Genomic DNA, 230686 nt, shown 5'->3' on the forward strand with positions numbered 1-230686 from the left:
TGGGTTGATCCCGCGGCTATTTTTTTAGATAGAATAGACGCAACTAATTGCCCAGTTGAGTCCATAGATAATGGACGCTCAACCGAAATTAAAATATCGTCCACAGGGGCCAATCTTGCCGTTCCTCCCCATGTCAACATGCCACGATGCTGCTGTACCACCTTTTTCATTTGTTCAATGGAGAGCTCAACGTTAGCCAATACCTCCATGGTATCGGCAGTGCCGGCCGGTGAGGTAATAGCACGGCTGGAAGTTTTAGGCATAAGCATACCGTGGGCAGCAATGATTGGCATAACTATCATGGTGGTTCGATTGCCCGGGATACCGCCAATACAATGTTTATCTACAACAATAGCCTCGCCCCAGTTTAAGCATTTACCCGTGTCTACCATAGCTTTTGTTAAAAAAAAAACTTCTTCACGCTCTAAACCGTTATGGCTACAAGCGACTAAAAACGCAGCAATTTCCATTTTTGAATAACGGTTTTCTAAAATATCCTGACATATAAGATGATATTCATTTTTATTGAGCGTTTCACCGGCAATTTTTCGGTGTACTGATTCAAGCGATATGGGTGGGGTGGCCGGTGCAATGCTTACGTTAACTCCCTGCCTTTTCGCCAGTTGTCCGAAGGCTTGGGTGCTTAAACCGAGTTCATTTGTATCGACAATAGCGCAGTCATCAACAATATTTAATACCGCAAGTACAGGGCGAACATTACCTTTTACAGATATTTCTATTTTCATTAATGCCTGAAAGCCTTCGGTACGGTATAAAGGACAATCCCGATGTAAATAAGCTACGTTCTCTTTAAAGGTGTCAATGGCAACGGATTTGAGTTTTAACATCAGCTAATAAATCCTTTTTTACTCAATTATAATAGTTGGAAAGAGTACTCGCCTTTAGCGACGTTAGTCAGTATGCGGTAATTACAAATTTAGCTCCGCTTATGGTCTTAATGAAAATAACGATTCATAGATATAATGTAGCTAACCACCGCATACCTGCGGGCTATATAGATAATGGTAAAGCAGCAGTATGAGCACGGTATTTTAGACCAAGTAAATTGATTTATAGGGAAGATATATACATAGCTCATACCTATCAGTTAATTTTAGGCTGTGACGGGGGTGGTGTTAAAACCTAAAGCTAGCTTTTTTATTCTCTACACCGCACTGCTAGCACATCACATTTTGCACCGTGTAAAATAGCATTAGCGGTAGAGCCGAGTAATAATTGCAACCCATGCACACCGTGGCTACCCGTTATAATTAAATCGACTTTTTTACTTTCTGCAAAAGCTAAGATTTCCTCGCTAATGCGTCCTATAGGTATATGCAAGCTTTGCTCTTTAATTCCTAGGCTTTTAGCCAGAGGTTTTAGTTGCTCTTTCGCACGCTCTTCCAATATTCTTAAGGTACTAACACTATCTGTTGCGTCTAGGTTAGGAACAACACCGTATATACCACCATAATAAACCTCAGGTATCGGCTCTATTACATGAATAACACTCAGTTTGGCCTTGGTAAGCTGTTGCAATTCTTTAACTTTATTTTCAATGTGACTTTTAGTGTTATTAAGTTCTGTGGCTAATAAAATGTGCTGATACATAGACTTCTCCATTTTTAGATAACAATATTTTGTTTGTAACTGGCTTGTACAACACTGACTTTGTGTAGGTGTTTTAGTTTTTGTGAGAGCACTTCCATTGCTTCTTCTTCACCATGAACAAGAACCACAGGGGGACTATTTTCAAAACCTTGATACCACTCTAATAAACCTTGCTGGTCAGCATGGGCAGAAAAGCCACCAATAGTATGAATATGGGCATTAACTTGTATCTTCTCACCCCATAAGTTTATATTTTTAGTACCATCGACAAGCGCTCGGCCTATGGTGCCTCTCGCTTGAAATCCAACAATTATTACATGGGCATTTTTACGCCAAATGTTATGTTTAAAATGATGCTTAATTCTACCTCCTGTACACATGCCGCTACCTGCGATGATGATAGCACCTGAATTAATTTGGTTGATTTTCATTGAGTATTCAGTTTTTTCTGACATGTGCAGGTTAGGAAGATCGAATAGACCATCATGATTCTTGTTAATATCTAGCGCTTTTTGGTCGTAAACTTCGCTGTGTTTAGCGTAAACACGGGTTGCTTTTATCCCCATAGGACTATCAAGAAAAATTTGCCAATCACCCAGCTGCCACTGGTCAAAATGTTGTTTAAATTCATAAAGTAGCTCTTGGGTTCTACCAACAGTAAAAGCAGGAATCAATATATTGCCTTTATTACTTTTAGCTTGAGCAATAATCTCACCCATTTCTTGCCAAGTATCGTCCCAACTGCGATGCAGCCGGTCGCCATAGGTACTTTCCATAATGACGAGATCAGCATATTTAATTTTGCATGGGTCACGCAAAATAGGGGCGTTCTTATGACCTAAATCACCACTAAATACCACTTTTTTGTTCACACCATTGTCATTAAGCGTTAATTCAACGATGGCTGAGCCAATAATATGCCCTGCATCTTTGAGAGTTAGTTTAACACCTGGGCAAATTTCCACTTCCTGATCATAGTTAAGCCCTTTAAAATACTGTAATGTTCTTTCGGCTTCTTCAGTGGTATAAAGTGGCTCTATTAAGGGTAAGCCTTTACGTTCAAGTTTTTTGTTTTCCCAACGCGCTTCTTTTTCGTGAATATAGCCCGAATCAACCAGCATGATTTCACATAAATCTACGGTAGCGTTATGAGTAAATATATTGCCATGAAAACCTTCTTTAATCAGCATGGGTAATCGCCCCGTGTGATCAAGATGCGCATGACTGACAATCACTGCATCAAGTTCAGATACATCAAAAGGAAAGTCGTCATGATTATGTCGTTCATGCTCATGAGAGCCTTGTAACATACCACACTCCAGTAATATGTTTTTATCATTAACTTGTATCATATAGCACGAACCTGTGACTTCTCTCGTCGCACCAAAAAATTTAATATTCATCTAAAGCTCCAATAATTATTATTGAGGATAATATTGATACTTGGTATGTCGGTAAGGGACTAAGGTATAATTTGGTTGTAAAAAGGTCACCAAATCAATCAGTTCAGTTACCGTCATTTCGTCATTAAAAACTTTCATTTTAGATTGTCCGTCAGCCGTTTTTGCCTGAGTTAAGGCAGGATTAGAAAATTTATGAGAAGGGTTAATAACTGAAGTAACTAATTCAGCATAAGTGACAATTTCAGTTTTATTGCCGCCAAGGAAAATTGAAATACTTTCATTTTTCTCAATACTGGCATCCTCAACATTCTTAACTCTGTGGCAAGCTAGACATTGAAACTTTAAAAATACTTTTTCACCTGCAGCTACAGAGCCTTTAGGAAGGCTAAATCCTTTAGGAGAATCAACACCTTTAGTACAGCTGAACAGGGTTAATAACACAGTGATAAGTAAAGTGAACAGAGTGTATTTCATTATCTTTCCTTAACTGATTTATTGCTTAGATAATCGCCTATTTCTTCTTAAACTAGCAGCCTTGCGGGAAATAGCAGCGTTATATTTAAACCATGCTATCTTCAAGTTTTTTACATAGCTGAGAGTAAAGCTTGTCTTTCAGTATAGTTAAACTTATCCGATAGCACTTATTTGTCTGACCAAATGTTGATTAAGATCAAATTGCTGATTTTGTAATAACATTAAATTTGTCAGCTGATTTAGCCAAAGTGTTTGATGAGAACTACAGATAACGATAATAAAAATTTTTTGATTACTCTATTGATACAGATCAACTGCTTTTTTTTATAACCTGCTTTAATTAAGTTAGTTAAATTAGCATGTGGTTTAAGATGACATCAAAGCAGCGATAACCCCTTTTATCCATTACCTTGCATTGGTTAATGCTATTGCTATTAATTGCTGTCTATTCGTGCAAAGAATTACGAGAGTTATGCCCAAAAAAGGGAAGTGTTCCGGTATAGATAGAGCGAGAAACTGCATGTAATATTAAATTCATTCAAATCTTCGACACTATAGCGATAGCGGGCTTACGCTAGGCATCATGAGTTTATCAAGCAATTTATACTAACCGCGTGATGCTAGCTTTATCATCATACGATAAATGCAAATGCCAGTAATTTGGGTATTATTCATTATACAAACAGGGGCAATACATTATTTTTCAGGTTTTTACAGATATAGCCTCTTGGCTTGTGGTTGATATACTCGGTTTATCTAGAGCAACAAAACTAGGTGATGCGCTGCACTTCTTTATAGAAGATACCACAAAGATCTTTTTTCTACTGTTGGTGATGATTTACGTAATAGCCTTATTAAGAGCGTCGATGAATCTCGAACGTGTTCGTGATTATTTAGCGGGTAAACACAAAGGGGTCGGCTATTTATTAGCAGCTAGTTTTGGAGCCATAACTCCGTTTTGCTCTTGCTCAAGCATTCCGGTATTTTTGGGTTTTACCTCCGCCGGTATCCCTGTTGGGATAACGATGTCATTTCTAATTACCTCACCTTTAATAAATGAAGTGGCAGTACTATTGTTACTGAGTTTATTGGGTTGGAAATTCACTGTGCTTTACGTCGTTGTGGGAATGTCGATTGGTATTTTAGCGGGGGTTTTTCTTGATGCCATCAAAGCTGAGAGATGGTTGCAATCGTTTGCAGCGAAAGCATTAGTGCGAGGTAAAAAAGCTTCTTCAGGTGTTAAAGTCGCACACATAAGTGCCTTATCTTTAAAAGAACGCCATAATTTTGCAAAAGATGAGATGTTAGAAATATTTGCTCGAGTATGGAAGTGGGTCATTGTCGGTGTGGGTTTAGGCGCTGCTTTACACGGCTTTGTTCCAGACGGTTGGATCCAAGAACATTTAGGGGCTGGTCAATGGTGGTCGGTTCCTTCCGCCGTATTACTGGGTATACCGTTATACTCTAATGCCACGGGTGTTATTCCTGTCATGGAAAGCTTAATTAAACAAGGGCTTCCAATCGGCACGACACTAGCTTTTTGTATGAGTACCGTTGCGGCAAGTTTCCCTGAATTTATTTTATTGAAGCAAGTGATGCAATGGCGATTATTAGCAGTGCTTTTCTTGCTGTTACTGAGTGCATTTACATTAATTGGTTGGATTTTTAATTTCCTAACGCCGTTTATTTAAGGCCTTATTTAAAAAGGTTATATCATGAAAGAAATCAAAGTATTAGGTACGGGTTGTGCAAAATGTACAAAATCAGTTGAGGTGATTACAAAAATCGCAAATGAGCTCAATATTGCAGTCCATATAACCAAAGTCATCGATCCAGAAGTGATTATGGCTTATAGCATAATGACCACACCAGCGATAATTGTTGATGAAATAAACGTGCACAGCGGTTCTATACCGCATAGAGAAGCTATAATAATGTGGTTGAAAGATTAATTATCTGATATTTATACTGTTTTTATAAGTTATCTGATGTGCTAGTAAATTAACATTAGTACCTAAAATTACAATAATATTGTGAATAATCATTATAAAAGCAGGGCGGTTAATAGCGTATTTAGTATCGTCCAAGTTAATACCCCTTTATACAGAGGTTTATTATTGAAGCTAGCCCGAAAAATTAGTCAACCTTTCGACGTTAACACTTTCAGCACGCTTTTTATTTTTGCACATAAACGGTATCAGTGGTTGCCATACTTGCATAACCAAGAACTTCAAAAATGTATTTAAGGCCCACGTTCAATTTCTATGCTTGTGAATGTATGCCCTTTTAACCAGTGTGAAGATGCTTTTTTTAGCTGTTACTTCTCGGGCCGCGCCAGAAAAGATAATATTCATTTACACTCCTGTGCTAACTCATGTTAACCGTGTATATGCTAATGGTAAAATTTAAGGTGGTGCTTGCCAGACTATTTTTTCTCTGATTTAACTAGACCGCTGATCAGCTCCATTGGTAGCGGGAAGATGATAGTAGAATTTTTTTCACCAGCAATTTCAGTTAAGGTTTGCAAATAGCGCAACATAATCGCGTCAGGCTCTTGTGAAAGTTTATTTGCAGCTTGGGTCAGTTGACTCGATGCCTCCATTTCACCAGTAGCATGAATAACTTTAGCTCTTCGAGTTCGCTCTGCTTCGGCTTGTTTGGCAATGGCACGGATCATACTTTCATTTAAATCGACGTGTTTAATTTCAACATTAGATACTTTTATGCCCCAACTGTCGGTTCTGACATCTAAGATAGCTTGAATATCGGCATTTAACATGTCGCGATTAGCCAACATTTCATCTAACTCATGTTGGCCCAGTACTGAACGTAAAGTAGTTTGCGCAAGCTGAGAAGTTGCCTGTAAATAGTTTTCTACGTTAATGATGGCTTTTTGTGGGTCAATGACTCGAAAATAGATCACCGCATTGACTTTTACAGAAACATTATCGCGACTGATAACGTCTTGGCTGGGTACGTCCATAACTACTATACGTAAGTCGACTTTCACCATTTGTTGGATAAAGGGTATCACGATAATAAATCCAGGTCCTTTGACTTGATAAAACCGTCCGAGTAAAAAGATCACCCCTCGCTCATATTCTCGTAAAATGCGAAAAGCACTGAAAAAAAGTGCAATCACTAAAAAGATCATTGAGCCAGTGAATAATTCTGTACTACTAAATAGTTGTGTCATTATTTTGCTCCTCAGTGGTTCTGAAAACTGCAGTGGAAGGCGCTAAAACTAGCGTTAAGCCATTCACTTCGAGTACTTGCACCTGCTGATTTTTTTTCAATGCCTTTTTGCTGCTAGCAGCCCAGCGCTCCCCATTAAAAAGCACATAACCCAGCCCGTTAAAATCATCTTCTACCATCACCCAAGCATTAATTATTTCTTCCTGGCCACTGACAATTTTATTTTTGCGCGCGCGGTAGATAAACCCTAAAGCAAAAACAATAAATAACACTGAAAATAAAGTGAAACTCGCAATAATTGGCAGTGATACTCTAAATTGTTCAAGTTTTGTGTCGAATAAAAAAATTGAGCCTAGGGCGAATGCGCCAACGCCACCAATGCCAAAAACACCAAAGCTTGGTACTAATGACTCCATAGCTAATAGCACCACTCCTAATAGCAGCAGAGCAGCACCAGCAAAGTTGAGTGGCAATAGTTGAAAAGCATATAAAGCGATCAGCAAGGATATACCACCGATAATACCGGCGATACCAACACCAGGGCTGTAAAACTCAAAGAGTAAGCCATAAATACCCAGTAACATCAGAATATAAGCAATATTAGGATCTGTAATTGTGGCAATAAATTGGCTGCGCCAGTCGGGTTTTTTACTGAGAATAACGGCATTGCTTAACGCTAATTCAATGTTTTTATCCTTTACTGCTACTTGCTTGCCATTGAGTTTATCTAATAGTACTTTTGGTGTTTCTGCTATTAAGGTAATGACGTTATCTTCTAAAGCTTCTTTAGCCGTTAATGTAGCGGCCTCTGCTACAGCTTTTTCAGCCCATTGCTCATTGCGCGAACGTAATTGAGCCAGTGAGCGGATATAGGCAATGGCATCATTTAATACTTTATTTTCCATAGCCGATGGCGCGCTTTTTTGTACTTTTTCGTCATCAGCAGGCGTCATTGGCGAGGCAATATTCACTGGCGTGGCCGCACCCAGAGTAGTGGCCGGAGCCATGGCGGCAATATGGCAAGCATAAAGTATATAAGTACCAGCACTCGCTGCCCGTGCACCGGGAGGGTAAACTAAACAGGCAATTGGGATATCTGAATTTAAAATACTCTGATTAATATCACGTAAGCTAGCACTTAAACCACCCGGCGTATCAAGTGTAATTATAATCAACGGGACATTATTTCGACTATTAGCACTGTTTATTTCTCGCACTAAATAGTCACCGATTGCGGGCCCGATAGCTCCTTTTATAGTCAATAATGGTATTTGGGAAGCGAGGGAGGGCAGAACGTTTTCTTGCTGCGATGGTGTCATTAATTGCTTGGGTAAAGTTACTTCAGCAGACATGACTATGTCTGCTGTGATCACAGTGCAACATAAAAGCCACAACACTCGTAACAGTTTACACATAACCATTCCCATGAAGAAGTTAGTGTAAGTTTAGTTGAGGCTAGGCGATAACTCTAATTAGCATGCTTAAAGTTTGATTGAGATCAATAGACAATATTAATTGTTCTGCAAAAAAAGATAAATCAAAGGCGAATAAACGTTGAGATGTTACTAAACAAAACTATCAAACTGATATTTTTGTTAAACTCGACTAAGGTATTAACACAGGAATAACGATGACATGCTCAGATTATTTGAATCATTTATTAATAAAACAAATGTCATTCATCATTCATAAAAGCTTATGCTTGAACTGTTAATACCGAATATTAACAATGTTAAAAATTTCGAAGCACAAACTATATCTATAACAGCTAACTATAAATTCAAATGAACATTACTGTTGTCTTATCTATGTAAAATTATGAGCAAAAATAAAACTTAGGAGAATTAAGCGATGATAGGTATAAATCAAGTTATCCTATTTTTTGGATGATGTACGGTCATAAACATGAGCGTTTATCTTTTTTTCTGCTTTGGTTATAACCGTCTTTAAACTCTCTACTATCAGCCTACACAGTAAACTAGTCATTATCAATGCAGCAGTGTTGCCTACACTGCATTTCACCTATATGGGTAATTACAAAATAGCATTGCTAACTGTTAACTTAGCCCCATATATGGCATTAAAGTTAATGACTTAATGCTAATGTCGGCAGAATAATGCTTTTTGGTGGATATTCAAGAACACTATGTTAGAGCTAACAAAACAGCCGTGTCATGGCACTAAAATAATAGGGATACCAACATGGTGGGCTAGTTGATTGGCAACACTTCCAAGCAAAATATCAACAATGCGAGACCGTCCATGCCTACCAACAAACAGTAGATTTGCATGGCTTGTTTTAACCTGTTCTAAAATGACTTCAACGGGAACACCCCAAACCAACTCAGTCGTAATATCCACAGTTGAATTATGATACTTATCAACCAGAGGCGTTAATACGCGCTTGGTGACATTAACCTCCTGTTTGGCTCGATCTAATAAGGGTGGGGCAACACCGTCAATTACTTGGGTCTGTAAATATGACCAATCCATGACAGTGATTAATTTTACTTTAGCGCCAATCTGTTCTGCTAAATTAATCGCACGTTCAGCTGCTCGTTCACCGAATTCACTACCATCAACGGCCACAAGGTATAAAGGTTTACTCATATGTATGTTTCCTTCATTAAGTACGCTATTTTTTATAATGTTCTACTAATAAACGGTTCTTCTATAGGGAACTAATTGATAATTTGATTGTAAAAAAGTCGTTAAATTAACGAGTTCAGATACGGTCATAACATCATTATAATTTTTCATTTTTGATACACCATCGTATTGAACAACGCTGAGTGCATAACCCTTAGCAAATTTATGTGAAGGGTTAATAACGGATGTCAGTAAATCTGCATAAGTTTTAACTTGGGTAGATTTACCACCCAGTTTGATATTATATTTTGGATTATCGATAGTACCTTCTGGTGCTTGTATACCAGCCACTTGATGACAAGCCAAACATTGGTATTTTAAGAAAACAAGTTTGCCACTATCAACGTTTCCCTCAGGTAAACTAAAACCTCTGGGTGATTCAGGACCTAAATCACAACTGATTAAACTGACCACCATTAACGTGAATAAAATAAATAATAATAATAAGTTTTTCATAATTACTCCAATTTGCCTAAGTACATTTGATAATGTATTTAGGCTGACCATAAAAATAATTATAATGAAGTCTAGTTCAGTAAATAACGTCTATCCAGCACTTATATAGTAAAAGTTTAATGTAGATCAAACTTTTACTATATAACTTATCTCGGTTTTATTCATATTCAACTTTAATTTTCTTCAAAATACTAATCCACTTTTCTTTTTTTACCGCTTTCAGCACGCTTTTTGTTTTCACTTTGCACGTATACGGTGTCTGTTGTAGCCATACTCGCATGACCAAGATCTTCTGAAATATCTTTGAGAGGGCGTCCACGTTCGATTTCCATGCTTGCCCCTGTATGTCTTAACCAATGTGCCGTTGCTTCTTTCAACTTTAGTGCTTTATTTGCACCTTCAGATATTCGCATATTTTCATGAGCTTGATCGAAAACATTTTGTACTAACCGGCGTAAATGTCGTGATGTCATACCGCCTTGGCCACGTACTTTTTCAACCAAAATTGCGTTTTCATTGCTGGATGGTAAGCCTAGTAGTCCACGTGAATTGCGATAGCGCTCTAAAAAGGGTAAAAAATCTACAGGAACCGTAATATCTCTTAACTTGCGGCTTTTACCAAACACTTTAAGCCACCAGTTTTCATCATCATCTTGCCAAAAATGCCCCATAGTTGGCGACCAATTTGGCCGTTCAGATAATTCAGAAATCCTTAAAAAGAGGGTTTTTAAAGAGGCAATCACGAATAAATTTCGTTCAAATATAGGGTTTTCATCAGCCATTTCAACAGCGGTATCCAACACGTATTGCCATTGACTAGCCGTTAAACGTTTGATTTCTTTCACTTGTGAGTCAATGATAAAATGTCGGCAGTCTTTTTTCGCAATTTGAGCGGGATTACCAATACAAAAATCTTCAGCCATTAAATAGTTATAAAAGACGATGATGGCGGTAAACATTGATGAAAGCGTTTGTTGTGATGGACGGTATTTTTTCTTATCAACAACATATTGGGATTTTTGACTTTTTGGCGCTTGAATCTTATAGGGAAACCAATGTTCATTAGCTGATGAATAACCATTAGATAATTTGAAACGTTCTTGATTGGATGTGCCAATCCAAGTAACTGGTGGTTGCCAACAAAAGTCAGCGTATTCAAGTAAATCAGATTTACGTAGTTGGTCTATTGGTTTTTGCTTTTCAATAAAGGACCAAAGCAGAAAACGTTCAACGTCATTTCTAAATCTGTCATAAGTATGTGCAGATTTGTTTCTACCAATATAAGTAAGAAAAAGCTTTCCCCAGTTAAATTGTTCAAGCCACCAAGTTTCATTTGTAGAGAATATTTTATCTAGCTCTGGATAATCTTCTAAATCAAAATCACATAAATCAAGATATGGTGGATATAAAGGTACAGGCTTATTTAACATCATTTTATTTAAAACCAGGTAAGATAGTCGATTGAAGTCAGTTTAATGCATCCTACCCACTATGTCCAATACTGAAGAGTATCGGACATAGTGGAGTGTGTGAATGCTTTGTCTATCTGTCTTGTGATTACTGCTAGAATGTAAATTTTAAAATTTGTTTAAAATCATCTTAACTAGGATAAAACCATGATTGCGGATTGTATCTGTAAATTTAATTAATTTTATCAGATGCCCGATCATCAATTAATGTTACTTTGAAATTTACTATGTTAGCCAAGCTTGTATTCAAACTCAACATTGCTGTTTCGACCTTAACGGGATGACATCATGTTCATCCAATATTAAAATTCAGCATCGTTTTCACAAATAATTTAATCACTATCGACATCCATTTTCGTTATTTGACATTGTGGGATGAAAAACTCAGCTTCTGCACCAGAAATTATTTGGCTGCAGTGCTGTCTACCATAGCAGGTAAATTGTGTTGGGCTTTTCGATATCTTTTTTTTAGATAATATTGTTTGGCTGTGTTTGTGTTTGCTGAACAGCTTTTACTTATCAACGAAATATTCAACCGTTGATAAGTAAAACTAGCAATAACCCGTATGGTAATTACCATAACTATCTTACTTGTTGCAGATACTACTTACTATACTAAGTTATAATGCAATATATTATTTATTAACAGTGCTTTAGCCTGAATCATTTTAGTTTTTCAATTATACATGAAGCTTTTATAAAAGAAAAAAAACCTATATCCATTGTCGTTTCTTGAAGAATATCAACATACCGGTAATTGAAATTGCCATCAGTCCTAGTACAGTTATATAGCCATATTTCCAGCCTAATTCTGGCATGTTGAATGGACTTATACTGGAGTCAAAGTTCATACCGTAGATACCGACAATAAAAGTTGGTGGTATAAACACGGTGGTAAATATGGTCAAAAACTTAATAACGTCATTTAACTTTAAACTCACACTTGTTAAATAGAACTCCATGAGTCCTTGAGTCATTTCATGGTAAGACTCAAGTGTATCTTTAATTGACTCAACATGGTCGTAACAATCCTTCATGTGTAATATTGTGTTCTTAGATATTACTGAATTTTCTTCTTCTCGTAATATATCGGCAATGAGATCTCTATGTGGCCATATGCGTCGGCGAACTAAAAGAACTTCTTTTCTTAGCGCATGGATGCGAGTTAAGATCGCCCTGTCCCTTGTATTTAGCAACTCATCTTCAATTTCTTGAATGGTTTCAGCATATGCTTCTAACAGAGGAAAACCATAATCTATTGTCGTGTCTATTAGGCTATACATCAGATAGTCTGCCGGCAATTTTCGGATCTTACCTACATTCGCCATTAATCTCTCTATAACATTTTCAAATGGCATAAACGAACCAGAACAAAATGAGATAAGTGTGTTTTTAGTGATAAAAAGACTCACTTGCTCTATTTTTGTCACTCCTTCATCACTTAACGGTAAATTTAGGATAAGGAATATCTGATCCTCATTAATCTCAACTTTAGGCCGTTGACCATTGTTCAGTATGTCCTCAATATGCAACTCATGAATATTGAGCCCTTTGGCCAATGTGATCATAGCTTCTGCAGATGGGTTACCCTGAACATGTATCCAAGTAATGTTAGTATTTTCAATAAAATCACGACAAGTCGCTAGCTCTAAAACCGTATGATCTACGATATTTGTTTTATTATAATCGATTAAGCTAACTGTATAATTGACTTCATCAGATTGAGAAATTGTTCCGGGCTTAGTTCCAGGTTGGCTATATTGTTTATTAAATAATTTCATTTATTTAGTCCCTCAGAACTTGATTCAGCTAGACCTTAGCACTTTATAACTTGTTGTCAAAGGCCAAACAATGATGCGTTCATTTATTATAATTTGAGCTTTAATATGAAATAAATGACAGTTTTTGACTGTTATCATTATTGTTAACAGTTGATTCCAATAATGGTTAAAGCTGCACAAACAACTATTTGTTTATCAGATTGAGTAAATTGATAATTAAATTACAAGCGCCCTTTCACTATATGACTAAAGCTTAGCGTAATAAACTTTTTAAGACCTAAAAGTCACCTAAAATAACAGTGATATTAATAAGTTAGCAACAAATAACCAGATAATATCGGTTCAAGTATACTCTATACCTAAGGAATAAAGGTATTAGAAAAACCTGATAAGTAGGATCCCAGAAGCTAACATAACAACACCAAGTATTTTACGAGCATTAATAGGTTTTTTCTCAAAACCTATTAATCCAAAATGGTCTAAAGTCATTGCCATAGTAAGCTGCCCCATAAGTATTAAACCAACTAACATTCCTGCGCCTACTACGGGCGCTAGAGAGGTTGTAGCAAAAACTAAATATGCACCTAAAATACCTCCCGTCCAGTGCCACCATTTTGAATCAGTGCCTTTTATTTTTCTCGGAATAGTAATTTTAAGTAACACAATGACAAAGAAAAGAGCAACAGCACCAATGGTAAAAGATATTGCAGCAGATAGCATAGGGCTTTGAGTCCATGTAGCCGTAAGCTGAGAGTTCACACCGCCTTGAATCGCAAGACACATACCTCCAGCAACACCCATCAATATATAAAAAATATTCATATTTATTTCCTACCGTTATGATTTACGAATAATAAGTACACCAACACCTAGTAAGGCAATACCAATCAGACGTACCTCGGTAATTGAACGAACTGGATAACCCGCAAGACCAAAGTGATCTAAAACTACGGCTGCTAATATTTGCCCCGATAAAATTAATGCTACCACCATACTCGCGCCTAAAATCGGTGAGAGATAAACTAGTGAGTAAACAAAATATGCCCCCAATATTCCGCCTGTCCAGTGCCACCAGGCTAATTTATCGCTAAGTTCAGGTATTGAAACTTGCAGTATAAAGCTCAAAGCCCATAGTATTAATGCCCCAACAAGAAATGAAATAGCTGATGCTAACACCGAATTTTTTGCCCAATGCTTGGTCAGTTGCGAATTTATGCCCCCCTGAATTCCGATGCATGCACCCGCAAGTACACCCATTAATATAGCTATCATATTCATTAAATCGTTTCCTAAATTGAGTGACATTATTCTTAAACTATTATGTGAGTCACTTTACTGATATTACTTGTGAGTAATTATTTGTAGATAGCAGCTAGTCAATCATTGATCTCGCTATTATACGGTGCAATTTTCGGTTGTTCTAGACGTTAACTTACTCAAACTTAACTTTATCAACTGAATAACAGCGCAGAAGTAAATATACATCCAAATCAATGATTAAATTAGAATAAATATGTACAACATAAGGTATTTATTTCAGGTTCAATCAAAAATAAAGGGCTCTTTTTTGGCTTTAATTCTGATCCAATTAAGTGAAGACCTAACTGATTTACGGGCAAGAAGATTATTTTCAAGCTTGTGCTTTCCTGGAAACGGGATCAAACTTAAACCAATTAATATGGTGATTAAGCCTTGCCCAGGTAAAACCAGCATAGCAAGCCCACAAATAAGCAAAAATAAACCAAGAACAATTTTTGCTATGTGAGCAACAATGTTTAAGCCACTTTTTATGAGGGTTAATCTAGAGGTTTCATTTATGTTAGCTTCAGCACTTTTGTTTAGGCTAATACTTTTAACTACCTTGTTTTTACGTATAAAATATCGGGTATCCAATTGTGTGATAATGTAACTTATCACTATAAAATATACGACTGAAGCGATTGTAGTTATCAAAATAGTTAAGAATATAAAATTAGCACCAAAACTTTGGGTTAGGTATGTGACAATGTTGTTGTAATATTCTTTAAGCACTCTTTTTCCATAATTGATTTAACCGCTGACTTACAGCGCATTATTTAAGTTGGGTTTATGCAAATATTTGAAGCATTACTTGAATGGATCACCATTCATTGGGTAACCATCATCGTTGTTTTCCATATTAGCCTATCTCTAATGACATCGGTACATGTACTTCTCTTCAAAGAAAATGAACGCACGTCTTTAGCCTGGATTGGCCTTGTGGTGTTATCTCCTGTTATCGGCAGTATGTTCTATTGGCTGTTTGGTATAAATCGTATTAAACGTTCAGCACAAAAAAAACACCCACAAACACTCAAGCAAAAGCTGAAGGAAGATTTACGGTATCAAGTAAGGCCTATTGAGTTTCATTGGCTACCAAGAAATTGGCACTCAGCAATTATCGCTGGACATAATATTCATCCCGTTAATTATCTTACAGACAACAATATTGAACCGCTAATTAATGGTGATATGGCTTACCCAGCCATGATCCAATCAATTAATAGTGCCAAGCATTATATTGTTTTATCGAGTTATATATTTGATTACGATTCAATTGGTCACCAATTTGTTGAAGCTTTAGCCCAAGCTCATCAACGTGGTGTTATTGTTAACGTGTTACTAGACGGTATTGGCGTGGGTTATAGTTGGCACAAATCAGACCGTGCATTAAAGAAACTAGGTGTAAAAACGGCCCGTTTTTTACCTGCAATTTCGCTCACTAGCATTCGATTTATTAATCTTCGAAATCACAGGAAAATACTCTGTGTAGATGGAAAAATGGCTTATATAGGTGGTATGAACGTAAGCCAAAATAATGTCATTAAATCGTCAAAGCACCCTATTGATGATGTTCACTTTAAAGTTACTGGCCCCGTAATTGATCAAATCAGCCAAGTATTTATAGAAGATTGGTTTTTTGCTACCCGTGAGTTAATTAAGTTTCCAAAATATAAGGTAAATAAATATCAAGATAAAGCAAAGAAAACTTGCGATAAGTCAATTGTTGCTCGCGTTATCCAAGACGGTCCAGACGAACATCATAATAGAATAAGATGGACATTAATTAATGCCTTAGTGAGCGCAAAAAACAACGTAAAAATCATGACACCTTACTTTATTCCGGATCAAACATTAATAACCTCGCTGCATGCGGCAGCATTGCGTGGTGTGTCAGTCGAAATTATTGTGCCTAAATACAGCAATATTCTTTTTGTCGATTGGGTGATGGCGGCAAATTTCTCTAGAATTATAGAGCACGGTATAAAGATATATAAAAATAATAGACCTTTTGACCACAGCAAAATTATGCTGATCGACGACATCTGGTCATTTATAGGCTCTTCCAATTGGGATGCCCGAAGTTTGGAATTTAATTTCGAAATTAATATGGAATGTTTTGATACCGAACTAAATACTAAACTAACAGCGTTATTTGACTCAAAGAAACAGAATGCTACACCTGTTCTTGCATCTGATCTTAAGGGGCTAGCAACTTACAAAAAAATTCGAAATAACTTTTTTCGATTATTTTCGCCCTATCTGTAATGTTATTATTAGTTTAATTTAGCTATCATCCATTTTCAAAGGCCAACACTTTCATGATTAAAAACCGATATAGCGCCGTTGAATCACTTAAAATCATGGGTAGCGCCTCGAAAGAGCAACTAGGCCCAAACATAGATCTATTATTGTGGAATGTTTACAAATGTAAGAAAAAGGGATGGCACGAAGATTTTGTAACACTGATGGCTGACAAAGATTTAGTACTTCTACAAGAAGCTATTGTCAACTCCCCATTCGATAGCCATTTCAAAAAATCGATAAAGCATCAATGGATAATGGCGCGCAGCTTTAAAAGTACCAAAACCAACATAATTACCGGCGTTAAAACTGGCTGCACTGTTGCCGCCAATAAATATTATTATTCAGCGTCTAAACACAGCGAACCGCTTTCAAAGACAAAAAAAATGTTGCTGGCAACCTTTTACCCTTTAAATACACAAGCACAGTCATTGCTAGTTGTTAACTCCCATCTTATCAATTTTGTAGCATTCGAAAAATTCAAAGTGCACTTAGACCAAGTATTTCGAACGCTGAAAAATCATGATGGGCCAATAATATTGGCCGGTGATTTTAATACTTGGAATAAAAAAAGATTAAAATACTTTAATAGCCTAGCTATGTTGTTTTCGTTGGAAGAAGTAAAAATGACACGTCAGCCAAGGTTAAAGCATTTATTTAAACATCTTGACCATATTTATTGCCGCGGGTTAAGCGTTGTCAATGCGCATGTGCATACAGACATTCACTCTTCTGATCACTTCCCCATTAGCTTATCGTTGCGTATTATTGATTAAGTCATTAAAAATATTTATTAAACAATATGCAGACAAGCATAAAGGGTTACAAGTTTTGTAGCTTAACCGTATGTAGCTTTAATAAAGACGAAATATATAGCGTTTGTACAGAATAATTAAATATATAAATCTGAATAATATTGATGTTTGCGATGTAATTATTATGAATTTTAGTATGTAGTGAAACACTTTTTATCAGAAATAATGGCTTAAAGTGCAACCCGTAAAAACTGACATAATATTGGGTGCAAAGTAAAAGTGTTTTGTAGGTCAGCATTTATGCCGTCAGAATCATCAGACAGCACAAACATAAAAACACTGAAATTTACATCTCAGGCTAAACCAGAAATACCAACTATTATGACCTTAAAGTTAACGTCACTAACACAATACCATGGTCTGTACTTTCACCATCACGCTCAAAAATAGGGTTAATTAAGTGCCTATCATAAGTTTCATAGCCGCTAACTTGAAATAAGCTGTCATGATAGCTGGCATCAAATTCACACGATAATAATATGTAATCGAGTACCGAACTACCCGCTCCAAAGTAATGTGTAGGGTTACGCGTTACCTTTTCGTTAGGTATAAAGCCTTTATTCTCAGTTGCTTGCGAAGTTTCATTGATTAAAGCGATTTGATACAAATCCCAAGCGTCATTTAAGCAATATTGTTCAAGATAGGCATCACGATCTATAGCTGAAACAAAACGTAAGGTATTTGTGAGTAAATGACTTAAAATACCATCGCTAAGCGTATTATTAAAATCCCCCATTAATACCATAGGGTTATTAGTTGCTTCACGCCGCTCGATCATATCTACCATGAGTAAGGTTGCTTCACTACCACGTTGGATAGTTGAGCCCCAACTACCAGCCACTTGTGCTTTTAGGCTATCAATAATCGTTTTTTCTGCCGAGCGTTTTATATTTTTTTCATCAAGTTCAATCATCGAACGTTTAGATTTAAAATGCACAACATAACAGTCACAGTTGCCTATATGGGGCACTTCAATCGTAGCTCTAACGACCTTTCTACTAAAAGAAAAATCATCTGCTAAACCTAAGGCTTTTGCAAGTTCTGTGTTTGGTTGAACAGCAACGTTATCAACTATGGGAAAACGTGATGCAATGGCAACAACCGGGCTTTTATAGATAAAATCATCAATAATATGGGGTTGGTCAACTACTGCAAAGTATTCATATCCCTGGGTTAGAACTAAAGCTTTTAATGACTCTGTACTAAATACCTCCTGAAAACCAATAATATCAGGCTGATGCTCACGTAGGTATTCAGTAATCCAAGTTTGTTTTTTGTGCCATTGCTCGGCACTATAAATTCGCTCGAAGTCGTAGTATGCATTAGGCGGTGCAAGGTAATTAAATAAATTGAAAGTAGCAATTTTAAGTTGTGAATCGGCTACTGGGCTTATAACAACCTTAGGAGATAGTGTTTGAATGGTTTCTTTTTTGTCTTGCTGGTCGATGATATTAACTCTAATAAACGTTGAATAATAATTATACCTGAACGATCACCAAAATTAATCAATTTAAACCAGCTTAATGGCTAATACATTTATCGCTATTTAAATGCATCGATAGGTAAAGTTAAATAATGTAGGCCATTATCCGCGGCTTGTGGAAAATGACCAGCGCTAATATTGACTTGAACAGATGGTAATATTAGTTTTGGCATAGCTAAACCCTGGTCTCTTTTATTTCTAAATGCGACATATTCTTCAACAGAAACTTCGCTATTAATATGAATGTTTTGGGATTTTTGCTCAGCGACACTACTTTGCCAAACATAATCATCCCTTCCTTCTGCTTTATAATCATGCCCCATATAAATACAGGTGTTTTCAGGTAGCGCAAATATTTTGTGTATTGAATGATATAAAGTTTCAGCGTCACCACCGGGGAAGTCACATCGTGCCGTACCATAATCAGGCATAAACAAAGTGTCGCCAACAAAAGCATTACTATCAATTATATAAGTCAAACATGCAGGTGTATGTCCGGGTGTATGTAACACCTCAATAGTAAAACTGCCTAATTTCAGCGAATCACCTTCTATTAATAATTGGTCAAACTGCCGACCATCTGTAGCGAATTCAGCTGAAAAATTAAATATAGGCTTGAATATTTTTTGCACATCAACAATGTGTTTTCCAATCGCTATTTTACCGCCTAATGCTTTTTGTAAATAAGGCGAAGCGGTTAAATGATCCGCATGTGCATGAGTTTCTAATATCCAAAGACACTGCCATTGCTTAGTGTTGATATATTCGATTATGTCATCGGCTAACGCTGTTGATGTTTCACCTGATGACATATTAAAACCTAATACAGAATCAATAATGACACATTCATTTTCGTAGCTATCAGCCACTACATAAGTTGCTGTATTCGTTACTTCATCAAAAAAACTCTTTATTTTTAAATTAGTCACTATTAATCCCTATTTTGTAGGTTTTATATATAAAGCTTTATTCGCAGTTACCAGCCAATTGCTAGGCTTAATTTATCAAGTATCGTTATGAAACTGGTCTAAATAGAGTATTACTACAATAAAGCCTTGTGAATAACCACACTAACATATTAAATATTAGCGTGTAATACATTAGAAAACCCTAATATTGCGTAATTCATTATATTAATTAGAAAATTTAGACATAAAGGATGAGGTAATAGCTATTTCAATCGGTATAATAACCCAAGACTCTTCCTCAGCTAACTATCAAGTCATTGTTTAAAGGTGTATTTATTGTGGAAACAAATTATATAAAAATCATCGCAAGTACACTTTTCGCCCTTTTTGCTTTCGCTGCTAATTCAGTACTGTGTAGGTTAGCGCTTGGCGAAAATACTATTGATGCCGCAAGTTTTACCACAGTAAGACTACTTTCGGGCATTACGATATTATTTGTAATTATCACTATTACTAGCAAAGTGAATAGGCCTAATGAAAAGGTTAAAACGAAAGGTAGTTGGTTTGCCGCTGCTATGTTATTTATTTACGCTTTAGCTTTTTCATTTGGTTATATCTCATTAGATACTGGCACTGGCGCCCTGATTTTATTTGGCGCAGTGCAAATAACCATGATTATATCCAGTGTAATATCGGGCAATAAACTGCACTTTTTTGAATGGTTAGGCTTAACGGTAGCTTTTACTGGCTTTGTTTATTTAATTATACCGAGTTTGACTACACCATCTCTAACGGGCTTCATATTAATGAGCATTTCTGGTATTGCTTGGGCATTTTATACTTTGCTAGGAAGGGGTTCAAATAACCCTCTAAATGATACCGCATACAACTTCTTAAGAACGTCCCCTTTTGTATTCGCCCTAATCGCCATTGTATTTAGTGTTAGTCATATTCACATAACGCCAACGGGCATTATGCTTGCAGTTTTGTCTGGCGCTATCGCTTCGGGGATCGGATACTTTGTTTGGTATATGGCTCTAGCAGGACTTTCGGTCACGCAAGCTGCTGTTGTTCAATTGTTTGTCCCCATAATAGCAGCTCTAGGCGGTGTAATTTTTACCAGTGAAATGATCACCCTACGTTTAATTGAGTCTTCAGCCTTGGTACTTGGTGGTATTTTAATGGTGATATTAGGTCGCTATTATTTTGTTGAGTTGGCCACAAGAAAAGTATCTAACAAAAATTAAACTTATAAAATATAAGATGTGCTATTTTAACTATTTAATTAAATTAAGAATTTGCTTAAACTCTGATGACCTACAATCTTTCACAAGCTCGTACAAACACATTTCTAAACCTGTAATGTCAACGCCATTGCCCCTTAACCGGCTTATGCCAAGGTCTTTATTTGCTAAGGTTCGAGAAGAAACACAATCCCCAACGAATTGTACTTTATAGCCTAGTTTTAAAAGTCCTATTGCTGTTTGATATGCACAAATATGTGCCTCAATACCACAAACTAGCCAAGTATCTACGTTTTCAGCTCGCACTGCCTCTATAAACTTAGGTTCATCGCATGCATTAAAAGTAAATTTAGATATTGGAGTAGTTTCTGTTAGAAGTAAGCTGAGTTCGTCAACGGTAGAGCCTAACTTGTCAGGATTTTGCTCCAGACAAATTATTGGTAAACCTAAAGCCTGTGATCCTTTAATAAGCTTTTCACAATTACGTATTAAATTATCATTACCATCAACTAAACGAGCGAGTTTCCCCTGAATATCTACAACAATAAGACCCGTACTTTCCTTTTTTAACATGCTTCCACTCCTAAAGTTTGTTTAAGCTTTTAACGAGCCTACATAATAACTGACTTACCATCTAATAAAATACTCTAACTGGCTTGATTTTTTTTAACATCAAAATATTTTCAATTTGATTGGTTAATCTATAATAAGACTATTTTTAATAGTGGGTGATATATTTATCGATTCAATTTACAAATATAATATGGGTAATGGCGATAGCTAGGTAACTGTCGCACTAGGATGAATAACGGCTTTGGTGATTTTTCCATACTGTTGCTTCACTTTTATATCGGCTAAAGGCATGTGATTGCAACTATATAAACCTGACGTAATTCCTTGGCGAGATGAGGCCGTTCTCACCAAAACATCAACAATTAATCCAGTTGATTTCATTGGTTTTATCTTGTTTTTATTACCCGTTTTCGGGTTGTTGTTATAAGTGGTATCAGCATTTGCAAAGCTTTTTTCACGGCTTGCTGCAACGATGCAAATAGCGTTTTCAGCTGCGCGAGATAATAAGCTAAATTCAACCTCACTAGACTCTTGAATGTCAAACGGTACCAACAACACGTTAACGTTATTTAAAGCTGCAACTTTTACAATTTCAGGTATGTTAGCGTCATCAGCGATCAGTATAGCAATGTTAATATTCCCCTGCTCTAAGGGTAATTCTATGATGTTTAATTCATTTCCCAATGCGCTCCACTGGTATCTATTGCAAAAATGTAGTTGCTGTTGCGTGGCAAATAAACCATGTTCGCTTATTAATACACCCTGATGCACGCCGCTAATAACTAGACTTGTGCAGACGTATTGAAAAGGTCGTAATGTTGCACTGATTTGTATGATGAGTTCAGTACACAATATTTCTATTGTCGCGAGTTGTTCAGCGTTATGGCTGATCGTTTTATCTGCAATAAAAAATAACTCTGGTAATTGTATGATATCACTGAGGTTATTTTCAATGTAGTGACAGACATCTTCTATGGCTTGCTCGTTAGATTTGTATGTTGCAAATATCGCTACATTGGCCGTCTCTGGTAAGATATTACTGATGGCTTGTTCAATATTAGCCGTATGCTGTTGTAATGTTACTGGTTGTTGATAGAGTTCAACACGGCGTTGCTTTAAAAACTCAGAGCCATCAGGTCTACATTTTTTATTTAACCCTGCCACAGCCATGTCGATATCAGCGAAAGTAAAACCCTCCTTGTTATTTGCTAAAGACGACAAAACCTTACCGTTCACAGAAATTATTTGGCTATGACAAACACCCACTAAATCCGCTGTTAAGTTCACTTTTGGCGTAGACTGTCCAATTTTATTTGCTGTAGCTACAAAGACGTTATTTTCAATCGCTCGAGAGAAATTCTGTAAAGCGCCTTGTTCTACTACATATGAGCTTTGTGAATTGCATAATAATTGCGCCCCATCTAAAGCCAAGTCTCTAGCCGCTTCGAATGTAATAATATCGCTACCGGCTAATAAACCAAGTTTACCAAAAGCTGACGTTACTGCATCAGTCGCTTTATTGAAGCAGACAAAAAATTCATTTTCTTGTGCCAGCAATAACTGTTTATCTGATTGCTGAATAAGCTTTCCAGCTGGTGAGAACATACATGAGGTGACACTAATATTAGATTTAATCGTTGGGTTTTGATGTTCACGTGTAAGGTCTCTGCGCAAAGTTACGTTGATTAAAATATAACTGTTGTATTGTTTAGCTTGGCTCGCAATTTTTTGAAAAAATAGGCCGTTAATATCTAAGGCTTCATGCCAGGCTTGATTATGATCTTCGTAACAAGCTTCAGTATTACTATATTCTGGCAGAACGATTAAATCTGGTTTGCATGCTGCCACCTCATTTATCATTCGAATACAGGTTGCTTGATTTTCTTGAGAATTTAAGGATGTGGCAAATTGAGTAACGGCTACTCGCATGATTTTTAGTTTCCAGGTAATTAAGGCTGATTTAAACTGAGTCAACTAATGGCACTTTTAGCCATTGGCAAGATTATACAATTTTTAACTTAGTTTGTGACCTTGTCGAGCAAAGGAAAATAAATAAACTAAAAATCTCACTATTTTGCACATCAGCAATATCCTAACACTAAGTAAAGTACTGATAATATTAAAGATGAATATACATAAATCAAAGAATAGCTAGACGATGTGGTGGCTGACTGTTAGTCTGTACAGTGGAAAATTAAAATTATCGCACCAATTAATTATGTAATAGTTAAAATTGTATGCTTTATTTGGTGAACTGAACTTAACACGCTTAATTCATAAGGAAAACCAATGAAAAATTTGATCATGATATTTGCAGCGCTATTTACGAGCTCGCTTCCAATAACGTCAATGGCTGGCAATGTTAGTTCTGCTGTCGTTATAGAACAACAGCGTAGCGCAATTACTAAACAACAGATTTTATCTATGGTTGATAGTAACGAAGTACAACAACAATTAGTTGCACTTGGCGTATCTTCTGCAGATGCAGTAAACCGCATTAATAATCTTACCCATGCAGAGCTTGCTCAGTTGAATATGCAAATTAACGATGCTCCTGCGGGCAGCGGTATAGTTGGCACAATAGTGACTGTATTGGTTGTAGTTGCCGTACTTGATTTATTAGGTATTACCGATGCTTATTCTTTCATCGAACCTATCTAAAATCATTAATAAAGCAATAAAGGTTGGCATAATTGCCAGCCTTTTTTTACTTATTGGCTGCTCAACACCTCCGCAAACGTTGAAGCTTACTCAGCAACCCCCTACAAATATTCCGTTAACTGCAAATATTAAAGGTGTACCGTTTTATTCGCAGCAAGCCTATTACTGTGGGCCCACAACTCTTGCCGAAATTTTTGAATACAATGGCGTAAAGCTATCACCTGAAAGTATTGCCCCGCAGATATTCATTCCAAATAGAAAAGGAAGTTTGCAATTAGAAATGGTCGCAGCCATTAGACACCAAGAGTTTCTTGCCTATGCAAGTCATGGCTCCTTAGAGCAACTTTTACAACTAGTACACCAAAAAATTCCCGTTGTAGTGTTACAAAATTTAGGCCTGTCGTGGTATCCACTTTGGCATTACGCCGTGGTGAAAGGCTATGACTTAGAAACTCAAGAGTTTATCTTACATTCTGCTGATATTGAAAACCGCAGAGTAGGCATGAAAGTATTTGAACGTACTTGGCAACGCGCTAAATATTGGTATGTAACTGCACTAAAGCCTACGCAAAGCATTAGTGCATTAAACGACTTTACATATATAAGTGCTAGCCAAGATTTAATTTCGATTGGTAAAGGCCCCGCTGCTATTCCATACTTGCAGCAAGCGATTAAAGCCTGGCCTGAAAATTGGCTAAGTTATTTTTTATTAGCTAATTATTATTTCGAAAAAAACAACATAACTAAAGCATTAGACTGGTTTGAACAAGGTCTGACTTACGGTGATAATCAAAGTGATTATTTAAATAACTACGCTTATGCTTTACTTAAAAATGGTGACATAAACCAAGCTAAACATTGGATAGAACAAGCATTAAAAATCTCACCCAATGATGTTAATGTTATAGCTACGCAAGCAGAAATATTAGCCTCACAGCTTTAATTTTAAAATGATTTAACCGTTATAATTTTTCCAAAAAAAAGCTCACTTACCTTAAGTGGGCTTAAAAAATCAGATAACCAATCAAAACCTACGCAATAATTTAACGCTTTTATATATTACTTACTTTTATATTACTTGGTCTTACCTAAGTATTTCTTCAACAATACCGGTAAAGTAGTTATATCAGTCACCAAAGCCACAATCATCGCAACACTGGTGAGTAACCCAAACAACATGCTGGGCACAAAATTAGAAAATACCAAAGTACCAAAACCGATAACGATCACTGTTGTGGTATATATGAGTGCATAGCCAACCGATAAATTAGTGCGTTTAACCCAAGTATCACTACTGGCTTCATCAAGTTTGATTTCTTCTAAATATCGATGAATATAATGAATAGTATCGTCCATTGAAATACCCATAGCAACAGCTGCAATGGTGATGGTCATTAAATCTAATGGAATAGCAAAAATGCCTAATATGCCCATAATGACCGAGGTGGTAATTAAGTTTGGCACTAAGGCAATCCACGCTACTTTAAACGATGAGAAAATTATCATCAGTGTTATCGCCATAGCGCCATAAACAATCAGTATTGTCAGTATTTGGGAGTCAACTAAGCGCGACAATACATCTTGATAAAGGATAAATAAGCCCGTAAGTGTGTACTGCTGTTTTTCAATACCCAATAACGATAGTTCTTGATGAATTTCTGCCAATAAATCAGCTCTATTTAAGTCTTTAGTGCTATCTTGTACTCGCATTGAAATACGTATTTGCTTATCTTTTTCAGAAAAGTAAGCACCAAATAATTCTTGCTGCAAGTTAGGCTCTAAACTTTTGTATAGCGCCGTAAGTTCGTATTCTGTTAAAGGTTTACCATTTACCACCTGGGCAATTTTAGTAAAGTCGGCAATAGACGTAATGGCTCCAATGGCTTGTTGCTTAGCCAACATATTTTGAATAGCCGTAATCGTTTGTACCGTACTTGCAGAAATAACTAAATCTGACTTTATCTGCTCATCGGGAATATCAAATAACACGTCAAACGGTGTAGAGCCGCCAAATTCTTGGTCGATATAAGTGAGTTCTTGTCGAACATCGGTCGACTCGCTAAAGTAATTTAAAAAACTATTTTCTGCGGTAAGTTTTAAACAACCCAGTACGCCAACAATGGTAATTATCGCTGATATTATCACTATTTTTTTAGGTTGGTTTTTAACCAAACTCGCAGTTGCGTTCATGCCACGTTCAATCTGCTTGTGCTGTTTAACAAACTCTTGCTTATTAAAGAGTGCCAATAGTAATGCTGGGAAAAAAGCTAAGCTAACGGTAAAGCTTACCAGCATAGCAACCACCATCATCCAACCAAAACTAATAACCGGTTGAACACCACTAAAAATAAGTGAGCCAAAACCAATAGTGGTAGTTAAGCCGGCATAAAAACAAGGTTTTATTTTTTGCTTAATCGTTGCTAACACTAATTGTTTATGTGACCAATCAGTGTGTTTCAAGACCAGTTCTTGATAATGCACAATCAGATGAATGATCATGGCCAATGACAATATAATTTGCAGCGCAAATACGTTAGCAGAAATAACCGTGACTTTAAAATCAAGCGCAGCTAGTAAGCCTATGGTCATTACAACACTGGTTGCACAGCAAGCAATGGGTAATATTACCCAGCTGAATTGTCTGAACAAAAACCAAAGTAAAACAATCACAACCAAAATAATTAACGACCCAAAAAGCACTAAATCACTTTCAATAATTTGAATTAACTCGTAAGACAGTAAATTATTACCACCTAAATAAAAGTCGCCGTCTTTTTTATAGGGCTTTAAAATCGCGCGAATACTTTCAATTTCATCAATACGTGTTTGTTCTAAGTTTTTATTAAGTTTTTGTTGTTCATCCTTCAGTTGTTCAAGGCTATTTAGCTCTTTATCGGTTAACTCTCGGGTTAATAAATGACGTTTTATATCAATAATAGCGTGATTAACTTGCTCTACTTTGTGGTCTGATTTAAACACCACTTGCAACGACATAGCTGTTTGATCATCGTTAATGAGTAAGCCTTCATATAAAGGATGCTGTTTTAAACTTAATGATAATGTTTGTTCGTCAAACTTTTGCTTTTCCCATGTTAGATTTTTAACATCCGCTGAAACCGCATCCCCTGCAGTAAAAATAGGCATGTTAACAATGCTTTTTACTTGTTTAACACGAGATATTTCTGCTATTTCACGGCCAATACTAGAAACGGTAGTTAAGTTATTCGTTGCAAACAACTGGCTATTTTTGGGTTTAAAAGCGATTAATATGAATTCTTCTGAGCCATAACGTTGATCAGCAAGCTGCGTTAAAATGTAGTGTTTATTGTTATCAACTAATAAAGTGTCAGCCGACGCGTCTATCTCAAAGTGCTGTGCTTGCCAAGCTAAGGCTGCTGTTAACGCGGTAAAGGCAAGACAAATAACATAAGCCCACATAGTTGAGTTTTTATTTAACATAATTATTCCACTACCGGGTTGATGGTTTTATTTGGCTTAGATATAGGTTTTTTTTGCTTTTCGGTTTTAAAAATTTCGTTTCTGCGAGCTTGTCCATCTCGTAATATGTTTTGCATATATAAATTGCGCACAAACTCATAAGGATTTTCAATATCGGCTATAACATCAGGATATTTAGCTAAAATAGGTATTTGTGCTTGTATACCATCTGCTAGTAATAGCTGCGTGGCAGCATCTTCGTCGTTGATAAAATTAAGTGGATGCACAAAGTAGTTAAAGGTTAATGATGCTGTGTCCCGTAAATCAGACGGGCCGAGTAATGGTAAAACAAGATAAGCACCATGCCCAACACCATAGGTAGCGAGTGTCTCACCAAAAGTTGTTTTATTACGCTCAAGATCCATTAAACCATTCGCGGCATCAAACAAACCCAACAGGCCAACAGTGCTGTTTATCAACACACGAGAAACGCTTTTTCCTGACGCTGAAAATTCCCCCTGTAGTAAATGATTGATCGCATAAAGTGGCTCACGTAAATTATAAAAAAAGTTACGTATGCTGTTATCGATTGGCTCCGGAACAACTTTTTCATAACCATTGGCTAATGGACTTAACACATAACGATAAACCGTATCGTTAAACTTGAAAATAGGTTCGTTAATAAAGCGCAATGAATCTTCTGGTGCTTGATAACTAACGACACTAGGCTGGCTTTGTTCAGCTGCTATTTCATATGGACCTTTTAAAGGCTGTTCATTACTTACTGGTTTTTCAATTAGGTTTTCATTAGCCGACGAACACCCGACGCCCAGCGTAAGCAAAACACTGATTAATGTACATTGTAGAAAATTTTTATGAGGTAGCGTAAAATTGAACTTCACGTTGTATTTTATTTTTAACATTATTAACTCCCTTTAACTATTTAACCTGATACTAATATTGCAAATCAAGCTATGTAGGTAGCAGACAAATTTATGTGTAAGACATTTAAATAAACACTTTACATTGTGTTCCATCTACTCACTATAACAAATGGATTAATGCCATAAATAATAACACCTTTATTGCAATCACGAACGATTGAAATGAATAAACTTTACCCTTTATTTGAATAATTCACTAACGTAATTGACAAAAGCTCGATAGACTTGCTCATCGAGTTTTTGCTTTAGTATTCACCTCATTATTTACTTAGGAGCACTTAGTGCCAACATCTTCACTTATTTCAGATCCGTCAGATACATCAAACAAAAACATTGCCGCGCCAATCGCTAAAAAAATTCCTCATAAAATGACAATACATAATCATCAACGTATTGATAATTATTATTGGATGCGTGATGACCAGCGTTGCGATGAAAAAATACTGGCACACCTAAATGCTGAAAATAAGTATGCTGATGCTATGTTGGCAGAACAACAACCGCTACAAGATGCCCTTTTTCAAGAGCTTAAAGCACGTATTGTAAAAGACGATACTACCGTGCCAACAAAGGACGGTAAATATTGGTATCACAGCGAAATAAATGGTGAGCAAGAATTCTCAAACTTTTACCGCGCAACAAGCTTTACCGGTGAGAATAAAACGCTGATATTAGATGTTAATGCCCGTGCGGAAAATCATGAGTTTTATGACTTAGGTGATGTGTCAATTAGTCCCAATGATCAACTTATGTCCATATCAGAAGACATTGACAGCCGCCGTATATATACCATTAATTTTAAAGACTTAAATCAAGTCTCAAACTCTCCCGAAGCTTATTTATCAGATGTTCTCGTTGAAACCGAAGGACAAATTGTTTGGGCTAACGATAATCAAACGGTATTTTACGTAAAAAAAGATTTAGACACTTTATTAGGCACGCAAGTATATCGACATAAACTTGGTACCAAGCAAGCCGATGACGTCTTAGTGTATGAAGAGCACGATCACAGTTTTTACATAAGTTTAGATAAAAGCCGAGATGAGTCACAAATATATATTTGTTTACACGCTACTGAATCAACGCATTGCCTAGCAATGAGTGCCGATGAGCCAAATGGCGAATTTATTGACTTAGTCCCTTATCAAGAAGAACACGAATATTACGCAGATAAAATGGGCGACTATTTTTATATTGTCAGTAATCATCAAGCTAAAAACTTTAAATTAATGAAAGTTGCGGTTGACGAAATTGCTGACATGAATACCTGGCAAGAAGTTATTCCACATAGAAACGATGTACTACTTGAAGGCATAGAGATATTTCATAATTTTATTGTGATCACCGAGAGAGAAAACGGCCAAATTCGCTTTATTGTGCATACCACTAAAGGCATAAATGCTGGACAGCAATATCCATTATCGTTCGACGATCCTTGCTATTTCGCCTGCCTTGGCGACAACCCCGAGCCAGAAAGCACCGTTGCACGGTTATATTATTCAAGCTTAACGACACCGGGCTCTTTATTTGAATTCGATTTAGCTACGGGTGAACGAAAGTTACTTAAACAACAAAAAGTATTAGGTGAATTTAACAAAGAGAATTATCAATCAGAGCGACTATTCATCACCGCGCGTGATGGCGTAGAAGTTCCTGTATCGCTTGTTTATCGTAGTGACCGCTTCAAAAAAGACGGTACTAATCCCTTATTACAATACGGTTATGGTGCTTATGGTATTACCATAGATCCTAACTTTTCTAGTCAAACTTTAAGTTTACTCGATCGGGGCTTTGTATACGTGATCGCCCATGTGCGTGGCTCAGAAATGTTAGGCAGAGCGTGGTACGACAATGGAAAGATGGCGCATAAACAAAATACCTTTAACGACTTTATTGATGTCACCAAAGCCTTAGTCGCACAAGGCTATGGCGCAAAAGACAAAATATTCGCTTCTGGCGGAAGTGCTGGTGGCTTATTAATGGGCGCGATAGTAAACCAAGCACCTGAATTGTATTTGGGTATTGGCGCACATGTACCATTTTTAGACGTGTTAACCACTATGCTTGATGAAACTATACCACTAACCACGAATGAATATGACGAATGGGGCAACCCTAACGAAGCGCAAGCCTATCAAGATATTCTAACGTATTCGCCAATTGATAATATTAGTTCGCAACGCTACCCTAATATTTTGGTAACCACCGGATTACACGACTCACAAGTACAGTACTTTGAACCGATGAAATGGGTAGCAAAATTACGAGAATTTAAAACAGACGATAACCTACTGTTATTTAAAACTGATATGGACGCTGGACATGGCGGCGCATCTGGGCGCTTTAAAAGCTTAAAAGAAAAAGCCTTGGAAATGAGCTTTTTTATCTCTTTGTTACCTGAATCTGCTACTAAGTAAATTACCAATGTAGTGCAAATGTAGCGCCAATGTAAAGTAACAGAGTTAATCGTTGGCGTTGCTATTCTCAAGTTTATTTTATATCTCTTGTGAATAACAACGCCCTTTAAAAAACGAATCACAACTACTTCGCCCAACCAATTATTCAGATCAATGATGATAATTTATGAGTAGAAGTCATAACGATACTATATATTCGTTAGTCATTTATTTTAGTGTTTTTAATTGCTGCTATTTCAAACAGCGGGTAAATTTTCAGCTAGCCATTGTTTAAATTGAGCTTTGGGTAAAGCGCCTGACATACGCGCAATTTCTTTACCGTGATGAAAGATCATTAACGTAGGAATTGAGCGAATATTATAGCCACCAGCAGTTTGTTGGTTATGCTCAGTGTCTAACTTCACAAAGCAAGCTTGCGTAAACATTTCACCTGCAACCTGTTCATAGGTAGGTGCAAATTGTTTGCATGGCCCACACCATTCAGCCCAAAAGTCGACCACAACGGGCAAACCATTACCTGTGACAAAACGGCTGAAATTGTTATCGCTACCTACAATCGGTTTTGTTGAAAGCACAGTTTTACCGCACTTACCACATACGGGCTTATCGTTAAGTTTTCCGCTGGCTAAACGATTTTTAGTACAGCAGTTAGCACAAACGATTAGCATAGATGAATCAGACATATTAAATCTCAATAAAAAGTTGTTGGGAATTCGTTTATAAAATACAAAGTAGAGTAATTATATGGGTTTTTGCAAGATTTAATTCAAGTGTAATCTGTTTATTAACTTGTTTTATAGTGGAACTTTTAGTGAGAATTAAAACAATGCCTGCTGAACATCGCTTTTCAAAAATGATTTAACATCGCATGTCTTAGCTAATTTTAAGAAATCATTTAGTTAAACATTAATGACTGCCCTGTCTGCGCTTGCTTTATATAAAGCACATGGTTATTCTGAGTTTTTTTAGTATCACAAGTTACATATTAGTATGAAATTACCCGCTACATTGCCAATAATTCTTGATGGTGGCATGGGTCGAGAGCTCGAACGCATTGGTGCGCCCTTTCAACAACCAGAATGGTCAGCACACGCGTTAATTGAATCTCCCCATTATGTCTCACAAGTACATCGTAACTTTATTAATGCCGGAGCTGAAATTATTACCACAAATACCTACGCTTTAGTGCCGTTTCATATTGGTGAGAAACGCTTTAAAGAACAAGGGGCTGATCTCATCAAGCTGGCCGCTAAATTAGCTCGCGACTGCGTTAATGATAACGATGTTGGTGACCTTGATGTGAGTGGTAACGTTAACGTAAATTCCAAGGTGTTAGTTGCCGGATGTATTCCACCCGTTTTAGGCTCATACCGACCCGATTTATTTTCAGTGACACAAGCCAAGCCTTTGCTTGAAGCTTTAATAGTAAATCAAGAAGCTGATATCGACTTTTGGTTAGCTGAAACAATATCGTCAATCGAAGAAGCGGCCATGATCAAAGCCCGCACGGCACAAACAATCAAACCTACTTGGATTGCATTCACCGTTAAAGACGAAATAAACACTGAATCACGGCTACGTTCTGGAGAAACTGTTTTTGCGGCGGTTAGCCAAATAGCTGGGCAGCATGTTTCGGCGATATTATTTAACTGTAGTGCGGTTGAAGTTATGGAATCAGTGCTGATCAATGCGAAACAAGCGTTATTAGCACTTGGCCTTGAAGGCAAAGTTCAGCTAGGTGTGTATGCGAACAATTTCCCACCCATTGGTGAACTTCGAGAAGCAAATAATGATGAAGGTTTATCGATTATAAGAAATGATATATCGCCAATAAGATACCGCGAATTCGTATCGGCTTGGATTAATGCTGGCGCATCTATCGTCGGTGGCTGCTGTGGCGTTTCTCCAGATCATATAAAAAAGTTATCTGAGCTTAAAAAGCTGTAGACTTTAATTTTATTTAAAAGAAAAAACGCAGCAAGTGTGACTAGCTCATGTGTTGTTGTTGGCGCTTTAAGGCTTTATTTTTACTTGGGGCTACTATGTTGGTAACCTGATAAAGATTCAGGCTACTAAACAGACTTTTCAGCTTAGCAGCCTCATAATCTTGCTCAATTTTTTCGATCACCAAAGCATGTTTTTCTGGATACAAAGCTTCAACGGCTTGCGAAATTAGCTCAAATAACTTTTTCAAATTAATTTTATGTATCTGCCCCGTTTTGTTAAAAATCCATTCAGTAATCGCCATAAAATCATCAAATGGCTCATCGGACAATATATGGGGTAATGCGTATTTAAAGCGCCCTGAATTACCAATCATGTCCCAATAACGGGCAAAGCGATTAATACGTTGCATGGTGGCGAAGCTGACCCTGTCGGTGCTTAATATATTAAATGGTGGCAAAGGATTAAACCGTAAGTCGAACGCTTCGGTATGCCTGATGATTGGGCTGCCCTTCAATCGTTTCAAAATACCCATTTGAATTTCATGCGGCCTGCAATGATAAAGCTGGTTAAAGCTATCTTTAAAACTATCGAAGGTTTCACCCGGTAAACCAAAAATAAGATCGGCATGAATATGTGCGTGAGTATTATCTTTCAACCAAATTAAATTATCTTTCGACTTAGCATTATTTTGCTTACGGCTAATATTTTTTTGTACTTCGGTATTAAAGGTTTGTATGCCAATTTCAAACTGTAAACTGCCTTCAGGAAACTGTGCTAACAACTCTTTTAACTTTCTCGGCAGGTGATCGGGCACCACTTCAAAATGTAGGTATAGATCGTCAGTCATTCGGTCTAAGAAAAACTGCATAATTTGCATTGTAGTATTAATGTTTAAGTTAAAGGTTCTATCAATAAACTTAAAATTACGCGCGCCACGGTTATACAAAATTTCCATTTGCTCAAGAAATAGCACTATCTCAAATGGTACTGAGGTTTTATCCAAAGACGATAAACAAAATTCACACTTAAACGGACAACCACGCGACGCTTCAACATAAAGCAAACGGTGAGTTAAATCTTCATCAGTATAATACTGATAAGGCGATGCAAGATCTTTTAGCTCAACAGGTTTGGAATTGAGAATTTTTTTGTCTAGTGGCGCATCGTTAATAATGTCTTTACACAGTTGATAAAAACTTAAATCTGCTGGACCAGTTAACACATAATCGGCACTGGCAACAATCGCTTGTTGCTCAGTTTCATAACTTACTTCTGGGCCACCTAAAACAATTTTAATTTCAGGCGCAATAACTTTTAACAGGCTTACCACATCAGTAGTTTCAACAATGTTCCAAATATAAACCCCAAAACCGACAATATCAGGTTTCGTTGCTAATATTTGTTCAACAATATCAATGGCACGCGTTTGAATAATAAACTCTTTAATTTCACAAAATCCCTGTAACTCTTGCAAATTAGCGTACAGGTAACGTAAACCAAAACTGGTGTGAAAGTAACGAGCGTTAAGGGTCGCAAGCACAATTTTAGGCGCAGCTTTGTCTATTTTAGAGGCGTTTTTTTGAGTATTATCTTCAGTAAGATGAATTTGTGTAACGGGTAATTCAGTGTGATGTTTTTGCGCTGCCATACAGGATCTTAAATGCCTTTGATAATATGGCGGCAATTATACGGTGATTGCTGAAGATATTCAGCAATCTTATTTTCGCATAACAAACTATCTGTCGAAAAAATTTTACAAGCTGAAGCCATATAAAATAAATATCAACAAATTTTATACTTCAGGTTTCTCCAGATTAATTATTATATAAATTATATGTATCTATTTTATATACAGTTAAGCCACGTTGCTTCTCAAGTCATGAAATGGGGCAACTTTCCTTATTTTGTCCAAACGGAAAGTTGTTGCTTTATCTGTACACAAAGGACTGTTATTAATAATTAAAATGGATAAAGCATATTTTCTGTAACAGAAGCTGTTTCCTACTATTAAAGAGTTATGTTTCAAAGCGGAAGTGGAAAGTAATTACGCAAAATGAACTTGGTTCCTCGTTGTAAATTAATTTAATTGCGCCTCCATCGGCTAATGAATATTATGAGCTGCTTGGCTTATCAAATAATGAACGTTGCTAGGTTCTTGTACGTGACTCGAGCGGAACAACTATATGGCAATTAAATAGGATACTGAAGTTCCCCCCGTTTTGTGGTCACTGGCAAGTATATCGGTGACAAAATAGCATTTATTCATTTATTTGGTCTTGGTATAATGGCAGCTTCTATGTATTGGTGGGGCTTAGTTTGAAGCCAGCCAAATACCAAAAACATATGTCGGGCCGTCCAATCAGCGCACCCACTATGTAAATCGTTATGTGCATTAATGGCCGTTAATTCAGCTAAATAAAAGGAGCAGTTATGTCTCATTACATAGACGGATTCGTTCATGCGATTCCCCGAGATCGACTAGAAAATTACAAACGCCTTGTAGCAAAAGTCGCAGAAATTTGGAAGGAACATGGTGCACTTGACTACTGGGAATGTGTTGGGGATGATTTACATTTAGCGGGAACTCGCTCGTTCATTGATCTCGTTGACGCTAAGGAAGATGAAACCATCTTGTTTGGTTGGGTCGTTTTTGATTCTCGTGAGGAACGTGACTTGGCTAACGCGAAAGTTGCAGCCGATCCGAGAATGGAGCAATTGATGGCCGAATCAAATATAGAATTTGATGCTCAACGGATGGCGTATGGTGGATTCCAACCCTTCATTTCATCGACCAACGTGAATGCCTAATATAAAGAAGAATTGGCTAGCCGGACTTAGTACATACAAGAACTTTTAGGTCGAACAAAATAGTTGACTTTAAATTAGTAGGTAATTGTTTTTATAAAATAATACCATCCGGTTAGCGTGTGTTTATTAACATTGATTTATTTCACTATCTTAATCTTCTTTACGCTTTTAGAGATCAGAACAAAGTTTAAAAACGTATAGGCTATACTTTATTTAACCCACTGATAAGGGTTTAATATGTGTTGTGTTCCTTGTACCTGCCCAGTTGTTACATCACAACATATTTTACAGCGGAATAATAACCGTCGTATTATATTTAGCATGATCGAGGAGTTTTAATAAATGGCCGAAGATTTTCAATTAGTAGCAAAAAGTCGAGAATCTGAGTGTGCTGAACGAGCCGAGTTTTTTGAAGATAGACTACGATTTTTTTCTAAAACCAACTGGATTACCTTGATTGTACCTTCTTTATTAGGAGTCCTTGCTGGCGCAGCACTTTCTTCCAATGTGAACCCTATTTGGCTTGGTTTAGGTGCATTAATTGCTGCACTTTTGACCGCAATACACAAAGGCTTAGATTGTGATGCGCATCAGGAGGAATGTCGAAGGATAGTGCAGGCCAATCGAAGCTTTGAAGTACGTTACAGGACACTTCATCAAATAGGCAGTGAAAATATAATAGAAGAATTGCGTGCTTTAGATAATGAACTAGCCGCTTTACGTGCAAGCCAATTGGCAACAGTTGAACCCTTGTGGTTTAAAAAGGGTATCAAGAAGTAAATTCACCAGAAATAAACAAGGTAGAATGTTAGCTTCTCTAAAACCCATGGTATTTACGATTTCAGACAATATGATATATTTATTTAACTTACTACTATCAGATGGCTATCATTAGCTCAGCCCAAGAAAATTCTATTATAGGGTTATACCAACTTGCTATTACACTAAACAATATTTACGGAGAATGAATCGATAATGGATATTAATGAAATTACTACTTTTTTTGGTTGGTGTACGGTCATTAATTTGGCTGTTTATCTGTTTTCAGCATTGGCTATAATCGTGTTTAAACGTTTTACGACTAACCTGCACAGTAAAGTAATGGGAATAGATGCTAAAGCGTTACCGCAACTGTACTTTAACTATTTGGGAAACTATAAGTTAGGTATTCTGATATTTAATCTTGCTCCCTATTTGGCATTGAAGTTAATGGTTTAGGGGTAACAAGCTAATATAAATTTTCAGTTATTCATTGCCATCTTAACCAATTTTGTCATTAACTTTCTCAATTACGCTCTCATATACGTTATTAAGTTTTTAACCATTAAATTGGTCAAACTTTATTACCAGCTCTGCTGCTTTTTTATTTTGCCCTTTCAGTTTTAAAACTTCAATTATACATTCGATGGTGCAAAGGCCACCCGTAGGTTGATTGGCTCTAAGTTTATATAAAGAACTGCTTTCTGTTTTCAGGGTAAAATGTGGCGCACTCCTTAAATATGGGCTCTGATTAAATATTTTTTTTGCTTCTTGCCATGTAGCATCAATAATGATGATATTTTCATACTCTTCAATTGTCAGTGGTGTTAACGCAGGTATTGCAGATGTTACTTCTGATGACATTGTCAATGCGGATTCTGGTAAAGGATCTGTTTTCGAATATAACAGTGCCGCCTCATTATTTTCTATCAATCGAATAAGGTCTTTATTCGGTTTTATTCTTTCCCAAAGAATACGTTCAACTAGGTTATTAGCATTTTCTATCGCTAGACAGCCAGTGTTGGTTGCCCTACGTAATTCACGCTCATGTGTTAGTAAAAATATTTTCATTGTTCTGCTTTAAGTATTTGAAGGTCAGCGCGCTTGAATCTATATATTTGAAGATTTATCTAAAATATTAAGTGAATGACATACAGCGGCGATACGCATTGTAATGTCGATGTTTTTATCAGGCTCATTAGCATGTTGCAGTGAGTTTACATGGGAACGCAAACACACATAGCCACCATTGATTAGCGATATAGCGACACATGCATGGTGATACTGTGTTTCATTTTCAATATTCAGCATGGCAAAAGATCTAAAGTGTAATGCTTCAAGAATGCCCCCTTCTGCTATATCGATATACTGGCGCGCTACAAAATAAGGATTAGTGCCCCCCATTCGAGCAACAGCAAATTCAATATCTCGTTTTTGTGATGGTGTTGGTTCGTTGATCACTTCTAACATTAGATTTTTAAGGTATTCACTGCCGCAAGTATAAACAGCTGCCCAGGCTGAATAGGCAACACTTAACTTATTTTTATCGTTGGTATTACTTTAAATTAAGTTAACTGCTTTAATTTTATATCACCTATAAGCTAAAAATAGTTAAGTGCTTTTAGTGATATAGCTTTAGGCCCGGTCACTAAAAGCACGCATGCCAAAACGATATAAATGGGATATAAATGCGATTGGCAATGCTAGTGCTGGGTTTACTGTAAACAGCACTTCTTATATTTTTTGCCACTGCCACAGGGGCAAGGTTCGTTACGGCCAACTGTAGGTAATGAGCTAACAGGTACGCTGTTCTCTAAAATAGTATTTTCGTCGTATAATATATTCGACAATAAACCACCTTCGCCCATTAACGAGTCAAATAGTTCGTTGTCTTCGTTTGACAGATTATCGAGCACGCTATCATCTTCATCATCAACCCATGACAATAAAGTCTCAGTAAGATTAAAGTCGGTTTGAATAATGCCAGATTCAATCAACATCATTGCGTCAGCACTATTCCACGCTTTTACTTCCTGTTGTTTAAAGCGGTCTTCGTCAAATAAGTTTTTATCCTCGACACCATGGTCACATAAGCCAATAAACTGATCTTTAAAGTCATCTAATTGATAGTCGATACAATAGTCGGCTAATGCGCTCATTAAAAAACTATTAACTGAGCTTGGTACCACCAAAAATGAGGCTAACCAGCGAGTTACATGCTCGCTTAATTCAGTTTTATCAATTGAGCCCACTTCAAACTGTGCAAATACCGCTTCCATAGCTGACGCTTTACAATACATGGCTTGATGAGCACCTGTAATATAGTCAGATAAGGCTTGTGTATCACCATTAGCAACATTATAAAATAAAGTTGAAGTTAATTCAGTTAAGGCATCGCCAAATACGCCTTCAAGCGGGGTTGAAAACGAGTCACTGCGTGAAAATAGCTGCAAGCATTTTGGCAACGCGGGAGAATGCTTTAATTCAGCACATAATAAAGTACCAAAAAATAAAATGGCGTTTTGTTCGTCGGTTAGCGTAGTGTCATCTGCGACAAATTGATCAATTAATCGCTCTAAATCAGGATAAAATACCGACCAATTCATTTTAACTACTTCGATCGCTTCAACAGGTAATTCGTTGCCATGGGCATTGGCAATGACCCATAAAGCTTGTTCTAAATTCATATAAATTCCGCGTTATATAATCAATAAGGTGTAGCAAGTGCTATATGGTAAACATTTACAATGCCCGTTACCATTTATAGCATCATTTATAACTGCGTTTTCTGCTAAATTTTACTATAACAGTGCAATAATTATATTTACACGTAAATAAAGCGGTGATGTTTAGCTTTTGTGCTGCTACTTTTATCTGCTATTGAGGCTATTCCAGTATTATTTTCGGCTTTTCTTAGTTAAAAAAAAGCTCCTAAAGATATGTATATTACTTCATATTTCATTAACAATATCCCAGTGCTATAGTTTTTTCGTAATACAGAATCAATATATGCATTTTATTTCATATACTTGTATTAATAAAACCCAAGTAATTAAGTTGATTGTCATCGGTCATATCAAAACAGTTAAAACACTGGTGAGTTTTAACTATTCGGCTGTTACAAAAACAAACATTTAATTATTCTCTTTTTTTAGATCAGGCTTTAGTTAAAAGGAATTCAATAGTGTCAAATAAAATTGCGGGCTTTTTTTCTTTCTTAATGAAAGATAAAATAATTGCTAAATCGGGGTTTAATCGCTGGCTAGTCCCACCAGCATCAATTGCAATTCATTTATGTATTGGTTCTGTTTACGCATGGAGTATATTTAACCCTGCACTTATTAAAGAATTAGGGGTAGTTACTAGTTCATCTGGAGATTGGTCTTTAAGTAACGTTGTTTGGATATTTTCTGTCGCTATTGTTTTTCTTGGATTATCAGCGGCAGTCGCGGGTAAATGGCTTGAAGAAGTTGGTCCCCGTTGTGTTGGTGTTGCTGCCGCATTTCTTTGGGGTGGTGGTTTTATTATCGGTAGTATTGGTATATCTACCCATCAATTATGGCTTGTTTACCTTGGTTATGGCGCACTCGGGGGTTGTGGTCTAGGTTTAGGCTATGTTTCACCGGTTTCTACTTTACTTCGTTGGTTCCCTGATAAGCGAGGTATGGCTACAGGCATGGCCATTATGGGCTTTGGTGGCGGCGCTATGATCGGTGCACCATTAATTGCTTCTTTGTTAAAATTCCATGCGGTCGCACCAACTTATTTAGGGACAGAAGGTGCTGTAACACTAATAACTGAAGCGGTTTCATATTTCTAATAGCAATCTAGGTAATAAGCGTTTAAAAAATTAAACTTGCCAAGGTAACATATCTTCTAGATCAACAATATCGCCACAAGCAATAGACTCATAGCCCGCTAACTTTGCAACCTCTTCATGAAATTTTTCACTTTTTATCTCAGAAATTAAGCGCTGTACCGATAATTGTTCAAGGGTCTTTTGATGACAAACTAAAACGTAGTGCTCTGTAGTTAAAGGGATGAAATCTAGCGCAAATTGACGAGCTGCTGTTTCAATACCAATGCCAACATCTGCCATACCTGAAGCTACATATGCCGCGACAGCAGAATGGGTAAATTCAAATTTATCAAAACCAATAACATCTTTAGCGTCCACTGATGATCTTTTTAGGAGTTCATCTATCAACAAGCGCGTACCTGAATGTTTTTGTCGATTAATAAAGGTAACATCATCCAGCATTAAGTCAGAAATTTTAGTAATATTTTTAGGGTTATCTTTTTTGACAATTAACCCTTGTTTACGTGTAACAAAACGGATGACTTTATAGGTATTAGCTTTGAAATATTTATTATAAATATCAATTAACCTTTGACTAACAATATCGGTTGGTAAGTGAAATGCAGCAATATCACATAGCCCTTTACTCAGCGCATCAAATGACTCTTCATAGCTTTTATATTGTAAGTCTAGTTTAAATTTATGGGTGAAATTAGGTAGCAAAGCAACAGCATAACCATAGCTGGCCGCAATTTTGAGCAACGGCTCTTTCACCATTAAATGTTTTTGTATTTCTAAATTCAATTCTGACGCAATGCTGATTAACTGAGGTTCAAATCGTGCCTGAGCTCTTTGTTCAGCCCAAAGTAGCTTTTCACCTAACGGTGTCAAAAATGCCCCTTTGCCTTTTTTTAGTTCGACTAAATCAGAGCCAAAAAAGTCTGTCCATTTTTTCAGTACATTCCAGACATGACGATAAGACACACCTAGTTTTGTTGCGGCTATCGTCAACTTTTTATCATTATGTACGGCATTAAGCAGGACAAAAAGTCGAGGGTCTACATACTCACCTTGCTCATCATAAAATGACCATGCGGGTTTAATTTGAATTCTCTTTGACAATAGTGCTTTATCGGTCATTTTTCACCTGTATATTATTTTAGCTTTGCTTGGAAAACCATTGATATTGATTAAAGACATTGGCTTCTCATTTTTATAAGCTAAATCAAGCTGCTAAAGCTATTTAAAAGACGCCAACCTATGAACTCTAGTTCATATTCTTATGCCAAAACAATGGTGCTATAGTCAAGCTATAAAAAAGAACTACAAGATAATAGCAAATATGCAATTTATTTCACATGTGTATTTTGTAACAGACCTTCAGGAGTTAGTATGAAAATAGAATTTTCTTCCCCTTTGTCCAATGTGGAAAACATCATTGATTCTTTGAAAAATAAAGAAGGCTCTCTGTTACCTATATTACATGCCATTCAAAAAGAAGTGGGCTATATCGCTCCTCAAGCAATTGAACGCATAGCGATAAAGCTAAAACAAACTCCAGCGGAAATTCACGGTGTCATTAGTTTTTATCATCAATTTCGTACATCTCCCCCAGCTAAATATAAAATTCAAATTTGCCGTGCAGAAGCATGTCAATCACGAGGAAGTCGACAACTTGAAGTACACGCTAAAAGTTTTTTAAATATTGATTATCATCAAATGACGAGTGATAAAAAGTTCAGCTTGGATAGTGTTTATTGTCTAGGGAACTGTGCAACTGGGCCTAATATTAGAATTAACGATGACCTTTATGGTCGTATTTCTAATGAGAAATTTGAACAGGTTCTTTCTAATGTAGACCGCGAATTAAAGTGAGATAGACAATGACAATGAAAATTTTTATTCCACGAGAAAGCACAGCTGTATCTTTAGGAGCCCATGATGTTGCTCAAGCGTTTACGCACTATGCATCACACCATGATATTGACTTAAAAATCATCAGAAATGGCTCACGGGGTCTATTTTGGTTAGAGCCTATGATTGAAATAGAAACAGCACAGGGTCGTATGGCCTATGGTCCTGTAGCATCATCTGATGTTGAAAGTATCATGGCGGATATTACCGATAATATCTGTCATGAAAAGCCACCATGCCATACGCTTGCGCTAGGCCTGACGGAAGAGATTGGCTATTTAAAAAAACAAACTCGACTGACATTTGCCCGTGCAGGTATTATCGACCCCGTTTCTCTTGATGATTATCTGGCCTTAGATGGCTTTAAAGGCTTGCAAAAATCACTGGCGTTATCAACTCAGGAAATTGTCACTGCTGTTGTAGAATCAGGTCTTCGTGGCCGAGGTGGTGCTGCTTTTCCTACGGGGATAAAGTGGCAAACGGTTAGGGATGCAGTCGCTGAGCAAAAATATATTGTCTGTAATGCCGACGAAGGCGATTCAGGTACCTTTGCCGATAAATTAGTGATGGAATGTGACCCGTTTATGCTTATTGAAGGCATAATTATTGCCGGATTAGCGGTGGGTGCAAACCAAGGCTATATTTATTTACGCTCAGAATACCCTATTGCCGATGAAATTTTACAACAAGCGATTAAGATTGCTAATGAAGCCGGTTATTTAGGGGATAACATTTGTGGTAGCGGAAAAAGCTTTAATTTAGAAGTGAGATTAGGCGCAGAAGCGTATATTTGTGGTGAAGAAACCGCCCTATTAGAATCGCTAGAAGGCAAAAGGGGGATGGTTCGCTTCAAACCGCCACTACCTGCGTTAGAAGGTCTGTTTGGTAAACCCACCATAGTTAACAATGTCCTCTCGCTCGCGGCTATTCCTTTTATCATGAGTCAAGGTAGTCAGGCATACCAACAATATGGCACAAATCGTTCACGAGGTACCTTACCTTTTCAACTTGCGGGTAATGTTAAGCAAGGTGGATTAATTGAACTGCCCTTTGGCTCGAGCTTACAAGATCTGATTGATGATTTCTCAGGGGGTACCGCGAGTGATCGTCCAATCAAAGCGATTCAGGTGGGGGGCCCATTAGGTGCTTATTTACCGTTAAATAAACTCGATATCCCACTTGATTATGAAGCATTTTCTCAGGCATCTGCTGTCCTCGGTCATGGCGGAATTGTGGTCTTTGATGACAGTGTTGACATGCTTGAACAAGCACGCTTTTCGATGGAGTTCTGTGTGGTCGAATCTTGCGGGAAATGTACCCCATGTAGAATTGGTTCAACGCGCGGTGTAGAAGTCATTGATCGTATAAAAAACAATGAGCGACGCGCTGAGAATATGACTTTACTTAACGATCTTTGTGACACCATGATTGACGGCTCTTTATGTGCAATGGGCAGCATGACGCCTATCCCCGTGCGAAGTGCTTACAATGATTTTCCTCAAGACTTTTATTTACCAACGCAGGAGAGCAATCATGATTAAATATTATGATCCGGCAACGAACACATCCTTCAATAAAGCAATCGATTTTGATAAAGATTACGGTACGCCTGCCAGCACCTCCACAGAAATAGTCGCTATTGAAATTGATGGCGTAAAAATTACCGTTCCTGCTGGTACTTCAGTAATGCGCGCTGCCGCAATAGCTGATATTAATATCCCTAAACTGTGTGCTACCGATAACATCGAAGCGTTCGGTTCTTGTCGTTTATGTGCCGTACAAATTGAAGGTATGAGAGGCTATCCAACCTCTTGTACAACACCGGTTAAAGAAGGCATGGTGGTATCGACTGAAAATAATGACATCGCAAAATTACGACGTAATATCATGGAGCTCTACATATCTGATCACCCACTTGACTGCTTAACTTGTTCAAGTAATGGCGATTGTGAATTACAAGATATGGCTGGCGCTGTCGGTTTACGTGAAGTACGTTATGGTTTTGATGGCGAGAATCATCTTGACGCCAAGATTGATGACTCTAACCCTTATTTTACTTTTGAACCCAGTAAATGTATCACCTGCTCTCGTTGTGTTAGAGCCTGTGAAGAAGTCCAAGGCACGTTTGCTTTAACCATTGAAGGAAGAGGTTTTGCCTCAAAGGTCAGTGCTGGCACCAGCGAAAACGATTTCTCATCCTCTGATTGTGTCTCTTGTGGGGCTTGCGTACAGGCATGTCCAACAGCAACCCTGATGGAAAAATCAGTCATTGACAAAGGACAACCAGAACACAGTATTATCACGACTTGTGCTTATTGTGGCGTCGGTTGTTCGTTTAAAGCTGAAATGAAAGGCGAAGAAGTTATACGCATGGTGCCCTATAAAGGTGGTAAAGCTAATCAGGGCCACTCTTGTGTAAAAGGTCGCTTCGCCTTTGGTTACGCGACTCATAAAGACCGCGTAACTGAGCCGATGATCCGTGACAGCATTGATCAGCCATGGAAAGTGGTTAGTTGGGACGAAGCCTTAGAATTTTCAGCCAATAAGATTAAAAAAATTCAGGCCGAATATGGCCGTGAAAGCGTTGGCGGCATTACATCATCTCGCTGTACCAATGAAGAAACCTATTTAGTACAAAAATTGATCCGCGCGGCTTTTGGTAATAATAATACCGACACCTGTGCCCGTGTTTGTCATTCACCTACAGGTTATGGTCTAAAAGCGACCATAGGCGAATCAGCAGGTACACAAACCTTCGATTCAGTAATGAAAGCTGATGTCGTCATGGTCATTGGCGCAAACCCGACCGACGCTCACCCGGTATTTGCTTCACAGTTGCGTAAACGTTTGCGTCAGGGAGCAGAGTTAATCGTGGTCGATCCCAGAACCATTGATTTACTTAATACTGCGCACATAAACGCAAGTCATCATCTACCGCTAAAACCGGGCACCAACGTTGCTATGATCAATGCCATAGCGCACGTCATTATCAGTGAAGGCTTGGAAGACAAAAATTTTATTGACCAGCGCACAGATGAATATAACGCATGGCGTGAATTTATTTTGGAAGAGGTCAACTCTCCCGAAGCGATGGAAAGTATTACCACGGTTAATGCCGAGTTAATCCGCCTCGCCGCTCGTACTTTTGCCAAGGCAAAAAATGGTGCCATCTATTATGGCTTAGGTGTTACTGAGCACAGCCAAGGTTCAACCATGGTTATGGGGATAGCCAACTTAGCCTTGGCCACAGGTAACATAGGTCGTGAAGGAGTGGGGATTAATCCATTGCGTGGACAGAACAATGTTCAAGGCTCTTGCGATATGGGTTCATTTCCACAGGAACTGCCGGGTTATCAGCATGTGAGTGACGATGTGCTACGTGAAAAATTTGAAAAAAATTGGGGCGTAACCTTAGATAACGTACCAGGATTTCGAATTCCAAACATGTTTGACGCGGCTATAGAAGGCACGTTCAAAGCCATGTATGTGCAAGGAGAAGACATCTTACAGTCCGATCCTAATACCCAACATGTACAGGCCGCATTATCATCATTAGAATGTTTAATTGTCCAGGATATTTTTCTAAATGAAACGGCATTATACGCACACGTATTTTTACCTGGTTCTTCATTTCTAGAAAAAGATGGTACTTTTACTAATGCGGAAAGACGGATAAATCGCGTGCGTAAAGTCATGAAGCCATTAGCTAAATTCGCAGACTGGGAGGTTACCCAAAAGCTGTCTAATGCTTTAGGTTACCCAATGAATTATCAACACCCGGCTGAAATAATGGATGAAATTGCCTCATTAGTGCCTACGTTCAGTAAGGTCAGTTACCAAAAGCTTGACGAACTAGGCAGTATTCAGTGGCCTTGTAACGAAGAATTCCCTGATGGTTCACCCATCATGCATGTGGAAAGCTTTCCAATTGGCAAGGGGCGTTTTGCAATTACGCCATACTTAGCCAGTGAAGATCGCGCTAATAAACGCTTCCCACTACTATTAACCACTGGACGAATACTCAGTCAATATAATGTTGGTGCGCAAACAAGACGTACTGCCAATCAAACATTGCACACAGAAGACTTGCTTGAGATACATCCCAATGATGCGGAAGAAAGAGGCATTAATGATGGCGACTGGCTAGGCATTAGCAGTCGCGCGGGTGATACGGTATTAAAAGCAAAAGTGAGTGATCGCATGCAAAGTGGCGTGGTCTTCACGACCTTTCATCACCCGATAAGTGGTGCCAACGTTATTACTACCGACAGTTCTGATTGGGCGACTAATTGTCCTGAATATAAAGTGACGGCGGTACAGGTTGAAAAAGTCACTTCGCCATCAGCATGGCAAACGCGTTATAAAAAGTTCACTGCCGAACAGCAAGCGCATTTTAAACGAAGCCCTAAAAAGCAGAAAACCACCATAGGAAATTAACTTTGACACTGGAAGACGAACTAAAGCTGCCAACAAGCCATGTAACACTGCCGGTGCACTATTGGCAGCAAGGTAGTGAGCTAGTAGAAGGCAAGCTGGACTGTATCGCTGAGGAAGTGCCTATTGCCATGGTCTACAATGGCATTTCTCACGCGGTGATGATGGCCTCACCGGCGAACTTACATGAGTTTTCCTTAGGGTTTAGTTTGTCTGAAGGTATTATTAGTAGCGCCGCCGAAATGTATCATGTTGAGCTTGTTGCCAGTGAAAAAGGTATAGAAGTACATATTGAGATCAGCTCTGAACGTATGATGGCTTTAAAGTCACACCGGCGTAATCTGACTGGCCGCACAGGTTGCGGTTTATGTGGTAGTGAATCACTGGCGACCGCCATTCGGCCAATAAAGAGTGTGACGCCACAAGCGTTGCCCCCTTCGCAAGTCATTCAGCATGCCCTGTCGCAACTAAGTGAGCACCAAAAATTACAATCGTTAACTGGCGCCGTGCATGGCGCGGCATGGTGCGACAGTTCTGGCAAGATCGTCCTCTTGTGCGAGGATGTCGGGCGACACAATGCGTTAGACAAGTTAATTGGTACCTTAGCGCTACGTAAAGTGGACACTAAGAACGGTTTTGTGCTGATTTCAAGCAGAGCAAGTTATGAAATGGTGCAAAAAGTAACGAGTGTCAATATAGCCACATTAGTTGCGGTGTCGGCGCCAACGGCGTTAGCAATAACCCTGGCAAATCAAGCTGACCTTAATTTAATTGGCTTTGCTCGCCCCGGTCGCCATACGTATTACACAAATTTAAAAAATCAAATAGGAACAATATAACCATGAGTAGTTCGCAAATTAAAACCTTGGTTAGCATGCTCAACCAAATTGCCGCTAACAATAACTACAAAAAAACCGATGAAGAAACGGCTAAAGTTGTTGCTGATCACGTAAATAAGTTTTGGGCACGTTCAATGAAAGAAAATATTATAAATTATGCCAATAGTGATGGTTCAGCGTTATCCCCTACCATAAAACTAGCGTTAGCTCAGTTATAAAATTAGACCACCATGCATAGCATGGCTCAACCATAATGCAGTTACAGGTGTAGTGGTATTATAGGTGTAGTGGAATTATTAGAATACCAAAGAGTTACCTTCGCTTTACTTTAAGCATTCGGGGAATTACCTCAGGTATTCTCAATTTTAATCTTATACCCTATATTGCATTAAGTTTGATGGATTAATGACAAGTTCAGCATAATTAGTTAGCCATGTATCATCTGCGTAAAATTGAACTATGAGTCGCTCAAATAAGGATGAAATACTGGCCCATCTGTTTTAAACTGCTTAGATCGCTTCGACAGATAGTTCGTTGCCACGCGCATTAGCGCTTACCAAGAAATTTTGTATTCAATTCATCTAAATTCCGCATAAATTCTACATAAATAACCAATGATCAGTGGTAATTACCCGTTGTTATATAATAAACACGTCCTATTACCGTCAATATGGAAAGCAACCTATTCAAGCAAATTCAAGCAAGTTCGAGTAAATTGTCATGATTTATTTAAAGAAGATTGTTTAGCAAATTGAAAATCCCATTAAAAAACCTTTCGTACAAGGTTAATATAATAATCTTAAAAGAAGTGTATAGTTAAAAACTTAATCAATATTATGTAGCTATTTACTGAAAAAAAAGGTCAATGTATGTTCAAAACCATCGTGCTCTTTATTGTTACAACGATTACTGCCACCCTGCTTGTTTGTATTGTTTCTACACAAATAGTATTAGCAGACGTGCAGTCATTTGGACTTAACATAACCGCAGAAGTTCGTTTAGATGCCACGATTAAAGACTTAATCGGGCTAGGCCCTGTTTTATATTTATTAACAGCGCCGGGATTTTTAATTGGTTTTATTATGGCTAAATACGCGCATAAATTTATGGGTGGCAACAGAATGGCTTGGTATATTGCTGCTGGGTGTACTACTTTCCCTCTGACTATGATTCTTATTCAGTACAATATGGGCTTAACAATAATAGCTGCAGTGCGAACGCCGATGGGATTACTTTTAGCCACTTTGTGTTGTATGTTTTCTGCATGGCTTTTCGCCTTTTTAACATCGCGCACGAACATTCAAAGTAATAACTCAGGTAATAATTCAGGTACTGACAATGAAAAGTAATCATCATTTATTTAGAAAACTTAGTATTAGTTTATGTTTACTCATTGCTAGCACCATCACTTATGCTGAATCAAAAACCCAAGAATATAAAGTATCAACTGTCGTTGAAAATTTGACATTTCCTTGGTCGATCGCTTTTTTACCTAATAGTGATATGTTGGTTACTGAGCGCGGAGGCAGTTTAAGAGTTATCAGAAATGGTCAGCTACTCAAGCAAGAGGTTTCTGGGTTACCTGAAATTTATGTTGCAGGCCCCGCGGGACTATTCGATGTTGTTTTAGATCCTAACTTTGCAGTAAACAAAAAGCTTTATATATCTTACAGTGGTGGCACAGCAAGCAATAACTTTGTTGAAGTGATCAGCGCGACATTACAAGGTATGTCATTACAGCAGACTAAAGTGATATTTACCGGCTCGAGTAGAAATACTCCGCATCATCATGGCGCAAGAATGACGTTTCTACCTGATGGCACCCTTCTGATAACCGCGGGTGATGGTTTTAATTTTCGCGACCAAGCACAATCACTTAATAGCATGTTAGGCAAAGTACTGAGAATTAACACTGACGGCACTATTCCAAAAGATAATCCGTTTGTTGGTCAAAAAAATGCAAGACCTGAAATATACACCTACGGCCATCGTAACCCACAAGCCATATTGGTGAGTAAAACTAAAAAGGTTTGGCTGCATGAACATGGACCTAAAGGTGGCGATGAATTAAATTTAGTTAAACCAGGTGTTAATTATGGTTGGCCTGCCATTACGCATGGCATAGATTATTCAGGTGCTATAATCTCACCTTTTAAAGCAGCAGAAGGCATGGAGCAACCTGTTACCTTTTGGGTACCATCTATCGCACCCGCAGGGATGACAGAGTATCAAGGCGACATGTTTCCCCAATGGCAAGGTGATTTATTTATCGCCGCCCTCGCAGGAAAAAGTGTAAGACGATTAAGTTTAGAAGACGATAAAGTAGTGGAACAAGAAACAATGTTAGCTGATCGCAAACAAAGGATCCGTGATATTAGAACCGGCCCAGATGGCTATATTTATATTTTAACTGACAGCGCGCAAGGCGAATTATTGAAGTTATCGCCTAATGAGTATCAGTAGACCTAATTAAAGTATTTATGTCTTATTTCGATTAGGTCTACAAATTCTATTTCGCTAATACCAAATTGATTAATTAGATTTAATCAGCAATAACTTAGAAGATAAACACTTTGCATTGCATTGCTTTACTTAGGCAATATATTTGCCATTCATCAGCCATAAATAAAAAGAAGTTTTCAATCTGAAATGTACTCAGGTATTTGTGTAATTGATAAAAAAAACTATCCTATTGGGATTTTAATTTTCCCACTATAAAGTTTATAGCGTCTTGACTTTGAAAGGAGTTATGAGAGGAAGGTGCAATAATAACCTCTTTTGCATATCGATAATTCGCCGAGTCGTAGCTGACCACACCGTCAGATATCGCTGAGCACAATATTGCATCCGCACAAACTAGCTCACCATTCGAACCGACGATAGCATAGGCATCTCCGGCAATGGGCAAATCATAAAGTGTAGTCATAAGCGGATGACCCGGCCGTAAAACTTGCACACTGTTAGGTCCATAATCTAATAAGAAAGGTTGCATTTTTTCAGTAATCACCTCTGGCCCTACCCGCTTAATCAGAGCTTGAAATAACTGAGTAAACTCCCTTGGAAGAGTGACTAAAAGTGCGCCAATATAACCAATGGTCGAATTGGCAACCTCAGAGCCTTTAAAAGGCGTATCTAAGAAAAAAACCGTATTATCTTTAAACAAGGGCTCAAAGATAAAAATATCTTTAACGCTATTATTTTCGTCGGTTAAAAACTCTTCAGGTCGCTTATTAAATGCGGTATCCCATAAGCTATAGTTAGTTTTGGTTGCTAACAACTTAGCCAAAACACCGCCCATACTATGGCCTATAAACACCGCGTTATCTGCCAAACTAGGGCTATCCAGTTCCTTGAGTAAGCGAGTTAAATGCTCCCGGGTTCGAGAGGCACTATAAAAAGGTGGTGGCCCCGAGGGGTAATAAACATGCCAAATTTGGTAGCGAGACATTAACTTTGGCTCATTGAGCACGGCCATGGTTAAGTGTCGCCAAATCAAGGGGTCAGAATTTAGCCCATGGATCATGATAATAGGTATTTTATGCGCTGAAACACCGCCAATAGCAAATACGCCACGACGCTTTTCTGCTTGTGAGGGAGAAATAAATCCTAACCAACTAAACTGGTCAATATTGGCTTGTTCAATCAGCGCTAAAAATGCCGAGCCTGGCGAGTGTTTTAATGAATATGTATTGTCGCCAATTTTAATGTCAGAGCCTTCATGATGAAATTGCAACTCAAGCACTAATTCAAAAATGTCAGCTCTTACTTTGATGCCAACAAGAATAATAGTTGCCCCCTTCATCACCCCTTCAAGGGGAGCGAATTTATCTAAGCCTATTTGCTTGTTTTCCCTACTCGACACTACAGGTATGCCTAGCTGACCAAAAATTTTGGGCTGCAAGCGACTGTCTATGGCGAACATTTCTTCGCTAAAGGTAAAATGACTAGGGTTAGCGTAATGTAACGTCACGCTATTTTTTATCAACCCGTCTTCTTTATCAAGCTTTACCAAGCTGTATAGCGCTTGGTTGTAACTCGCGATCGCATAATTTCGCAACGGTTGACTTAAATTCTCACGACCTAATAGCTCATTGGCGCAATGTAAGAGTGATATCAAACCTACGTCGGTATTTTTGGTTGTCGATAAACAATAACCATGCAGGTCTTTCGCCGTAAGTTCAGCTAAATCAGGCAAGGAAGCATCAATGACGGCATTATTGATAGCTACATTAGCCGTGTGGTAATCAAAAAATCGTGACGATGAGCAACTTGTTAATAAAGCGGTTACAGACAGTAAAGCTAATAAGTAAATTAATTTAGTCATCATAGTCAAATTCGTATAAAGCATGGAGTAACAATAGTTTATCTGCGCTGTAATGTGAACTGTAATCCTCTAAATAAACTAGCCTAGCGCGCGAACACCAGTGTATATATTGCAAAGCCTTTGAGCTCATTCTTTTTTACAGAATGAAATATCCTAATTTTACTAATTTTACTAATTTTCAATAGCTAAAAAGAAATCTACTATATTATTGTCACCACGAAATGACATTATTTTACAATTCATCAATAGGAATTAGTTATGTTAAATGTTAAGAAATCTTTAAAAACACTAATAGTAGGTTTAGGTTTAATCGCAGCAACAAGCAGTTCAGCTATTGCCGGTGAGCCATCAAAGCACTTACTAACACCGAATAACCACTCGTTAATTTTGATTGACCATCAACCACAAATGGCTTTTGCAACTCGCTCTCATTCGGTTGAAAGTGTACGTAATAATGTCACTGGCTTAGCTAAGGCGGCAAAAGCTTTTAAAGTTCCTACTATTTTAACCACGGTTGCCGCTAAATCTTTCAGTGGCCCGATTTTTCCAGAATTACAAGCTGTATTTCCAAATCAAACGCCAATTGATCGCACCACCATGAATACTTGGGAAGATAAGCGAGTTACTGACAAAGTAAAATCTTTTAAGAAAAACAAAGTTGTATTTGCTGCGCTATGGACTGAAGTCTGCGGTGTAGGCCCAGTGTTATCGGCCATTGAAGAAGGTTATGACGTATATTTTGTTACAGATGCATCAGGTGGTGTTAGCAAAGAAGCTCATGATATGGCGGTACTGCGCATGATTCAGGCCGGTGCTCAACCTATTACTTGGTTACAATATATGCTTGAACTACAACGTGATTGGGCTCGCACAGGTTCATATGCTGACGTAACAGGTATTGCTAAAGATCATGCCGGTGGCTACGGTTTAGGTCTTATCTATGCAAATGACATGTTTAACGCTCAAGAAGGTCACTAGTTTATCAAAACCTAAAGCCCACAATAGTGAGCAATAACTCAAGGCCACGAAAGTGGCCTTTTCATTGGAGCAGCAGATGAAAATCACCTTATTGTTAGCATTATTAGTACCTACAATACTTTATGCCAGTGATGAAGCCAGTACAATGGCCGAAGCTGAAAGTTTGAAACGAGCGGCGCAATTATCCCAACAATGCCTTGGTTGTCACGGCGAATTTGGCATTGCCCCGATAACGACTAACCCCAATTTAGCCGGCCAAAATGCAGAGTACCTTGAATATGCCTTAAAGGCCTATCGAAGTGGTGAGCGTAAAGGCGGTATGGCTTTTATTATGCGCGCTAATGCGAATGGCTTGTCGGATCAAGATATAAAAGACTTAGCCTTGTACTTTTCAGCGCAAGCTGGGCGTAACTCCAGCACAGAACATTAATATTAGCTAATGACGCCAATATGAAATTTATTAAAAAAAATCTTACTGTTGCCATCTGTTTTAAAGCTCTATTCTGCCGGCGCACCGAATAAAAAACCATGGAAGAGTTAGGAATTACTAAAAATTCCATAGCGCCAAAAGGCAGTTTTTATGAAAAAAATACAGGTGGCGAATAAACAGGTGGATTAGTTGATCCTTATCCAATGATTTTCTATAAAACCATTGCTGGCTTGCCACAAATGCCAGCAGATGCACAACTTAACTACAGTAAATTTCTCTACAACAAGCGGTCAAGGTTAGGTTTCACTATCATCATGGATGAAGAAGTTGCGGGAGAATTACCAAAAAAATACTTTAAACGTGTAAAAAAATGAGCATCAAAAGATAGGTAATAAGTCTGGCCTATTCCTATAAAAAAGTAACGAACCCGAATTTTATTTATAACGAACAATTAGGTAAGAAAATGAATGTTAAAAACACAGTAAACGACTATGGTAGCATTGCAAAATGGTTACACTGGGGCTCAGCTATGGTTTTTTTTGGTGCCTATATCAGTGTTTATTATCGACACTGGTTCACCGAAGATAAAACGCCTGAAAATTGGACAGCACTTCAGCTACATTTATCATTTGGCGTTACATTAGGCGTACTTGTGATACTACGCATTATTTGGCGAATGAATAATCGCACGCCTGATCCTGAGCCCGGTACAAAACTAGCGAACTTAGCCGCCCATGTTGGCCATTATGCACTATACGCTGTCTTGATCATTATGCCGGTCACGGGTTATCTAGGAGCTAAAGTCGATACTGAATTTTTCTTTATCTTTGATATTGCTCGATTTGAAAGTACGCAGTTGTTCCAATCTTTTATTCGTCAAGAGCTGGGTATCAGTTACGAAAAATTTGAAGCGCCGCTAGACTTCATCCACAAACAAGTACTTGGCCAATGGTTGGCATGGATGCTGATAGTCGGACACGTATTAGCAGCCTTGTATCATCACTTTATAAAACAAGACCGTACACTAAAAAAAATGACCACCAATAAATAGAAGATAAGTCCTAATGAGCAGATAACTTTAAAAGTTTATAATTTCCACTTCGCTTAGAAAGTCTTTGGGCATTATTGCCTCCTCAATGTGTTGAGGAGGCATGCACTAAAACGGAGGAAGATCAATATTCCGTTTCAAGTGCTTGTTAGAGTTAATATTTAACTTCCTTTCTTAAAGTTACTAAAACTTCACCTTCAACAGTAATTGTAGTTTTTCCATAAATATACGGGATATAAAACCAAGAACTATGTATGGTTGCATTTTTTAATGCAACGCCACCTTTTCTTTGTTCTATTGCACGATCTAATGCTTCTTCGGCACTGGGATTACCTGTAGGGATAAATATAATAATATGACTTGAATCTTCACCTTTTACCCTTTCATTATCAGATGTAGCTGTAGCTAACTCTTCTTGTGAAATGTTTTTTGTGGAAACATAAGTCAAGTCAGCTATTCTATGCGAACAACCTGATAAAAACATGCCGACAAGAACCGATGAGGCTAATACTATTTTTTTCATTTTATTTCCTTGCACTCGAAATTGAATAATACGTTAGAGCTTGAGTGCTTGAAACCCTAACAGTTAATACCGCGGTGGTTGAGCATCTTTCTGGACTTGTTATTCGTAATCCACCTTATCAATGAGTTTTATAGAGACCTCAACATACAAACCCTATTCAGTGAGTTAAATACTCTAAAAGAAGCCCGCTAATCTTTCGATTAGCGGGCTTTTCTTAATGTGGCGGTGAGATAGAACGTCCCACAGGGGTTTTTATCGTATTATACAGTCCACAGATACAACCTAAACTATTGATATATAAGAAATATACTTCCATAGCGAACTTTATTGCATTATACTAACAACTGAAAATGACGGTCTTTTTGACGGTCTTTTTGACGGTCTTTTCAACAAGCCACACTCACATTATTATGATACAGGTAAATATTATGCCACTAACAGACACCGCAGTTAAAAATACTAAACCAGAAGATAAAGCACGTAAATTAACAGATGGTGGTGGCTTGTATTTACTTATTAAACCTACAGGTAATAAGAGTTTCAAGTACGATTTCAGGCTTGATGGAATACGTGGTACTTATACGATTGGTAAATACCCTGATATTAGCTTAAAAAAAACACTTGAAGAGCACAGAGAAGCACGTGAACTAGTTGCTATGGGAATAAATCCTAAGCAGATTAAAGTTCAGCGTAAAGTTAAAGATGAACTCAAGAACAAGCGCTTCAGCTTTTACATGAACCAATGGCTTGAAAAACAAGTTCTAGCTAAAGCAACCTACTCTGATTTAAAGCAGCGTATTGATAAGAACCTTATACCCTATTTAGACGGTAAGTATATCAACGAATACACTACTGCTGACTTGCTTGGTGTAATGCAACGTATGAGTAAACGAGGAGCTAAGGAAACGGCTATTCGTTTAGCTAACATATTAAGGCGAGTATTCAACGAGATATTAATTTTAGGTATTATCGACAGTAACCCTGCACAAGGCTTAGCTGAATTGCTACCAAAGCCCGACAGACGTATTGATAATAACTTTGGTCATATTACATCAACAGTAGATTTAAGGGTGCTATTAAAGCAAATTGACCGCCCTACTGTTAAACAAGACTTTGCTGTTACTCAAGCTTTAAAGTTAATGCCCTTAATATTTCTTCGCCCTCACAATATTAGATTTTTGAAGTGGGAATATATCAATTTTGAAGATTGCATAATCAATATTCCAGCAGCAGAGCTTAAAAACAAGAAGCCACTAGATGTTCCATTAGCAACTCAAGCCATCGAAATATTAAGAGAAATGCAAGCAGTTACAGGGGATAAAGATTACGTGTTTGTTACTAGCCGAGGTAAAGACACACCACTAAGCGAGAACACAACAACAAGAGCTATTCAGCGATTAATTAACCCTGTAACAGGTAAACTGTTTGGTTCTGGCTTTATGACCTCTCACGGCTTTAGACACACAGCTAGTACAATGCTTAATGAATTAGGCTACCATTCAGATATCATTGAATTACAACTAGCGCATACGAATAAAGATAGAATTAGAGCTACTTACAACAAAGCTCAATGGATGGAAAAACGTATTAATATGATGCAATCTTGGGCTGATTATCTTGATGGGTTAAAAAGCCAAGGAAATGTTACACCTATTAATAAGAAAGTAATTTGATAAGGACAATATAAATGGATTATGCACAGACAAAATGATACAAGAATTGGCTGATTACTTAGCGGAGTTAAGAACCCAATGAACATTAAATCTATATCCTTCACAGACCTGATTCCCTTCTCAGTTATCTTAGATAAATATGCTAAATCCCCGTCAAAACTTGTAGAATATTTTGTTGCTGGAATTAGAAAGAAGATTATTTTCTATGCAGTTAATCAATCTGAGAAATATGTTCACATGATTCGTTGGGGCGAGAATGATATTGATGCTGGTCAACCTCCATTTCATGAAAAAGAAAAAAAGATCTTTGTCGTCAAGGGGGAAATGCTCCCACTGGCTAAAATTCATCAATTCGACAAGCTTTTCAAAGGTGCCTTAAATGAAATTGATCTTTTTGAAGATATCGGAGATTACCATGAACTTGTGGAATACCAGAGAGACTTAAAGTTATTCCCTGATTATGGAGCAGATACTGGGCTAACCTCCCCAGTAGAGTTCAGGGGTATCGAATATAAGCACATTTTTATTGAGGCTAAAGATATTGAAGCTATAGAAGAACTATTAAAAACACAAAGTTCTCCAAAAGCCAACATACAGACTCGAAGGGAAAACGTTTTCTTTGAATGGCTTAAAGATAAAGACGAGCTAGTTATAAGTAACACGAAGAAAGACGATGTTTGGGAAGAGTTAAGAAAATTAGACCCTCACCTTTTCAGTTCATTACCTAAAAATTTCTTCCGAGTTCAACAAATAGTGGAATTTAAATCTGGTCGAAAAAGAAATAAGTAAGTAAGTAAGTAAGTAAGTAAAATTAACCATATTAGCTACAGTCTACAGAATACGTACTATTTAACTTGGTCATAATTATGTAAAAACTTTGACCAAGTTGACCAATTTTCATAGTCAAAATTTCTCTTAAAATACCCCTCATAGCTCATGCAATAACGCATCAGAACATTAGGGCTATTAAAGGATAAATAATGACAAGTACAAGACTACTTCGGATTAAACAAGTTCAACAACTCACTTCGCTTTCAAAAAGCTACATATACCAACTATGTAATCAAAACCAATTCCCTAAGAGCATTCCTCTTGTAAAAGGCGGTACTGCTGTAGCTTGGGTAGAGTCAGAAATATTTGCTTTCATAGAGTCACGAATCAAAGCGCGTGATGAGGGGGAAGTTTAATCATGACGACTTCACAAGATGATTATAAGCAAAAGCTAATCAGCAATCATAGTAGTAAAAAGGGATTGAGTGGGGAAGTTAATGCGAACTGCATTAATTACACCTATGACCCTAATGACGTTGGTTCATGGCGAAGACACGTAAACAATTTAACTGGGTACTCATGTTCTTTGTATTCACTACGCCCAACAACAACATTAATTAATACTAAATAAAAAGTCCGCACTGAATAAACAGAAGCGGACTTAATAGATTCTTCGCAAGATCAGTATAACAAACTTCTGTTTTTTAGTGATGACTTTCTTTTGTACATAAGGAAGCTCACATGAAATTTTTTGACATTCAAAATAACGTTTTAACCGTTGTTGAAATAATTACAGTTCAACTTCAAAGTAATGAAGCTATTACAGCCTCATTGCTTTCTAGTAATCCAACTCGTGAAATAACCTCTTTAGACCTTCGAGCCAAAGGAGTAAGAAGCCCTAACCAATCCATTGGGAGAATCAAACAAAAAGGCGCAATCATTAAATCAACCCGAAGAACAATTAAAGATAAATTTGGCAAAGTACATAAAGGCATAGCCTGTTATACATTACAGGGGTGGAAATAATGTCTTATACATTAACCCCCTATTAGCCAGCTAACATCAAAGCAACCGAAAAACACTTGGCTAATCAAAGATGTTATTGAACAAGCTACTACGGGGATGCTCTTTGGTTCCCCTGCAAGTGGTAAATCATTTATCGCTATGGATATGGCCTTTTGCATAGCAATTGGTCATGACTTTGCCAATAATCCTGTACAACAAGGACAAGTCGTTTATTTAGCTGGTGAAGGCTTTAACGGCCTTAGTAAACGGTTTAAGGCGCTAGAAGAGAAGTACCAGATACAAACTAGTGATATCTATATCTCTAACATGCCAGCATCTTTGATGTGTAAAGAAAATACAGATGAAGTGATTGAGGAAATAGATAAGATTTGCCCCAATCCATCATTAATCATTGTTGACACCCTTCACCGTAATTTTGGAGGTGGCGATGAAAACAGTGCTAAAGATGTTGGTAAGCTAATGGAAGTGATAACAGCAATCATCAATCATACTGGTGCCACTGTTCTTTTAGTGCATCATTCTGGTCATAACTCAGGTGATAGAGCTAGAGGGTCAAGTGCACTAAAAGCCGCTTTAGATGTTGAATATAAAATATCTAAAAAAGGTAGCGTTGTCACAATGATAAATACCAAGGTTAAGGATTTTGATAAACCAGAGTCTATTTCTTTTAACCTTGTATCTCAGCCTATTGTAGGGTGGTCAGATGATGAAGGAATGCCAATTCAATCAGCTGTCTTAGAGTTAAATAATGCTGCTAACCCCAAACGTAAGGCTACTCTTTCCAAGAGAGAAAGTGGTGCTTTAAATGCCTTAGAAGTCTTGATTAATGATAAAGGAATAACAATACCGCAATCAGTGATAAAGGCTAACCCTATACTTTCAGGGAAAAGCTATATTCACATTGATGATTGGCGTGCTGAAGTATATCAATCGCTTGATAATGAAAAATTAGACCTACAGGCAAAACAGAAAGCTTTCAAACGCGCTAGAGATAAACTCGAACAAAAGAGCTTGGTAATAGTTACTGACGATTTCTATTGTTTAAGTTGATTTTTTCCTGTGGTTTATTAGCCGGACAATCAAGTACACCCTTTAGGGTTGTGTACTTGTATGTCTGGCATAATCTGTAAACGTTAAATTCTCAGGACTAAACAGTTAGACTTCTTTTTAACCATCAGTTTAACCATCAGTTTAACCATCAGTTTAACTATCAGTTTGGATAACAGCTAGTTTTAGCAAAGCATCAATGTATTTATTGTATAAAAATCAAACTATTACTACGGTGTTTGTGTCGGATTACTTTACACTACTGTCTTATTTTCCTTAAATAATACTTACACACACCTGATATTGTTTAAGTTTTTGGTTTTGGTGCACTTTTTGCTTTAAAAGTGAAGTATTGTAATGTCTCCATTTTACAATCGCCTATCAAAATTAATGGAAAGAATTAAAAGGGAATCTAAATGAAATTTGAGTTTTTAAAAGCTGTTACAGCAGGATTTATCTTGTCTGTGAGTTGTCTGGTTAATTTGGCCAATGCAGGTCTTATGAAATCCACAAGTGAAGGGTTTGATATTGTTATTGATTCACAACAAAAAATTCAATGGTTAAATACTTCACACACAGCTAATTACACTCAAAGTGAAATACTAAATATGACGAAAGAAGGTGGCTCTCTTGAAGAATGGCGATACGCCACTTTTGATGAGATGGTGTCAATGATTAGCACAATATATCCTTTCTTTAGTGGCACTATCCCTAGCGCATATCGTAACGGTCTTGAAACAGTAAATTTCACAGATAATATTTTATTTCACGAATTGATAACTGATGAAATTAAAGTTTTTGATAATTATTTTGGTGCGGTTATTGATTGGGGCCATTCATTTTCAGTAAGTGGGATTTATGGAAAGGTCGCTTACAATGTAGATTCAGGTGGTCTTTTAGTTGATGAATACCAGGTTTTTTCATTGTTTGATGGATTAATTTCTGAACCATCATGGGAGGACCATATTACTTTTCATGTTGGAACATCATTTAACGATTTAAGCTCTCCAAATAACCATTTTCTTGTTAGAAATACACAAACAGTTTCTGAACCACCTACACTTGCCATATTTGCTCTAGGAATTATGGGCTTAGTGTCGCGTCGTTTAAAGAGTAAATCGTAAGATTGTTTCACTATCATAAGTAATGGAAAATAATTAAAAGGGAAATTTCATGACGTTTAAGTTTGTAAGCACAGCTTTAGCAGGTTTAATATTGTCAATTTCAACGATAGCAAATGCTGGTCTCATCGTTGACACGGATAATGATAGCTTTATAGATCAATCTACTGGCTTAGAGTGGATGGATTTCGGTGTTAATAATATATACTCTTTCGATCAAACATTAGAACTAATTAAACCTGGAGAAATTTATTCTGATTGGCGTTTAGCTTCAAGGCAGGAAGCATTCTCGCTTTGGAAAAATGCTTTTATAGGAATTGGCGCAGATGGGGAAGTTCAGACCCCCGATAACTTCGATTTCATATTAGCTTGGGATAATTCAGAATCTAACCCTAATCATGATTCAATTTGGGAGGATGTGTTTGATATCATGGGCTACAATCATAGATATGCGATAGATATGATTATTGAAGAAAACCAAGCTCAAGCTTTATTTTTTAACGATGACGGTTCTGTCGGATATGCTTACTTTAATGATAATAAAAACAGCCCTCAATTTGATTATAACGCCGATGACTTTATAGTGCTCAGTTCTCTTGCTGACGATGCAAGTCACCAACGAAATCAAGTACACACTGTATTCAGTACACTTCTTGTAAAACCAGTTCAAAGTGTCCCAGAGCCAACTACTCTTGCTATTTTTACATTAGGAATGATTGGCTTGGCATCACGCAGGTTTAAATAGTAATATTCCAGAGAGTTAAATGCCAGAAAGCACCACTCGTTAAGTTTGGTGCTTTTTGTTTCTGCTACTTAGTAGTTATGTGTTGAGTGGTGTGCTTATAAAAACTAGTGGATATGTTTGTTATGAGTACGTAAAGCTCTTTTACTATCAGCCTAATTGATAAGGGGGGGGCTTGATAGCTATATGGCGTAAAGGAAGTACATGTTTGATAAAAAATTTATACTATTTTCAGCATAGCGTTCTGTGTATATGTGTGTACTTATTTGGAAATGTGCCTAATTAGCCGTTATTTTTCAATAAAAAACTTGAAGATTCGGCTAGTATCAGCCAACCCGTAAACCCTTAACACGACCTGTCGCACCAGAAGCAGAAATTGAGCAAACGGAGCTACGAATTAATGAGCTTGCGAAGCAAGTGAATGAAATGAGTAGTTAGTGAAGCGAAATGTTCTGTGAAATGAGTGAGTAAGGTTCAGTGTTTGAAAGCCTAATGCTAATGACAAAAAAATAAATTTATACTTACTACTTTGAATATCAGCTGTTAACGGTCAACACAACTACGGGTATTGGTAGGGTTATTGATTAACAGTCGCTTAACTAAGGTGTAGGTGAAGTCATGCTTGTACTAGAAATACAACCTCATGTGCAATACAGATGTGAGGGTATTTGAACCAATAGCACACTGGATTAACGACAGGTTTAAAGCATAAGAAAGCAATAACTTGTATGTGCACCTTAGTAACCGTAGTTATTAGAGCCGTTAACTATTAACACTAGCTATTGACGGCTCTCATATCTACGGGTATATGCGTGGTATGCCTTACAGTTTAGTGGCCAGCTTCTAGACCGTAGTTAAGCTAAGCATTATTTACTAATACTAACTGTAGACGAATACTAGTAGTTATTAGAGCCACTAGAAGCTGATATTAGCTGCTAGCGGAACTTATAACTACTTACAATATGCGCCCTCTTGTACCGACCATAAACACCTAAAGCCACTAAGAGGCTAAAAATTGTTTGCTAAAATGTTGAGGAGCAAAAGCCAGCTGTAATTTGTCCGACTTGAAAACCCTTGTTAAGTGGATTTCTCTCTAATAGCTACTGAATACGCTATATCACTTAAGTTACCTATTGTTATCAACATTCGCTCATCTTCTACTTTGTTTTTTACAACCAACCTTAACTCATTTTGATGCTCATACTTTTTATCTTTTTGAAAAGGGTTTAGCTGATTTAAATTTAATTCGAGATTAAGATACTCAACAGACTGTCTTTTGTAAGAAATTGACTTTGTTTCTAAATAGTGATCTAAACGCTCAAAAAACTTCTCTAAGTTGTATATTACAGTTGCAGAACCACCAAACTTCCTCAGTAGCTTTTCATCAATTACGTCTAGCTCATTGGTGTAGTCATTAACAGGAATGATTAAGTAGTATATGCAGTAAACAGATAAAGAAGCATATTCATGGCTGAATTCTCTGTGGACTCCATTAGTTATATTACCAACAACCTCGGTTTCTCCGTTATCAAGAACTCGGCTTAAAATAGCATTTGAAAAAAAATCAACTTTATGAGCTCCTTCATTCAAATCGCCAACTTCATCATTATGCTCTTCTTTGCGATAAAAACTCAAAGGCTGCAAACACATTTGTCCATGATTTAAAAAGTTCTCAGTGTATTCAGGTTTTGAATACTTAATTAAAAAGTGCCGATGCATAGAATCTAACGCCTTAAATAAGCGGAAAATAATCGTTTGCTACAATGTGCAAGGCACGAGTGCAGCCAACTGTATTTTTCCGTTTGATTGCCTGATATTTACTATTTAAAGCTATTAGGGTTGTTTATTAAAGAAAATAGATGCTATTACCGCGCATATCCAAGCTGGAGCAACCATCCCTACAGCTAGTACAGAAAATAATATTAGATCTCCACCGTCACAAGAACTAGTTTCCGCACAAGAAATAGCACTGGAAAGTACTTTTATTAATACAAACCAAGCAATAATCCCTGTTATGACCCCACCTTTGTTCAGATCTTTAAAATCAGACTTCATTTTTCACATCCATGTTAAGTACCAACGCCCTTTTAGGGGGTAAGTAATAATTTGCTGAAATAGCGAGGAACTAGCAAAAACCAACTGTTTTTTTGTCCTTTCGAGCAACTTTTTATGCTTTTTCTTGATACTTTCTTGCCCAATATCTAACAGAACTTGTCACAGTTTTTGATATGCTAAGATGTTGAAGAAAAAGATTAATCTTCTCTAGATCATTACCCGTTTTAGTATCTGCTCGATCTAAGACCTGTTGGGGATCAAAAAACTTTGGCATTTCGCTTATGTTAGTTTCCATCTCATTTCCTGAATAGGTCCACAGCAAGTAGGAAACGTACGCAGGTATTCTAATGTTGTATTTGTCTGGTTTTTCAAGTTTATTGAATTCATGCAATATTTGAGATGAAGCCATCCGTATACCGTTTTCACCCTTTATCTTACCCTCGAACAACTCTTCCTCAGTAAGATTAGGTACTTTTGAGACTTTCTTTAATTGAACGCTGTTCGACTTGATTTTCGACTTCAAGTTCCAGATTTCTTTCGCCTTAGCGATTTCTTGGTTTGAAACTTCATCACAGGAAAGCCAGAGCTCCCAAAACCAAGAACTTATCGCAGGGTATTCATCACTGTTTGGGAGGATGTATACCGCGGACTCTACCCAACTTTTCCCATCATCCAAGCTCAATCCGTTAGCTGAGTAGTTTGCGGACCCAACGATAGCACCGTTTTCGGTTATAGTAACTTTTGAGTGCAGTAGACTTGAATGCCGAATTTCTATGTTTGGTTTGCTACGAAGTTTTTGTATTACTTCAGGGTTTGTACCGCCCGATAACAGGTTACATACAATTTTAACCCTGGAACATGTACTTAGAAAGTCGACTGCGCCTTCGCCCCAGAACGCTACAGCAATACACACTGGTCGTTCAGAGCTCTGTTGTTCAAACAATTCTGTTGTTTTTTCTGCAATCATACTACCACTTGATAAGAACATAGCCACCTCATATATCCGAGCAAAACGCCCCACTAACAGGCAAATAATTGTTGGCTAAAATGTTAAGCGAAACGAAACCGAGCCAACTGTTTTAGTTCCGTTTAAATGCCAATCAGTTTAAACCCGTCACTTTTAAACTCGTGACCAGATAAACAACCTATATGTTTACCTGATATTAACCATACTTCTTTAAAGTTATCAGTTAAATCTAAAAGGTTTTCTTTTAATACTTCATGTTCAACCTGCATAGCCATCATATTTAGATAAAGTAGGACTATAAGACCTTTAGAGTCAGCATAATGTTTTTCAACTTTTTTACCTAACACATCACGTATTCTAGTTAGACCATAAGAACTTGTGTAACCATCGCCTTCTAGCAATTTTGCAGAAATTTGTTCAGGGCCTTCTTGCTTATATTCCAAGCCTCTTTTTCTGCCTGAGTCCATTACCTCTACAAGTTGAATTAGTTCAATGCGAGAATTAACATGTAGTTTGAAGTCATATTCTCTTTGTTCATCAATTTCTTCAATTTCAATTAAACACTTTTCAACATGGTTACAATACCCAACTCCAAACTTGGCAGCGCACCAGGCTTCAAGCTTTCTGCTGTGGAGTCTTTTATTAAAGAGTTCTACCTTGGGAATTGCTTCGTGCTCTAATTCTGTTTGTATTAAAAGTTTTGATGGTTCGAAAATACTCATAACTATCCGTGTTGGCTAACGAGACTGTAGAATTTCTCTTTTTGAACAAAACAGCCTCAATATTTATTAAAAATTAAGCCTCAAATTGCATTGCTACGTGAAATCTGAGGCAATATCCCACTAAAAAGTGACTTTTATAGGCGGTATGAACATAAAAATTATCCGTCATTTTATATTTTGGAGAAATTCTACAGCCTCAACGCCCATTTAAGGGGCTGATTAATAGTTTGCTAAAATGTGCAGCGAAGCGGAACCTTGTAAACTGTTTTAGTTCCGTTTAAACGCTTTGTTATAGGGCTAATGGGTATTCCCACTGGTTACACTTTGTGAGTTCAACAAACTGGTCACTTGGGTATTTAATTACCTCAAGTATATTCGTTGGCTCGATATTTAAAGTACTAAAACCTTCATGATCAATGCTATTTTCAAGTTGATGCCCCTTATTTTTCAGGAACACTCTTATCATGCATGAATCTGGGTAGTAGCTATTATTTAATGACGATATATCCACTTTAGCTTTAACAATGCAAGGAATGCCAATACTCAATAAAACATCGCTTAAATCGCCTCCAATATCATGAGAGTTATATAAAGCTTCGCCTCCCCAATATCGTAAGAATCCCTCGATTCCTGTTCGACCAGCTAAAAATGGCTTAAAAAAACAAAACCATATCATATTTTTCCTGTAGCGATCATCAGCTTTATTATTACTTATCAAAGATTCCGAAACAGTTTTGCTAATTAAACATTTGTCATTCAAGTGTTCAATTCTTTTGACTAATGAAGCTCCATTTTGTAATTCCATACCGTTAGCTAGAATAGAATCAATTTCTTCTTCAGTTAATTTGGTACAGTGGTAACCCACTAAAAAGTACTTTCCTAACATTTCACGCATTTCATAAATTTTAGAGTCATATAAATGCGTTAATGCATCTTGTTTGGAGCATTTGCATTGCCAACCTAAGAATACTGCAAAATTAGATTCCAAAAATTTTATAATTTCATCAGGCCAAGTACTCTGATCATTAATGATTATTGAGATAATTTAGTCCTCTAGAAGTGAATGTGTGGAATAATGAAATGCCCTATTACGCCTCATTAAGCGGCAAAAAATTGTTGGCTAAAATAAGCAACAAAGGAGCAAATAGCCAACTGTTATTTGTCCTGCTTGAGTGGCTTAGCTCTCGTTGAACCCCATGTAGTAGCGAAAATAATGCACAAACCAAAGTGTTTTCTTGGCTATATGATGAAGTTCATAATTATCTAGTTCTGGAAAATTAGAATCTTCAGTAATATGCACAATATTATTTCTGTTGTCTCTAATTAGTTGCCAAGTCCCTATATGAGGAAAACTTATTTCTTTTAATTTTGCTTCAACTTTTTTGGCTCTAGTTATACCAAATACTTCATTGAAGAATGCATCTATTGCCGAAGAGCCAACACATATAGAAGCAATCCAACAACCACTCCGGAAACACCTTTCCATTTCTTCAGTTAATGCAAAGTAAAAAGCATAACCTTTGTCATACTCAAGATAATAATGCGCACCAGTATTTGTATCTCGTTGAGCGTTAAGAACCGCGGAATCTTTTTGACGACCAAGTTGCTCATTTCTCATTGCCCATTGGTCTTCAGTTGGTGGTACAGGCATACCATTATGGTCATTTTCTAAAAAAGGATCGAACATATTACCCCTGAGAGCTAACGAGGCTGTAGAATAACTCGTTTATTATGAATTCCCCCATAAAATGGGTGTACAAAATGCATTACCTATATCGAGTTAATCCTCTACAGTGCGATATAGAAGCACAAAAAATCAGCTGTTTTGGCTGGATTAGTTATTCTACAGCCTCAAAGCCCTGTTAAGTGTATTATACGTCTAAGTCTGGTTGCATATTTCTTGGTATATGTTTATTAACAAAAATCACTTCGTATTTAGAGTTTGTATATATACCAGTATCTTCATCTCTAGACTGATAAATTTTTAATACTGCCTCTAGTGAGTCACCGGGGGCAACAGTGATTTTATGTGAGAAGAAATCATTATAAAAATTCTCACATAATACAGGTGCAGATATTTTAATACCGCGCCAAATAAATTCCCATTTACGTTTTGTACGCTCAAGAATTGCCCTTTTTATTTGAAGCTCGGCAACCTCTTGAATTTCTCTTTGAGGTTCGTCAAGTTCTGTTGGTTGTGACAATAAGGGAAAATACTTTCTTGGTATTAAAATATCGGGTGTTTCATCATCGATATTTTTTGTGAAACCAAAACTAGTGATGTTCTTATCTTTTTCAACAGCCTCAAAAGTTTTTGAAACGCTTTTCCTGAATTTTTCAGATTTTTCTACTTCTTTTTGAGCTTCATAAACAGTTTTAGGAACGATGATTTGTTTATCACCCTGCTGAATTATAACTTGAGTGTCATCAACTATAACTTTAACGTCAGTATCAGGTGCTAAAGTATGCTGATAAATAAAGGAAGTTATTATTCCAATCGCAATTGCTTCTAAACGATTAGAGTTAAATAAATTTTGAAGACCTTTGTATGCAGTTTTAACCTTCGCCCGAAAACTTCCTTCACCAAAAGCTTCGACTAAAACTTCTACTTCATAGCCTGGGTTAATAATTGAATTGGCTTCTTTAATGGCGTCAGCAAGTGCAACTAAAGAAGACGCTAAAGTATAAGCATTTATTTTTTTTCGTTCACCACCAAAGTGCAAAACGAATTCTTCTTCGTATTCCCTGATATCTACAACTTGCACGTTACTTCCTTATATACTTAGCCTCGTTAAGAGGTAAAAAATAGTTGGTTGAAATTTGCGACGAAGGAGCAAATAGCCAACTGTTATTTGTCCTTATTTAACAGCTTGTATGGGCTAGAAATATTTATGATTTAACCTATCAAATTCCTTTTTATAACCTGACATTTCAGGAGACTCAAATGTAAAAGAAAAATCTAATTTAACAGATTTATTACCTAAACTAACTTCATTTATGGCTTCATACAAATACTTATAAGTACGTGAACAATAATCTTCAATTTCGGAAAGTGGACCATCCGCGAAGCACGAGGCCATTTTAAGAATTTGATCAAATTCTTCTTCAACTTTTAAAGTTAAAAAAGCTAACTTCCAGTCAATCAGTCTACTATAAACTTCGATGAAACGCTGACAAACATGCTGTATTTTATCATGCTCTCCAGCTACACCTGGCTCACCAAAAGCATTTGCTGCTGCCTCATTAATAAGGATTGTAGAAATACCAATTAAGTTTATTAACTCATCCGTTTGATTTCCTATCCAGTCCATCACTTCAGACACGTCATCAATCACAACATTATTATTAAATGAAATCCCATACTTTAAATCGAACCTTTTATCAGCAAGATCTTGCATATATGAATTTAAAAGCTCTACAAAAAGCTTATATTCCCAGAAGTCTGGTTTATCCAAAATTATATTGGCGGCTTCAACGGAATATTTATTTTGAGGTAAAATGAGGTTATTTTTAGTTAACTTTGTTCTTGCAACTAAAGCGTCCATGAAAAGGTAAGGAATCTGTTGAGTTAAAGCTGACTTTATTTCTTTGGCACTATCGAACTTATAGACCCAATTCGAGCTAAAATGAGTAAGTTGCTCCACAAACTCTAATACTTTTTTATTTTCAACGTGTGAAGAGAAATCAGCCTCAGGGCTGTTTTTCCAAATCGGGAGTATATTCATCACATCACTGTTTATAAAGACATAAACCGGAATACCTTTTTTCTTTGCTTCTAGATATTCTAGGTTCGTTATTGATTGTCCATTTTCTGTTTGATACCCATAACGGCTGCCTACTATTAAAATAAATATATCCGCTTTGTCTCGAACATTTTGCAAACAATTCGCAATAGTGTCGTTACTTGAAGATACTGGAAATGAATCATACTCCGAAAGGACAGGATCTAAACCAAAAGTTTCAATTAGCTCCCTTATATCAGCTCTTACTTGCCCTAAATCAAAACATGTTGAACTTACAAAAACTGATGGTTTATAGCCTACAGGCATAAAAAATCTCCAAGTGTAGAATCTGACGAGAGCCCTAACAATTTATTATGAAGATTACATCCGCCTTTCCACAAAGACATCCTTATCCTCTTAATCACTTATTAACATCGAGATTACTCGATTGATATCTATAAATCAATGAGTTAAAAATACACTTCTAACTGGTTGATGTATTAAAGACGGAAATAATCCCACTTTGTTATAGAAAGAAAGATTAACCCTCACTTGTATATAAAAACAGTATGAATGCAATTATTTAATACATCTACACCAGAATACTTGTGATTAAATCATGATAGAAAAAGAATAATTCAAATTAATTTTAATTAAAGGTATTTAACATAAACATTAAATAAAATTATGGGGGTTCTGATCGAAGATCAGGTTCGATTAATTTTATATGAGGTATCTTTTACGGTAACGTTAACTTTTGACGGTCTTCTTGACGGCTCAGAAAGTAGCAGACATAAAAAAGCCCCTGTAAAACAGAGGTTTATCTATAAAATGTGGCGGTGAGATAGATATTTGTACTCTACAAAAGGTTTAGCGCTACAAACCAAATTTTCGGGTTTAGTAAACTCCAGACGAAAAAAAACCGCTAATAAATTAGCGGTTTTTTAGAATGTGGCGGTGAGATAGAGATTTGAACTCTACTAGAAGGTTTAGCGCTACAAACCTTATTCTCGGGTTTAGTAAACTCCAGACAAAAAAAACCGCTAATAAATTAGCGGTTTCTTAGAATGTGGCGGTGAGATAGATATTTGTACTCTACAAAAGGTTTAGCGCTACAAACCAAATTTTCGGGTTTAGTAAACTCCAGACGAAAAAAAACCGCTAATAAATTAGCGGTTTTTTAGAATGTGGCGGTGAGATAGAGATTTGAACTCTAATATAGGTTTAGCGCTACAAACCCTATTTCGATAATTAAATACTCTAAAAGCAAAAAAACCGCTAATCTGTCGATTAGCGGGTTTTTCTTAATGTGGCGGTGAGATAGAGATTTGAACTCTAGAAGGGCTACAAACCCTTGCCGGTTTTCAAGACCTACACTTAGAATAAGTAATTCAACTACTTAACTTTATTTTTCCGAATAAACAACTCAAATAGAGACCAAGAAAAACAAATTAAGTAACAATAATATTCGGAAAATTTTTTACCTATGAAATGATCTTTAATAGATTTTAGATTTGCTCTTTGCTTATATTGTAACTTACCCTTTAACGTTCATATTGCTTCGTTTATATAATGGCAAATTAATTGTCTGTGAAAGAGTTAACTTGTTAAAACGATATATTAATTTTAAGCTATTTTAATTGCTGTCAAAGGTATGGAGAACCGAGCTACAAAAGTATTGTCACCATTTGTTAGTGTAATTGAGCCTTTATAGTTTATCGCTATGGTTTCTACAATAGACAAACCAAGGCCGGCCCCCCCTGCTGAACCGCTACGCCAAAAACGCGTGGTCATTTTGGCAATGTCTGTGGCGGTAACATTGGCCGTGTTGCTGACATTAATATTTAAAAGGCTTTCTGTAGCGTTAATAGCCATTAAAATAGGTGTTTCTGGAGGACTGTATTTTAAAGCATTATCGATTAGGTTACGGCAAACAATAGCGATCATAGCCGATGGAATAAAAGATATGAGCTCTTTTCCTTGCAGTGAATAAGCTATACGTTCACTGCCTTGAGATGTTTCATTTATCATGTTTTTAATGAGTAATTCAACAGACCAACTTTCGTCAGTATGAACTTGAGTGCTTGCTTCAATATTTGCCAGTAAAAGTAAATTGTCTAATATAGAATTTAAACGCTTTGTGCTTTTACTTACCTGCAATAAAGCTCGTTGTTGCTTGTCTCCGGTTGTAAGTTCAGCAAGTTGGGCTTGAGCCAATATGCCGGCTAACGGTGTTCTCAGCTCATGTGCAGCATTGCTGGTAAATTGTTTCTCTCTTGATATAACTTTAGCTAATCGTGCCATTAGTGCATTTTGGCTGTTGATCAGTGGTTGCAGCTCTTTTAATGGTTGCTGTATTTGAATGGGAGCAAGGTCTTCACTACCGCGTTTTTCGAGTGCAGAAGTTAGTAGCATTATCGGTTTTATACCCTTACCAATAGCAAACCATAATAAACCTAGCGTAATCAAAATCGCTAATGCAGGCGGAATAAGAATACTTTTAAGCAGATCATAATATAAAGAATCACGCTCAGAAACCTTATCTGCAATGGTTATTTTATGTTGGCTGGTGATTAAAGTGAACGTACGCCACGATGTACTTTCAGCTTGAATATAATTGAACCCAGATTCAACTGCTGTGCTATTGGGAAAAGTGCTGCTATTGCTTGTTGCTATAATACTGCCGTGCAAAGAACTTATTTGACAGGTTAATCCCTTCGCAGTACCGACTTCATTGGCTTCCATTATTGCTGGTAAAGACGCTGACATAGCACTTTGTGGTACATGCGCTAATATATTGCTTAGCATTATAGCGGTAGATTCTAGGCGTTTATCAAAGCTGGCGTCTAATTTATGGCTAAGACCCGTCACCATCCAAATACTGGCTAATAGCCAAAAACCAATAAATACGGCTGCCACTAATATTGTTAGGCGAAGGCGCAAGCTCATTGTTCAGTTACTTCAATTGAGCCCAGTCGAAATCCAAAACCCCGAATAGTTTCAATACCTTTAGTTCCTATTTTTTTACGTAAATTAAATATATGTACATTCAGGGCGTTACTGGCTACGTCGTCACATGTACCGTATAAAACATCTTTTAATTGGCTTTCAGATAAAATACGTTGTGGATTGTTAAGAAACATTTTTAAAAGTAAATCTTCGTTACGAGATAAGGGAATATGTTTGTCATTAATTAATAGTTTGTGTTGTTCTAAATGATAAGTCAGCAAGCCATGTGAAATGGTGTTTGTTAGCCTGTCAGTTGTGCGTCGCTTTATACTGTACAAACGCGCTAACAACTCTCTTAAGTCAAATGGCTTAACCAAATAATCATCAGCGCCATTCTTTAATCCTGTTAGTTTGTCGTCAATTGAATTACTCGCTGTGAGTATTAGTACCGGCAACGAGTGTTGATTTTTTCGCAGCCATGTCAGCCACGTTATACCATTTCCATCCGGTAAATTTAGATCAAGAATACAGAGATCGAAGTTGCTTTTATTCAAGATGTTTTTTGCATGACTTATTGAAGCAACATGCTCCACAGCCATACCTTCACCCGATAAAAAAATGCTAATAGCATCAGCAATAACAGCATCATCTTCAACTAATAAAATATACATTTTTGCTCAATTACAATTCTTATGCCGCTAAGACTAACGTGAAAAAGTGCAGGAGAACAAGCGAAAAATAAAGTTTTTAGCAGGGTTTAGTGAATGAAGCTTTTCTTAATGTTGGCTTAATATTAGCGATTTATCATTGGTAAGTTAATGGAAAAAAGATGTGGTAAATAAATGCTAAGTATTGCTGTAGGGCCGATAGTTCTCTCAATTTCACAATTAATCACTCTGGTAGGGTTATTTATGTTTTGGGGAATAACTTATCTTCAAACACGTAACAATGCACAACAGAAACAGTTTTTAGACAATATATTTACAGCCATTATTATCGGTTTTTTAACCGCACGATTGACCTTTATAATCGCTATGTGGCAAAGCTACCAAGAGAATTGGTGGCAATTAGTAAATATAAGTGATGGTGGTTTTATACCTAGCACAGGTTGGGGAGCTGGTGCCTTGGTACTGATGTTTTATGCTAGACGCAATAAATTGTTCATTAAAGCTTATTTTACATCGGCATTAATTACTTTTTTCTGTTTAATTATCCCTACTTTTTTTGCTGTTATTTATCAAGCAGCAGTCGAACTGCCCAGCTCACCTTTACGCAATATTGAAGGCCATGAAGTCGATTTAAGACGTTATAAGGGCACGCCTGTTGTTATCAATTTCTGGGCGTCTTGGTGCCCACCTTGTCGTAGAGAAATGCCGGTATTAGAAGCCGCTCAAAAACATAACCCTGAGCTTGTTTTTGTCTTTGTGAATCAAGGTGAAAGTCTGCTTAGTGTTAAAAGTTTTATTGATTCAACAGCGTTGGATTTAAAAAATGTTTTCATCGACCCCACTAGCAACGTTAGCCGAGAAACTGGCGCTGCAGGTCTACCAACCACATTATTTTATAATGAAAAAGGACAATTAGTGACTAGCCATATGGGCGAATTATCTCAAGCTAGCTTGCGCTATTACCTTAATCAAATTAATTCCGTCGTACCTTTAAAAAAAGGATAAACCTATGAAGATTTCAATTTATTTTACATTTCTGCTGCCGTTAAATATTATTGCTGCAGAAACAGTTAACTACCCTGCCCCCTTAACGTTATTCACTCAGCAAGGTGGTGAAGTGGTCAGTTCTTTTAAAGCGCCGGCAAATATGACTGGCTATATCGCTAACTTTCAAAATGAGACTATTACTTTATATGTCACTGGAGACGAAAAGTACTTATTTACCGGCCCATTAATGGATGCTGAAGGTAATTCTGTAGGTGAAGAAAAGCTAAATGCCTATGTTAATGGTCCAAAGGCAGTTAAGAATTGGCAAGCCCTTGAAAACAGTCATTGGGTAAGAGATGGCTCTGCGTCAGCCAAGCGTATTGTTTACACTTTTACGGATCCTAATTGTCCTTATTGTAAACAGTTATGGCATAAAGCACGGCCTTGGGTTGACTCAGGAAAAGTGCAAATTCGTCATATTTTAGTCGGTATTTTAAAAGCAGATAGCCTAGGCAAAGCCGCCGCCATATTAAGCGCTGATAATCCTGAAGAACAATTGAAGAAATTAGCTGGCTCAGGATTATTTCAGTCTATAAAACCAATAGAAAATCCAGAAAAAAAGATCCGTGACAAGCTAATTAACAACTATAAAACCATGCTGTCTTTAGGTGCCCGCGCGACTCCAGCTACTTTTTATCTAAATGCAAACGGAGAATTTAATAAACAAATTGGCTTGCCTCCTGAGTCAATATTAGCCGATATTTTTACCCCAAATGACGGTAAGTAGAGTTTAGTCAGATGAATTATATTTTATTAACAGAGGCTAAATAAATGTGGTTAGTTAAGCTCGCGCTTCGTCAACGTTATACGGTTGGCGTATTGGTTATATTATTGTTGCTTTTTGGCATTAGGTCTTTACAAAAAACATCTACTGACATTTTACCTTCAATTGATATTCCCTATGTCAACGTATTGTGGCAATACCCAGGTCTTAGTGCCTCTGAAATGGCGTCAAAAATTTCATCATTTAGTGAAATTGCCATCATGAATAATGTTGACGATGTAAGGCGTGTTCAATCTGAAAATGGTAATGGCTACTCGCTCATCCAAGTCAGTTTTCACCCCAGAGCAAAGTTAGCTGTGGCACTATCGCAAATTACCAGTGTCTCGCAAACCATACTAAAGCGGCTACCAAACGGAATGACTCCACCGTTAATAGTAAATTATACGACGTCAAGCGTACCTATACTTCAACTCGCCGTTTCTTCTCAAACAATGACTCAGTCACAGCTGTATGATTACGCTCGACTAACACTAAGACGACAATTGCAGTCAATACCGGGCTTACGATTGAGCCTACCTTTTGGTGGTGCCCCTAGACAACTAATGATAGATATCGATCCCGATAGATTACAGGTGCATGGACTAACAGCAAAAGAAGTAGCTATGGCTATTTCGCAACAAAACATTACGTTACCTGCTGGTATTTTACGTGAAGGAAAAGTGGCATTTACCGTTTCAACTAATGGCAGTCCGGAAGGTGTAGCTGAGTTTAAAGCTATCCCCATTAAAAATAGCGAACATGGTCTAATTCAACTTCAAGATGTTGCAACGGTTCGTGATGGTGGCGCGGTTGCAACGAGTTTAGCTCGTGTAGATGGGCAAGCAGGCGTTATTGTTTCTATTTTAAAACTAGGAAACTCTTCTACCGTTGATATTATTAATGAAATCAACCGTCGTTTACCAAACATAAAAAACGGTGCACCTAAAGGCTTAACCTTAACGCCTATATTTAACCAATCTAAATTTGTTGTGGCTTCTAGAAATGCAGTGTTAATTGAAGCGGTAATAGTCGCTCTATTAGTTGCTCTCGTCGTTTTAATTTTTATTGGCAGTGTTCGCAGCACAGCCATTGTGCTTACTTCTATTCCTTTAGCCCTTTTGGCTTCTCTTACAGGGTTAACGCTTTTTGGCCACACATTAAACCTCATGACACTAGGAGGGCTAGGGTTAGCAATCGGTATATTAGTTGATAATGCCTTGGTTGAAATTGAGAATATTAACCGTAACTTAGACTGCGGCAAATCGATTCGACAAGCCGTAATAGATAGTGCCAAGCAGGTGGTATTTCCTGAGCTTGTTTCAACGATGAGCATATGTATCGTTTTAATGCCTATATTCTTGTTAAGTGGTACAAGCGCATACATTTTTGAGCCTTTAGCCTTAGCGGTTCTGCTCGCTATGATTGCATCATTTATACTCTCAAGAACATTGGTGCCCATACTCGCATTTTTATTACTGAAGAATGAACGTGAAAATGTTAATCGAAATTCGTTAGTGCATAAAGTCCACATTAACGTTGAAAACAAATTAGACCGTATTATTGCGGTGCATCTATTAAACTTAAAGCGACTATTGAGATGCCGCATCTTAGTACTCACTGGAGTGAGTATCGTGGCAAGTATCATATTTGCCTCTACGTTTATGATGCTAGGAAAAGACTACTTTCCTAAATCTGACGCGGGCGGAATTCGATTACACCTTAGAGTTGAAAATGGTGTGCGACTAGATGAAGCTGCAAAACAGTTCGCGAATGTTCATCAATTAATTAGAACGATAATCCCTGCAAACGAAATTCAGGCCATTGTTGAGAATATTGGGCCACCAGATGCTATAAACCGAACTTGGATTAGCTCTATGATTAGCACGTCTTCTGAAGGCGAGATATTAGTACAGTTAACCCCTGATCATGCACCAACTGACCTTTATATTCGAAAAATCAGATCTCAGTTAGCGTTACAATTCCCTGACTACCAAGTGCTCTTTCGTCCTGCTGATATTATTTCCCAAACTCTTAATGGCACGGCTAGTTCTGCCATTGAAGTAAAGATTACGGGCCGAGACATAAAAGGAAATTTACAGGCCGCAACAAAACTAATGAGCCAGTTAAAAAATGTTGAAGGTGTTGCTGATATTATCATTGATCAAGTTACGGCCTGGCCTGATATCAATCTCAATATTGATAGAATACTTGCAAAAAAACTAGGTGTGAATATGACTGACATCAGTCAAACCTTATTAGTGAGTTTAAGCTCTAGTGCAAATTTATTCCCCAACACATGGGCAAATAATGGCATCAGTTATATTGTTGCGGCTCAAGTTCCGCCCTATCGTTTAGACTCGTTAAACACCTTGTTAAATACACCAGTTAAGGCCACTAATTCAGCTCAGGGAACCGTATTATTAAAAAGTCTAGTGAGTGTAGAAAAACGCGCTCGACCAGCGTTAATTAAACGTCAAATGTTAGCCCCCACCATCAGTATATTGATCAACATTGATCAACGTGATTTGGGTTCGGTTTATACCGACATCGCAAACAACGTTGCGTCGACAAAGGCTACTCTTAAAGCTGGAAATAAAATCACCATTGAAGGACAAGCACAAGACATGCTACTAGCCTACAGTGACTTAGCTAAGGGTATGGCGATGGCTGCAATTTTAGTATTTCTCCTGATGGTAATAAATTTCCAATCTTGGGCCTTGCCACTTGTGGCTTTAAGCGCAATGCCTATGGCCATTACTGGCTCTCTGCTTGCTCTATTCCTGTCAAATACGCCGTTAAGTGTCTCCGCATTTATGGGCATGATTATGGTAATGGGAGTAACCACGGCAAATAGTGTTTTAGTTGTCAGCTTTGCCAGAGCTGAAATGCTTGCGGGAAAACTAGCAAAAAACTCAGCATTATCTGCGATAAAGACCAGGTTTAGACCCGTAATTATGACAGCTATAGCTATGTTGGTTGGCATGATCCCCATGGCATTAGCATTGGGAGAAGGAGCAGAGCAAAACGCTCCTCTTGCAAGAGCTGTTATTGGAGGCTTAATTTTTGGCACACCAGCAACTTTGACATTAGTACCACTAATACTGAGCTTTCGAACTAAGCCAATGTTTCAAGATCTCGAGGAAAACTAAAATGACAGAATGTAAAATAAAAAGTAGTACTCAAGCTAAAATCCAATGTACTGCATTGCATAAAGTTCAGCATAACATTGTACTTATTGGCTTACTTTTATTAACGCCAACATTGACTGTGCAAGCAGAAACGAATTCCCAATCAAGTTATCAAACCGCTAAGCTAACAAAAGTTTTAGATCAAAAAACGGTGAGTTTGCCAACTGTTTCTCAGGCTAAACAAACGACAAAGTTATATTCTAGAGCCAGTGGTTATATCAAAGAACAATATGTAGAAATTGGTAGTGCTGTCAGTAAAGGCGATGTACTTGCAGTAATTGACGCTCCTGAGATTAAACTGCAAGAGCAACAAATACTGGCTGACATTGAGTTTGGCAAAGCCGAGCATGAATTAAATCGATTAACGTTGAAACGAGCCAAGCAGTTAATAAAAGATAACTTAATTAGCAAAGCTGAATTAGATAGGCTGACCATTCAAACAGAAAAATCAAAGGCTAAAATATCGAGTTTGTTCGCACAAAAAGAACAAAACCAATTTCAACAATCATTACTCATTATAACGGCACCAATTGCTGGATACATTACCGATAAAAATATTGAGATAGGCGACATGATCAATGGAGGTAGCAACCCATTAAATAACTATCTTTATAAACTACAAAATATCAACGATTTGAAGTTGATTACATACGTACCACAAAACGAAGTTAGTAAAATATCAATTGGGGATACTATCAATGCCACGTTTACAGGGTATGAGGAGATATTTGTATCTGCGACCATTACTCGCATGGCGCACGCTATAAATGTGGCAACTGGAACAATGAAAGTTGAAGCGGAGTTTGATAATAGTAAACATAATCTACCAACCGGTCTTAACGGGAGTATCAACTTTACAATCAAAAACACTAAACTTGAGCGGCCAAGATGGAATGCGCCTTTAGCAGCACTTACCTATTATCAAGGAGGACCTGCGATTGCGACCGTTAGCGAGAATAATATTCTATTTCAAAAAATCGAGATAGTTTCACAATCAACCGACAGCTTTATATTTGTCAGTCCAAATCCAATTTACAAAACAGTTATACTGAACCCTAATGCTTTATTGAATCATATAAGTCATTAGGGTTCAGTTTTTGACGGAAAGTCTACTTGTTTTTTTGAAACTCAGATACAAATGAACAAAATGCCAAGTATAACTTTCTTCCTATGTTATTTAACTAATAGCGCATTAAGATGAGATACACATTTATTACTTTGTCAGCTTTTATTTCATTTATACAGCAACCTAACTGTTTCATGCGAGCCTGGTTCTCGTCACTTTTCTACATTGGTGTGTCCTTACAGAAAAGTATTTAATGGCTACTTTGAAAGTTAGGAGAGTTCTGATCATGAAATTCAACTTTAATTAATAAATTTTCGGGTAACTTTTTTGGCAAATTAACGGAGAAATAATCACCACCTCTACGCATACTTCGATGGCCTACAGGCACTATAGTGTGCAGCAGTAATTTCCCTTCATTGGAAAATGCACTAACGTCAATGTGGCCATTACGAGCAGCAAAACGTTTGGATTTCTTAAAATAGCCACTTACTTTAATTGCTCCACCTGATTTGAAGGCAGTAACACTTTCAATCTTCCATGTTTGAGAGTTTTGATTGAGAATTTCGGTATTTATTGGAATACCTGCACAGCCGTATAACATAGCTACAATAGTCATTAATATTGGTAAGTTACACTTCATGGTTGTACTTTCCCATTTGGTTAAATTTATAATACGTTCAAATGTTTATTAATTATAAGTGTTTTGGTTCATTAGCTTTATTGAAAGGAGGGAATGTTGCCCCCTTCCATTTTCTATATTAGAATTTAGCTTCAGAGTTAACCTTTAATACATCACCAGACATGGTCATCAGGAAATAAATTGTTTTATTTTCTGACACATTGTTCGCACTAACAACATAGCGGTTAGCTTCTGTTGCATGAAGTTTGAAATTTTCTGTAGTCAAATTCTTCCAATTATCACCTAATTTTCCAACTTTAAAGCCCAAGTCTTTGAAAGTAAGTTGTTTAGTGGTTTTTGTTGCAATTTCTATCGCTGCATTGGGGCTTATTTTTCCATGGTCAGAATGTGCAAATGCTGAGCTTGTGCTAAGCATTAATGTAATAAATAGGGCTGTAATTAGTTTTTTCATTTTGTAACTCCAATTGTTTAATTCAAATTTAAAGTGTATTGATAGTGATTATTTAAGGCCATGCTGCGCATATTCGCCTTTTACAATAAGCTGTACAGTAATCGGTGAATCAGTAGTATTTTTCCAGTACCACCCCTGAGAGCCAGAAAATGGCGCTGTAAAGCTACCTTTCATCTCACTCAAAGTTGCTATGGCATAGCTTTCAAAATAGCCTGTTTTGTCGCCTTCAGGTTCTCCGTGTAGGTCAAAATACAATGCAGAACCATCGGTTATCCATTCGTACTCAAGCTTTTGATATTGCGCCATGATAAATTTGTACTCAACACCACGACCGGCAGGAACAAGCACTTCTATTGTTTCTGAATCTCCTTTTGATTTTTTTGATGCTTCTGGTGTTAAGAGTTGATCGGCACTTGCATCCTTCCCTTGATGAAAAATAGTTAAGCCTAGTTCATGCCCAATTCCGGTAGGGTCTATATCATATTCAGCAGGCAATATAATGATTAACAGTGTAAATGCTGCGAATACTATGCTGAAAATCGTATATTTGAGCAGCGCAGATTTTGTTAATACCATCGTTTGTGGCGTTGCTTGTTGCATTTTTTCTTGCCCTTTATCTTGCATAGTCTTATCTCTTAAAATAGGTAAAATTTGAATCGTAAAATTTAATCAATTAGTTAATGAAATAGCCCGTAAGTTGTAAACCGACCAACATAAACCCAGCGCTCATTAACAAGCAGTTCGTATTTTTCGCAAAGCGAGTAAAGCTGCTATGCGTACGCCAAAAATTAATAATTAATAATATAAAAGCCAAGGCGGTAAATTGCCCTAATTCAACCCCAACATTAAAGGCGATTAAGTTGGTAATTAAACCGTCATCGGGAATTTGAAACTCTTGCAGCTTAGTTGCCAATCCGAAACCATGAAAAAGGCCGAAAATTAATACCGCTAATTTAGCATTAGGTGATTTGCCAAAAAGCCGATTAAATCCTCCTAAGTTATCAAAGCCTTTATAGACAACAGACAGACCGATAATGGCATCAATTAAGTAAGCGTTAACTTGAATATCGCTGATCACACCGAACAACAAGGTTATGCTATGGCCTAGCGTAAACATGCTGACATACAGCAAAACATCTCTGCTTCTATATAAAAAGAACAACACACCGACAAGGAATAATAAATGGTCGTACCCTGTCACCATGTGCTTAGCACCGATGTATAAAAATGGAATTATCTGCACACCCGTATTTTGTTGTAAAAATGCACGTGTACTATCGTCTACACCATGAGCAAATGCTTCTATTGGTAGCCATAGCGCCATAAGAGCGATAAGGCTTAATAAGCCATATCGCTGATAATTATTAAACATTCACTGTTTCCTTTGTGTCAGCGGTTGAAGAAGTTGTCCCTTTAGGAAAGGTTTCTTTGTGGCTGTGTAATAAACGGTATAAAGCAGGTAGTACAAATAGGGTTAATAAAGTAGATGAAATTACTCCACCAATGACAACTGTTGCTAACGGACGTTGCACTTCAGAGCCAATGCCAGTATTAAGTGCCATAGGTACAAAACCTAGTGAGGCAACAAGTGCAGTAGTTAGCACAGGTCTAAATCTTGTCAAAGCCCCTTCAATAATGGCGATATCTAGTGCAGCACCTTCACGTCGCAGTTCTCTGATAAATGACACCATAACTAATCCATTTAATATGGCGATGCCAGATAGGGCAATAAAGCCAACAGCTGCTGATATTGAAAACGGAATATCGCGCAGTAACAAGGCAAAAATACCACCGGTTAATGCCAAGGGAACACCTGTAAATATAATCATCGAATCTTTAAAAGAGCCGAGTGCTAAGAATAATAAACCGATGATCATCACGAGAGTAATGGGCACTACAACGGATAGTCTTTTTGATGCAGATTGCAGTTTCTGATAGGTGCCACCATATTCAATCCAGTAACCCGCAGGTACTTCAACAGAGCTTTCAATAGCGGCCTGAATATCTTGAACAAAAGAGCCTAAGTCTCTTCCTCTGACGTTAGCAGTAACAACCACTCTACGTTTGCCATTTTCTCTATTGACTTGATTTGCTCCCTCAACCAATTCAAGTTCAGCTACTTCTTGCAAGGGCACATACTTACCTTCACTTAGTGCTATTGGTAAATAAGCTAGAGCGTCAACATCTGTTCTTAGATCTTCAGGAAGACGAACAACAATATCGGATCTCCTATCACCTTGATAAAACTTACCTGCAATGGTGCCACCTAAGGCAGTTGCCAGCTGATCTTGTAAGTCTTTTATACTAATGCCATATTTTGCCAGTTGTTCATGGTTCGGGTTAATGGTCATCATAGGAAGGCCTGTTGTTCGTTCAACTTGAACATCAGCTATTCCCTCTACGTTAGCAATAGCGGCATTGATACTGTTGCCTAATGTCGTTAATGTTTCAAACTCATCACCAAAAACCTTGATGGCAAGCTCAGCCCTAACACCGGCAAGTAACTCATTAAAGCGCATTTGAATAGGTTGAAGAAACTCATAGCGATTACCTGGGATAGGCTCTACTACTGCTGCTAGCTCTTCGACAAATTGCGATTTAGGCTTGTTAGGATCAGGCCATTCGCTACGTGGTTTCAAAATAATAAAATTATCAGCAACGCTCGGTGGAACGGCATCGGTTGCAACATCTGCGGTACCAATTTTGGCAAACACACGCTCAACTTCTGGCATCTGATTGATTTTTTCTTCCAAGACTTTTTGAAGTTCAACTGCTTGTGATAATGAAGTACCAGGTATGCGTAATGCGTGCATAGCTATATCACCTTCATCCAAGTTTGGCACGAATTCACTGCCCAATTTGTTGACTGAAAAGCCAGCGACTCCAACAAGACCAATTGCAGCTATAACAACAAACCAACGAACCTTAAGCGCAAAAGTCAACGAAGGTCGATAAAGTGCAAGTGAGGATTTAATAATGATGTTTTCTTTTTCTTTTACTGGACCTTTGAATAAAATAGCAATAGCCGCAGGTACAAAAGTTACTGATAAAAACATAGCGCAACATAAAGCGATAACAACGGTTATTGCCATAGGATGGAACATTTTCCCTTCAACCCCTGTTAGTGCAAAGATCGGCAAATAAACCGCTGTAATGATAAATACACCAAATAATGCCGGTCGAATAACTTCCTTAGTGGCATCAAATACGAGTGATAAACGTTCATTTAATTCCATAGAACGTCCATTTGAAGAGGCTGCACTAAGCCTTCTCATACAGTTCTCAACAATAATAATGGCACCGTCTACTAATAGGCCAAAGTCTAAGGCTCCTAAGCTCATTAAGTTGGCGCTAACTTTAGTTTGTACCATACCTGTAATCGTCATTAGCATGGCAAAAGGGATCACGGCAGCTGTGAGTAAAGCGGCTCTCATATTCCCTAATAATAAAAATAGCACGACAATAACTAATAATGCGCCTTCTAAAAGGTTCATTTTTACCGTATCTAAGGTTTTCTCGACCAATTTAGTACGATCATAAACGGCGGTAACGGTTATCCCTGTCGGTAAACTTTCTTTCACTTCTTCCAATCTTAAGCCGACAGCTTTAGCAACTCTTTGGCTATTTTCCCCAATGAGCATAAAGACAGTACTCATCACCACTTCTCTACCATTTTGAGTGGCAGCACCTGTTCTTAATTCTTTCCCTTCCCCAACATTAGCAACATCCGAAATACGGACCACGCTACCATTGGTAGATTTAACAGGTATGTTAGCTAAGTCTTTTAAGCTTTTGGCTTGTCCTGGAATACGTAATAGCCATTGAGCACCATTTTTTTCAATAAACCCTGCACCCTTATTGTCATTATTGTTTTCTATTGCTTGAATAACATCTTGCTGACTAACACCAAAAGTCAGCAACTTTTTAGGGTCGAATGCAACGAGGATTTCACGTTTAAAACCGCCAATAGGGTTAACTTCAACTACCCCTTGAACCTGCATTAACTGAGGACGAATAATCCAGTCATGTACAGTCCTTAAGTCCGTCGCAGTAATAAGTTCACCTTCATCATTACGTGCGCCTGGCTCGGCATCAACAGTGAACATAAATATTTCACCTAATCCGGTCGCTATTGGACCAAGTTCAGGCTCTAAACCAAAAGGTAAATCAGATTTCGCTGAAAGCAGTCGTTCATTAACAAGTTGCCTTGCAAAATAAACATCGGTTTCATCACTAAATATGGCGGTAACTTGCGATAAACCGTAGCGAGAAACAGAACGTGTGCTTACTAAATTAGGTATGCCAGCTAACGCAGTCTCTAAAGGGTAAGTTACCCGTTGTTCTACTTCAAGCGGAGTATAACCAGGTGATTCTGTGTTGATCATTACCTGTACGTTAGTTATATCAGGAACGGCATCAATTGGTAATTTAGTGAAATTCCAAATACCTAGTGCTGCAAGCGCTAGTACGACTAACATAATGATAGAACTTTTACGGATAGAAAATCTAAGTAAATATTCGAGCATAATTAAACCTTAATAATCCTTAATGATCGTGTGAGGCGCCAGATTTTTCAATATCGGCTTTGAGGATATAACTATTCTCTGTGACATATTCAGTGCCAATGGAGATACCACTTAGCACTTCTATTTCATCGCCAACTACTCGGCCTAGTTCGAGCATTCTTACTTCATATTCGTTACCCACTTTGGCATATACGACTGTAAAGTCTCGAAAGCTTTGCAACGCTTTACGTTCAACTGCCATAGCAACATCGTATGAGTCAATTTCAATGTCGGCACTAACAAATAAACCTTCTGATAACACAGAGTCTGGATTGTTAACTAACACACGAAATAGTTTCGCCTGATCATCTCTTACTTTTAGAATTCGACTATCAATGGTGCTGACTTTTTTTGCTTCAACACCATTTATCGTCAACGTGGTTCTGGCACCAAGGCGTATAGTTGATAAGTTTTTTGGAAAAACAGCTAGCTCAGCAATTAATGTTTTATCGTTGGTGATTTGTAGTAATGAACGACCTTTTGATTGCTCTCCAGAAGTCACATTAACCTTCGTTACTATGCCATTTTGGGCAGAAAGTACCTTGTAAGATTGCAGACTTTCATTACTTTCTACAGTAAAGAGTAGTTGCCCCTTTGTGACAGAATCTCCCAGTTTTACATGTACTTTTTCAACAAGCCCATCAAAGCGAGCATACACGTTGCTAGTTGCATCAGCGGGCAAGATTAACCTGCCATAGACTTCAACAGTTTCGTGAAATGTGGATGGTGCTACAAAGTCAGTGACAATTTCCATTGCCAGGGCAATATCGTCCGCAATTTTGGTACGACCTTCAAAATTGTCATATTGCCAATCATAGGTTTGCCCCTGATATTTAGCGTAAAGTGAAACCAGAAATGAGTGAGGTTCATAAATAACCATGTCGCCACGAAGGTATTCTCCTTCCTGATAAAAGTTTATGTCATCTATGCCATCGCCCAACCGACTTAATTTTACATTGAGCTCTACTTTTGATGGATCTATAGCTTTACCATCCATTGTTGCCCACACGCGAAATTCTGGTGGAACACCTGTTTCAAAAATAGCTAACTCTATAGCAAAATCACCTTTTCTCAGCATTCGACCACGATTAGGGCCTTTCTCTGGTTCAGATTCTTCTACTTTTTTCTCTGAAACGGCAAAGCTAGAGAAACTCGCACTTAAGCCAACAAAGCATAGCGTGCCTATTAGCGTTAATATTTTAAATGTTGATCTCATGGGTTATTTCTCGTTACTTGTTTTGTTAAAAGGGGCATTAGAGGCTTTATTGATGGCAACTAGGGAAGTACCCGTTAACCGCTCTATTTCAATATTGTTTAAATGCGCATTTTGATAAGCGCCTATCAAATCTGCTTGAGCATTTATTAATGCTTGTTGCGTATTCATCCACTCGGTATAGCTATACATACCCGCGTTGTATGCTTGCTCGGCTTCATTAAATGCTTGTTCTAACAATGGAATGACTTTCTCAGTTACTGCGTGAATAACATGCTGGCTGTGTTTCATTTGCTCGATCAGCACATATAACTGTGTATTGAGCTTATGAACGAGGGCTAGTGACTCTGCTTCTAGTTCATTTTGAGTGGCATGTAATGCCCTTATTTTCCCTTCATTTTGATTCGTATCACCAAAGGGGATCGAAACCCCAGCTACTAAGCCGAAATCATCAGTTGTTTGATAACGACGTAAACCAGTTGAAAATTGCCATAAGGGTTTAGTCTCAATACGTGAAAGCTCAATTTCAGACTGAGCAATTCGTTTTTTGGTGGCGAAAAGGCTAACAGAAGGCGTCTGTTTAAGTTTATTAACTAAAGAATTAAAATCAGAACCAGTCGCTAACGATAAGTTTGGTAAAGATAATAATGACCCGATCACCTTACTCTTTTTATGCTGTTCACTAAGATTTACTGTTTGAACTTGTCCACCCCATTGAGCAAACAGTTGATATTTACTTGCGTCAACTTCGTGAGTTAAATCTTCAACGTCCAATTCACGCTTAGCAACTTCAGCTTGAGCTTTTAATTTATCTATTCGGGATGATTTTCCCACTTTCACGCGTTGTTCTATGGATTTTAATGAATTATTCGCTTGTTTTAGGCTGAATTTTGCTAACATCAATCGTTCTTTATCAACGAGAACTTGTATAAAGTATCGTGCCGTTTGTGCCGCTAAATCCAAGGCTTTTACTTCACGCTCTAAGGCAACAGTTGAGCCATACTGTTTAGCCGTTGCCATTTTACGTTTCACTAACTCCCCATCTAATAACCAAGATATCGACAAGGTTGACTGAGCATTTTTAAAGCCACTATGTTCACCAGTACCTAAGGCATCTTCAATTGTAAAGCCGATTTGTGGTCTAGACTGAACTCCCGCTTGTTGAGCATAACCTGAGTAAACCTCTGCTTTAAGTGCAAATGATTTAAGTTCAGGATGCATACTGATGGTTCGTGAAATAGCAGATTCTAAATCAATGGTTTGCAAAGGACTTTGTTGAGCAAAAATAGCAGTTGGCACTAGTGATATGAATATCAGCATGATGCTCTTATGTTTGAGGTTAACACTTGCAAAAAACCGATTGCCAATCGGCTTTTTGCAAGTGCGTATTTTAAAGTAGCGTTTCATTGTTAATACCTTAGCGTAAGACTTTAGATGAGTGTTTTAATGCGTAAATAGGGTTTCAATAACGTGATGTAAGCTATCTACAGATGTTGTTGAAATCAAAACTAAAAAGAGTATGGCTATCAAAACACCTCCCTTGGGAAATGTTTTGAACTGTTTGTCATTGAGTAAATGTAGTACTCGTTGTTCAATAGCGTGTCGGCAAAAATGAACAAATAACTCACTGTTATATTGTGGGTGAATTGAATAGTTAGCTGCCAATTTCGTAAATTTTATCAGGGTACTAGCGACATTGTTTGACTGTTGTTGGTTTTTGACAAACAAAGAATCAGCGTCTTGTTCCATAGATAGAGACATCATGGATAGTAATAAATGCTTAATATTAGATGCAAAATAAGCTGAGAAAAATGAAAAAAGCCATTTTTTCATTGGATCATAATGGTGTACATGAGCTAGCTCATGCTGAAGGATGATTTCTATATCATCAGCGCCTAGTTGCTCAATAAGACCCGTTGAAATAAAGCACGAAGGATTGAGCATCCCTCCTGTGAATGCTGTTGGTAGAGGTGACTCAATGATAAATACTTGTTTACGCTTCTCTGTCCCAAATCTACGCAAAAGACTGATCTGCTGATGGTTGTGATAAAGCACAATTATTTTTTTTGTAAAAATATATAGACTGAAACCAACGAAAATGAGCAAACTAATACTATGCCAACTCAGGAAATAGAAAATATCTGAATGATGCCAATGCGCTATGTCAGTCAGCCAATTAGATGTCGAATCATCTTGAAATAATGGACTAAAAACAAGTGTGACACATACAGCAATAAACCAAGGAGTGAGCACAGATAACCATAATAATGATTTACGTGTAGTGACAGCATAATCAGCTAATCTTCCCTTTAGAGACCAAAATACTGCTGAAACAAATATGTTAGCTACTATAAAGGCTAATACCCCTACAGCAAGTAAATTAAATGCTAATGCCCATTGGTCATAAATCATTATTAGGCATTCTTCTGTAGTTTTTGACGTTGCTGTTCAATCATTGCCTCTAACTTATCAAGCTGTTGTTCATCTAAATCTTCTGAAATAGAAGAGAAGGCAGCAATGACACTATTCTCATCTTTAGAAACAAAATCATGAGTAACATTTTTGATAAGTTGGCCTATTAATTCATGACGTTCAACTTTGGGGTAGTATTGATAAGCATGGCCGCTTTTCTCTCTGCCAAGTAAATCCTTTTTAAACAATCGCTCTAAAGTACTTTGTATAGTATTTAGTGATCCACCTCTATTTTTTTCAAAATAACTAAATACCTGTTTAGCATCAGCAGGTTGTATTTTCCATAAATATTCTAAAACTTGTTTTTCTAATTCACCGAGTTGCATAGATTTTTTCATCGCTATAAATTCTGGTGTGATATTGACACACTAAAAACCGACAGGCAATCGGTATTTAGTGTTTTTACGGTTATATATTCATATTAACTTTTGGAAATGGTGTCTGTGCTTTGTTTTTTTATTCGGGTAGTTGTTGTGAAATTATTAGTACATAAGTGTTCGTAAATTACCTGCTTTACTTAGCTACAATCCCCCATGGTGAACATTCATTTTACCTAAAAATTGGTATCTCAAAGTATATTGATGCAAATACACGAAATAATTCATTACCTTCAGGATCTAATATACTTAAACAGGAAGTAGCAGAATTGCACCGTTGCTTTCAGGCTGAGCAAATTATATTAAAAGAGGAAAAACAAGAAGGTTTTGTTATACCACCTCTATTGAGATTTCAAGGTTACTCTGAAGTACTTATGCAGTTGCCATTAAAATCAAAAGTTAAACAAGATTATTCTGCACGGCTAAAATCAGCCATTGAAGAAACCAAATATTATGATGAATTCATAAAACTTTAGTGTTTAATGTAAATATATTCGGAAAATATTCGGAAGTGTCAAAAAGGAAAAAGGGCTGCACTTTGTGCAGCCCTTAGAATGTGCCGGTGAGATAGAGATTTGAAGTCTCCTCAAGGTTTAGCGCTACAAACCCAATTATACTGTTTAGTAAATTTAAGACGAAAAAAAACCGCTAATAAATTAGCGGTTTTTTAGAATGTGGCGGTGAGATAGAGATTTGAACTCTAGAAGGGCTACAAACCCTTGCCGGTTTTCAAGACCGGTGCTTTCGACCACTCAGCCATCTCACCTGAAGTTCAAAAGCATTGCTGCTTCAGAACGGGGCGAATAATAAATACTGTGCACAACTTTGTAAAGTGCTAATTAACAATAATGGCCATTTAAATTGATTTTTGTTATCAAGTGCTGAATAAATCATCAAATTATGATTTTTAACGCCCTTTCTTGTTATTTATACTGTCGATAGTTTTTATTTTTCTCAGTACGATTTGTAACAAACGTATGCAACAGTAATTACTTATTCTGCTGCTATAATATGCTATTGCAAATTTTTCCGGAGGTATTGTGCCAACATCTAGTAAATCAGTTGCTGATAGAAGTCTATTAAGCTTAACTTGGCCCATTTTTATTGACCTATTTTTCATTTTTATGATAAATGTTGCCGATGCTTGGTTTTTAAGTCGTATTTCTGATACCGCAGCAGCTTCTATTGGCGCTATTATGCCTATTTTAGGTATTGCGTTTGCGCTTTACAGCACTTTGCATCAAGGTGGCAGTAGTGTTGCCTCGCAACGTATTGGTGCCGGAGATTTACAGAAACTAGCAACAACCTATGGTGTACTATTTGCTATTCTTTTATTTAGTGGCCTTGTTTTAACCATTATCATGCTGACATTTTCGCCTACATTCGCCCAATGGATGGGCTTGTCAGACGATATGGCTGCCATGGCAAGTATTTATTTAAGTACTATTGGTATGGGCACTTGGATATTAGCCATTCGCTTTGCTGCCGCAGGTGTTTTAACGTCTCAAGGCAAAACCCACTGGAATATGTGGTCAACCTTCGTGATGACCATAGTCAATATACTATTTAATTACCTATTAATTGACGGTAAACATGGTTTTCCTGATCTTGGCGTACAAGGTGTTGCCTTAGCCTCAGTCATTGCTTGGCTTGTCAGCTTATGTTTTACTTTATTAATTATTACCAAGCATTTAAAAATTAAAATTGCTTTACCTAAAACTTGGCTGCTATTTAAAAAAGACAGTGCCCCTATTTTAAAAATATCTATGCCGTCAGTGTTAGAGCCAATGTCATGGCAACTCACTCAAATAGTAATGACGGTGATGATAGTCACTATGGGCGAACTTGCTTTAGCCACTCGTATTTATACTTTTAATTTACTTTTTACTGCCATTCTTTATGGTTTCGCTATTAGTGCTGGTGTGCAAATAAAAGTAGCGAATTTTATTGGTGCTAAACGCTTTGATGACGCTCACAAACAACTAATTTTGGGTCTAAAACTGGGTATTGCCGGCGCAATGTTTTTTGTATTTACCTTACTGGCATTTTCTGATCAATTATTTGCGGTTTTTACCAGTAATACTGACATCTGGGCGTTAGGGAAATTAATCTTATTTGTCGCCATTATAGGTGAGTTTGGTCGAAGCTTTAATTTGATTGTGGGTTCGTCATTACGTGCCTCTGGAGATGCACGGTTTATATCAACGTTTGGCTTTGTCATTATGTGGTTTTTCGCCCTACCGCTAGCTTGGCTTTTAGGGCTTCATTTTGCCTATGGCTTGGTTGGTATTTGGTTAGCGACTAGCTTAGATGAATGTATTCGCGGAGTTATTGCTTTTAAACGATGGAATACCGGTATATGGCGCACTAAAGGTGTTTATGTTGAAGAATATCCTGTGCATGAACCTAGCTTAAATGAGCGGATAGACTGCCAAGAAGCTAATGATTGCTTTGAAGTGTTTAATCCTGAGCCAGCGCAACCATTAACTGAGCCAAAAATTTGATAATTGAAGCGTAGACTTACATAAGTGAAGTCTTATAAAAGTAAATGCCAATGCCGTTAATAACATAAAATTAACGGCATTTTTGTTAGCGAAACAGCATACGAACCTCAACTCGGATACCTAACACAAGCCAGTTAGAGTTAAGCTAGAGTAAGCTAGAATTAACTAAAGTGAACTAGTATTTTCCTCTTGTTTGTCTTGTTCTTCTTGTTCTTTAGCTTCTTGTACTTCTTTAGCTGCTAGTTGTTTGGCTTGGTTAATTCTCAACGCTAAATATAAATCAGAATGCACATATATCCCCTCACTGCCTGATTTAATTTCCGCATTGACAAACCACGCCAGTAATTGACGTTTTCTGCCGGCAATTTCAAGGCGTACGCCGCGTTTTTGAAATATAACATTTAAGTCAGCCAACATTGCCATAACACTTAAGTCTAGGTGAGTAAAACACGGTACGGCATCAATAATCACACACTCAATATCATCTTTTTGTCTTGCGTATTGCTCTAACAATCTACGTTTAAAGAAACTCGAGTTAAAGTAGGTTAATGGCGAGTTGAAGCGGTAAATGAAAATTCCGTCTATCGGTTTTGCTTTATCGCTGGTGTCTAAACTTCTAACAACGCCATTTATATCCATACCGAGTATGTGATCGGTTGGACGCATAACTGTGCGAATAAATTGAAATAAACCTAACAATACCGCCAGTGTGATACCAGGAATAACACCAATAAAAAGTACCGCAAATAAAGTTGTTAAGGTTAAGTAAAAGGCTTGCCTGTCTTTTAATCTTAGCTTCCAAACCGATTTTAAGTCTAAAAGATGTACAGAAGCAATGATCAGCACCACGCCCAATGCCGCACTGGGAATAAACTCAAGCGGTGCCGTTAAGAAAATAGCAATAATGGCAATAATAACGGCGGCTATGATAGAGACTAATTGCGTTTTACCCCCATTAGCATCATTTACCGCTGTGCGAGAGTCTGCACCACTCACGGCAAAGCCTTGTGATAAAGCCGAAGCAAAGTTGGCTATGCCCAAAGCCATAAATTCTTTATCAGCATCAATGTCGTAACCATTTTTGGCTGCAAAACTACGCGCGGTTAGCATCATGCTGACAAAGCTCACTATCGCTAGGTTAAGTGCAGGCATGACCAATTCGCGAATAATACCAACGTTAAAGTCAGGTGCTTTAAATAAAGGTAAGCCGCCATCGACAATCCCAATGGTTTTTATGTCAAATTGTTCTAAATTAAAGCCCCAAACTAACATCGCACCAAAAGCAATTGCGAACATAGAAGCTGGCCAAGTGGGTTTTATACGTTTCATCGCAAAATAAATACTCACCGTAAGTAAAGCCATGAGCAGTGTCGGCACATGGGCTTGTGAGAGATATTCAGGCACGCCACCTAAGCGTTCAAGTAGGTATTTTTCATCAAAGGTAAAGCCAAACACTTTTGAGAATTGGCCAACAATAATAGTAATAGCAACACCATTAAGTAGCCCCATTAAAATTGGTTTAGATAAAAAATCGGCTAACACACCAAGTTTAAAGCGGCTGGCAATGATGCACCAAAATCCGGTCATGGCGGTCATGGTGATAACTAATTGCCAATGCTTAACAATATCACCGGCGGCTAAAGGCGTTACTACGGCAGCGATAACCGCACAGGTTGCAGCGTCAGGCCCAACAATTAATTGTTTAGACGTGCCAAATAGCGCATATATGATCATGGGCAACACGCAGGAATAAAGCCCTACAGCAGCATTTACGCCAGTAAGCTGTGCGTAAGCAATTGCAACGGGTAAAGCAACTGCCGCAACTGACAATGCCGCTTTAGCATCATCAGCGAACCATTGGCGCTCATAATTGAATAAAACATTCAGGCCAGGCATGAAAGTATATAAACGGGATAGCAACACTGTTTCCTTACTGAAAATATAATGTCTCAATAATAGGACTAATCATTAAGGAAATATAGCGAATATATACACTAAACAGATGAATTAACTTAATTTAAACAACGGTGAGCTACAACAAACTTTTTTCACTATATTTTAACGAAATTTTAACCATTGTAAGGGGGTATCGTGGCAGTTACGGAGAACACAGGGTGGTAATATTGAAACTTTTTCTTTTAGCTCAACCACTGTTAACAGTAGTTGAGCTGTGACTGAATCAATAAAAACTAAAATTAAAACGCTTCAACTAACTTTTATTCACATTGAAATTTAAAAACAACCATTAATAAGCAATATACTAACGGCTGTTTTTGACCAAAGCATTTAAATACTAGCCTTTAATCGTGTAATAACCTTTCATTGATAACGTGACAGTTACTGGCTGCTGGCTTTTATTTTTCCAATACCAGCCATGTGAGCCTTTAAATGGCGTAGTAAGCGAGCCCTGCATATTATTTGCCGTGGTAATTGAGAAACTTTCAAAATACCCTGTTTTATCGCCTGCAGGTTCACCATGAAAATCAAAATACAGCGCTTCACCATCGGTTTTCCATTGATATTCAACATGCGCATGCTTTTCCATGTTTAATTTATACTCTAGCCCTTTGCCCGCGGGGATAATAATTTCTACAGTATCGGTACGTTGTATATCATTTTGAATACCACGTTCCACGCTAATTTCGGGTGGCTTTTCTGATGCTTCTGCAATCGATGTTAGCCCTAGAGCTTTACCAACTCCTGTTGGGTCTATGTTATATTCTGCCGGTAAAATACAGGTAATAAGCAGCGTTAATGCAACTAAAAGTGCAACCACGCCTGCTTTAATTAACGTGCGGGTAGAATGTACGGGGATATTAAATTCGTTCATGTTAAATCCTAAATGCTTTTTTTATTTGTTGATTTCGTTTATTTTTCTGAACTCTAGTTAGCAATAAATATTAACGTTAACTGATTATATAACCGGTTAATTGCAAACCTAATAGCATAAAGCCAGCACTCATTAAGGCCGTATTCGTTATTGTTGCAAACTTGAGGTAACTGCTATGTCGGCGCCAAAAATTTAAAATGATTAACACCATGGCAAGTGCTAAAAACTGGCCTATTTCAACGCCAACATTGAATGAAATAATGTTACTGACTAGTCCATCACTGGGTAATTGAAACTCTTGAATTTTAGTTGCTAAACCAAAACCGTGAAATAACCCAAACACAGTCACAGCTATTTTAGTATTAGGTTGGCAGTTAAATATGCGTTGAAATCCGCCTAAATTATCAAAACCTTTATAGACCACTGAAAGTCCAATAATAGCGTCAATAATATAAGGATTAATTTCAATGTGACTAAATACGCCATATAGCAAAGTTAAGCTATGGCCAAGCGTAAATAAACTGACATATAGCAGCACGTCTTTACTTCTAAATAAGAAAAACACCACACCAACAAGAAATAATAAATGGTCGTAGCCCGTCAGCATATGTTTAGCGCCAATATAAATAAATGGCAATATGGCAGTACCTTGATTAGCCTCTAAAAACTGCTTTGTTGCGTCGTCAACGCCATGCGCCAATAGGGAAAATGATGCAAAAACTCCGGTAATGATGAGCAGGAAATTTATTGATTTTATTACGGCTGTACTCACTGATTGTTCCTTGGTATTGATAGTTTCATCAACTTATTAATTTATCTTTTATAAACGAGCATTTTTACTAAAAAAAAGCCTGTTAGTAATCTTAAGTTGCTTGTTAAAATTAATCTAAGCTTTATACACTATGCTTACAAGTAAAGGTAATTAAAAGCTGCAGAAAGCACCGCTATTATGTCAACTATATGTGACTATGTTCAAACTAACGCCTCGTGTTGAAGATAAAATCATACTGTTATCGACTTGTGCTGTATATCCTGTCACAAAAATGATAAATAATAACCACACTCTATATTAAGTCTATCAATGCTCATGAACGATACACTGAAAATAATCAGTTTAGTTGATCTCTCTGTTGCTTTTATCCCGGTTATAATCGCGCTTGGTTTTATATATTTATGGTCATTAAATGTAAAACAAGCGAGCTATGCCCTCGCTCGTATGCTTGTTCAGTTATTACTGATTGGTTATGTATTAAGCTACATTTTTTATTCTGATAATGCTTGGCTAATAACGTCCATTTTATTGGCGATGATCAGTGTTTCATGCTGGATAGCACTACGAACACTTCCCTCACAACATAGGCTAAAATTATTCAAACATGGTTTTATCGCCATATTAGTTGGCGGAGGCTTTACTTTATTAATCATAAGCCAAGGGGCGTTATCGTTAACGCCATGGTATAAAGCACAAATTATTATTCCTCTTGGCGGTATGATATTTGCCACCGCAATGAATAGCATCAGTTTATGTGCAGAACGAATTTTTTCTGAATTAAACAATAATAAATCTTATAAAATAGCTCGCCAACAAGCACTTAATGCCGCGACCATTCCCGTTATTAACTCTCTATTTGCTGTGGGTTTAGTCTCAATACCAGGAATGATGACAGGTCAAATATTGTCAGGGGTTTCACCTTTAATTGCCGCTAGATATCAAATAATTGTTATGTGTATGATCTTTGCCTCTGCGATACTTTCGGCAGTCATTTTTTTACTTTTATCTGAAACTACCATGAAAGAAATTATCAAGTATAAAACCAATAGCCAGCCATAACTTATGAGTAGTCAATGATACCCATCACTTTACGTATCAAATGGTACTAATATTTGATTATTGTCTCAATTGGAACTACACTAAAGAGGTTGATGGTTTATAGGACTTATAGATGAATATTTCACATTATCAAAATGAAACTCCGAAAATTAATAGTTCGGTGGCTTTTAAACTGGGTAGCAATATATTAGAGAAATGGCGTTGCAGCGCCAGTGATAAACAAGCGATTCTTGGACTAACAAAGAGTAGTTATTATCGCTTGCAAAATAATGAAAGTGCGACGCTTTCAAATGATCAGTTAGAGCGCATCAGTTATATAGCTAATATTCATCAAGCATTGAAAATGGTTTTCACTAACCCTGATAATATTTATGGTTTTATGGCGATGAAAAATGATAATCCTTACTTTAATGGTAACTCGCCGCTATCACTTATCTCGACGGGGAAATTTGGCACTTTATACGAAGTTTTCAAACGTATAGATGCTATGCGCAATGGTCAGTGGTAACTCGATGAAAGCTACAAAAATATTAAAACTTGTCGATAAGGTCACCTACCGCTTAGTTAATTCTAAATTCCCTCCCATCACACTATTTGATGATGTGATCAATAAAGACGACTTTGAAGCGGTTTACGCTATTCAGGCATTAACCAATCCAAGAATATTAAATGAGCTTGGCAACTTAGCCTTACTTTCAACCAACGAAATTCCCTTTGGCATTGACGGCGTAAATTATGTAACCGCGCCCTTTACCCACATTAATCCTGTTGGCTCACGCTTCAGTGGCGGTGAATTTGGTGTGCTATACCTTGCTGACACCATTAATACCGCTATTAAAGAAACGCTTTACCATCAAGAGAAATATTTTCAAAATGTACAAGGTTTGCATTATGACACGGTAGATATGCGATGCTTAAAAGTAACGTTTAGTGCCGACGTTGTCGACTGCTCAAAGCTTGAAGGCATTAATGATAGTGCTGATTACACGCGACCTAGAAGCCTTGGTGCTGAGCTGAAAAAAAATGGTGAGCAAGGTATTCAATATCTATCGGTCCGAAATGAAGGTTCAACCTGTTGGGGGCTTTTTTCTCCTATTCATGTCTCTACCGCGATCCAAACCAAGCACTTTGAGTTTATATTTGACGGAAAATCAATATCCAAGGTCAGAGAGTTAGTTTGCTCATAATTTTAAAACTAAAAACTCAAAAATCACAAAACTAGATGATAAAAAAATGGCTATGATATACCTCGCAGTAATTCATAACCATTTTCGAGTAAAAGAAAACCTAAGCTACTTTTTCATGTGTGTTAGTTTAATACCAAGTTGATTCATTCACTTGGTATAACTTTAAAATATGAAAACGTGACAGCCAATTAAAAGCTGAAGTCTTCACTGGCTAACGCCATCATTGAATCAACACCACCTTCAATACAAGCCGCATGTCCTTTAGCGCGAGGTAATATTCGTTTAAAGTAAAATTCACAGGTATGTAACTTTGCTTGATAGAAAGCTCTATCTTCAGCGCCACTTTGAAGCTTGTTATGCGCAACTGAAGCCATTTGTGCCCAAAAGTACGCTAAAGTGACGTAACCTGCGAACATTAAATAATCAACCGATGCACCACCAATTTCATCGGCATTACTTTGGGCTTTTTTACCGACCGTTGCCGTAATACTTTGCCACTGCTCAAAGTATGCACTTAAGGTTTGTATTTGTTCAGCCATCGCATTATTACTGGCGTTAGCTTGGCAAAAATCACCAACATCCGCCATGAAAGGTTGTAATATTGCGCCTTTGCTGCCTAAAATTTTACGGGCAAGTAAATCTAATGCTTGAATACCTGTCGTGCCTTCATATAAACAGCTTATTTTGGTATCTCGCATGAGTTGTTCCATGCCCCACTCTTTTATAAAGCCGTGGCCGCCAAATATTTGTACCCCGTGACTAGTACATTCAAATCCTAGCTCACTCAACAACGCTTTTGCTATCGGTGTTAATAAAGCGAGCTTTGTTTCCGCATTAACGACTTTAATTTTGTCTTTTTCAGCATGTGTTATATCAACTAACTGTGATAAATAACCGATAAGTGCCCGACCACCTTCAGTAATTGACTTCTGGGTCAGTAACATTCTGCGAACGTCGGGGTGAACAATAATAGGATCTGCAGGACCATTTGGGTTTTTAATCCCGCTAATTGACCGCATTTGTAAACGATCTTTGGCATAAGCCAATGCACCTTGAAAAGAGGCCTCTGCTGCTGCGGTACCTTCTAACGCCACACCTAATCGCGCTGAATTCATAAAGGTGAACATACAGTTTAAGCCGCGGTTAACTTCACCAATTAAATAGCCTTTTGCATTGTCAAAATTAATCACACATGTCGCATTCGCGTTAATACCCATTTTGTGTTCAATTGAGCCACAGCTAACACCATTTCTATCGGCTATTGTGCCGTCATCATTGACATTAAACTTAGGGACAATAAAAAGTGAAATCCCTTTACTGCCTTCAGGTGAGCCTGGAATACGAGCAATAACAATATGAACAATGTTGTCAGATAAGTCATGTTCACCAGCAGAGATAAATATTTTTGAGCCTGTTAATGAATAACTACCATCAGCACTTAACTCGGCTTTTGTGCGCAACATGCCGAGGTCAGTACCGCAATGTGCTTCGGTTAAACACATGGTGCCAGTCCAAGTACCTTCAACTAGGTTTGGCATAAATTGTTGTTTTTGTATTTCAGTACCATGGGCTTCAATGGTTGCTAAGGCGCCATGACTTAAACCTGGATACATAGAAAAACTATGGTTAGCTGCTGACATCATTTCACTGATCGCACTATTGAGTGAATGTGGTAACCCTTGGCCGCCAAATTCTACACTTTGTGCCAATGTAGGCCAGCCACCCTCTACATACTGTTGATAAGCATCTTTAAAACCGTCTGGTGTTGTAACCACCCCATCGGTCCAAGTACAACCCTGCTGGTCGCCAATCTGATTAATTGGTGCAATAACCTGTTCGGTAAATTTGGCGGCTTCTGTGAGAATAGCGTTTACCATGTCTTCACTGGCATCATTGTAGCCAAGGTGTTGGTAATGTTTATCGCAGTCTAACAACTCTTGCATAACAAATTTTATATCTCTTATGGGGGCTTTATACTCAGGCATTAATTTATTCTCCAAACTCTTATTAGACTATTATTAGACTATTCATGGCGGTTACTTGAATTGTATGTTTTCTATGCTAAATACAAAGAAGATATAAAACAAATGAATATTTTTAATCATTACCTATTCAAATTTCGTATACATGACGGTAAATACCGCTTTGTTAAACTGACTTAACATAAAACCTCTGCTATTTGCCGCAAGCTCTATTCGTGATCTGCATTCCTAGGCTATTTTGTACCCAGTATTTGCGTTCTCAAAGCACTACTATGTTTTATGGGAATACAGCTTCATTATAATTATTCATTGGTTTTATAAAACTATTGGCTTTAACATAATTTATGCGTGCTTATATTAGTAAGCAAATGTAGATTTTTAATTAATTTATCTATTTGAAACGACCTTAAAGGATACCTTATGTCAGTAATTGCCTTGTTAGAAGAACGATATTCTACGCGTGCTTTTTTAAGTAAACCTGTTAGACATGAATTACTTGAAGCTATTTTTAAACAAGCACAACAATCACCATCAAACTGTAATGTGCAACCTTGGCAAACATATGTAGTTTCAGGTGATAAAAAAGAGCAATTAAAAAATGACTTAACCGCTACAGTAATGAAAGGTAAAGCACCTAACCCTGACTTTAACTGGTTACCTAAATACGAAGGTATTCACCGTGATCGTCAATTTGGTTCCGCTAATGCACTTTATAGCGCTATCGGTGTAACACGAGACGATAAAAAAGGCCGACAAATGGCAATGATTCGAAATTGGCAGTTTTTTGATGCGCCACACGTTGCCTTTTTCACCATGGATAAATATTTAGATATTATGGGCGCAGTAGATTTAGGTATTTATGCACAAACCTTGTCGTTAATTTTAGCAGAGCATGGACTGTCATGTTGTATGCAAGGTGCCTTAGGACAATTCCCTGACCCGATAAAAAAAGCGCTAAATTTACCAGAGCAGCGTGGTATTTTATTTGGTATGTCTTTTGGTTATGCCGATGAAAGTGCAGCAGTAAATAGCACAAGAACTGACCGAGAAAATATCAATAATGCGGTTAGTTTTTTAAGTTAAATTTTTTAAAATAGCCTTATCATTTTAACGCTAAATTTAAGGTGGTATTACTGGCATAACCTATACAATGTCGACGTGAAGGTTATGCCGTAAAGCTTTCTTCTTCAATCGACAATGCATAGGCCTTGTATTTCATATCAGACTCAACAATATGTTTAGTAAACCAAGCATAAATAACCAATGCCATTTTATGCTGCACTTCAATGTTATAGTCATCAAGCTTATTCAGAAACACTACAAGCTTTTCTTTTAGCTCAATATGCTCAGTTATATGCTCTTGGGTACCTGGGTAATTTATTTGTCTTAATAAATTTTCTTCTGAATCAAATTGCAAATCAATGTATGAAGATAAATGTTGCAATAGCATAACAGCAGACTGCTTATTGTCTTTATGATATAAATCATTGAGCATGGTAAATATCATCTTATGTTGCTCATCAATTTGTTTATTACCTACTTGGTAAATAGGTAGCCATTCGATAATATTTTTAACTTGTTTTTCTTGGTATTTAAGTATTTCAGTTGGCGATTTTATCGCTTTAGTAATACTTTTTAATATGGCACTTTTCTTTGAAGGTTTGATTAAATAACCATTAAGCCTAAATGGAATCCAGCGTTTAATCGCTTCTCTGTTTCGATATTGTATATACGCCACTACAGGGACTTGATTACCTGCTTGGCGAACAATTTTAGTGACTTCGATACCGTTTAACGTTGGTAAGTCATAAGCTAAAAGCACCACATCGGGTTTAAAGTCTTTAATCTTTTCTAACGCTAATTTACCGTCATTTACTAAAGCATATTTAAATACCGTACCAGAGAATATTTTATCTATAACATGAGTAAACATGTCTGATGGTTCCGCTATAAGTACTTTGTAGCAAGCAGTTTGTGTTTGCTCAGTGTTACTGTCAACATCTGCTATGAGTAGCTCGGTATTCACCCCCATAACACTTTTAATATCATGTTGATTACTCTCTATGATATTTTCTTTAAGCTCCTGATTATTAGCTTTTAATTCTTGTAATTGATCAACGATATTTTGTATATTGCTAGAAACGTTTTCGTTCATTTGCTCTAAAGATAAGCCGATAATATTCTGTAATACCGCTTTTGTTTGGTCATTATCTAAAGCGCTATTGGTCGCGGAAATAATATTTTTTTCACATTCATTCACTTGAGATATAAAAGACTTTTTAAGTGCTACTCCGTGCTGTATACATGATGCAAGTTCATCTTCGCCTTCAATAACAAGTTGCTCTAAACTTTCATTATTTCGACTTTCAATTAATTTTAATTCTTTTAACAAAACCAGCTTTAACCGATATGGCTCATTTAAGGGATTAATAATGGCGTAATCGTCAAACAAACCATTTTCACAAGCTAAATAGGCACGAAAAGTTTCTCGGTTGTTGATCAACAATATTGCACTATGTGGCGCGATGTTTTGTTCATATTCTTCAAGGTAATTTATATAGAATTCAATAGTGCTTTTGACATTATTTGATGACAACAATAAAACTTTTGGTTTCATCGCCGTTAAGCTATTTAATTTTTTTGGATTAAATTTATAAGCTTTAAAATCGAGGTCTAATTCAGAAATTTGCTGTATTGCCGGCTCAACACTATCCCGCTCTTGGTATATCATGACAATGTCGGGATGGCTGGATGTTTTCACTGATTTCATGCGTAAATACTCTCTTTTGTGCTATTTATACATTCAAGTTAATTAGCTGCAGCTACTTATATTCGATGGACTTACGTAAAGTAACCTTTTATTTCTACGCTGATGTACAGCCTTAAACTCTCAATCTTTCTTTAGGTAAATACGCTGTGATATATAAAGCTTATACTTAGATAATAGAATAGTTTCTTTAAAAATAACAACACATTCAGTTAATTACCAATAGTAGCGTGTAGACACAAGTGGTAAAACCAGTGCAAGATAGAAATACAAGCTTTACAGTACAGATGAATTTTCAAATAACTCTCTATTTTTTAACAAATGTACATATTTTACTGGTGATCATTTCAGTGTCACTGATATTATGATGTAGATTATATTAAAATTTCGTAAACAGTTTAGGCTCATGGTAATCGTTAAATAACCAACGCCTTTATTACAAAATTGAAAACATTCTGGAAATGGCTCGCCTATCTTAAAGCACTAGTTTTGCTTAAATGGCGATTTTATTTACATAAAAAAACAATAGGAATAATCGTGGAATTAGTCGATTTAGAAATTAATGAAAAAATTGCAACTATCACTTTAAAAAATGGCAAAGTAAATGCTATTTCTCACCAAGTGATCAACGAATTAAATGACGCTTTAGATCAAGCAGAGTCTGCGGGCGCCGTAGTTATATTAACGGGTCAAACAGGCATGTTTTCTGCAGGCTTTGACCTAAAAACGATGACAGCAAGTTCAGAATCCGCGGTAGCATTAGTTACAGCAGGTTCTATTTTATCTCGTCGTATGTTGTCATTTCCATTTCCAATTATTGGCGCTTGTACCGGCCATGCTATTGCTAAAGGCGCATTTTTGTTACTCAGCTGCGATCATCGAATTGGCAGTTTAGGTAAATTTAAAATCGGCTTAAATGAAGTCACTATTGGCATGACTATGCACCAAGCAGGTATTGAAATAGCACGTAACCGCTTACCGAGTAACTATTTAACGCGTTCAGTAATTAACGCCGAATTATTCTCGCCAGAAACAGCGGTTGCTGCAGGGTTTTTAGACACATTAGTTGAACCAGAAGAATTATTAGCAACAGCTAAAGCCCTTGCTACTCATATGCAAACATTGAATATGAAAGCGCATCACGGTACTAAATTGAAAGAAAGAAAAGAGATTTTAGCGGCGCTAGATGCGGCAATCGAACTTGATGCAGCGATGGTTATTTCTTTATAGATTTTTAATCAGCGTTTATATTTCTTACATGTATATGTATATGTATATGTGGCACGTGTTAACCCGTGCCACATATTATTTATTTCAAAGATTCTTTTCTAAGTATATATCTTCCAGCCCTTAACTAATTTCTTTAATGGCTCGACCAATACCATCAACCGTTAATGGAAACATTCTATCGCCGATTAAGCTTTTAATAATTGATATTGAATGATAATAATCCCATTGGTTTTCTGGTTGAGGGTTTAACCATGCAACTTTATTGAAATGGCCCAAAATTCGATGCATATAATCTACCCCGGGTTTTTCATTCCAGTGCTCAACACTGCCGCCAGGTGCTACTATTTCATAAGGCCCCATCGTGGCGTCACCGACAAAAATGACTTTATAATCGCTACCGAAAGTTCTTATTATTTCCTCTAAATCAACCGTGTCATGGCGTCGACGACTGTTGTCTTTCCATAAACGTTCGTAAACACAATTGTGAAAATAGAAAAATTCAAGATGTTTAAATTCGGTGTGAGCTGCAGAAAACAGCTCTTCACAGGTATGAATGTATTCATCCATAGAGCCACCAATATCAAAAAACATTAAGACTTTTACAGAATTATGGCGCTCAGGCTCCATGTGTACATCAAGTAAGCCACCATTTTTTGCAGTAGAGCGAATGGTCGTGTTGATATCAAGCTTCTCACTTGCCCCCGTTCGGGCAAACTTTCTCAGTTTTTTAAGTGCTAGTTTTATATTGCGTGTACCTAGCTCTCTATCTTGATCGAAGTTTTTAAACTCTCGCTTATCCCACACTTTTACCGCGCGATTATTTCGATTGCCGTCTTGGCCAACACGAATGCCTTCTGGATTATAACCATAAGCGCCAAACGGTGATTTGCCGCCAGTACCAACCCATTTACTGCCACCTTCGTGTCGTTTCTCTTGTTCTGCAAGACGCTCTTTTAACGTTTTCATTAATTCGTCAAGACCGCCTAGCGCTTTTAACTTGTCTTTTTCTTCCTGACTAAGCTCGTTTTCAAACTTCTTTCTGAGCCATTCTTCAGGAATAACGTTATCGAAAATGTCAATTTTTTGCACACCATCAAAGTATTCAGCGAAAGCTCCATCAAATTTGTCGTAATGAATTTCGTCTTTAACCATGACTATTTTTGCTAAATGATAGAAGGCTTCAACATCGGCAAACACAACCCCTTTTTTTAATAACGCAATCAGATCCAGTAACTCACGTAAACTTACCGGAACTTTGTGTTTTCTCAGGGTTAAAAATAAATCTATAAACACGTTTATTACCTGTTTCTGCGACTAATAAAGGCAAGTTTTTCAAGTAAGGTCACATCTTGCTCATTTTTAAGTAAAGCACCAAATAAAGGAATTATGTCTGACTTTTTATTAATTAATACGTCTTGAGCGACGTCGTCGGCAACCAGCAGTTTTAGCCAATCAATCAACTCTGACGTTGAAGGCTTTTTCTTAATCCCTTGCAAGTCTCTAAGATTAAAAAACACTTCTAATGTATGCGCGAGTAAGTCTTGCTTCACATCAGGATGGTGAACAGCAATAATTTGCTCCATCTCGGCTTTTGTCGGAAATTTAATGTAATGAAAGAAACAGCGACGTAAAAAGGCATCAGGCAGCTCTTTTTCATTATTTGAGGTAATAATGATAATTGGACGTTGTTTGGCCTTGATCACTTGTTGAGTTTCATAAACAAAAAACTCCATTTTATCAAGCTCTTGCAATAAATCGTTGGGAAATTCAATATCAGCTTTGTCTATTTCATCAATTAACAGTATCGGGCGTTGTTCTTCCTCAAAGGCCTGCCAAAGCTTACCTTTAATAATGTAATTGGAAATATCATTAACTTTTTCATCGCCTAATTGACTATCTCTTAACCGTGACACCGCGTCATATTCGTAAAGACCCTGCTGTGCTTTTGTAGTCGATTTAATATGCCATTGGTATAGTTTACAATTAAGTGATTTTGCTAATTCTTCAGCAAGTTGGGTTTTACCTGTACCCGGTTCGCCTTTGATCAATAGTGGTTTTTCTAAAGTAATTGCCGCGTTAACTGCTAAGCGAAGTTCGTCTGATGCAATATAATTTTCTGTACTTTTAAACATGTATTTACCTATAAAAAATGATGCCCGGTATTTATCAACTGGGTATTATTAGTCATCAATATAAATTGATTGATGATTTATTAATTTATTCAACTAGAAATTTTCCAGTCGATTATTATGCTACGTAGCAATTTTATCACTACGGGGGTGCTGTTAAGTACCGTATTTCTTGTTATAAAACCTTCCCGATTAACATCCGCTAAAGCAATAATACCGACACCCGATTAATTTACTGCTTCCGAGATATGAATGTCTTTTTGATCATGGCCCGACTGTTGCGGCATGTTGAGAGATTTCATTTGAAGTACTGTATCGCATTACAACTAGTTTAGTTTCCTTGACGTTACGTTACAACGTCTGTTCAAACCATTCTTTTAGTTTACGCTATAACCTAGATTTAACATTGACTGGCTATAGCGTATATTTTCTCATAGATAATTAAAGGAAATCTAAAGTTTAACGATTAACTTACCTTTATTTTTCCCGGTAAAAAACAAGTTCAGTCCGGTAATTGCAGATTCCAGTCCTTCTAAAACATGGGCACGATGTTTAATTTTTCCTTGCATCACATAAGGTGTAAGTTTTTCTAATAACGCTGGAATTTCACCAAAATGATCTGGCATGGTAAAACCTTGTATAGTTAAGCGCTTTTTGATGATGTTAATCCAACTTGGTGCTAAATCGGGTACTTCTTTCGAATAATCAGCGATCATGCCACAAACGGCAATACGACCATGGGCATTCATTCTTTCATATACATGGTGCTGTATAGCTCCGCCAGTATTTTCAAAGTAAACGTCAATACCATTTGGCGTTAATGCCGCTAATTTTTCGGCTAAATTATCTGTTTTATAATTAACCGCGCCATCAAAGCCTAATTCATTAATAATCCAATCGGCTTTCTCATCACTTCCCACAATACCAATAACGGTTAAGCCATCGGCTTTAGCTAACTGACCCACAATTGAGCCGACTGAGCCCGCAGCACCCGAAACAACCAGTGTTTCACCGCTTTTTGGCTTACCAATACTGTATAAACCCTGTGTGGCCGTTAAACCTGGTAGAGCGAATACCGATAGTATGGCTTCATCCGGTAATGGTGCAGCTACTTTATTTAAGCCGGCACCGTCAGATAAATAATATTGTGTCCAGCCCATTAAACCCATCACCCGATCGCCCACTTGAAAGCCTTCATGGTTACTCTCTACAACTTCACCAATGCCTGAGCTACGCATAACATCACCTAATGCAACGGGCGGAATATAACTTTCTGTATCAGGGCTCATCCAACCAAACATCGCAGGATCAAGTGACATATGGTTTTGTTTAACTAAAAATTGCCCTTTGCCAATACTTGGCAGCTCTTTTTCAACTATTTCAAAAAGTTCTGGACCAATTGGGCCGCCAGTTGGACGAGCGATTAAATTAATTGCAGTATAAGTAGTCATTATTTATCTCTTTGTTGTTTTCTTTATCCAATAAAAAAGGTTAATGAACATTGCTTAATGAACATTGCTTAATGAACATTACTTAATAAATAAAACCTAATAATCAAGCCGAGTAAAACAGCACTTGATCACCAAGCTTTAAAATTAGATAAAGAAATTGTTAATCTTAAAAGCCAATATTGGCAAATAGTTGCAGTTAAACTGCTTATTTTCGTAATTCTTTTCTCAATACTTTACCCACATTGGTTTTTGGTAAATCATCCATAAACTCAACAAATTTTGGACATTTATAATTAGTCAGCAATTTATGACAGTGATCGAAAATATCTTTTTCGGTTAAGTTTGGATCTTTTTTAACAATGAACACTTTTACCGCTTCACCGGTAGCATCATGTTTGACACCAATGGCCGCGGCTTCAAGTACACCAGCATGCATCACAAGCACTTCTTCTATTTCATTCGGAAAAACGTTAAAGCCCGAGACGATGATCATATCTTTTTTACGATCTACAATGTTGAAAAAGCCATTTTCATCCATGGTGGCAATATCGCCGGTTGCTAACCAACCGTCTTTTAATACTTCATCGGTGGCGTCTTGGCGATTGTAATAACCTTTCATTACTTGTGGGCCTTTAACCCACATTTCACCGGGTTGGCCTAATGTGACTTCTTCACCATCATCACCAATTAAACGAATATCTGTTGAGGGAGCAGGAAGCCCTATTGAACCATTGTAACTTTCCTGGTTGTAAGGACTCATGGTCACTAATGGTGCACATTCCGTTAAACCATAACCTTCCAATAAACGTGTACCTGTCACTTTTTCCCATAATTCAGCCACAGGACGCTGCACTGACATACCGCCAGCAAAACCAAGTTTTAATGGACTAAAGTCAAGTTTATCAAAGCCTGGGGTATGTAATAAGCCATTAAATAAGGTGTTAACGCCGGTTATGGCAGTGAAAGGATATTTAGCGAGCTCTTTAACAAAACCGGGCATATCTCTAGGATTAGTAATTAACAGGTTAGTACCACCAAAAGGCAGAAAACACAGGCAGTTAGAGGTTAGCGCAAAGATATGATAAAGCGGTAAAGCGGTTACCATAATTTCTTTGCCGACTTCATAGACATTTTTAGTAGCTGCGTTAGATTGTTCTACATTCGCGATCATATTGCGGTGCGTTAACATCGCCCCTTTTGAAGGACCCGTTGTACCACCGGTATACTGTAAAAAAGCGAGATCAGAGCCCACAATTTTAACGGGGTTAAAGTTAAGTGTTGCGCCACTAGCCATAGCATTATTAAATGTTACTGCATTTGATAAGTTATACGCTGGTACTTGTTTTTTTACGTACTTGAGTACTAAGTTGACCATCAAGCCTTTAACTTTGCTTAGTCGGTCACCAACACCGGTAACAATAACGTGTTCTACGTCAGTTTTATCAATAACCGCTTCCAGTACGTGCGCAAAATTGGTCAGAATAAGAATGGATTTTGTGCCAGAATTCTTTAATTGATGTTCTAACTCACGCGCTGTGTAGAGCGGATTTACATTTACCACGGTTAAACCGGCAATAAGGGCACCAAATAATGCCACTGGGTATTGCAAAAGATTCGGGATCATAATGGCAAATTTATCGCCTTTTACTAAGCCTAAACCTTGTTGTAAATAAGCCGCGAAGTCAGTCGCTTGTTGCTCTAATTCTTGATAGGAAATACTGGCACCCATATTAATAAATGCCGTATTGTGCTCGTAAAGCTTAGTGTATTTTAAAAATAAATCCGCCAAAGAAATATATTTGTCTGGGTCTATTTCCCATTCAACACCTGGTGGATAACTCTTCTCAAGCCAAATTTTTTCCATCGTATATCTCCCCAATTATTCATTTTTAAGTAACTTTTTTATTAATATCACTCTCATCCAATATCTGTGCAATCTTTCTGGTTGAAATAATCCATAATAGTGTTATTTATTAAATCAGAATAGCTACATAATTTCGCTTATTAGACAATGCATTAGCATATTGTCCTGAACAACACTTTAGTATAATAAATGCCTTATATTTGGCCATGTAGAGACACTTAAAACCAGTCTACCTTCATGTCATAAGTTGTACTGTCAGTATGGTGTAAAATACTTGACCATAATGTAATGTCGGGCAGTTCAAAACGATAAAAATACTGTAATGCTTGAAGTTTTCCGTTATAAAAATCCTCATCTGCTTGATGCGGTTGCTTGCTCAGTGCCTGGCTTGCAACAATACCCTGCTTTAGCCATAACCACGCCACAATAACGTGACCAAACAGCTCTAGGTATTTGACCGAATTTGCTAACGCCAAATCTATATTTCGGGTCGACATTGCACCTAACACACTTTCTGTTGTTTGCTTTAAGGTATTAACGGCCTCGATAAGTTGTGTGGAAAATTCATCTAAATTATTACATTGTTTTGCTACATCGATAGTTTTATAAATTTCGTCCAACGTTGCTAAATATCCGATCATGTTATGCATCGGAACTTTACGGGTTAATAAGTCTAACGACTGAATACCTGTAGTGCCTTCATGTATAGCGTTTAAGCGATTATCGCGATAAAACAATTCAACAGGATGTTCGTTAATATAACCATGACCACCGAGCACTTGAATCGCTAAGTCATTCGCTTTGGTGCCATATTCAGACGGCCAAGTTTTAATAATAGGCGTTAAAAAGTCTAATAACACCTGTGCGTGTTCTCTCGCTTCAATTGTTGGCGCGGTTTTTTCGTCATCGCTAAGTTGTGAGCCATACAGCACTAGAGAAAGTGCGCCTTCAGCATAAGCTTTTTGTGCTAGTAACATCCGGCGAACATCAGCGTGTTCTATAATATTAACCATAGGAGAAAGCGGATCTTTACAAGATGGCAAGCGCCCTTGTGGACGATTTTTCGCGTAATCTAGCGCGTATTGATACCCTGCAACTGCCAGTGTTGCACCACTGGTACCCACCATAATACGTGCCTCATTCATCATATGAAACATGTACTTAAGTCCTTGATTTTCTTCTCCAACTAAATAACCCACTGAGCCATGTTTCTCACCGAAACTTAATGCAGTTGATGTTTGCGCACGACCACCCATTTTGTGAAATAAGCCCGCAAGAGCAACTTCGTTATCCTCACCGACAATGCCGTCATCACTGACTAAAAACTTAGGCACCACAAACAGCGAAATACCTTTAACGCCTCTAGGCGCGCCTTGAACTCGAGCAAGCACAAGATGAACAATGTTTTCACTTAAGTCATGATCGCCACCAGAAATATAGATTTTATTACCGCTAATACGATAGGTACCGTCTTCAGACCTCACAGCTTTGGTAATTAAATCGCCAAGCCCTGAACCACTGCCAGGTTCTGTCATTGCCATAGTGCCCATAAATCGGCCTGAACGCATAGGTTTAACCCATTTATCTATAAGCGCCTGGCTACCATGGGCTTCAAGTAAATTTGCATTGGCGTTGGTCAACATGTTGTAACCTAAACCCACACCACCTGCAGCGGTTAAATACGTGCTAGCAGCACTGGCAATAATCGGCGGTAATTGCATACCGTTTGATTCGTAATCTGCCGTAGCTGACGAAATACCCGAGGCGATTACCGCTTCAATAGCCGGTTTTAATTCAGGGATAAGGCTGACGTTTTTACCGTCGAATGTCGGTTGATGAGTATCTAGCTTTTGTCGAATAGGTAAAAAGTGTTTCTCAGCTATCGCTTTAGCGGTATTAATAACTTCATTGAAGGTTTGACGGTCATGATCTTGATAGCGCTGTCTTTTTATCAGTGACTCACTATCAAAAAGTTCATAGAGCATGAATTCAAGATCACGTTCATTCATTAATGTTGCAGACATAAATTAGCTTCTCATCTTTTACTTTTCTAAATAACACCGAGTTTATTGCTTATTGGCTAACCGGTGCGTTTTACTCATAGCAATTACAGATTACTGAGCAGAAACACCGCCATCTATGGCGATACATTGACCCGTCATATAAGTATTGGCTGGCGATAGCATCATCAGCATCATGGCAACAATTTCTTTCGGCTCACCTAAACGGTTCATAGGGGCACCTTTGCTCATTCTTTTTTGTTGTTCTTGGTCAGCAAAATTAGTCACCATCGGCGTAAGGGTGAAAAACGGGCAAATAGCGTTGATACGAATATTGTTGCGACCATACTCAACAGCACCTGTTTTGGTTAACCCAATAACCGCATGTTTAGCCATAGCATAAGCACTGCCTCTGGCTGCACCGCTGATACCCGCCATCGAACTAACATTAAGAATAGCGCCTTCACCTTGTTGCAACATTTGTTGTATTTGATGGCGCATACCAAATTGCACACCTTTAACGTTAATGGCAAATTGGCTGTCCATTATTGACTCGTCTATTTCGTGCAGTGGCATAAATTCATGGGCAACACCGGCATTATTAACCCCAATATCGACACGACCAAAGTTTTCAATTGCGGTAGCTACCATTGCTTTACAATCATCATTTTTTGAAACGTCACATGCCATGGCAATCACTGAAGCGCCAGTTGCTGCAATATCATCAGCCACTTTTAGCACGCCAGTTTTGTTAATATCACTGATCACTAATTTTGCGCCACGTTTAGCTAACTCTTGGGCTAACAGTTGGCCAAAGCCTTGCGCTGCGCCAGTGATAACCGCTACTTTACCGGTAAAGTCTAAGAGTGGATCCATGTTACTTCCTTCCATTACACATATTGTTTGATATCAACTATTTTATTGCTTAGCTGAATTGTTAATCATACTTAAAGCCATTTGCGCTAGTGGTTCAACAAACGCCCCTACCTTGCTGGCATGTTCATTTGAAGCATTACCCTGAGATGCACGTTTTGCGACACCTTGCACTATCGCTGCTAATCTAAAGAAGCTAAACGCGAGGTAGAAGCTCCAATTTTCGATACGTTCAATACCCATGCGTTGACAATAATCTGCAACATATTCTGCTTCGGTTGGTATGCCTAAACTTGCTCTATCAACGCCTTGTAAGCCATCGATAGTGCCCATACCTTGAGGCATACGTAATTGCATACATTGATAAGCTAAATCAGAAAAAGGATGTCCTAAAGTGGACAACTCCCAATCGAGCACTGCCATAATTTCAGGTTTATCTTTGGCGAACATCATATTGTCTAAGCGAAAATCACCATGAACTAAACAAACTCGACCATCGTCTTCAGGCAAGTGATTTTCAAGCCAAATTATTAACTGATCCATGGCAGGAATTTTATGTAGTTCTGTTGTACGGTATTGCGAAGTCCAACGAGCAAATTGTCGTTCAAAATAATTACCCGCTTTACCGTAATCTTGCAAACCCACAGCATTTATATCGACACTGTGCAGCGCGACTAATGATTTATTCATCGCATCATACATTTGGCTACGATAAGCATTACTTGTAATTTCAGGTAAAGATGCGCTCCAATAAACAGCGCCATCACAAAACTCCATCAGGTAAAACATCGCCCCCATAACGCTGGTATCACGACAAAGGTGATAGACCTGAGCAACGGCAACGTCTGTATCTTGTAGTGCGTCAAGCACTTGATATTCTCGGTCAACCGCATGGGCAGATTTTAATAATTTGCCCGGCGGCTGGCTGCGCAGTACATACAAACCTGATTTGGCTGCTACTTTATAGGTAGGATTTGATTGCCCGCCGGTAAACTTTGTTAAGGTGATCGGGCCCATAAAACCAGCGACATGAGACTCAAGGTATTGCGTTAATTTTTCTACATCAAATGTAACCGTTGCTGTCATAGGTTTTTTCTCTTCAATTGGTTTATCTCTTCTCATTGCTTCAAAGTAGCGGCTATTACGTCAACTTTTTCACTAAATCTCGGCCTAGTTGCATCATGTGGACTTGATCTGGGCCATCAGCTAAACGTAACGTTCTTTGTCCTGCATACGCATGAGCTAAGAAGGTATCTTGACTAACCCCTACAGCCCCATGGCATTGAATAGCGCGGTCAAGTACATCAAGCGCCATACTCGGTGCAACAATTTTTATCATCGCGATAATATCTTTAGCGGCTTTATTACCTTCAGCATCCATCTTTTGTGCTGCTTTTAAGGTCATCAAACGGGCTTGTTCAATTTGACACGCTGAAATGGCAATGTCTTCACGCACAGATTGTTGCTTGATCATCGGCTGGCCAAAAACAATGCGTTCGTTAACCCGCTTACACATTAAATCTAAGGCGCGTTGTGCGATACCAACTGAGCGCATGCAATGGTGAATACGACCTGGGCCTAAACGGCCTTGTGCAATTTCAAAGCCTTTGCCTTCACCTACAATAATGTTTGTAAGGGGTACGCGGACATTTTCAAAAGTGATTTCTGCATGCCCTTCTGGTGCGTCGTTATATCCAAAAACTTGCATTGGGCGCACCATAGTTACACCCGGTGTATTCATCGGTACTAGCACTTGAGACTGCTGAATATATCGGTTGCTATTACCTGGGTCTGTTTTACCCATCACGATCATAATTTCACATTGTTTGCGACACGCGCCGCTAATATAAAATTTTCGACCGTTGATAACATATTCGTCGTCATCACGTTCAATGCGTAGTTCAATGTTAGTTGCATCACTTGAGGCTACTTCTGGCTCTGTCATCGCAAAAGCTGAACGAATTTTGCCTTCAAGTAGTGGCTCTAACCATTGTTTTTTCTGCGCTTCATTTCCATATTTAGCCAATACTTCCATATTACCCGTATCAGGTGCAGCACAATTAAACACTTCAGATGCCCACATCACTTTACCCATAATTTCTGCAAGCGGTGCGTATTCTAAGTTAGTTAAACCAGCACTATATTTACCGTAACTTACCGGTAAAAATAAATTCCATAAGCCTTGTGCTTTTGCCTTGGCTTTAAGTGCTTCCATTAACGGCGGTGTTGACCATGGGTTTTCAGCAACTTGCTGATGCATTTGCGCTTCAACAGGATAAATATGCTCGTTCATAAACACGGTTACACGCGCAATTAACTCTTTAACCTTGTCACTGTATTCAAAATCCATGGGTAATCCTTATATTTTATATGCCGCTGTATATGCCGCTGTAAATGCCGGTATCGGCGCTTATTAACTCAATATCTAGCTCAGTGTCTAACTCAATGTCATCAGTGCGTCTTTATTAAATTGTGCTATTTCGTCATCTTTATTGTGCTGAATTTTGTTTACCCATTCAGGGTCAACTAACAACGCGCGGCCAATGGCCACCAGATCAAATTCATCGTTATTTAAACGGGTTAATAAACCTTCAATTCCTGTTGGGTTCGATGTACCACCAAGGTCAGCGCTTTCTTCACTCGTAAAGTCGCTATCTAAACCTACGCTACCGACGGTTATAACGGGCTTATTGGTAAGTTTTTTGGTCCAGCCGGCAAGGTTAAGCTCTGAACCTTCAAATTCAGGTAACCAAAAACGGCGAGTACTAGCATGAAATACGTCGACGCCTGCATTACTGAGTAATGATAGGAATGTGGCTAATTCTTCAGGCGTTTGGCAAAGCTTGGCGTTGTAATCTTGCTGCTTCCATTGAGAAAATCTAAAGATGATCGGAAAGTCTTCACCGACAGCAAGGCGAATAGCCTGTACTATTTCAACCGCAAATCGCGCTCTATTTTCTAATGAGCCACCATATTTATCGCTACGTTGGTTTGTACCTTCCCAAAAAAATTGATCAACCAAATAGCCATGCGCGCCATGCACTTCAATCGCATCAAAGCCAATAGCTTTGGAATCAGCGGCAGCTTGTGCAAACGAGGCAACAACTTCATCGATATCTGCTTGGCTCATCGCCACACCGTTTGCTGCGCCCGGCTTATATAAACCTGAAGGACTATAAGCAGGAATTGTTTTATCTGGACCAATACCTTCTTTACGTACTGAGCCAACATGCCATAACTGTGGTGCTATTTTTCCACCTGCAGCATGCACTTCATCTACTACATGTTTCCAGCCTGCTAGTGCTTCTTCACCATAAATAGCGGGCACACGTTCATAACCATTGGCCGCTTTATGCGAAATAAAAGTACCTTCAGTAATAATTAAACCGACATTACCTTCAGCTCTGCGGCGATAATATTTAGCTACATCACTATTGGGGACATAATTGGGAGAAAAAGTACGGGTCATTGGTGCCATAACCGTACGATTTTTTAGCGTTAAACCGCCTGCGGTGAATGACTGGAAAAGTTTTTCAGTTGCCGTGTTGTTGATACTCATGTTATTTCCTAGACTCTCTTTTAAATTGCTAATGTTCTGCTTTAAATTGCTAATGTTCTGCAACTAGCTTGGCTGCAGAACATTTAAAACAAGGTTTACTATCTGCAAACAATGTTATAAATATTTTAATAAATAGTACTATCCAATTAAATAGCCGCCATCGACATTAATCGCTGTTCCAGTGGTGTAGCTAGAGGCATTTGAAACTAAGTACAAAACTGTGCCCGCCATTTCTTCAGGCTGCGCGACACGCTTCATTGGCACGTGATTCAGCAATTGGTCTAATATTTTTGGATTATTAACTAAAGTGGAGGCAAATTTAGTGTCTGTGCCACCCGGTAATAAAGCATTAACGCGAATATTAAATTGTGCACATTCTTTCGCAAATGTTTTGGTCATAGAAATAACCGCAGCTTTGGTGATGGAATATATCCCTTGGTAATCTCCAGGAATAACACCGTTGATAGAGGCTACGTTAACGATTGCCCCTCCGTTGTTCGCTTTCATTAATTTAGCGCCAATCGTTGACATGAAAAAGTAACCACGAATATTAACGTCAACGGTTTTTTGAAATGCCCCTAAATCGGTATCTAATACATGGCCAAAGTAAGGGTTTGTAGCGGCATTGTTGACTAATATATCTAATTTTCCGTGCTCAGCTGAAATTTGAGCAAAAATGTTTTCTATTTGTTCTAATTCACCAATATGACAAGCAATGGCTTGTGCACTGCCACCTGCTGAAATAATTTGATCGACAACCTTTTGGCAACCTTCAACTTTACGACTAGAAACAATGACATGTGCGCCGTTTTGTGCGAGTAATAATGCTATTTGCTCGCCAATACCACGACTCGCTCCAGTAACTAAAGCAATTTTTCCTGTTAAATCGAATAAATTAGTACTCATATCTAGATTCCTATTTATAAATTTTGTATTTGTTATCTGTTATTTGAACGTTACCCAGTCAGCACCCGCTTGGGTTAAATGAGCATAATTATTCAAATAATCGACCGTTAATTTGTTTTTCGAAAAAAATAATTTGGTTACACCGGTATTACGTAATTGTTGAAGTACTGCTAAGGTATTTTCGTCAGTTAAACCTAATATATGCTGAATAATTACGGAAATAGCACCGCCTGATGTAAAAATACATATATTTTGTGTTGGCTTAATATTATTTACGGATTTTTTAAGGATTAATTCTTGATTAACAACATTTTGCAGCGCAGTAATGCAACGTTTTTTAAATTGTGACCAGCTTTCAATATAGTCATTATCGTACTTACCACTAACCCAACGTTTAAGCGCTAGGCTAAACTCTTTTTGAAAAAGTCGATTGGCGTCAGGCTGTTGACTGGTTTTTGATGCCATAAGCGCAAAGTTTTTCCACTGGGCATCGTAACTCGATAACATGTCGACATGATTAAACTCATTAAAACCTGAATGTAAAACGGTGGAAGGTTTAGCGCCTTGATAACCTTCTATGAAGTTTTCTAATGTTTGTTCATGGCGCAGTAAATCACCTAAAAATATTTTATCGGGTGCAGGAAGTGCTTGCCAAAACTTACCGAGTAACTGAGATTGAGAATTGCCTTTCTCTGACAATTGATCATAATCAGCTTTACCGAATGAGGCTTGCCCGTGGCGGATCAGATAAATAGCCGACATGAAACTAAACCAATACCCTGGCGATTGAAATGGTCAGTAAATAAAAACATAGGTTTATTAGCATTTGTTACATTCCGCCTTTTTATTTAACAGGTGTTAACTGAGTATTTAAAAGAACATACAACAGACCTTATCAACCCATGCTAAAGGCCTGAAACAAATAAAACAAATGAATAGTTGTTATAACCTATCATTCACAATACGAATAAAGTTAATGGCCGTTAGTCAGTAATAAATTAAAATGTCTGACTTTATCCAATACCATAAAATCTAGACAATTAACGAGAAGATCATAAAGTACCACTAGGCCAATAAGCGCTAGTCTACTTATTACGATGAATGCCTTACTTAATAAGCTACGAACCCTACTTGTACATCCACATCATTCATGGTCAAAATACAAACCTGCACTAGCTGAGTGCTTAAATACAGCTTTGAGCAGACATTATTATATAAGTAAGTTTAGTCGTAATGACTTAGTCGTACTTCTTACAGCACCATGAGTTAACACGCTAACAACTCATAAAACACCACGTTTGTACCGCTTGACTATGCTAGCTGCAGCAATTACATTAAATGAAATGAATACTACTAATAAAACTTTATTCTTATTATGAATAAAGATGATTACTTGGCTTAATAATTATAGGTCAATGTTGTGGAGAATGTATGAAGGTAGACTTAAATTTATTTGTGGTATTTGAAGCGATTTACTGCGAAGGCAATATTACTAAAGCGGCAGCTGCGCTAAATTTATCGCAACCTGCGGTTAGTCATTCGTTAAGTAAACTTCGTCATAATTTTGATGATGCTTTGTTTATTCGTCAAGGTAACGAAATGCGCCCCACACCTGTGGCAAACAATGTAATAGCCGATGTTCGTGAAGCGTTACAGCAATTGAAAGTTTGCTTGGCACAGTCGAGACAATTTGAACCCTTAGTTTCTCGCAACAACTTTAATGTTTCTTTACATGGCGGTTTAGAAGCTTCCTATTTACCGCCCTTAATGCAACGAATAAAAAAAGAAGCACCTTTAATTAATTTACAAAGTAGCCGCCGAGTTAATCGTAGTGAATTAGAAAGCAAACTTGCCAGTGGCGACATTGATTTAGCAATAGACACTTTGGTATCGGTAAGCGACAATATTTTACACACGCAATTAGAGCAGAATAAATTTGTGGTGTTAGCACGTAAAAACCATCCTAATATAAAATCTACATTAGATTTAGATACCTACCTCGCACAAGATCACGTGCTCGTCTCATCGCGTACAATCGGGCCTAGCATTGAAGATTTTGAGTTAGGTCGATTAGGACTACAACGAAAAATTGGCTTGAGGTGTCAACATGCATTTTCTGCATGCCAAGTTATCGCCGAGAACGACATGTTGCTGACATTAATAGAAACAACCGCAAAGATGTACAGCGAGATACTTGATTTGGTGGTATACCCATTGCCTGTTACTTTGCACGATATTGACGTACATTTATATTGGCACCGTAATGTAGACTTTGACCCGGCAAATAAATGGTTAAGAAATCAGATTATTCAAACTACAACAAAAATAAAATGAAGACTTAACGACATATACGCTATATAAATACGTTATATTTTAATGAGTTATGGCGCTACACTACTCAGGATGAAACCAAATTTCAATTTCATCCGTCACTTCTTCAAACTTAGCGCTGTGTTTTACATTGGCTGGAACATGGTACCACTGCCCTACTTTTATACGTTGTGTTTCACCTTGCATAGTTAAAATCAATTCACCGCGGGTGATCACGCCGTAGTTATCCGTCTCATGTTGATGTTCAGGTATATCTGTTCCAGCAGGGTAAGACGCAAACAATACATCACTGCCATTTGCTGCCAACTTGTATGCGTCGAAGCGACCGTCGTAAAGGGGAAGTGATTTTATTTTATTCGGATATTGGCCAGACATTGCAAATCCTTCTATATTTATTTACCGATTAAATACACCGAAAAGGAATTATTCAGCATCATTTAAACCTTGATAGCCACACTCAAAACTTCAAGCAATGATCATAATGATTAATATATTCAAGACAATATAAGACAAGACAAAACACAAGAAAAATAAAACAAAAGCAAAGGTGATCGTTGTCTATGTAATCTTGTGATTACCTTTGCTAATTGCTGAGATTAAAGCTTGAGCGGTTTTAGTTTTAACACTAAGGCAGGATCTAATCTCATGTTGAACCAGTTTATACGCCAATCTAAATGTGGCCCTGTTGCTCTGCCACTTGCGCCTACCGCGGCGATTAATTGGCCTTGAGTGACACTATCACCCACTTCGACGTATGCGTCACTCAAATGTAAAAATGTTGAAGTGACTCCATGGCCATGATCAATAATCATAGTGCCGCCAGAGTAAAACATATCGCTGACATACATTAAAACTTTACCGTCTGCTGGTGATTTTACGGGGTCACCTTTTTTACCGGCATAATCTAAACCATAATGTGGCGTTTTAGGCACCCCGTTATAATAACGTTGGCTGCCGTAAACACCGGTAATTATACCTTCAATAGGCGCAATAAAACCTTGAGCAAACGCAGTTAAATCGCTATCAACTTGTCGAGCGGCTTTAATTTTTTTATTATCTTCCCCAACGCGACTGATCGCTTTTTTATTCGGGTTCATTATTTTTTTCGAAATGCCTTTAACCCGTTGAATATTATATTTACGCTTTAAAGGTTTTAATATACGCTTTTCGATGTTGCCGTTCGGGCTAATGATCATCAATTCACTATTATTTTTCTCGTCTCGGCTGAAACCTAACGCATAGTCACCGTTTTTAGATACCTTAATTGCATCACCATTAAGTGTTACCTTATTTTCAGGCTCGGTTTTACCAACAATTAGCGCACCTTGAAAATATTGCACGCTAAGCTCAGTTTCAGCTTGTGGATTGGCTGACACAACCTGAGAAACTAATAAAATCGCGATAAACGAAAGCCTAAATAATAATGAACACGGCTTAGCCATTGGCAATAGCTCCTTTTGCAACACCTTCAAAGGCAACGACTTTAAATTCATCAAGCGGCGATTGTTTTTTAAGTTGGCGAACAATAAAGTCTGCCAATAACTCAACCGTTGAATCACAATCAACCACATCCAAAATTGTGCTTGGTACGGCAATATCAAATCTACCTTGCGGCGCAAAGTAAGAAAATAATTGGTGATCGGGCGTCAAATTAGCCATAGCCGTTGCAGACAGTTCTATATCGCTTAACGATATGCGATCTGCTTCACTGGCTAAGTAAATATCTTGCCAGCGTAAACTCCACACGTCTTCTAGCGCGGCTGAGCGTTGGCCATTCTTATAGATATGAATTTTCGAGCGGTGACCATGGGCGATACGTTGGCAATTCCCATCATGCAGTTTTAAACCATGAGTATAATGATAGTAAGCACCATCGATGACTTCAGGTCGCAAGTTTAAGGTTAATCCTTGAACATTTTTCGGTAAATGAGTCAGAATTATCGTTGTTAAATAGTCGGTTACCGAGGCAATATCTATTTGCTTGGTGTCTATTTTGGCAAAGGCACAACTAGGTGATTGTAAATAGTACCCCCCCTGTTTTGAGGTGAAGTTTACAAATTCATGGCCGGGTCTATTCTCTGAAACCTCAACACTAATTGTATTTTCTTGCATCGGTAATAATAGTTTATGATCGACAGCGTCATCAATAATGGCTTTAATTTGTTTTTTAACCACGGCAAAATCAAGCACCATGCTCATTTCATTTAAGCTGCCATCAAGCAAAACATCTACAATCCAACTTTCACCCACAATGCCACGAGACGCGCAACAATACGAAAAGTCGATAACGGTTAAATCATTTACAAATAACTGCATTTATTCTAATCCCCTACTATTTTACTTGCCAAGCAATGGTTTCATTTGCACGAATTGGCACAACTTCATCACAGCCAAATGCCATGGTTGCAGGTACGTTCCATGCTTCTTTTACTAGCGTTATTTTATCACTGTTTACGGGTAGGTTATAAAACTTAGGACCATGTAAACTAGCAAAGCCTTCAAGTTTATCAAGTGCTCCGGCTTGTTCAAAAGCTTCGGCATATAATTCAATTGCAGCATGTGCAGTATAAGCACCAGCGCAACCGCAAGCGGCTTCTTTAGCACCTTGTGCATGTGGTGCAGAATCAGTGCCTAGGAAAAATTTATCGCTACCACTTGTTGCTGCTTCCACTAATGCGTGTTGGTGAATATTTCGCTTTAGAATTGGCAAACAATAATAATGAGGACGAATACCACCCACTAACATATGATTACGGTTAAATAATAAATGATGAACCGTAATTGTAGCCGCAACGTTTGCACCTGCCGCTTTAACAAAATCAACAGCATTCTTGGTGGTAATGTGTTCTAACACTATTTTTAATGTTGAGTACTTTGCTACTAACGGACGCAATATGGTATCGATAAATACGGCTTCACGGTCAAAAATGTCAATATCATGATCGGTAACTTCACCATGCACTAATAATGGCATGTTAACTTCTTCCATTGCCGCTAACACAGGTGCAATGTTATCTACGTTTGTTACACCTGATGAAGAGTTTGTAGTTGCCCCGGCTGGATAAAGCTTAGCCGCGTATACAATACCCGATGCTTTTGCGGCTTTAATATCTTCAGCCGTGGTTTGATCTGTTAAATACAACACCATTAACGGTTGGAATTGCTTACTCGGATTAGCGGCCATAATACGCTGATGGTATTGGGTCGCTAATTCAGCATTAGTCACTGGCGGTACCAGGTTTGGCATTATAATAGCGCGACCAAAGTAGCGGCTGATATCTGCAACCGTATTATTTAAGCTTGCACCGTCACGTAAATGTACATGCCAGTCGTCTGGTCGAGTAATTGTAAATGTGGTCATTTTTTTTCCTAATTTAATCGTTTTCTATTGCTTAAAATCAGCAACATGTTTTATATATTTTTAGCTTAGTCTGAGTTAACGCTTAGAATTCGTTTTCCGAATTATCGGCATTATCTGCATTATTTATATTACCTAAGTCAGCGGTTTCATTACTCTGCACTGGCGCTTGGCCTTGACTAGCGCTTTGGCTAGCGTTTTGACTCGCATTACTTTCCATTAACGCCAATAATTGATCTTTTAAGTTTGGCGGCACTTTATAAATAGTAATACTTTCATTGGCCGGACTATAAACAACATCTTGACCAAAATGGCTGCGCTCGAAACTTAAGCTGATCCCATTACCATAACCTGCGTATTTAGTGACTTTATTCACTACCGCTTGATCATGTGGAAATGATTCTTCAATCGGATAAGCTTGTTCTTGGCAAAATTTGTAAAAGTCTTGGCCACTCTCTTCCGTTTTAATGACATTACCAATTTCTTGCAATGAAACATCTTGCGCCGACTCTTTTTGCTCTTTACAGTAACTTAATAGCTCTTTACGCGTTTGTTGCTTTTCATTAGCGTCAAATTGATTAACCGACACATAGTCTTCAACCGCTTGTACTAAAGTTTGGGTTTGCTCTTTGGAATTTAAACCTTCTTCACAACTTAAAAAATCTAAGAAAAAGTCAGACACCTTTCTACCGGCACGACCTTTAATAAAAGAAATGTAACGGTTACCTTCCGCATTATTTTGATAATCGAATAAATCGATACGGGCAGCTAATTGTAGTTTATTAGTATCAAGATGTTGATCGGCTGAAATATTTAATTCACCGTCAACAGAATAATGTTCAGAGATAGGAATAATAGCCACCAGTAAATAACGACCGCCCATATACTCGTAGTGGCAGACGATTAAATAACCAGTTTCAGCCAGATCATATTTTTCTAATTCATTTTTAAGTAAGTTACCGGCTTGGCCACTAAATTGATGAAAAGTTTGCGCATCACTTAAATAACTTTCCATAACATCAACAAATCTGGCACTGTCACCTTCGGCTGGCATTGATGAAAAATGCCCGTAAGCCTTACTACCTTTACTATTATAAATTTTATGCAGCGCATCAACAAAACTTTCTATTTTGCTGCTAGCCGCAACATTTTCAGGCCCTAACCTGAGTACAACTTCACCTGTTTCTTCTTTTTTTGATAAAAAATGCAGTGTTATATTCGAAATTATTAAGCTCATAGATAAAGGCCAGTATTATATTGTTCGGGCATTTGATAAACTTAAGTTTGTTTATTAAATTACCATTAAGTGTTTAAGATGCCTATTGTATCCAAGTATTCCAACGAACGTGTAGAAAAAATTATTAAAGATTTGCTTGATGTTCTCGTCAACGAGTCTGCAACCCCTGATCTAGCGCTGATGTGCCTAGGAAATACCCTGACAGAAATTATTATAAATAATGTGCCAAAAAAGGAACGTGAAGCAATAGTGAACAATTTTACCAACGCATTAAAACAATCTATACAAAATTCCAAATAAAACGTATAAATAATAAGCGACATTCATTAACAATAATAAAGAGTATTAAACGACGCAATGGCTTCATTTGAATCAAAACCCTATAGTAAGCGCCTATTACAGTTAGTTAGCTGGAGCCACTGGTTCACTTTTTTTAATATTATTGCGGCGATATTATTATCGTCAATTTATGTATTTAGTGAATCAATGCCTGACACTTTGTTAGGTAAAACTTATTTAGTAACCACTTGGTTAAGCCATATGGCTTTCTTAACTTTTATGAGTTTTGTGCTAATTTTGTTTCCGATCACCATATTGTTCCCTCGAACACGGTTTATTCGGGTTACTGCTTCCATTATTTTTACCGTCGAATTATTGCTGTTATTACTAGACGCCTTTATTTATACCCGATTAGGTTATCATTTAAATATTTCATCAAGTGCGCCAATCCTAGAACTTATTAGCAATGAAATTCAGCAAAATAGTCGAGTGTTCTGGTTTATTAGCTTAGTGCTAACCATGGTCATATTATCGTTTGAGCTTATAACGTCAAACTATGCATGGAAACACCTGAAAGAATTACAGAAAACCATCTTTGCGCGCTTTGTTGTTATTCCGCTTGTCTGTTTTTTCTTCTTCAGTCACATAATTCATATTTGGGCTGATGCCAACCTTGAATATGACGTATTACGCCAAGACACGGTATTACCATTGTCTTATCCATCAACGGCAAAAACGCTGTTAACTAAATATGGCATGTTCGATGAGGTTGATTATATTGCCCGTCGTACAAGTCCGCTGGCTTTTACTGATGCCGTACCTCAATACCCTGTTTATCAAGGCCAATGCCCAAATGATACAGCATTAAAACAATCTGTTTTTATGGTCATTACAGACCAAACATTACAAACTCAACAGCTGGACAAAATAAAGCAGAGAGTCAAGCGTGGTATACTCTCCCTTGATAATCATGTTGATAACGCGTTACCAAAAGATGCCTGGTTTAATTTACTTTATAGCCTACCCAGTATTTATAAAAAAGCTTTAATCGAGCAGCATGCTCAACCGCTGATATTTCAAATTATTGCTCAGAAAAATTTAGCTAAATCATTCACTATTGTCGGTGAAGATAACAGCGAAGCGTCTGTAATAAATTCACATGGCTTGCTAAGTCTTACGAATGAATTATTCCCAACGACAACAAAACTAGCTGATATATCCAGTTTAATATTCGCCGATAAGTTAAATAGTTACGCCCCTGGTTTACACATATTTTATTTTAAAGGCGATAATAGCTATCAGTTTGAACTGTTTTTAGATGCCTTAATGTCAGCGCAAAACAAGAAACAAGACGATCAGCAAAGCAATGATATCCTCTGGATAAGCTCTATTGGTAACAGCACAATCGAGACAAGTTTATCGACTAAACCCGCACTACTTATTTTACCTGACAGTAAAAGTAGCGCGATCAATAAGCTGACTAGTCATATGGATATGCAGCCTACGTTAATTAAAAACTGGTTAAATTGTGATATCAAAGCAAAAAGCTATAGTAATGGCACTGACATTAAAGCATTAAATAATGACCGTATTATTGCTAATACTATGGACAACGGCATTGTGGTCTTTAATAAAGACAAATCAATGTTTGTTGACCAAAATGGTAATTTTCAAAGTTACTCTATTCAACTTGCTGCGCCTATTACGGCAAAACCTGATTTTCCATTGATGATTGATGGTGTACATTTTATTAAGCAATTCAGTAAACAAGCACAGAACGTACAATAATTAGTCGCTTAGCTTAACGGTAACGTTTTTTAATTGCATTCGACTCATAAATCATTAATATAGCTCGCATAAGCTTTTATCCCCATTAAGCTTATTATTCGGGGTATAGCGCAGCTAGGTAGCGCGTGCGTCTGGGGGACGTGAGGTCGCAAGTTCGAATCTTGCTACTCCGACCACATTAAGCATTATAAATCAGCCACTTAAAGAGTTAACAATAAACTCCTTAAGTGGCTTTTTTGTGTCTGGCTAACCAAAATATATATTTTAAAATTTTTTTTGTTAGTCGTTGTATTCACAGGTTGTTAATTTTAGAAAGAGTGCTTATGAATAACGTTGTAATAAACATAAAACCATCTATTAAATACGTAATAATTGCGATGAATAATATAAAGGCAATACGCGCCGGTGGAAACTGATAGAAAAGTTTTTTGTGTCAGGTTATTTTACAATGTTTTAAATTAAATCATATGTTGATCACCATGACATTGAAAATATAGGTATTTAAATTTTGGTAAGGTTTTTGCTTTAGTAAGATAAGGTAAGGTTTTTACTTAAGTAAAGTGTTTACTGTTTTACGCTTAGGTAGAGTAATTCATAAAAGGGAATATTAAATGAAATTTAAATTTTTAAAAACTGTATTTGTAAGTTCAATATTGTCCATTTGTTGCTTTATTAATGTTGCTAATGCAGGGCTAATAAAAAGCTATGATTTCAATGGTGATTTAAGTGACACTATAGGTAATGGTGTAGACATGATAGCTAATGGAGGCTCAGTAACTGGTGCAGAGTATCATTTTACTAATAACCAAGGCTTAAAGCTAACATCAGCCCTTTCCAATACTTCGGACTACGCAATTGAAATGAGATTACGCGTTATCGATAGTTTGATTAGTTGGAATAAACTTATTGATTTTAGCAATCTAGTTTCAGATAACGGCTTATATTTACTTAATGGTAACTTTGACTTCTATGTATCTGGTAGTAATCCTTTAGGTGGACCAGTTAATTTAAATGAATTTTTTACAATTGCCTTTGTCCGTTCTGCAGGTGTAATTACAACTCATTTTAATGGTGTAGCCCTTACACCGTTTAATGATTCAAGTAACCAAGCGGTACCATCTGCTAATATCTTGAACTTTTTTGAAGATGATACAGACACAGGTGGAAGAGAATCGTTTGTAGGTGCAGTTGATTTTATCCGTATTCATGACGATGCATCAACATTCGGTACTGCCCCTATAAATGTCCCAGAACCATCAACGCTGGCTATTTTCGCATTAGGGATGATTGGTTTAGCATCACGTCGATTTAAGAAACAATCTTAATAATTTAAAATTAAAAGATAAAAGATAAAAGATAAGAATCAGCCACTTAACAATAGTTCACATCACTATTGTTAAGTGGCTTTTTTGTGTCTGGCTAACCAAAATAAAATTTTAAATTATTTTCAAATAATATTATATACATAGGTTATTAAAACTCTGATCCCCTCAGTGGATTACTTAACAACTGATCTTCGGTATATCTCGCCACTTGCTGGTGAAGCTAGGCGAAAGAAACTCACGTCGCATGTGCCACTTCTCAATTCTCCCCTGTGCCGCTAATTGCAAGGTATCATTGCCATAACGATGGTTGATACCGTCATAACAAAGCATCAGCTTTGGGTCGTCCTCATTTAGCGAAAATAAATCATGTTGTTGAAACTCACTATTCTCAAGCTCAATGGCTCCCACGCCACAGCGATAAAAATTAACACCATTAGCATAAATACTCTTAAAAGCAGTTGATATTGCATTGGCAATATATAGCGTATTATCTGTTGCTACCGGAAATTCACACATGATCGATTTGTTATAGTAATTTTCGTCATGAGGCGAACTCGCAGCAAATATAGCAAGTTTTTTAACGCGCGAATGCTGTTGCCTTAATTTACGCGCTACAATTACACCGTGGCTGACTAGCGCTGTTTTCAAGTGGTGACTTTCGTTAACACGTTGGCCGAAGCTTCGAGTGGAAAATATTTCTTTCTTCGGTTGCTTAACCTCATCCCAATTTAAACAAACAATACCATTTAACTCGTTAACCGTTCTTTCCACAACAACACTAAACTGGCTACGCATAGCTTTAGGTGACTGGTTGGCTAAATCCCATGCGGTAGCTATGCCCAATACATTTAAACGTTTGCCTAATCGGCTGCCAATTCCCCACACGTCAGTCACGGTCATTTTTGATAACACCTCTTTGCGCGATGCGGCATCATTAACAACCGCTACCCCGTTATAACCCGGCAGTTTTTTAGCTGCATGGTTTGCGGCTTTGGCTAGAGTTGGTGTTGAGCCAAAGCCAACGCCAACCGGTAAGCGCGTTTCTTGCCATACCGCACGGCGTATTTCATGGCCGTATTTATGCCAATCCTTAATTAGCGTGTGGTAATTTTTAAACTGCAAAAACGATTCATCAATTGAGTAAATATATTGGTTATCGCAATATCGGCCAATAACATTCATCATTTTATCGCTAAGACTGGCATAAAGTTCGTAGTTAGATGAGCGCACAACCACGTTATGTTTTGCCAAAAAATGTTTGATTTGAAAATACGGCTTAAACTTGGGCACGCCCAAACGACGAGCAAGAGGACAAGCCGCACAGATACAGCCATCGTTATTGGTTAACACAACTACCGGTTTATTTCTTATGGACGGATCGAAGACCTTTTCACAAGAGGCATAAAAAGACACCGCATCCACTAACGCATACATGCGCTCAGCTCCCTTGCTGGTCGATGTAATCGTATTGAGCGCGTAACAACGCCTTCTATTTGAAATTCATCTTCTGGGGTAATACTAACCGGTTGGTGCAAAGCTGAAGCAGATAATAGCCGCGCTTGTTTTTTATCAATAAATTTGCAGGTAAAACAGCCGTTATAGTTAGCGACAATAATGTCACCGTCTTTTACTTGCTCACTACGATCCACTAACAGTAAATCACCATCAAATATGCCAACGCCTTGCATTGACTGCCCTTGTGCCAAACCAATAAAGGTCGCGTCAGGATGAGCAATCAACAGCTGATCAAGCGACAAGGCTAGTTCTTTATATTCAGCCGCTGGAGATTCGAAGCCGGAAATACCCGCTTCAATATAAATAGGGATAACTTTCATAACGCATAAATCATACTGTACATTTAAACAGTATAATTTAAAGCGTAAAATTGAGAAAGCTTTTTATTAACTGTTCATCTAGTCAGAATAAAGGTGTTTTTAGCGAGCATGGGGCTATAATACGATGTTTTAGAACCTTCTAACGTAATTTAGGGAGGATGCTACTTTATAACCATCATGTTTATGTTTTAATGACTTTTTCGAAGAGTTTTGATATTAACCCCCTGTTATACCAAGTTGATTAATTAACGCCGCCATTTTAATGGTTAAAATTAACAATGACGGCGTTATAAAATTTATAAGTAGAATAACTACTGACAAAATTTTTTGCCTTGTAATTATCCATTTTCCCTCATGAAGAAGTAGATCACTTAATTAATCAAATTGGTATTACTGATATTCCGTAATCATGGACAACAAAAATGAGCCATTGGCAGTCATAATTACTCAGCAATTTACCTAGCAAGGCCACCAGTTCATCAGCTTGATGGTGCTTTGTTGTGTAGAACTGACTTTGCAGTGTTTTATATTATCAGCCGTTAGTTATAAGGGCTGATAATATAAAATACGTAAGTGGTGCTAGTAAGCTTAAACGCTCGCATTTACGCTAAACATTAACCTTTGCCGTTACCCACAGTAAAAAAGTTAACTCATTTTCTCGTCATGCAATTCAATATTGAGCTCTAAGACGTTTAAGTCACCGTCTTTTTTATCGAGATTAATTGAGAAGCTTTCATCTGATACTTTAATATATTTACGTAAAACATTTAATATATCTTCAGTCAGTTGCGGTAAATAATCAGGCTGTTTATTTCGACTATTACGTTCATGTGCAACAATGATTTGTAAGCGCTCTTTAGCCTTAGAAGCCGTTGTGACTTGTTTTTCTTTTTTACGTAAAAAATAATCTAAAAGTGCCATGTTATCCTCCAAACATACGACTGAAAATGCCTTTTTTCTCGGCAACTAAAAATCTAAAATCAACTGTTTCGCCTAACAAACGCTCAATAACATCTTGATACGCTTTACCGGCATCGCTTTCAGTATCTAGAATGACCGGTTCACCGGCATTTGATGCCTTAAGTACCGCTTGTGATTCAGGAATAACACCTAATAACGGTATTGAGAGAATATCTTCAACATCTTCAACACTGAGCATTTCGCCTTCTTCTACGCGTTTAGGCGAATAACGGGTCAATAATAAATGCTCTTTTATTGGCTCTAAGCCAAGTTCAGCTCGGCGTGAACGACTTGCTAGCATACCTAAAATACGATCAGAGTCACGTACGGATGAAACCTCAGGATTGGTGGTCACTATGGCCTCGTCGGCATAATAAAGCGCCATCATTGCGCCTGCTTCGATGCCTGCAGGTGAATCACAAATGATATAATCATAGGTCTTGCCAAGCTCTTCTAAAACCTTGCCGACATTCTCTTTGGTTAATGCGTCTTTATCACGTGTTTGAGAGGCTGGTAATATCGATAAGCTGCTTACACGTTTATCTTTAATAAGCGCCTGATTTAATGTTGCTTCACCGTTAATAACATTAACGAAATCGTAAACAACGCGACGTTCACAACCCATGATCAAATCAAGGTTTCGAAGGCCAATATCAAAATCAATTAAAACAACTTTATGACCTTTCAACGCAAGGCCAAGACCAATGGCAGCACTTGATGTCGTTTTACCAACACCACCTTTGCCTGATGTAACTACTATTATCCGTGCCATAGACCGAATATCCTTTTTAAGTTAATGTTAAATGAGTTTTGATGACGTTAATTCACTGTCAGTCAAATGAATATATACCGGTGAGCCCCAGTGTTGCTCCATTGACTCGCTGAGCCAATAATTACCATTAATAGAAACCAGTTCAGCTTCAAGGTTTTGGCAATATATTTGTGCTTTATGATGACCTTTTGCACCCGCAATGGCTCTACCGCGCAACGAGCCATAAACATGAATATTGCCATCGGCAATCACTTCAGCTCCGGCTGAAACTGAGCCAATAATGACTAAGTTTTGATCTTTAGCATAAAGTTGCTGTCCCGAACGAATTTGCCCGCGGTGAACTTTATCTGAATATAAATTACTGGCTGCTGAAACAGCCGGTGCTTCAGCCTCTGTTGCTGGGTTTTCTACTGATGAGTTTTCTGTTACTGAGCTTTGTGTTGCAGTAACAGGTTTTTCAACTGTATTAACCTTTGCAGTATTATTCGCGGTATTAACAAAAGAAAAACCCAATTCGCGAATAAGCTGGCGTTGCTCTTTCGCCACAGTCCCAGTAAAGCCGACAAAGGTAAAGTTGAATTCTTCAATTAATGCTTTTACCGCTTGATAGTCAATTGAACACGCGAGTTGTTCAATACTGACCACAACGGGTACTAGGTAAAAAAAGTCGGGGGCTTGCGCTACTTTCTTTATTAAATCAGCACGAATATCAGCTAACGCTGACGTTCTTAAATGTAAAACAGACAGGGTAAAGCTTGACCCTTTAAATTCAATACTGGCATCAGCCATAATGAAGTTGTCCCTTAATAAAGCAACGGTATGTATTTAGGTGCAATTTACCTAAAGTTAATAAAACTCGTCATAAAGTCGCCAGTATTGCTGATATCTTAGCTAACCGATACCGGCAATACTAAAAAATGAAAAATATTGTTAATACCCAGCCAATAGTTAATTAATCTGATTGGTTTAACGTACTTTTTAATGTCGAAATTAAAGCCGTTTGCCCGTGTTGATAACGCTTAATTTTATTATTTGCTACAAGTAGTGAATAACTTAAATTAATTGCAGCAACCAATAAAGTACGCTCGCTACTAGCCATACCATTTTGTTGTTTGATGTCATCACACATAACAGCGAGATCACTCGCTGCTTGCTTTAAGTCTTCTGCTTGTTCAGCTGAGCAAGCAAACTGATGTTGCTTACCCATAATTTCAATGCTGATACCTATAGGGGCTTCAGCAAACATTAACTAAGCTCTTCTACACTTTGTAATTTACCTAACAGATTTGCTAAAACCGTACTGGTTTGCTTTTGTTTTTCTTCACCTTCAAGCGCTTCTAGTTGCAACATTTCATTTTCGTCTACCAGTAATGATTTTTGCTGTTCTAATTCTGCAATTTGGTTTTTTAGTTGGGTATTTTTTTCAATAATCTGTTCAATCAGTTGCTCGAGTTGAGGGAGAGTATTTTCTAACATAAGGCGCTCTTGTTAACTGTAGTAAATAAAAGCGCAAACTTAATCTAAAGTGAGGCAAAATGCTACTATTAAGCGTAATTTTTAGTGTAATTTATGTAACAATTATTATCGACAAGGAATATTAAACAGTTTCGTTTAAAAAACATACGTTTATGACAAAATTTGAGCAATATATTTTACTGATAATCTGGGAGATTTCTCTACAATATAATGCTGGTTATTACCGTCTTAATAATTAATTGCTGTGGTTTATTAAGACGGCTTTGTCATAATTATTTATCACATTGTCATTATGCTATGAATGGCTTTTCTGCGGCTTTATCTTCAACATAACTTAATGCCGCTTGTAGTGCTTCATGGCGGTATCTATAGGTGTTTTCTTTTGCCACCATAGCTAATAATTCAAACTTTTCCAATTGCTGACGGGTTTCTTGATTTGGGCAAAGCAAGAACACGGCACAATTGGCTTCTTGAGCATCTTTAATGGCATTCTCTAATGCGAGGCCAACCGTCACATCAAACATGGGCACATCGGTAAGATCAAGGATCATTGCTTGGTAGTCACCGACACTGCTATGTTGGCGAGCTATAGCTTTTGAAACACTAAAAATCATGGGTCCTGAAAGGTAGAAAAACAGCACTTTGCCATTTGCGCGATCTAATAGCATGCGTTCGCCATCAGTTAAGGGGACAATATCTTGGTCGGTGTCGCTGATCGCTTTTACTTGCTGGGCTTGTGCTCGACTCAATTGTTCTATTATTAGTATATTAGAAATAAAGACCCCAAGCCCTACCGCTAAAATCAAATCAACAAACACGGTTAATAACATCACGCCATACATAATCATCATGCCTTGTAGGCTGACTTTATGGGCGCGCTGTATAAAACTCCAATCTAGAATATTAAAACCAACATACACTGCAATACCCGCTAATACGGCCATAGGAATGGGTTCAGTTAGCCCACCGGCAATTAATACCACTAATGCTAAAATTAATGCCCTAACCATACCGGATAATGGTGATCGGGCACCTACTTGAATATTCGTTACGGTACCCATAGTCGCACCTGCGCCAGGTAAAGCGCCAAATAACCCGGAAATCATATTAGCGAGGCCTTGGCCACGTAGCTCTTTGTCTGAGTCATGTTCTTTACGAGTAAGTGAATCCCCGATAACGGCGGTTAGTAATGTATCAATACAGCCAAGTGTGCCTAATACCAGGGCATCAACAACCATGGTCATAAACATATCGGCCGTAAAGTGCGGCATAACTAACGAGGGTAAACCGGCCGGAATTTCGCCAATACGGCGAATACTGTCGATGTCGAAAAATATGATGGAAAATAACGTTACGGCAACTAAAGCCACAAGTTGTGCAGGGACATATTTTCGGTATTGCTTTGGAAAGAAAAATAATACCGCTAAGGTCAGTATACCCAGTAATAATTCGCTAAAACTAATATTGGCGATAATGTTAGGCAGTGTGGATATCGTGCCTACAACCCCGCCTGTTGGTGCAGCTTGGCCCAAAAGCGGTGCAAGCTGTAAAATAATTAAGATAACGCCTATACCGGACATAAAACCAGAAATAACACTATAAGGCATCAAGGTAATGTATTTGCCTAGCTTAAGCGTGCCAATTAATATCTGGAATGCACCGGCCATCATGACAACAGTGAATGCCATCGCCATGCCCGCTTCAGGGTATTTTGCCATCATACTGGTTAACACGGCGGTCATGACTACGGTCATCGGCCCTGTAGGCTCTGAAATAAGCGATGTAGAACCGCCAAAAAGGGCCGCAAAAAAACCAACTAATATAGCGCCCCAAAGCCCTGCTTCAGCACCTGCTCCTGAAGCAACACCAAAAGCGAGCGCCAGAGGTAAAGAAATAATAGCGGTTGTGACACCACCAAAAATATCACCTTTTAAACTTATATCGTTAAAGCGATCACCAAACAAAAGTCGACTCCTTACCTACATTCAAATGAGTAGCCATGACATTAATTAATGACATGGTTAGTCATAATTCTACCAAAATTTTAAATTGATAAGTACAAAAACACCTTGTAGTAGCAGGCGTTTTTTGTCAAAAGATGTAATGTTGAGGGTAAAATAAAGCCAAATAAAGTATTTGTGTCACTGGCTGTAACATAAAGCTTAAAAAAAACGTAAGGCTAAATTGCTTTAGCCTAGTTTGGCGTCTGATTATGTTAACGCTGCAAATAACAAGCATTGAAAGATAAAGTAAAGTGTATTAAATAGGAGCACACTTCGCTGAACTGCCATTTGTTGCCTGTCCGCCTTGTTATAACTTAATATAATGGCTAAGATCAAACTAGATCCTCTCCAGTAACTTGGCAAAAAATGGCTTTAAAATTGATAGTTAAAACATCTGTGTTGATGCTGTTTTCAATATTTTTTAGTGTATCAAGTGCAACCGAAAAATTAACTGTCGTCTTTGGTGGGAAATTAGCACCTTGGGTTATATCCGATACTAACGAAGGCATTATTATCGATTTATTAAAAGCGACAATGCAGCCATTAGGTTATAAAATAGAGCCGCTATATTTACCTTATGCTAGACGAGTTAATGTCTATAAAGCCGGCGGAATTGATATTGTGTCTGACATGAACATGAACACCATCAATGAACATAATTTAGAAGGTTTTTTTTCCGATACTGCCTACACTTATGAAAACCTTGCTTTTAGTTTGCATAAAAATCAGTTTAAATTTACTCAGTTAACAGATCTTAAAAAGCACAGTTTGCTTTCATGGCAAGATGCCGGTATTCACTTAGGGGAAGCATACGCTAAAATGGCTAATAACCATCCTAGTTATAGCGAAACATTCGATCAACTAGTGCAAGTGAAAATGCTATTTTTAGAAAAGTTTGACGTTGTACAAATGGATGCCCATATTTTTGATTATTATCGCGCTCAAATAATAAATGCAGGCAAAATCGATGCGGCTCAACAAGTTGATCGCTTTGGGTTGTTTGGTGCAAGCCCCAATGGCTTTTTATTTCAGTCAGAAGTCCTACGCGACAAGTTTAAGCCAGTTACAACGTATTAAAGCATCAGGTGAATACCAAAGAATATTTGAGCGCTATATATACCAAGTTGATTAACTGCGGATAGCCTTAAAATAAAACCAACTAAACCATAAGTATGGCAACTAAATTTTAATAAAATAAGGTATTGCCACTAAAATTACCCCGACAATAAGCAACATAGTTACACTCGACATAAAATAAGGGAATACAAACAGGGCTAACCCGATGCAAAGCGGAACAATAGCTTTTTGTTTTTTACCATACATGAAATAACCGATACCAATGCCACCAAACAAAACACTCCAAAGCATTATTGACGAACTATCCATATTAAAATCACTTATTTAAAGTTTAAAGAGTCAAGACACCGCTAATATGTCTACTTAGAGCCTGATACTGCTGTGGTAACTTCATCGTCGCTCTGCTTGCTGCATCCATTGCACCGCGACATACCGTACATCCTGTACATCGTCGCTCTGCTGCATCCATGCACCGCGACATACCGTACATCCTGTACATCGTTGCTCTGCTGCATCCATGCACCGCGACATACCGTACATCCTGTACATCGTCGCTCTGCTGCATCCATGCACCGCGACATACCGTACATCCTGTACATCGTCGCTCTGCTGCATCCATGCAACGCGACATACCGTACATCCTGTACATCGTCGCTCTGCTGCATCCATGCAACGCGACATACCGTACATCCTGTACATCGTCGCTCTACTGCATCCATGCACCGCGACATACCGTACATCCTGTACATAAAAAATCCAATACAATTGTATTGGATTTTTTAACAAGCCTACATTAACAAATTAAAATAAATTAAACGTTAATGTTGGTACAACCTTTCATGTAAGGCTGTAAAACAGTAGGAACATTAATGCTGCCATCTGCTTGTTGATAGTTTTCAATAACCGCAACTAAAGTACGGCCAACAGCAAGTCCAGAGCCATTAAGTGTATGTACAAGCTCAGGTTTATTGGTTTCGCTGCTACGGTATCTCGCTTGCATTCTACGCGCTTGGAAATCGCCCATATTTGAACAAGATGAAATTTCACGATAGGTATTTTGCGCCGGCAACCACACTTCGATATCGAAAGTTTTAGTGGCACTAAAACCAATATCACCTGTACATAACACAACGGTACGGTACGGTAATTCTAATTTCTCTAGAATTTTTTCTGCGTGCCCTGTTAAATCTTCTAAGGCTTTAAAAGAGTCTTCTGGCTTAACAATTTGTACCATTTCAACTTTATCGAACTGATGTTGACGGATCAAACCACGAATGTCTCTGCCGTATGAACCCGCTTCACTTCGAAAACATGGGGTATGAGCACACATTTTTATCGGTAAGTCTTGCTCTTCGATAATTTCATCACGCACTAAGTTAGTTAATGGCACTTCAGCGGTTGGGATCAAAGAGAGTTTTTTGTTGTTTAATTCGGTATGGAATAAATCTTCACCAAATTTTGGTAATTGGCCCGTGCCGTATAAAGAGTCATGATTAACCAAATAAGGCACATACATTTCTTGATAGCCATGCTCTTCGCTATGCACGTCTAACATAAACTGTGCTAGTGCACGGTGTAACTTAGCAATTTGACCGCGCATAACTGCGAAACGAGTACCAGCAAGCTTGGCACCACTTTCAAAATCTAAACCCTTGCCCAAAGCGGTGGCAACATCAACATGATCTTTGACTTCAAAATCAAATACACGCGGCGTACCCCAACGTTTAATTTCTACGTTGTCGTCTTCACTGGCACCGGCAGGTACTGACTCATGAATTAAGTTTGGAATTGCTGACGCGATAAGATCGATTTTCGCTAACACTTGCGTTTGCTCTTCTTTCGCAGCTTCTAGCTCATCACCGAGTTTACTCACTTCTGCCAACAAGGGCTGAATATCTTCACCACGGGCTTTGGCTTGTCCTATAGACTTAGAGCGAGTGTTACGCTGATTTTGCAAATCTTGCGTGTTCATTTGGATCGCTTTACGTTGCTCTTCCAACGCAATTAATTGCGCGGTGTCTAGCGTATATCCGCGTTTAGCAAGTTCAGCTGCGGTGTTTTCTATGTCTGTTCTAAGTAATTTTGGATCAAGCATGATATGTCACGTGTTTTCTTTGTTATTTACTTGTTAAAAATAGATACAATATACATGCCTAATGCTGCTGCAAAAATGCACAAGCAAACATTAAGTAATATGTTTATTGTCGCTTTAAATATGTCACCTTGTTGAATTAATAACAAGGTGTCTAATGAGAAGGTTGAAAAGGTGGTAAATGCGCCTAAAAAGCCAATACCAATCAGTGTTCGATAAACACTGACCTCAATTACACCTTGTTCAATTAACCCATAAAGTGCTCCCATGATGAGGGAGCCGGAAATATTAACCGCCAGCGTCGCAAAAGGGAATCCTTTTCCGAGCCAATTTAAAATTAATTGTGAAATATAAAACCGAAAACTAGCACCAAAAGCACCGCCTAAGGCTACAACTAGGTATAAAGTGAAGTTACTGATGGTATTAGTCATATCGACGTTGGTCACTTTGTTGATTTAACTGATTTAAATAATTTAACTTCTCTCGCAGTTGTTTTTCTAGCCCGCGATCCGTTGGTTGATACAGTGTAGTTTGGGCGATTTCTTCTGGAAAATAATTCTCGCCTGCCGCAAAGCCCCCGACTTCGTCATGCGCATAGCGATACTCATCGCCGTGCCCCAACTCTTTTGTAATAGAACTTGTAGAGTTTTTTAAATGTAGCGGTACATCCAAATCGCTGGTTGAAGCTGCCAAGGCTTTTGCTTGGCTAAATGCCATATAAACAGCATTACTTTTTGGTGCTAATGCCATATAAACAGTAGCTTGCGCTATGGCACGTTCACCTTCACTTGGGCCAACACGTTGAAAAGTATCCCAGGCATTAATAGCTAATTGCATTGCTCTGGGGTCCGCATTACCAATATCTTCACTCGCGATAGCTAATAATCGACGAGCGACATAAAGTGCGTCGCCGCCACCGGCTAGAATTCGTGCATACCAATATAAAGCGGCATCAGGGTTTGAGCCTCGAACTGATTTATGAAAGGCGCTGATCAGATCATAAAAAGCATCGCCACCTTTGTCGTAAAGCGCAATTTTATTACCCGCAACTTGAATTAGTTGTTCTTTACTAAGAACTTGTTGGTTATTTTCAATTTTGGTAATTTCTAAACAGTTTTCAAATAAGTTCAGTAACCTACGTGCATCACCATTGGCCAACGCAATCAGCTGCTTTTTTGTTTCTTCATCGATAATAACTTCGAGCTGAGAGTTTTTCGTTTGATAAGTTATCGCACGCGCAAGTACGTTACTTAGATTACTCTCACTGAGTTTCTTTAAAGTGTATACGCGAGCCCGCGATAATATCGCCTGATTAAGTTCAAATGCAGGGTTTTCTGTAGTGGCGCCAATAAAAATAATAGTACCGTCTTCAATATGCGGTAAAAATGCATCTTGCTGACTTTTGTTGAAACGGTGAACTTCATCAACAAAGAGCACGGTTCTGCGTTGTTGATGGATAGCCCGACTTTTTGCGTTTTCAATGGCTTGGCGTATATCTTTAATGCCAGAAGTTACAGCAGAAACCCGCTCAATATCGGCATTAGCATGATTTGCAATAATTTCGGCAATGGTGGTTTTTCCGGTACCAGGTGGCCCCCAAAATATAATGGAATGCACCTTACCTTGCTCAATTGCCAAAGGTAATGGCATACCTTTGGCTAAAATATGTTCTTGGCCTTCGTATTCAGCCAGTGATTTAGGTCTTAATTTTGCAGCTAACGGTTTAAAACGGTCATCTTCAGCGAACTCTAAATCAAGCGAGCCATTAGCGTTGGTCATCTAAATAAACACCTTCAGGAACAGTAAACTTAAATAAATCTGGCTTAGGTGCTTTATGTTGATGATTAAGCGTAATAACACTTAATTGACCCGTTGCATCAAGAATATTAAATGCGGAAAGTTCAAGATTATTAGCATTTTTAACAAAGCTCAGTTCTAAACTTTTAACCCGAGCATTGTCATTATTTGCGGTAACCAAATAACGATTATCGCTAAGTTGGCTTACGCTATAGTCTTGCCATAACTTCGGGTCATTGCTAGTGATTAATAAGATAGGCGTATTGGCTATCGCACTTTCTAAGGTATAAACACTTACCTGTTCAACAAAGGGGTCATAAAACCATAAATTTTTGCCATCTGACACGATCAGTGACTCATCAGGCATGATTGTTTGCCAATTGACTAAGTTGGGTTTGCTAACAGAGAGTAAACCACTACCTTGCTGTAACTCATTACCCGCTTCATCGAATATTTGTTGATTAAACTCCGCACTAAAAAACTCAATTTTTGCTAATTTTTCCATTAATGCATTTTTGCTGGTTTCGGCATTTTCTGTTGCTGAAATATTTTCGGTACTTTTAGCTATCATCTTTACTGCATTAACCGTTTTATTATCATTTACATCAGAATTTAACTCAGGTACGTCCATATGGTCATGACTTGAAGCTAAGCTAGTAGTGGATAATACGGCACTCAATAGCGTTGCAACTACAGCACTACCTTTGATCAATTTTTTCTTGTTTTGCATGATTAGTGCTCCTTAATTGGCGGTGGTGCTAATACTTCTCTTGCGCCATTATTGCCAGGTCTAGATACGACACCATTTGACTCCATTTGTTCAACAATACGCGCTGAACGGTTGTAACCAATTCTAAATTTACGTTGAATACTGGAAATTGAAACCCGGCGACTTTCGGTGATAAAGGCTAATGCTTCATCATAAAGCGTATCAATTTCTTCTTCGCTATCGGCGTCGGCTTGTTCACCTGGTAATAAAATATCTTGATCTGTATCACCTGAAAGAATTTCTTCTATGTAATTAGGCTCTGCTCTTGATTTCCAGTCATTCACTACCGCATGTACTTCGTGGTCATCAACAAAGGCTCCATGAACACGAATAGGTACCGCTTCACCTGGCGGTAAATAAAACATGTCACCCATACCAAGTAATTGATCAGCACCTTGTTGATCTAAGATGATACGAGATTCAATACGAGATTGTACCCTAAGCGCCATTCGTGTAGGAATATTGGCTTTAATTAAACCGGTAATAACATCGGCTGATGGACGTTGAGTCGCTAAAATCAAGTGAATACCAGCAGCACGCGCTTTTTGCGCTATTCGAGCGATAAGTTCTTCAACTTTTTTACCTACTATCATCATCATGTCGGCAAATTCGTCAACGATAATAACGATTGATGGTAATTTATCTAAGGTCGGTGGCGTTTGCGTAAAAGCATCGCTAGGCTGCCACAACGGGTCTATCATGGGCTCGCCTGCAGCAATGGCCTTGGCAACTTTGTCGTTATAGCCTTTAAGGTTTCTAACACCGAGTTTCGACATTAATTGATAACGTCTCTCCATTTCACCGACACACCAACGAAGCGCGTTAGCGGCTTCTTTCATGTCGGTGACGACTTCTGATAGTAAATGTGGAATACCATCATACACTGATAATTCAACTTGCTTAGGGTCGATCATTATCATTCGAACATCTTCAGGCGAAGACTTATATAAAATACTGACAATCATGGTATTAACCGCAACAGATTTACCTGAACCAGTAGTACCCGCGACTAATAAATGCGGCATTTTAGCGAGATCCGCAATCACCGGTTGACCTGAAATGTCACTACCGATAGCCATGGCTAAATTCGATTTTGAATTCGCAAATTTATCACAAGAGATCACATCAGCAAAAAATACGGTTTCACGATGTTTATTGGGTAATTCAATACCAATGACTGACTTACCTTCTATAACTTCGACAACACGTACACTTTTAGCAGAAAGTGAACGCGCTAAATCTTTCGATAAGTTAGTAATTTTACTGGCTTTAACACCGGGGGCTAAGTTGAGCTCGAAACGAGTTATTACTGGGCCTGGGAAGACCCCAACAACTTCGGCTTTGATACCAAACTCCATCAGTTTTGCTTCAACTAAACGAGAAACTAGGTCAAGTTGTTCTTGATCAATGGGGTTTTCAACTTTGTCTTTGCGATCCAACAAATCTAATGACGGCATATCGTTATAATTGGGTTCAGCGGGTTTGTCTTTTTCTAGTTGCTGATAAATTTTATCATGTAATGTTGATGGTTCGTCATCAACAATAATTTTTTCAACCGGTTCAAAGGCGGCGGCAATTTCGTCATCACTGACATGCTCTTGCACATTCATGGCAAGCGGTTCGCCCATTAACTCATCAATATCTACATAGGGTTCTTTTTCACGCGTGTTATAGGCGCTGTCATCATCACTTTTAGCAAAAATACTCTCATGCTCGGCTTCACTGATCGTTTCAAGCGCTTTTTTGACTTCGTCTGACTCTTTCTCAAAAGCGATGTAATGTTCAGTAACATTGTTATCACTTACGCTTGCAGAGGTTTTATGATCAATGTTTAAGTTTTTAGCAGCCGGTTCAGTCTGATTAGATGTTGACGTTTTTGACTCTTTATCGAGACTTGTACCTAAATGGTATTTGATCAGTGAAGGGATTGTTAAGCTGTATTCAATAGCGTGAATAGCGTACTCCCCTACTCTATCGATAGCATTAAGTAATGATATACCGGTTAATAAGACAAAACCTGAACCGCAAAATGTTACAAATAACAGCGTACTTCCAACGAATGAAAAATAAGGTAGCAGAGAATTACTTAAAACGTCACCTAGAATACCACCTGCTGAAAAGTAAAAAACATCATCAAAATTCATACTAGCAATCGACGTAATACCGATATAAAACAAAATAAAACCGATAAACTTTAAACCCAGCGTTAAATAATCTAAGCGGATTAATTGATGATATTTTTGAAATAATAACCAGCCGGTAATGGCAATAACAAAAGGAAGGCTATAGGCGATTAAACCAAATAAATTTAATAATAAGTCAGATAAATACGCGCCAACCGCACCACCTAAGTTACGTACAGGACTTTGATAACCGGTTTGTGACCAACCGGGATCGGCGGGGTCAAAACTGAATAAGGCTAGCATGATAAACATAGCAAAAACGCAAGACACTAAAAGTCCTGCTTCGAGAAGGCGCTGAACGCCATTTAACTTGGGAGATTGGGAAGACAAATGCACACTCTTATGAAAATTATCATTATAATACTGCTAAAATACCAAACATTAGCGACGAATAAAACGTAATAGCAAACATTTACCGTGAATAAAGGCTTTTAGCGCTTTATCGGCAAGTGATTTGAAGATTTTACCTCTTCCATCACCACATAAGTTCTACTTTCGCTAACAGCAGGCAACCTTAATAAAGTATTTCCCAATAATTCACGATAAGCGGTCATATCTGCTACACGCGTTTTAAGTAAAAAATCAAAATTACCTGATACTAAGTGACATTCTTGAATAACGTCTAATTCATGAACCGCCTTAGAAAAGTCGTCAAAAACGTCAGGGCTGGTTTTAGTTAGGGTTATTTCAACGATAACTAACAAAGCAGCGTCTAGTTTTTTTGGATTTAAAATGGCTTGATATCCGACAATAAATTTGTCGTTTTCTAACCGTTTTACTCTTTCTAAACACGGTGTCGCACTTAAACCCACTCTTTTTGAAAGTTCTATATTAGATAATCGGCCATTTTTTTGTAATTCAAATAATATGTTTTTATCAATACGATCTATTTTTTTCTCAACTGAAGAACTCATATATAATTAACTGATAAATTAACTGTTAACAGGATTATATCCTAACAAAATAAAAATAACGACAGGTTAATTCGAAACAAAGTGATTATACTAGTTTCATATTTTACAGCAGAGATAAAACTATGATTATTGGCGTACCTAAAGAAATAAAAAACCACGAATACCGTATTGGCTTAACTCCAGCAGGCGTTAAAGAATTAATTGTTAATGGCCATGACGTTATCGTTGAAAATAATGGTGGTGCAGAAATCGGTTTTGATAATGAACAATACATCACAGCCGGTGCTAAAATTATTAATACAGCAGCAGAAATATTTGCAAGCGCTGACATGATTATCAAAGTAAAAGAGCCGCAACCAAACGAATGTAAAATGCTTCGTCCTGGCCAAGTTCTTTTTACCTACTTACATTTAGCCCCAGATCCACAGCAAACAGAACTACTTATTGCTTCTGGCGCTACCTGTATTGCTTACGAAACAGTAACGCAAAATGGCGGTGGATTACCACTTTTAGCCCCGATGTCTGAAGTAGCTGGCCGTATGTCTATTCAAGCCGGTGCACATGCCTTAGAAAAAGCACAAGGTGGTTTAGGTGCCTTATTAGGTGGTGTCCCAGGTGTTGCTCCAGCTAAAGTATTAATTGTTGGTGGTGGTGTTGTTGGTACTCAAGCTGCTCGTATGGCGGTTGGTATGGGTGCTGATGTTACTATTTTAGATCGTTCTTTACCTCGCCTTCGCCAGTTAGATACAGAATTTGATGGCCGTTTAAAAACGGTTTACTCAACTGCAGATGCTATGGATCAACTTATTGTTGAAGCTGATTTAGTTATTGGTGCGGTATTAATTCCAGGTGCAGCTGCCCCTAAGTTAGTGACAGCACAACATATTAAGATGATGAAAAAAGGCGCTGTTATCGTTGATGTAGCCATTGACCAAGGCGGCTGTTTTGAAACTTCTAAAGCTACCACTCATCAAGATCCTACTTATGTAGTTGATGAAGTTGTACATTATTGTGTTGCTAATATGCCAGGTGGTGTTGCAAGAACATCGACTATGGCATTAACCAATGCGACTATGCCATTTACAGTGACTTTAGCAAACAAAGGCGCTAAGCAAGCGCTACTTGATGATGTGCACTTAATGGCCGGTTTAAATGTTTTAGGTGGAAAAGTTACTTATAAGCCAGTTGCTGATGTACTGGGTTATGAATATGTTGCACCAGAAGTAGCCATTGCAACGCTGTAATAGGTTATATAAAATGCTTAAAGCCGCTAATTAATAGCGGCTTTTTTGTTTTCTAAGTATTAACAACAAAGCAAACTTAAGGCCCGATACCACGTTGATCTGTAAAAATAGCCGTGCAGTTTTGTAAAATAAATGATTATTTATAATTATTTCTTTGTTGCTCTCTTGAGATAATCACTTAGAATCCCAACTATTAAGACATTAATATATTTTTTGGAGTAGTTCATGAGCGAAGCAAGACATTGCCCGTTACTCATTTTGGGTTCAGGCCCTGCAGGATATACCGCAGCAGTTTATGCCGCACGTGCGAATTTAAAACCTGTAATGATTACCGGTTTACAACAAGGTGGTCAATTAACTACCACCACTGAAGTAGAAAACTGGCCAGGTGATGCAGATGACTTAACCGGCCCGGCATTAATGGATCGCATGCAAAAGCACGCTGAAAAATTCGATACTGAAATTATTTTTGATCACATTAACGAAGTTGATTTTAGTGAGAAGCCATACAAACTCAAAGGCGATTCAGGTGTTTATACCTGTGACGCACTTATTATTTGTACTGGTGCGTCAGCGATGTACCTTGGTTTACCCTCTGAAGAAGCCTTTATGGGTAAAGGTGTTTCTGCTTGTGCAACATGCGATGGTTTTTTCTATAAAAATCAGAAAGTAGCAGTTGTTGGTGGCGGTAATACGGCTGTTGAAGAAGCTTTATACTTATCGAATATTGCCTCTGAAGTACATTTAATTCACCGTCGTGATACTTTTCGCTCAGAAAAGATTTTGACTAAGCGTTTAATGGATAAAGTGGCTAACGGTAATATCGTATTGCACCTAGATCGCACGTTAGACGAAGTGCTTGGTGATAACATGGGTGTCACCGGTGTTCGTATTAAAGACATGAATTCAGACGCGACAGAAGAGTTTGACGTTATGGGTGTGTTTATTGCTATCGGCCACAAACCAAACACCGATATTTTTAACGGTCAACTTGATATGAAAGATGGTTATATAACCATTCAAAGTGGCACTAACGGCAATGCAACACAAACCAGTGTTGAAGGCATTTATGCTGCCGGTGATGTTGCTGATCATATTTACCGTCAAGCCATTACTTCTGCTGGTGCCGGTTGTATGGCTGCACTAGATGCTGAGCGTTACTTAGACGCAAAAGGCAGTCACTAGTCAATGACTCGAGCTATTCCTTGGTTATCGTCGAATAGCTCGACTTTCCCCGCATTATCTACCGCTTTAGAAGAACCCAACGGCTTACTCGCTTTTGGCGATGACTTGACACCCCAGCGAATTATTCAAGCCTATCAACAAGGTATTTTCCCCTGGTTTAGTGATGGCGAGCCAGTGATGTGGTGGAGCCCAAATCCGCGTGGCATTATTAACATCTCTGAACTTAAGGTAAATAAAACGCTACAAAAAGTGCTCAATCGAGAAACGTTTACCGTCACACTCAATAAAAACTATAATCAAGTAATTGAATTGTGTGCTGATGCCCCCTTCCGCAAAGAGAACACTTGGATTGTTAATCCAATGATATCCGCTTATAAAACACTTCACAGTCAAGGCAGTTCGCACTCAATTGAAGTTTGGTATAATGAGCATTTAGTTGGTGGTTTGTACGGTGTGGCTGTGAATGGTTACTTCTCTGGTGAATCGATGTTTTATCGAAAGAGCAATGCCTCAAAAGTCGCCTTAGTGTATTTAGCTCAGTTACTAAAATCTATAAATATAGAATTTATAGATTGCCAAATGTTAAATCCTTTTTTAGCAGACATGGGCTGCATAGAAGTTTCTCGACAACAATTTATTACGCAGCAAATTGCAGCAAAAGCGATTATTCCCCCGGCAAATTTTTGGCAAGCTAGACCCCTAACCTTAGACTGATTAACGTTTTTGTTATTTACCGTATCGGCCTGCTTGGGACTTATCATGCCAAGCTTTTTTTGATTGCTTAATCATTATATTTTTAAGGTTATCCAAAAAACCACGGATAAGACATTTAACGACCTGCATACAAATTATAAGTATGAATAACCGCTGAAATTTGTTATAAATTTGTTATATAAAATATACCTGTAACATAACGAATTAAATAGCGGTGAATTAATTGAGAAACAAACGATGTTGGTTTTATTTAATGCTAGTTGTGCTTTATTCAAACTTTGCGTTTTCTTACAATACAACTGGCATTGAGCAAGAGCTAAGTCAGCAAATTTCCGTAAATCCTCAAGCCGTATTTTATAAAATTGAAGCGTTATTATCTGATCCTGAATTACCCCTTACATTAAAAACAAAATTGTTAGTTATTCAAGCTGAGGTTGCTTACATTATTGACCAACCTGAAAAAATTCTTGAATACTCCAAGTCAGCTTTGGCAACAGGTTTACTTAATGAACCCTGGCATACGAGAGTCCTTATTAGCCAATCAAGAGGTTATTTCCAACGGGGACAATTTAAAGAGTTCTTCGCTACCGCGAATATGGCGGTGCTGAAAGCTGAGCAGTCAAATTTATTAAATTATAAGATTGCAGCCCTAGTAGAAAGAGCTTATGCCTATAGTTTGTTAGGAAACAATGCTAAAGCAAGAAAAGACTTAACCCTTGCCATAAAGTATCTTGAATTGCTGCCTAGTGTCTTTGATAAAGCCATCATACTTGAACGCTTCAGCTCAGCAAATAAAAGGATAGGCGAAATTGAAATAGCTAAAAAATATCAGCTACAAGCAAATGAAATATATATGCAAAATGGCAGCCCACACTATTTATCTATTGGTTATTATAATCTGGCGCGAATCTATCATGAAGTTAAGGACTGGCAGCAAGCCAGCGACTGGGTGTTGAAGTCCTACCGAGAAGCTTTAAAAGATAAAAATAAACTCAATCAAGCATTTTCATTATCTAGACTATCAGAGTATCAAAATAACTTAGGTAATTTCCTACAAGCCAAAAATTATTTAAATGAAGCAATTATTGCCGCTGATGCCAGTACCTCAGAGCGAGTAAAAATTCATGTTCGTAAAAATATGGCGACTATTTTATCCCAAAACAAAGAATTTGAAGAAAGTCAAAGCTTACTATTAGAAACTATTATCATGGCAAAAACTTATCAAATGCAACGTGATCAAATTGAACTAATGCAAATGTTGGCAGAAACATACTATCAACTTAAGGCATTCGAAAAAGCATATTTAACGTTAAAAGAGGCAAATTTACTCTATTAAATGATCACAGCTACCCGCACAAATTAACGCCCCTTTTGAGTTATTTATACTGAAAACCTCAGTCGTTTGTTAAATAAAATAACCATAGCTATGGCTTACGGCGGATTAGTGGCCACGTTAAGTACTTTAATGTTTATTGATGCAGATATACCAACCCCTGATGTATCTTTTTTTATGAGCTAATGCCTGACTTGACATATCTGAGTGAAATAATGCTTATAATTATAAAATAGTTTTGCTTTAAACTACTTTTAAACAGGTACATCATTAATGAGTTTAAATTATAAATTAGGTATTACTAAGCCGTTTCCATGTAATTACCTGCCTGAACAAGAAGAGCGGTTATTAATTGCTGTTGATGAAATATTACATGATCGGGAACATTATGGTTGGCTGATGCAGCAAGGTTTTAGGCGCAGTGGTAATGATATTTATCGCCCACACTGCATTGCTTGTCAGGCATGTAAATCGTTACGCGTGTTAGTCAATGAGTTTATACCTTCAAGAAGCCAAAAACGCTTATTAAAGCGTAATCAGCACTTTAATGTAACGTTAAGTAAAGAAGTTAAAGCAAGCTACTATCCGTTATACGAGCAATATGTCAATAGTATTCACAGTGATGGCAGTATGTTTCCCGCAACACCAGAGCAATTTCAAAGTTTTACCCAGAATGATATTACCCAGCAATGTTACATTGAAGTTTGGCATGACGGCGTATTAATTAGTGTTGCCGTAACAGATGATATTCCTGATGCCTTATCGGCGGTTTATACGTTTTATGATCCGAGTTATAGAAAACAAGGTCTTGGGGTTTATTCAATTTTGAAACAAATTGAAATGGCATCTCAACTTAAGCGACAATTTCTCTACCTGGGATACCAAATAGATGAGTGCAGTAAAATGAATTATAAAAATCGTTACACTTCCCACCAAATTTTAGTCGAAAATCAATGGCAAACCGTAAATAAATAACACTATAGCTTTACATTGAGGCCGCAATTCGGCATTATCTGCGCAGCTTTTTATTTACGCACTAATTTAGAGGTTCGGCGCCCAATGGCGAAAGAAGAAAATATTGAAATGCAAGGTACTGTTTTAGATACTTTGCCAAATACTATGTTCCGTGTTGAATTGGAAAATGGTCATGTTGTTACCGCTCATATTTCTGGTAAAATGCGCAAAAACTACATTCGTATTTTAACTGGCGATAAAGTCACTGTTGAATTAACACCATATGACTTATCTAAAGGTCGTATTATCTTCCGTGCTAGATAGAAATTAATTATTTCAGTTTTAAAAGCACTTTAATGTTTTATAAAAGTTTTTTTATAACTAAAATTTAATTAATGCCAATTTAATAAAACAAAAAACCGAGCTTGCTCGGTTTTTTTATGTGCTGGTGAATAGTCAACGGGTCTATTTCGGGCAGAACTAAATCGAATATCCCTGTGGCCATGACGTTTTGTCATTGTTGTGCAATACCGTTAGTGTATTGCACAACGTCTAGAGCTTAATGCTCGACCAATTCCTTTTTCGACTCATAGTTAATGACTAACTTGTCTTTCTTCACAGCGACTTTAGCAACACCACCTTGTGTGAGTTCACCAAAGAGTAACTCGTTTGCTAATGGTTTTTTCAAATGCTCTTGAATCAACCTAGCCATAGGTCGTGCACCCATAGCTTTATCGTAACCTTTATTCGCCATCCACTTCTTAGCATCTTTAGTGACTTCTAACGACACACCCTTCTCATCAAGTTGCACTTGTAGCTCAACGATAAATTTGTCCACCACTTGCTGAATAACTTCGTCACCTAAGTGATTAAACCAAACAATGTTGTCTAGGCGATTACGAAACTCAGGTGAAAATACTTTATTTATTTCATCCATAGCGTCTAGGCTATTATCTTGTTGCTTAAAGCCAATAGATTGCTTAACCGTGTGCGCAACGCCGGCATTTGTTGTTAACACTAAGATAATATTTCTAAAATCGGCTTTACGACCGTTATTGTCTGTTAACGTACCGTGGTCCATAACTTGCAATAATATGTTGTAAACATCTTCATGCGCTTTTTCAATTTCATCTAACAACACAACCGCATGAGGGTTTTTGATCACGGCATCAGTTAATAGGCCGCCTTGTTCATAACCGACATAACCTGGAGGAGCACCAATTAAGCGACTTACTGCATGTTTTTCCATGTATTCTGACATGTCATAGCGTAGCAGTTCGACACCAAGGACTTTTGCTAATTGTTGGGTAACTTCAGTTTTACCGACACCAGTTGGGCCTGCGAATATAAACGAACCAATAGGTTTGTGTTCATTGCCTAAGCCTGCTCTAGATAGACGGATAACAGACGATAATTCATCTATCGCATGATCTTGACCAAAGACAACAAGCTTCAAGTTACGATCAAGCGTTTTCAAGCTATCAACTTCTGATGAAGACACTGACTTCTCAGGAATACGCGCCATTTTAGCCACGATATTTTCAATATCAGTATTACTGATCACTTTTTTACGTTTAGACGCTGCCACCAATTGCTGACGGGCTCCAGCTTCGTCAATAACATCAATCGCTTTATCAGGTAAAAATCTATCGTTAATATATTTTGCTGAAAGTTGTGCAGCAGCTCTTAAAGCATTATTAGAGTATTTAACACCATGATGTGTTTCATACTTCTCTTTTAAGCCATGTAAAATTTTCGTGGTGTCGTCTACGCTTGGCTCAACAACATCTATTTTTTGGAAACGTCGAGCTAACGCTCGATCCTTTTCAAAAATACTTTGATATTCTTGATACGTTGTCGACCCCATACAACGTAACTTTCCTGATGACAGTAAAGGTTTGATCAAGTTAGAAGCATCTAACATGCCACCAGACGCAGCACCAGCTCCAATAATGGTGTGAATCTCATCAATGAAGAGAATGGCATTACCGTCTTGCTCAAGTTCTTTTAACAGTGCTTTAAAGCGTTTTTCAAAATCGCCTCTATATTTGGTCCCCGCTAACAGCGCGCCCATGTCTAACGAATAAATAGTGGCATCTTTTAAAAATTCAGGCGCTTTATCTGATACCAATAAATTCGCTAAACCTTCAGCAATCGCTGTTTTACCAACACCAGCTTCACCGACAAATAAAGGGTTGTTTTTTCTGCGACGACTTAACACTTGTAAAGTCCGCTCTAGTTCGTTGTCACGACCTATAAGGGGATCGATATTACCTTTCAATGCTTCTTCATTGAGGTTAGTAGAAAAATTATCAATGGTACGAGGTTCTTCTTCACCTGCAGGGCTTTGCTGTTCTTCGTTATTACTGCCTTCTTGTTCAATTTTAGCGATACCATGAGAGATATAATTAACAATATCTAAGCGGCTAATATCTGATTTCTTTAAAAAATAAGCGGCTTGTGATTCTTGTTCACTAAATATGGCAACAAGTACGTTCGCGCCATTGACTTCACTTTTTCCTGAAGACTGAACATGAAAGACGGCACGTTGTAATACGCGCTGAAAACCTAGCGTAGGCTGAGTTTCTCTCTCTTCCTCTCCGGCAGGAATAACTGGGGTTGTATCCGTAATAAAGGCTAATAATTCTTTTCTCAAATTCGCCAAATCAGCGCCACATGCTTGTAAAGCTTCAATGGATGATGGATTGTCTAACAACGCCAACAATAAATGTTCAACCGTCATAAATTCATGGCGAGACTCTTTAGCCTGACGAAAAGCCATATTTAACGATACTTCTAGATCTTTATTCAGCATAGGTTACTCCAGTTTAAAACTTGCGTTATTACGCTTTTTCCATAGTACATTTCAGCGGATGTTCATTGCTTGTCGCGTAACTCAATACCTGATCGACTTTAGTTTCTGCTACTTCAGCAGTAAAGGTACCACAACGCCCTTTCCCTTTATAATGAATCGCCAACATAATATCTGTTGCTTGTTCTGCGTTCATATTAAAAAATTTACACAATACGTCGATGACAAAATCCATTGGAGTATAGTCATCATTTAATAGCACTACATTATACATTGGGGGTTTCTCAAATTTTTCAATAACCTCATCATCAAGAACTGTTTGGTCATCTATTAACTCTTTCCATTTACTCATAATTCTATATTAGTCTGTCAGTTGTAGTTTTGCTTTAGATTTAAAAATAATAATTAAAAAAATAATAATATGTAACATAACACTTGACTATTTTCATTTATTATCTACGATTTACTTTGATGGCTACTTTTTGGTCATCTATATTTAATATTGATGCTTTAGTTAATGCTTGAAGGAAAGCATACCTAATTACCGATGAATTTAGAAGGATGTTGAAGTATGGCTCACGGTACAGTTAAATGGTTTAATAATGCAAAAGGGTTTGGTTTTATTCGTCCAGAGGATGGTGGTGAAGATATTTTTGCTCATTATTCAACAATTCAAATGGAAGGATACCGTACGTTAAAAGCAGGTCAGGATGTAAACTACGAATTAAACGCCGGTCCAAAGGGTGATCACGCAGCAAGTATTACACCATCAGAACTTGAAGAAGAATCAGACAATTAATTTAAATTTTTTTGTTGGCATAAAATAAAAACACAGCAATATGGCTGTGTTTTTTATGGTTAAAGCTTTGTAAAATTTTATACAAAGCCTACTTCCAATGTCAGCTTTTACATATTTTCAATAATACAATCGCCAAATTCAGAACAAGTCACTAATGTTGCGTCATCCATTAAACGCTCAAAGTCATAAGTTACCGTTTTAGCGTTGATCGCGCCAGACATACCTTTTAACAATAAGTTAGCCGCTTCAGTCCAGCCCATATGTCGTAACATCATTTCTGCTGATAAAATAACCGAACCAGGGTTAACCTTATTCAAACCGGCATATTTTGGCGCCGTTCCGTGTGTTGCTTCAAAAATGGCAACGTCATCATTTAGATTAGCGCCTGGTGCAATGCCAATACCACCCACTTGAGCTGCTAAAGCGTCTGATAAATAGTCACCATTTAAGTTCAAGGTCGCTATAACGCTATATTCTGCTGGTCGTAATAAAATTTGTTGTAACATGGCATCAGCAATAACATCTTTTATGATGATTTCTTTACCCGTTTTAGGGTTTTTAAGACTACACCAAGGACCGCCGTTTAATAGATCAGCACCAAACTCTTCTCGCGCTAATTCATAACCCCATTCTTTAAAGGCACCTTCAGTAAACTTCATGATGTTACCTTTATGCACTAAAGTCACTGACTCTCGGTCGTGATCAATAGCATATTGAATCGCTTTTCGAACCAGTCTTTGCGTACCTTCTTTAGAAACAGGTTTGATGCCGATACCACAATTCTCTTGGAATCTAATTTTTGTAACACCCATTTCTTCGGTCAAAAATTTGATCATTTTTTTAGCTTGATCAGAACCTGCCTGATATTCAATACCGGCATAGATATCTTCAGAGTTTTCTCTAAAAATAACCATGTCAACTTCACTCGGCTTTTTCACTGGGCTTGGCACACCAGTAAACCATTGCACGGGACGTTGGCATACATACAAATCTAAAATTTGTCTTAAAGCAACATTCAATGAGCGCATACCACCACCTACAGGTGTAGTAAGCGGACCTTTGATACCCACTTTATATTCTTTGAACATGGCTAAGGTTTCATCGGGAAGCCAAGTTTCTGAGTCATACATTTGCGTTGCTTTTTCACCGGCATACACTTCCATCCAGTGAATTTTTCGCTCTGCGCCATAAGCTTTATTTACAGCGGCATCTACAACTTTCATCATAGGTGGTGTTACATCGACACCTATTCCATCCCCTTCAATAAATGGAATAATAGGGTTATTAGGTACTTTTAACAGACCTTGCTCTGAGGTGATTTTAGCACCTGCACTAGGAATAATTACATGGTTCGACATACGAGATCTCCCAAATTTACTAATAAAAATAGCCGTTTGCTAATTTCTTTTCCTTTAAACTAATCGAAAAAGCGCAGTGACACTAATACTGAAATCATGATAGTTAACATAACTTCTCTGAATGATTAAACCGTTGCTTTAAATCAATTGCAAACTTTTCTTAAAAAAAACTGATATCTATTCAAAAACTGAATAGCTTACTTGTTAAATTTTAGACAAAAAAAAGCTAGGCAAGGCCTAGCTTTTTACTTATTTATTAAACTTAAAGTAAGCTTGATAAAATCGTATTTAATGTTGCACTTGGGCGCATAGCTTTTTCGGCTAACGCGGCATCAGCAAAATAATAACCATTAATATCCATGCTAGGTCCTTGCGCGGCATTAAGTTCTTCAACAATCTTGGCTTCTTGTTTAGTCAAGGCTTGTGCAACAGCAACAAAACTTGATTTTAACGTTTCATCAGCTGTTTGCTCTGCAAGCGCTTGTGCCCAGTACATGGCTAAGTAAAAATGTGAACCACGGTTATCCAATTCGTTTACACGACGTGATGGAGATTTATTTTCTTGCAGAAACTTAGCCGTTGCTTGATCTAGGGTATCAGCTAACACTTGTGCTTTAGTGTTACCGGTAGTAACGCTTAAGTGCTCTAAAGAAGCTGCTAAGGCTAAAAACTCACCTAATGAATCCCAACGTAAGTGGTTTTCTTTTTCGAACTGTTGTACGTGCTTAGGGGCTGAACCACCGGCACCTGTTTCGAATAAACCACCACCATTCATTAATGGCACAATCGAAAGCATTTTTGCACTGGTGCCAAGTTCTAAAATAGGAAACAAGTCTGTTAAGTAATCACGTAATACGTTACCAGTCACTGAAATAGTGTCTTCACCTTTAGCTACGCGCGCTAGAGTATAGTCACAAGCTTCAACCGGAGCCATAATTTGGATATCTAAGCCAGTAGTGTCGTGATCAGCAAGGTAGGTGTTAACTTTTTTGATCATTTGAGCATCATGACCACGGTTTGCATCTAACCAGAATATGGCTGGAACATTAGTTGCTCTAGCACGTGTAACGGCTAATTTAACCCAATCTTGAATCGGTGCATCTTTAGCTTGACACATTCTCCAGATATCACCTTCGCTAACAGCATGCTCTAATAACGTTGTACCGTTATCATCTACAACACGCATAGTACCTTCACCAGACATGGTAAATGTTTTGTCGTGTGAGCCGTATTCTTCTGCTTTTTGCGCCATTAAACCCACGTTAGGTACTGAACCCATTGTGGTTGGATTAAATGCGCCATGTTCACGACAGAAGTCGACTACAGCAGAGAATACACCCGCGTAGTTACGATCAGGGATCATGAATTTAGTTTCTTTTTGCGTTCCGTCTGGCGCCCACATCATACCAGAGGCACGTAATGCTGCTGGCATAGAAGCATCAATAATCACATCACTTGGTACGTGTAAATTGGTAATACCTTTGTCTGAATCTACCATGGCAAGTTCAGGTTGCGTTGCATATACTGCATTAATATCAGCTTCAATTTCAGCTTTCTTTTGTGCAGGTAAGCGTGAAATTTTCGAATACACATCGCCAATACCGTTATTCGCGTCAACACCTAATTGGTTAAAAGTAGCGCCGTGCTTAGCAAAAACGTCTTTGTAGAAGACTTTAACTGCATGACCAAACATAATAGGGTCAGACACTTTCATCATGGTCGCTTTTAGATGCAACGAGAGTAAAACGTTTTCAGATTTTGCTTTTTCAGTTTCGGTAGCAAAAAATTCAACCAAGGCCTTTTTGCTCATTACTGATGCATCAATAACTTCTTGGTCTAATAAAGCTAAATGCTCTTTTAATAAAGTTACGTCACCGTTTTGACTAACAAATTCAATTTTAACGTTTGTTGCGCCATCAATAGTGACTGATTTTTCACTGCCGTAAAAATCACCTGATTGCATATGTGCTACGTGTGACTTAGTCGTAGGTGACCATTTACCCATTGAATGCGGGTTAGTACGTGCGTATTGCTTAACTGAACCTGGTGCACGACGGTCAGAATTACCTTCACGTAAAACAGGATTTACCGCAGAACCTAGTACTTTGGCGTAAGTTAATTTAATTGACTCTTCGGCTTCATTTTGCGGTTCTTCAGGATAGTTAGGTAAGTTATAACCTTTAGCTTGTAGCTCTTTAATTGCTGCTTGCAACTGAGGAATAGACGCGGAAATGTTAGGTAACTTAATAATGTTAGCTTCAGGTGTTTTTGCTAATTCGCCTAACTCAGCTAAAGCATCTTCCATACGTTGCTCAGCCGTTAAGTATTTAGGAAAATTAGAGATGATACGACCAGCCAATGAAATATCGCGAGTTTCAACATCGATAGCTGAAGAAGCGGTAAATGCTTTAACAATAGGTAAAAAAGAATGCGTTGCTAAAGCAGGTGCTTCATCGGTAATTGTATAAATAATTTTTGATGTATCTGTGGTCATTTAAAAATCCTTTGCTGATTTGCCATTAATCGATAAAATGGATAGCTATTCAATTTTGATAAATTGATATTCATTTTATCGATAAATAATATTTTTCGGCCGCATAATATCGGAATTCATAGCGCATTAAAATAGATGAATTAGAACTAGCATATTTTTAACAAGGTAAAAAATAGTGACAATCAATAAAAATCAAAGCCTTACACGCAAATACAAGCGAAAACCAACAAAGGTACGACCAGTTGGCTTTCAGCCAGAAATCGTACTTTTTAATAAACCCTTCGATGTATTATGCCAATTTACCGATGATCAAAATCGAAAAACTCTCAAAGACTTTATCGCCGTTAAAGATGTTTACGCTGCTGGGCGTCTCGATAGAGATAGTGAAGGACTGCTATTATTAACCAATGATGGCAAACTTCAGCACAAACTCGCCAACCCAAGTCAAAAAACCGATAAAACCTATTGGGCGCAAGTTGAAGGAGCAGCCACAGAAGCTGATATTGCCCCACTGCGAGCAGGTGTGGAATTAAAAGATGGCCTTACTAAACCCGCTAAAGTCGATATTATGGCTGAGCCTAACATTTGGCCAAGAATTCCAGCAATAAGAGAGCGCGCAGCAATTCCAACCACATGGTTAAAAATAACCATACAGGAAGGAAAAAATCGCCAAGTAAGAAGAATGACTGCTCACATTGGCTTTCCAACCCTGAGGTTGATCCGTTATAGCATCGGTCAATGGACTTTAGAGGGTATTAATAATGGGGAATATAAAAGAATAAATCATGGATAATCTACTAACAAACCCACACGGCAGTGCACAGTTTAAACCCAATACAACCGTAGCGGTTGTTGTCGCCTGCCAAGATAAATTCCTGCTAGTTGAAGAATTAGAACATGGTAAAACAGTGTATAACCAACCCGCAGGACATTTGGAGGCGGGTGAAAACTTAATTGCCGCCGCGATGCGCGAATTACAGGAAGAAACGGGATTAACCGCCTCACCAGATCATCTTTGCGGTATTTACTATTATTATCGACAATCGTTAAACCTTCATTATTTACGTTTTTGTTTTGTTATTGAACTCGAGTCATTTTCAATTTGCCAACCACAAGATGAGGAAATTATTGCTTGTCATTGGTTAACGCTGTCAGAAATTAAAGCAAAATCAGCACAATTACGCAGTTCATTAGTGTTGGAATGTATTGAAGATTACCTCAGCGGTAAAAAAATTGAGTTAAGTCTCTTAAAATCTAATCTTTAATCTATCATCGCGCTAAATGACCATGCTATAATTTCGCGCCATTTTCCATTGAAATATAGTTGTCATGACCTCGAACGAACATGTAAATGCAAACTCAATCGCCCCAAAAGATAAATTACCACAAGAGACTAAAGTCATTGTTGGTATGTCGGGTGGTGTAGATTCTTCTGTTTCTGCTTATTTATTAATTGAACAAGGCTATCAAGTCGAAGGCTTGTTCATGAAAAACTGGGAAGAAGATGACAATGACGAGTATTGCGCTGCCGCAGAAGATTTAGCTGATGCGCAAAGTGTTTGTGAGAAATTAGGCATAAAACTTCATACGATTAATTTCGCTACTGAATACTGGGACAATGTTTTCGAATATTTTCTCGCAGAATATAAAGCAGGTAGAACGCCTAATCCTGACATTATGTGTAATAAAGAAATTAAATTTAAGGCCTTTCTTGAATTTGCTTGTGAAGACTTAGGTGCTGACTACATTGCTACCGGTCATTACGTACAGCGCAAATTTAACCAGGGTAAATGGCAGATGCACCGTGGTTTAGACAGTAACAAAGACCAAAGCTATTTTCTTTATACTTTGAGTCACGAGCAAGTGGGTAGAACGCTTTTTCCTGTTGGCCATATTGAAAAACCTGAAGTGAGAGCTATTGCTGAAAAAGCCGATTTAATCACTCATAACAAAAAAGATAGTACCGGCATTTGTTTTATTGGTGAGCGAAAATTTAAAGACTTTCTCGGCAAATATTTACCGGCTCAACCCGGTGTAATAGAAACGCCTGAAGGCGAAGCTATTGGTGAACATGATGGTTTAATGTACCACACGCTAGGTCAACGTAAAGGTTTGCGTATTGGTGGTCTTGCCAATGCAGGTGAAGCACCTTGGTATGTTGTTGACAAAGATCTTAAGCGTAACGTGTTAATCGTAGGACAAGGCCATAACCACCCTCGCCTATTCTCTAAAGGTTTAGTGGCAAATCAATTACATTTAGTTGACCGGGTAGAGCTAACAGCACCGATTAGCTGTACGGTAAAAACTCGTTACCGACAAGAAGATGTCGCTTGTAATCTTTCACCGATGGCCAATGGTGAATATTTAGTTATGTTTTCTGAGCCTCAAAGCTCAGTAACACCCGGACAATCTGTGGTGTTTTATCAAGATAATATTTGCCTTGGCGGCGGTATTATCAATTCCCTTATTCGTTAATGTAAGGCATACATGAATAATTTAGAAAAACAAACAATTACCATGGCAGCAATATGCCAAGCCTCTGTTTTAGTGCAAAAAGTTGCCCGAACAGGCACAGTAGATGAGTCTGAGCTCGCTATTATGCTAAACAGTATTATGGTGACTTCACCTAATAATATTTTAGAGGTTTATAGTAATGATATTGCGCACTTAGCATCGGGGTTAAATGCCTTAATTGAACAATTAGGCAATCAAACCAAGAAAAAAGATCCAGAGCTAACACGTTATGTCGTCGGTTTATTAGGCTTAGAGCGACGTTTAGCTAATAAAAAAAATCAATTATCGCTGCTCGGTGACCGTATCGAACAAAGCCAACGTCAATTGGCCCATTACGATATTACTAGTGACACCCTTATTGCTAGTTTAGCCAGCATTTACAGTGATCTACTCAGCCCTATCGGCACACCGATACAAGTTGCTGGTGAGCCAAGTTTACTTAAACAACAAAGCAATCAACATAAAATCCGTGCTTTATTACTAGCAGGTATTCGCTCAAGCGTTTTATGGCGTCAAGTTGGCGGAAAACGTAGAAATATATTATTTGGTCGCACAAAGATGGTTGCGTGTGCTCAACAATTACTTAAAGAAATTTAAATATAACTTCAGGAATTTACTATGGAACTTTCAGCATTAAGTGCGATATCACCGGTTGACGGTCGTTATGGCAGTAAAGTTAAATCATTACGCCCTATTTTCAGCGAATTTGGCTTAATTAAATACCGTGTAACGGTTGAAGTACGTTGGTTACAAAAGTTAGCCGCGACTGCAGAAATAGCAGAAGTACCGCCGTTTTCTGCACAAGCTAATGCACTTTTAGATGCGATTGTTAGTGATTTTTCAGAAGCCGATGCTCAAAGTATTAAAGATATTGAAGCAACAACCAACCATGATGTAAAAGCGGTTGAGTATTTTCTTAAGGATAAAATTAGCGGCAATGCTGAGTTAAATGCTATTACCGAATTTATTCACTTTGCTTGTACTTCAGAAGATATCAACAACCTTTCACACGGTCTAATGTTATCTGATTGTCGTGAACATGTGTTAATGCCAATGATTGACGATATTCTTGGCGACATAAAAGCACTGGCAGTCGAGTATAAGCACATTCCTATGATGTGTCGTACTCACGGTCAACCGGCTTCTCCTAGTACACTAGGTAAAGAAATGGCGAACGTTTATATTCGTTTAAAACGTCAACGCGAACAAATTGCCCAAATTGAAATATTAGGAAAAATTAACGGTGCTGTCGGTAACTACAATGCCCATTATTCCGCTTACCCTGAAGTAGACTGGCACAACTTTGCTAATGAGTTTGTTAACTCGTTAGGTTTACGTTTAAATGCTTTTACCACTCAAATTGAACCGCATGATTATATTGCAGAGCTATTCGACGCTATTGCTCGCTTTAATACCATATTAATTGATTTCGATCGTGATATTTGGGGCTATATAGCCATGGGACATTTCAAGCAAAAAACCATTGCGGGTGAAATTGGTTCATCAACGATGCCACATAAAGTTAACCCAATTGACTTTGAAAACTCTGAAGGTAATTTAGGCATTGCGAATGCTTTATTTACCCATTTAGCCCAGAAATTACCTATTTCTCGCTGGCAACGTGACTTAACGGACTCTACAGTTTTACGTAATTTAGGTGTCGGTTTCGCACATGCATTAATTGCCTATCAAGCGACACGTAAAGGTATCAGTAAACTGCAAGTAAATGAAGCTAACTTAGCCGCTGAACTTGACTCAAACTGGGAAGTACTCGCCGAGCCAATCCAAACGGTCATGCGTCGTTACGGTATCGAAAAGCCTTATGAGAAACTAAAAGAATTAACCCGTGGCAAGCGTGTTAATGGTGATTCAATGCGTGAATTTATTATGACCTTAGAATTACCAGAAGCGGCTAAAGCACAACTGTGTGAAATGACACCGGCTTCATATATTGGCCGTGCTGTAGAGTTTATTGACGAGCTAGACTAGTCAAATACTCACACTGAGTTTTGCTGATAAAAAAGGGATCCATTAGGCTCCCTTTTTATTATTTAAATGTTGCTACAATACTGAGATTATAAGGTTTCACCATGAATATAGATTCGTTGAATTGGGGAGATTTAAGCCCCGAAATATTTCTTGCACAATACTGGCAAAAAAAACCGTTATTGATCAAACAAGCTTTTACTAATTTTGAAGACTCAATAACAGCAGATGAGCTTGCAGGATTGGCCATGGAAGGTGAAATAGAGTCTCGTATTGTTAGTGTAAATAGCAAAGCAGAATGGCAAGTAGATCACGGACCTTTTGAGGATTTTTCTCAATATGGCGAAACCGACTGGACTCTATTAGTGCAAGCGGTAAACAACTGGTCAAGACCAACGCATGATTTACTCGCACCTTTTGCTTTTATTCCAAGCTGGCGCATAGATGATGTCATGGTCAGTTTTTCAACACCTAATGGCGGTGTTGGGGCTCATTTAGATCAATATGATGTTTTCATTATTCAAGGTAGCGGTAAAAGACGCTGGCAAGTGGGTGCTCCTGATAGCAGTTTAACTACATTATTACCCCACCCAGACCTGAAACAAGTTTCAAAATTTGAAGCCATTATCGATGAAATAACGCAAGCAGGTGATCTTCTTTATATACCACCAAATCACCCACATAATGGTGTATCAATAGAAAACTCAGTTAATTTTTCTATTGGATTTCAAGCGCCCTCAAGCCAAGAGTTATGGTCGAGTTTTGCCGATAAACTTATCGATAATAATCTCGGTGAACAAAGGTTTAGTGATCCTGAAAGAGCTTTATCTCAAGCCAGTTTTAATATAACTCAGCATGACAAGCAGCAATTAAAAGCATTTATGTTGCAACAACTTGATCAAGAAGGGTTCTATGAACAATTTATCGGCCAATACCTAACTCAAGGCCATCATGCCTTAGAAATTTTAGTACCGGTAAATGAGATAGATGAAGAAAAGCTAAAAGATATCTTATCAGAGCCAGATATTTTATTTATGCCGGTATCAGGCTTAAAAGCGGCGATAATAAACGATAACCAGACGACACTTTATATTAACGGCGAAAGCTTTGCCTTAGATAACAATACCCTTGAATTAGCCCAACATTTAGCACAACAAGAACCATTAACAACCCAAAAAGTGAAAAGTTTCACTCATTGTTTGAAAAACACACAATTATTAACTAATGTTTTAAATAAGGGTTATTGGTATATAGAATAAATTAATGTCATACACGGTTAGTAGAGTGCAGTGGGAGCAAGCAGCTCCCTTACTTAAAAATGTTAGGGAACAGGTTTTTGTCTATGAATGGCGTATCCCGAAAAGTATTGAGTTCGATCGCAAAGATCACTTTGCTAATCATGTGCTCGCTTGTCATGATAAAACACAAGAACCTATAGGCACCGGTCGCATTTTGTCTAGCGGAGAAATAAGCCGAATTGCTGTTGTAAGGTCCTGCCGCAAAGATCACGTGGATAGAATTATCTTACAAAAGCTGTTTACAATAGCGCACGAAATGAACTTAAAAGAAATATTTATCTATTGCCCTTTAGAAGCAACCGATTATTTTAGAGCATTTAATTTTGATACCGCAGGTGCAGTATTTATGGAAGCGGGTATGCCCAGACAAAAAATGACTTGCCCAATAAATGAAATTAGCGTGGCGAAGTATTACCTAAGCCACTAAAAGTTATCAACCCTGACGCTATGACGTTTCTTGCCAAAGCTCAGCCTTTTCATAAATTTTATACAAACCATCAGCACGACCTATTAACAATTGTGCAAACTGATGTTGTGCTTTGTCTTCTAAACGCAACAAGTTTTCTGCTTGCAGTTGCCACTTTAAGGAAAAGTGTCTAACCACATCTCGTGCAGGCTCGCCACTATTTAAGGCAATGTGATCGGTGGGTAAATCTCCCGAAATAACCCATACAGAAGTTTTATCAAGCAAGTTAATTTTCCATACCGCCATAATGGGGACTAAATAGCGACTCTCAGTGTCAGAAACACTGGCGGTAACTAACCCTTTATCGGCAAGGTATTTAGTGGCTTTTAAATACTGTTCTCGGATCCAAGCTTGCTTTTCTTCATCCGTCATTGATTTTTTCTCTGTCATATTTATGGTCTTTATATTGATTATTTTAATAAGATATTAACATTAAGAATGTTTGTATGAATTAGTTCACAGTAAAGTACAAGTTTATTGATGGCTTAACTAGCGAAGCATTTACCTAAATGGTATTGTGCGCAGCGAATTATTACAACCCTAGTTAAAGCATAAATAAGACTTTAACTATATCTAATATGATTGGAGATTTCGATAGTGGCCGTTTTTGATTTGGTAGATTTTGATAACCATGAACAAGTCGTTTATTGCAGTGACGAAGCATCAGGGCTGAAAGCAATCATCGCTGTTCATAGTACAGTATTAGGGCCAGCAGCAGGTGGTTGTCGTTTTTGGGATTATGCAAGCGATGAAGCAGCACTTAAAGATGTATTACGTTTATCTAAGGGCATGACATATAAAAATGCCATGGCCGGTTTAAAACTCGGTGGTGGTAAAGGCGTTATTATTGGCGATGCAAAAACGCTAAAATCTGAAGCGTTATTTAAAGCTTTCGGCCATGCGGTTAATAATTTAAATGGTCGATACTATACCGCTGAAGACATAAATATCACGACAGGTGACATGGCAATAGTTAATCAAAGTACCGCCTACGTTTCTGGTCTTGAAGGCAAAAGCGGTAACCCAGCTCCGTTCACCGCATTGGGTACTTTCTTAGGCATTAAAGCGGCGGTTAAATTTAAGTTAGATAGAGACGATTTAACTGGTATTAAAGTTGCAGTACAAGGCCTTGGCAGTGTCGGTTATTCACTTTGTGAAAAATTACATGCCGCCGGTGCACAATTATTTGTTACGGATATAAACCCAGTTGCCTTAGATAGAGCAGCAACAGAGCTGAACGCAACCGTGGTTGGTTTAGACGAAATTTATAGTCAAGATGTTGATGTGTATTCACCTTGTGCTCTTGGTGCGTCAATTAATGATGAGAGTATTGCGCAGTTGAAAGCAACCATCATTGCCGGTTGTGCTAATAACCAGTTAGCCGAAAAGCATCATGATCAAGCGTTGCTCGAGAAAGGTATTTTGTATGCACCTGATTATGTTATCAACGCAGGGGGTATTATCAATGTGGCGTTAGAGATTTACCCTGAACCTTATTGCGCTAAAAGTGCGACAAAGTTAGTAGAAAATATTTACAACACTTTGATGACTGTTTTTACAACAGCAGCGTCGAATAACATGCCAACGGGTTTTATTGCCGATGAAATGGCACGTAATATTATTGCTAATGGTGCTAAATAGTAGAAAAGACAGTTATTAGCTATTAGCTGTCAGTATTAAGCAATAGATTAAAACAATAAAAGCACCTTTGGGTGCTTTTATTGTTTTAAATGTGAGTTTTAAATGTGAGAAACCCAGACAAGGCTTACAATCAAGGCCATAACATTTAGTTGTAGTCTACAGAAAGACTATAACGCTTTTAGTAAGGCTTGAACCGGATGTAAGGTAACTTTGTTATCTAATCGCTTAATTTGACTGCGACAAGAATAACCGGTTACTAGCACTTGTTCTGTAGCTAAGTTGGCCACTTTACTTTGCCAACTCATGTTATAAAGCGATGTAGAGTTTTCTAAATTAATTTTTTCATGACCATAAGTGCCTGCCATACCACAACAACCAACAGATACATTCGATAAAGACAAACCAAAATGTTGGAATATATGCTGCCACTGCCCTTCACTGCCCGCTAATGCGGTTTTTTCAGTACAATGGGCAAACAATTTATAAGCTACTTTGTTGACGTTGTTATTGGTATCAATTGGCTTACTCTTTTGTTCATCGACCAGCGTTATTAGCCATTCATGGGCTAACTTCACTTCGAAATCGCCACGGTTATCACCTAATATCTGCTTATATTCATCTCTGAAACATAGCACCATTGATGCATCTAACCCTACCATCGGCAGTGCTAGTTGTTGTATTTGATTCAGAAATTCAGCTGTCGATTTAGCTGTTTTTGCAAACTTGTCTAAAAAGCCCTTAACATGCTGAGGCTTACCATTGGGCTTAAAGGGTAACAGTATCGGATCAAAGCCAAGTTTTTTCACCAACAGCATAAAATCTTCAACAACTTTTGCGTCATAAAATGAAGTGAATGGGTCTTGAACAATCAGCAACGACTTTGCCCGTTGCTCATCAGACATACTTTGCAGTGTTGATAAATCAAAGGGAGTAAATTTATGCTCCATTGTTCTTTGCGTTAATGTCGGGATAGACAACAGTGGTGTGTCAACATAGCCAATAGTAACTTGAGATAATTTATCGTAAATATTAGACGATAAAACACGGTTAACTATTTTGGGTGCTTTAGCCATTATTGGTGTCATCGATTCTACATTCGCCACTAAGTGATCTTTTAAAGGTCTAAAATATCGTGTGTGGTAAAGGTTAATAAAGCGGGCTCTAAAGTCTGGCACATCAACTTTAATTGGACACTGACTCGCACAAGCTTTACAGGCTAAACACCCTTGCATTGCTTCCATAACTTCGTGGGAAAAATCATCAGACTCTGCACGATTAAATTGACTATTAAAACGGTTTTTTACCTTATCGAGGAGACTTTTTACTGACCAGTTTTGTATGTTTTTCTCCATGGCTAAAACATCTACGCCTTTAGCCTCTAATAAGCGTAACCACTCTCGCATCAAGCCAGCTCTACCTTTTGGAGAATGTCTTCGGTCACGCGTTACCTTGCTAGAAGGACACATTGGACTGTCTACGTCATAATTAAAGCATAAACCGTTACCATTACAATCTAGCGCTGAATTAAACGAGTCTTTTACGGATATTGGTATTTGTCTATCGTAAAAACCACGCTTGGTATCATCAACAGAAACCAGCTTATCCGTGGAGTTAAATGGTGTACAAATTTTCCCTGGGTTCATTTTATTAAACGGGTCAAAAGCGGCTTTGATTTTTCGTAATTCGCTAAATAAAGTGTCGCCAAAAAATTCAGGACCATATTCACTACGATAGCCTTTACCATGTTCGCCCCACATTAGACCGCCATATTTAGCTGTTAATGCGACCACTTTGTCTGAAATTTCTCTGAGTAAAATTTCTTGTTCAGGGTCGCACATATCAAGTGCGGGTCTGACATGTAAAACACCGGCATCGACATGACCAAACATACCGTAATGTAAACCATAGCCGTCAAGGAGTTGTCTAAATTCAGCGATATAATCAGCTAGGTTTTCTGGCGGAACAGCTGTATCTTCGGCAAATGCTAATGGCTTTTGACTACCTTTAGTATTACCCAACAAGCCAACGGCTTTCTTTCGCATAGTATATAACTTGCTAATACTGGCGAGATCCGACGTTACTTGATAGCCAATAACACCCGTTTTGTTAGCAATATCTTTATCAAGCTCTGCACAAAGCGCGGTAACTTGATCTGCTACGCTCTCAATACTTTCGCCGTTATACTCCACCATGTTAATGCCATCCATAATGGCGCCATCAACATCTTGCAACATATCACTGACCAGTTGCCAAACAATATCCTGTTTAGCTAAGTTCAACACTGTGCTGTCAATAGTTTCAACCGATGTCGCTTTAGCTTGTACTAAGCGCGGTGAATGGCGAAGCGCAGAATCAAAGCTATCATATTTAATATTAATCAGCGTTTTAGCGTTAGCTATCGGTGTTAAATTTAATTTTGCTTCACAAACAAACGCTAGCGATCCTTCAGAACCGGTAATAATACGACTTAAATCAACCATAGATAAATCGTCATTAAAAACGTTTTCTAAATCATAACCGGTTAAAAACCGATTTAATCGTGGGAATTTTTCTAAAATTAATGCTCGATTATCTACACAAGTATTAAGCACTTGTTGCATCAATTTTGCTTCCGTACTGTCCTGCTTAGCAAGTGCCTGTGCTTGAGCCATGGTTTGAGGTTTGGTATTTAATAACTCACCATTAGCCAAAACACTGTCAAGTGATAAAACGTGATCGGAGGTTTTACCATAAACCAAAGAGCCTTGGCCTGATGCATCGGTATTTATCATGCCACCCACCGTTGCTCGATTACTGGTTGATAAATCGGGTGAGAAGAAGAAACCATGAGGCTTTAAGTAATCATTTAATTGGTCTTTAATCACGCCCGCTTCGACACGTACCCAATTTTCTTCGACATTGATTTCCAGAATACGGTTCATGTATTTGGATAAATCTACAACGATACCAGGCGTTAAACTTTGCCCGTTAGTACCTGTACCGCCGCCGCGCGCACTAAACTTTATTGCGTTAAATTTATCTTCACTGCCAAGTAAGGTAATAATTTGAATGTCTTGCTTACTTCTAGGGTGTAGTACTAATTGAGGCAGCTGTTGATAGATACTATTATCAGTTGCATGAGCTAAACGTGCGCTATATTGAAAATTAATATCACCGGTAAAATGTTTAGTCGCCAAGATTTTGGCAAACTCTTGATATAAAGGAGAAACTAACTCTTGAGGACTTAAGCGAGGTAACATGGATAAAAATTCTATTAACAATATTATGTGGCCAATATTATATCATGGCCGTTTGTTAATTTGATCGTTTAACAAAAAAAGCCTAAGAACTTTTTATCATCGTCATGACAAAAAAGCACCTAGGCTTAATTTCATATAGAAATTTTTTAATCAGTTTATTTCTGCAAGAAAAAATTACTTTTTATTATGCTGCTCTGCCAAATATAACCATGTAGGCAAGACAGTATCTGGGTTAAGCGATAAGCTTTCAATGCCTTTATCTACTAACCAAGCGGCAAAGTCTTCGTGATCTGAAGGACCCTGACCACAAATACCAACATATTTACCGCGTGCTTTACAGGCTTTAATCGCCATTTCTAGCAATATTTTAATGGCAGGGTCACGTTCATCAAACAAGTGTGCAACTAAACCTGAGTCACGGTCTAAGCCTAAAGTTAATTGCGTTAAGTCATTAGAGCCAATCGAGAAGCCATCAAAATAATCTAAAAATTGATCAGCGAGTAAAGCGTTAGAAGGTAATTCGCACATCATGATAATACGCAGACCATTCTCACCACGCTTTAATCCGTGCTCTGCTAAAATATCAATAACCGCTGAGGCTTCACCAAGTGTGCGTACAAACGGGATCATGATCTCAACATGTGTCATATCCATGTCGTTACGAACACGTTTAATCGCTTCACATTCAAGCGCAAAACAATCTCTAAAGTCTTTAGAAATATAGCGAGAAGCACCGCGATAACCAATCATCGGGTTTTCTTCTTCCGGCTCAAAATGTTCACCACCAACTAAGTTTGCATATTCGTTTGATTTAAAATCAGACATCCGAACAATAACTTTTTCAGGCGCGTAAGCTGCGGCTAATGTAGAAATACCTTCGGTAAGTTTAGCGATATAAAACTCAACAGGATTGTCATAACCGGCAATAATTTCACGGATCTCTTCTTGAAGCTCTAATGATTGCTCATCAAAATTCAATAATGCTTTCGGATGAACACCGATCATTTTATTAATAATAAATTCTAAACGTGCCAAACCAATACCTGCGTGAGGTAAGCGAGCAAAGGCAAATGCGCGATCTGGATTACCAACATTCATCATTATTTTCAATGGCAAATCAGGCATTGAATCAACTTCAGAGGTCGTTACCGTGAAATCCAATTTACCTTTATAAATGAACCCGGTATCACCTTCAGCACAAGAAACGGTAATTTCATCACCTGTGGCTATTTTTTTAGTGGCATCACCACAACCGACAACCGCTGGAATCCCCATTTCACGGGCAATAATGGCCGCATGACAAGTACGACCACCACGATTGGTGACAATAGCAGAAGCACGCTTCATGATCGGCTCCCAATCAGGGTCGGTCATATCGGTAACTAAAACATCACCCGGTAAAATTTTATCCATTTCAGCCAAAGAAGATAAAACTTTCGCTTGACCGCTACCTATTTTATGACCAATCGAGCGGCCTTCACAGATAATGTCAGCAGTTGCTTGTAATTGGAACTGTTCCATTACATTGGCATTTTCACGGCTTTTAACTGTTTCTGGACGCGCTTGTACAATATAAAGCTTACCGTCTAGACCATCTTTAGCCCACTCAATGTCCATGGCACGACCATAGTGCTTTTCAATAATTACCGCTTGTTTTGCTAGCTCTTCAACTTCTTTATCGTTAAGCGAAAAAGTATCTGACTGCGCTTGGTCAATATCAACAATTTCAACTTGCTTACCATGTTCTTGGTTAGCTGCGTAAATCATTTTAATGGCTTTACTACCAATATTTCTGCGCACAACTGCAGGTTTACCCTTGGCTAGCGTCGGTTTATGAACATAGAACTCATCAGGGTTAACAGCCCCCTGCACTACCATTTCACCTAAGCCATAGCTTGAGGTAATAAAGACGACGTCTTCAAAACCCGACTCGGTATCGATAGAGAACATGACACCACTAGAAGAAATATCGCTGCGTACCATGCGCTGAATACCAGCAGAAAGCGCAACGCCACGGTGGTCATAACCTTGATGTACACGATAAGAAATAGCACGGTCGTTAAAAAGAGAGGCAAAAACGTGTTTAATCGCGACCATTACGGCGTCTAAACCACGAACGTTAAGGAAAGTTTCTTGTTGACCAGCAAAAGAGGCATCTGGCATATCTTCTGCAGTGGCTGATGAACGGACAGCAAATGAAGCGTCATCGGCAAAGCCACCCGCAAGTTCGGCGTAAGCTTGTTCGATATCCTTCTGCATGTCAGGTAAAAATGGTGTATCTATAATCCATTGACGGATTTTACCACCGCATTCAGCCAAGGCATTAATATCGCCAACATCTAAATCATCAAGTAGTTGATAAATTTTATCGTTCAGGCCACTTTGTTCTAGAAATTCGTTAAAAGCATATGAGGTAGTTGCAAAACCACCTGGTACTTGTACACCTACATTTGAAAGATTAGAAATCATTTCACCCAATGATGCATTTTTACCGCCTACACGGTCTACATCATTCATTCCTAGATTTTCATACCAAAGTACGTATTCTTGCACGACAACATCTCCACTAAAAAAATAAAATTTAAGAAAGTTATCTTTAAGACTATGGAAAAAAACGCTTAAAAATATCTTTCTTAACACTTTTATCTGTGGATGTTTTATTAAGTGGTTTATTTCATGCTACAGACATTTTACACTGCTAGCCTTGAAACTAAAGTACTATTTGAAAATTTAACCTTTCATTAAAGAATAATATATAGGAAAAAATCATGCGAGCAGCTTTTTATATTTCTGACGGTACAGCGATAACTTCTGAGGTTTTTGGTCATGCCTTATTATCACTTTTTCCAATACAGTTTGAACACGACACCATTTCCTTTGTCGAAACCAAAGAAAAAGCATTAGAGGCTTGTAAGCGAATTAATAAAGCGGCAAAGCGTACCGGTGTGCCACCTTTGGTCTTTCACACCTTTGTCAATCCAGATATTCGTGAAATAATCGACGGCTGCGATGGTGTTATTTATAACTTTCTTGAACACTTTATAGCACCACTTGAAGAAAAGTTGGGTATAAAAGCAAAGCCCAAAGCCCATAGAACACACAGTATCCACGAAAATAGTTACGATTGTCGTATCGATGCGGTTAATTACTCATTAGCAAATGATGATGGTTCTAATGTGACTAACTATGAACATGCAGACGTTATATTGGTCGGTGTTTCTCGTTCAGGTAAAACCCCAACGGCATTATATTTGGCGCTGCAATATGGTATTAAAGCCGCGAATTATCCATTTACAGACGATGATATGGACGAACTGCAAATACCTTCATTTTTAAAAATGCATAAAAAGAAAATATTTGGTTTAACCATAGACGCTGAACGTTTAGTGGATATTCGTCATGGCAGAATGGCGAATACTAAATACTCTTCAGCACGTCAATGTCGAATGGAAGTACGAGAAGTCGAAAAGTTATATAAACAAGAAAAAATCCCATTTCTCAACACCACGAAACTCTCTGTTGAGGAGATCACCGCGAAAATATTGTCAGAAACCGGCCTTCAGCGCTATAAATATTAACTTATAACAATTAAGTTACATAAAATATTAGAAAGCGGTTCACATAATTGCTTATATTCGTTATGTTAGCGCGATATTATTATTGCGCTGCATTTAGATATGCAGGCTAACTAGCATTTGACAGTCCATGACCATAAAAACAGATGAATTTAGAACCACATTAATTGACAGTTTAGTTTCGCCTGCCGAACTTGCTGAGCAAATTCCGCTTGACGATAGCACAGCGAATTTTATTATCAAAAGCCGCAAAGATATTGAAGCCATCATTAAAGGTGACGATAAGCGCTTGCTGGTTATAATTGGGCCGTGTTCAATTCACGACACTGAAGCGGCAATTGACTACGCAAAAAAATTAAAAACCTTACAAGAAAAATATGCCAATGAATTACTGATTGTAATGCGAGTATATTTTGAAAAGCCCCGTACAACCGTGGGTTGGAAAGGTTTAATTAGCGATCCTGATTTAGATAAATCATTTAAAGTGGCTAAAGGCTTAAATTTAGCACGTAATTTATTAATGGAAATTAATAAATTAGGATTAGCTGCCGGTACCGAGTTTTTAGATATGGTAACCGGTCAATATATTTCTGATTTGATCAGTTGGGGCGCTATTGGCGCACGAACTACAGAAAGCCAAGTACACAGAGAGCTAGCTTCTGCCCTTTCATGTCCTGTTGGCTTTAAAAATGGTACTGACGGTAATATTCAAATTGCTGTTGACGCTATAAAAGCGTCGAGTGTACCGCATGTACTTTATTCGCCTGATAAAAGTGGCCAAATGTGTATTTATCAAACACATGGCAACCCTTATGCGCACGTGATTTTACGTGGCGGTAAAGCGCCTAATTATCAACAAAAACATATCACGCAAACTTGTGAAACCTTAACGAAAGCCGGTTTACCTGAAAAAGTGATGATTGACTGTAGCCACGGTAATAGCTACAAAGATCATAACAAGCAAATTGATGTCGCTAATTCATTAGCTGAGCAAATAAGTGCGGGTAACCAATCTATCTTTGGCGTTATGATTGAAAGCTTTATGGTACCGGGTAATCAAAAAGTTGTTGCTAATCAACCTTTAGTTTACGGGCAAAGTATTACCGATGCTTGTATTGACTTAGAAACCAGTGAAGAAATACTGACTGTGTTAGCGAACTCGATTAAAGTAAGAATATAATAAATCATTATTTTATAATGTCTTCTCGTTGATAACTAATACCAAGTTGATTAATTAGAAATAGAAACAAAAAAACCGGTTATCAAATTGATAACCGGTTTTTTATTACTAACTTATTAAGTTATGTTTTAAAGAAAGTTAACTATTAAAAGAAGTTAGCTTTAAATTCAACACCCCAAAAACGAGGCTCGTTTACATAACCGGTTAAGTTGTTAAAATCGATAGCACCGGTAAGCTGTTCTTCATCAGTAATATTACGACCAAATAGTGCTACTTCGTATTCTGCACCATCGGAGTACCATTCGTAACCAACACGAACACCACCTTCTAATAACGCGTCACCAGTGAATTCAATTGACTCGTATAAGAAGAAGTTAACTTCACTGCGGTAAGACCAATCAGTGTAAACATAAATCTCTCCATCACCGACTTCTTTAGTCCAACGTGCGGCAAAATTAGAAATCCATTCTGGAGATTGTGGTAATGAATTACCGTCAATCATGGCTAAACCATCGCCATTTAATGGATCAGTGACAGTACAACCACCGCCACAACCTGGCACGGCAACCGTGTCATCTTGTAACTCAGTGTGGTTATAACTAACACTAGCGGTAAGGGCTAAATCAGGGGTAATAAAGTATTCAGAATCAATTTCAAAACCGTAACCTACTGATTTATCGGCATTCAATAAACTTGCTACGTTACCTGTTCCACCAACAGCTGTTAATTGTTGATCGCTGACAATATAGTAATAAACCGAGCCATCAACACGTGCAGTATTCTCTAAAAATACTGACTTAAAACCCGTTTCAACAGAATCAACTAATTCAGAGTCTGCCGTTGTTGAATTTGCTGAGAACAATAAGCTTCGGCCTTGAATACTTGGCGCACGGTAACCACGAGCTAAACGTGCATAAAGATTGGTTTCATCATTCAATACATAATTAGCGCTTAAATCACCACTAATTTGTGTGTCAGCGACATTGTTACTTTCTGAGAAACTCGGGGCACCAAATGGTGATTGAACTAATTCACCTTGCCATTTACGCTCATCATCAGAATAGCGTAGACCAGCATTGATATTTAATTTTTCTGTCACTTCAAAGTCAATTGAACCAAACATTGCCCATGCTTTTGTTTCCATCTTCTGGATAGCAATACCGTCTTGTACACCGCCACCAAGTGTATTAAAACTTAAATTATTAATAATTAAGTCTTCATCAAAAGTAAAGAAACCGAATTGATAATCTATTTTTCCGATATCATTACTGGCAATGCGAACTTCTTGGGTTACTTGTTTATGGCTAGGCATTCTTGCACCAGTTTCTGATGGAAAAGGAATAAAGCCTGGTCCCATGTAGTCTGGTAAGAATGCAGCACCGTAACCACCATCAATATCACCAACTGAAAACATTTCAGCTGACTCATAGCCAGTAACAGAAGTTAAGGTATGGTTGCCCATATTATATTCAATTTTTAAACTGGTACCTTTCATATCAACCGTTTGGTTATTACGAACAGCAGCATCATGAAAAACAGTTTCACGATCAAAGTCATCAACTAAGTCGTTAGTGCCTGGTTTAATAATATTGGCTCTAAAAACACGTGCATCCGCTTCTGCATCACGGAAGTGATAATTAAATAACGCTGAAAAATCGTCATTAGGCTCCCACAATAGTTGTACGCGACCCGCTGATTCAGCATAACCACCTAATTGATCTTTTTGCTCAAACCCTGGAGCTTTATTGTCAATCCAGTCATCACGGTCTTGTTGTAATAGTGCGATTCGTGCTGACAATGTATCGGTTAAGCCACCGCCAATTGCAACACGGAAATCTGTACTACCAAAACTACCGTAAGAACCAGAAATGTTGGCATCAAAATCTTGTGTTGGTTTTTTCGATTGTACTTTTACAATACCTGCTGGGGTGTTACGGCCAAACAATGTACCTTGAGGACCACGTAAAACTTCTACGCGCTCAATGTCAAACATTGGCATACCTTTAGTTAAGGCATTTTCTAAAACAACATCATCATAAATTAATGAAACAGGTTGTGATGCTAGCAAATCAAAATCGGTGTTACCTAAACCTCGAATATAAAAACGAGGAAAAGTACGACCAAAAGAAGACTCAATTAACAAGCTAGGTACTTTCCCAGACAGTGCTCTTACATCCATACCAGAAGAACCTAATACTTCAAGTTTTTTAGGCGTTAATGCCGAAACTGAAATAGGTACATCTTTTATATTCTCTGTACGCTTACGAGCAGTTACTTCAATAACTTCAACGCCAACAACATCAGCTACATTAGCATTTTCTTGCGCTAAAGCCGAAGTAGATACAACGGATACAGACGCTAAAATAGCCGCATTTACGCATACTGCGAGCGACGTTTTTTTAAAAACATTCATTAAGTACTCTCCCAAGAACTGTTTATGTTTTGTGTATAATATATTTTATTCACTTACCTGTTTAATGCGGCAAGTGATTAATTGTGTATTTTTATAAATCAAGATCAGACAAAAAACTTGTGCCATAGGGCATTTTGTCTAATTTAAATAGTTCTGCAATTGTTTGACCAATATCAGCAAAAGTATTTCTTTCGCCAATATTAACAGATCGAACCTGTTTGTGAAATGCAATCACAGGAACATACTCTCTCGTATGATCATTTCCATGCCAAGTTGGATCACAGCCATGATCTGCCGTTAAAAATAACACGTCATCTTCATTCATCGCGCTAATAATTTCAGGTAATCGTAGATCAAAACTTTCTAATGCAAGCGCGTAACCCACAGGGTCACGACGATGGCCATAGTCTTGGTCAAAATTGACTAAGTTAGTAAATATCAGACTATTGTCTTGTGCGGTATTAATATGTGAAATGGTTGCATCCACTAAAGCATCTATACCGGTTGCTTTAGTTTTTTCACTGATACCTTGATGCGCGTAAATATCGGCAATTTTACCGACACTGATGACATGACCACCCGCTTGGGTAAATACGTCTAATACCGTAGGTGCTGGCGGTAAAACAGAATAGTCTCGTCTATTTCCAGTTCGAGTGAAGTCTTCTGGACTGTTGCCAATGAAAGGTCGAGCGATAACACGGCCGACATTCATGTCACCCAGTAATTCTCTTACTGTTTCACAATATTTATAAAGATTATCCAAGCCAAAATGTTCTTCATGAGCCGCCACCTGAAAAACACTGTCAGCAGATGTATAGCAAATAGGTAATCCGGATTTAATATGTGCTTGCCCAAGTTTATTTATAATATCGGTACCTGAGGCATGGCAATCGCCTAAAATACCGTCATAACCTGTCGCTTGATTAATTTTTTCTATCAAATCAGTAGGGAAAGCATTACCTTCTTTTGGGAAGTAGTCCCAATCAAAAAGTACCGGTACACCCATCATCTCCCAATGTCCACTAGGTGTATCCTTACCTGTACTAATTTCTGCTGCATAACCGAAAGCACCTTGCTCAGGCGCCTGTTTTACAACAGGAAAAGTACACTTGCCGGCTTCAAAAGCCGCTTGAACTAAGCCCATTTTTGCTAAGTTCGTTAATTTGATTTCACGTTTTTCGTGCTGATAGAAGTAGCGCGCTAAATTAGCAAAAGTATTGGCACTGATATCGCCAAAGTCCGCTGCATCGGGCGCGTGCCCTATGCCAAAACTGTCGATTACTAAAACTATTGCTCTTGCCATTTTAAATTCCTGTACCCTGTAAGTGGATCAATGTATTTTAACAAATTTTTTAAATTTATCCTCGTTAATATTGATAAATTTCATGACCAAATGGTCAACATGTGATACTTTACCAAGCAATGAATTATAGACAATAGATATTTTGTAATTATTTAAGGCAATGCTATGACTTTTGCCTAAATTTTAATGAATTTCAGATTAATTAGTTCATAATATGAGTGCGGTGAGTTGTCTACAACAGTATCGCTATAAATAATTACTTAACCCTTTTGTTGTTAATATTTTTTAAGGCTCTCTGTTTTGCAAACCAATAAACCGACCATTATTGCGGTAACCGGTGCTTCAGCATCAGGAAAATCACTTTTTGCGCAAACTATTTACGATGAATTATTGCCTGAGTTAGGGTCAAGTGGTATTGCCATCATGAAAGAAGATTCTTATTACAAGAGTCAATCTCATCTGTCGATGGAAGAACGTATAAAAACAAATTACGACCACCCCAGTGCCTTTGAACATAGCTTATTATCACAACATTTAACCCAGTTAAGTGTCGGTGAAAGCGTTGATATACCGACATATTGCTATAAAACACATACTCGGCTAGAAGAAACTGTTCACTTAACGCCAACCCCCATCATTTTAATAGAAGGGATTCTCTTATTTGCTGATAAAGAGCTCAGAGATAAATTTGATATTAAAATTTATATTGATACTCCGTTAGACATTTGCCTTGTCCGTAGAATTAATAGAGATACCATTGAGCGTTCTCGTAGCATAGCGTCAATTACCGAACAGTATTTAACCACCGTACGTCCTATGTACCATCAGCATATTCAACCAAATAAACCTTTCGCTGATATTGTGGTGACGCGTGGCGGTAAAAATAGAATGGCAATTGAAATGCTAAAAGCAAAAATTCGTCAACTAATGAATAGCAATTTGTAAACTTGTACAAAAATAAAAATCAACATAGATGTAATTTAAATAAATATAATTAAAAAATAACGATAACAAAATAATTTATGAGGTAATTATGGAATTAGGTGCTCTTCGAGGAGTCATTGGCATTTTTGCGCTATTGGCATTGGCGTTTTTTTTATCAAAAGACCGCAGCGCAATTAATTGGCGAACTGTAGGCTTTGCTTTTGCATTACAGATTATATTAGGTGCGTTTGTACTTTATGTGCCATTTGGTAAAGATGTCTTAGGTTCAATAACTAATGGTGTTCAACAGGTTATTAACAGTGCACAAGCAGGCATAAGCTTTCTATTCGGAGGTTTAGGTACTGATGCAATGTACGATAATGGCGTTGGTTTTGTTTTCGCTATTCGTGTTCTCCCCGTTATTATATTTTTCTCATCGCTTATCGCCGTGCTTTACTACCTTAACATTATGCAATGGGTGGTAAAAATAATCGGTGGTGGTTTACAAAAACTGTTAAAAACTTCAAAGCCTGAATCCCTTTCTGCTACCGCTAATATTTTTGTCGGGCAAACAGAAGCTCCCTTAGTTATTCGCCCCTATATTGCAAAAATGAGTCAGTCTGAACTGTTTGCCATTATGGTAGGCGGCTTAGCCTCTGTTGCAGGTTCCATCTTAGCTGGCTATGCGGGTTTAGGTGTAAAACTTGAATACTTAATTGCCGCCTCTTTTATGGCAGCACCCGGTGGTTTGCTTATGGCGAAACTCCTCCTCCCTGAAACAGAAGAAATTAACAATGATTACAGCGATGTAGAGCTGGCTGAAGCAGGTGCTAAACCGGCTAATGTTATTGATGCAGCAGCCACGGGTGCCGCTTCAGGCCTTAAGCTTGCGGTTAACGTAGGTGCTATGTTACTTGCCTTTATAGCTATTATCGCTTTACTTAATTCTATGGTTACAGGCTTTGGCAGCTTATTAGGCTTTGAAGGCATTACTATTGAATGGCTACTCGGCTACATTTTTGCCCCATTCGCTTTCCTTATCGGTGTCCCTTTTGAAGAAATGTTGCAAGCAGGTAGTTTTATTGGCCAAAAAATTGTCGTTAATGAGTTCTTTGCCTACGTAAATTTTGTTGAAATTAAAGACACGTTATCACCCACCACTCAAGCGATCGTCACCTTTGCTTTGTGCGGTTTTGCTAACTTATCTTCTATTGCTATTTTATTGGGTGGAATTGGTTCAATGGCACCCAATCGCCGTCCTGATATTGCACGTTTAGGCATGAAAGCTATGCTTGCAGCTACAATGGCAAACTTGATGAGTGCGGCTATCGCCGGTGTATTTGTTAGCTTATAGCTGTTTGAGTTAGCTTTCAGTTTTAAGCGGTCAGTTATTAGTGGTAAATTTGGGTTTTGAGGTCAACATGAGTACTATTAAAGCATACGCACAGCGTGCACTTTATATGATGGATTTAACCAGTTTAACCGACGCTGAAAATGCTGAGGATATTATCCAGCTGTGTATAAATGCCAAATCGCCACGCGGTAACACGGCGGCGATTTGTATATTTCCTCGTTTTGTCCCATTAGCGAAAAAACAGCTAGTAGCGCAAGGTACCCCTGATATAAAAATTGCCACGGTAACTAATTTTCCACACGGCAACGACGATATTGAGATTGCCGTTGCTGAAACAAAAGCTGCTATCGCTTATGGCGCTGACGAAGTTGATGTTGTATTCCCCTATAAAGCCTTAATAAACGGCAATGAAGAAGTAGGTTTTGACCTCGTCAAAGCTTGTAAACAAGCTTGTGGAAATAGCATGCTGCTGAAAGTAATTATAGAAACTGGCGAGCTGAAAACTGACAAGCTTATTACACAAGCCAGTGAAATTTGTATCGCAGCGGGCGCTGATTTTATAAAAACCTCAACCGGTAAAGTTGCTGTTAATGCCACCCCTAAAGCGGCTGAGTTAATGTTAAAAGTTATTAAAAATAAAAATACACAAGTTGGCTTTAAGCCTGCTGGTGGCGTGAAAAATGCAGAAGATGCCGCTATTTACCTAGATTTAGCGACAGATATTTTAGGTGCTAATTGGGCGACTAAAGCCAACTTTAGATTTGGAGCAAGTAGCTTGTTAACAAATTTACTTCACACCCTAGGGGCGAGTAATGAAACCGCAGACCCAACAAGCTATTAATTAATATATTCCAAACAAATTTAAACATCACTCATCAAACAGTCATAATTAGGACATTATTAAGCAATGGCACAATTATATTTTTATTATTCAACGATGAATGCCGGTAAATCGACTCACCTTTTACAGTCATCTTATAATTATCAAGAACGTGGCTTAGCGACATTATTGTTTACGGCACAAATAGACGATAGATTTGCCAAAGGTAAAGTTTCATCAAGATTAGGCATACATGCCGACGCCCTGTTATTTGATGATAATACCGATATTTTTAGCCAAGTAAAAAGCCAAATTAGTGAGAGTAAAATTGCTTGTATTTTAATTGATGAAGCCCAGTTTTTAACTAAACGGCAGGTTAAGGAATTAACCAATATTGTTGATGAATTAAAAATTCCGGTGCTAGCTTATGGCATTCGTACAGACTTTCTTGGCGAAACGTTTATTGGCAGTGCCGCGCTATTAGCCTGGGCAGATAAATTGGTGGAATTAAAAACCATTTGTCATTGTGGTAAAAAAGCCAACTTTGTAATGCGATGTGATGAACACGGCAATGCTGTAAAGGGCGGAGAACAAATAGAAGTGGGTGGTAATGAACGCTACGAATCTCTTTGTCGTAGACACTTTAAAGCGCTAGTTTGGGATTAATATCAATTTAAACAACTGAATTAGAATGTCTTTAAATATAACTGATAAAAAAGGAATGCCATGGCATTCCTTTTTTAATTTTCTATAACAAGTTTAACTTGTGAGCAACTATGCAGAAATGGTTTGATAAATAACCGGTGTTTGCTCAGCTGCCTTTTCGCCAATAACTAAAGCCGTTTGGTATTGCTGACTCGCAAGATTTGCTGAGTTTTCATCTTCAGCATGCACACGGGCTAATACGTCACCACGGTTAACTAACGTGCCTATTGGCAACACTCGGTCAAAACCAACACTATGATCAATTTGTTGACCATTAGCCGTACGACCGCCTTTCAAACCAACAACAGCTAAACCAATATCACGTGTTTGCATGCCATTGATGTAGCCATGATCTAGGGCAATAACATCCTTAATACAGTTGGCACGTTGCATTGAACGCCAAGGATCTTCCATAAAATCACTTGGGCCACCTAACGCATGAATCATCTTGTTAAATATTTCAGCGGCGGCACCAGAAGCCAAAACACTGTTGATTTTTGCTAAGGCTTTATCTTCATTTTCTGCAACTTTTGCACTAACTAACATAGCTTTAGCTAATGAGACTACCACGGCATGCAGTCGAGGTTCACGCAGTGTGCCGTTTAAGTATTTAACCGTTTCAGCCATTTCCAAAGCATTACCAGCCGTAGCACCTAACACTTGGTTCATATCCGTGATAATAGCTTGCGTTGGCACACCTGCGCCATTAGCAACATTAACAATGCTTTGCGCTAACGCTTTTGCATCATCAATGTTTGACATCATTGCACCATTGCCAACTTTAACGTCCATAACCAAAGTATCAAGCCCTGCCGCCAATTTTTTAGACAATATAGAAGCCGTGATCAAGGGAATAGATTCTACGGTAGCGGTAATGTCTCGTATGCCATATAAACGTTTATCTGCAGGTGCTAAATTATCAGTTTGGGAAATAATCGCCATCCCTAAATCTTTTACTATACGTTTAAATTCACCAATGCTGGGTTGAACATTAAAACCAGCGATACTTTCTAGTTTATCTGCTGTACCACCCGTATGACCTAAGCCACGACCTGCAATCATAGGCACATAAGCACCACAAGCAGCAACAATAGCGGCCAACATAAAGCTAACCTTATCGCCAACACCGCCCGTTGAGTGTTTATCAACGATTGGGCCTTCTAGTTCAGGCCAAGACAACACATCACCTGAATTTTTCATCGCCATGGTAAAGTCGATAATTTCACGAGTTTCCATGCCTTTTTGAAAAATCGCCATCGCCATTGAACCGGCTTGGGCATCATTAAAATCTTTTGTTACTAATCCATCAACAAAGCTTTGAATTTGTTCTTTAGAGAGTGAGCCACCATTTCGTTTGGTACGAATTATTTCTTGTGGTAATAACATGAACTAAAATCCTTATTTTTCAAGTAAATCTTTGGGAGTAAAAGCATCAGGTAATAGTTCGTTAACTGTCCATTGCTTTTTATTATTATTATGGTTAACAGCCATAACCAGTGCGTCTGGTGCTAAAAATTCGACAATAACTTGTCGACAAGCACCACAAGGCGGCGTTAACTTTTCTTGGTTGGTATAAACCACTAGAGCTTTAAATACTTGTTCGCCTGAAATAACACCTTGGGCTAAACAATTGCGTTCTGCACAAACGGTTAAGCCGTACGACGCATTTTCTACATTACAGCCTTTAACGATTTTACCGCTAGCCGTTAACGCTGCAGCACCAACGTGAAAATTACTGTATGGTGCATAGGCTTTTTCAAAGCCTGCTTTAGCAGCACTAACCAGTGCTAATATTTCATCACTTTTAATCTTTGACATTATAAAGCCTTTATCTGACCAAGTGGTCAAGTTGTATCTATCCTAGTAAATCACACATAGAAAAGCAACTATAAAAACATTAAATACTGGCTATTAAATTAAAATACCAATATTACTCATTATCTGAGTATTCTATGGATTGAAACTACCTATTTCGGTGCTACTTATGAATAATTATCGCTGTATCTATACTACTATTTAGGCCATGTAAGCACCTATGATCGTTAGCAACGAGTTAAAGTAATAAATGCCTTTTATGTTTAGCTTTTGCTGTGTATAAAGTAAACCATCATATTTAACGACATTGGTTTAGATGAAACGACTATTAGCAGAACTTATCATGCTTGAAACTTAGTTTGAAAGTTCAAAAAAAAAGCCAACATAACTGTTGGCTTTTAACGTGAGGTTTAATTACGAGTTATTAGAACTTGTAGCTAACACCTACTTTTACACGCCATGTTGAATCTTCAGTATAAAATTTATCGTAGTTGTTAGTGTTAGAAGTTGGTCTGTGGTAAACATATTGTCCGTTATCCGGATCAATTGTAAACTCAGCTAACTCAATAGTACCAAAATCACTACCACGTACTTTACCCTTAGTGCTATAAATCATGTTCAAAAGGTTATCTACTGTAAAGTAAAAAATACCTTTGTGATCATTCATAAAGCCAGGAATTTCTTGGCGTATGCTTAAATCAAGCGTAGTTACCCAAGGCGTTGTACTCACACCTTTAGGTAAGTAACCACCTGCGTATTTATCTAAGCCTAATGTATTAATAGACTTAAAGAAATCTGCTTCAGCTTCTGGCGAAGTAAATCTTACGTTATCATCACCAGGGCTTGGGATATAAGGTAAGAATGAATCACTGAATGTACCAGGGCTAAGTAAACCATACGGGTCTCTGCCTGGGCCATTGCGACCATCTACGTCATTACCATCTAGGTAATAAGTAATTGGCTTACCAGAACGACGTTCAAAGAATACGTTAACATTGGTGTTATAACCTTCAACAAACTCATGTTTGAAACCTAAGTTCACAACAAATCTGTGCTCAGTTTCAAAGCTAGAACGACCTACTAATGCTTCGTTACGGTTAATCGTTGTATTAAAACCGTAGTTACTACCTGCTGTAGAGCTCGTGCTTGGATGCGCATCCGTAACATCTTGGTTTGTATACGATGTTGTTACACTTACGCCATTGTCCCAAGCTTTACTTAGTACAGTACTGAATATTTTTGAAGTACCATCTTTACCAGCATTAGTTAGCATTAAGTCTGTCGTGTTGCCATCAGCATCGTCATATAAAATACGACCGCCATCTGATGTCGTACCTGATTCATCACCGAATAAACTTGCATCTTGCCAAAATGAGGTGTTTTCAGCTTTTTTGTACATGAACTCAGTCGTCCACAGCACGTCTTCACCAATAAATGGAATATCTATTAGGTAATCAGCAGCAATTTGATAACGCCAATCTGAAGGTAAGTCGTAGCTAGGATCTGTAAAGTTTGTACCCGCAAAAATTTCTGAGCCAGCGACTTGATCAACAAGTGGTTGATATGGAACTTTAATATCAACATCTGTAAATGTACCACGCTCATCAAATCTTGCACGGCCAACACCTGGATTAGAGTAAGCGTTAGAGATCCATACTGTTGGTTGACCACCAGAGAAACGGCCAATACCACCACGAACAACTAAATCTTCAGATGCATCCCAGTTAAACCCAAAACGTGGTAAGAAAATATCTACGCCATCAAGGTTCTCAGTATTGTCATAACCTGTACGATCAAAAGCTTGACTGTTGAATGCCGGAGAGTCGTCTGACGCTAAGCGTTCATAACGAAGACCAAAATCTAGCGTTAAATCGTCAGAGAAAGCCCACTCATCATGAATATAAAGTGCATGCTCATCACGAACAAACTCAGCAGCAGCATCGCTAGGGTTAAGTGACGTTGCATTTTGATAGATAACACGTTCGGCAATTCTATTTTCAAAATCTTCAAGGCTATCGAATGTGTAATCACCTTTAGTGTTTTGTAAGAATAAATTGAATATGTCTAAACGCTTAAACTGATAACCAAAAGAAAGACTGTGATCGTCAATTAGGTAATCGCCATCAAGTCCAACAATGAAGGTTTTTTTATTTAATTCATTAGAATGACGAGAATGATCAGCGCCGATAGCAATATTACCCGATTCTGTTTGGATAACGGTATCAGCATAATTGCCTAATGAAGCTTGCGTTGTAGGGTTGTCTAAATACGTCAGGCTAAGTTGAGTCGAGAAATCATCATTCCAGTCAGAATATAATTTAAAGGCATAGTTATTTAGCTCTTCAACACGGTTATACCAATGCGTAGATAAACGTAACTCACCTGAAAATGATGTTTGGTTCGCTGTGCGGTTACCTTTATTGTATTGGTAGGTGAAAGCTGCACGGTGATCATCATTAATATTCCAATCTAACTTCAATAGGAATTTTTCATCATCAGTTTTTGGCGCTAAGTCCCAAACACCAGCATCGACACCGTAGACTTCTTCAGCAATACGTCTGACTTCATTATAATCTGCTACGCTTGCATCAGCTTCATTAGGTGCACTTCCACCTTCAGGGCCCCACTCAACTGGTGAAGTCGCATCGTAGAATTCATATGATGCAAAGAAGAATAATTCATCTTTAATTATAGCTCCACCAAACGTGGCGCCATAGGTTGTTTCGTCAAATTCAGTTGGAATTTCATTTTCACCATCTTTTGGTGTGCCTGCCATGCCGTCATTTTGAGTTTCATAAAAGAATGAACCTGAATACTCATTACCACCTGACTTTGTAACAGCGTTTATCTTAGCGCCTTGGAAGCCGCTATCTTGAGCGTTGAAAGGAGATACATCTATAGTGACCTGATCAATCGCTTCTAATGAAATAGGAGAGCGCGTAGTCGGGTAACCATTGGCATTAAGGCCAAAATCATCATTTTGCCCAATACCATCAACACTTATACTGTTAAAACGAGGGTTAGTACCAGCAACACTTAGCTCACCATCTTTTGAAGATAAAACCGCTAAAGGGTTATTACGAATAATATCCTTGATATCACGATCAAAACTTGGGGCATTAGTAATGTCATCTGAACTAAAGTAACTACTACTACCAATATTTCCTGAAAGGATTTGGCTACCTGTTACTGAAATTCTTTCTATTTGCTCTTTAGGATCAAGCTGAACATTTAACTTAAATGTATCACCTAAGGTTAAATAGACATCGTTATAGGTATTTGCTCCGTCTTTACCTGTCACTGTAACCTTATAAGGGCCACCAACACGTAAACCTTTGCTTGAAAATGAACCTGAGTCATTTGTTGTTGTTGTTGTTTTTGTGCCTGATGGTAAATGCACTATTTCAACTTTAGCATTAACCGAACTTTGACCTGCTGGGTTTAAAATACTACCGCGAATAGCAGAAGACGTATCATTTGCCATAGCCGATGTTGATAATCCTAGCGCAAGTACAACTGCACCAGTAATAAGTGAGAGACGATGATTTTTCATCATATTATTCCTTGATATAAGTTAAATTTTTGTTTTGTCATATGTTTATTTAAATTTTTACTTAACTAATTACTAATCTATTTATTATTTTTAAGCTTACTCAATTGAAATTAAAACAGAGTTTTCTTACATTTTCATTACAAACTTTTACAAGTCACTTTCTTTTAATTTACACACTTTTACAGATTGAATTAATAAAACAAAGACGCATTCATTTAAAGTATAAGTATCAACAACTTAAAGTTAAATTTAAAACGAAGACAAAAACAACATATAACAAAAAACACAGTTCATCTCATTAACCATAACAAAAAATCATAAAAACAAACCATTTGGTCAAGATAAAATAAAGTATGATTTTAACTCTGTTTATATAAGGGCTGTATTAATTAAAATTATTTAACCAAACATAAAATTATTTTTGAAAATGATTTAAACTTCATATTCAGCAATACAATATGTATTAAAACAGTGCCTTAACCAGACATTTAAATTAAACTAGCTAATTTTTAAAGAATAAACGTCGATTCACCAATGAATATACAAGAATTAACGCTCAAAATTGCTGACAGTGCTACATTTAGCATTATAAAATTTTAGGCCCAGAATAAGCTAAAAAATGTAACATTAAGCGCTTAACGTAATGTTAATCAATATAAAAAATCAATAGAAAGGTTATTCTCGTGAGCAACAATACTAATAATGAGAAACAAGGGAGCATTAGGGCCAGAAGTGAGGCTGTAATTCTAGTCGCAGCCCAAAAAGAGTTTATTCTGCAAGGATTTAAAGGTGCTACCGTTCAATCAATAGCTGATAGCGCCAATCTGCCTAAAGCAAATGTATTATATTATTTTAAAAATAAAGAAAATATCTACCATGCGGTTTTACAACTAACTTTAGATACGTGGGATCAAGGTATTGGTGATCTTGATATTAACGACGGTCCTGTCGTTGCTATTGAAAAATTTATCGCTTCGAAAGTAAAAATGTCTTTTGAGCACCCAGAAGCATCGAAAATTTATGCTATGGAAATTATCCAAGGTGCATTACATTTAAAAGAGTTTGCCCGTACTTATTTGCGCCAGTGGGTAAGAGAAAAGGCAAAAATATTTCAAGTGTGGATCGATAGCGGTGAAATGAAAGATGTCGACCCTGTTAAATTGATTTTCTTAATTTGGTCATCCACTCAACATTATGCTGATTTTGAACAACAAATTTTAACGATTATGAATCGTGCAGATTACGAAGAAGACGATATGACCCAAGTAACTGAGTTTTTAACGGATTTTATATTGCGTGGTTGTGGCTTAAAATAGGAGTTTATATGAAGATATTTACAACATTATTGGCAACTACGTTGTTAGTATATTCAGGTATTGCTATGTCAGAAACATCAAATAAGTCCCCTTCAAGTTTACGCATTGCCACTTTCAATGTCAGCATGGAAGCATTAAATTACTTGCCGTCAGAATTAGGTAAAGAGCGTAAACCCACAGGAAAAGAATTAGCGACGGCGTTAGCCAATGATAATCAGCAAATAAAAAATATTGCGGAAATTATTCAACAAGTAAACCCTGATATTATTCTGTTAAATGAGTTTGATGGCAACGATGCCACACACCAATCTTTAAAACGCTTTTTAGCGCAATATTTAGCAAAAAGTCAACAGGGTAATGCTGCACTTAATTATCCTTATTTTTATCAAGGCCCGGTGAATACGGGTGTTGCTTCGGGCTATGACTTAAACAATGATAACAAAGCTGGTGAATTGCCGAATGATGCTTATGGCTATGGGCTTTTCTCAGGGCACTTTGCGATGGCATTGTTATCAAAACACCCTATTGTTGAAGAAAAAATCAGAACATTCCAAATGTTTAAATGGCGTGATATGCCCAATGCTTTAGTGCCAGTAAATCCGGACTCAAAAACACCTTGGTTTAATCAACAAGCCTGGAACAACTTTCGACTATCATCTAAATCTCACTGGGATATACCAGTTAACATCAATGGTCATGAATTACACATTTTGGCTAGCCATCCTACCCCTCCGGTATTTGATGGGCCAGAAGACAGAAACGGTAAACGAAACTTTGACGAAATTCGTTTCTGGAGTGATTACCTAACGCCAAGTGCTGCCAGTTATATTTATGACGACAACAAGCAATTCGGCGGGTTAGCTGAAAATAAAGCTTTTGTTATTTTGGGTGATTTAAATGCTGATGCTTTTGATGGTAATGCCATTAAATCGGGCATCAATCGCTTAATAAATCATCCTCGTGTTGTAGATCCCAAGCCAAGTAGCGAAGGGGGTAAGTTACACCGCAAGGATAACCCAAACGCAAAATACCATACCGCATTCTGGGGCATGCGAGCAGATTACGTTTTACCGGCGAAAGCGCAATTTAAGGTACTGGGTTCAGGTATATTTTGGCCAAAAGAAAGTGAAAATGAATTTCGTTTAATTAAAGACCGAGCGGCTTCATCTGATCATCGACTTGTTTGGGTTGATGTTGCATTTAAAGAATAGTTTATCAGCACAAATAGCAGCTTAATGAACTCTACATTAAGTCGTTACATTTACTTATTAAGTTAGCGGATATAAAAATGAAAAAAATCATTCCAACGTTATTAACTAGTCTATTGGTCATATCTTGTAGCCAACTGCAAGCGACAAGCCATGCTCCGGTAAACACAGTGACGAGTAACATACCAAAAAACATTATTATGGTTGTTGGTGACGGTATGGGGCCGGCTTACACCACTGCCTATCGTTATTACAACGACAACCCAGCAACTCCAGAAATTGAACAAACGGTTTTTGACCGTAACTTCACGGGTACAAGTAGCACCTATCCAGCCCCTGAATCAGGTTACGTGACAGACTCTGCGGCGAGCGCAACAGCCCTTTCTACCGGCGTAAAAACCTATAATAATGCGATTGGTTTAGATATCAACAGACAGCCAATTGAAACGGTTTTGGAATATGCGAAACAAAGCGGTAAAAAAACCGGTGTTGTGGTTACTGTCCAGATAAATCATGCCACACCCGCTTCTTATTTAGCACATAATGTCCATCGCTATAACTACAACGCTATTGCTGACAGTTATATTGATGATGGCATAAAAGCCGATTTATATTTTGGTGGGGGCTGGGAATATTTTATCCGTAAAGATAGAAACTTAGTCAATGAGTTTATTGAGTCAGGCTTTCATTATATTGACAAATATAGCGACATTAACAGTATTCCTGAAAATATGCCGGTGTTGGGTTTATTTGATAAAACCAATTTACCTTGGGCATTAGATGACACGAACAAGCACCGTTTATCGCTGATGACGAAAGCGGCAACAAAACAGTTAGAAAATAAAAATGGCTTTTTTATGTTAGTTGAAGGTAGCCAAATTGACTATGGTGGACACGCTAGAGATATTGCTGCAGCCATGGCAGAAATGGATGATTTAGCAAAAACTATTGAATACCTTGAGGCCTATGTTGCAGAAAATCCAGATACTTTAGTGGTGATCACAGCCGATCATAGCACTGGTGGTTTAACTATCGGTAAAAAAACTGAACGTTCAGACCCTAACATTAATAGTAAGTACCTATGGAAACCTGAGTTTTTAAGAACCATGACCATGTCACCAAAAACCATCGCTATGAGGTTCACTAATGAAGACTTATCTTTGGCACAGGTTAATGACTTACTGTCATTCGACATATCATCTCAGGACTTAAATAATTTACAGCAAGCTAAACTCAGTGATAAAGATATCGTAAAACAATTCAGTTTATTATCTGCTGCCGATAAAAAAGGGAAAAGAACACCTAAAAATCACCAGTCAGTACTGAATGTAATTACAGAAATAATTGATATGAAAACAAATACCGGTTGGGGCTCTATTAGCCCATCTGGCACACATACTGGTATCGACGTGCCGGTATTTGCGTTTGGTAAAGGCAGTGAAATGTTTAACGGCTTTCAAGATAATACCGATATTGCCAAGAAAATATTTACCCTGTTAGGTAAAAAGTAAAACTGTTTTACTTAAATTTCTCCTGAAGTTTACCTAAAAAAATGCCGAGTACTTTACTCGGCATTTTTCATCTATTGGTTTTAAAAAGTAAACTAAACTTTTGACCTATGGCGTTAATGCGGCATTAAAGCGTGTAAAGCCTTGTTCCAAGTCGTCAATTAAATCATCAACATTTTCCAAACCAACATGTAAACGAATCAACGGAAATTCATATTTCCAAGTTGTAGCAGTACGCATGCTGTTTACGTTTGAAATACCTAAAATAAGACTTTCAAATCCGCCCCATGAATAACCCATCTTAAAGTGATCTAAACCATCTAAAAATGCGGTTAATGCAGCCTGATTACCTTTGTTTAATACAAAAGAAAATAAACCATTTGAGCCACTGAAATCACGCTTGAATTCTTCATGACCGGGGCAAGAAGGTAATGCCGGGTGCAAAATGGTTTCTACCTCTGGACGAGATGATAACCAATCGGCAATTTTCAGTGCACTGGCTTGATGCTGCTGTAAACGCACACTTAGGGTTCTAATACCACGCATGGCAAGGTATAAGTCATCGGGCGAAGTACATTGCCCCATAATATAACTACTTTCGCGCAATTTTGGCCAATGCTCAGCGGTTGCTGTTGCTGTGCCTAACATGACATCTGAATGACCAACAATGTATTTTGTTGCCGCTTGAATTGAGACATCAACACCGTAATCAAAGGGCTGAAAGTTTACGCCCGCTGACCAAGTGTTGTCTAACATCACAATACAGTTGTGGCGGTGTGCCACTTGTGCAATCGCTGGTACATCTTGCACTTCCATGGTAATAGAACCAGGAGATTCAAGAAAAACCACGCGCGTATTAGCTTTAATTAATGACTCAATACCTTTACCTATCATGGGATCATAGTAGGTGGTTTCAATACCCAACTTTGCTAATATTTTATCGCAATAATCACGCGTTGGTTCGTAAGCTGTATCAACCATGAGAATATGATCGCCAGTTTTAACAAACGCCAAGATGGCATTAGTAATCGCCGCAGTCCCCGACGGATATATTGCACAACCTGCTCCGCCTTCTAACTCGGTCATGGCATCGCTAAAAGCAAATGACGTTGACGTACCACGCCTGCCATAAAACAAAACCTGGTTCGTTTTATTTGCTGTCGCATGTTTCATTTCTTTAACTGAGTTAAAAACTACCGTAGATGCACGTTCGACAGGTGGGTTAACCACACCACGAGTCCATTGGCTTTTGCGGCCAGCATTAATGAGCTTAGTTTCTTTTTTCATGTCTGAGTTACATTCCATGGTTATAGTTTTGGCGCATCGCTTGGTTTAAAAGCTCGTCCTTTGAAATCAAGCAAGAGCTAAAATTTATGTCGCCTATATCTGATCTTTTCACGCTAAGGTTCGAAAATATATATAGCTATCTAGCCATCTATAATATTTATATCGTGAATCAGCTAAAGAAGCACGCTTTATTTTGTCATAAGTTTTGTAAGAACATAGTCGCCTTGATTATTAAGCACAGTCAGAATCATCTTTAATGGCTGAACACTCTTATTCAGCTGACAGTGTTCAGTTAAAACAAATTCATCTGATTATTCGTGATCTCGTCAAAACTGGTGTTAATAAAAGGCAAAATTGCGTCCGCCACCGCCAACAACTGACGATCAATGTAAAATTGATAATCTAAAGCAGCACTTTGACAGCCCTTCGCTTGAGGACCATTGACGGTCATCACATACTCAATCCAGCCTTTATTTTGATATTTAAGCGGCTTACCTTGCTGCTTATATATTTCATCGGCTAACCTTGCAGCTCTGACATGTGGTGGTACATTTTTCACATAAAGCTCCAATTTTCTGCGTAAACGTTTACGGTAATAGAGTAATTCATCGTGCTTTCCCGCTAAGGTATCAGCAACCATTTTCTTTACATATTCGACAACAGGTTCATTATTAAAAATTTTCCAGTACAAGGAACGTTGAAACTGTTTCGCCAATTCAGTCCAATCGGTTCGAACACTTTCTAAGCCTTTAAAAATTAATTGTTGCTCTTCACCTTTTTGCACTAGCCCTGCATAACGCTTTTTTGTGCCAACATCTTGCCCACGAATGGTTGGCATTAAGAACTTAATAAAGTGGGTTTCAAATTCAATTTCAAGCTCGCTAACAATATTGAATTGGTCTTTGAGCAATGCTTGCCATTTTTGATTAATGTATTCTTGTAACGTTTTACCAAGCGCCCTGCTGTTATCTTCACTTTGATCATCGCCAACATGCACAAAAATCGAATCAGTATCACCGTAAATCACTTGGTAGCCTTTCGCTTCTATCCATAATTTAGTGGTTTTTAAAATACTGTGACTGCGCTTTGTTATAGAGCCCGATAAACGAGGATCAAAGAATCGGCAGCCTGTTGAGCCTAAAACACCATAAAATGAATTCATGATAATTTTTATGGCTTGCGATAAGGCGGCATTTTTGTCTTTTTTAGCGATATCACGTTCTTTCCACAGCTCAGTGATAATACCGGGTAAAAAGTGCTGTTCTCTGGAGAAATAAGCACCATCAAAGCCCTCTATCGCTGTTTCTGGCGACCTTAAACCTTCAATCAAGCCCATAGGGTCGATATTAAAACTACGAATAATACTGGGATATAGGCTTTTAAAATCTAACACCAACACATTTTGATAAAGCCCAGGGGTAGAGTCCATGACAAAACCGCCCGGAGATTCAAAGCCTTGATCGCCATCGCCCATGTTAGGGGCAACATAACCACTACGGTGTAATTTTGGTAAATATAAATTAGTAAAAGCTGCTACCGAACCGCCAAACCTATCAATAGATAAACCGGTTAATTGGGCTCTTAACATGGCGAATTCTAATAACTGAGTCTGCTTAAAAATGAGTACAACTAAACGACAATCTTCTAAATTATATGCGGCGAGTGCGGTTTTATCATGGTAAAAGTTATCGGTTATTTCCTGTAGTCGGTTATCTACATCATCAACTTTTTTACCAATACCTAACAAAGTATTCGCGACATTATCGAGTGAAAAACTCGGAAAGTTATAAGTAGCGGTTTTTAATAAATCAATACCATCGAGTATCACACGGCCATTAATTTCAATAAATTGCTGATCACTGGCTTGGTTTTTTCGCCAATAAGGCGTTCTGCCATCGCGCCCAATGGCAAACTTAATTCCATGTAAATCGTAGCGTTTCTGTAATAAATCAAAATCAAAGTTGATCACATTCCAGCCAATAATAATATCGGGGCTGTACTGAGAAAACCAAGCTAATAAACTGACAAGTAATTGTCGTTCATTAGCTTGCCATACAATCTCAACAGCACCCTTTTTAAGTTGCTCGCGTGCTATTTCTTGTTCATTGGCAATCATCAGCACTTGCTGACAATGGTCGCTGTATAAGCCGATGGAATATAATTCACCCGACATTGAGCACTCTATATCGAGTGAAACTGTCGACAGCGCTATGTCCGTTTGAAGTGTTTTATCAATAGGTTTACATCTAGCTTGCTCATAGCGTCTATAGTCTTTGCTGTGTAAAGATATTAATGGTGCTTGTTGACCAAAAAAAGTCATGTCTGCGGTAATAAAACGTTCCATTAAAAAGCGATCATCAGGTCGAATGTCATCTTCGTAACATTTAACTCCCTTTTGCTTAAGGGCTTCTCGCGCTTGATAAAACTCTCGCAAGGTTAAAAAATAGAATGCAGCGACGTTCGCTTGGTTAAATGCTTTTAGTGTTAGTGGTTTTATTTCGTCTACTTTAATACTTTGTTTAGCCAAAATATCGTTAGCATGATTTACATCACTGACCTCAACAAAAAATACAGCCCGTTCGTTATCAATAACCAGCTGTACTGGACCTTGCGGCGTTCTCAGCCATAAGATTATTTCTATATGATTATTACGATCGCTAGCGCTGCGAGTCAAAAGAAATCCGCGCATGCCAGCTAGCGATGGTGCTAATTCAGGAGATTGTTCAGGAAAATGTTGCATTAAGTGTTCTAATTATTCATAACAAACTGTTAATATATACAGCAGTGTAAATCATCTATTGTCGATAGGAAACTACAGCCGCGATGTTAAGCGATAAAATTAAGCAAGTCATAAGAACCTCCTACAAAGCCATAGGTGAAAACCTGACCAACTTTAACCCACGTAAGCAGCAAACCTTTTTAATTGCTGAAATTGCTAAAACTCTGGCGGGTGATTACGATAAAGTACGTAAAATAATTACTATTGAAGCCGGTACCGGCACCGGTAAGTCTTTAGCCTATGCGCTGGGTTCTATTCCGTTGGCATTAAGTCGCGACAAAAAAGTCTGCATCGCCACCGCTACTGTGGCATTGCAAGAACAATTAGTTGATAAAGATTTACCGTTTTTAAAAAAACACAGTGGTTTAGATTTTAATTTTACCTTAGCAAAAGGCAGACAACGTTATGTTTGTCGGCAAAAGCTTGCACAGGCTGTTGCTAATGACGATAGTCCACAAGCTGGCTTTACCTTTGCAGAAAAACCGCAAGCCAGTGATATTCGTACTTTAAATAAAATGCATAAAGCACTCAATGATAATACTTGGCCGGGCGATATTGATGCCTGGCCCGAGCCAATTAATCATCATATTTGGCAACAAATTCAAGCTGACAAACATAGTTGTTTAAAGCATTTGTCAGATCATAGTCATTGCCCATTTCATAAAGCCAGAGAGAGCATGGAAGCAGCTGATGTTGTCGTGGTAAACCACAGTTTACTGCTCGCTGATTTAGAGTTGGGCGGTGGCAGAATATTATCGGCTCCTGAAGACACTTTTTACATTATTGATGAAGCACATCACCTACCAAAAGTAACGCGTGACCACTCTAGTGCAACCCTAACCATCAAGGGAGCCCTTGATTGGCTTAGTAAGTTGCAAGAAACCGGCGATAAAATCGCAGCGCTAGTAAAATCCAACAGCGCTATATCACCATCAATAAAACTGGCGGATGATTGCCAAGACATATTATCTGATATGCAAAAAGTGCTCAGTTTTATCGATAATAATCGTAGTATTTATTTCCATCAATCTTCGTCAAATAGTCCGCTTAAGCAAAGCCAAAATCAAGCGTTACAATACCGTTTTGAAAACGGTATTGTGCCAAAATCATTAAAGAATTGGGCCGAAGATTTAACTGATAGTTCAAAGAAGTGTTTAGCGCATTTGAACAAGCTTTATAACTTGTTAATGGAGTCGGTTAAAGACGGCGACACCCAAATGTATTTAGCCGAGCCTTTGTTGGCTGAATCGGGATTTATGATCCAACGTTTAGAAAACTTCAATTCACTGTGGCAAATGTATGCCAAAACAGATAGCGAGAAAGGTGCGCCTATGGCTCGTTGGTTAGAGCAAATTGAAGGTAAGCGAAGCGATTATCTTATAAGTGGATCGCCCATCGAAGTTGGCTTCACTCTAGAAGATATGCTTTGGTCTAAATGTGAAGGTGCCGTTTTATGCTCCGCCACTATTTTAGCTTTGAACTCGTTCGATCATTTTCGTCGACAAGCCGGGCTAAGAACTGATGATGGCAGTCAATATCAAAAAGTTGATTCGCCTTTTGATTATCAAAATAATGCTCAGTTAATTGTACCTAAAATGCAGTATGAGCCGAGTGCAGATGCGTTTACAGACGAGCTTATTGCTAAACTTCCTGAACAAATTAAGCGCGGAAAAGCGACATTAGTGCTGTTTTCCTCTTATTGGCAAATGGATAAAGTGGTCACAGCGCTACGAGAACAGACTAAACTCAGTATATTAGTGCAAGGCGAACAGTCTCGACAAAAGATTATTGAAACCCACAAAGCACTTTGTGATAAACAGCAAGACAGTATTATTTTTGGTACGCAAAGTTTTTCAGAAGGTCTAGATTTACCCGGTGACTATCTCACTAATGTAATTATCACCAAGTTACCGTTTTCAGTACCCTCATCTCCGGTGGAAGAGGCACAGGCCGAATACATTACGGCTAAAGGCGGTAATCCTTTTATGTCTATATCAGTACCTGAGACCTCGAAAAAACTAATTCAGGCCACGGGTCGATTACTGCGCAATGAAAAAGACCATGGTGTCATCGTGTTAATGGATCGTCGTTTAGTGAACAAGCGATACGGTAAAGACTTATTAAATTCGTTACCGCCATTTAAGCGTATTATTGAATAGGGATAGCTAATGAGGTTGCTATCAAATCGGCATCGACAAAAGAAAAAAGTCTAACACTGAAATTTAAACTACGTTCCTCGGTCTTTTAGAATTGTTACCAACACTTTTATTTAATTGAGGAATTTATATGTCGACAGATGCTACCCTAGCCAACAAAAATTTTCAGAACAACCTACAATGGTCATTACTATTTTTACGTGTAGGTGTGTTTATCGTGATGTTCGTTTGGACGCTAGATAAGTTTGTTAACCCTGCCCATAGTATTAAAATTTTTGAACATTTTTATAAAATCAGTGGCTTTACTGACATCCTTGCTTATAGCTTAGGCGCGCTACAATTATTATTAGTTATGACGTTTTTATTTGGCATTAAAAAACGTTTAACCTACGGTTTAATTTTCCTGATGCACGCTGGTTCTACATTCTCAGCCTACGCACAGTATTATGATGCATTTAATAACCTATTGTTTTTTGCCGCTTGGCCTATGTTGGCTGCTTGTGCAGCGCTATATTTATTAAGAGAAGCTGATACTAAGTTTACTTTAGGTAAATAAATTTTCTAAAATTTCAACCTATAAACGTCAATCAAAAACAAGCCAAGGTTATTCACCTTGGCTTGTTTTTTTAATCTACCCCTTACAGTTAACATTATTGATTGGGATTATTACTTACAGTAGTAAACCTTCTTTATAACCGTGTTAAAAGTTCTTAGCAGTTTGCGAATGCTCTTGGCTTATTCCATCGTTTGTTAAAGCGGTATTTTTTAACTTAATAACCACTCTTCTATCATAAAAACTCACTTCTTTATCTACTGATGCCACAACCGGCTGCTGCTCGCCAAAAGCAAATAAACTTATACGGTCAGCTTTTACGCCTAGGTCAATAAGGGCATTTTTTACGGCATTAATTCGCGCTAATGAAATGGCTTGGTTTAACTCCTCACTCCCTTGCTTGTCGGTATATCCAGATAGATCTAAGGTCAAATTAGGTGATTGTTGAACAATGCGCGCTAAGCTCGCTATTTGTTCTTGATAATGCGACTTTATTTCACTTGAGCCAGTAGAGAATTGTAAGCTCATTAATAAGTTTTGCGCTTGTAATTGACTTGCCGCTTGGTAGTTTTTTTCCAAGGCTAGTAACTCAGCTTGATAGCTTTCTTCAGCTTGCTCAATTTTTTCCTGATAACGTGCTAACGAGGTTGCATTATTCTGTTGCTCTTTTTTATAGGCAATGGACAAATTATCAATTTCGTCAGTAGCATTAATGTTTTTTGCAATCATGTTACCTGCTATTCCGGTAATGAAAGCACCGACTGGACCGCCTAAAATTGCTCCAATGACCATACCTGTACCAAAACCAATTTCTTCCTTTAATTGCGCCGAACTTTCCTGCTCAGCCTGCTCTTGTTGTGTTTTTTCATATGAACTAGCAAATACTGGACTTACCGTTAATGCAGAAATTAAAGCGACATTAATCAATGTTTTTGCTATGCCAGTGTCAACAACGCGTGTTTTATTTTCGGTGCTTACTTGTGGCGTAGTTAAGTGTGCTGTAGTTAATTGGTTTTTCATATTAGTGTCTCTCATCAATTGTGTAATAAATAAATAGTGGCTAACTAATGACTTAATTAGCTGCTTTGTTTTTGATGATGTTATTAAACCGTAGAAAAACGACGACTAAAGGACGCAAACATGGCAATTCAGTGAGCAAATGTGGCAACATTATGGCAATTACAACAATTAGCAGCATCGATGGCGTTTATTCGATATTATTTGACTCAGATATTATTTAACACAGATATTCACGTAAATATTACCTACTTGCATATAAAGGGATAAGCAATAACCATGTCGAAACGTATCGCTATTGTTGAAGATGATGCCGCCATCAGAGAAAACTACGCAGATGTACTGCGCCTGCAAGGTTATCAAGTGCAAACCTATGCTAATAAAAATAGCGCGATGGAAGCGTTTAACTTACGCTTACCTAATTTAGCCATTTTAGATATTGGCCTTGAGCACGAATACGATGCTGGATTCGAGTTATGCCAATGGTTGCGTTCAAAGTCGACAACCTTACCCGTTATTTTTTTAACCGCACGAGATAGTGATGTAGACACGGTTTCGGGTTTACGTATCGGTGCTGACGATTACCTAACTAAAGATATAAGCTTACCGCACTTGTCTGCGCGTATTGCTGCGCTATTTCGCCGCCAAGACGCTTTAGGCAAACCACAACAAGCGGATCACATGTTAACTATTGGGCCATTAACAGTCGATAGTCAGCGTATGACCATTCAATGGCAAAGTCAGCATGTAGAGTTAACCATTACCGAGTTTTGGATGTTATACGCCTTAGCGAAACATCCAGGACATGTAAAGAACCGTAGTCAGTTAATGCAAGACTCAAAAATATACGTTGATGACTCAACCATTACCTCGCATATCAAACGTATTCGTAAAAAGTTTACTTATATTGATAGCGACTTTAATTGTATTGAAACGGTTTATGGCATGGGTTACCGCTGGAATCAGAACCAAGTTGAAACGGCAGGTAGCTAAGAAAATATGGCAATGAAATGGCGTTTTGGCTTAAGAAGTAAGCTGCTATTATTATCAAGCTTTCTATTTACCATTCCTTGGTTTGGCTATCAATATGTTTGGGAAATGGAGAAATACCTTAGATATGGCCAAGAGCAAACCATTATCGGCACAGCAAGAGCACTGGCAACCGCTATGCATGAACGGGCTAACCTATTTAATAACCAAGCTAGCTTTTTACCTAGTGTTGAAAAAGGCAAAGACCTATATAGTTATGGCCTGTCAGCACCTATTCAGCTTGATGGTTTAAATCAAGATTGGCCCGACTTTGCCAATAAAGCGCATTTTTATCAACAAAAAAACCAACTTTATAGCCAATTAACGCCAGAGCAGCTTTCAATAAACTTTACCGCTGCTGTTGGCACTTACGGTAAATATTTGTATTTATACTTTGCTGTTATAGACGACAAAGTTATTTATCGTGACGTCAATGCCCGCAGTATTACCAATAATGATCATTTAGAGCTCGCCTTTATCAATCCAAAAGGCGTATTTAGTCGCTTCATTATTAGCAATAAAACCACTGGCTGGATAGACGCATACCGTATTACTGATATCAAAGATGATATTCCGGTACCTGCAAGACAAATTCAAGGACATTGGCGCCATACACCGCAAGGTTATAACGTCGAGGTTCGTGTGCCGTTAACTGAATTTAACGACAATATCGCCTTTGCCGTTCACGATGTTGATAGCCCATTGGGTGTAATTGAAGCATCACTTGGCTCGGCCGATCCAAGCTCCGCAGAAACCTTGGGCACCATATTAGTACCGTCACCAGAAATAGAACGAATTGTTAAAGGGATGAGTTATACCAACTCTAGTATCTGGGTAGTTGACCAACATCACCGCGTATTAGCGACAACAGGGAACATAAAAAAAGCCAGCGGTGTATGGAATAAGCGCGTGAACCTCAATAATGAACGTATCGATAATGCTAATGAAAATTTTATACTTGCGACCTGGCATACCCTTGAAAATACTATACTTAAGCCGTTATATGAAAAAATACTCACCCAGCCACCGAGTAACTTTATCGATCAACTTTATGATTCAGAAAACCTCACGGGTAAACATATCGAGAGTGCTTTAGCGGGTGAGCCAATGTCACAATGGCGTTTAAGTACCGATCAACAAGCGGTAGTGCTATCGGCCGCCTACCCGATATTTATTGATGAACACGTTAAAGGCGCGGTAATTGTAGAAGAAACGACCAATGGTATTCGTACTTTAAGAAACCAGGCATTAGAAAAGCTTTTCAGCTCTATTTTAGCCATTATGTTAATAGGCGCTTTAGCCTTTTTCTTGTTTGCTTCGCGGATTTCAAACCGGATCAGAACCTTAAGTAATCAGGCAGAAATGGCCATTGATGAACACGGCCGTATCAACGGCAATGTAGATACGTCAAATACCAATGATGAAATTGGCGATTTATCGCGTAGTTTCTCAACTGCAGTCAATCGTCTTGGACAATATAATCATTATTTAGAGAATATGTCGTCTCGGTTATCGCATGAATTACGCACGCCAATAGCGGTTGTGCGCACGTCCTTAGAAACCTTGGCCATGCAGCAACAGCTAAAAGAACAAGAAAATACTGCAAGTAATTTGCAAAAACAACCTCAAAAGCCAGCCATTGAAAACCCATATTTAATCAGAGCGCAACAAGGTGTTGAACGCTTAAGCTTAATTTTAACCAATATGAATGAGTCAACTCGTATCGAAGAAATGCTACATAATACTGAAAAAAACTTATTCGACTTAGGCCAAGTGCTTAATGGTTGTATTCAAGGATATAGGTTGATCTATCCAAAAATGTATTTCGATTTTAACGATATTTCAACTGAACAATATCAGGTTATGGGTTCACCGGAGCACATAGCGCAGTTATTAGATAAAGTTATCGCAAATGCGGTGGAATTCTCAAATGATGAAAAGGTTAGCGTTAATGTTGTTCAAAACCACAACTTCGTTACGTTAACTATCAGTAATAATGGTGATTTACTACCTGAGCAAATGAGTGAGCAATTGTTTGACTCTATGGTCTCAATAAGACAAAAACACAATAATGAACAACCACATTTGGGCTTGGGCTTATATATTGCGAGATTAATTTGTCAATTCCATAGTGGTACGATAAAAGCCATCAACAACAAAGCTCTGCAAGGTGTTGATGTAATAATTAAGCTGCCTTTGGTTAAATAATTAGGCTTTATTGCGGAGTGAACTTTGCAAAACTATATACAACATTATATTTAGCTTAAAGCTAACGTACTGATATTTTAACTATGCTGTCTACACGAATAAACTCTAATGTTTTCTTGCTTTGTACTTTTAGCCAGGCATCTGAGACAGCTAACACTTCACCTTTAACGACATTGCTAAAGTCAGTTGTACCAAGTGCGACTACAACATTTTTCCCTTGAATCTCTTTCAACATAGTTAAATCCTTTCATTAAATTAACGACTAATACTAATTAATCAACTGGGTATAACACCGAGTAATGGTCTTCTTAAATTTTATGGCTTCTAAGCATAACAATACCTAACCAAGAGAACCAAAGAATCTGACCTAAGCCAAATATTTCTGTCAGTATCTCTGCAGGATAAATTGTCAGAATACCCACAGAACCAATCAATAGACCCAAACAGTTTAATAATTTAGGAAGCTCTATAGTTTTTAAGCCAGCAATACTCAATAAAAGCAGCCAAAGTCCACCAACAACCTCATTACCTCCCCCTAAACCTTCAACGATAGTATTAATAACTAGCCAGAGAGTCATCGCTTGTTCAGCGTTAATTGTAGATAAACTGATGACAGCATTTAATCCTACATTCGCTAGCATTCCACTGGCTATGACAAGGCCAACCCAAATAATTCCAAAGACAGAAGCCATTTGTGATAGCACTGGCGCTTTAATTGTCATGCGTTGATGAAGTGCTAAAACTAATACCGCCAATAAAAGACCGAAAATGACATACATAGTTAAATTAACTATCGATAGTATTGTTTGGTTATCAGTGAGAAAGAGAAATATTTGTGCATTATTTGCACTTGCAGGGTAATGCCAAAACGCGCCAAAAAAGACAAAGGCGGAAATGTAAATAATGGCCTGAAAAAGTGCTGCAACTCCACCTAATTTTTGTAAGTTATTCACGGCGCTATCCTTGGTTAACAACATTCAACTTAACACAAAACCATAATTCCTCACGACATAAATCGGTAACAAAAGCTAACCTGATACTTGGAAATTAAAGCTCATTTTTTGTTTGAATACTTTTATTCATACGACACTTTAGCTTTGTTTTTTAACCTATCTCTAAAAACAGGATAACGGTTATAAGTCGGATAGCACTCAATGGTAAAAGCTTTCCACACAGTTTATCGTATTCAAGATACAATCAGTAATATTGAATTGAATCAATATTACTGATTGGTAACTAAGTGGACCTGCATAACACACAATCATATCCGGTCTGAGCTAGTAGAAAACGATTTCACCTTAAGGCTTATCTGAAGAAATGGGTTAATGACTTGTCTGATGATAAAAGCGAGCATAAATAATTTTAAACTCGTCTTTGAAAATAAACCCTATTCAATACCAATGTATTTATGAACTTGTACCGATAAACGCCAGTTGTTTTCAATACAGGTGGCAATCGCAAGTTCAGTGGCACGCTGTTTTTGGCTTATAGGCTGTAAGTATATTTGTTTGTTCTCTACTTTATGCTCAGCTAACAATGCCTTTAAGTCGTCAACATGTTGCTCAGTGGCTACTGGGTGTTTAATTTCATTAGCACGTTGCATAGCACTGGCTAAAATTTTATAGCCGCCGCGCATATTTACTTTAGGTGAAACCGTCACCCAACATTGCTCAGACACTCTGATTTCAAAGGTACCTGAAGTTTCGACCTGACAGCTATAACCTTGCGCTTCAAAATATAAACACAACTCGGTTAAATCTACCATGCAGGGTTCGCCGCCGGTGATCACAATATGTTTAGCTTTATAGCCCTGCTGACTAAATATTGCAGCCATATCATCTAACGATAAGTTCGACCATTGTTCGGTCTCTTCCGACTTATCTAAAAGTGTTTTGCTTGGGATCTCTAACTCAGGATGAATATCCCAAGTATGCTTGGTATCGCACCAAGAACAGCCTACTGGACAGCCTTGTAAACGAAGAAATATTGACGGTTGGCCGGTAAATGAGCCTTCGCCTTGTAGTGTTTCAAACAATTCATTTATTTTATAACGTGTGGTCATTACTTTAATGCTTAGATAATTTCGAGTAGAATGCGCAAGTTTTTATTATACCTCAAGAGACACGAAATATGAGCAATAAAGTGGTAGTAATTTTTTCCGGTGGCATGGACTCATTCACCGTTCTTCATCGCGCTTTAAAAGATGGCAAAGAAGTTTATGCCTTAACGTTCGATTATGGTCAAAAGCATGTGAAAGAAATTGCTTGTGCCAGCAAAGTTTGTCAGCAATTAGGTGTTGCTCATAAGGTTATTGATATTTCAGCGATAAACCAGTTATTAGCGGGTTCATCTTTAACGGATGATATCGATATTCCTGAAGGTCATTATGAAGCCGAAAGTATGAAATCAACGGTAGTACCTAACCGAAATATGATTTTACTGTCACTGGCTGTTGGTTATGCGGTATCTGTTAAAGCTTCACAAGTCTATTACGGTGCTCATTCTGGTGACCATGCGATCTACCCTGATTGTCGACCTGAATTTGTCATGAAAATGAATGATGTTTGCAAAATTGCTAACTATGAAGCCGTTGAAATTTTTAGCCCGTATTTAACTAACAGTAAATCAGATATTTTAACTGATGGTTTGAACATGGGCTTGAGCTACGATGACACGTGGACTTGTTACAATGGCCGCGAAAAAGCCTGTGGTAAATGTGGTGCATGCCAAGAGCGCCTTGAAGCTTTTGCTGACAATAATGTGACTGACCCTTTAGCCTATGAATAAAATGTCTGACTTGATGTAGTTAAGACCATTTTAAAAGCAAAAAGGGACAAATAAATGTCCCTTTTTAGTATCTCAATCTACCTATTACACTTCGCAAAGTTAGACAGTATTTATATCTACTTAGATTTTAACTAGTAAACAAAGTAGCATGCAATCGCTCAACAACTTGGTTAGCATCTGCTTCTGGTACCAAGAAGCAAAGGTTGTGATTACTAGCACCATGACAAATCATGCGAATATTGAAATCATTCACTTTATCAAAAATACTGCTACCAACACCTTTAGTGCCATGAATTTTATTACCGATCACCGCAATTAAACTCAAGCCATGTTCTACGCTGACTTCACAAAGTTGCTCTAACTCTTCTACAACCGCTTTAGTGAGCAAGGCTTGTGTAGAACCATGTGGGTTGTCAAAGGTCATCGCAACACTGATTTCACTCGTAGTAATTAAATCAACACTGAGTTGATGTTTAGCCAAAACGGTAAAGACCTTCGCTAAAAAGCCACTGGCATGCAGCATTTGTGGGCTTTTAACTGTAACCAGCGTTTGTTCTCTACGTAGCGCTATTGAACGATAAGTCGGATTAGATTCAACTTCACGCTGTATTCTTGTACCGCCGGCATCAGGTTCTTTACTCGAACCAACAAAAACAGGAATATCTTGCCGCATGGCCGGTATAAGCGTTGCTGGGTGAAGAATTTTAGCGCCAAATGTTGCCATTTCGGCTGCTTCACCAAAACTAATTTCATTAATTGAACGCGCTTGATCTGTTATACGAGGATCGGTTGTGAAAATACCCACTACGTCTGTCCAAATACTTAAATTACTGGCTTCAATAGCTTCTGCTAACAATGCTGCACTATAATCAGAACCACCTCGACCTAATGTTGTCGTGTTACCTTGTTGATCGCTACCAATAAAACCTTGTGTAACGATAACTTGCTCTGTAAGCAAGGGTAGCAGCAATGCTTTAGCATTAGCGGCTAATTGGGTTAAATCAACTTGGGCTTTGCCATACAAGTTATCGGTTTTCATAACTTGACGTGCATCAAAGTAATGACCATTAACACCGACAGTTTGTAATACTTGAGCAAAGATACGTGAACTGAATTGTTCACCAAAACTTAAAATTTCATCACTGTTTTTCGTGGTATGTTGCTTTGCTTGTTGCTCCGCAAAACCGCGTAATGAAGTTAATAACGCTGATATTTCATTATTAATATTTTCTTGGCTGGTAAAGTTTTTAGTTATCGCAAATTGAATATCTGCGATATTAGTAATAATTTGTTCACGTTCCGTGGAAGAAACACCAGCTTGACTTAAGCGTACTAAATGATTCGTTACCCCAGCACTTGCTGAGACCACGACTAAGCGGTTAGTGGTATTTTTTTTAATAATATCCGCGCAACGCAGCATGGCTTGATAATCAGCAACACTGGTGCCGCCAAATTTTGCAACGGTTATATTTTTGGTGCTAACTTGTTCAACATTAACAGACATGTAAGCTCTCCAAGAATGTTGTTGGCAGAACGTTAGCAGTTATACAATGGCATAAAGTTTCGATGGTATTAACATCCGTTTCTAACGGCAGAAAATAACAGTTTAACATAAAAATTCTTCCTAAAAGCCTGTTTACTGAGTGATATTTAGTAAAATACAGTAAATTATGCAGGCAAATAAATAAAAGGAAGAGCATGACTGAGCGTAGAGCGAATAAGATTAGAATAATCAGTTATTCAGACGGTACTATTCAGCCAGAAGCTCTCCACCCTATGCTAAAAACGTGTTTTTAGCGGTGACAGCCCTAAGGATTCAGCCCTAGCGACCGAATGTGATAAGTCCCATTATCAACATTCTCGGCAATTGTCCCCCTTAGTAACAATCAAAGGATGGGCTCCTCATGTTACTTACCTGGCAATTGCGCCTCTTCTGGTGCGAAAATTATCATAAAACTTGTAAGTAAAAAATGAAAAATACTCAGTAAGTTAATGGAAAATAATTTCTAATTTTCAGCGTCGTTATTTAACCCTATCTAAATATAAATATCAACAGACTTTTAGACGTCCAAACAAATTAATTAACTACAAAAATAGCTGCTGCTAAAAAGTCACTTACTTGTTATGCTTCAATAGCTTGAAATAATTCACCTATTTGGAATTTTTAATATGGATTTATTTTTACTTAAAAAAATTATCAGCTTAATGATAATGCCACTTAGCATTATCGTTTTACTGCTAGTTGTTGCGATTTTATTTTATCGTATTAAGCCAAAATTCAGTTTTTTCGCGTTGTTAACGGCAACCACTTTATTAATATTAACTACCCTGCCACCTATTTCAGACGCCTTAATGACACCATTAGAAAATAATTATCCAGCCTTTACCCGCAGCAATAAGCCAGTAGATTATATTATTATTTTAGGCGGTGCTCACACCACGGTTGAAGGTTTACCAGCGACAAGTCAGTTAAAATCTAGTTCGCTAGAAAGGTTAGTTGAAGCTATCCGTATCTATCGATTACATCCTGAGGCACAAATAATAACCTCAGGATTTTCTGGTGGCGATGTCAGCTCAAATGCGCAAAAAGTTAAGCAAGCGGCTGTTTTATTGGGGGTACCCGCACATAGAATTATCACCGAAAACTATCCAAAAGATACTGAAGAGGAAGCAGAGTTTATAGCACCACGAGTACTAAATAGAAATGTAGTTTTAGTCACTAGTGCTAATCATTTACCTAGAGCCATGGCCTATTTTGAAAAATACGGTATAAATGCGATCCCTGCACCGGCCAGTCCCTGGGTGAAGAAAAACGGACTGACTCCATGGCAATATTACTTACCGAGTGCAAAAAAATTGCAACAAACTAGTACCGCTTGGCACGAAACATTGGGCCGCATCGTGCAATGGTTTAAAAGCTAACTGCTGACTTAATCAATAAAGTTCAGCGATATTCCTCTGTGATGAAATATCTTCATCAAAAGTGCACTCATCTTTCTCTTTAGCAAAAGAAAATAACCCTGAGCTTACGCAGGATTATCAATATCAATAAATTTAGCTTCAACGGGTAAATGTTGATTAAAATGCTCAGCTAGTGCTTTAGCACCATAGCGCTCGGTGGCATGATGGCCAGCACAATAGAAATGAATATCCATTTCGCGCGCAACATGAGTCGTTTGCTCAGACACTTCACCACTAATAAAAGCGTCTATGCCCTGCTCTGCGGCCAATTCAATATAACCTTGACCACCACCACTGCACCAAGCAACGGTTTTAATCGCTTTATTCGAAGGTGCAGCTATATGCAAGCATGTGCGATTCAGTTGCTCACTAATTCTTTGCTCAAGCATTTTTGGACTAAGTTCGGCACTGAACTCACCACGTACCGCCACACTCAAGGCATTGCCCACTTCTAGTGGTGCAACATTGTCTATGGAAAATAATTTTGCTAGTTGTGCGTTATTACCCAAGGTAGGATGAATATCTAACGGTAAGTGATAAGCAAATAAACTAATATCATTTGCCAGTAAAGCCTTAATACGTTTATGTTTCATGCCGCGTATAACATAGCTTTCATTCTTCCAAAAAAAACCATGATGCACCACTAAAGCATCGGCTTTTTCCGCTATAGCTTGATCAATCAGCGCTTGTGTAGCCGTTACACCCGTAATCACTTTATTGACTTTATCGCGTCCCTGAATTTGAAGGCCATTAGGACAGAAGTCTTTAATTTGTTCAGGCTTTAACAAGGTATTTAAATAGTGTTCAAATTCATGAAGTTGCATGGGTAAATTATGACCTTAATTGGTAGATTTAGCTTGAGTAATAACTGAATATTAATTATTACTTATTTAATTTCTGGCTTGTTTTTTGATGAATTCATCGTGGGGACTTTTACGGGTTCAAAGCGCGGTCTAAGTTGCCACTTTGCTTTAATCGGTGTTAAAGGTAATACCCGTTTTTTTGCCACAATAACATACACTGAACCAAAACTTGGAAAGTAGCGTGACGCTATATTATGCCAATGGTTACTTAATACCCCCTGCGTTATTTGCCCAGATAATGTTGAATGTAAAAACCGCTGATCTAATTGTATTTCAAAACCCATTAAATGTAGCCAATCTTTAACTCGCATGGGTGAAAATAATCTTTCATTCCAAGGGTTTTTATGACGTCTGTAAGGTATAAATTGATTAAGACCGGCTAAACTAAAAGGATTGAAACCAGTGATCACTAGATAGCCGTTCGGTATTAACACTCGGTTAGCTTCACGTACAACATGATGAGGGTCTAGTGAAAATTCCAATGCATGCGCTAATACACAGACATCAATACTGTGTTCCAATAAGGGTAAATCATCAATTTCAGCAACCAAATCGCAGTTACTAGGTTGATTGCTTAAGGTTAATTGATGTTTAATAGGACTTTCTGCGCTATCAATTTCACCACTTAAGGCACCAATTTTTAGCAAATGATAACCAAAAAATTTAGACCACCAAGGTGCCAATGTTTGATTAATATTAGCGACAATGAGCTCACCATTGGGTAAATGCTGCCAAGATGTTGGATAATCAGGACGCCTAAACGCGAGTGCTGGCTTCATTATATTAAACAGTTGAAAAAATCAGTATAATCATATCATCAGTATACTCAGGAGCCGCACATGCAGCAAACTCAAAGCACCACTATTATGAAAGTTTCCATGATAAAGGCCTTTTCAGATAATTATATTTGGGCAATTTCATCAAACGCAAGTCAAAACATGGCCTTAGTCGACCCAGGTGACGCCAATGTTTGTATCGAATTTATTGAGCAACAACAATTACAGTTATCAAGTATTTTGATCACGCATCATCACGCTGACCATGTTGGTGGTATTAGCAAACTTGTTGAATATTGTAAAAACAAACAATGGCCATTAACCATTTATGGTCCAGAGAGTGAAAGCATTCCACATTGTGATGTAGCGCTTAATGACAGCCATACTGTAAAGTTGGCCGATTTAGGTTTCGAATTTTCCATTATCGACCTTCCCGGACATACCAGCGGCCATATTGCTTATCTATCGCACGACAATTTATTTTGTGGCGACACCTTGTTTTCTGGCGGCTGTGGTAGACTTTTCGAAGGTACACCAAGCCAAATGCTCTCATCATTAGAGAAGCTTAGTGCATTGCCTGAGCGCACTCACGTATATTGTGCACATGAATACACTCAAGCAAACCTTAACTTTGCCCTAACCGTTGAGCCTTGTAATAGCGAACTAGTTCATTATTACAATCAAGTACTACAAAAACGCGAACAAGGCATAGCTACTATTCCGACATCTATTATGCTTGAAAAGAAAATTAATCCTTTTTTACGTAGCCATGAGCCTAGTTTAATGACCAGCGCTAGTGAATACAGTGAAGTTAACGTTGGTGATAAATTGAAAGCCTTTACTATTATTCGTGCTTGGAAAGACAATTTTTAAGGCGTTTTTATCGCACAAATCTTGAATAACAGCACTAAATAAGTGACACTGGCACCAAGTAAATTTAAAAAGACATTGCATGAAGTATAAAACCTTATCTATCGCAACCGTACTATTATTGTCCGGTTGCCAATCAATTTCAAATCAAAACGAATCGAACCAACTTGAAGCTAACTCAGGAAATCAAGTACTTATAGACGTAGCTTCAGCAGGAGATATTAATCAGGCATTACTGGTTGATGAAGCCATTGACGTTATTCATCCGGTTGCCGATGGCAATGTCGACCTTGGAAATGACGATCAAGAAAGCTACTTAACCGATGATGTTTGGCAAAGAATTCGCAGTAAACTTCAATTTACAATACCAGAGAATCCTCGTGTCGCTAGTCAAAGGGCTTGGTTTGTTAAGCACCCTACATATTTAAATCGTGTTGCAAAACGGGCAGAGCCTTTCTTGTATTACATCGTTGAAGCTTTGGAAGCGAACGATATACCTATCGAAATTGCTTTATTACCTATTGTTGAAAGCGCATTTGACCCTTTTGCCTACTCCCATGGCCGAGCGTCTGGCATGTGGCAATTTGTACCTGGTACAGGCAAACGTTTTGGCATGAAACAAAATTGGTGGTATGACGGACGCCGAGATGTTGTTGCTTCAACCCAAGGTGCTATTCAATATTTAAAATATTTAAACAAATTTTTTGATGGCGATTGGATGCTTGCATTAGCAGCATACAACTCCGGTGAAGGTCGGGTAAGACGAGCAGTTAGAAAAAACCAAAAGAAAAACCTTCCGACCGACTTTTGGTCTCTAGATTTACCCAAAGAAACGCGCGCCTATGTGCCTAAATTATTAGCGTTAGCTGACATTGTTAAACGTAGCGATGAATTAAAAATTAAATTGCACGAAATTGATAATAGCTCGGTGATCACCCAAGTTGATATTGGTTCACAATTAGATTTAGCCAAAGCCGCACAATTAGCCGATTTAACTTTAACAGAGTTGCAACGACTCAACCCAGGCTTTAACCGCTGGGCAACCGACCCTGACGGCCCACATCATTTATTGCTACCCAATCATAAAATAGCTGCATTTGAGCAAGGCTTAGCAAAATTAAGCAAAAAAGAGCGTTTAGCTTGGCAACGATATAAAATTAAAAGTGGTGACAGTTTAGGTAAAATCGCACAAAAATTTAATACCGAAATTGATTTGATCAAACAAGTAAATAACGTTAAAGGTAATCAAATTAGAGCAGGTAAATTTTTATTAATACCTGTTGCTACGGCTTCATTAGATAGTTATTTGTTGTCTCAAAATCAACGCTTAGCAAAAACACAAAATAAAGTACTGGCTGGTGAAAAGCGCATTCATATTGTGAAATCAGGAGATACTTTGTGGGATATAGGTCGTGCCTATAAAGTGTCGACCCGCAGTATTGCAAAATGGAATGCCATGGCACCTAGAGACACTATTAAGCCTGGACAAAAGTTGGTTATTTGGCAAAAAACTGACGTTAAAGCACTTACGGCTAATACCCTAACACCGAGTGAACAAGCGATAATGCGTAACATTAATTATCGTGTGCGAAAAGGTGATTCATTTGCCCGCATTGCTGATAAATTTAATGTCACGATAAAAGATATAGAGCGATGGAATAGTCTTAATCGTGAAAAGTATTTACAACCAGGGCAAATGTTAAAGCTGTCTGTTGATGTAACTAATAACATTTAACGCAGTTTATTTACTAATGCTTAGCAAAACTTTGTGCATTGATTTGTGCATTGAGTAACCATTACAAAGTAAGAAATCAGCAATGAAAAACGCTAACTAGGTTAGCGTTTTTTTTGTCATAAATTTGAGAGCTTCGATTGCTTATTTTTGTACTCACCTTACTTAGAGTTCTTAAACTTATTTAATGCTCTTTATTCTAAGTATGACTAAAAATTACAAAGCCTTAGAGTTACTATTACTTAATTATAGTTCTGCAACACCCTGAGTAATAATATTTTTCGTTTGATTAACAATATCCATTAACGCTTGTTGATCGAATGCTTTAATTCTTGGCGTGTGAATATGACCGACCGGTAAGGTTAAGTTATGTTGGTCTCGAAGTAGAATACTACGGTATGAGATTTCATTAGACAAATAGCTTCCGCCTGAGCCACTGACTGAAGTTTGTTTAATTAAGTCAGTTAGTGTTTGACCGTTAAATGTGCCACCAGACAAGGTCGAGACTGTACGATTATCATTAATCTGATACTTACCTGCCCCTTTTAACATTGACGATATAGGTAAACTAAACTCAACGAATTCTGGCCCGCGTAATTCAGCGTGATTTAACCGAGGTACCAATGGGTTACTTTTTGTCGCGCCTGTTAACACGTTAAGATTGTCTGGTGCGTTGGCACTGCGTCTTAATGCTGGGTAACGCTCTAAATCAAAATTCTCTCTGCCCATGCTAACTGTTATAACCATATCAACTGACTTTTCAGCTATATAAGGGCTTAACAACTCTTCTATCATGCCTTGGTCAAAATCTGCAAAACGCACTGGCACAATTAACACTTCTATCTCAGCCGTTTGCCCTTCTAGGCTAACCACTAGGTCATCTAACGATAATGCAACAACCCCTGAAGGGTTGCTCTGGTCAATATATCTGTCGAGGAAAAAGGGATCAAAACCCGTCAGTAATATTTTTTTATCAGCTTTTTTATCAAATTTTATATCCATTTGACCACGCGATAATAACTCAAGTGACCATAGCAATTTGTGTTGCTGATTTTCGAATAATTCGGCAAAAGCAGATGAAGAACGTAACGCTTTGCTCATCTGTAAGCGCGCCCAATACAGAGGCCTATCGTCATAATCATTTAATTGATTAAAAGACTTTTTGGCATCAGTCCAAAGCCCTGAGCCGTGACGAATAATTAATTGTGTCAGCACAGTGTAGTTAGTGGCTTGATTGATCTGATGGGTAAACTTTTCCACACGTGAAGATAGTCTTGTAGCGACATGAGGTAGTTTTTCTATTGCTGTATCAATACGTAACTCTTCAACGGTTAGCTCATCAAAGTTAATGGCTTCACTATTGGCAGATAAACTGCAGCTAAGCGATATGGCAGCGACAAAGGCTTTAATGCTTATATTATTTATAGTTTTTAACATTTATTGCTCATAATTATGATTAAAATGATAATAAAATAGAAAAATTCTTTTATTTTCATTGATATACTATTTTATTTCATCAATATACTAAAGTATCTATTTGATTAAAACTAGCGATTATTAATCTCGAAACATGCACTTTTTAGTTTTTTTTCAAATTAGAGTAAAAATACTATTGATTTATTATCAAATACTGTCAAAGTGTCATCACAGCAGTACAGCTGAGCAATAATTATTTCTGTAAACATAATCATGTTTACCACGAGATAACAGCGCATAGTACGTTTCAGTAATCATTCTCAAGCGTATTCATCACACAATTTGTCATTAAAAAATATAAAGGGGTAGCACTTCAATGTGTTCGATATTTTGTATATTAGATATTAAAACGGGTGCAGACGCACTTCGTCCTAAAGCTTTAGAATATTCTCGCTTACTTCGTCATCGTGGTCCAGATTGGTCTGGAATCTACAACAATGACAATGCAATTCTTGTCCATGAACGCCTGTCAATTGTTGATACTGAACATGGCGCACAACCTTTGTACAACACGGATAAAACAAAAGTTTTAGCGGTTAATGGTGAAATTTACAATCATAAAGCTTTAGCCAGCCAACATACGCCTGACTATCCTTTTCAAACGGCTTCTGATTGTGAAATTATCATTCCAATGTTTGAAAAGTTTGGCACTGATTTTGTCGACAAGCTTCAAGGCATGTTTGCCTTTTGTTTATACAATGAAGTCGACAATAGTTACTTAATTGCTCGTGATCACATAGGCATTATTCCACTTTATACCGGTTATGACGCTGAAGGTAACTTCTATGTCGCGTCAGAAATGAAAGCATTAATGCCAATTTGTAAAACGGTAGCTGAATTTCCTCCAGGGCATATATTAGATAGCCGCGTGGGTAAAGTTGAAAAATATTATCAACGCAACTGGCAAAAATACTCTGCAATTAAAGATAACAACACCAGCAAAGACAAAATACGCGAAGCATTAGAAGAGTCTGTAAAAAGCCATTTAATGACTGACGTACCTTACGGTGTATTACTTTCTGGTGGTTTAGACTCATCATTAATTTCTGCTATTACGCAAAAGTTTGCTGCTAGACGTATCGAAGAAAACGACTTGTCTGAAGCATGGTGGCCTAAAGTGCACTCTTTTGCTTGTGGCCTTGAAGGTTCACCAGATTTAGTCGCAGCAAAAACCGTTGCTGATAGCATTGGTACAATACATCATAGTGTTGTCTTTACTGAACAAGAAGGTATCGACGCACTTAAAGAAGTTATCTATCACCTAGAGACTTACGATGTAACCACTATTCGTGCTTCTACGCCTATGTATTTAATGGCGAGAAAAATAAAAGCTATGGGTATTAAAATGGTACTTTCTGGTGAAGGTGCTGATGAAATTTTTGGTGGTTATTTATACTTCCATAAAGCGCCAAATGCTCAAGAGTTTCATGAAGAGTTATTACGTAAGCTTGACCGTTTACATAAGTTCGATTGCCTTCGCGCTAATAAATCAATGTCAGCTTGGGGCATTGAAGCACGGGTACCATTTTTAGATAAAAACTTTATGGATGTTGCCATGCGCATCAACCCTGAAGATAAAATGTGTGGCAATGGCAAAATGGAAAAAGCTATTTTACGTGAATCATTTGAAGGTTATTTACCTAAAGAGATTTTATGGCGTCAAAAAGAGCAATTTTCTGACGGTGTTGGATACTCGTGGATCGATGGCTTAAAAGCCTATGTAGAATCACAAGTAACTGACCAACAGCTTGCCAGTGCTAGCTTTAAGTTCCCAGTAAATACACCAGACAGTAAAGAAGCTTACTTTTACCGCTGTGTATTCGAAGAGAATTTCCCATTAGCCACTGCGGCTGATTGTGTGATCGGCGGCAAATCTGTTGCTTGTAGCACACAAGAAGCATTAGCTTGGGATGAAAGCTTTACTAACATGGCTGATCCGTCAGGACGAGCGGTGCAAAGTGTGCATAATGATAGTTACTAGCACTGTCTAATTAAGATACTTTATTCCACTAGAAGAAAAACCGACTTATTAGTCGGTTTTTTTGTACAAAATATACGAATTATTATAAAGTTACTCTTAACTGTAACTTATATCTATAAGATTAATTTTAATTTAATAGATATTACCCCATTGTTAGTAGGACGCTCTCTTGTCAAAACGTGAAGAACCCGAAATTCCAACGATTAATATCGACCAAGATCAAGTTAAAATGGTGCGTGAGCCCGTGACCAAAGCACAAAAAACCGACAATGCGCGCGCAACACCGAAAACGACAAAGTCATCGACTTCTTTGCCAAAAACTTTATTGATGTTAATGCCTTATGTTGCATTAGCAGGTACGGCTTGGTATTTCTATCAACAGCAGCTTAACGTTAATCAGGTTTTAGAAACAAGCGCTGGGCGAATTCAACAGCTAGAAAACCAACTCTCGGCTACCGGTGAAGAAATGGGTGAGTCTACTATTGCTTTAAAAGTAAAGTTAGAAGCAATCAGTGAAAAAACAGAACTATTATTATCTGAGATGGATAAGCTTTGGGCATCTGCTTGGCGCAAAAATCAACAAGAAATTAAAGCGTTAAATTCACAAAGTATAAAATTGTCCGAACAACAAGATAAATTCACAAATTCAGTTAACCTACAAAGTAATTCAATCAGTGATTTAAAAGATAAGATCACCGCAACTGAGTTTTCAATTAATGCTGTCTCAGAGCAAATGATTGCTGTTAGTAGTTTAAAAGCCGAATTAAAAAAATTATCTTCAGAACTTAATACCTTAGATGCTAATTCAAAAAGCCGTGATAAACAGCAGATGTTTACTGCAACTACGGTCAATGAATTTGATACGAGCTTACAATTACTCTTAGAACGCATGGAGCGGCTAGAAGCGATATTAGCGAGTAAATCTTAGCTTTTTGCTGCCCTCCAAATAACTTGAATACCTTTGGATATTAAAAAAAGGCCATCAACTGATACTAGTTAATGGCCTTTTAGCTTAAGATAAATGCACGTTCAGGTATTTTCTATTAGGTATTATCTACCAGGTATTATACCAAGTTGATTATTTTAGTGTTTGAACAATGTCTTTAATCAATTGTGGACCTTGGTATATAAAGCCGGTATAAACTTGTACTAACTTAGCCCCAGCATCGATTTTTTCTTGGGCATCTGCACCCGAAGCAATACCACCGACACCAATAATGGGTAATTTATTATCAAGTGCTTTGGCAAGCAATTGGATAACTTCAGTACTTTTTTCTTTAACCGGTGCCCCACTTAAGCCACCTTGCTCATTACCAAAAGGTAAATGAGCGACTTTGTCGCGCGCTAATGTAGTATTCGTGGCAATTACCCCGTCAATATTATTGGCAATTAAACATTCAGCAATCGAGTTTACTTCTTCTGCGTTTAAATCTGGCGCTATTTTTACTGCAACGGGCACGTACTTGCCATATTGTTCTGCCAGTGCCGTTTGTTCGGCTTTTAACGCTGATAACAATTCGTTTAGTGCATCACCATATTGTAAAGAGCGTAAACCCGGTGTGTTTGGTGATGAAATATTTACCGTAATGTACGTGGCAAAGTCATAAACCTTTCGCATACAATGAATGTAATCATCTTTAGCATGCTCATCTGGTGTATCTTTATTTTTACCTATATTTATACCTAAAATACCGCTGTACTTAGCTTTTATTACTTGGTCAACGAGATAATCGACCCCTTTATTATTAAATCCCATTCGGTTAATAATGGCATTAGCTTCCGGTAATCTAAAAATTCGAGGTTTATCATTACCGGCTTGTGGCCGCGGCGTTACTGTCCCCACTTCAACAAAGCCAAATCCCATGGCTTCGAAAGCTTTAATACATTCACCATTTTTATCTAGTCCTGCGGCTAAACCGACGGGATTAGGAAAATTGATCCCCATAACCTCAACGGGCTTATTAGGTACGGTTTGCTTATAAAGCCTATTGAGTGGCGAAGCGCCGGTTGTTTTAAAGCCTTTAATCGTTAACTCGTGAATTACTTCTGGGTCAAATTTAAAAAACACTTTACGAATAGCTGAGTAGAACATAACACCTCTTTAATTAAATTTATTAATGCCCGAGCGAGAAACCGAACTAATACTAATCTCATTAATTATCTGATCATTTCTATTGGTTAAAACAACCAACGACTGCGTGATTTTTTTAATAATTAGAACAGCTAGTTATTAAAAAAGCACCTTATATTTGGCCGTTTTCCCTACGTATAAAATAGATCACCTATTTAATAAAATTGGTATAAACATAAACTTGGTGACAAAAAAATCCCCGCTCATGGCGGGGATCTTAACACTTATTTCACTGGGTCGCAGTGCAAACTTAACAACATTAGTTCTCGTAAGGCAACCGAGAACTTAGCAAACTCATGCGTTTTGCCAATTCTAAAGTCGGCCAAAATATGCTGCCAGCGCTCAAGTGGCTGAGCACTTTCGACGAGCCAAGTTTCCAACATGCTATCAACATCAGTAGAGTTTTTATTGCCACGTAGTATCACAGAAGTCAGTGAACGTTGCTGCCAATCAAGCTCTTCTCTGAATGACGCTCTTGCAAGCGCTTGCCAATGGTTAGAAACAGGTTGAGAAGTAATTTGATCTAAGAACCAATGTAGATCTAATCTAGCACCAAGTTTAAAGTAAAGGTCTGTTGCTAATTCAGTCGACACAGCTTCAGATTTTGAAATTTCTGCAAGGTCCATCACAGAGAACAAAGTGCTCAGTAATGATATTCTTAATGCGATTGAATCAGGCACCCCAGCTTTAACTAAATCATTTTCCACACGTTTAATCTGCGCAGCTTCTTTTTCAATCATGTAACTCGTTATATTGTTTGAAAGCTCTGCAAATGTTTCATGATAAAATGCAATAGATTGAGCAATATTGAACGACTTATTACGATGACGTAGGAACCAACGAGTAGCGCGACGCACTGTTCTGCGTAATTGAAATAGCATTTCTGTTTGAATAGAAGTAGATATTTTATTATCTAAATCGCTGATTTGTTTCCAAACATCTGAAAGTTCAAATACCGCACTCGCCATGGTGTAGCAATTGGCGATTTCTGACGTAGTTGCACCTGTTTCTTCTTTCATACGGTGCACAAAATTAAAGCCCATATCATTACCAATGTTATTGGCTAATTGTGTCGCTATAATCTCTGCACGAAGCGGATGATCTTGCATTTGAGCACTGTAACTAGCTTGTAACTGTTTTGGAAACGCTTCAATGAGTAAACTTTGATGATATTCGTTGTCGGTAATTTCAGGACAAACAAGCTCTTCTTTAAGTACCATTTTACTGTAAGCAAGTAACACAGCTAGTTCAGGACGTGTTAGACCTTTACCTAACGCTAAACGCTCAGCAATTTCTTCATCTGTTGGAATAAATTCTAACGCTCTGACTAGCTTGCCAGAACGGTCTAATTCACTAATAAATTGCGCTTGCTCTTTTAACTGTCCGCCGCCACGTAATTCAGTGATAGACAATGAGTGAGTTTGACGATAACAATCATCAATAACGATTTTACCTACTTCGTCAGTCATCTCATAAAGAATTTTATTACGTTGCTTAACGGTTAAATCACCGTTTTGTACTAAGCCATTTAATAGAATTTTAATGTTCACTTCGTTATCTGAACAATCAACACCGCCGGCATTATCAATCGCATCAGTATTAATTCGGCCACCTTTAGCGCCAAATTCAATACGGCCTAACTGAGTAAAACCTAAGTTACCACCTTCACCCACGATTTTAGCTTTAAGTTCTGCACCATTAATCCGTAAGGCATCGTTTGCTCTATCGCCCACCTCTAAGTGGGTTTCTTTCGAACCCTTCACGTAAGTACCAATGCCGCCATTCCATAACAGATCAACCTGCATTTTTAATATGGCTTGCATTAACTCAATTGGTGACATGGTTTGCTTTTGCGTGCCAAGCATTTTTTTAATTTGTGGCGTTAACTTAATTGATTTTGATTGGCGACTGAAAATAGCACCACCTTCAGAAATTAAGTCTTTATTATAATCATCCCACGTACAACCAGGTAAATTAAATAAACGTTCTCGTTCCACGTATGAACTGGCTGCATCAGGTGTCGGATCAATAAATATATGCATATGGTTGAACGCAGCTTGCAAACGAGTATGCTTCGATAACAACATACCATTACCAAATACATCACCCGCCATATCACCTATAGCAATACAGGTGAAATCAGTTGTTTGACAGTCAACATCCATTTCACGGAAGTGTCGTTTGACCGATTCCCATGCGCCTTTAGCCGTAATACCCATAGCTTTATGGTCATAGCCGACGCTACCACCTGAGGCAAAGGCATCGCCCATCCAGAAGTTATATTCGTCAGAAATAGCATTTGCGACGTCCGAAAAAGTGGCAGTACCTTTATCAGCAGCTACCACTAAATAAGGGTCATCTTCATCTAAACGAACAACATTAACGGGTGGTACAATTTCACCGTCAATAATATTATCGGTAATATCTAATAAACCACGAATAAAGGTACGGTAACATTCCTTACCAGCTTCAAAAATTTCTTTTCTATCACCGTCAGGCAGTTGCTTACAAACAAAACCGCCTTTTGCGCCTACGGGTACAATAACCGAGTTTTTAACTTGTTGTGCTTTCACCAAGCCTAAAACTTCTGTACGGAAATCTTCACGACGATCTGACCAACGCAAACCACCACGAGCGACTTTACCACCACGTAAATGCACGCCTTCAACTTGAGGTGAATAAACAAAGATTTCAAATGCTGGCACAGGTTGTGGCACATCAGAAATTTGTGAAGGTAATATTTTAAATGAAACGTATGACTTTTCACCAGTAACTGGATGCGGCTGGAAATAGTTAGTACGAATAGTGGCATTAACCATTTCAACAAAGCGGCGGATAATACGGTCATCATCTAAACTAGCGACATTGTCTAAAGAAGCCTCAAGACTAGTATGTACTTTCTCAAGCGCTTTTTCATTTGACTTTTTAGTTGGGGTAAAACGTAATTTAAAAAGTTTGATCAATAATTTAGCGATACTTGGGTAACGCGCAAAGGTATCTTCAATATAACTTTGGCTAAAAGTACCACCAATTTGACGTTCATATTTGGCATAAGCACGTACAATTGAGACTTCACGTCCGCCCAATTCAGCACCTAAAATTAAACGGTTAAAACCATCGTCTTCTAACTCACGAGACCATACTTTTGCAAAGGCGTCTTGGAATAAGCTTTGAACGATTTCTAGATTAAACTTGCCTTTACCCGTTAGTAGCATTGAGAAGTCTAAAATCCAGTAGACTTCACCGCTTTCAGTTTTTACGGCATAAGGGCTTTCACCGATAACACGTAAACCAAAGTTTTCTAACATGGGTAGAACATCTGACAAATGTAATGGTTCGCCCGAGTGAAATAACTTTAATTTTACAAAGCGGCTGTTAGCATCTTCTTCTTGTGGTTGATAAAACAACATTTCAAGTTGATTATCGACAGATAAAGCTTCAAATTTTTCGATATCTACGATAGCTGTACCGGGTAAAACTTCATCTTTATAGGCTTGTGGAAAGCTAGAATATTTTCTACTTAATGCTTTACCTTTAGCTTCGCCTTTATGCGAGTTTAACGCATCGGCTAAATTATCATCCCAGCTGCGTGCAGCATGGTTTAAATTCTTTTCAATTTCTTTCACATTAATGTCTGCTTTTGTCGAATTAACTCTAACGATATAGTGCGTTCGCGCTTGTGCGGATTCTGAGAAGTAAGTTGTAAACTCAACTTCTTCATCGCTGCCTAATGCTTCTTGTAGTAATTTTTGAGTGTTAACACGTAATGCGGTGTTGTAACGTTCACGTGGCACATAAACCATACAAGAATAAAAGCGGTTGAAGGCATCACGACGCATAAACAAGCCTGAATAATCACGCTCTTGCATTTGAAAAACACCCAAAACATTTTTCAATAATTCAGCGGGTGAACTTTGTAAAATTTCATCTCTTGGATATGTTTCAAGGATATTGATTAACGCTTTATAAGCATGGGTGCCAATGGCAAAACCTGAATCGGTACAAACGCCCATAACTTTAGATTTAATTAAGGGTAGATCTAAAGCGCTATTAGTATAGTAAGCCGAACCAAATAAACCAACAAAACGCTCTTCGCCAATAACATTACCTTTTTTGTCAAAGCGCTTAACACCAATATAATCAAGGTGGGCTGGGCGATGTACACGCGATTTAGCATTAGTTTTTGTTAAAACCAGTAAGTTTTTACCTAAGGCAATTTCTCGCGCTGATTCACTTAAGCCAGACATAAGACGTTCTTTAGTACCGTCATACTGGTTCATTAAGCCTAAGCTAGATTCAACATCAGCCGATAGCGCCATATCGCCTTCTAAGGTTTTGACATGATAAGAACGGTAGCCTAATAACGTAAAGTTATCTGCTAACATCCACTCTAAAAAGCTTACACTGTCTTTGTGCTCTTCATCAGAGCAAGGTAAATTAGCATTTTTCACCTCGTCAATAACACTACGCAAACGTGCTTGCATTGGCTGCCAATCGCTTACCGTTATGGCTATATCACTGACTACTGAGTGTAATTCTTTTTCAATACTTGTTAATACTTTCGCGTCATTTTGACGGTCAATTTCAATAAAAAATACGGTTTCCACCGACGTTGACTTGAACGACTGATCAACAGAAGGAGAAAGCTTGGTGATATTTTTACTTTTATCACGAACTATTTTTATTGGTGAGTTCAACATTAAATGCGGTGTTAGATTTAAACGGCTTAAAGCAATACGCACAGAATCGACTAAAAATGGCATATCTCTAACAATTATTTCGATGATGGTATGGCTAGATTTCCAACCATTTTTCGACACCTGTGGATTAAATACTTTAATCACAGGTTTATCATCTTGGTGATCGTTTAATGTATTCCAAAGACTTAGCGTGGCACCATACATGTCACTGTCATTTCTATGATCTAAATCTAAAGTTGAAATGTTTTTATAAAGCAGCTCTGCAAATTGCTTAACAAGAGGAGCTGTTGCCGCTGGAACTTTTTTTTGTATTAACTGTGCTACGTTCGAAAGTATCACTGAAGGTAAACCGTCTACTAACGCCATGCCTTTTTCCTTTTTGGATAAAACGCTTGAATAATTACTAATTTTTGAGTCTTGTAAAAGAATAGACTATAAACTTGATCTTATTGATAAACTCGGGCGATTGCGAGCACTATTTTAGATGCATTACTTTAAAAATAGCTTATTTATGTAACAGGCATGAAAACATTCAATTGTTTATTCATAAGTTATAAATAGAAAATGACCTTTCGGCCATTTTCTTGTTTATTTATGCATATTTATACGATCAATTAATTACAATTTATTTTCGCTCAGGCCATAGAAATGCAGCAATAGCTGGTAGTACCAGTACCGCTGCAATCATATTAACTAAAAACATGAAGGTTAATAATATGCCCATATCAACTTGGAACTTCAAATCAGAGAAAAACCAGGTTGAAACACCAATCGCTAAAGTCACACCGGTAATTAAAACTGCACTACCACGCTCTTTAAGTGCGTCAAAATAAGCACTTTGTACCGTAGCACCATTTCTGAGCTTAACACTCATAGTAGACAAGATATAAATACCGTAATCGACACCTATACCCACCCCTAATGCAATAACTGGTAGTGTTGAAACCGTAAGTCCTATATCGAGCGCTGTCATTAGCCATTGTGCAAGCGTTGACACGACATAAAGTGGTACAACCACGGCAATTGTTGCCCTTAAGCTTCTAAAGCTCAGTAAACATAAAATGATGACTGCACCATAAACATAAAGCATCATAGGGATTTGCGCTGCTTCTACGGCTTCGTTGGTCGCCGCCATTACACCGACCGGGCCTGATGCAAGCTTGAACGTTAAATTATCATTACCCAACTCGCTCGCGAGCACTTTAACTTCATCAACGACTCTAGTGATTGTTTCAGCTTTATGATCTTCTAAAAATAAAATAACCGGCATTGCACTACAGTCGCTATTGAGTAAGCCACTTGAAGAGGGAACACGAGCAATTGATTGTACTAAGGTTTGTGGATTACGCGATAGCACACGCCATTTAGGGTTACCTTCGTTATAACCCGCGTTAACTATTTTTGCGATAGACGCTAAACTAACAGCTGACTGCACACCAGGCACATTTTCCATCCGCCATTGAAATCTATCAATAACGTCCATACGGTCGTAATAAGTACAGGCATCAGCGGTCGTTTCGACGATAATAGACATATAGTCGACACTAATGGCATATTTATCAGTAATTAAGAAGGTATCCTGATTATAGCGTGACTCTTCATGTAAAGATGGCGCACCTGCATGTAACTCCCCTATTTTCATATCTTGGGCGTTTATATATCCAACAATATAAAGTACCGCCGTTAACGCTAAAATAACCATGGCTACCTTACGCGTAGCGAAGGTAGACATAAGATGCCAAATGCTATCAGCACTAGAGGACTTTGGACCTTCCTTACTTACTTTATTTTTTGGCACCTTCATATAAGAAACTAACAGCGGTAATAACACTAAGTTAGTTAATATAATCATAGCAACACCCAAAGATGCCGTAATGGCAAGTTCGCGAATAATGCCAATATCTATAGACAACAAGGTCATAAAACCTACGGTATCTGAAAGTAAGGCGATACCGCCAGGGACTAACAAAACTCTAAAGCTTAATTGTGCTGCCTCTTTACTGGTCTTTCCATTATTAACCATTTTAGAGACCGAGTTAATCATTTGCACACCATGACTAACCCCAATGGCAAAGACTAAAAAGGGTACCAATATCGACATGGGATCTAATCCAAAGCCGAGTGTCGATAACATACCTAGCTGCCAAACAACGGCAATCAACGAACATGTTATAGGTAAAATAGTTAAAGCAAGTGAACGGCAAAACCAAAACACCATCAAGGTGGTAATGGCAATAGCGATAGCAAAAAAGGTCACTACCCCTTTTGCACCTTGTGCTACATCACCAACCATTTTGGTAAAACCAATAATGTGTATTGATATTTTATCTTTTTCAAACTCACCACGAATTTCATTTTCCAATTGTCCGGCTAGCACAATACTATCTAACTTTTCTCCGGTATTGGGGTCAATTTCCATCAACGAGGTTTTCACCATCGAGCAACTATAATCGTCGGCAACAATGCTGCCAACAATGCCGGCTTTTTCAATATTGCCTTTTACAATTGCTAGACCCGCTTCATCGGGTTGAAAGTTGGCAGGAATTACCGGTCCACCCGCAAAGCCATCTTCGACTATTTCAACAAATCGGGTGCTGGGTGAAAATAAAGATTTAACCTGAATTCGGTCAACACCCGGAATAAAAAACAATTTGTCATGTACGCCTTTTAAGGCGGTAAAGAATTCAGGGTTGAAAATATCATCACTGGTATCACACACTGAAATTAATACGTTATTCGCACCGCCAAAGTTTTCCCTATGCTCAAGATAGGTCTTCATATAACTATGATTCAGTGGAATGTGCTTGGTAAAGGCGGCATCGAGCTTAATTTGTGTTGCTTGAAACAATAAAAATATACTGGTCAGAAGAAAAAATACCAATACAGCTAATCGACGACGAAAGAGCGTTGCTTCGACAACATTAATAATAGAATTAAATTTCATGACAGTTACTTCGTTACGTTAATAGTTTTGATGCCAACATCAGAGACGGCAATAATCTTATTCTTATACCAAACACCTGCAATTAGTGCTTTACCATCTTTTAGAATATGCTTGTTAAATGTAGCACCATCATCACGGCTTTCTAACAATACTCCGTTATTTCCCAGTATAAATATGCGATCATCATCAGTAAGTACAATAGCACTTAATAATGCAGTCACATCGCTCTTAGTTTCTTGCCATGGCGTACCATTTCGCAAACTGCGAAAAATATGTCCGCGTAAACCAACCACAAGTAAGTTTCCTATTTGTGTCCGCTTTATATCGTAAAATGAGCCTGGGTAGATCTCATCAAGCTTCTCCCAATTCACGCCAAAATCATTACTTTTTGCAATAAGGCCAATTTCTCCAGCTAAATATAAGGTACGACCGTCGGCTACTACGCGATTGAAATGTGGCAATATACTACTTTGTTCATCTAAATATGCTTTTTCGTCTTGCAGTTTGAGCTCTGCTAAGTACGTTTGATCTTCTGGAAAAAGAAATTCGTTATGATATTCGATTTCCCAATGCTTGCCGCCATCTATAGTTCGATAAAACAAGCCATAGGCGCCAATGGCTATCCCCCTATTTTCGTCAGAAAATAGCACATCCAATAATGGTTTTTCGACATGTGGTAGATGCTGTTGTATCTGCCATGACCTGCCGCCATCTTTTGAAGATAAAATCGTTGCATCATGACCCACTGCCCAACCATTCAATTCATCGATAAAATAAACAGCAGTTAAAGTAACTTGTAACGGTACTTTAGCTTGTTGCCACTGCACACCATCAGTGGACACTAGAATATGACCGCGTTCACCAACAGCCACTAATGTAGACTCGTTAATTTTTGTAATATCGAGTAAAAGTGACTTGCTCGCCAGAGGAGCAATGATCGCGTCTTGCGGTTGCGCATTGAGAATAGGGATAGTAAGAAAACTGAGTAAAATAACGAGAAGACGCATAATTAACTATATTAGCTCCATTTATTTGGACTAAGAGGCCTACATGCCTCAAATTGATATATTAAGAAGAGTTAGCCAGAATAATGTCCAGCACGTTCAAATTCTCCTCCTTCTTTAGTTTAGCTAAAATCAAGAGGAATGAAAATTAAATAACCGTTTGAAAACTTTAAAACAAAAACGGCTAGCACCAGCCAGCCGTTTTATCAAAGTGTTGACTTATCTTCGCCCTTCACGACGTAATGCTGAAGACGTAAAATCAACATCCTCTAAGTCAGCAGAGAAGTCATACATATTCGCTTCATTATCTAAGCCCATCGCGATATAACGTCGAGATTGTAGATCATGAAATACTTCTAAAGTTGACCACTGGGTTGGTACTTCATAGTAATTAATACCATGAGCAACACCAACACGATATAATTCATCTCGGTTATCATAAATGTCGGTAACCGCTACTTGCCAGCTATCTTCATCGATATAAAATACACGTTTTTTATAAGTATGTCGCGTATCTGATTTTAAGTTAGCTTCAACCACCCATACACGATGCTTCTCATAGCGAACTAGTTCAGGATTAATATGACCCGGTTGTAATATTTGATCATATTTTAAATCATCACTGTGTAAACGATAATCGTTATATGGAATCAACAATTCTTGCTTGCCTTTTAATGTCCAGTTGTAACGATTTGGCGCACCATTAAACATATCAAAGTCATCGGTTGTTCTTAAACCATCTGACGCTGTACCTGGTGCGTCATAAGCAACATTTGGCGCACGACGAACACGACGTTGACCTGTATTATAAGTCCATGCTTGGCGAGGTGTTTTTATTTGATCCATGGTTTCATGAACTAATAATGCTGTACCGGCTAAACGTGCTGGCTCTGTAACCTTTTGCTTAAACTTAAACAAAATATTAGTTTTCTGCAGCTCTTCAGCTTTAACACCTTTAACGCCGTAAGGTATTAGTAATTGGTCGTCAAATCCCATGTAGGTATAATCACCTGACGCCGTTGGTGCAGCTTGACCGCCTTCACGCACTATTTTTTCACCGCGATAGCGCAATATATGGTTCCAAATAGCTTCTAAGCCATCTTTTGGTACTGGAAATGGAATACCAATTGCTGCTTGAATAATACCATTACCACCTTCAACTAATTCTGTTCTAGTCGCATTTTCCAAAGTTGCTTGATAAACATGCTCTGGATACGATGCTGAACGACGAGATTGGTAAACACTCATCTTGTATGTATCAGGGTAAGTTTCAAATAACTTAATTTGGCCTGGCGTTAAGATACTTTTATATTCTGCAAGGTTCTTAGCCGTAATGGTATACATCGCTTTATCGGCAGCAAAAGGATCAATATGATGGTCGCCTACTTTGTAGCCTGCAGGTGCTGACTTAATGCCACCGGTCCATGCTGGAATAGAGCCGTCAGCATTCGCTGCACGCACAGCACCAAAAGGTGTTAGTTCTTTTTCTAATTTAGCCGCGTCTTGCTGACTAATTTTTGCAGCAGCACCACTTGATGCTAATGCAACGGTTACCGCCACTGATACTAGCGTTACCTTTTTAAAAGTATTTTTAAAAATATTTTTCATGAAAGTAATCCTCATACTGCTTTAAATTGAATACTTGACGTTAAATGATACGTAATCTCGATCTTCCATTTGGTTAGTAGTACCTACGCCACCAAAGAAACTGTTGAAGCTCAAATCAGCAGACCAACGGCTTTGGTAGTCAAAACCTAAACCTAGTGATACTGACTTTCTATCTTCAACAAACAAGAATAATGGATCCGGTGTTATGCCGTTAACATCATGTGAAAACACAATTTTTGGTGAAACGTTTATACCAGCAAATACATTGTTATAATCTAGTTTACCAACAAAGCGATAACCCCATGCAAACGCACTAGGAAATGGGTTTGTTTCAACACCGTCTTGCAGGGCCATTTCTAGGCCTTCTTTACCCGCAACACCACCATTTCTAGCAGTACCAGGGCCATTTAAACGTAAAACATCTTCATCTGGCATGTCCTGAATATCGATAGCGCCCACTTCAAGTAAGGTCACAAATTGGCTTGCACCTAATGTTGGCCCCCAAAGATGCGTTAACGTCATTTGTGCTTGTAGTGTGTCAGATAAAATATAACCATTTGCACGAGTACCACCCGCAAAAACTGGCATTTGTGAAATACCATCTAGCTCATCACGGCCTAAGTCATTCGCTAACTGTTGTGGCATAGCAGCAAATAGCAATTCAACATCATCTATTTGTAATGGTTCGTCTTGACGGAAGGTTACTTCACCGGCTACAGAGGTTGTACCTATAGCGGTATTAAAGCTCAAAGCATAAAGCTTAATGTCTTCAATATAATCAAGTTCAACGCGAGAGAACGCTTTTAAATCTGTGTAATTGTCATGCGTAATTTCAGTTGAAACTAACATACCAACATCATGCGCTAAGGCTGCTCCGGTAAAGTCAGCTGTGATACCAGAAAATACAGGACGACGACTATGGTAATTCATATGATACAAGCTAATTTCAGTATCATTTAAAGCCGGTAAATACCAAGAAAGTCGTAAACCATATTGGCCACCGTCTTCTGGATCATTCTCGGCTCCAGCTTCACGTAATGTTAACTTAGTTGGAAAACCACCAACATAGGCCCCACCAGCATTAGCTATCGGTACATTACCATTTAAAATTTGTGCTCTTAAGCCATTTAAATTAGTAATCACGGAATCAAGATCCATATCTGGATTACTAGCAAAATTTAATTGTACATTGTTAAAATGACCGCCGTCGCCAGCAAAATCATTGGTTGAGAAGTAACTACCTGGGGCAGGTAAAACTGTTTTTTCCCAGCTATATTGATAAAACATTTCAACGTTAAAGGTTTCTGTTACCCCTAAAGATGCCCAAACAGCGCCAAAAGGAATAAAGGCTTCTTTTAATTCAGCACCAGGCGCTTTCAAGCGTGCAATATCTACCGGGTTAAGTTCACTGATACCGTGGGATATTAACGTACTTTCACCCCAACTGATCACCTGTTGACCAACACGAACAGAAAAAGGCATTTCACCAAGATCAAAATCACCGTATACAAAAGCATCTAGCAAACGTACATCACGACACACTTGGTCACGTGCTTCATCGTCTCGACAAGGATCATTAACTTCGCCAGAGCTTGGATTAGTCCATGCTCTATCGCCGTCCATCATTTCAAAATCGTAAAAATACATTGCACGGCCAAAAAAACCTAAGTTTTCATAACGCACGTCGAGATCATGTGAGCCTTTGATTAGTTTTGAAAAACTGTCACCTGAATTATAATTTAGATTACCGTTATCACCATTGGTTGAATAACCACCGGCGCCATCCCATACTGTAGATGCACTTGGATTAGCATTTAGAATTGGATGGTATTGGCTAAAATCAAAGCCATTGTTAACGTTATTAGATTTACCAACGTTATCATTCCAGTTTCGGTCTTCTACGCGCCAGCTTGTACCTGCTGAAAATGTAGAATCAAAACTGATATCGAAGTTGCCTAACTGAAAGTTTTTTGCCTGAACATTAGCGCTTGCTAGTGTTATTAAAGCGGCAGCAATACTCAGCGCTAATGGTTTTTTTTGTAAAACGTTGCGAAGGTTTTGTTTCATATCTTATCTCCCCAGATGCGACTATGCATTTTTATTTTTATATGCCATTTACATGGTATGAAACAATAATTACATCATTTTGACCCAGTGGCAAGTGCTAAAACCTTTGTTAAAGCCCTTTATATTAAAGACTTGAAACAAGTCATCTGACGAAAACAATAAGGCGTTTAAAACACTTGTTTTAAACGCCTTATCTTAATATGCTGCAATCATCAAATAGTGAACAGAAATGGCAGCCGTCATACTATCAGCAATTAGCTTGCTATATCTTTAGATGGTCAGACCACTGTTTAAAGCAAAAACTCTAATCAGGACAATTTATCTAAAGACAAAAACTTATTGTTTTGCGTTTGTAAACAAAAATGCCCTTTTATGCCGTTACCTGTTAAATATTTTCGTAAATGCATTGCAGGAAACTCTACTTTTACCCCCTGCTCTGACCTCACAATAATAGATTGAATTTTCCCCTGATAATAAGGGAGATATTCTTGGCTAGTAATATTCAAATTAAAATAGTACTTCATACTTTTACCTACGGAGCTAACGCAGCATCAAGTTTTTCTTTTAAATCCTTAGAAAGCTTAACTTGCTTGGAAAATTGTTCAAGCTTGGCTTTGATCATTGTTTGCCTATGCTTATCAAACGACTTAAATTGTATCAGCGGCGTAATTAAACGAGACGCCACTTGTGGGTTAATATCGTTTAGCTGAATTAATTGATCAATTAAAAACTGATAACCACGACCACTAGCACAATGGAAATAACGTGGATTGTTAGTGGTAAATGCGCCCACCAGTGATCGAGCTCTATTAGGATTTTTTAAACTAAATAATGGGTGTGCGATAAGCTGAGTTAAATTTTCATAGATGGACTCATCATTTACACTTGCTTGTATCGCAAACCATTTATCCATGACCAATGTTGTATCACGCCATTTCTGTTCAAAACCACTCATCATATCGCTAAAATTTTCATGACGATTTTTTGCTGCACAATTAAGCACGGCTAAGCTATCTGTCATATTATTTGAATGCTGGAACTGTGTTGTCAGTAACGCTTGTTGATCACTGAGTGTGCTCAAATAAGATAAACAAATGTTTTTTAATGCTCGTTTGCCAATCGCAGTGCCATCACTCGCATAATCAACTTGTACATTTTGTTGATACTGCTGCAAGAATAACTGTGCTAATTCATGGGCTAAACTTTGCTTAACGCTATCAATGGCGTCAAGTAAGGCAATAGGGTCAACTTCGACAATATTGTCAGCTAATTCACTAAAGTTCGGTAGTGTTAATTGCTCTGCTTTAAAAGCCGCAGATATATCGGCAGATAATATTTCTCTAAAAGCCTGATATAGGTTTTCAGGTAAACTTAAGCTCGGTTGTTGCATTAACTGAGTGATATATCTTGTTAATAATTTTTGTCCAGCATCCCAGCGACAAAACTCATCATTTGCGCGGGTCATAATACATTGTAAGTCTTGATCAGACTGCACAAACTGGGTTTTAACTGGCGCAGAAAAATCCGTCAATAAGGCCAAAACAGGTTTCTGGCTATAGCCTTTAAAAGTCCATGTTTGTGCTTGCTCAGTCAATTGTAATAACGACGATTGAATTTGCTGATCGTCTAACGATATTAATTCAACTCCAACAGGTATATGTAATGCAGGTTTTTCACCACTAGCTTGGCCTAAGGTTAATTTATATTCAGACGAGTTGGCATCGAAGCTTTCGCTGACATTTAATAGTGGTGTGCCTGCTTGTGTATACCAGTGTTTAAACTGACTAAGATCAACTCCAGATGCATCAGCCATGGCATTGATAAAGTCGTCGCAAGTCACTGCCATACCGTCAAAGCGTTTAAAATATAAATCTAAACCTTGTCGGAACTTCTCAACACCTAGCAAGGTATGGATCATACGAATAACTTCAGCACCTTTTTCATAAACCGTTAAGGTGTAAAAATTATTCATTTCAATTACTTTTTCAGGTCGTATAGGATGTGCCATTGGGCCAGCATCCTCGGCAAATTGCAGCGAACGTAATACCCGAACATTTTGAATACGAGTAACTGCAGCTGAATGCATATCCGCGCTAAATTGTTGATCTCTAAATACCGTTAAGCCTTCTTTTAAGCTCAGTTGAAACCAATCTCGGCAAGTAACCCGGTTACCGGTCCAGTTATGGAAGTATTCATGAGCAATAACCGCTTCAACATTAAAATAATCAGTATCGGTTGCACTGGTTTCATCAGCTAAAACAAATTTACTATTAAAAACATTCAGACCTTTGTTTTCCATAGCACCCATATTGAAAAAATCGACGGCTACTATCATGTAAATATCAAGATCGTATTCGAGACCGAAAGTATCTTCATCCCATTTCATCGAATGTTTTAACGATGCCATCGCATGATGTGCTTTATCAACATTGCCTTTATCTACAAATATTTCCAAGGCAACATCACGTCCAGAGCTAGTGTTATAACTATCCTTTAAGACATCAAAATCACCAGCAACTAAAGCGAATAAATAACAAGGTTTTGGAAATGGGTCATGCCATTGCACAAAATGCTGACCATTAGCTAAATCGCCGGCAGCAATCTTGTTACCATTTGACAACAAATACGGGAATTGTGCTTTATTGGCAATAACTTTAGTCGTAAATGTTGCCATAATATCTGGACGGTCAAGATAATAGCTAATACGTCTAAAACCTTCCGCTTCACATTGAGTGCAATAAGCATCGCCTGACTTAAACAAGCCTTCAAGCGCAGTATTTTCAACGGGATTAATTTCAGTAACAATTTCTAGGCTGAATTCGTCGCGATCGATAACAATAGATAAATTGGTATCACTGACTTGGTAATCGTTACCTAATAGCTGCTGTTCATCAATTGAGACAGATAATAACGTTAAGTGCTCACCGTCCAAAATTAGTGGTTGATTATTTGCCGCCTTTCGAGTCATTTGCATGCGGTTAATAATACGAGTTTTATATTCATCAAGTTCAAATGTTAACTCAACGGTAGAAATTGAAAAATTTGCTTCGCTATAATCAGCTAAATAACGTGGGGTAAAATCACTCATGCGCATCCTTAAGTGTATTTGTTGGAAATTAATGTCTGCAACAGACATTAAAAAGCCTGTACTAAACAGGCTTTATGAATATTTATTAATTTTTAAAGTTTTTTACTGTTTTGTCACTACTTTTTGAATCTTAAAGCCCATATAACCATAAGCTACGGCTAAGATCGGGTTAATTAAGTTAAAAAAGCAATAAAATATATAATCATAAGAAGTTAATGCCATCGCACCAAACATAAATGCACCACAAGTATTCCAAGGTATTAATGGCGAAGTAATAGTCCCTGAATCTTCTAGTGTTCGGCTTAATACGACTGGGTGTAAACCTCGATTTTTATACTCTTCCTTGTACATTCTACCAGGCATTACAATCGCCATATATTGGTCAGCCGTAATCAAGTTAGTCCCTATACAAGTAGCAACGGTGCTAGCAATTAAGCTGCCAGTTGACTTTGCTTTCGCTAAAATTGATTCAACAAACTTTTTCAGCATACCTAGATGCTCTAAAATGGCCCCAAAACTTAGCGCTGTGACTACTAGCCAGATAGTATTTAGCATACCAGACATGCCACCTCGGCTTAATAACTGATCTATTTCAGTATTGCCAGTTTCAACGACTACACCGTCAAAGAATGCAGTCCAAACTACCATAATAGTGGCTTTAGTTGAATCTACACCTTCTAGCGCCATTCCCATAATCAATTCTTGCTGGAAAATCAATGCCCAAATAGCCCCGATCACAGCACCAATAGCAACTGCTGGAAAAGCTGGCATCTTTTTATAAGCCATGACTAACAATATCAATAACGGTATTAAGTTCAACGCTGATATGTTGTAGGTATTTTCCAACGTGCTGGTTAATGACACTATACTATCGGTGTTACCAATATCTCCTGACGAATGGTTAAAGCCAATAATAAGGAATAGTATCAATGCAATGGTAATTGACGGAACAGTGGTCCATAGCATGTATTTAATATGTTCAAATAATTCACTTCCTGCTACTGCTGGAGCTAAGTTAGTCGTTTCGGAAAGTGGTGAAAGTTTATCGCCAAAATACGCTCCTGAGATTACTGCGCCAGCAGTTACCGATGTCGACAATTCAAAACCACCTGCAATTCCGATAAAGGCTACACCGACGGTCGCTGCTGTAGTCCAAGAACTACCTATGCTCATTGCAACAACACCACACACTAGACAAGTAGCGGCATAAAACCAACTGGGATCAATGATTTTCAAACCATAATAAACCATGGTAGGTACAGTACCTGACAACAACCAGGTTCCAATTAATGACCCTACTGCTAATAAAATCAGCACTGCGCCTAAAGAAATCGATATGCCATGAATAATAGCCTTTTCCATAGCGCGCCATTTATAGCCGTTTTTTAGCCCTATCACCGCAGCGACACCAGTCGCTAAAAGTAATGCTATTTGATTAGGTCCTGATGATGAGCTATCACCAAAAAAAGTAACGCCA

Annotated in this window: 196 protein-coding genes, 2 tRNA genes and 1 riboswitch (2 of these 199 running past the window's edge); of the genes, 83 read left to right on the forward strand and 115 right to left on the reverse strand. The window is 38.0% G+C overall.

Annotation, left to right across the window (positions count from 1 at the left end; translation table 11 throughout):
• The 4 genes from B5D82_RS17445 to B5D82_RS17460 all read right to left on the reverse strand — a co-directional run.
• On the reverse strand, positions 1 to 848 hold the 5' portion of the coding sequence (locus B5D82_RS17445) for a thymidine phosphorylase family protein (RefSeq protein WP_081153348.1). 682 nt of this gene lie to the left of the window's left edge; only the first 848 of its 1530 coding nucleotides appear in the window; it begins with the start codon at positions 846 to 848; its stop codon lies off the left edge, out of view.
• Between the two features lie 310 nt (positions 849 to 1158).
• The gene (locus B5D82_RS17450) at positions 1159 to 1611 is read right to left on the reverse strand and encodes a universal stress protein (protein WP_081153350.1); all 453 of its coding nucleotides are present in this window, start codon (positions 1609 to 1611) and stop codon (positions 1159 to 1161) included.
• 14 nt (positions 1612 to 1625) lie between these two features.
• Positions 1626 to 3014 carry an MBL fold metallo-hydrolase RNA specificity domain-containing protein gene (locus B5D82_RS17455; RefSeq protein WP_081153352.1) on the reverse strand — a complete coding sequence of 463 codons (1389 nt, stop codon included), beginning with the start codon at positions 3012 to 3014 and terminating at the stop codon, positions 1626 to 1628.
• Positions 3015 to 3032: 18 nt separating this feature from the next.
• On the reverse strand, positions 3033 to 3488 hold the full coding sequence (locus tag B5D82_RS17460) for a c-type cytochrome (protein WP_081153354.1): 456 nt from the start codon (positions 3486 to 3488) through the stop codon (positions 3033 to 3035).
• Positions 3489 to 4186: 698 nt separating this feature from the next.
• Here B5D82_RS17460 and B5D82_RS17465 point away from each other — a divergent pair.
• Complete coding sequence (locus B5D82_RS17465; RefSeq protein ID WP_081153356.1) at positions 4187 to 5179, forward strand: permease; 993 nt, start codon at positions 4187 to 4189, stop codon at positions 5177 to 5179.
• Between the two features lie 24 nt (positions 5180 to 5203).
• Positions 5204 to 5440: a thioredoxin family protein gene (locus tag B5D82_RS17470; protein ID WP_081153358.1), complete on the forward strand. Its 237-nt coding sequence runs from the start codon at positions 5204 to 5206 to the stop codon at positions 5438 to 5440.
• Between the two features lie 473 nt (positions 5441 to 5913).
• On the opposite strand, the gene B5D82_RS17475 is transcribed toward B5D82_RS17470, so the two are convergent.
• Both B5D82_RS17475 and B5D82_RS17480 read right to left on the reverse strand, forming a co-directional pair.
• Positions 5914 to 6684 (reverse strand): slipin family protein, encoded by a 771-nt coding sequence (locus tag B5D82_RS17475; RefSeq protein WP_081153361.1) that lies wholly within the window; start codon positions 6682 to 6684, stop codon positions 5914 to 5916.
• Positions 6668 to 8002, reverse strand: coding sequence for an NfeD family protein (locus B5D82_RS17480; RefSeq protein WP_245807633.1), 1335 nt, complete (start codon positions 8000 to 8002; stop codon positions 6668 to 6670). The genes B5D82_RS17475 and B5D82_RS17480 overlap by 17 nt, the downstream gene beginning before the upstream one ends.
• A 611-nt stretch (positions 8003 to 8613) precedes the next feature.
• Here B5D82_RS17480 and B5D82_RS20365 point away from each other — a divergent pair.
• Complete coding sequence (locus B5D82_RS20365; RefSeq protein WP_425429868.1) at positions 8614 to 8781, forward strand: DUF6868 family protein; 168 nt, start codon at positions 8614 to 8616, stop codon at positions 8779 to 8781.
• Between the two features lie 74 nt (positions 8782 to 8855).
• On the opposite strand, the gene B5D82_RS17485 is transcribed toward B5D82_RS20365, so the two are convergent.
• The 7 genes from B5D82_RS17485 to B5D82_RS17515 form a co-directional block, all read right to left on the reverse strand.
• Positions 8856 to 9293 carry a universal stress protein gene (locus B5D82_RS17485; protein ID WP_081153365.1) on the reverse strand — a complete coding sequence of 146 codons (438 nt, stop codon included), beginning with the start codon at positions 9291 to 9293 and terminating at the stop codon, positions 8856 to 8858.
• A gap of 45 nt (positions 9294 to 9338) precedes the next feature.
• Positions 9339 to 9788: a c-type cytochrome gene (locus B5D82_RS17490; protein ID WP_081153367.1), complete on the reverse strand. Its 450-nt coding sequence runs from the start codon at positions 9786 to 9788 to the stop codon at positions 9339 to 9341.
• A 191-nt stretch (positions 9789 to 9979) separates the two neighbouring features.
• Positions 9980 to 11221 carry a tyrosine-type recombinase/integrase gene (locus B5D82_RS17495; RefSeq protein ID WP_081153369.1) on the reverse strand — a complete coding sequence of 414 codons (1242 nt, stop codon included), beginning with the start codon at positions 11219 to 11221 and terminating at the stop codon, positions 9980 to 9982.
• A 749-nt stretch (positions 11222 to 11970) separates the two neighbouring features.
• On the reverse strand, positions 11971 to 13038 hold the full coding sequence (gene corA / locus B5D82_RS17500; RefSeq protein WP_081153371.1) for a magnesium/cobalt transporter CorA: 1068 nt from the start codon (positions 13036 to 13038) through the stop codon (positions 11971 to 11973).
• A gap of 375 nt (positions 13039 to 13413) precedes the next feature.
• Positions 13414 to 13860 (reverse strand): DMT family transporter, encoded by a 447-nt coding sequence (locus B5D82_RS17505; RefSeq protein ID WP_081153373.1) that lies wholly within the window; start codon positions 13858 to 13860, stop codon positions 13414 to 13416.
• Between the two features lie 15 nt (positions 13861 to 13875).
• A complete protein-coding gene (locus tag B5D82_RS17510) occupies positions 13876 to 14316 on the reverse strand; it encodes a DMT family transporter (RefSeq protein WP_157673929.1) in 441 nt (146 codons plus the stop codon).
• A 264-nt stretch (positions 14317 to 14580) separates the two neighbouring features.
• Positions 14581 to 15069: a hypothetical protein gene (locus tag B5D82_RS17515; RefSeq protein ID WP_081153377.1), complete on the reverse strand. Its 489-nt coding sequence runs from the start codon at positions 15067 to 15069 to the stop codon at positions 14581 to 14583.
• A gap of 57 nt (positions 15070 to 15126) precedes the next feature.
• Between B5D82_RS17515 and cls the strand changes: the two genes are divergently transcribed.
• Positions 15127 to 16605 carry a cardiolipin synthase gene (cls, locus tag B5D82_RS17520; RefSeq protein WP_081153379.1) on the forward strand — a complete coding sequence of 493 codons (1479 nt, stop codon included), beginning with the start codon at positions 15127 to 15129 and terminating at the stop codon, positions 16603 to 16605.
• Between the two features lie 53 nt (positions 16606 to 16658).
• On the forward strand, positions 16659 to 17417 hold the full coding sequence (locus B5D82_RS17525) for an endonuclease/exonuclease/phosphatase family protein (protein ID WP_081153381.1): 759 nt from the start codon (positions 16659 to 16661) through the stop codon (positions 17415 to 17417).
• Positions 17418 to 17775: 358 nt separating this feature from the next.
• Here the strand turns inward: B5D82_RS17525 and B5D82_RS17530 are convergent, their stop codons facing one another.
• Together B5D82_RS17530 and B5D82_RS17535 are read right to left on the reverse strand one after the other, a co-directional pair.
• Positions 17776 to 18819 (reverse strand): endonuclease/exonuclease/phosphatase family protein, encoded by a 1044-nt coding sequence (locus B5D82_RS17530; RefSeq protein ID WP_094122829.1) that lies wholly within the window; start codon positions 18817 to 18819, stop codon positions 17776 to 17778.
• Between the two features lie 179 nt (positions 18820 to 18998).
• On the reverse strand, positions 18999 to 19868 hold the full coding sequence (locus tag B5D82_RS17535) for an MBL fold metallo-hydrolase (RefSeq protein WP_081153385.1): 870 nt from the start codon (positions 19866 to 19868) through the stop codon (positions 18999 to 19001).
• A gap of 317 nt (positions 19869 to 20185) precedes the next feature.
• On the opposite strand from B5D82_RS17535, the gene B5D82_RS17540 reads away from it, so the two are divergent.
• Positions 20186 to 21094 carry a DMT family transporter gene (locus B5D82_RS17540; RefSeq protein ID WP_245807508.1) on the forward strand — a complete coding sequence of 303 codons (909 nt, stop codon included), beginning with the start codon at positions 20186 to 20188 and terminating at the stop codon, positions 21092 to 21094.
• A 30-nt stretch (positions 21095 to 21124) separates the two neighbouring features.
• Here the strand turns inward: B5D82_RS17540 and B5D82_RS17545 are convergent, their stop codons facing one another.
• Positions 21125 to 21664 (reverse strand): isochorismatase family protein, encoded by a 540-nt coding sequence (locus B5D82_RS17545; protein WP_081153387.1) that lies wholly within the window; start codon positions 21662 to 21664, stop codon positions 21125 to 21127.
• A gap of 207 nt (positions 21665 to 21871) precedes the next feature.
• Positions 21872 to 23638 carry a nitrilase-related carbon-nitrogen hydrolase gene (locus tag B5D82_RS17550; RefSeq protein WP_245807509.1) on the reverse strand — a complete coding sequence of 589 codons (1767 nt, stop codon included), beginning with the start codon at positions 23636 to 23638 and terminating at the stop codon, positions 21872 to 21874.
• Between the two features lie 315 nt (positions 23639 to 23953).
• Here B5D82_RS17550 and B5D82_RS17555 point away from each other — a divergent pair, with 315 nt between their 5' ends.
• Together B5D82_RS17555 and B5D82_RS17560 are read left to right on the forward strand one after the other, a co-directional pair.
• A complete protein-coding gene (locus B5D82_RS17555) occupies positions 23954 to 24325 on the forward strand; it encodes a PA2779 family protein (RefSeq protein ID WP_081153391.1) in 372 nt (123 codons plus the stop codon).
• Complete coding sequence (locus B5D82_RS17560; RefSeq protein WP_081153393.1) at positions 24297 to 25268, forward strand: PA2778 family cysteine peptidase; 972 nt, start codon at positions 24297 to 24299, stop codon at positions 25266 to 25268. Before B5D82_RS17555 ends, B5D82_RS17560 begins: the two co-directional genes overlap by 29 nt.
• A gap of 131 nt (positions 25269 to 25399) precedes the next feature.
• Here B5D82_RS17560 and B5D82_RS17565 read toward each other — a convergent pair whose 3' ends face one another.
• Positions 25400 to 27784 (reverse strand): efflux RND transporter permease subunit, encoded by a 2385-nt coding sequence (locus B5D82_RS17565; protein WP_094122830.1) that lies wholly within the window; start codon positions 27782 to 27784, stop codon positions 25400 to 25402.
• 2 nt (positions 27785 to 27786) lie between these two features.
• On the reverse strand, positions 27787 to 28686 hold the full coding sequence (locus tag B5D82_RS17570; RefSeq protein ID WP_081153395.1) for an MlaA family lipoprotein: 900 nt from the start codon (positions 28684 to 28686) through the stop codon (positions 27787 to 27789).
• Between the two features lie 302 nt (positions 28687 to 28988).
• Here B5D82_RS17570 and B5D82_RS17575 point away from each other — a divergent pair, with 302 nt between their 5' ends.
• Positions 28989 to 31124 carry a S9 family peptidase gene (locus B5D82_RS17575; RefSeq protein ID WP_081153397.1) on the forward strand — a complete coding sequence of 712 codons (2136 nt, stop codon included), beginning with the start codon at positions 28989 to 28991 and terminating at the stop codon, positions 31122 to 31124.
• 236 nt (positions 31125 to 31360) lie between these two features.
• On the opposite strand, the gene trxC is transcribed toward B5D82_RS17575, so the two are convergent.
• The gene (gene trxC / locus B5D82_RS17580) at positions 31361 to 31807 is read right to left on the reverse strand and encodes a thioredoxin TrxC (protein ID WP_081153399.1); all 447 of its coding nucleotides are present in this window, start codon (positions 31805 to 31807) and stop codon (positions 31361 to 31363) included.
• A gap of 307 nt (positions 31808 to 32114) precedes the next feature.
• Here trxC and B5D82_RS17585 point away from each other — a divergent pair, with 307 nt between their 5' ends.
• On the forward strand, positions 32115 to 33071 hold the full coding sequence (locus B5D82_RS17585) for a homocysteine S-methyltransferase family protein (protein WP_081153401.1): 957 nt from the start codon (positions 32115 to 32117) through the stop codon (positions 33069 to 33071).
• Positions 33072 to 33111: 40 nt separating this feature from the next.
• On the opposite strand, the gene B5D82_RS17590 is transcribed toward B5D82_RS17585, so the two are convergent.
• The gene (locus B5D82_RS17590; RefSeq protein WP_081153403.1) at positions 33112 to 34719 is read right to left on the reverse strand and encodes a B12-binding domain-containing radical SAM protein; all 1608 of its coding nucleotides are present in this window, start codon (positions 34717 to 34719) and stop codon (positions 33112 to 33114) included.
• A gap of 782 nt (positions 34720 to 35501) precedes the next feature.
• On the opposite strand from B5D82_RS17590, the gene B5D82_RS17595 reads away from it, so the two are divergent.
• The 3 genes from B5D82_RS17595 to B5D82_RS17605 all read left to right on the forward strand — a co-directional run bounded on the left by B5D82_RS17595 (position 35502) and on the right by B5D82_RS17605 (position 37097).
• Positions 35502 to 35879: a DUF1428 domain-containing protein gene (locus tag B5D82_RS17595; RefSeq protein WP_081153405.1), complete on the forward strand. Its 378-nt coding sequence runs from the start codon at positions 35502 to 35504 to the stop codon at positions 35877 to 35879.
• 342 nt (positions 35880 to 36221) lie between these two features.
• Complete coding sequence (locus tag B5D82_RS17600; RefSeq protein WP_081153407.1) at positions 36222 to 36659, forward strand: hypothetical protein; 438 nt, start codon at positions 36222 to 36224, stop codon at positions 36657 to 36659.
• Positions 36660 to 36854: 195 nt separating this feature from the next.
• The gene (locus B5D82_RS17605; protein WP_081153409.1) at positions 36855 to 37097 is read left to right on the forward strand and encodes a DUF6868 family protein; all 243 of its coding nucleotides are present in this window, start codon (positions 36855 to 36857) and stop codon (positions 37095 to 37097) included.
• A 99-nt stretch (positions 37098 to 37196) separates the two neighbouring features.
• On the opposite strand, the gene B5D82_RS17610 is transcribed toward B5D82_RS17605, so the two are convergent.
• The 3 genes from B5D82_RS17610 to B5D82_RS17620 form a co-directional block, all read right to left on the reverse strand.
• Positions 37197 to 37709 carry a tRNA-uridine aminocarboxypropyltransferase gene (locus B5D82_RS17610; protein WP_081153411.1) on the reverse strand — a complete coding sequence of 171 codons (513 nt, stop codon included), beginning with the start codon at positions 37707 to 37709 and terminating at the stop codon, positions 37197 to 37199.
• Positions 37710 to 37748: 39 nt separating this feature from the next.
• Entirely contained in the window at positions 37749 to 38108 is a 360-nt protein-coding gene (locus tag B5D82_RS17615; protein WP_094122831.1) for a hypothetical protein, read from the reverse strand.
• 245 nt (positions 38109 to 38353) lie between these two features.
• Positions 38354 to 39325: a DUF1186 domain-containing protein gene (locus B5D82_RS17620; protein ID WP_081153413.1), complete on the reverse strand. Its 972-nt coding sequence runs from the start codon at positions 39323 to 39325 to the stop codon at positions 38354 to 38356.
• Positions 39326 to 39822: 497 nt separating this feature from the next.
• Between B5D82_RS17620 and B5D82_RS17625 the strand changes: the two genes are divergently transcribed.
• Positions 39823 to 40458 (forward strand): MFS transporter, encoded by a 636-nt coding sequence (locus B5D82_RS17625; RefSeq protein WP_245807510.1) that lies wholly within the window; start codon positions 39823 to 39825, stop codon positions 40456 to 40458.
• Positions 40459 to 40488: 30 nt separating this feature from the next.
• Here B5D82_RS17625 and B5D82_RS17630 read toward each other — a convergent pair whose 3' ends face one another.
• The gene (locus B5D82_RS17630) at positions 40489 to 41577 is read right to left on the reverse strand and encodes a substrate-binding domain-containing protein (protein ID WP_081153415.1); all 1089 of its coding nucleotides are present in this window, start codon (positions 41575 to 41577) and stop codon (positions 40489 to 40491) included.
• A 252-nt stretch (positions 41578 to 41829) separates the two neighbouring features.
• On the opposite strand from B5D82_RS17630, the gene B5D82_RS17635 reads away from it, so the two are divergent.
• From B5D82_RS17635 to B5D82_RS17665, 7 genes are all read left to right on the forward strand, one after another.
• A complete protein-coding gene (locus tag B5D82_RS17635) occupies positions 41830 to 42312 on the forward strand; it encodes an NAD(P)H-dependent oxidoreductase subunit E (protein WP_081153417.1) in 483 nt (160 codons plus the stop codon).
• Positions 42313 to 42320: 8 nt separating this feature from the next.
• Positions 42321 to 43892: a formate dehydrogenase beta subunit gene (locus B5D82_RS17640; RefSeq protein WP_081153419.1), complete on the forward strand. Its 1572-nt coding sequence runs from the start codon at positions 42321 to 42323 to the stop codon at positions 43890 to 43892.
• Entirely contained in the window at positions 43885 to 46788 is a 2904-nt protein-coding gene (gene fdhF / locus B5D82_RS17645) for a formate dehydrogenase subunit alpha (protein ID WP_081153421.1), read from the forward strand. The genes B5D82_RS17640 and fdhF overlap by 8 nt, the downstream gene beginning before the upstream one ends.
• A 2-nt stretch (positions 46789 to 46790) precedes the next feature.
• Positions 46791 to 47624, forward strand: a complete 834-nt coding sequence (fdhD, locus tag B5D82_RS17650; RefSeq protein ID WP_081153423.1) for a formate dehydrogenase accessory sulfurtransferase FdhD — start codon at positions 46791 to 46793, stop codon at positions 47622 to 47624.
• A 2-nt stretch (positions 47625 to 47626) separates the two neighbouring features.
• Positions 47627 to 47842, forward strand: a complete 216-nt coding sequence (locus B5D82_RS17655; protein WP_081153425.1) for a formate dehydrogenase subunit delta — start codon at positions 47627 to 47629, stop codon at positions 47840 to 47842.
• Positions 47843 to 48493: 651 nt separating this feature from the next.
• Entirely contained in the window at positions 48494 to 48973 is a 480-nt protein-coding gene (locus tag B5D82_RS17660; protein WP_081153427.1) for a hypothetical protein, read from the forward strand.
• Complete coding sequence (locus tag B5D82_RS17665; protein ID WP_081153429.1) at positions 48963 to 50087, forward strand: PQQ-dependent sugar dehydrogenase; 1125 nt, start codon at positions 48963 to 48965, stop codon at positions 50085 to 50087. The genes B5D82_RS17660 and B5D82_RS17665 overlap by 11 nt, the downstream gene beginning before the upstream one ends.
• A 226-nt stretch (positions 50088 to 50313) precedes the next feature.
• Here the strand turns inward: B5D82_RS17665 and B5D82_RS17670 are convergent, their stop codons facing one another.
• Positions 50314 to 51951: an esterase/lipase family protein gene (locus B5D82_RS17670; protein ID WP_081153431.1), complete on the reverse strand. Its 1638-nt coding sequence runs from the start codon at positions 51949 to 51951 to the stop codon at positions 50314 to 50316.
• Between the two features lie 255 nt (positions 51952 to 52206).
• On the opposite strand from B5D82_RS17670, the gene B5D82_RS17675 reads away from it, so the two are divergent.
• From B5D82_RS17675 to B5D82_RS17685, 4 genes are all read left to right on the forward strand, one after another.
• Positions 52207 to 52926, forward strand: a complete 720-nt coding sequence (locus tag B5D82_RS17675; RefSeq protein ID WP_081153433.1) for a hydrolase — start codon at positions 52207 to 52209, stop codon at positions 52924 to 52926.
• A gap of 76 nt (positions 52927 to 53002) precedes the next feature.
• Positions 53003 to 53356, forward strand: a complete 354-nt coding sequence (locus tag B5D82_RS17680; RefSeq protein WP_081153435.1) for a c-type cytochrome — start codon at positions 53003 to 53005, stop codon at positions 53354 to 53356.
• A 203-nt stretch (positions 53357 to 53559) separates the two neighbouring features.
• Complete coding sequence (locus tag B5D82_RS19935; protein WP_157673930.1) at positions 53560 to 53730, forward strand: hypothetical protein; 171 nt, start codon at positions 53560 to 53562, stop codon at positions 53728 to 53730.
• An 89-nt stretch (positions 53731 to 53819) separates the two neighbouring features.
• Positions 53820 to 54407 carry a cytochrome b gene (locus tag B5D82_RS17685; protein WP_081153437.1) on the forward strand — a complete coding sequence of 196 codons (588 nt, stop codon included), beginning with the start codon at positions 53820 to 53822 and terminating at the stop codon, positions 54405 to 54407.
• 151 nt (positions 54408 to 54558) lie between these two features.
• Here the strand turns inward: B5D82_RS17685 and B5D82_RS17690 are convergent, their stop codons facing one another.
• Complete coding sequence (locus B5D82_RS17690; protein ID WP_081153439.1) at positions 54559 to 54927, reverse strand: hypothetical protein; 369 nt, start codon at positions 54925 to 54927, stop codon at positions 54559 to 54561.
• 428 nt (positions 54928 to 55355) lie between these two features.
• On the opposite strand from B5D82_RS17690, the gene B5D82_RS17695 reads away from it, so the two are divergent.
• The 7 genes from B5D82_RS17695 to B5D82_RS17725 all read left to right on the forward strand — a co-directional run bounded on the left by B5D82_RS17695 (position 55356) and on the right by B5D82_RS17725 (position 61310).
• The gene (locus B5D82_RS17695; RefSeq protein ID WP_081153441.1) at positions 55356 to 56600 is read left to right on the forward strand and encodes a tyrosine-type recombinase/integrase; all 1245 of its coding nucleotides are present in this window, start codon (positions 55356 to 55358) and stop codon (positions 56598 to 56600) included.
• A gap of 78 nt (positions 56601 to 56678) precedes the next feature.
• Entirely contained in the window at positions 56679 to 57389 is a 711-nt protein-coding gene (locus B5D82_RS17700; RefSeq protein WP_081153443.1) for a hypothetical protein, read from the forward strand.
• A 191-nt stretch (positions 57390 to 57580) separates the two neighbouring features.
• Entirely contained in the window at positions 57581 to 57787 is a 207-nt protein-coding gene (locus tag B5D82_RS17705) for a helix-turn-helix transcriptional regulator (protein WP_081153445.1), read from the forward strand.
• A gap of 325 nt (positions 57788 to 58112) precedes the next feature.
• Positions 58113 to 58397: a helix-turn-helix domain-containing protein gene (locus B5D82_RS17710; protein ID WP_081153448.1), complete on the forward strand. Its 285-nt coding sequence runs from the start codon at positions 58113 to 58115 to the stop codon at positions 58395 to 58397.
• Between the two features lie 21 nt (positions 58398 to 58418).
• On the forward strand, positions 58419 to 59447 hold the full coding sequence (locus B5D82_RS17715) for a helicase RepA family protein (protein WP_081153450.1): 1029 nt from the start codon (positions 58419 to 58421) through the stop codon (positions 59445 to 59447).
• A 413-nt stretch (positions 59448 to 59860) separates the two neighbouring features.
• A complete protein-coding gene (locus tag B5D82_RS17720; protein WP_081153452.1) occupies positions 59861 to 60568 on the forward strand; it encodes a PEP-CTERM sorting domain-containing protein in 708 nt (235 codons plus the stop codon).
• Between the two features lie 49 nt (positions 60569 to 60617).
• Positions 60618 to 61310, forward strand: coding sequence for a PEP-CTERM sorting domain-containing protein (locus B5D82_RS17725; protein ID WP_081153454.1), 693 nt, complete (start codon positions 60618 to 60620; stop codon positions 61308 to 61310).
• 1074 nt (positions 61311 to 62384) lie between these two features.
• On the opposite strand, the gene B5D82_RS17730 is transcribed toward B5D82_RS17725, so the two are convergent.
• The 10 genes from B5D82_RS17730 to B5D82_RS17775 form a co-directional block, all read right to left on the reverse strand.
• Complete coding sequence (locus tag B5D82_RS17730; protein WP_081153456.1) at positions 62385 to 63026, reverse strand: hypothetical protein; 642 nt, start codon at positions 63024 to 63026, stop codon at positions 62385 to 62387.
• A gap of 114 nt (positions 63027 to 63140) precedes the next feature.
• Positions 63141 to 63362: a hypothetical protein gene (locus B5D82_RS17735; RefSeq protein WP_081153458.1), complete on the reverse strand. Its 222-nt coding sequence runs from the start codon at positions 63360 to 63362 to the stop codon at positions 63141 to 63143.
• A gap of 112 nt (positions 63363 to 63474) precedes the next feature.
• Positions 63475 to 64329: a phospholipase D family protein gene (locus B5D82_RS17740; protein WP_081153460.1), complete on the reverse strand. Its 855-nt coding sequence runs from the start codon at positions 64327 to 64329 to the stop codon at positions 63475 to 63477.
• Between the two features lie 122 nt (positions 64330 to 64451).
• Positions 64452 to 65051, reverse strand: coding sequence for a hypothetical protein (locus tag B5D82_RS17745; protein WP_081153462.1), 600 nt, complete (start codon positions 65049 to 65051; stop codon positions 64452 to 64454).
• A gap of 289 nt (positions 65052 to 65340) precedes the next feature.
• Entirely contained in the window at positions 65341 to 66039 is a 699-nt protein-coding gene (locus B5D82_RS17750) for a hypothetical protein (protein ID WP_081153464.1), read from the reverse strand.
• 189 nt (positions 66040 to 66228) lie between these two features.
• Positions 66229 to 66738, reverse strand: coding sequence for a hypothetical protein (locus B5D82_RS17755; RefSeq protein WP_081153466.1), 510 nt, complete (start codon positions 66736 to 66738; stop codon positions 66229 to 66231).
• A gap of 184 nt (positions 66739 to 66922) precedes the next feature.
• Positions 66923 to 67816 (reverse strand): LAPAL motif-containing putative phage structural protein, encoded by an 894-nt coding sequence (locus tag B5D82_RS17760; RefSeq protein ID WP_081153468.1) that lies wholly within the window; start codon positions 67814 to 67816, stop codon positions 66923 to 66925.
• Between the two features lie 114 nt (positions 67817 to 67930).
• Complete coding sequence (locus B5D82_RS17765) at positions 67931 to 69100, reverse strand: DUF4062 domain-containing protein (RefSeq protein ID WP_081153470.1); 1170 nt, start codon at positions 69098 to 69100, stop codon at positions 67931 to 67933.
• A gap of 1299 nt (positions 69101 to 70399) precedes the next feature.
• A complete protein-coding gene (locus tag B5D82_RS17770; protein ID WP_081153477.1) occupies positions 70400 to 71722 on the reverse strand; it encodes a histidine kinase dimerization/phospho-acceptor domain-containing protein in 1323 nt (440 codons plus the stop codon).
• Positions 71719 to 72393: a response regulator transcription factor gene (locus B5D82_RS17775; RefSeq protein WP_081153483.1), complete on the reverse strand. Its 675-nt coding sequence runs from the start codon at positions 72391 to 72393 to the stop codon at positions 71719 to 71721. Before B5D82_RS17775 ends, B5D82_RS17770 begins: the two co-directional genes overlap by 4 nt.
• Before the next feature lie 171 nt (positions 72394 to 72564).
• On the opposite strand from B5D82_RS17775, the gene B5D82_RS17780 reads away from it, so the two are divergent.
• From B5D82_RS17780 to B5D82_RS17795, 4 genes are read left to right on the forward strand one after another with little or no spacing between them, the layout of a single operon-like run.
• Positions 72565 to 73395, forward strand: a complete 831-nt coding sequence (locus B5D82_RS17780) for a TlpA disulfide reductase family protein (RefSeq protein WP_081153488.1) — start codon at positions 72565 to 72567, stop codon at positions 73393 to 73395.
• Positions 73396 to 73399: 4 nt separating this feature from the next.
• Complete coding sequence (gene dsbG, locus B5D82_RS17785; RefSeq protein WP_081153493.1) at positions 73400 to 74164, forward strand: thiol:disulfide interchange protein DsbG; 765 nt, start codon at positions 73400 to 73402, stop codon at positions 74162 to 74164.
• 44 nt (positions 74165 to 74208) lie between these two features.
• Positions 74209 to 77349 carry an efflux RND transporter permease subunit gene (locus tag B5D82_RS17790; RefSeq protein WP_081153499.1) on the forward strand — a complete coding sequence of 1047 codons (3141 nt, stop codon included), beginning with the start codon at positions 74209 to 74211 and terminating at the stop codon, positions 77347 to 77349.
• A gap of 1 nt (position 77350) precedes the next feature.
• A complete protein-coding gene (locus tag B5D82_RS17795) occupies positions 77351 to 78475 on the forward strand; it encodes an efflux RND transporter periplasmic adaptor subunit (RefSeq protein WP_081153503.1) in 1125 nt (374 codons plus the stop codon).
• Positions 78476 to 78704: 229 nt separating this feature from the next.
• On the opposite strand, the gene B5D82_RS17800 is transcribed toward B5D82_RS17795, so the two are convergent.
• From B5D82_RS17800 to B5D82_RS17840, 9 genes are all read right to left on the reverse strand, one after another.
• Entirely contained in the window at positions 78705 to 79094 is a 390-nt protein-coding gene (locus B5D82_RS17800) for a hypothetical protein (protein ID WP_081153509.1), read from the reverse strand.
• A gap of 118 nt (positions 79095 to 79212) precedes the next feature.
• Positions 79213 to 79545 carry a DUF6488 family protein gene (locus tag B5D82_RS17805; protein WP_081153512.1) on the reverse strand — a complete coding sequence of 111 codons (333 nt, stop codon included), beginning with the start codon at positions 79543 to 79545 and terminating at the stop codon, positions 79213 to 79215.
• A gap of 48 nt (positions 79546 to 79593) precedes the next feature.
• Positions 79594 to 80169 carry a hypothetical protein gene (locus tag B5D82_RS17810; protein WP_245807511.1) on the reverse strand — a complete coding sequence of 192 codons (576 nt, stop codon included), beginning with the start codon at positions 80167 to 80169 and terminating at the stop codon, positions 79594 to 79596.
• Between the two features lie 49 nt (positions 80170 to 80218).
• Complete coding sequence (locus B5D82_RS17815) at positions 80219 to 80917, reverse strand: HupE/UreJ family protein (protein WP_081153518.1); 699 nt, start codon at positions 80915 to 80917, stop codon at positions 80219 to 80221.
• A complete protein-coding gene (locus B5D82_RS17820) occupies positions 80910 to 84071 on the reverse strand; it encodes an efflux RND transporter permease subunit (protein ID WP_081153521.1) in 3162 nt (1053 codons plus the stop codon). The genes B5D82_RS17815 and B5D82_RS17820 overlap by 8 nt, the downstream gene beginning before the upstream one ends.
• A 19-nt stretch (positions 84072 to 84090) precedes the next feature.
• Positions 84091 to 85326 carry an efflux RND transporter periplasmic adaptor subunit gene (locus tag B5D82_RS17825; protein ID WP_081153527.1) on the reverse strand — a complete coding sequence of 412 codons (1236 nt, stop codon included), beginning with the start codon at positions 85324 to 85326 and terminating at the stop codon, positions 84091 to 84093.
• Between the two features lie 3 nt (positions 85327 to 85329).
• Positions 85330 to 86643: a TolC family protein gene (locus tag B5D82_RS17830; RefSeq protein ID WP_081154600.1), complete on the reverse strand. Its 1314-nt coding sequence runs from the start codon at positions 86641 to 86643 to the stop codon at positions 85330 to 85332.
• Positions 86644 to 86766: 123 nt separating this feature from the next.
• On the reverse strand, positions 86767 to 87735 hold the full coding sequence (locus B5D82_RS17835) for a M56 family metallopeptidase (RefSeq protein WP_081153530.1): 969 nt from the start codon (positions 87733 to 87735) through the stop codon (positions 86767 to 86769).
• A 2-nt stretch (positions 87736 to 87737) separates the two neighbouring features.
• Complete coding sequence (locus B5D82_RS17840) at positions 87738 to 88121, reverse strand: BlaI/MecI/CopY family transcriptional regulator (RefSeq protein ID WP_081154602.1); 384 nt, start codon at positions 88119 to 88121, stop codon at positions 87738 to 87740.
• A 167-nt stretch (positions 88122 to 88288) separates the two neighbouring features.
• Between B5D82_RS17840 and B5D82_RS17845 the strand changes: the two genes are divergently transcribed.
• Positions 88289 to 88648: a hypothetical protein gene (locus B5D82_RS17845; protein ID WP_081153536.1), complete on the forward strand. Its 360-nt coding sequence runs from the start codon at positions 88289 to 88291 to the stop codon at positions 88646 to 88648.
• Between the two features lie 199 nt (positions 88649 to 88847).
• Here the strand turns inward: B5D82_RS17845 and B5D82_RS17850 are convergent.
• Positions 88848 to 88938 (reverse strand) — tRNA-Ser (locus tag B5D82_RS17850).
• 274 nt (positions 88939 to 89212) lie between these two features.
• On the opposite strand from B5D82_RS17850, the gene B5D82_RS17855 reads away from it, so the two are divergent.
• Positions 89213 to 90676, forward strand: coding sequence for an MATE family efflux transporter (locus B5D82_RS17855; RefSeq protein WP_081153541.1), 1464 nt, complete (start codon positions 89213 to 89215; stop codon positions 90674 to 90676).
• A gap of 165 nt (positions 90677 to 90841) precedes the next feature.
• Here the strand turns inward: B5D82_RS17855 and B5D82_RS17860 are convergent, their stop codons facing one another.
• The 3 genes from B5D82_RS17860 to B5D82_RS17870 all read right to left on the reverse strand — a co-directional run bounded on the left by B5D82_RS17860 (position 90842) and on the right by B5D82_RS17870 (position 94278).
• The gene (locus tag B5D82_RS17860; protein ID WP_172820656.1) at positions 90842 to 92596 is read right to left on the reverse strand and encodes a SulP family inorganic anion transporter; all 1755 of its coding nucleotides are present in this window, start codon (positions 92594 to 92596) and stop codon (positions 90842 to 90844) included.
• 373 nt (positions 92597 to 92969) lie between these two features.
• Positions 92970 to 93506, reverse strand: coding sequence for a hypothetical protein (locus B5D82_RS17865; RefSeq protein ID WP_081153550.1), 537 nt, complete (start codon positions 93504 to 93506; stop codon positions 92970 to 92972).
• Positions 93507 to 93582: 76 nt separating this feature from the next.
• Positions 93583 to 94278, reverse strand: a complete 696-nt coding sequence (locus B5D82_RS17870; RefSeq protein ID WP_081153556.1) for a HupE/UreJ family protein — start codon at positions 94276 to 94278, stop codon at positions 93583 to 93585.
• 315 nt (positions 94279 to 94593) lie between these two features.
• Between B5D82_RS17870 and B5D82_RS17875 the strand changes: the two genes are divergently transcribed.
• The 3 genes from B5D82_RS17875 (at position 94594) to B5D82_RS17885 (ending at position 96524) form a co-directional block, all read left to right on the forward strand.
• The gene (locus B5D82_RS17875) at positions 94594 to 95337 is read left to right on the forward strand and encodes an ABC transporter permease (RefSeq protein WP_081154603.1); all 744 of its coding nucleotides are present in this window, start codon (positions 94594 to 94596) and stop codon (positions 95335 to 95337) included.
• Between the two features lie 112 nt (positions 95338 to 95449).
• On the forward strand, positions 95450 to 95845 hold the full coding sequence (locus B5D82_RS17880; protein ID WP_081153559.1) for an antitoxin Xre-like helix-turn-helix domain-containing protein: 396 nt from the start codon (positions 95450 to 95452) through the stop codon (positions 95843 to 95845).
• Between the two features lie 4 nt (positions 95846 to 95849).
• Positions 95850 to 96524 (forward strand): RES family NAD+ phosphorylase, encoded by a 675-nt coding sequence (locus B5D82_RS17885; RefSeq protein WP_245807512.1) that lies wholly within the window; start codon positions 95850 to 95852, stop codon positions 96522 to 96524.
• Between the two features lie 188 nt (positions 96525 to 96712).
• Here B5D82_RS17885 and B5D82_RS17890 read toward each other — a convergent pair whose 3' ends face one another.
• A complete protein-coding gene (locus tag B5D82_RS17890; RefSeq protein WP_081153564.1) occupies positions 96713 to 98509 on the reverse strand; it encodes an acyl-CoA dehydrogenase C-terminal domain-containing protein in 1797 nt (598 codons plus the stop codon).
• A gap of 417 nt (positions 98510 to 98926) precedes the next feature.
• Between B5D82_RS17890 and B5D82_RS17895 the strand changes: the two genes are divergently transcribed.
• Positions 98927 to 99589: a nitroreductase family protein gene (locus B5D82_RS17895; RefSeq protein WP_081153566.1), complete on the forward strand. Its 663-nt coding sequence runs from the start codon at positions 98927 to 98929 to the stop codon at positions 99587 to 99589.
• 82 nt (positions 99590 to 99671) lie between these two features.
• Here the strand turns inward: B5D82_RS17895 and B5D82_RS17900 are convergent, their stop codons facing one another.
• Positions 99672 to 101276, reverse strand: coding sequence for a hemerythrin domain-containing protein (locus tag B5D82_RS17900; protein ID WP_081153568.1), 1605 nt, complete (start codon positions 101274 to 101276; stop codon positions 99672 to 99674).
• 531 nt (positions 101277 to 101807) lie between these two features.
• Here B5D82_RS17900 and B5D82_RS17905 point away from each other — a divergent pair.
• On the forward strand, positions 101808 to 102503 hold the full coding sequence (locus tag B5D82_RS17905) for a crotonase/enoyl-CoA hydratase family protein (RefSeq protein ID WP_081154605.1): 696 nt from the start codon (positions 101808 to 101810) through the stop codon (positions 102501 to 102503).
• A 120-nt stretch (positions 102504 to 102623) separates the two neighbouring features.
• Here the strand turns inward: B5D82_RS17905 and B5D82_RS17910 are convergent, their stop codons facing one another.
• From B5D82_RS17910 to B5D82_RS17960, 11 genes are all read right to left on the reverse strand, one after another.
• Positions 102624 to 103796 (reverse strand): vWA domain-containing protein, encoded by a 1173-nt coding sequence (locus B5D82_RS17910; protein ID WP_081153571.1) that lies wholly within the window; start codon positions 103794 to 103796, stop codon positions 102624 to 102626.
• A 5-nt stretch (positions 103797 to 103801) separates the two neighbouring features.
• Positions 103802 to 104635 carry an AAA family ATPase gene (locus tag B5D82_RS17915; protein ID WP_081153573.1) on the reverse strand — a complete coding sequence of 278 codons (834 nt, stop codon included), beginning with the start codon at positions 104633 to 104635 and terminating at the stop codon, positions 103802 to 103804.
• Between the two features lie 449 nt (positions 104636 to 105084).
• Positions 105085 to 106083, reverse strand: coding sequence for an NADP-dependent oxidoreductase (locus tag B5D82_RS17920; RefSeq protein ID WP_081153575.1), 999 nt, complete (start codon positions 106081 to 106083; stop codon positions 105085 to 105087).
• 205 nt (positions 106084 to 106288) lie between these two features.
• Positions 106289 to 107947, reverse strand: a complete 1659-nt coding sequence (locus B5D82_RS17925; protein ID WP_081153578.1) for an AMP-binding protein — start codon at positions 107945 to 107947, stop codon at positions 106289 to 106291.
• A 218-nt stretch (positions 107948 to 108165) separates the two neighbouring features.
• Positions 108166 to 109971, reverse strand: coding sequence for an acyl-CoA dehydrogenase (locus B5D82_RS17930; RefSeq protein ID WP_081153580.1), 1806 nt, complete (start codon positions 109969 to 109971; stop codon positions 108166 to 108168).
• A 90-nt stretch (positions 109972 to 110061) separates the two neighbouring features.
• On the reverse strand, positions 110062 to 110823 hold the full coding sequence (locus B5D82_RS17935) for an SDR family NAD(P)-dependent oxidoreductase (RefSeq protein ID WP_081153582.1): 762 nt from the start codon (positions 110821 to 110823) through the stop codon (positions 110062 to 110064).
• Positions 110824 to 110865: 42 nt separating this feature from the next.
• Positions 110866 to 111942 (reverse strand): phosphotransferase family protein, encoded by a 1077-nt coding sequence (locus B5D82_RS17940; RefSeq protein ID WP_425429869.1) that lies wholly within the window; start codon positions 111940 to 111942, stop codon positions 110866 to 110868.
• A gap of 19 nt (positions 111943 to 111961) precedes the next feature.
• Positions 111962 to 113170, reverse strand: a complete 1209-nt coding sequence (locus B5D82_RS17945; RefSeq protein WP_081153586.1) for an acyl-CoA dehydrogenase family protein — start codon at positions 113168 to 113170, stop codon at positions 111962 to 111964.
• Between the two features lie 87 nt (positions 113171 to 113257).
• Positions 113258 to 114379 (reverse strand): NADH:flavin oxidoreductase, encoded by a 1122-nt coding sequence (locus B5D82_RS17950; RefSeq protein WP_081153589.1) that lies wholly within the window; start codon positions 114377 to 114379, stop codon positions 113258 to 113260.
• 138 nt (positions 114380 to 114517) lie between these two features.
• On the reverse strand, positions 114518 to 115285 hold the full coding sequence (locus tag B5D82_RS17955) for an SDR family oxidoreductase (protein WP_081153591.1): 768 nt from the start codon (positions 115283 to 115285) through the stop codon (positions 114518 to 114520).
• Between the two features lie 39 nt (positions 115286 to 115324).
• Entirely contained in the window at positions 115325 to 116047 is a 723-nt protein-coding gene (locus B5D82_RS17960) for a histidine phosphatase family protein (protein ID WP_081153593.1), read from the reverse strand.
• Positions 116048 to 116716: 669 nt separating this feature from the next.
• On the opposite strand from B5D82_RS17960, the gene B5D82_RS17965 reads away from it, so the two are divergent.
• Positions 116717 to 117619, forward strand: coding sequence for a LysR family transcriptional regulator (locus tag B5D82_RS17965; protein ID WP_081153596.1), 903 nt, complete (start codon positions 116717 to 116719; stop codon positions 117617 to 117619).
• Positions 117620 to 117679: 60 nt separating this feature from the next.
• Here B5D82_RS17965 and B5D82_RS17970 read toward each other — a convergent pair whose 3' ends face one another.
• The 5 genes from B5D82_RS17970 to yejK all read right to left on the reverse strand — a co-directional run bounded on the left by B5D82_RS17970 (position 117680) and on the right by yejK (position 122211).
• Complete coding sequence (locus B5D82_RS17970; protein ID WP_081153599.1) at positions 117680 to 117991, reverse strand: cupin domain-containing protein; 312 nt, start codon at positions 117989 to 117991, stop codon at positions 117680 to 117682.
• Between the two features lie 221 nt (positions 117992 to 118212).
• Positions 118213 to 119058 carry a M23 family metallopeptidase gene (locus B5D82_RS17975; protein ID WP_081153601.1) on the reverse strand — a complete coding sequence of 282 codons (846 nt, stop codon included), beginning with the start codon at positions 119056 to 119058 and terminating at the stop codon, positions 118213 to 118215.
• Complete coding sequence (locus B5D82_RS17980; protein WP_081153603.1) at positions 119051 to 119932, reverse strand: 6-carboxytetrahydropterin synthase; 882 nt, start codon at positions 119930 to 119932, stop codon at positions 119051 to 119053. The genes B5D82_RS17975 and B5D82_RS17980 overlap by 8 nt, the downstream gene beginning before the upstream one ends.
• A 16-nt stretch (positions 119933 to 119948) precedes the next feature.
• Entirely contained in the window at positions 119949 to 120977 is a 1029-nt protein-coding gene (gene pyrC, locus B5D82_RS17985; RefSeq protein WP_081153605.1) for a dihydroorotase, read from the reverse strand.
• A gap of 82 nt (positions 120978 to 121059) precedes the next feature.
• Positions 121060 to 122211, reverse strand: coding sequence for a nucleoid-associated protein YejK (yejK, locus tag B5D82_RS17990; protein ID WP_081153608.1), 1152 nt, complete (start codon positions 122209 to 122211; stop codon positions 121060 to 121062).
• A gap of 78 nt (positions 122212 to 122289) precedes the next feature.
• On the opposite strand from yejK, the gene B5D82_RS17995 reads away from it, so the two are divergent.
• From B5D82_RS17995 to B5D82_RS20190, 4 genes are all read left to right on the forward strand, one after another.
• Complete coding sequence (locus B5D82_RS17995; protein WP_081153610.1) at positions 122290 to 122511, forward strand: YejL family protein; 222 nt, start codon at positions 122290 to 122292, stop codon at positions 122509 to 122511.
• A gap of 57 nt (positions 122512 to 122568) precedes the next feature.
• Positions 122569 to 124278: a DUF3413 domain-containing protein gene (locus B5D82_RS18000; RefSeq protein ID WP_081153613.1), complete on the forward strand. Its 1710-nt coding sequence runs from the start codon at positions 122569 to 122571 to the stop codon at positions 124276 to 124278.
• A gap of 99 nt (positions 124279 to 124377) precedes the next feature.
• Positions 124378 to 124454 (forward strand) — tRNA-Pro (locus B5D82_RS18005).
• Positions 124455 to 124889: 435 nt separating this feature from the next.
• The gene (locus B5D82_RS20190; RefSeq protein ID WP_081153616.1) at positions 124890 to 125603 is read left to right on the forward strand and encodes a PEP-CTERM sorting domain-containing protein; all 714 of its coding nucleotides are present in this window, start codon (positions 124890 to 124892) and stop codon (positions 125601 to 125603) included.
• A 177-nt stretch (positions 125604 to 125780) separates the two neighbouring features.
• On the opposite strand, the gene B5D82_RS18015 is transcribed toward B5D82_RS20190, so the two are convergent.
• The 8 genes from B5D82_RS18015 to B5D82_RS18050 form a co-directional block, all read right to left on the reverse strand.
• On the reverse strand, positions 125781 to 127037 hold the full coding sequence (locus B5D82_RS18015) for a Y-family DNA polymerase (protein ID WP_081153618.1): 1257 nt from the start codon (positions 127035 to 127037) through the stop codon (positions 125781 to 125783).
• Complete coding sequence (locus B5D82_RS18020; protein WP_081153620.1) at positions 127025 to 127438, reverse strand: LexA family protein; 414 nt, start codon at positions 127436 to 127438, stop codon at positions 127025 to 127027. Before B5D82_RS18020 ends, B5D82_RS18015 begins: the two co-directional genes overlap by 13 nt.
• Before the next feature lie 645 nt (positions 127439 to 128083).
• Complete coding sequence (gene minE / locus B5D82_RS18025; RefSeq protein WP_081153622.1) at positions 128084 to 128359, reverse strand: cell division topological specificity factor MinE; 276 nt, start codon at positions 128357 to 128359, stop codon at positions 128084 to 128086.
• Position 128360: 1 nt separating this feature from the next.
• Positions 128361 to 129170 carry a septum site-determining protein MinD gene (minD, locus tag B5D82_RS18030; protein WP_081153624.1) on the reverse strand — a complete coding sequence of 270 codons (810 nt, stop codon included), beginning with the start codon at positions 129168 to 129170 and terminating at the stop codon, positions 128361 to 128363.
• Positions 129171 to 129197: 27 nt separating this feature from the next.
• A complete protein-coding gene (gene minC, locus B5D82_RS18035) occupies positions 129198 to 129959 on the reverse strand; it encodes a septum site-determining protein MinC (RefSeq protein ID WP_081153627.1) in 762 nt (253 codons plus the stop codon).
• A gap of 163 nt (positions 129960 to 130122) precedes the next feature.
• A complete protein-coding gene (locus B5D82_RS18040) occupies positions 130123 to 130416 on the reverse strand; it encodes a cell division protein ZapA (protein ID WP_081153629.1) in 294 nt (97 codons plus the stop codon).
• Positions 130416 to 130646, reverse strand: coding sequence for a DUF904 domain-containing protein (locus B5D82_RS18045; protein ID WP_081153632.1), 231 nt, complete (start codon positions 130644 to 130646; stop codon positions 130416 to 130418). The genes B5D82_RS18040 and B5D82_RS18045 overlap by 1 nt, the downstream gene beginning before the upstream one ends.
• A 290-nt stretch (positions 130647 to 130936) precedes the next feature.
• On the reverse strand, positions 130937 to 132610 hold the full coding sequence (locus B5D82_RS18050) for a SulP family inorganic anion transporter (protein WP_081153634.1): 1674 nt from the start codon (positions 132608 to 132610) through the stop codon (positions 130937 to 130939).
• 405 nt (positions 132611 to 133015) lie between these two features.
• Here B5D82_RS18050 and B5D82_RS18055 point away from each other — a divergent pair, with 405 nt between their 5' ends.
• On the forward strand, positions 133016 to 133726 hold the full coding sequence (locus tag B5D82_RS18055) for a substrate-binding periplasmic protein (protein WP_245807513.1): 711 nt from the start codon (positions 133016 to 133018) through the stop codon (positions 133724 to 133726).
• A 102-nt stretch (positions 133727 to 133828) separates the two neighbouring features.
• Here B5D82_RS18055 and B5D82_RS18060 read toward each other — a convergent pair whose 3' ends face one another.
• The 8 genes from B5D82_RS18060 to lrp all read right to left on the reverse strand — a co-directional run bounded on the left by B5D82_RS18060 (position 133829) and on the right by lrp (position 141481).
• Complete coding sequence (locus B5D82_RS18060) at positions 133829 to 134035, reverse strand: hypothetical protein (protein ID WP_081153636.1); 207 nt, start codon at positions 134033 to 134035, stop codon at positions 133829 to 133831.
• 81 nt (positions 134036 to 134116) lie between these two features.
• Positions 134117 to 134257 carry a hypothetical protein gene (locus tag B5D82_RS19945; RefSeq protein ID WP_157673931.1) on the reverse strand — a complete coding sequence of 47 codons (141 nt, stop codon included), beginning with the start codon at positions 134255 to 134257 and terminating at the stop codon, positions 134117 to 134119.
• Positions 134258 to 134537: 280 nt separating this feature from the next.
• Positions 134538 to 135821, reverse strand: a complete 1284-nt coding sequence (gene serS / locus B5D82_RS18070; protein WP_081153640.1) for a serine--tRNA ligase — start codon at positions 135819 to 135821, stop codon at positions 134538 to 134540.
• A gap of 26 nt (positions 135822 to 135847) precedes the next feature.
• A complete protein-coding gene (gene crcB, locus B5D82_RS18075) occupies positions 135848 to 136249 on the reverse strand; it encodes a fluoride efflux transporter CrcB (protein WP_081153642.1) in 402 nt (133 codons plus the stop codon).
• Positions 136242 to 137597 carry a replication-associated recombination protein A gene (locus tag B5D82_RS18080; protein ID WP_081153644.1) on the reverse strand — a complete coding sequence of 452 codons (1356 nt, stop codon included), beginning with the start codon at positions 137595 to 137597 and terminating at the stop codon, positions 136242 to 136244. The genes crcB and B5D82_RS18080 overlap by 8 nt, the downstream gene beginning before the upstream one ends.
• Positions 137584 to 138345, reverse strand: coding sequence for an outer membrane lipoprotein periplasmic chaperone LolA (gene lolA, locus B5D82_RS18085; RefSeq protein WP_081153646.1), 762 nt, complete (start codon positions 138343 to 138345; stop codon positions 137584 to 137586). Before lolA ends, B5D82_RS18080 begins: the two co-directional genes overlap by 14 nt.
• A 2-nt stretch (positions 138346 to 138347) precedes the next feature.
• The gene (locus tag B5D82_RS18090; protein WP_281255933.1) at positions 138348 to 140897 is read right to left on the reverse strand and encodes a DNA translocase FtsK; all 2550 of its coding nucleotides are present in this window, start codon (positions 140895 to 140897) and stop codon (positions 138348 to 138350) included.
• Between the two features lie 101 nt (positions 140898 to 140998).
• A complete protein-coding gene (gene lrp / locus B5D82_RS18095) occupies positions 140999 to 141481 on the reverse strand; it encodes a leucine-responsive transcriptional regulator Lrp (RefSeq protein ID WP_081153651.1) in 483 nt (160 codons plus the stop codon).
• 122 nt (positions 141482 to 141603) lie between these two features.
• Here lrp and ald point away from each other — a divergent pair, with 122 nt between their 5' ends.
• The 6 genes from ald (at position 141604) to infA (ending at position 147235) form a co-directional block, all read left to right on the forward strand.
• On the forward strand, positions 141604 to 142725 hold the full coding sequence (gene ald / locus B5D82_RS18100) for an alanine dehydrogenase (RefSeq protein WP_081153653.1): 1122 nt from the start codon (positions 141604 to 141606) through the stop codon (positions 142723 to 142725).
• A gap of 225 nt (positions 142726 to 142950) precedes the next feature.
• Positions 142951 to 143910: a thioredoxin-disulfide reductase gene (gene trxB / locus B5D82_RS18105; RefSeq protein ID WP_081153655.1), complete on the forward strand. Its 960-nt coding sequence runs from the start codon at positions 142951 to 142953 to the stop codon at positions 143908 to 143910.
• A gap of 3 nt (positions 143911 to 143913) precedes the next feature.
• Positions 143914 to 144624, forward strand: coding sequence for a leucyl/phenylalanyl-tRNA--protein transferase (aat, locus tag B5D82_RS18110; protein ID WP_081153657.1), 711 nt, complete (start codon positions 143914 to 143916; stop codon positions 144622 to 144624).
• 223 nt (positions 144625 to 144847) lie between these two features.
• Complete coding sequence (locus tag B5D82_RS18115; RefSeq protein ID WP_157673932.1) at positions 144848 to 145960, forward strand: tetratricopeptide repeat protein; 1113 nt, start codon at positions 144848 to 144850, stop codon at positions 145958 to 145960.
• A 270-nt stretch (positions 145961 to 146230) separates the two neighbouring features.
• Positions 146231 to 146932, forward strand: a complete 702-nt coding sequence (locus B5D82_RS18120; protein WP_081153661.1) for an arginyltransferase — start codon at positions 146231 to 146233, stop codon at positions 146930 to 146932.
• A gap of 84 nt (positions 146933 to 147016) precedes the next feature.
• The gene (infA, locus tag B5D82_RS18125; protein ID WP_011043571.1) at positions 147017 to 147235 is read left to right on the forward strand and encodes a translation initiation factor IF-1; all 219 of its coding nucleotides are present in this window, start codon (positions 147017 to 147019) and stop codon (positions 147233 to 147235) included.
• Between the two features lie 235 nt (positions 147236 to 147470).
• Here the strand turns inward: infA and clpA are convergent, their stop codons facing one another.
• Together clpA and clpS are read right to left on the reverse strand one after the other, a co-directional pair.
• Positions 147471 to 149726, reverse strand: a complete 2256-nt coding sequence (clpA, locus tag B5D82_RS18130; RefSeq protein ID WP_081153663.1) for an ATP-dependent Clp protease ATP-binding subunit ClpA — start codon at positions 149724 to 149726, stop codon at positions 147471 to 147473.
• A 28-nt stretch (positions 149727 to 149754) separates the two neighbouring features.
• Complete coding sequence (gene clpS, locus B5D82_RS18135) at positions 149755 to 150075, reverse strand: ATP-dependent Clp protease adapter ClpS (protein WP_081153665.1); 321 nt, start codon at positions 150073 to 150075, stop codon at positions 149755 to 149757.
• 219 nt (positions 150076 to 150294) lie between these two features.
• On the opposite strand from clpS, the gene cspD reads away from it, so the two are divergent.
• Complete coding sequence (gene cspD, locus B5D82_RS18140) at positions 150295 to 150522, forward strand: cold shock domain-containing protein CspD (protein ID WP_081153667.1); 228 nt, start codon at positions 150295 to 150297, stop codon at positions 150520 to 150522.
• A gap of 107 nt (positions 150523 to 150629) precedes the next feature.
• Here the strand turns inward: cspD and icd are convergent, their stop codons facing one another.
• Together icd and B5D82_RS18150 are read right to left on the reverse strand one after the other, a co-directional pair.
• Positions 150630 to 151880 carry an NADP-dependent isocitrate dehydrogenase gene (gene icd, locus B5D82_RS18145; RefSeq protein ID WP_081153669.1) on the reverse strand — a complete coding sequence of 417 codons (1251 nt, stop codon included), beginning with the start codon at positions 151878 to 151880 and terminating at the stop codon, positions 150630 to 150632.
• 262 nt (positions 151881 to 152142) lie between these two features.
• Complete coding sequence (locus tag B5D82_RS18150) at positions 152143 to 154374, reverse strand: NADP-dependent isocitrate dehydrogenase (protein WP_081153671.1); 2232 nt, start codon at positions 154372 to 154374, stop codon at positions 152143 to 152145.
• 175 nt (positions 154375 to 154549) lie between these two features.
• Between B5D82_RS18150 and B5D82_RS18155 the strand changes: the two genes are divergently transcribed.
• From B5D82_RS18155 to B5D82_RS18185, 7 genes are all read left to right on the forward strand, one after another.
• A complete protein-coding gene (locus B5D82_RS18155; RefSeq protein ID WP_342743786.1) occupies positions 154550 to 155167 on the forward strand; it encodes a pseudouridine synthase in 618 nt (205 codons plus the stop codon).
• Positions 155160 to 155639 carry an NUDIX hydrolase gene (locus B5D82_RS18160; RefSeq protein ID WP_081153673.1) on the forward strand — a complete coding sequence of 160 codons (480 nt, stop codon included), beginning with the start codon at positions 155160 to 155162 and terminating at the stop codon, positions 155637 to 155639. Before B5D82_RS18155 ends, B5D82_RS18160 begins: the two co-directional genes overlap by 8 nt.
• Before the next feature lie 64 nt (positions 155640 to 155703).
• Positions 155704 to 156849 (forward strand): tRNA 2-thiouridine(34) synthase MnmA, encoded by a 1146-nt coding sequence (gene mnmA, locus B5D82_RS18165; protein ID WP_081153675.1) that lies wholly within the window; start codon positions 155704 to 155706, stop codon positions 156847 to 156849.
• Positions 156850 to 156861: 12 nt separating this feature from the next.
• On the forward strand, positions 156862 to 157485 hold the full coding sequence (gene hflD, locus B5D82_RS18170) for a high frequency lysogenization protein HflD (RefSeq protein ID WP_081153677.1): 624 nt from the start codon (positions 156862 to 156864) through the stop codon (positions 157483 to 157485).
• Between the two features lie 21 nt (positions 157486 to 157506).
• On the forward strand, positions 157507 to 158877 hold the full coding sequence (purB, locus tag B5D82_RS18175; protein ID WP_081153679.1) for an adenylosuccinate lyase: 1371 nt from the start codon (positions 157507 to 157509) through the stop codon (positions 158875 to 158877).
• Positions 158878 to 158978: 101 nt separating this feature from the next.
• Positions 158979 to 160133 (forward strand): cupin domain-containing protein, encoded by a 1155-nt coding sequence (locus B5D82_RS18180; protein ID WP_081153681.1) that lies wholly within the window; start codon positions 158979 to 158981, stop codon positions 160131 to 160133.
• A gap of 4 nt (positions 160134 to 160137) precedes the next feature.
• On the forward strand, positions 160138 to 160599 hold the full coding sequence (locus B5D82_RS18185) for a GNAT family N-acetyltransferase (RefSeq protein WP_081153683.1): 462 nt from the start codon (positions 160138 to 160140) through the stop codon (positions 160597 to 160599).
• Positions 160600 to 160617: 18 nt separating this feature from the next.
• On the opposite strand, the gene B5D82_RS18190 is transcribed toward B5D82_RS18185, so the two are convergent.
• Positions 160618 to 161028, reverse strand: coding sequence for a DUF4826 family protein (locus B5D82_RS18190; protein ID WP_245807514.1), 411 nt, complete (start codon positions 161026 to 161028; stop codon positions 160618 to 160620).
• Positions 161029 to 161235: 207 nt separating this feature from the next.
• On the opposite strand from B5D82_RS18190, the gene B5D82_RS18195 reads away from it, so the two are divergent.
• Entirely contained in the window at positions 161236 to 162279 is a 1044-nt protein-coding gene (locus B5D82_RS18195) for a Leu/Phe/Val dehydrogenase (protein WP_081153687.1), read from the forward strand.
• A 167-nt stretch (positions 162280 to 162446) separates the two neighbouring features.
• Here the strand turns inward: B5D82_RS18195 and ydiJ are convergent, their stop codons facing one another.
• Together ydiJ and ppsA are read right to left on the reverse strand one after the other, a co-directional pair.
• Positions 162447 to 165518 carry a D-2-hydroxyglutarate dehydrogenase YdiJ gene (ydiJ, locus tag B5D82_RS18200; protein WP_081153689.1) on the reverse strand — a complete coding sequence of 1024 codons (3072 nt, stop codon included), beginning with the start codon at positions 165516 to 165518 and terminating at the stop codon, positions 162447 to 162449.
• Between the two features lie 174 nt (positions 165519 to 165692).
• Positions 165693 to 168071 carry a phosphoenolpyruvate synthase gene (gene ppsA / locus B5D82_RS18205; protein ID WP_081153691.1) on the reverse strand — a complete coding sequence of 793 codons (2379 nt, stop codon included), beginning with the start codon at positions 168069 to 168071 and terminating at the stop codon, positions 165693 to 165695.
• A gap of 215 nt (positions 168072 to 168286) precedes the next feature.
• On the opposite strand from ppsA, the gene ppsR reads away from it, so the two are divergent.
• Both ppsR and B5D82_RS18215 read left to right on the forward strand, forming a co-directional pair.
• A complete protein-coding gene (gene ppsR, locus B5D82_RS18210) occupies positions 168287 to 169096 on the forward strand; it encodes a posphoenolpyruvate synthetase regulatory kinase/phosphorylase PpsR (protein WP_081153693.1) in 810 nt (269 codons plus the stop codon).
• A gap of 127 nt (positions 169097 to 169223) precedes the next feature.
• Entirely contained in the window at positions 169224 to 170273 is a 1050-nt protein-coding gene (locus tag B5D82_RS18215; RefSeq protein WP_081153695.1) for a 3-deoxy-7-phosphoheptulonate synthase, read from the forward strand.
• Between the two features lie 145 nt (positions 170274 to 170418).
• Here the strand turns inward: B5D82_RS18215 and B5D82_RS18220 are convergent, their stop codons facing one another.
• On the reverse strand, positions 170419 to 172686 hold the full coding sequence (locus B5D82_RS18220; protein WP_081153697.1) for a TonB-dependent receptor: 2268 nt from the start codon (positions 172684 to 172686) through the stop codon (positions 170419 to 170421).
• A 91-nt stretch (positions 172687 to 172777) separates the two neighbouring features.
• A complete protein-coding gene (locus B5D82_RS18225) occupies positions 172778 to 173989 on the reverse strand; it encodes a phosphopentomutase (protein WP_081153699.1) in 1212 nt (403 codons plus the stop codon).
• 300 nt (positions 173990 to 174289) lie between these two features.
• Here B5D82_RS18225 and udk point away from each other — a divergent pair, with 300 nt between their 5' ends.
• From udk to B5D82_RS18245, 4 genes are all read left to right on the forward strand, one after another.
• The gene (gene udk / locus B5D82_RS18230; RefSeq protein WP_081153701.1) at positions 174290 to 174934 is read left to right on the forward strand and encodes a uridine kinase; all 645 of its coding nucleotides are present in this window, start codon (positions 174290 to 174292) and stop codon (positions 174932 to 174934) included.
• Positions 174935 to 175022: 88 nt separating this feature from the next.
• Entirely contained in the window at positions 175023 to 176267 is a 1245-nt protein-coding gene (locus B5D82_RS18235) for a NupC/NupG family nucleoside CNT transporter (RefSeq protein WP_081153703.1), read from the forward strand.
• A gap of 67 nt (positions 176268 to 176334) precedes the next feature.
• Positions 176335 to 177108, forward strand: coding sequence for a deoxyribose-phosphate aldolase (gene deoC, locus B5D82_RS18240; RefSeq protein WP_081153705.1), 774 nt, complete (start codon positions 176335 to 176337; stop codon positions 177106 to 177108).
• Between the two features lie 66 nt (positions 177109 to 177174).
• Positions 177175 to 177753 (forward strand): thymidine kinase, encoded by a 579-nt coding sequence (locus B5D82_RS18245; protein WP_081153707.1) that lies wholly within the window; start codon positions 177175 to 177177, stop codon positions 177751 to 177753.
• A gap of 108 nt (positions 177754 to 177861) precedes the next feature.
• Here B5D82_RS18245 and deoA read toward each other — a convergent pair whose 3' ends face one another.
• The 3 genes from deoA to B5D82_RS18260 form a co-directional block, all read right to left on the reverse strand.
• Positions 177862 to 179178, reverse strand: a complete 1317-nt coding sequence (deoA, locus tag B5D82_RS18250) for a thymidine phosphorylase (protein WP_081153709.1) — start codon at positions 179176 to 179178, stop codon at positions 177862 to 177864.
• 12 nt (positions 179179 to 179190) lie between these two features.
• Complete coding sequence (locus B5D82_RS18255) at positions 179191 to 179610, reverse strand: cytidine deaminase (RefSeq protein ID WP_094122897.1); 420 nt, start codon at positions 179608 to 179610, stop codon at positions 179191 to 179193.
• Positions 179611 to 180031: 421 nt separating this feature from the next.
• Positions 180032 to 183163 carry a TonB-dependent receptor gene (locus B5D82_RS18260; RefSeq protein WP_245807515.1) on the reverse strand — a complete coding sequence of 1044 codons (3132 nt, stop codon included), beginning with the start codon at positions 183161 to 183163 and terminating at the stop codon, positions 180032 to 180034.
• 680 nt (positions 183164 to 183843) lie between these two features.
• On the opposite strand from B5D82_RS18260, the gene B5D82_RS18265 reads away from it, so the two are divergent.
• The 3 genes from B5D82_RS18265 to B5D82_RS18275 all read left to right on the forward strand — a co-directional run bounded on the left by B5D82_RS18265 (position 183844) and on the right by B5D82_RS18275 (position 187195).
• Positions 183844 to 184476: a TetR/AcrR family transcriptional regulator gene (locus B5D82_RS18265; protein ID WP_081153713.1), complete on the forward strand. Its 633-nt coding sequence runs from the start codon at positions 183844 to 183846 to the stop codon at positions 184474 to 184476.
• Between the two features lie 8 nt (positions 184477 to 184484).
• Positions 184485 to 185687, forward strand: a complete 1203-nt coding sequence (locus B5D82_RS18270; RefSeq protein WP_081153715.1) for an endonuclease/exonuclease/phosphatase family protein — start codon at positions 184485 to 184487, stop codon at positions 185685 to 185687.
• A 77-nt stretch (positions 185688 to 185764) separates the two neighbouring features.
• Positions 185765 to 187195: an alkaline phosphatase gene (locus B5D82_RS18275; protein WP_081153717.1), complete on the forward strand. Its 1431-nt coding sequence runs from the start codon at positions 185765 to 185767 to the stop codon at positions 187193 to 187195.
• A gap of 105 nt (positions 187196 to 187300) precedes the next feature.
• Here the strand turns inward: B5D82_RS18275 and B5D82_RS18280 are convergent, their stop codons facing one another.
• Together B5D82_RS18280 and B5D82_RS18285 are read right to left on the reverse strand one after the other, a co-directional pair.
• Positions 187301 to 188479, reverse strand: coding sequence for a cystathionine beta-lyase (locus B5D82_RS18280; protein WP_081153719.1), 1179 nt, complete (start codon positions 188477 to 188479; stop codon positions 187301 to 187303).
• 292 nt (positions 188480 to 188771) lie between these two features.
• Positions 188772 to 191219 (reverse strand): DNA polymerase II, encoded by a 2448-nt coding sequence (locus B5D82_RS18285; RefSeq protein ID WP_094122832.1) that lies wholly within the window; start codon positions 191217 to 191219, stop codon positions 188772 to 188774.
• A gap of 83 nt (positions 191220 to 191302) precedes the next feature.
• Here B5D82_RS18285 and dinG point away from each other — a divergent pair, with 83 nt between their 5' ends.
• Both dinG and B5D82_RS18295 read left to right on the forward strand, forming a co-directional pair.
• Positions 191303 to 193417 (forward strand): ATP-dependent DNA helicase DinG, encoded by a 2115-nt coding sequence (dinG, locus tag B5D82_RS18290; protein ID WP_081153721.1) that lies wholly within the window; start codon positions 191303 to 191305, stop codon positions 193415 to 193417.
• A gap of 127 nt (positions 193418 to 193544) precedes the next feature.
• Positions 193545 to 193970, forward strand: a complete 426-nt coding sequence (locus B5D82_RS18295; RefSeq protein WP_081153723.1) for a hypothetical protein — start codon at positions 193545 to 193547, stop codon at positions 193968 to 193970.
• A 144-nt stretch (positions 193971 to 194114) separates the two neighbouring features.
• Here the strand turns inward: B5D82_RS18295 and pdsO are convergent, their stop codons facing one another.
• Positions 194115 to 194987 (reverse strand): sortase-associated OmpA-like protein PdsO, encoded by an 873-nt coding sequence (gene pdsO / locus B5D82_RS18300; RefSeq protein ID WP_157673933.1) that lies wholly within the window; start codon positions 194985 to 194987, stop codon positions 194115 to 194117.
• A 276-nt stretch (positions 194988 to 195263) separates the two neighbouring features.
• On the opposite strand from pdsO, the gene pdsR reads away from it, so the two are divergent.
• Both pdsR and pdsS read left to right on the forward strand, forming a co-directional pair.
• Positions 195264 to 195977, forward strand: coding sequence for a proteobacterial dedicated sortase system response regulator (pdsR, locus tag B5D82_RS18305; protein WP_081153727.1), 714 nt, complete (start codon positions 195264 to 195266; stop codon positions 195975 to 195977).
• Between the two features lie 12 nt (positions 195978 to 195989).
• Positions 195990 to 198221 carry a proteobacterial dedicated sortase system histidine kinase gene (gene pdsS, locus B5D82_RS18310; RefSeq protein ID WP_342743787.1) on the forward strand — a complete coding sequence of 744 codons (2232 nt, stop codon included), beginning with the start codon at positions 195990 to 195992 and terminating at the stop codon, positions 198219 to 198221.
• A 61-nt stretch (positions 198222 to 198282) separates the two neighbouring features.
• Here the strand turns inward: pdsS and B5D82_RS19950 are convergent, their stop codons facing one another.
• The 3 genes from B5D82_RS19950 to queE all read right to left on the reverse strand — a co-directional run bounded on the left by B5D82_RS19950 (position 198283) and on the right by queE (position 200283).
• Complete coding sequence (locus B5D82_RS19950; RefSeq protein WP_157673934.1) at positions 198283 to 198456, reverse strand: DUF6897 domain-containing protein; 174 nt, start codon at positions 198454 to 198456, stop codon at positions 198283 to 198285.
• A gap of 73 nt (positions 198457 to 198529) precedes the next feature.
• Positions 198530 to 199174, reverse strand: coding sequence for a hypothetical protein (locus B5D82_RS18315; protein WP_081154610.1), 645 nt, complete (start codon positions 199172 to 199174; stop codon positions 198530 to 198532).
• A 434-nt stretch (positions 199175 to 199608) separates the two neighbouring features.
• Positions 199609 to 200283: a 7-carboxy-7-deazaguanine synthase QueE gene (queE, locus tag B5D82_RS18320; RefSeq protein WP_081153730.1), complete on the reverse strand. Its 675-nt coding sequence runs from the start codon at positions 200281 to 200283 to the stop codon at positions 199609 to 199611.
• 68 nt (positions 200284 to 200351) lie between these two features.
• Between queE and queC the strand changes: the two genes are divergently transcribed.
• Positions 200352 to 201008: a 7-cyano-7-deazaguanine synthase QueC gene (gene queC, locus B5D82_RS18325; RefSeq protein WP_081153732.1), complete on the forward strand. Its 657-nt coding sequence runs from the start codon at positions 200352 to 200354 to the stop codon at positions 201006 to 201008.
• A 127-nt stretch (positions 201009 to 201135) separates the two neighbouring features.
• On the opposite strand, the gene lysC is transcribed toward queC, so the two are convergent.
• Entirely contained in the window at positions 201136 to 202512 is a 1377-nt protein-coding gene (lysC, locus tag B5D82_RS18330) for a lysine-sensitive aspartokinase 3 (RefSeq protein WP_081153733.1), read from the reverse strand.
• A gap of 250 nt (positions 202513 to 202762) precedes the next feature.
• Positions 202763 to 202949, reverse strand: a riboswitch (Lysine riboswitch).
• A gap of 228 nt (positions 202950 to 203177) precedes the next feature.
• Here lysC and elyC point away from each other — a divergent pair.
• Positions 203178 to 203930, forward strand: coding sequence for an envelope biogenesis factor ElyC (gene elyC, locus B5D82_RS18335; protein WP_081153735.1), 753 nt, complete (start codon positions 203178 to 203180; stop codon positions 203928 to 203930).
• 104 nt (positions 203931 to 204034) lie between these two features.
• Here the strand turns inward: elyC and B5D82_RS18340 are convergent, their stop codons facing one another.
• Together B5D82_RS18340 and B5D82_RS18345 are read right to left on the reverse strand one after the other, a co-directional pair.
• Positions 204035 to 204793, reverse strand: coding sequence for a Nif3-like dinuclear metal center hexameric protein (locus B5D82_RS18340; protein ID WP_081153737.1), 759 nt, complete (start codon positions 204791 to 204793; stop codon positions 204035 to 204037).
• Between the two features lie 62 nt (positions 204794 to 204855).
• Positions 204856 to 205611: a class I SAM-dependent methyltransferase gene (locus B5D82_RS18345; protein WP_081153738.1), complete on the reverse strand. Its 756-nt coding sequence runs from the start codon at positions 205609 to 205611 to the stop codon at positions 204856 to 204858.
• Between the two features lie 84 nt (positions 205612 to 205695).
• Here B5D82_RS18345 and gloB point away from each other — a divergent pair, with 84 nt between their 5' ends.
• Entirely contained in the window at positions 205696 to 206481 is a 786-nt protein-coding gene (gene gloB / locus B5D82_RS18350; protein WP_172820686.1) for a hydroxyacylglutathione hydrolase, read from the forward strand.
• 79 nt (positions 206482 to 206560) lie between these two features.
• Positions 206561 to 208213 (forward strand): lytic transglycosylase, encoded by a 1653-nt coding sequence (locus tag B5D82_RS18355; RefSeq protein ID WP_081153742.1) that lies wholly within the window; start codon positions 206561 to 206563, stop codon positions 208211 to 208213.
• 243 nt (positions 208214 to 208456) lie between these two features.
• Here the strand turns inward: B5D82_RS18355 and B5D82_RS18360 are convergent, their stop codons facing one another.
• Positions 208457 to 209647 (reverse strand): C15 family peptidase, encoded by a 1191-nt coding sequence (locus tag B5D82_RS18360; RefSeq protein WP_081153744.1) that lies wholly within the window; start codon positions 209645 to 209647, stop codon positions 208457 to 208459.
• 355 nt (positions 209648 to 210002) lie between these two features.
• Here B5D82_RS18360 and asnB point away from each other — a divergent pair, with 355 nt between their 5' ends.
• Complete coding sequence (gene asnB, locus B5D82_RS18365) at positions 210003 to 211667, forward strand: asparagine synthase B (RefSeq protein ID WP_081153746.1); 1665 nt, start codon at positions 210003 to 210005, stop codon at positions 211665 to 211667.
• A 169-nt stretch (positions 211668 to 211836) separates the two neighbouring features.
• Positions 211837 to 212595, forward strand: coding sequence for a hypothetical protein (locus B5D82_RS18370; RefSeq protein ID WP_081153748.1), 759 nt, complete (start codon positions 211837 to 211839; stop codon positions 212593 to 212595).
• 150 nt (positions 212596 to 212745) lie between these two features.
• Here B5D82_RS18370 and pyrD read toward each other — a convergent pair whose 3' ends face one another.
• The 9 genes from pyrD to nhaC form a co-directional block, all read right to left on the reverse strand.
• Positions 212746 to 213759 (reverse strand): quinone-dependent dihydroorotate dehydrogenase, encoded by a 1014-nt coding sequence (pyrD, locus tag B5D82_RS18375; RefSeq protein ID WP_081153750.1) that lies wholly within the window; start codon positions 213757 to 213759, stop codon positions 212746 to 212748.
• A gap of 263 nt (positions 213760 to 214022) precedes the next feature.
• Positions 214023 to 218864, reverse strand: coding sequence for an NAD-glutamate dehydrogenase (locus B5D82_RS18380; RefSeq protein ID WP_081153752.1), 4842 nt, complete (start codon positions 218862 to 218864; stop codon positions 214023 to 214025).
• Between the two features lie 259 nt (positions 218865 to 219123).
• Complete coding sequence (locus B5D82_RS18385) at positions 219124 to 221442, reverse strand: efflux RND transporter permease subunit (RefSeq protein WP_081153754.1); 2319 nt, start codon at positions 221440 to 221442, stop codon at positions 219124 to 219126.
• Between the two features lie 5 nt (positions 221443 to 221447).
• Positions 221448 to 222449 carry a WD40/YVTN/BNR-like repeat-containing protein gene (locus B5D82_RS18390; RefSeq protein ID WP_081153756.1) on the reverse strand — a complete coding sequence of 334 codons (1002 nt, stop codon included), beginning with the start codon at positions 222447 to 222449 and terminating at the stop codon, positions 221448 to 221450.
• A gap of 216 nt (positions 222450 to 222665) precedes the next feature.
• Complete coding sequence (locus B5D82_RS18395; RefSeq protein WP_081153758.1) at positions 222666 to 224054, reverse strand: DUF1329 domain-containing protein; 1389 nt, start codon at positions 224052 to 224054, stop codon at positions 222666 to 222668.
• A 21-nt stretch (positions 224055 to 224075) separates the two neighbouring features.
• A complete protein-coding gene (locus B5D82_RS18400) occupies positions 224076 to 226121 on the reverse strand; it encodes a DUF1302 domain-containing protein (RefSeq protein ID WP_081153760.1) in 2046 nt (681 codons plus the stop codon).
• Positions 226122 to 226429: 308 nt separating this feature from the next.
• Positions 226430 to 226645: a DUF2835 domain-containing protein gene (locus tag B5D82_RS18405; RefSeq protein ID WP_081153762.1), complete on the reverse strand. Its 216-nt coding sequence runs from the start codon at positions 226643 to 226645 to the stop codon at positions 226430 to 226432.
• Positions 226646 to 226653: 8 nt separating this feature from the next.
• Positions 226654 to 229215, reverse strand: coding sequence for an aminopeptidase N (gene pepN, locus B5D82_RS18410; protein ID WP_425429894.1), 2562 nt, complete (start codon positions 229213 to 229215; stop codon positions 226654 to 226656).
• 96 nt (positions 229216 to 229311) lie between these two features.
• Positions 229312 to 230686: the 3' portion of a Na+/H+ antiporter NhaC gene (nhaC, locus tag B5D82_RS18415; RefSeq protein ID WP_081153766.1), read on the reverse strand. Its footprint extends 83 nt past the window's final position; 1375 of the gene's 1458 nt are visible here — the last part of the coding sequence; its start codon lies off the right edge, out of view; the stop codon is at positions 229312 to 229314.

The organism is Cognaticolwellia beringensis (assembly GCF_002076895.1).
Taxonomy (GTDB): domain Bacteria; phylum Pseudomonadota; class Gammaproteobacteria; order Enterobacterales; family Alteromonadaceae; genus Cognaticolwellia; species Cognaticolwellia beringensis.

Coding starts and splice junctions, on each gene's coding strand:
- B5D82_RS18045 (WP_081153632.1), bottom strand. CDS start 130,646: ATGTTAGAAAATACTCTCCCTCAACTCGAGCAACTGATTGAACAGATT.
- B5D82_RS17460 (WP_081153354.1), bottom strand. CDS start 3,488: ATGAAATACACTCTGTTCACTTTACTTATCACTGTGTTATTAACCCTG.
- B5D82_RS17890 (WP_081153564.1), bottom strand. CDS start 98,509: ATGCCTGAGTATAAAGCCCCCATAAGAGATATAAAATTTGTTATGCAA.
- B5D82_RS17615 (WP_094122831.1), bottom strand. CDS start 38,108: ATGTTAGAAGTGATCAACGAACCAACACCATCACAAAAACGAGATATT.
- B5D82_RS17790 (WP_081153499.1), top strand. CDS start 74,209: ATGTGGTTAGTTAAGCTCGCGCTTCGTCAACGTTATACGGTTGGCGTA.
- B5D82_RS17505 (WP_081153373.1), bottom strand. CDS start 13,860: ATGAATATTTTTTATATATTGATGGGTGTTGCTGGAGGTATGTGTCTT.
- B5D82_RS19945 (WP_157673931.1), bottom strand. CDS start 134,257: ATGTCGCGGTGCATGGATGCAGCAGAGCAACGATGTACAGGATGTACG.
- B5D82_RS18405 (WP_081153762.1), bottom strand. CDS start 226,645: ATGAAGTACTATTTTAATTTGAATATTACTAGCCAAGAATATCTCCCT.
- B5D82_RS17755 (WP_081153466.1), bottom strand. CDS start 66,738: ATGTTCGATCCTTTTTTAGAAAATGACCATAATGGTATGCCTGTACCA.
- B5D82_RS18360 (WP_081153744.1), bottom strand. CDS start 209,647: ATGTTAAAAACTATAAATAATATAAGCATTAAAGCCTTTGTCGCTGCC.
- B5D82_RS17635 (WP_081153417.1), top strand. CDS start 41,830: ATGAAAATAGAATTTTCTTCCCCTTTGTCCAATGTGGAAAACATCATT.
- B5D82_RS18275 (WP_081153717.1), top strand. CDS start 185,765: ATGAAAAAAATCATTCCAACGTTATTAACTAGTCTATTGGTCATATCT.
- B5D82_RS17935 (WP_081153582.1), bottom strand. CDS start 110,823: ATGGATCCACTCTTAGACTTTACCGGTAAAGTAGCGGTTATCACTGGC.
- B5D82_RS17970 (WP_081153599.1), bottom strand. CDS start 117,991: ATGTCTGGCCAATATCCGAATAAAATAAAATCACTTCCCCTTTACGAC.
- B5D82_RS17630 (WP_081153415.1), bottom strand. CDS start 41,577: ATGACCGATAAAGCACTATTGTCAAAGAGAATTCAAATTAAACCCGCA.
- B5D82_RS18215 (WP_081153695.1), top strand. CDS start 169,224: ATGACCATAAAAACAGATGAATTTAGAACCACATTAATTGACAGTTTA.
- B5D82_RS17565 (WP_094122830.1), bottom strand. CDS start 27,784: ATGTTAAATAAAAACTCAACTATGTGGGCTTATGTTATTTGTCTTGCC.
- B5D82_RS18015 (WP_081153618.1), bottom strand. CDS start 127,037: ATGTATGCGTTAGTGGATGCGGTGTCTTTTTATGCCTCTTGTGAAAAG.
- B5D82_RS17475 (WP_081153361.1), bottom strand. CDS start 6,684: ATGACACAACTATTTAGTAGTACAGAATTATTCACTGGCTCAATGATC.
- B5D82_RS17795 (WP_081153503.1), top strand. CDS start 77,351: ATGACAGAATGTAAAATAAAAAGTAGTACTCAAGCTAAAATCCAATGT.
- B5D82_RS17670 (WP_081153431.1), bottom strand. CDS start 51,951: ATGATGACTAAATTAATTTACTTATTAGCTTTACTGTCTGTAACCGCT.
- B5D82_RS17455 (WP_081153352.1), bottom strand. CDS start 3,014: ATGAATATTAAATTTTTTGGTGCGACGAGAGAAGTCACAGGTTCGTGC.
- B5D82_RS17975 (WP_081153601.1), bottom strand. CDS start 119,058: ATGGCTAAGCCGTGTTCATTATTATTTAGGCTTTCGTTTATCGCGATT.
- B5D82_RS17830 (WP_081154600.1), bottom strand. CDS start 86,643: ATGCTGATATTCATATCACTAGTGCCAACTGCTATTTTTGCTCAACAA.
- deoA (WP_081153709.1), bottom strand. CDS start 179,178: ATGTTATTACCACAAGAAATAATTCGTACCAAACGAAATGGTGGCTCA.
- B5D82_RS18295 (WP_081153723.1), top strand. CDS start 193,545: ATGTCGACAGATGCTACCCTAGCCAACAAAAATTTTCAGAACAACCTA.
- B5D82_RS17490 (WP_081153367.1), bottom strand. CDS start 9,788: ATGAAAAACTTATTATTATTATTTATTTTATTCACGTTAATGGTGGTC.
- lrp (WP_081153651.1), bottom strand. CDS start 141,481: ATGAGTTCTTCAGTTGAGAAAAAAATAGATCGTATTGATAAAAACATA.
- B5D82_RS17555 (WP_081153391.1), top strand. CDS start 23,954: ATGAAAAATTTGATCATGATATTTGCAGCGCTATTTACGAGCTCGCTT.
- mnmA (WP_081153675.1), top strand. CDS start 155,704: ATGACCTCGAACGAACATGTAAATGCAAACTCAATCGCCCCAAAAGAT.
- B5D82_RS17480 (WP_245807633.1), bottom strand. CDS start 8,002: ATGACACCATCGCAGCAAGAAAACGTTCTGCCCTCCCTCGCTTCCCAA.
- B5D82_RS17560 (WP_081153393.1), top strand. CDS start 24,297: ATGCTTATTCTTTCATCGAACCTATCTAAAATCATTAATAAAGCAATA.
- yejK (WP_081153608.1), bottom strand. CDS start 122,211: ATGAGCTTAATAATTTCGAATATAACACTGCATTTTTTATCAAAAAAA.
- B5D82_RS18345 (WP_081153738.1), bottom strand. CDS start 205,611: ATGAAGCCAGCACTCGCGTTTAGGCGTCCTGATTATCCAACATCTTGG.
- B5D82_RS17620 (WP_081153413.1), bottom strand. CDS start 39,325: ATGAATTTAGAACAAGCTTTATGGGTCATTGCCAATGCCCATGGCAAC.
- B5D82_RS17915 (WP_081153573.1), bottom strand. CDS start 104,635: ATGTTTAAAAGTACAGAAAATTATATTGCATCAGACGAACTTCGCTTA.
- B5D82_RS18225 (WP_081153699.1), bottom strand. CDS start 173,989: ATGGCAAGAGCAATAGTTTTAGTAATCGACAGTTTTGGCATAGGGCAC.
- ald (WP_081153653.1), top strand. CDS start 141,604: ATGATTATTGGCGTACCTAAAGAAATAAAAAACCACGAATACCGTATT.
- icd (WP_081153669.1), bottom strand. CDS start 151,880: ATGTCGAACCATGTAATTATTCCTAGTGCAGGTGCTAAAATCACCTCA.
- B5D82_RS17675 (WP_081153433.1), top strand. CDS start 52,207: ATGTTAAATGTTAAGAAATCTTTAAAAACACTAATAGTAGGTTTAGGT.
- B5D82_RS17470 (WP_081153358.1), top strand. CDS start 5,204: ATGAAAGAAATCAAAGTATTAGGTACGGGTTGTGCAAAATGTACAAAA.
- B5D82_RS18400 (WP_081153760.1), bottom strand. CDS start 226,121: ATGAAACAAAACCTTCGCAACGTTTTACAAAAAAAACCATTAGCGCTG.
- B5D82_RS17900 (WP_081153568.1), bottom strand. CDS start 101,276: ATGAAATCAGTGAAAACATCCAGCCATCCCGACATTGTCATGATATAC.
- B5D82_RS18235 (WP_081153703.1), top strand. CDS start 175,023: ATGGAATTAGGTGCTCTTCGAGGAGTCATTGGCATTTTTGCGCTATTG.
- B5D82_RS18040 (WP_081153629.1), bottom strand. CDS start 130,416: ATGTTTGCTGAAGCCCCTATAGGTATCAGCATTGAAATTATGGGTAAG.
- ydiJ (WP_081153689.1), bottom strand. CDS start 165,518: ATGTTACCTCGCTTAAGTCCTCAAGAGTTAGTTTCTCCTTTATATCAA.
- B5D82_RS17810 (WP_245807511.1), bottom strand. CDS start 80,169: ATGCAAGATAAAGGGCAAGAAAAAATGCAACAAGCAACGCCACAAACG.
- B5D82_RS17660 (WP_081153427.1), top strand. CDS start 48,494: ATGTTCAAAACCATCGTGCTCTTTATTGTTACAACGATTACTGCCACC.
- B5D82_RS18255 (WP_094122897.1), bottom strand. CDS start 179,610: ATGTCAAAGATTAAAAGTGATGAAATATTAGCACTGGTTAGTGCTGCT.
- B5D82_RS17655 (WP_081153425.1), top strand. CDS start 47,627: ATGAGTAGTTCGCAAATTAAAACCTTGGTTAGCATGCTCAACCAAATT.
- trxB (WP_081153655.1), top strand. CDS start 142,951: ATGAGCGAAGCAAGACATTGCCCGTTACTCATTTTGGGTTCAGGCCCT.
- B5D82_RS17705 (WP_081153445.1), top strand. CDS start 57,581: ATGACAAGTACAAGACTACTTCGGATTAAACAAGTTCAACAACTCACT.
- B5D82_RS17835 (WP_081153530.1), bottom strand. CDS start 87,735: ATGATTTATGACCAATGGGCATTAGCATTTAATTTACTTGCTGTAGGG.
- B5D82_RS18060 (WP_081153636.1), bottom strand. CDS start 134,035: ATGGATAGTTCGTCAATAATGCTTTGGAGTGTTTTGTTTGGTGGCATT.
- B5D82_RS18260 (WP_245807515.1), bottom strand. CDS start 183,163: ATGATGAAAAATCATCGTCTCTCACTTATTACTGGTGCAGTTGTACTT.
- B5D82_RS17685 (WP_081153437.1), top strand. CDS start 53,820: ATGAATGTTAAAAACACAGTAAACGACTATGGTAGCATTGCAAAATGG.
- crcB (WP_081153642.1), bottom strand. CDS start 136,249: ATGACTAATACCATCAGTAACTTCACTTTATACCTAGTTGTAGCCTTA.
- B5D82_RS17895 (WP_081153566.1), top strand. CDS start 98,927: ATGTCAGTAATTGCCTTGTTAGAAGAACGATATTCTACGCGTGCTTTT.
- B5D82_RS17450 (WP_081153350.1), bottom strand. CDS start 1,611: ATGTATCAGCACATTTTATTAGCCACAGAACTTAATAACACTAAAAGT.
- B5D82_RS17800 (WP_081153509.1), bottom strand. CDS start 79,094: ATGAAGTGTAACTTACCAATATTAATGACTATTGTAGCTATGTTATAC.
- B5D82_RS18080 (WP_081153644.1), bottom strand. CDS start 137,597: ATGACCAACGCTAATGGCTCGCTTGATTTAGAGTTCGCTGAAGATGAC.
- pdsO (WP_157673933.1), bottom strand. CDS start 194,987: ATGAAAAACCAATTAACTACAGCACACTTAACTACGCCACAAGTAAGC.
- B5D82_RS17965 (WP_081153596.1), top strand. CDS start 116,717: ATGAAGGTAGACTTAAATTTATTTGTGGTATTTGAAGCGATTTACTGC.
- B5D82_RS17545 (WP_081153387.1), bottom strand. CDS start 21,664: ATGTTAAAAAAGGAAAGTACGGGTCTTATTGTTGTAGATATTCAGGGG.
- minC (WP_081153627.1), bottom strand. CDS start 129,959: ATGGCTGATGCCAGTATTGAATTTAAAGGGTCAAGCTTTACCCTGTCT.
- B5D82_RS17865 (WP_081153550.1), bottom strand. CDS start 93,506: ATGAACGAATTTAATATCCCCGTACATTCTACCCGCACGTTAATTAAA.
- B5D82_RS17605 (WP_081153409.1), top strand. CDS start 36,855: ATGGATATTAATGAAATTACTACTTTTTTTGGTTGGTGTACGGTCATT.
- lysC (WP_081153733.1), bottom strand. CDS start 202,512: ATGTCTGTTAATGTTGAACAAGTTAGCACCAAAAATATAACCGTTGCA.
- pyrD (WP_081153750.1), bottom strand. CDS start 213,759: ATGTTCTACTCAGCTATTCGTAAAGTGTTTTTTAAATTTGACCCAGAA.
- elyC (WP_081153735.1), top strand. CDS start 203,178: ATGGATTTATTTTTACTTAAAAAAATTATCAGCTTAATGATAATGCCA.
- B5D82_RS19950 (WP_157673934.1), bottom strand. CDS start 198,456: ATGTTGAAAGAGATTCAAGGGAAAAATGTTGTAGTCGCACTTGGTACA.
- B5D82_RS18020 (WP_081153620.1), bottom strand. CDS start 127,438: ATGAAAGTTATCCCTATTTATATTGAAGCGGGTATTTCCGGCTTCGAA.
- B5D82_RS17590 (WP_081153403.1), bottom strand. CDS start 34,719: ATGGCAGCGCAAAAACATCACACTGAATTACCCGTTACACAAATTCAT.
- trxC (WP_081153399.1), bottom strand. CDS start 31,807: ATGTCTGATTCATCTATGCTAATCGTTTGTGCTAACTGCTGTACTAAA.
- B5D82_RS18285 (WP_094122832.1), bottom strand. CDS start 191,219: ATGCAACATTTTCCTGAACAATCTCCTGAATTAGCACCATCGCTAGCT.
- minE (WP_081153622.1), bottom strand. CDS start 128,359: ATGGCACTTTTAGATTATTTTTTACGTAAAAAAGAAAAACAAGTCACA.
- B5D82_RS17745 (WP_081153462.1), bottom strand. CDS start 65,051: ATGAGTATTTTCGAACCATCAAAACTTTTAATACAAACAGAATTAGAG.
- B5D82_RS17495 (WP_081153369.1), bottom strand. CDS start 11,221: ATGATGTTAAATAAGCCTGTACCTTTATATCCACCATATCTTGATTTA.
- pyrC (WP_081153605.1), bottom strand. CDS start 120,977: ATGACCACATTTACAATTACTCGACCAGACGACTGGCATGTACATTTA.
- queC (WP_081153732.1), top strand. CDS start 200,352: ATGAGCAATAAAGTGGTAGTAATTTTTTCCGGTGGCATGGACTCATTC.
- fdhF (WP_081153421.1), top strand. CDS start 43,885: ATGATTAAATATTATGATCCGGCAACGAACACATCCTTCAATAAAGCA.
- B5D82_RS18270 (WP_081153715.1), top strand. CDS start 184,485: ATGAAGATATTTACAACATTATTGGCAACTACGTTGTTAGTATATTCA.
- B5D82_RS17570 (WP_081153395.1), bottom strand. CDS start 28,686: ATGTTAAAAATAAAATACAACGTGAAGTTCAATTTTACGCTACCTCAT.
- clpA (WP_081153663.1), bottom strand. CDS start 149,726: ATGCTGAATAAAGATCTAGAAGTATCGTTAAATATGGCTTTTCGTCAG.
- B5D82_RS18120 (WP_081153661.1), top strand. CDS start 146,231: ATGAGTTTAAATTATAAATTAGGTATTACTAAGCCGTTTCCATGTAAT.
- B5D82_RS17720 (WP_081153452.1), top strand. CDS start 59,861: ATGAAATTTGAGTTTTTAAAAGCTGTTACAGCAGGATTTATCTTGTCT.
- B5D82_RS18220 (WP_081153697.1), bottom strand. CDS start 172,686: ATGAATGTTTTTAAAAAAACGTCGCTCGCAGTATGCGTAAATGCGGCT.
- B5D82_RS17735 (WP_081153458.1), bottom strand. CDS start 63,362: ATGAAGTCTGATTTTAAAGATCTGAACAAAGGTGGGGTCATAACAGGG.
- B5D82_RS17610 (WP_081153411.1), bottom strand. CDS start 37,709: ATGAAAATATTTTTACTAACACATGAGCGTGAATTACGTAGGGCAACC.
- B5D82_RS18190 (WP_245807514.1), bottom strand. CDS start 161,028: ATGACAGAGAAAAAATCAATGACGGATGAAGAAAAGCAAGCTTGGATC.
- B5D82_RS17930 (WP_081153580.1), bottom strand. CDS start 109,971: ATGTCTGCAACATTAATGAATGAACGTGATCTTGAATTCATGCTCTAT.
- B5D82_RS17920 (WP_081153575.1), bottom strand. CDS start 106,083: ATGACTACTTATACTGCAATTAATTTAATCGCTCGTCCAACTGGCGGC.
- B5D82_RS20190 (WP_081153616.1), top strand. CDS start 124,890: ATGAAATTTAAATTTTTAAAAACTGTATTTGTAAGTTCAATATTGTCC.
- B5D82_RS17770 (WP_081153477.1), bottom strand. CDS start 71,722: ATGAGCTTGCGCCTTCGCCTAACAATATTAGTGGCAGCCGTATTTATT.
- serS (WP_081153640.1), bottom strand. CDS start 135,821: ATGCTTGATCCAAAATTACTTAGAACAGACATAGAAAACACCGCAGCT.
- B5D82_RS18180 (WP_081153681.1), top strand. CDS start 158,979: ATGAATATAGATTCGTTGAATTGGGGAGATTTAAGCCCCGAAATATTT.
- B5D82_RS17980 (WP_081153603.1), bottom strand. CDS start 119,932: ATGCAGTTATTTGTAAATGATTTAACCGTTATCGACTTTTCGTATTGT.
- B5D82_RS17950 (WP_081153589.1), bottom strand. CDS start 114,379: ATGAGTATCAACAACACGGCAACTGAAAAACTTTTCCAGTCATTCACC.
- B5D82_RS17640 (WP_081153419.1), top strand. CDS start 42,321: ATGACAATGAAAATTTTTATTCCACGAGAAAGCACAGCTGTATCTTTA.
- B5D82_RS17595 (WP_081153405.1), top strand. CDS start 35,502: ATGTCTCATTACATAGACGGATTCGTTCATGCGATTCCCCGAGATCGA.
- B5D82_RS17695 (WP_081153441.1), top strand. CDS start 55,356: ATGCCACTAACAGACACCGCAGTTAAAAATACTAAACCAGAAGATAAA.
- B5D82_RS19935 (WP_157673930.1), top strand. CDS start 53,560: ATGATTTTCTATAAAACCATTGCTGGCTTGCCACAAATGCCAGCAGAT.
- B5D82_RS17730 (WP_081153456.1), bottom strand. CDS start 63,026: ATGCATCGGCACTTTTTAATTAAGTATTCAAAACCTGAATACACTGAG.
- B5D82_RS17960 (WP_081153593.1), bottom strand. CDS start 116,047: ATGTCGGCTATTTATCTGATCCGCCACGGGCAAGCCTCATTCGGTAAA.
- cls (WP_081153379.1), top strand. CDS start 15,127: ATGCAAATATTTGAAGCATTACTTGAATGGATCACCATTCATTGGGTA.
- B5D82_RS18000 (WP_081153613.1), top strand. CDS start 122,569: ATGGCTTCATTTGAATCAAAACCCTATAGTAAGCGCCTATTACAGTTA.
- pepN (WP_425429894.1), bottom strand. CDS start 229,215: ATGCGCATGAGTGATTTTACCCCACGTTATTTAGCTGATTATAGCGAA.
- cspD (WP_081153667.1), top strand. CDS start 150,295: ATGGCTCACGGTACAGTTAAATGGTTTAATAATGCAAAAGGGTTTGGT.
- B5D82_RS17940 (WP_425429869.1), bottom strand. CDS start 111,942: ATGAGAAGAGATAAACCAATTGAAGAGAAAAAACCTATGACAGCAACG.
- dinG (WP_081153721.1), top strand. CDS start 191,303: ATGTTAAGCGATAAAATTAAGCAAGTCATAAGAACCTCCTACAAAGCC.
- dsbG (WP_081153493.1), top strand. CDS start 73,400: ATGAAGATTTCAATTTATTTTACATTTCTGCTGCCGTTAAATATTATT.
- B5D82_RS17600 (WP_081153407.1), top strand. CDS start 36,222: ATGGCCGAAGATTTTCAATTAGTAGCAAAAAGTCGAGAATCTGAGTGT.
- B5D82_RS18385 (WP_081153754.1), bottom strand. CDS start 221,442: ATGAAATTTAATTCTATTATTAATGTTGTCGAAGCAACGCTCTTTCGT.
- minD (WP_081153624.1), bottom strand. CDS start 129,170: ATGGCACGGATAATAGTAGTTACATCAGGCAAAGGTGGTGTTGGTAAA.
- B5D82_RS17995 (WP_081153610.1), top strand. CDS start 122,290: ATGCCTATTGTATCCAAGTATTCCAACGAACGTGTAGAAAAAATTATT.
- hflD (WP_081153677.1), top strand. CDS start 156,862: ATGAATAATTTAGAAAAACAAACAATTACCATGGCAGCAATATGCCAA.
- B5D82_RS17945 (WP_081153586.1), bottom strand. CDS start 113,170: ATGGATTTTGAATACAGTGACAAGGTTAAAGAGTTAATTGCGCGTGTA.
- B5D82_RS18150 (WP_081153671.1), bottom strand. CDS start 154,374: ATGACCACAGATACATCAAAAATTATTTATACAATTACCGATGAAGCA.
- B5D82_RS17765 (WP_081153470.1), bottom strand. CDS start 69,100: ATGCCTGTAGGCTATAAACCATCAGTTTTTGTAAGTTCAACATGTTTT.
- B5D82_RS17485 (WP_081153365.1), bottom strand. CDS start 9,293: ATGAGTAAACCTTTATACCTTGTGGCCGTTGATGGTAGTGAATTCGGT.
- corA (WP_081153371.1), bottom strand. CDS start 13,038: ATGAAATTATTTAATAAACAATATAGCCAACCTGGAACTAAGCCCGGA.
- infA (WP_011043571.1), top strand. CDS start 147,017: ATGGCGAAAGAAGAAAATATTGAAATGCAAGGTACTGTTTTAGATACT.
- B5D82_RS18340 (WP_081153737.1), bottom strand. CDS start 204,793: ATGCAACTTCATGAATTTGAACACTATTTAAATACCTTGTTAAAGCCT.
- B5D82_RS17825 (WP_081153527.1), bottom strand. CDS start 85,326: ATGAGATCAACATTTAAAATATTAACGCTAATAGGCACGCTATGCTTT.
- B5D82_RS17780 (WP_081153488.1), top strand. CDS start 72,565: ATGCTAAGTATTGCTGTAGGGCCGATAGTTCTCTCAATTTCACAATTA.
- B5D82_RS17740 (WP_081153460.1), bottom strand. CDS start 64,329: ATGATTGCAGAAAAAACAACAGAATTGTTTGAACAACAGAGCTCTGAA.
- B5D82_RS17510 (WP_157673929.1), bottom strand. CDS start 14,316: ATGAATATGATAGCTATATTAATGGGTGTACTTGCGGGTGCATGCATC.
- B5D82_RS17885 (WP_245807512.1), top strand. CDS start 95,850: ATGAAAGCTACAAAAATATTAAAACTTGTCGATAAGGTCACCTACCGC.
- B5D82_RS17880 (WP_081153559.1), top strand. CDS start 95,450: ATGAATATTTCACATTATCAAAATGAAACTCCGAAAATTAATAGTTCG.
- B5D82_RS17680 (WP_081153435.1), top strand. CDS start 53,003: ATGAAAATCACCTTATTGTTAGCATTATTAGTACCTACAATACTTTAT.
- B5D82_RS17690 (WP_081153439.1), bottom strand. CDS start 54,927: ATGAAAAAAATAGTATTAGCCTCATCGGTTCTTGTCGGCATGTTTTTA.
- pdsR (WP_081153727.1), top strand. CDS start 195,264: ATGTCGAAACGTATCGCTATTGTTGAAGATGATGCCGCCATCAGAGAA.
- B5D82_RS18390 (WP_081153756.1), bottom strand. CDS start 222,449: ATGCGTCTTCTCGTTATTTTACTCAGTTTTCTTACTATCCCTATTCTC.
- B5D82_RS17925 (WP_081153578.1), bottom strand. CDS start 107,947: ATGGAAAAAATTTGGCTTGAGAAGAGTTATCCACCAGGTGTTGAATGG.
- B5D82_RS17875 (WP_081154603.1), top strand. CDS start 94,594: ATGAACGATACACTGAAAATAATCAGTTTAGTTGATCTCTCTGTTGCT.
- B5D82_RS18280 (WP_081153719.1), bottom strand. CDS start 188,479: ATGAAAAAAGAAACTAAGCTCATTAATGCTGGCCGCAAAAGCCAATGG.
- B5D82_RS17585 (WP_081153401.1), top strand. CDS start 32,115: ATGAAATTACCCGCTACATTGCCAATAATTCTTGATGGTGGCATGGGT.
- lolA (WP_081153646.1), bottom strand. CDS start 138,345: ATGCAAAACAAGAAAAAATTGATCAAAGGTAGTGCTGTAGTTGCAACG.
- B5D82_RS18355 (WP_081153742.1), top strand. CDS start 206,561: ATGAAGTATAAAACCTTATCTATCGCAACCGTACTATTATTGTCCGGT.
- aat (WP_081153657.1), top strand. CDS start 143,914: ATGACTCGAGCTATTCCTTGGTTATCGTCGAATAGCTCGACTTTCCCC.
- ppsR (WP_081153693.1), top strand. CDS start 168,287: ATGCGAGCAGCTTTTTATATTTCTGACGGTACAGCGATAACTTCTGAG.
- B5D82_RS17700 (WP_081153443.1), top strand. CDS start 56,679: ATGAACATTAAATCTATATCCTTCACAGACCTGATTCCCTTCTCAGTT.
- B5D82_RS17955 (WP_081153591.1), bottom strand. CDS start 115,285: ATGAGTACTAATTTATTCGATTTAACAGGAAAAATTGCTTTAGTTACT.
- B5D82_RS18395 (WP_081153758.1), bottom strand. CDS start 224,054: ATGAAAAATATTTTTAAAAATACTTTTAAAAAGGTAACGCTAGTATCA.
- deoC (WP_081153705.1), top strand. CDS start 176,335: ATGAGTACTATTAAAGCATACGCACAGCGTGCACTTTATATGATGGAT.
- B5D82_RS17820 (WP_081153521.1), bottom strand. CDS start 84,071: ATGCTCGAATATTTACTTAGATTTTCTATCCGTAAAAGTTCTATCATT.
- queE (WP_081153730.1), bottom strand. CDS start 200,283: ATGACCACACGTTATAAAATAAATGAATTGTTTGAAACACTACAAGGC.
- B5D82_RS18185 (WP_081153683.1), top strand. CDS start 160,138: ATGTCATACACGGTTAGTAGAGTGCAGTGGGAGCAAGCAGCTCCCTTA.
- B5D82_RS17665 (WP_081153429.1), top strand. CDS start 48,963: ATGAAAAGTAATCATCATTTATTTAGAAAACTTAGTATTAGTTTATGT.
- B5D82_RS17775 (WP_081153483.1), bottom strand. CDS start 72,393: ATGTATATTTTATTAGTTGAAGATGATGCTGTTATTGCTGATGCTATT.
- B5D82_RS18055 (WP_245807513.1), top strand. CDS start 133,016: ATGGCTTTAAAATTGATAGTTAAAACATCTGTGTTGATGCTGTTTTCA.
- B5D82_RS17805 (WP_081153512.1), bottom strand. CDS start 79,545: ATGAAAAAACTAATTACAGCCCTATTTATTACATTAATGCTTAGCACA.
- B5D82_RS17525 (WP_081153381.1), top strand. CDS start 16,659: ATGATTAAAAACCGATATAGCGCCGTTGAATCACTTAAAATCATGGGT.
- clpS (WP_081153665.1), bottom strand. CDS start 150,075: ATGAGTAAATGGAAAGAGTTAATAGATGACCAAACAGTTCTTGATGAT.
- B5D82_RS18160 (WP_081153673.1), top strand. CDS start 155,160: ATGGATAATCTACTAACAAACCCACACGGCAGTGCACAGTTTAAACCC.
- pdsS (WP_342743787.1), top strand. CDS start 195,990: ATGAAATGGCGTTTTGGCTTAAGAAGTAAGCTGCTATTATTATCAAGC.
- B5D82_RS18245 (WP_081153707.1), top strand. CDS start 177,175: ATGGCACAATTATATTTTTATTATTCAACGATGAATGCCGGTAAATCG.
- purB (WP_081153679.1), top strand. CDS start 157,507: ATGGAACTTTCAGCATTAAGTGCGATATCACCGGTTGACGGTCGTTAT.
- B5D82_RS17725 (WP_081153454.1), top strand. CDS start 60,618: ATGACGTTTAAGTTTGTAAGCACAGCTTTAGCAGGTTTAATATTGTCA.
- asnB (WP_081153746.1), top strand. CDS start 210,003: ATGTGTTCGATATTTTGTATATTAGATATTAAAACGGGTGCAGACGCA.
- B5D82_RS17840 (WP_081154602.1), bottom strand. CDS start 88,121: ATGCAACTCGGTGAATTAGAAAAACAAGTTTTAGAATATTTATGGAAA.
- B5D82_RS18380 (WP_081153752.1), bottom strand. CDS start 218,864: ATGGCGTTAGTAGACGGTTTACCTTCAGTGATACTTTCGAACGTAGCA.
- B5D82_RS17815 (WP_081153518.1), bottom strand. CDS start 80,917: ATGTTTAATAATTATCAGCGATATGGCTTATTAAGCCTTATCGCTCTT.
- B5D82_RS17710 (WP_081153448.1), top strand. CDS start 58,113: ATGAAATTTTTTGACATTCAAAATAACGTTTTAACCGTTGTTGAAATA.